This window comes from Alkalibacterium psychrotolerans (assembly GCF_054784355.1).
Genome location: NZ_BAAGPH010000034.1, coordinates 1 through 188,531 on the forward strand (window position 1 = coordinate 1; position 188,531 = coordinate 188,531).

Below are 188,531 nucleotides of genomic sequence, written 5' to 3' on the forward strand. Positions count from 1 at the left end.
ATGACCTTCTTCTGTAGGCATCCTGTTCGAAAACACATTATTTTGGAAGAAAGTATCTGCCTAATTTAAAAAATGGCAGTTTGTTCAAAAAAACAGGTTAAATTTAAAGCTATGAATTATTCAGGTTAGAGCTTAATAATATAGAGAAGAGTTACAAAGGAAAAACAATTTTATCGATTGACCATCTTAAAGTGTACCAGAATGAGAAAATCGGTATAGTTGGAGAAAATGGGCAGGGAAAGAGCACACTACTGAACTTAATTAATCAGTCAATTCAGCCTGATAGTGGTCATGTGCATAAACACATTTCCTTTCACTACTTCAAACAAATAGATAGGCTTAAGACTATCGACTATGAAAATATGGATCCGGAACTTGTTTCCAGACTGGGTGTTCCTGAATCTCCTAGCCAGTATTTCAGCGGTGGAGAAGAGACGCGTCTAAAATTAGCTGACTTGTTTTCCAACTATTCGATGGGACTCTTGCTGGACGAACCGACCACTCACTTGGACACCAAAGGGATTCGATTTCTGATGAATGAATTGACCTATTATTATGGCACCTTACTGGTCGTCAGTCACGACAGACAATTTCTCGACAAAGTGGTGGATACCATTTGGGAAGTGGCTAATGATGAGGTAACTGTTTTCAAGGGGAACTACAGTAGTTATCAGGAGCAGAAAGAGCAGATGAAGTTAGAAAATGAACGGCTGCATAAAAACTATCAGAAAGAAAAGTCTCGCCTGTTGAAAGCTGCCCGACAAAAGGAAGAACAAGCCAAAAGTGTCAGCAATGTGAGTCAAAAGCAGAAGAATCGTAACATTAAACCCAGCAGATTATCTTCTACAAAGCAGAAAGATACCGTCCAGAAAGCTGCTCATAAAACGGCGAAAGCCATTGAAAAAAGAGTAGAGAATCTCGATGCAGTCGAATTGATTTCAGAACCAAAGGCTATCCATTTCCCGGCTTCCACCACTGTCAGTATACACAATCCCTATCCTATTATTGGGGAAGCCGTTTCTATATGTAGAGGAGGAAAGGTGCTCCTTGATGCGTGCGATTTTCAATTTAAAAAAGGGAAGAAAATTGGAATAGCTGGGCCGAATGGTTCCGGTAAAACGAGTTTATTGACTCATATCCTAAACTATCAAGAAGGCATCACTCTCTCTCCAAAGGTTAAATTTTCAGTGTACAAACAGATGAGTTACAAGTTTACAAAAGAAATTAGTGTGATTCATTATCTTATGCATGAATCGGAGTACCCGGGGTCCATTGTCAGAGCAGTACTCAATAATATTGGGTTTACGCATCAGAATATTAATCAGTCCGTCACTGAACTGAGCGGTGGCGAAGCAACTCGTCTAGCTTTAGCTAAACTGTTTACTGACCCAAGTAATGTTCTGATATTGGATGAACCAACCAATTTTATCGATGTAAAAACCATTGAAGCGCTGGAAGAGCTACTAAAATCTTACAAGGGAACAGTACTCTTCACTTCACATGATGAGTATTTTATGACAAAAATTGCCGATGAAATTTGGGAAATAAAGGATAAAAAGCTAGTCATGAAGTAGCAGAAAAAACCTATCAGACATTGGTCTGGTAGGTTTTTCGGTGTAGTCATATTCTTTACTCTTGTTAGAAAGTAGACAAGCCACTCCACTCCTGGAAGCGGTAGAGCATATTTTTCCAGCTGGTGGATTCGGCGTGTTCAGTGTAGTCAGCGGTATAGGTGCCGTCCTGATTTTCCCAGATACGATCAAAGAAAGTAAGCATGGCGTCTATTTCATGCTGGCCTTTCTGCCCACTAATCAACACATTTGTCTCAAGGTTTAAGTCGTCCATATTCCGACGGGTAAAATTGGTCGAACCGCCAATCGTTGTGACAGTTTCAGCCGTTTCATGGATAAAGAACTTCGCGTGGAACTGTTCGCCGTTTGACTCGTACCAGCGAACGGCAATGTTACTGTCTCCCTCGGTCAGTTCATGAGCCACAGGCCGGTTCGGGATGCCAACTTTCTCGTTTCCAAAAGCATCCTGATTGATATCCAGAACAAGCTGCACGCTGACGCCGCGTGAATCTGCTTCCTGTAAAGCGTTTATGACGTCACGGTCAGATAGATAAAACATACCGATTTTTATATAATCTTCAGATTCGGCCTCGGCAATCGTACTGAGAAGGGCTTCCTTAATTTTTCCTTCTGTCAGTAACTGGACGGTGTAGGTATCGTCACTTTCTTCACTATCATATTTAATCTCAAGTGAATCAAATATAGCCGTGTCGTAGCCGGACATCTCTGCGACTGCCTTTTCAGAAGCCAGTAGGTCATTTAACAATGGCCCTTGAATCGCATAAGCGATATTTGAATGAAAGGCACTGGCATCATGCGGATTGGCTGAGGTCACCAGTCCTTCTCGTTCGTTCATCACAACTTTCCGGTGATTTGCCTTGAAGTGGAGCAGGTGGGCAAAAGAGTTGACGTTCACACCCGGACCGGTCGCCCTAAAAATATTGGGAAGGTAGCCGGCATCAGATGTTCCCAGCCAACTTAAAAACGTTCGCGCAGGTCCCGAATAAACAGGGTTTGAGTCCCTTAAAGGAGACAAGTCTGTCAGAATGACATCTATTCCAGCATCCTTCATTTGTGCAAGGGGATCGGGTGTATAGGTGCCGTAAAAGGTGTTGATGGGATCTGTGATAAAGATAATCGGCATATCCGGCTGGGTCATTTTTTTATGTATAAGGGCATCTGCCAGCTCAGAGGATAACGACGGAAAATCTAAGTCCGGGTCGGTGTGGTCATAGTCATCGTTAAACAAGAACATATCGATGACTATAAAATCTTCAGCTTCATCAATCATCTGATAGATATAATCAAAAATTTCCTGTTCGTGTTCAACTTCCCCTTCCTCATTTGCGTAGGTCAAATCGTATAAAAACTGTAAGCTACTTGTTTCATGCCTCTCACCGGCAACAGAAATACCAGCAGGCAGTGGTTTAAAGGTATGAAAGATCGCCTGAATAATTGGAAGCAGTATCAGGGCAGAAACAAGGCCGAGTACTATTTTTTTGCGTCTAGAAAATGATTTATTATTTTTCCTTGTTTTACGCTTGTTTAATTTGGACATAAAAAACCTGCTTTCTCTAATAAATGGGTTGTTTGATTTAGAGTTAGTTTATCATAAAAAGAGATAAACTACTCCTTTATTTAAGTTGAAAAAAGCATATGAATGCATAAAAAGAGAACCCAAAAGCCAATTAAGTCTTCCGGGTTCTCCATACTCTTTATTGAGTTACTTATAATCGATTATTTAAATATCGCCTTCACTTCAACGTAATCCTCAACACCGTAGAGACCGTTCTCTCTTCCCAGTCCGGACTGCTTGTATCCACCGAACGGGGCTTTTGGTGAACGGGAAGCGTCATTAATGATGATGTTACCTGTTTTCAGTCTGCGAGCAACTGCAATGGCTTCGTCTTCCGGTCCGACAACACCGCCTGACAGGCCGTAAATCGAATCGTTGGCCAGTTCGATAGCTTCTTCAACCGAGTCGTAGGTCAGAACCACAAGGACAGGGCCGAAGATTTCTTCCTGAGCAATGGTCATGACATTTTTTACGTTAACAAAGACAGTCGGTTCCACATAATAGCCTTTGCGGTCCATCTTGTTTCCGCCAACCAGGATTTCAGCGCCTTCTTCTTTACCTTTTTCGATATAATTCAGCACAGTTTCCATCTGATCTTTGGAGACAAGCGGGCCGACCATGGTGTCTTCTTCATTTGGATCGCCCACTTTAATGTCTTTGTAGTAATCCTTGATAACCTCTTTTGTTTCTTCCAGTTTATCTTTTGGAACAAACAGGCGAGAGAGGGCAGAACAGGTCTGTCCCTGGTTATGAAGCAGTGTATTCGCTGAATTTTTGACAGCGAGTTCCAGGTCGCCACCTTTAAGGTAGACCATAGGTGATTTTCCGCCTAGTTCCAGAACGATCTGCTTCACTGTCGTCTTAGCTTTTTCATACAGGCTCTTACCGACCTTAGTCGATCCTGTAAATGAAATGACGGATACATCTTCATGACTGGTCAGGTAGTCACCCGTAGAGCTGCCGTCACCTGTAATCAAGTTGAAGACACCATCGGGAAGACCGGCTTTATCTACGATATCTGCTAATAGAAGAGCAGTTAGGGGAGTCAGGTTAGGTGGCTTCACCACAACCGTATTTCCTGCCAGAAGAGCAGGGGTAATCTTACGCTGAATCTGATTAAGCGGGTAGTTCCAAGGCGTGATGCAGGCTACAACACCATATCCCTCTTTGATCACCGTCGCATTGTCGACTTCTTCTTCGAATGAGAAGTTATCTATTTCTTCAAGCGTTGCGCCCATCTCTTTTTCGGCGAGGCCGACTTGCGTATTCTTGGCAAACTGTCGTGAGGTCCCGAGTTCCTCGATCATCGTTTCGATCAGTTCCTCTTCACGTTCCTTGATGCCGTCAAGAATCTTCTGTACATACTCGGCACGCTTGGAAGGGTCTGTTGTGTTCCAGTCATCAAAAGCTGCTTTGGCCGCTGATACTGCACGGTTCACATCTTCTTCATTGGCGTTGACTACTTTATCGATCACTTCTTCAGTTGTCGGATTAATGACGTCTGCGTAATCATCAGACTGCGCATCCTGCCATTTTCCGTTGTAATATAAGGTTTGTTTTGTCAATTGACTCGCCTCCTAATTCCTATTATGCAAAAAAAGGTGGGAGATGCCAAACGAAAGAGCTTGAACGATATTAGCTCATGAAGTATCTAATGCGTTATTAAGCCCCTATTCAAAAAAAGAAAGCTCAAAGGGTGGACAAGGTGGTCTTTCCTTTAAACTTTCCGAGTATTCTATTTTATTTGCTACACAGGACATCAATTTTACTAACGATTAATTGAACATCTAATTTATCAAAGTATAGAGCTGTTCAGCTATGGCCTGATAGCCTTCTTCATTTGGGTGAAAGTAATCCTCATAGAGAAAGTTTTCCATCTGATCCTGGAACAGATCAAAGGTCGGGACATATGTGGCATCAGGGTGTGACTCTACAAGTGAACGGGTATCGTCATTCCATTCAACAAGGTAATCGCTCAATTCTGGAATGATCAGACTGTATGGGTTATACAAGCCGATAAGGGCAATTTGAGATTCCGGATTCAGCTTTCGGATGTCACCGATAATGATTTCCAGATTGTCCAGATAGGCATTAAGTGTGTCTAGGAAGGCCACGGGCAGATCCAGATCTCTTTGAAAAGCCAGACGATTCAAGTCATTTCCTCCAATAGAGATGACAACCAGATCCGCTTCAGCAATAGTCGCATCGTTTTCTCCTGTTTCAATCAAGTCGACAAGCCGACTGCTGGTGTAACCGGATATGGCCAGATTGGTCAAAGTCTCATCACCGTTCCGGTCCATTAACTCGAGGTACCGGTCACCGATGCCGGAGCTTTCTTCGTCACCAACACCGGAGCCTATGGAGTCTCCGAGGATGACTATATTATTGATTTCTTCTTGAGGGACAGGTTCTTCTACTAGCTCAGACTCATCATCTTCCTGTACACCTTCATCTTCATCTCCAATTATGGATAATAGACCGACATAGGCAATGAATGCTAGCAGAGCCACTGTAATTAACAGCATAAGGATTCGTATTTTCTTTTTCATCGTTAATACTCCTAACAGACCTCTTTTCAATTAGGCCAATCGAAATAAGTGAGCGGGTTTTAGATTGCATGTTAATCGGTATGGATTAAGTTATCTATATTGTAGCATTATATAAGTGAAGTAATGTAGCAGAACGCAGAAAAGCCAGACAGTTTTGCGAAAGTAGGATGTCTGGCTGACTATATATCAAAGAATAAAGATCGAAGCATAAGCAGCAGGAAGAAAGCAGATTTCTGACCTAAACGCTTTTCACCCTGACTTGTATTTCAGTGATCAGATTCGTCTGGTTGTCATAAACAGTATCATGCAAGGCACGCTCGTAGAAGTAGCTGTCGAGTGGAAGGTTATGCTGTCTGCTGAAATCGATCAGTTTCCGGTAAGGATGATGCAGCTCTTCTTCAGGCCCTTGAAAGACGATGCGAAGATAACTGCCAGCTGGTTTGGTATGAGTAGCTGATTCAGCCGAAGCGGCTTTGATATAGAAGTAATCGTACTGTTCAGTAAAAGGATTCTCGAGCTTTTTATCCACATTGATAAGGGTGCCATATTCATTGTTGGCAAGAAAGTGCAGATCCTTGTCATGAACTAAGGCGATGGCATCCATGATCCAGTCTGTCGGAGAGCGATTTTCCATTGGATGGCTGAGAACAAGGTGGTCCGTCGTGCAGTTTATCAGTTCAACTTCCATATGCGGCCGTTCAGCAATACTGATGTAGTGAAGCTTTCTGTCAATCGTATGCCTAATGCGTTCCAGTGCCTCCAGTTTGCGGTCGACATCACTGAGCCTGCTCTGAAGAGAGAGCTTGAAATCATGAAAGTCTCCAGAGAGGACCTTTTTGATTTCAGCCAGAGGCATATTCAGTTCCTTTAATGAAAGGATCAGACTCAAATCAAATACCTGTTTCAGCGTATAATAACGGTAGTCGTTCTCTCCTTTGAATTCAGGAGAGAAGAGCCCGATTTCGTCATAGTAATGAAGTGTGCGTTTATTGATGTCCACCAGTTCAGCCAGTTCGGCAATTCTGAGGCTGTTCTTTTTCTTCATAAGATAATCAGTCCTTCCCCTTGACTCTACAGTTACTGTAGCCTTTATACTTAATATAGTCAATGATCAGTAATCGTCATTAGATTGAAAGGGGACAGTATCATGCTGAGAATTGGTATCGTAGTATTAGGTGTAGAAAAATGGAAAGAGTGTCGGACAGTAGCAAAGACCGTTCTTCCGTACCTGAAAAAAATCGGGAAGCGGGCTTATGGCACCTCATTTGAATTGATCGATCTGGAAAAGTACAATCAGTCTCTTGACGGCGAATGGAATTTGACTGAAAAAGGACTGAAAAAGTTCAATGAGAAAGATGGCTTCATTTTTGTTCTGCCAACCTTCTCAGAAGAAGTGCCGGAGAGTTACCAGTCATTTTTCAGCCATATCCATAGGGAGCTGCAGCATAAATCCGTTATGACGATCTGTTTTGGTGACAAGGATGAAAAGAGGCATACAATGGAGCAGCTGAATATCTGTCTTCTTAAATATGATCTGGCCTTGCCCGCGACCGATATCTTTGTGCCGAAGTATACCTTTGTCGAATGGGAAACCAAGCCGGATATAGAGAACATGATTACGGACCACGTAAACGATTATCTGCACTGGGCCATGAGTACGAAGTATCTGAGGAACATCAGAAAAAGTCTAGTCATGTAATAGTGATATTCAGGCTCTTCCTACAAACGGGAAGGGCCTTTTATAATGCTAACTGCTTAAGTTCCAAGTTAATGGGATAAAAAGACGGAAACTTTTATATAAATAAAGTTTCCGTTTAGATATTAGATATTAACCTATACAACGAGCGCTTTCATTTTTTATTTAAGAATGAAGCCGGATTAGATCGGCTCATAGATTTCTATTAGTGAACCAGAAGGGTCCCTAAAATGAGCAACTTTGATGCCCCAATCTTCCTGTTCGGTTGGTTTACTGATAAAGGAGACGCTGTTTTTTAATTTCTGATAAGTTTCTTCAACGCTGTCTACTTTGAAGATTAAAACTGTTCTATCGTCTTTTCTAGCATCAGTAGAATAATCTTGTCCTATTGCTTCAACCATCTGTTTACGTTCAAAGATTCCTAAAGTAGCGCCGTTAAATTTGAAATCAGCATAATTAGAATGTTCATTTCCCCAAGAAACCTCAAAGCCCATAACATCTCTATAAAATAGGAAACATTCTTTGTAATTGTCTACAAGTAATTGAATATGAGTCAGTTCCATTAAAACACCTCTTATATGATTTTTTTTATTTCTGATTTTTTAACGCATGCTAACGCCTGTTTTTCTATTGTATTCTCCTCCCCGTTAGTTGAATGAAGAAGCAGTTTTTAATTATACGTTATCATAATGTAAGTGTATCATATACTCGATATTTGGACTTGGATTCCTTCAATAAATAGATGACTGATTTTAATTTACTTATCTGCTAAGTAACTGAGAAGCATAGAAAAAAGTAGTGAAAATGTAGACCTATAAGTTTTTTAGGTGAGAAAACTATCATTTAAGTTAATTAATAGCGAAAGATTCCGATAATAAATAAGTAGCCGCTGATAGTGGACTAACTTACATAGTACAAATTGGGGGAAGTAAATTGAAAATTACGACTAAATTATTAGGTTCTTATCTGATACTGGCAGTCATCGTACTGGTATTAGGTGGCTTGGAGCTTTTCGGGCTTCAAATCATGAACGATAATTCTAATGAACTCTATACGGAACGGGTACAGCCGACGATCATTCTATCTGAAATCGCCCAGCTGATGGAAAATACTCGGGTACATATGCTGACCGGTGTTATTAATGCTGATCCGTCAAGAGGAGAACCGGCGCTTGAAAATATCGATCGAATTGAGGAGCTCCTTGCTGAATATAGTAACCGTACTTTTTATGAGGAAGAAGCGGTTCTTGTCGAAGAACTGAATAGATACTGGGACAATTATTCTGAGCTGCTACATGAAGCTGGAGATTCCCTAGTTGAGCAGGACTTTACCGAAGCAATGAATGGAATTAGACGTGCTGGATCCCAGTATGGAGGAGTAAATATGTATCTGAATGACCTGCTGGAAATGAATGAAATCTTATCTGAACAAGCATTCAGTCAGAATCAGTCCGTATACATCGCTCTTAGAAATATTATATTGATTGTAAGTGTACTTGCTACAGCTTTTGCCATTGTAATTGGCCTGTTCATGGGACGAATCATCGGACGACCGTTGACCTCCATCTCGAGCAAACTGAACGATGTTGCGGATGGAAAGCTGACGGGTCAGACGATTCGCACAAAACGTAAAGACGAAATCGGCATGCTTGAACAGGCAACCAACAAGATGCAGGAAGAGCTGCGTCACATCATTACCTCAGTATCGAACGCAACTCATCATGTCCTGAGTTCCAGTGAAGAACTGACTCAGTCCACAAACGAGGTTGTCCAGGGAGCTGATCAGATTGCGATAACTATGCAGGAGCTCGCATCCGGATCAGAATCACAGGCTACTTATACCAGCGATCTTTCAGAGAGTATGAGTGCATTCGTTCACACAATCGAGCAGTCAGTTGAGGAGAGTGAGCGCATTTATCAGACCTCCACTAAAGTACGCGGTCTGACAGATGAGGGGCGTCTGATGATGGACTCCTCAGTCACACAAATGCAGACCATCGATGAGATCGTCAAGCAGTCTGTCGAAGGAATGAGAGGACTGGATACAAAATCCAGTGAAGTGTCCGAACTGGTCACAGTCATTGAAGGAATTGCAGAACAGACGAATCTTCTGGCGCTGAATGCGGCAATTGAAGCGGCACGTGCCGGCGAGCAGGGCAAAGGCTTCGCTGTAGTAGCTGATGAAGTCAGAAAACTGTCGGAAGAAGTTTCCGGTTCCGTTGTGGAAATTACTGACATCGTTAGACGCATGCAGGAAGAATCTGCACAAGTCGTTGGTGCACTGGAAAATGGGTACAGTGAAGTTCAGAAAGGAACTACTCAGATTCAGGAGACCGGGAAGACCTTCAACAGCATTTCATCTTCAGTTGAACAAATGGAACGGACGATACGAAGAATTACTGAAAAGCTGGCAGACAACAAGGAACAGACTGTCAATATGAGTTCCAGTGTAGAAGAGATCGCGTCGATTTCTGAAGAGTCGGCTGCGGGTATCGAACAGACGTCGGCATCGGCTCAACAGTCAAACAGCACGATGCAGGAAGTCTCTGCAAGCTCAGAAGAACTGGCCCGTCTGGCAGAAGAACTGAACCAGCTGGTCGAACGCTTCGAACTATAGGACTAGTAGAATAATAAGGAATTTAACCCGGATTGAGTGATCAGTTGATCGCCCTGTCCGGGTTTTACTGTGTGCAGGGCAGGAATGACATCAGTAGCATAGGCTAAATGCAGTTGCGGAGGTCGGTTCGAGTCGAAGATGCAGTTATAAATCGTCTACTTATAGTTCAGTTCAAACGGCTGGTACGGAAATGGAGTTAGAGTGATTCTAGTTATAGTTCAGGCGTCTCCTTTAGATTAACTTGCCACTAGAAGGGGTCTAGAGGAAGCTTTGTGCGAGAATAAGAATTAAGCTACAGCTAGAGGCGCCCTAATGATAGTTTAGCTTCATAGAAAGAAATAAACTACAGCTGAAAAGGATCTAATGACAGTTATCCCCCAGAAAAAATGTCGGAACTAAAAGTAAAAACAAGACTACTGTGAGTTCAGCAGCATGGCACTCTCCTAAGGTGCAGCTAAACAGGCATAACGACTAGTATACCTTGAATTACTCGACTCAAAAAGCAGGTAAAGCTCTTGAAGAATGAAGAATCTGCTCAGGCAGATTCAACTGCCTTTAGATAGACATGATTAGTCATAAACGTTCTCTCCTTTTCGGATATCTTATAAAAGAAAGTCTGGCCTTAACAAAAGAGTGTGCTAAGATAAGGGTGAATAGGTAGATCATGATCACTATGAATGATGCTTTGCCAGAAAGCGTTACGGGAGGTCACACAATGAGTAGAGAAACAGAAGCAGTGGAAGTCATTATTGTTGGAGCGGGATTAGCTGGTTTATCAGCCGCCCGTGTGGTTGATGGCAGCGGACTGAGTTACAAAGTTCTTGAGGCAACAGACCGGGCCGGAGGAAAAGTTTATTCAGGATGTAACGAGCAGGGAGAGTATGCTCTGGAACTGGGAGCACAGTTTGTCAATAAGGATATGACTGAGCTGACTAGGCTAATTGAAGAAAGCGGGATGCATTTAAAGCGTACCGTTTCAAAGTCAGACAGTGTCTATCTGCACGCAAAAACACGGACGGACGTTGGCGCGTTCATCGAATCCGTCGATGAAGAAATTGTTCATAGCGAGACTGACACGCGTCTGTCCCTTGCCCAGACGATAGAAGATTGGGTAGAAAACGAACAGGAAGAAGCAATAGCCAAGAGTTTTTTCACTGAAGAATCAACTGTCAGTACCGAGCACATTCTTGCCGAAAGCTTTCTCGAAACGATTGAGCGGTACGCGTCTGAACTGGATGACCTTACACATCAGGCATCCGGGCAGCTCACACAGGTAGTCGATTATCTTTCGTCTCAGCTGAAAGTAGAGATTTTGTTCAACCATCCAGTTGAATCTGTTGAGTATGAAGATGGTCTATATACATTAAATACGAGCAATGGGAAGAGTCATCATGCCAAAGCTGTCATATTTGCGATTCCTCCAACGGCCGGAAGCCGCATTAAGTTTCCGGAAGAGCTGAAGACTTATTACGAGCCATTTCTGACTAGCTACATCGATGGGTCAGTTATTAAAGTGTCTCTAACATATGAGCAACCATTCTGGCATGACTATGACATGAACGGGAAATCCGTTCATGTAGAAGGAATCGTCTATGGTGGTTACGATGGGCTGAGTGTTTCCGACTCTTCAAAGGAGGGAGACCATCCAAGATTGACTGCCTTTATTGGAGGAGATTTGGCGAAAGACTTGGTGGAGCGGTCAGAACAGGATCGTCATCAGTTTGTGCTGGATAGATTGAGAGACGTCCTGGGTGATCAGGTGGAGGAATACTTGGATTACAGAGAAAGCATCTGGGTCGACCATCCATATTATGGGGGAGGATACAGCGGGCAGGTGCATGTGGCGGGATTACCGGAATCGCCTGATAAACTGCGAACGCCTTTTAAGTTATCTGTTTTTGCAAGTACAGAGCTGGCTGAAGCTTTTCCAGGCTTTATGGAAGGGGCACTCCGGTCAGGAAAGTCTGCAGCAGAGAAGATAATCAACCTCGTCGACTAATTAGAGAAACGTTGACTTAGTTATAATAATGAACCGGTAGACAGGGTGATGAACAACTATATTTTTATGTTCATCACCCTGTATCTTTTTCACAGACTTAGGAGTATGATGAGTGTAAATAATCAGATAAGAGATAAGGACTGAGTAGAGATGAGGATAAAGCGGAGTATTTTACTTATGGCGGTCTTCCTTCTGACAGCCTGTGCGTCAGAATCCGAAGGGGATATGAGCGATGAGTCGACAGGGTATGACGGTGGAGGAACCGCAGTGACGGAAGACTCGGCTGATATGGATATGGCAGGAGAAGTCGGGGAATCACCGGAGAGTTCAGGTGAACGGCTTATTGGAGAGAAAGTCATTCGAACGGCAAATATGGACTTTGAAACGGTCGAGTACTCTGAGACTGTTACTTATATTCGTGAATTGGTCACGCGACACGACGCATTTATCGAACATTCCTATGAATCCAGCCATACACCGGGCGGGGGAGCATCCAGACAATACAGAATGATTGATTACACCCTGCGTGTACCGACGGAACATCTGACGGCTTTTCTGAATGATTTGGAAGGTGTTCAGGCTCAGAAAATCAGTGAACAGATAGGAACTGAGGATGTCACGCAGTTCTATAGAGATACCGAAGCAAGAGTGCAGGTTCTGGAAAACAAGGAAGAACGGTTGAACGAGCTGCTGGATCGAGCCGAGACGATTGAAGAAATCATTCAGATCGAAGACAGTCTGAGTCAGACTATTGCAGAGAGAGAAAGTCTGCAGTCCCAGCTGGATTATTATGATGACCTGATCGACTACACATCAGTTTACCTTACCGTAACGGAACGTCCTCGTCTGTCAGGCGAACGTGGAGATGGCATTTCATTCTTCCAACGGATTCAGGATGCGATTGTCGACTCATTTTATGCGTTCTACTACATTTTGCAGGACTTGGTCATTTTCCTGATCTACGCTCTTCCGTTCATCATCGTTATCGGTATCGTCGGATGGCTGATTTGGTTTGTTACTAGACGAGTGAAAAACAAGAAGAGGCCTTGATAATTGAACAGCTTAAATTTACACAAGAAACATCCGGACTGTTCAATTTTGCATATGATTAGTTTAAATTGGGGACATTTACTATAATGGTAGTGAGAATAATCACAGTCAGCGAGGGATCAATGTGAGAATCGAGCATGTCGGCATGTGGACAAAAGACCTGGAAACGATGAGAACTTTTTACGAAACGTATTTCAAAGTGAAAAGTGGGGAAAAGTATCATAATCCAGAGAAGCAGTTTACTTCTTATTTTCTGACCTTTGAATCGGGCAGTCGTCTGGAACTGATGCATCGGGAGGATATTTCGAAAGAAGCGGCAGAAAGCTTCGGCTATGCTCATCTGGCTTTGTCTGTCGGAGACAAGGACACTGTTGACAGGATGGTAGACAGACTGCAGGCGGATGGATATGCTCTGCTCAACGGTCCGCGAACGACTGGAGACGGCTACTATGAAGCGGTTATCGCTGATCCTGAAGGGAATCTCATTGAACTGACCACAGACTGACAGGTGCAGATGAATACGGAAAAAAGAACACAATATAACAGGAGGTTATTATGGGATTATTAGTTGACGGAAAATGGCACGACAAATGGTACGACACGGAAAAGAATGACGGGCGGTTTATCCGAGAGGAGTCACAGTTCAGAAACTGGGTGACACCTGACGGCAGCGCGGGACCAAGTGGTGAGGGTGGATTTAAGGCTGAATCGGGGCGGTATCATTTATACATTTCAAATGCATGTCCGTGGGCTAATCGAACCACGATCATGCGCAAACTTAAAGGTCTTGAAGAGATGATTTCCATTTCAGTGGTGCATCCCTTGATGGCCGAAAACGGCTGGACCTTTGAAAATGATGAAGGAGTCATCAAGGATCCGGTTATCGATGCGGACTACCTTTATGAAATATATACCCATGTCGAACCAGAATACAGTGGTCGAGTGACTGTCCCTGTGCTGTACGACTTGAAGCAGGATAAAATCGTCAACAATGAATCATCGGAAATCATGCGGATGCTGAATTCTGCATTTGATGAAGTGGGAGCTAAAGAAGGCGATTACTATCCGGAAGAGTTGCGTAAAGATATTGATGCCATAAACGATAAAGTATATGGTGCGGTCAATAATGGGGTGTATAAAGCAGGCTTTGCAACCAAGCAGGATGTTTACGAAGAGGAAGTCACGAAGCTCTTTGCAATGCTGGATGAGCTGGAAGGTATTCTTGAAGACAAGCGCTACCTGACTGGAGACCAGGTAACTGAAGCGGATATTCGACTCTTTACCACACTCGTCCGATTTGACAGTGTGTACTATACGCATTTTAAGTGCAATATAAGACGCATCACTGATTACCCGAACTTGTGGCGGTATACAAGAGAAATCTACAATATGTTCGGAGTATCCGAGACAATTAACTTCCGACACATTAAAGAACACTACTTCAGCAGTCACAAAAATATTAATCCAACCGGTATCGTTCCCGTAGGACCCGACTTGGATTTTAGTTTATAAAAAAATAAGCGTGTCCGGAGAAATTTCTACCGGTACGCTTATTTACATGTCTGGTTCAGCTGGTTTTATTAAATAGTACAATGCTAAGCTTCACTCGACGCAGGAAATAGTACCCGAGCTGACCCGCTACAGCTCAGGCTGGGCAACTCGGAGGCAACCCTATATCTGGGTCGACCCGCTACAGCTCAGGCTGGTCAACTTGGAGGCAACCCTATATCTGGGTCGACCCGCTACAGCTCAGGCTGGTCAACTCGGAGGCAACCCTATATCTGGGTCGACCCGCTACAGCTCAGGCTAGCCAACTCGGAGGAAAAACTATATCTGACTCTGCCCACTACAGCTCAGGTTATCCATCTCACAGGTTGCTTGGCACTTGAGTCGACCATCTCCCAAACTAATAATGGATTATTTAACTCGATGACAAGACTATGTTGGAAGCTTTGATTAAATTAGAGTATGATTAACATAATAGGAAGGTGAAATGTGCACATTTCACCCTCACCTTTAGCTTTATAGGTGAATGATGCATGTACAGGGAAAACGAAACGGCATGGAGGTTAAATTATGAGTATAGAAATTATCAGACCCTCTCGTTACATCCATAGTCTTGGCAAACTAAAGGTGAAGGTGAATCACGACCGGGTAGTAAAAATGAAAAATGGTGAAACGAAGACAGTTGATTTGGGTCAACAGCAGGCAATATTACAGGTTAAACACTTTGGGACAAAAAGCAACAAGTTGACCGTTACAGATGGCGACTCGGTTGAGCTTGGAATTAAAAAATGGGTGTACTGGCAACCTGTTATTATAGGCATTGTTGTTTTTATAAGTTCCATGCTTACTCCTCAAATTGAAACACTCTCGATGTTTGAAAACTGGCCTATACTAGCAGTGGCCGGTCTGGTTGGAGCAACTATGGGTTTGCTAGCTGGTATTCCCTATTTATTCTTCGACAGTTATGAACTCTACAAAGTTCATGAATAGATAAGTCTATTTATATACTCACTGCAGACAAGCACGCTACATAACTCAAGCCTACTCAGCTTGAGATTGGGAGGAAAACTGAATGAAAACATTGATCGCTTATTCAAGCAAGCACGGCTGCACGGAAACATGTACTCGTCTGCTGGCTGAACGTCTTGTCGGGGAAGTCGAAAGAGTCAACTTAAAAGACACATCTGAAGTGAATTTGTCAGCTTATGATGCGGTAGTTCTAGGCAGTCCGGTATATGCAGGGAGAATACTGGGGGAAGTCAGGACATTTACTGAAGAGCACTTGGATGCCCTGATGGAGAAAAAACTGGGACTGTTCATCTGTGGGATGCAGGAAGAACACACTATTAGAGAAGAACTGGAGCTGAATTATCCTGCTGTACTTAGGAAAGCTGCAGTAGCAGTGGATTGTTTTGGCGGAGAGTACCATTTTGATTCCATGAATCTTATGGAAAAAATGATTGTAAGAAAACTAGCCAAAGTAAAAGAGGATGTATCCGATATTCGCGAAGACACCATTCAGCAGTTTGCGGACAGCTTGAACAGAGTTGAAGAAGAGGATAAAGATACATCATTGAGTTAACAAATTGTGTGCTAATATTCTAGAAAATAAAAGCAAACACCTCAGAACCAGCAGGTTTTGAGGTGTTTGCTTTTATACATTATACCGGCTTTTCCAGCTCTTTGGAAAGCGCAATCGGTTGCCGTAAACGTAACGGATCAGCTGACCATGATGCTGAACTTCATGCTCCAGTAGTGAAAATAAAAGGTCCGTCTGTATGCTGTTGAGTTCATTCTTCTGGAGATAGGAGAGGCAATCCGCTGAACTGGCTGTCAAGCTCTCAAGGACTCTGGATGGAGAAGTCACATCGGTTAAGGCACATGAAAATCCGATCCATTCATTTTGAATAATCGCCTCCAAGTAACTTTCCCGGGCGCCTACAATACACCACATCTGTTCACCTATTGTATTTGAGGGTATATCTCTCAGTTGCATTCTCAGCTCCTCACCAGATAAGGAAGATGCAAGGTCCTCTGTTAAGTTAAATGCTGTTTCGAGTCGTTCAGTTAGTTGAGTCATAGAAGGATCCCTTCTTGATTGGTTTATACAGGTATCAATACCGTCAGTCGACGAGTTAAATCACTGAAATCCCCAGCACGGTCAAGTTGGCGTTGCCGACGAGTTTCGTTATCAGTCGGGCAAGCTGGTCCTCAGGGTAGTCGCAGTCATTTTTCAGCCACCAGTTGATTGTCATAAAAAGAATTCCCAGACTGTAATCGATGATCAGTTCGACTGGTACTTCCATATCGGATTCTATAATGCGCAGGCGGCTCAGAATATCCTGATAGGAATCGGTCACCAGTTTTTTAAATTTATCGGTCAATATATGCTTGTCAACAATCGAGAGGATGAGGACATACGTGTCTTTGTCCTCTTTTATCTGTTCGAGAAGCTGCGTCAGAACCATCTGAATATGCATCAGCTTCACTTCATTGTCATTAGTCATGACGGACAGCTTCATAATGGCTTGAATGGATTCCAGTTTCTGTTCGATGATCTTTTCAACCAAATCATCCTTGTCATGAAAGTAGGCATAAAAGGTTGAACGGTTAATCATCGCTTCATCCGCAATATCCTGGATAGTGATGTCGGTATAGTCCTTTATACTAAGCAGATTGTAAAATGCCCTATAAATTGCTGTATGTGTTCTAAGCACCCGCAAGTCCTGTTTTTTGGTCATGTCATCCTCCCATCCGACAATTTTCTTAAAATGTTGTGTATCCGACAAATGACTTGTTTTAATGATTGTTAACAGTATAACAAGACTATATACTTTAAGCAAAGTTTTGAAGAGTCGGTTTCAGCACGACGAATGGGAGTCTAAAGGAGTGGGGAACTATGGAGAATAGAAAGGTTTTTGCTGGTATAGATGTTGGTTCAACAACAATTAAACTGGTCGTTATGGATGAATGGAATCACGTACTATTTAAACGCTATGAACGGCATTATTCAGACATAAAAGAAGCGGCCAGGCGGCTAGTCGGTTTTGCTAGTGAGGTGTTTCACGATAATCCTCTCCATATGAAAATGACCGGATCTGGCGGGATTGGTATTGCAGAAGCACTGGAAATCGACTTTATTCAGGAAGTAATTGCGTGTTCGAAAACAGTAGAGCATATGATCCCAGAAACAGATGTGGCCATAGAATTGGGCGGAGAAGATGCAAAGATTACCTTTTTCGGGGCATCGATGGAGCAGCGGATGAATGGGAGCTGTGCAGGCGGAACCGGTGCATTTATCGACCAGATGGCGATGCTTTTGAAGACGGATGCTGAGGGACTCAATGAACTGGCGAAAGGACACAAGAAGCTGTATCCGATTGCTTCACGCTGCGGGGTGTTTGCCAAGACGGATGTCCAGCCGCTGATAAATGATGGAGTCGCTAGGGAAGATATTGCTGCTTCTATTTTTCAGGCGGTCGTGAATCAGACCATTGCCGGTCTGGCATCTGGACGCAAAATTAAAGGGAAAGTAGCTTTTCTAGGTGGCCCCCTTACGTTTTTAAGTGAGCTGCGCCAGCGGTTTATCGAGACACTCAAAGTGAGCGAGCAGGATGTTGTTTTCCCTGACGATCCTCAGCTGTTTGTAGCAATGGGTGCGGCATATGATGCCAAGGATACTGAACCGACCTCTTTCAAAGAACTGCTTGAACAGTTGAGTGACGATACTATTCTTGATCTCAATCCCTCCGTTCGTCTGAATTCCTTGTTTAAGTCAGAAGAGGAACTACTGTTGTTCAGAAAACGCCACGGACAGGCAAAGATTGAGGAACGCTCTTTACAGAATTACAGAGGCATTGCTTTTCTAGGGATTGATGCCGGTTCAACGACGACAAAGGTCACTCTGATAAATCCTGAAGGAGAAGTGCTGTGGCAGTATTACGACTCCAATGACGGCGACCCATTGAATAAGACAATTAGTATTATGAAACAGCTCTACAGAGAAATGCCTAGAGATGTTTATATCGGCCGTTCTGTTACGACGGGATACGGTGAGGCACTGATTAAGAATGCCTTGAAAGTAGATCAGGGCGAAGTTGAGACTATTTGTCATTATAAAGCAGCTGAACGTTTCCAGCCAGGTGTGGATTTTATTCTGGATATCGGCGGTCAGGATATGAAGGCCATGACAGTTAAAGAGGGCGTACTGTCTTCGATTAAGCTGAATGAAGCCTGTTCCAGTGGCTGCGGGTCCTTTATTGAAACACTCGCCAAATCACTCAATTACAATGTGTATGACTTTGCTGATGCTGCACTAAAGTCTCGGGCGCCAGTTGATTTAGGCTCCCGCTGTACAGTCTTCATGAATTCTAAAGTAAGGCAGATGCAGAAAGAAGGAGCAAGCGTAGCGGATTTATCTGCCGGGCTGTCACTTTCCGTTATTAAAAATGCATTATTCAAAGTGATTAAAGTTAAGGACCCTAAACATCTGGGAGAAAAAATTGTCTGTCAGGGTGGAACATTCAATAATGAATCAGTTCTGAGAGCCTTTGAGCTGATTTCCGGGCGGGAAGTGGTGCGACCGAACTTGGCAGGACTGATGGGGGCTTATGGCTGTGCACTGATAGCGCTGGAAAATTATACAGGGGAAGACCGTTCCACGCTTCTTTCGCTGAAGGAACTGGAAGAATTTACCGCTGAGAAGAAGTTTACACGGTGCACCCTATGTGCAGATAAATGCGCATTGACCATGACAATCTTCAAGGACGGCAGACGTTTTGTCACAGGAAACCGTTGTGAAAAAGGTGCTGACATGCACCTGAAAGGAAGAGAGAAAAAGGAACGCATTAATCTGTATGAATACAAGTATAAGCGTCTGTTTGAATACAAGACACTGAACAAAAAAGATGCACCTAGAGGAGTCGTGGGCATTCCGCGTGTGCTGAATATGTATGAAGACTATCCGCTATGGGCGACCTTCTTTAACCGGCTCGGCTTCAGCGTACAGTTATCCGGCCGGTCCAATCAGAAGCTTTACGAAGACGGCATTGATACCATTCCGGATGATACCGTCTGCTATCCGGCTAAACTGGTTCACGGCCATATCAAGCAGCTGATTCGAAAAAAAACGGACCTAATCTTTTTCCCATGCATCAATTATCAGCAGCAGGAAGAGCGGACAGCAGTCAATTCCTACAACTGTCCGATAGTCATCTCTTACCCTGACCTGATTTCTGTCAATGTGGATGAAATTAGGGAGGGACAGGTGGATTACCGCCACCCGCATCTGAATCTGCTGAATGACCGTCATGTCATCGAGGTGCTTTACGAAACATTCAAGGACAAAGGTATTTTAATGGATGAAATTAGAGACGCCTATCTGCTTGGAAAGTCTGAGCTGGAATCCTTTAAAGGCGATATGAAAAATAAGGGGGAAGAATCCCTTCATTACATGAAAGCCCATAATGAACAGGGGATTGTACTGGCAGGGCGTCCGTACCATGTGGATCCTGAAGTCAATCATGGCGTTGCCAATGTCATTAATGAAGAAGGCTTTCATGTGCTGACCGAAGACAGTGTCTTTCATCTGCAGGAGGTAGGAGAACTGCGGGTGGTTAATCAGTGGTCCTATCACTCCCGCTTGTATGCCGCGGCGCGCGTAGTGACGAAGTTTTCGAACATTGAAATGGTCCAGCTGAACTCCTTTGGATGTGGACTGGATGCAGTCACAACTGAACAGGTCCAGGACATTCTGGAACAGTACGGGAAGATTCATACCGTTCTGAAAATTGATGAAACATCGAATCTCGGCGCGATTCGTATCCGTATACGCTCGCTCAAAGCCGCCATGAAAGAGCGGAACCTACAGCACATCAGACCTTTAAAAAAATATGATTTACCTGAAACCATCACCTTTACGAAAGAAATGAAGGAAACACACACGCTTCTGCTGCCGATGATGTCACCGATTCATCAGACCGGACTGATAGAAGAAGCCTTTGTTGCAGCCGGCTATAATGTTGTCCAGATTACTGAAGATACGGGAGCTGAAGGTGTGGATGAAGGATTGAAATATGTTAATAACGATGCTTGTTTCCCGGCAATCATCACAATCGGTCAATTGGTGGATGCGCTGAAAAGTGGACAGTATGATTTGAATCATACATCAGTCATGCTCACTCAGACGGGTGGGGGCTGTCGGGCAACGAACTATATTCCACTCCTTGAAAAAGCGCTGAATGATGCTGGTTTTCCAGATATACCGGTCGTGTCCATTTCTGCAGGAAATAAAGGAACCCAGAAACAGGATGGTTTTAAGCTTACCTTGCCGTTGATTATGCGGATTTCCATCGCCAGCCTCTATGGGGATCTTTTCCAGAAAGTAGTCTACCGGACACGTCCGTATGAAGTCGTCAAAGGCTCTGTGGATGCCCTTCACCAGAAATGGGTTAGAAAAGTGAAGACCAATATTCATAATGGGAGCATAAGAGAATTCAATAATAATATGAAAGAGATTATCAGAGACTTTGAAGCCATCGATATTGTGGACACCAATAAACCGAAAGTAGGTATCGTTGGCGAAATACTGGTCAAATATTCGCCGACAGCCAATAACGATGTCGTCAGATTACTGGAAAAAGAAGGATCAGAAGTCGTCGTTCCTGACCTGGTTGGCTTTATGAATTACAATTTATATACTCTGCAGTATAAGGCAGACCAGCTTGGCTTTTCTAAAAAGAATAAAGCCATTTCCCAGTTTTTGATTAAACTTATTCAGCTGGCAGAAAAACCGATGAATCAGGCACTTAAAGCATCGGAACGCTTTACACCTTTCCATTCCATCTATGACATTGCCGAGGGTGCACAAGCAATCACATCCATCGGGAACCATACCGGAGAAGGGTGGTACCTGACCGGGGAAGTCGTTCAGTTTCTTGAAAACGGTGTCTCCAATATCCTGATTATGCAGCCGTTTGGGTGCCTGCCGAACCACATTGTCGGCAAAGGCATGATGAAAGAATTCAGACGCCAGTACCCGCACGCTAATATCACAGCGGTAGACTATGATCCGGGGCTGTCTATCGTCAATCAGCTTAACCGTATAAAGCTTATGCTGGCGGGAGCTAACTAATTCATCTCTCAGGCAAAAAACTGCTCTTGCACTTGCATAGGAGCAGTTTTTTGAATTGGAGTGTCTATAATAAACTTGTCAGGCGGCATATAAGTTGACAATAGACTAAGGAGGGTTTATACTTAATATAATGATTACAAATGTAAACGAACTGCCGAATATTCAGGAGGGATAATTATGAAACACAATCATCATTCTCACGATCATGAAGAGCACAGTCATCACGCACACCATGATAAACAGATGGAAGATAAAAAAAGTGAAGAGCATGGAAATCAAGATTACGATTCTGGACATGACGGTCACGAGCATCACCATCACGGAAATTTTAAAGAGATATTCTTTAAATCCCTTCCTGTAGGAATCATTATTATGATTCTGTCACCTATGATGGGGATTACGCTGCCTCTACAGTTCACTTTTCCTTATTCGGATATCTTAGTGACTATACTATCAACCTTTCTATTGTTTTATGGAGGAAAACCCTTTTTCCAAGGAGCGCTGGATGAATTTAGAAATAAAGAACCGGGCATGATGGCACTTATTTCTCTTGGATTATCCGTATCGTACTTTTATAGTGTTTACGCCGTGATTTCCCATTACGTTACCGGGGACCATGTAATGGAATTCTTCTTCGAATTTGCTTCTTTACTGCTTATCATGCTGCTTGGTCACTGGATTGAAATGAGAGCAGTTGGAAAAGCCGGAGATGCTCAGCGTTCTCTGGCAGAACTACTGCCAAAAGATGCCCACGTAGTTAGAGCTGATGACACAGTCGAAACACGCCCTGTAACAGAATTGGAAGTAGGAGACATAGTCAGGGTGCAGGCGGGAGAGAATATCCCTGCTGATGGTATTATTGAAAAGGGAGAGTCTCGGGTTAACGAAGCACTCTTGACAGGAGAATCCAAACCTATTCAAAAATCTGCCGGGGATGAAGCAATTGGGGGTTCTACAAATGGAGAGGGGATATTGTTTGTTAAAATAACTGAAACTGGGGACCAATCCTTTATATCCCAAGTACAAAACTTAATCAGCCAGGCCCAAAGTCAGCCGTCACGTGCTGAAAGCATTGCACAGAAAGTCGCCGGACTGCTGTTCTATATTGCCTTATCCGTCGCGTTTATAGCCTTCTTTATCTGGGTGTTTATAGTGGACCTCCAAACAGCTGTCATTTTTACTGTGACAACATTAGTCATTGCCTGTCCTCATGCACTCGGTCTGGCTATCCCGCTCGTCACAGCCCGGAGTACGAGTCTGGGGGCTGGAAGAGGCTTGCTGGTCAAGGACCGCGAAGCTCTGGAGCTGGCAGTGAAGTCTGACCTTATGATTCTGGATAAAACAGGAACGCTCACCACAGGCGAATTTAAAGTGCTGGGCGTCGAACGTCTTAATGACGCGCCCTCGGAAGAAGAGGTTCTGTCTCTGCTGGCAGGAATCGAAGGCGGATCCAGTCATCCAATAGCACAATCTATAGTCAGTTTTGTTGAAGACAAAGGCATCAGTCCCAAGACATTTAATTCTATTGAAGTTGTGTCCGGTTCAGGTGTTAAAGGTGAATTAAACGGACATCACTATCAGCTGCTCAGTCAGAAAGCTTATGGAGAGACTATTGATTTTGAGGCTCCAAAAGGTGCGACTGTCAGTGTTCTGATTGAAGATGATAAAGCTATAGGAGCTGTCTCGCTGGGTGATGAACTCAAGAAAACAAGTAAAAAACTGATTAAGGTATTGAAATCAAAGGGTATTCAACCCCTTATGGCAACAGGTGATAATGAAACAGCTGCTCAGGGAGTGGCCGAAGAGCTTGGTATAGAGTATAGAGCGAATCAGTCCCCACAAGATAAATATGACTTAGTAGAAGGTATGAAAAATAAGGGAAAAACAGTCATTATGGTGGGAGATGGCGTGAATGACGCGCCTTCATTGTCATTAGCCGATGTCGGTGTAGCTGTTGGAGCAGGCACGCAGGTTGCTATAGACTCGGCCGATGTCGTTTTAACTCAGTCAGACCCGGGAGACATTGAATCATTTATTGAGCTGGCTCACAAAACAACGCGTAAAATGAAACAGAACCTTGTATGGGGAGCAGGGTATAACTTTATAGCGATTCCTATTGCTGCTGGTGTACTTGTTCCCATAGGTATTTCACTAACTCCCGCGGTAGGAGCCATGTTAATGTCACTTTCAACAGTCATCGTAGCGATTAATGCAATGTTCTTAAAGTTAGATAGAGAAGAGGAAAGATAATCGCAGAAGATTAGACAAACGGTGTATGTATAAACAGTTTTAGTCAGTCTAAGCACGTGTTTTTTACAGAAAAAGAAGAAGGGGGAGAATCACTTGTAATGATTCTTCCCCCTTCTTCTTTTTTATGTGGTCAAATAGACCGCTTCAAGCCACTGTCACCTGCGGTATCATCCGTAGAAGTATTCAAGTCACTGCGCAACCCGATATCGTCATTACTGCGGTTGCCTGATATATTTGATTCATTGTTTTTCATATCATCCAAAAGCTCCGCATCATCAGTTACCTGACCGTCTTGTGACTGTTCTTTATCCTGGTCACCGACTTCGTTTACGAGAAGGACCAGCTTGCCTTCTTTCAAGTCCCTGTCGTACTCCTCCAGTGCAGTAAGTTCTTCCTTTTTGTCAATATGCGAATACTCTACGGCCGAAATTCCTGCAGTGTCATCATATTCCTTCAATGCGGACGTGTTTCCTGTAATTCTCATGTCATCTATTTCATGACCGCGCATAACGAGGGTATCCACGGCAGGGATGACATCTTCATATGTTTCGTAGATTCCTTCTACAAATACAGACATGTCATCGTTCTCCTTAATAATATTTTAGTCTTCTTTTCCTTTAATGAGTCCTTTCAATGCGTCTTTTGATGCAGGCGGATTTTTCAGAACAGCTCTGACGTCATCCATATCCGCTTCGATATTCCATGTGATAATACCGACGGGCTTCTCATCTTCAAGGTAATAGATAACTTTTCCACCATCAACCTTATCGATATAATAATCGAGTTCAGGATCCAGCTTTCCGATAGCCTGCCAGGACAGGTCAAAGACATCTGAATAAAAGTAAGGGGTGTAGTTGTATGCTTCGCCGGCACCCGCCATATTTTTTCCGGCCGTCTTACCTGATTTGCGTGCATGATCCACGTGTTCAATACGGTTACGACCTAAAATAGGGTCGGGATAGGAAACAATGTCGCCTGCTGCAAATATATCCGGGTCTGAAGCGGTCAGGAATTCATCGGCCATCACGCCATTATCGATTGTCAGTCCTGCTTCTTCAGCCAGCTCCAGGCGCGGCTCGACACCAATACCTAAAACGAGTCCGTCTCCTGTGACCGTTTCTCCACTTTCCAGAGTAACCACAATATCCTTTCCTTTTACATCGTAGGAAGACGCGCGGGACCTGTTCATTAATGTGATGCCGTTTTGACGGTATCGCTCCTCATACTCTTGAGCCAGCTCATCTACAAATCGGTTGCCGCTTAATTTTTCTTGAGGATAAATAAAGGTAACACGCGTATCATTCAAGGCCAGATTAGCCGCTAGCTCGGTACCGATGTAACTGCCGCCGACGACAATGACGTGTCTCTGGCTGCCGGCCAGTTTTCTCAGCAGGCGGTAATCTTCAAAGGAACGAAAAGCCAATACGCGTTCATCATCCGGTCCTTCCAGCCGTTTGGGTTCGCCTCCGGTTGAAAGCAGCAGCTTGTTGTAGCTGAACTGTCGTCCGTCTGCGGTCTTGACGCGTTTGCTGTCTTTGTCAATTTCAGTCACAGTGGTCTTAAGAAAAATATCTGCTCCAGTTTTCTCTTTCGTTTTTAAAGGCATTTTATCTTCTGTGAAACTATCGTCCGTCCATAATTTTTTGGAAAGTGCCGGACGGGTGTAAGGCTCATCCATGTCTGTAGTGATAACCCCAATGGATCCCTGTTCATCCACTTGCCGTATGCCTCTTGCCGCAAAACCTGCGGCCATTCCACCACCGACTAAAAGATAATCGTAATGTGTAACTGATTCTTCCACCACATGCATCGTCTCCTTTTAAATTTTTATAGTTTATATTGTCGCAACTGAACCGCCGTCTACTCTGTAATTTGACCCATTGACAAAAGAAGCCTTATCCGAGCAGAGAAACACGATAACCGGAGCGACTTCTTCGACTTTTCCGCGTCTTTTCAGTTCGATATGCGGGCGTTCTTCTTCAAGAAAAGAGTCGATGGCTTCATCGAACGACACACCTAGCTTTTCGGCCCGTTTTTTCATCATGCCGTCTGTCATGGGCGTTTCGATAAAGGCCGGAGAAACGGTATTGACGAGCAAACCTTCTGTCGCATAGGTACGTGACAGTCCTTTTGAAAAAGCCAGTATTCCTGCTTTTGAGCTGTCATATGGCAGCTCATCTTTGTAAGGCTGCAGACCGTTTTCGGAAGAAATAAACACAATGCGTCCCCATCCACCGTTTCTCAGATCCGGGAGAAATTCCCGGACGACTCGCACAGGACCGAGTAAATCATCTTTAATTGTTTCAACCCAGCCCTTATCATCTATCTCATGGAAAAGTCCTTGAGCACCAACCGTTCCGGCGTTCTGAACAAGAATATCAATTTCTCCGACTTCCGTACTGATGGAGTCGTGAAGAGTTTTTAAATCCTCAAGGCTGGTGATATCTGCCGGATAGGCATATAAAGCAGTCGGGTTATTCAGTGAATTTGCTGTGTCTTCGAGCTTTTCTTCATCATTGTCCGTGATAATGACGCGTGCACCTTCTTCCAGCAGTAAGCGGGCTGTTTCTTTACCAATCCCTGAAGCACCGCCTGTCAGTAAAGCAATTTTATTTTTTATCCCTAAATCCATGTGCATTCCTCCCGAAAAGTAATAAAATCGAATTCTCATGCTGCCTAGTTACTATAAAGCCTACTACTCAGAGTGGAAAACTTCAATTTTAAAGCTTTCTCAACGTCTTTTCAGGTCATTACATATCATTTATCAAGGAGAAACGATAGAGAATATGGTATTCTATAAGTAAGTTAACAGTTCGGAACGTTGAGATGCATGCGCTTATTAAAGGGGTGGCAGAATGTCTGACTACAAACCATTTTCTCAATCAGCAGAAGAGATACTCAGCAGCCTGAAAACGGACAAAAATCAGGGGCTGTCCGAAGCAGATTTAGTAGAGAGACAGGATAAGTATGGCCTGAATCAGCTGCCGGAGAAAGAAGCCACCCCAGAATGGATGAAATTCCTCAGTCACTTTAACGATATTCTGATTTACATTCTGCTGGTTGCTGCGGTTGTGACACTGATTTTAGGTCACTATGTCGATACTGTCGTCATCCTGCTGGTAGCCGTGATTAACGCGGTTATCGGATATGTGCAGGAGAGTAAGGCTGAAAAAGCCCTGGAAGGAATTAAGCAACTGTTGTCGCTTCAAGCAACGGTCATCCGGGATGGTACAAAAATGGAAGTTGAATCGGTCAAGCTTGTTCCGGGAGATATTGTTCTTTTAAAAGCAGGAGAAAAAGTCCCCGCGGATATTAGACTGCTTCAATCGGATAAGCTTAAAGTGGAAGAGTCCCCATTAACGGGAGAGTCAGCTTCGATTGAAAAACAGACGAAACCCTTGCCGAACGATACGATTCTGGCTGAGCGGACCAATATGATTTTTTCTGGAACAGCGATTTCGTCCGGTTCGGCTACCGGTGTTGTCACAGCCACGGGGGAAGATACGGAAATCGGCCAGATAAACCGTTCGATGAGTGAAGTGGAAGAAATCAAGACCCCACTTTTAAGACAGATTGAAGCGTTTGGGAAAACCATTTCAGTCATCATTCTGGTACTTGCGATGGTACTGTTTGCCTTTGGCCTGCTGATTCATGATTACGAATGGGGCGAGCTGCTGCTGTCAGTTATCGGACTCACTGTTGCAGCTATACCAGAAGGGCTGCCCGCTATTTTGACTATTATTCTTGCCATCGGGGTACAGTCGATGGCTGACAAAAAAGCCATCATGCGCACATTGCCGTCAGTGGAGACGCTGGGTGCTGTAAGGGTCATCTGTTCAGATAAAACCGGCACACTCACAAAAAATGAAATGACGGTTAAATCAGTTATCACAAGAGAGCAAGTCTTTGCGGTTACAGGAATAGGCTATCAGCCTGAGGGCACTATATCAAACAAGCAGAATGAAGTGGAACAAAACCACTACCCGGATTTAGACACCTTGTTAACGGTACTCAAAACAGTCAATGAAGCAGATATTTATGAAAAGGAAGACCAGTGGCTGGTTCGAGGAGAACCGACAGAAGGGTGTCTGATTACGCTGGCTGAAAAAGCAAGCTGGAAAGTGGACAAACTGGCTGTGCTGTCAAAAATTCCTTTTGATTCAGAACACAAGTACATGGCGGGGCTGGTGAACTGGGAAGGCAAGAAACGTATTCTTGTCAAAGGTGCACCTGATCGACTGCTGGACATGGCTGATTTAGAAGCCGAATCAGAAGAACGTCGCTATTTTGAAGAACATATTTCCAGACGTTCAAAAAAAGGGGAAAGAGTTCTCGCTGCAGCCGTCAAGGAAGTTCCTGAAGAGACGGAGACCATCGATCACGAATCGGTAGCTGAAGGTCTGACTATAATAGGCATCGTAGGAATTATTGACCCTCCGAGAGAATCTGTTGTTGAAGCTGTCGCTACCTGTATCGAAGCAGGAATTAACATAAAAATGATTACCGGAGACCATAAAGAAACAGCGCTAGCCATAGCAAAGCAACTGGGAATTACAGATCATGATGATGTGATTGAAGGTCGTGAACTGGATGCAATGACCGATGAAGAAATCAGAGAGGCCGTCATTAAATCTGACGTGTTTGCGCGAACCAGCCCAAATAATAAACTGCAGCTGGTTGAGGCACTCCAGAAAAACGGCTATATCAGTGCCATGACTGGAGATGGTGTAAACGACGCACCGGCTCTAAAACGGGCTGATATCGGTGTGGCTATGGGCATTAAGGGGACAGAAGTCGCTAAGGAAGCGTCGGAAATGGTGCTGGCTGATGATAACTTCGCCACGATAGTCAATGCCGTCAAAGAAGGCAGACGTGTATATGACAATCTGAAAAAAACGATTTTGTTTATCCTGCCGACAAATGGTGCGGAAGCACTGCTCGTTATGGCCGCGTTGCTTGCAGGTATGGCAATGCCATTGACTCCTGTTCAGATTTTATATGTCAATATGGTAACTGCAGTGACGATTGCACTGGCACTAGCTTTTGAACCGCTTGAAGAAGGGACGATGAAGAAACCGCCTCGCAGCCCGAGTGAACGGCTGTTGAGTCCGTATTACATTTTTCGGATTATCTTCGTCTCCATCTTAATCAGCGGTATGATAATGGGCATGAATGCAGTATTATTGACCAATTATTCACTGGCTCATGTCAATACGGTCACGCTTCACTCGATTGTATTTGCGCAGATGTTTCATCTGTTCAACGTCAGAAACGAACGGCACTTCAGCTTGAATAAACATTTTTTTGAAAACAAAGCGGCTTTTTTTGTATCGGGTCTTCTGATTATTTTCCAGCTGCTCGTGACCTATGTGCCGTTTTTTTACCAGTCATTGGGACTATACCCGGTTGAAGGCTTCTACTGGATTTTCCCAGTATTGATTGGACTAACCGTATTTGTTATTGTAGAAATTGAAAAATTTATAACCCATTCTATTTTTAAACGAAAATAAAAGAGGTAAGGGATGACCTGACAGGAGGAGAAAGATGAGTAAAACAGTAGCCGAAAGTGTGGATGTATTAATTGTAGGGGCAGGTCTGGCAGGTTTATCTGCAGCCGGAGTGGTGAAAGAAGCAGGAAAAACATTCAAGGTACTGGAAGCCAGTGAACGTGCTGGAGGGAAAGTGTACTCTGAAGAGTCAGAAGATCACAAGCGTCATTTTGAACTCGGTGCACAGTTTGTCAATCATGATATGACAGAAATGATTCAGCTGATTAAAGATTCAGGTATGAATCTAATTGAAACCAATTTATCCGAAAAATCCATTGTCATTAACGAAAAAAATAAACGTCCAATAAACGTTAGTATGAATAAAGACAATAACCTGCTGGACGGCTATACTATTGAAAGTCATGCCCCCTTATCTGATGTACTCGGTCAGGTCATCAAAGACAGATGGGAAGAGCGCGTACTGAAAAGTTTTATAGCAGCTGAAACAACGGTTAACAGCTCGCATATCAATGCCGAAGCGGCAAGAAAAATGATCAGCCGGATTACGACTCAGGAGAATGAGCTGAAATATCAGGCTGACGGACCGCTAAACACGGTGGTGCATTTTCTGGAAAACAAGCTTGACGGTAACATTTTCTACCATGATCCGGTCGTTTCGGTTGAAAAAACGGGAGAAGTTTATCGGCTAACGACAGAAAACGGCAATACGTATCAGGGCAAGGCTCTGATTATGGCGGTGCCGCCAACTGTCGCTGGTCGCATTCAGTTTCCAGATGATGTGACGGAGCACTTTAAGTCCGCTCTAGACAGCTTTATTGATGGAGCCGTAATCAAGCTGACTTATGTGTATGATGATGATTTCTGGCGACATTACGCTATCAAAGGGCGCGAGAAAAAAGTATTCGGCGTTATCTATGTCGGAAACGAAGGCGTCAATGTGATGGATTCATCTAAAGGCGATGAAGAAAACCGGCTGACTATGTTTATTGGTGGAGATAAGGCTAAAGAACTGGTCAATGTGACACCGGAAATAAGAGAAAATTTCGCTCTGGACCGATTGGTCGAAGTATTCGGAGACAGTGCCGAACACTACAAGGATATTGAAGAAAGTATATGGGTCGATTCCCCTTATTATGGAGGCGGTTATGGCGCTATGGTTCATCCAGAAGGGGACGAGGATGCAGTAGAAGTCTTGAGCACACCCTATGAAGGAATTGTCTTCGCCAGTACTGAACTGGGTATGGCCTTTCCATACTTCATGGAAGGAGCTGTTCAAGCCGGCCGTGAAAATGCCCGCCGACTGCTGGATAGTCTGGAATAAGTCTGACGAAAACTTATTAGAACAGAAAAAAGCGATTATCTCTGAATAGGGATAATCGCTTTTGTTATGAGAATGTGTAGCTAATGATTCATATTGACTTAGCTGTCCATTCTTCTGTCTACCGTGGACTCCTGTGCAACAGGTACAGCCTGAGCGTAGCGTGACGCATACACTTTATCAATAATCACTGCAATGGCATTGTCACCGGAAACGTTGGCAGCTGTTCCGAAACTGTCCTGAGTAATGTATAACGTGATCAGCAAGTTGCCCAGAGTACCCGTTGGATCAATACCTACCAGATAGACGAATGGCAATGCACTCATGATAGCTCCGCCTGGTGCACCTGGAGCGGCGACCATGGCAACACCCAAAGTGGCAATAAATCCGGCCATCATACCGATTCCATGAGGCATGTCGAACATCAGCAGAACGGCAGTCACGCAGGATGTGATGGTTACGATGCTTCCCATTAAATGAATGGTGGCACTTAATGGAATGACAAATTCTCTGATTTCTCTTGAAACGCCATTGTTTTTCGCGCATTCAAGGTTAACCGGAATAGTAGCAGCAGAGGACTGTGTGCCCAGTGCTGTGAAGTATCCCGGAATCTGATTTTTCATCAGAATAAACGGATTTTTCCCACTGTACAAACCGGCCATTAAAAACATCATGGTAATCAGGAAAAGTTGAAGACTGATGACGACCAGGAAAACGCGCCAGAATACAGAGAGAAGAGAGAAGGCAGCCCCAGTATAGCTTAGGTTAAGGAAGTTACCGAAGATGTAGATAGGCAAACCGGGAATAATAATGGTTTTCAGAATAAGGGTGATGATGGCCCCGAATTCTGTAAAGAAGCCGTACATCACTTCACCTTTACCTTCGGATCTCAGCCAGGAGATGAACACACCGAACATGAAGGCAAAGATAATGGCAGAGGTCACTCCAAAAAGCGGCTCCAGAGGAAGCGTGAAAATAGGCTCAAGAGCAGCTGTTTCTGTCTGGACTGTATCTCTGACAGAAGCATCGATAAAGAGAGGGAAGACGGTCAAGGCGATAATGTAGGCGATAAACCCTCCGATTAAAGTGGAACCATAAGCAAGAACAGCATTCAGGCCAAGGAGTTTACCGGCGCCCTGAGTAATATCAGAAATACCTTTGATGACATAGCCGACAATCATCAGTGGAATGATAAAGGCCAGCAGACTACTGAAAAGGCTGGAGATTGTGATGGGTATTTGAAGGAGAAAATCAGGAATGAAGCGCAACTGACCGATAATGACACCTAAGATGATTGCGATAATGAGCTTTGGAACGAGACCTAGTTTATATGATTTCAATAATAACGCCTCCACTATTTAATAGTTTAGTGCTTAACCCAGTTATTTCATGCATTCGAAACGGGTAATTGTAACCCCTTACATTTCTAGGTATGTCTATAGCCTTCACCTGCCTATTCCCTTTAATTTGGATAGTTAAAGTATACAACATCAAAATATAATTAGTACTATTTTTATAGAATTAACCCATTATATTTTTCTCATTGGATTATAGTTATTTTGTAAGGGTTTGCATTTATGGTTAACCGTTCAAAATTTTAACGTAATAAAAAAGAACCAACCAAACCACAGCCTTTAGAACTAAGCATAAAAGAGGAATCTCCGTTATGCTTAGTAAGCGTCGAGGGGTTTGATTAGTTCTTTATTAGTCATCTTTTTTAGTCGGCTGGAGCAGCCTCGGCTTCGACTTGTCTTTCAGCAGGTTCTTTCAGGAAGTAACTGGAATAAATTTTATCAATGACAAGGGCAATGGCATTATCGCCTGAAACATTGGCAGCAGTCCCAAAGCTGTCCTGCGTGATATATAATGTAATCAGTAAGTTACCCAGTGTTCCTGATGGGTCAATTCCTACCATATAAACGAAAGGCAGGGCGCTCATGATGGCGCCACCCGGGGCTCCGGGTGCTGCGACCATGGCGACTCCCAGTGTGGCAATAAAGCTGGCCATCATGCCAAAGCCGTGAGGCATATCAAACATTAGGAGTACAGCAGTCACACAAGAGGTAATAGTAATAATACTTCCCATTAAATGAATCGTTGCACTTAACGGAATAACAAACTCTCTAATTTCTTTAGATACGCCATTGTTCTTGGCACATTCCATATTCACAGGAATCGTTGCAGCCGAAGACTGTGTTCCCAAAGCTGTAAAGTACCCCGGGATCTGATTTTTCAACAGATATAAAGGGTTTTTCCCTGTATAAAAGCCTGCCAGCAGGAACATAATCAGAATCAGGAATAACTGTAAGCCGATTACGACCAGGAGTACACGCCAAAAAACAGACAATAGTGAAAAGGCAGTGCCTGTGTAGCTTAAATTCATGAAGTTTCCGAAAATATAAATGGGCAGTCCAGGTATAATAATTGTTTTTAGAATAAGTGTAATGATTGCGCCAAATTCTGTGAAAAATCCATACATCACTTCGCCTTTACCTTCCTCACGAAGCCAGGAGATAAAAATACCGAAGAGGAACGCAAATACAATAGCTGATGTCACACCGAATAAAGGTTCCAAGGGTAATGTGAACAACGGCTCCAAACCAGCCGTTTCTTCCTGCACTGTATTTCTCACAGAAGCATCGATAAATAACGGGAATAGACTCGATGCAAGAAGGTATGCAATAAAGCCGCCGATAAGTGTAGATGAGTAGGCAAGTAGTGCATTTAAACCGAGTAATTTTCCGGCACCCTGAGTCAAGTCAGAGATACCTTTCACCACATATCCCACAATCATTAGTGGAATAATAAAAGACAGCAGACTGCTGAATAAGCTAGAAACAGTTACAGGTATCTGTAAAATAAACTCCGGGATAAACTGTAACTGGCCCACTATGACTCCCAGTATAATTGCGAGCAATAGTTTGGGGACTAGCCCAAACTTTAAAGCACTTAATTTTTTCATCATCATTCTCCTCCAAAACGAGCCCGGTCAAAAGGACTCTTTTTTACCCACCAGCTAATGTAGGTTTTAACAGTATACTATATTAAAATAAAATTAGTAATATAAAAGAGCAAATTTATTTAGAATCTTTGTGATAATGTGAATAAGCTGTGAAAGCTTGTTAGTTCTTAACTTATAATTATAAAAAGAATTAAAAAAAAGCCATTATTGGATAGCGGATTCAGTGAAAAAATTCTCATAATTAAGATAGAGTAGTAAAAACTTTCTAAAAGTTAGTATAATGGTATAGTAGATTTATGAGAAAAGAAAAGGTGGATGAGAATGAGACTAAGTGTTTTGGATCAGGCTCCTGTTACAAAAGGAAACAGCGCACAGGGTGCTATTGAGAAAGCAGTGGAGTTGGCTGAAGTGACTGAAGAGCTGGGGTATCACCGGTTTTGGCTGGCGGAACATCATGGAAGCAGTTCCTTTGCCAGTTCTGCGCCTGAGATTATTGCGGCTTATATTGCTGCAAAGACAAACCGGATTAGAATAGGAACAGGTGGGACGATGATGATGCATTACTCGCCTCTGAAGATGGCGGAGGTGTTTAAGACACTGAGTGCGCTGGCTCCCGGGAGAATCGATTATGGAGTGGGTCGTGCCCCAGGTGGTGACCAGAATGCAATCTATGCTTTATCGGAAGGAAACTACCCAGATGTTGATAACCTCTATGAAAAGCTGGAGACCGCTCTGGATTTAATCAAAGATGCCATTCCGTCGAAGTCATTATACGCTAAGGCACTGGCCAGCCCGAGAGAAACTGCAAAGCCCGAAGCCTGGCTGCTGGGTTCAAGTGGAAACAGCGCGATTCAGGCAGGTGAAATGGGGATAGGGTATTCCTTTGCCCAATTCTTTATGCTGGGAGCGATGCGTAAGGATGTATTTGATTTGTACAGAGAGCGTTTTGTTCCTTCAGATTATTTGTCTGAACCGGATATTAGTGTGGCGTATCTCGTTACTGTAGCTGAAACAAGGGAAAAAGCAGAATTTCAGGCCCGACCACAGGATATCGCCCGCATCCGACTGGGCCAAGGAAGAATGGAACCGCTCATGACTCCCAAAGAAGCAGCTGAGTACAGCTTAACTAAAGAAGAAGAAGAGGCAATCCTGACTAACCGAGAAGTACATCTGGTGGGAACCGCCAAAGAAGTTGCGGATAAAATAATAAAGGACCAGGAATTGTATGGCTTTCAGGAGGCTATGATTTGCAGTATTGCACATGACCAGTCTCAAAGACTCAAAACATACGAACTGCTGGCAAAGGAACTGCTTTAATAAAACAAACAGGAGGACTACCATGATGAAAGTAGCATTAATTGAACCTTTAAGAGTACCAGAAGAACTAATTAACGAACTGGCTCAGCCGATTAAAGATAAAGGACATGACTTTGTCTATTACGATGAAAAAACGACTGATCCTGAGAAACTCATCAGGCGCAGCAGCGATGCGGACATTGTGATGATAGGAAACAACCCCTTTCCGAATGAAGTGGTTGAGCAGCTGGAAAATACCCGACTGATCAATGTGGCCTTCACCGGAGTGGATCATGTCGGTAAAAAAGAAGCTCAGGCGAAAGGCATAAAAATAGCCAATGCAGCAGGCTACTCGAACCAGTCTGTGGCCGAACTGGTCATTGGTCTGACACTTGATGTATACCGTTCACTTTCAAAAGGTGATCAGGACGTTCGTAAAGGGGATTTTCCTGGACCTATTCAAGGGAGAGAAATAAAAGGGAAAACAGTAGGGATAATCGGAACCGGCAATATTGGTCTGAAAACAGCTGAACTCTTCAAAGCTTTCGGAGCAAACTTAATCGGCTATAACCGCTCGGAAAAAGCCGAAGCGAAAGAGCTGGGCCTGAGCTATTTACCTTTAGAACAAGTCATGGCAGAAAGTGACATTATCAGTCTGCATCTGCCCATGAACGAGGACACGAGAGGCATTATCTCAGAAGATAAACTGAGCCTGATGAAAGAGTCAGCGGTACTGATTAATTGTGCAAGAGGACCAATAGTGGACAACCAGGCGCTTGCGAAACTGCTGAACAATGGAAAAGTCAGTGGGGCAGGGATAGACGTATTCGATGTGGAACCGCCTCTTCCAGAAGATTATCCCTTGCTTTCTGCCAAGAATACAGTGCTGACGCCTCATGTGGCTTACCTGACAGATGAAGCGATGGTCGCGCGGGCACATATAGCCTTTGGCAATACACTTGCTTTCCTGGAAGGCAGACCAAAAAATATCATAGAATAAAGCAAAAAGGAATCTTCCATATTCAGAAGATTCCTTTATTTAATCTAAAGAGCAGCCAGCTCACTTTTCAGGTACTTGGCCAGTTCTAACATGGCGAACTGACCGGCTTCCTTTTCTGCATCTTCATTGTAATTAGTATTTGTGTTGACGTCATAGGTGTAGACATCACCTTTTTCATCAGTAATGAATTCCAGAGCCGCTACATCAATACCCTGGGCATTCATAAAAGCCTTGTAACCGTTGATCTGATCTTCGGGAAGGCGGTCTATAATGGAGAACTTGCTTTCTTCAGCGATTATTTCACCGTCAGGTCCAATCTGGCAGGCATCTGCAGGGCAGAGTTCAAAGCCGTCACTTGAATCCACTTTTACTGCATAGAAGTATTCTCTTCCAATAAACTCAGAACGAACGATGTGGCCGTCGGGGGATTTAATGTACTGCTGAATCAGGCTTAAACCGTCGATTGAATCCTCGAATTCAGGCCCGTTGACATAGTCGTTCAGTTCAGCCAAAGAATAGAGTAGGCGGACACCGAGGCCTTTACCGGCACGATTGTGCTTGATAATAAACGGAAAGTCATTCAATTTTTCGGCAGCTTTGATAATATTATCTTTACCCACAGCCCCGATGGTTTTGGGTGTGCGGATGCCACTAGCCTGCAGGGCCAGATACTGCTTCAGTTTGCTGACTTCCAGATTGATGGCGCCAGTCCCATTGATGACACGTGCACCTTTCTGTTCCAGCCAGGTTAGTACCTGATCTGTCAATTCCGGTGCATAGCGATTGCCGCGGGTATGAGAAGAGGCACTCATTCGATTATAGTAAACAGCTTTTTCAGGCAGTTCCTGAATATCCAGCATTCCTTGAGATAAATCCCATTCATCATAAGGGACGTCCAATTCATCCAGTCGCTTGATTAAATGCTTTGTCCAGTCCATATTTTCATGGATAATAACTACTTTATTCATTAAAAAAACTCCTCGTCCTATTTAATCTCACTGCCTATTATCTGTAAAATACTTACTTAATGCAAGTTGAAATACAGCTTGCACCACCGTATGCCGAATAATATTGAACAGTTATGAGGTAGAAATAAGCATCGGCTAAAAATGTAAGCCTTTTCACTTGTATTTAAAAAGTATACTTGTTAAATTGAGAATAGTAGCAAAATACTGTAAAGGAGCGGATAAAATGGGTCGTTTAGACGGAAAAGTCGCAATTATTACAGGTGGCGCAGGCGGAATGGGTAAGATGCATGGCAAGTATTTTGTTAGAGAAGGGGCAAAAGTAGTCGTAGCAGATCTGGAATCCTCAGATGGACAGAAAGTAGCCGAAGAACTAGGAGACGACGCGATTTTTGTTGCCTTTGATGTAACGAGTGAAGATAGTTGGGAAGAACTAGTCAAGAAGTCAGAAGAGAAATTTGGTCCGGTCAGTATACTGGTCAATAATGCGGGTATCGTGCTGCAGAATCCAATCGAGAGCACGTCGCTTGAAGAATATCGCAAAACTATTCATGTCAATCAGGATGGCGTATTCTTAGGCATGAAACATGTACTGCCGTCCATGAAGAAAGTGGATAATGGATCAATTATTAACATTTCTTCCATTGCCGGAATAGTCGGTGGGGCAGGAAGTCTTGCCTACACAGCATCGAAGTTTGCGGTAAGAGGAATGACGAAGACAGCTGCAGCTGAATTTGCTGAATACGGTATTCGAGTGAATTCAATCCATCCGGGTGTCATTCGTACACCGATGACCGAACAGGAAGGCGTTAAAGAAATGGTTCAGGAGATGGTTAAAGACATCCCATTGAAACGTATCGCTGAACCGGAAGAAATCTCAAATCTGGTCCTCTACTTGGCATCTGATGAATCCAGCTATTCAACAGGCTCCGAGTTTGTAGCAGATGGCGGACACATCCAAGTACTTTAAAAGTGTAGGACTGAAGTTTTCAAGAGTCTCCAGTCTGTCAAATCTGGGGGCTCTTTTTATAGGGTGAATTCTGGCCTGGCCAGAATTATCTAATGTAAATACTGTTTAAAAGGCAGGATAGCAGAATGAGGTAGCTTTAGTTAACATAAGTGAGATTATGATAGGTCGAAACCACAGCAACCCCTGAGCTTTCGCTATCAGAAAAGATAAAGGAAAGAAAAAACCGCCTATTAATTCAGGCGGTTTTTGATATCTTTAAACCATTCTGATGCGGCTTGTACTTCTGGTGCAGTCAGTTGGTGACCGTAGCTTTCCCAGTGCAGTTTAACCTCTGCTCCGGCATCAGTCAGTAAGCTATTCAATTCGGTGGATTCTTCGGGAGGACAGATTGGATCATTCGTTCCAGCACCTATAAAAACGGGTATGCCGGATAAATTAGGCAAGCTGACGTCTCTCAAAGGTACCATTGGGTGATGCAAAATGGCTCCAGCCAGCGCATCATTATAGTGGAAGAGTAGACTGCCGGCAATATTAGCACCATTCGAATAACCGACGGCAACGATTTTTCTCCGGTTAAAGCCGTACTGCTCAGCTGCTGAATCAAGAAATTCATTCAACTCATGTGTACGAAATTTTAAGTCTTCAATATCAAATACACCTTCCTCTAGTCGCTTGAAGAAGCGGGCCATGCCGTTTTCACTGACATTTCCGCGGACACTTAAGACATTCGCGTCCGCATCGTATTCGTCTGCAAGAGGAAGCAGGTCGTTTTCCGAGCCACCTGTTCCGTGAAGCAGAAGCAGGGTCTGTCCATTTAAATCTTTTCCTTCTTTAAAAATATGTTTCATTGTATACTCTCCTTTATATTAATTAATAGGGGGTAAAATACTTTCCAACTTTTCGCGAGCTGATTCATATTGTTCCGGAAGCATCAGTTTCTGCCCGAGCTGGTCTAGTGATTCATCTACTGTGAAGCCTGGAGTATCAGATGCAATTTCAAATAAAATGCCACCGTATTCTCTGAAATATAACGCCTTGAAATAGTTACGGTCTTTTACATCTGTTGATTGGAAACCTCGTTCTTTGACGAATTGTAGCCAGTCTTTATGGTCTGTTTCATCTTCAGCTCTCCAGGCAATGTGATGGACTGTGCCCACGCCCATGTCTCCCGGTTTCTCAGCTTCAAGGGGGATATCAATCGTATTGCCTAAGTCACCGATAGATTTCAGACGCACCACGGAACCTTCTTCAGTGAGTCGAGACAATCCCATCGTATCCGTCAATGTCTGAATAGTTGCTTCTGGGTTGGCTGAATACAAGATAGCTCCAGAGAAGCCTTTGATAGCTTTTTCTTCAGAAATGTCGTGAGATGACCAGCTGTTGAGAGGCCCTGCTTCTCTTTCCACTATTTCCAGCTTTAATCCGTGTACATCTTCAAACTGCAGGACGTCTTCTTCGAAGCGAGTCTTCTTGACATACTCAACTGCTTTGTCTGATAGTCGTTGTTCCCAGAAAGGTAGACTACCAACGGGAACGGCATAAGAGGTGATGCCTACCTGCCCACTGCCGATAGTTCCTTGACTGCCATTGCTCCATGGGAAAAAGGTGATAATAGTTCCCGGCTGAGCCTCTCCGTTTCCGAAATACAAATGATAAGTTTGTGGATCATCGAAATTGACTGTTTTCTTTACCAAACGAAGTCCTAGGACATTTGAGTAAAAGTCCGCATTTTCTTGCGGATGACCAACGATTGCTGTGATATGGTGAATTCCTTTTGTTTGTTTCATTTAAACGCCTCCAGAATATGATATTAATTTAGTACGAATTCGAGATAACTCAACTGAAGTATACATCTTTCTTGTGTTTTAGTCAACTTGGAAGACCGGACGTGAGTTATATTCAAAAAAATTGCGCATTCAATTAAGCCGATTTATGAGCCTAACAGAAGTGCGCAATGATATTAGTTATTCTTGATACCTATAATACGTTTTAAATTAATATTTATAGGACTGACCGCCATCAATAGGAATGACCGTTCCGTTTACAAAGTCAGCTTCACTTAACAGATAAGCAGTTAATGCGGCAACTTCTTCCGGCTTGCCGAATCGCTTGGAAGGATTGGCTTTGACAAATTCTTCTCCTACTGCTTCCCAGTTTTCTTCATCAATCTGCTTCAGTGATCCCTCGACCATGGCTGTCATAATGGCACCTGGAGCAATCGCATTAATGCTGATACCGTGTTCGCCGTACTCCACTGCTGAATTTCGGGTCAGACCAACCACGCCATGTTTAGAAGCAGCATACCCAGACTGATTGCCGACACCTCGGATACCGCCAACTGAAGCGGTATTGACAATATAGCCGTGTTTCTGATCTTTCATGACTTTCAGCACATGTTTCATCCCAAAGAATACACCGTCCAGATTAATGGAAAGAACTTTTTTAAATTCATCTGAACCGAAGTCTTCAGTTGGGTTCTGTTTACCTTCAATCCCGGCATTATTAAAGAAGCCTGTGATTTTACCATATTTTTCAACGGTTTTATCCACATAGTTTTTCACGTCTGCTTCACGGGATACATCTGCCTTAACCATCAAAAGTTCAGTATCAGGATAATCTTTTTGAATCAAATCCTTAGTTTCTTTCATGCCGTCCTCACTGATATCGACTAAGGTTAGTTTAGCTCCTTCTGAAGCGACACGTAAAGCTGCTGCCCGACCTAAACCGGAACCGGCACCGGCACCTGTGATAATAATGACACTGTCTTCGAAACGTTTACTCATGAAAATCCTCATTTAAAATTGTGTTATACATAGTATATCAAGATAGTGAAAATGTAGCTAAATAAACGCTCTTACTATGATGAACGGAAAAATAGAGTATACTGGAAGCAGGAACAGAATAAACTGTTACATTATGAGAAGAGCATATACATACGAAAGGAGAGAGGGGTATGAAAGCTTGGACAATAAGCGAACCTGGTGGACGAGAGGTGCTGGTGAAAAAAGAGTTTCCGGAACCAATGGCACAAAAGGGGGAACTACTCATCCAGGTTAAAGCAGCCGGCATTAACCGAACCGATACGTTGACCAGACAGAACACGTCACTCTCATCTCCCTACCCCATTCTAGGGGTTGAAGTGAGTGGTGTGGTGGTTGCCAATCATTCATCTGACTGGACACTGGAGGTAGGCACGCGGGTAGCCGGACTGGTCAACCATGGGGGCTATGGAGAGTACGTTGTGATGCCTGCAGATAGAGCCATTAGACTACCGGACTCACTGACGTTCGAAGAAGGCGCGGCGATTCCGGAAGTCTTCCTGACTGCCTATCAGACACTCTATCTGCTCGGAGACCTGCAGGAAAAAGAAAGGGTACTGATTCATGCAGCCGGGAGCGGTGTGGGGACAGCTGCGATTCAATTGGCTAAACAATTAAGTCAGGCTACGATCTTTGCAACGGCAGGGAGCTCAAGAAAACTGGAGGTAGCTGACTCGCTAGGGGCGGACGTGCTGATTAACTACAAAGAAACAGCTTTTGATGACGTGATAGCGGATCAGACCGATGGACAGGGAGTCGACGTAATTCTTGATTTCGTTGGGGCCTCATACTGGGATAGAAACCTCAGGAGTGCTGCGGTGGATGCCCGCTGGATTTTAATCGGGACCCTAGGTGGATCCACTGTTGAAAAGGTATTACTGAGTGAACTCATGAAGAAACGGATTGCCCTCAAAGGGACGCTGTTGACCCCCAGAAGTAATGCCTACAAGGCTGCGCTGACAAAAGAATTCGTTCATGAAGCCCTGCCGTTGTTTAAAGAGGGCAAGCTTAAACCGGTGGTTCATTCCGTCGTTCCCTTCAGTGAGTTGCCGGAAGCGCACAGGCAGATGGAAAACAATGAAAACATCGGAAAAATCATTTTGTCGTTCGAACAATAATATGAACGACATCAGAAAAAAAGACCAGCTGGCCCTATAGAAGAGCTAGCTGGTCTTTAAGCGTTAATCTAATTTAAGCATTTGATAAGTGAGCTTTTCCGGAGACTTTCTGCTTCTCTTTTTTCTTTTTCACAGGAGCAGTCTTTTCGGTCATGGTAAAGCCAGTGGCTGCATAAATCAGTGTAATAATCGGTGTGATGAATGCCAGGAAAGTATACGGCAGATACGCACTAACCGGGATACCTAGCGTTGTTGTTGCAAACATACCGGCACCGACCCATGGGAATAAGGTTCCTGAAAGTGTTGCAGCTGCTTCAACCGTTCTGGACAGGTTCTCAGGCTTCAAATTCATGCGATCATATAAAGGTTTCATAATCGTTCCTGTCATAACAGATGAGAAGTAAATCGCTCCACCTATCGCCAGTGTAAAGTAACCCACAAGCAAGGTGACAAGTGTCAGTGAGAAATGACCTTGAATCTTATGCGCAAATGAATTGACGATCGCTTCAAGAACACCTGATTCTGCCAGCATTCCGCCTAAACCTAGCGCGAAAAGGAACAGGGCAATCAGGGGCAGCATATCAGTAATTCCACCACGCTGCAGCAGTTCGTTAATTGTTCCGTTACCTAAATCAACAGTGTAGCCATCGTACATAATATTAAAGACGGATGATAAGGTGTAGCCTTGGTAAAAGACTGCCAAGACACCACCATACATAGCAGCTGAGAAAATTGAAATCACTGCAGGTTTTTTCATCATCATTAAGGCTACGAGCAGAATAATAGGTGTAAAGGCAATCCAGTTAATCGTAAAGTTTCCAGATAATTCTGTCAGTAGCACATTCACATGTTCTGAATCGATACGGTCCACACTATACTGCAAACCAATCACTGTAAATAAAATCGCAGTAATGATGTAGGCAGGGACTGCCGTGTACATCATGTGTTTAATGTGACCAAATAAGGTTGCTCCCGTTACAGTTGGAGTCAAGTTTGTTGTATCAGATAACGGAGATACTTTATCACCAAAATAGGCGCCACTTAAAATGGCACCAGCTGTAATGCCTGCTGGAATACCTATAGTAGATCCAACACCCATCATTGCCACGCCTGCTGTACCGATGGCTCCCCAAGATGTTCCAGTTGTGGTCGCAACTACCGAAGTGAAAATGAGAGTTGTCAGTAGGAAGAACCGAGGAGAAATCAGGTTAATTCCATAGTAGACTAAAGCGGGAACGGTACCTGAAGCAATCCAAGTACCAATAAGAATACCTACATTAATCAAAATGAGAACCGACTCAAGTGACTGTCCCATCGATTTGAACATAACATCCTGTATGTTTGAGTAAGTGTAGCCCAGCTTCATCATAAATGGAACCAGAACAAACATCCCAATGAACATGAGGACTTGAATAGGTGCATCAAAAGCAAGAATTCCTGCTGAAATGATTGAGACGATACTAAGCAGCATCGTTAAGGCAAATAAAAAACCGGGTTTTTTAATGTCTTCGTTTATCAAAATAAAACTCCTCTATAAATTTGTGTCATAAGTGACGGTTTCTTTCTAATTGTTAAAAATAAGAACTTATTCCGTCCAGTTCAGTGATTGAACGAAAAGAAAAGAGCTTAAGGTCAAACCAGTAAGCTCTTTTTCGGTGTGCGTTTAGTCTTGTGCATTCAGATCTTCGATAGAATCAATGTCCATGTATTCTGGAACGACAAGTCCAATGACCGTGCCTTCCATGTTGGCGCCCATATCAACGATGTCATCACCGTATTCTTCAAGGTAAGCGCCCTGAGTAGTCGGTAACCAAGGTGCAACGGTTACGTCGACTTCACCTTGAGCTAAAGCCTGGAAGAGAATAGATGGGTCAACATTAGATAGGGTCACATTAAATCCATGTTCTTCGAGTACTTGTGTGATTACCTGAGAAGAAGCACGTTCTGAATCCCATGGGAATGAACCTATTTCAATAGAAACGCCATCAACTTCATCGACGCCTTCAGTCCAGCTGTCGACTGTATCGCGGTTATCTTCAATCCAGTCTGCGGCCGCTTCTTCAAATTCGACGTCCTGGGCAGCCAGCATGATTTCCTGCATGTCTTCTACTTCCCAAGAAAAATTATCCAAAATAGCATAGGCTTCAGGCATATCTTCTTCAAAGCCTATACGTGACATGGTATGAACATACTCACTGTCTCCGAAGACATTTTCCGGATCTTCCAGGAATTTCAAGTCATACATTTCAAATTTGTAATGAGGTGTCCAACCTGTCACAACAATGGGTTCTTCGTTGTTTATAGCTGAGTCAAGCTGTCCCATCATACCCGCAGTTGAACTGGTTTCCAGCTCCCAATCCTGCAGGTTATCGTATTCTTCCAATGCTTGTTCGGTTCGTTCAGTAATGCCGGCTCCTGGTTCGATACCGGTAATCGTGTAGTTCAGTTGTTCGCCGATACTTGTTTCACCGTTGTCTTCAGCAGTGTCTTCTCCATTACAGGCTGCAAGCAGTAAAGATGCAGATGCAAGAGATATCAATTTAATAGGTAATGATTTTTTCAAGTTAATTAACCTCCGTTTAGTTTTTAAACTTTCATGAAATTTTCATAGAAGTTTCAATCCGTATATAACCGTAGCATAAATAGTTGTAGGCTGCAAAATTCGATCCGCCATTTATAAACGATTGTAAATAAATTAATAACTAGAACCTGATGAGGTAAATATTTTTAAAGCTTTATTAGAATTTTCTAATTTTTCAAAAAATAGTCAAATTGCTTTCGTGCCGGTTAAAAAGCATCATAGCATAAGAAAAACAAGGGGAGTCTGAGTGGAAAACCCTTTCATCAAAAGGTATGATAGACGTACATGAAAGAGAACATCAACTATTCAAGGAGGCGTACACGTGAAGAAACGATTATTGGGAAAGACGGGTATGGAAGTAACAGAAGTAGGATTTGGTGCCTGGCAGATCGGAAATCTGAAAGACTGGGGAGGGATGACTGACAGTGATGCGGTCAGACTCGTCCATGAAGCGGTGGATTCCGGCTGTAATTTTTTTGATACGGCACCCAATTATGGTTTAGGGAAAAGTGAAGAACTACTGGGAGAAGCTTTGAAGGGGAAGAGAGACCAGGTCATTATTAACAGCAAGTGTGGCCATCAGGCAGATGACCAGCAAAGTTTTGATCCAAAAGACTTGGTTCAATCAGTTGAAGGCAGTTTGAAACGTCTCCAAACCGATTACCTGGACAGTCTCATTTTGCATAACCCGCCGTTTGAAGTGTTACAAGACGGTTCGCCGCAGTTTGACGTACTGAAGCGACTGAAAAAAGAAGGGAAAATCAGAGCCTACGGTGCTTCGGTCGATACTGGAAAAGAAGTCAGTCAAATTATTACTGAGACAGATAGTGACGTCATAGAAGTCATGTTTAATATCTTTCATCAAGAACCGCTTGAAGCAATGCAAGAAGCTCACGATAAAGGAGTAGGGCTCATCGTTAAAGTTCCACTTGATTCAGGCTGGTTGTCAGGTAAATATGATGCGGACAGCACCTTTACTGGCATACGCAGCCGCTGGTCCAAAGAAGACATCAAGCGGAGAAGCGAACTGGTGAAAAAAGTAAGAACCATTATCGGAGAAGACTATTCGATGGTCAAAGCCTCACTGCAGTATATTCTGTCATTTTCCGAAGTGTCATCGGTCATACCAGGGGCTAGAAATAGTCAGCAGCTACAGCAGAATCTCTCAGCGGCTGATGAAAAACTGTCACCGGTCATGACAGATGAATTAAGAAAACTATGGCAGGAAGAGATAAAGGATAATCCGCTGCCATGGTGAATATGGACAAATAAAAAGTAAAGAAGCGTATCCTTTAAGGATAGGCTTCTTTTAATAGCTTGACTCCCATGCGTTAACTAAACTAAGAGAGGCTGAAAAATATGATAATCAAAGGGACTTAAGTCCAATGATCAAAACATATGATATAATGAGATTACATAACAATTCAGTATAAAGATAGCGGAATATAAGGGAGTGCACTATGAAGAAGTCATTATTGTTGTTACTACTGAGTACAAGTTTGTTGTACGCCTGCCAACCTAGCGATACATTATCGTCTTCAGAAAAAATGGCCGATGAACTGCCAAAAGAAGCTCGGAACTTCTTTAATAGTGTTGATAAAGAGAACGGAGTGCATTTATACAACGATGAACAAAGAAATTCTGTATTGGTTTATTTGAACGGATATAACGTTGAACAAGGAGACGTTGCAAATAGTTTCAATAACTTTAACGCAGTAGCAGAAGGAAATACTCTCCATCTTTCTTACGATACAGATACAACAACCGATTATGACTCAGAACTAGATAATCAATTGTATTTTGAAGTAAGTTTAGATAAAGAATACGATACGATTAAATTGTTTAATAATGGTGATGAAATATTTTTTAATACTATCTCAGGTAACCTTGAATAAAAAAATTGAAAACAATAAACAAAAAAGATTCCCGAAAAAAGGAATCTTTTTTGTATTCTTAAAATCAACATTTAGTTTGACATAGACTTTTTAGTATACAGTTTTTATATTTGGATGCTTTCCATTCGCAGTGGCAAGTAATTTTAAAGTAAAGCTAAAGACAGAGAAAGGAAGTTACAGATGACCAAGACGTTACATGATCAGCCTGAACTCGTATTTTACGCCGGAAGCAATTTACTGGAGGGACCAGTATGGGATGAAGTGAATAGCCTGCTTTATTTTGTATCCATTCCAGATGAAATCATTTACTGCTTTGACCCGGATACCACGGAAGTCAGAACCTACAGAACAGACGGGCCAGTTGGGGCAGCGGTTCTCGATGAAGACGGGATGCTGCTTTCAGCTGAAAAGAACGGTCTAGTTCAGATTGATCCGGAAACAGGCGAACGTTCAACGTGGCTTCATCCGAACACTGATGAGCGGATGAGGTACAACGATGGCAAGATGGATCCAGCAGGACGGTTTCTTATTGGAACGATGGGTGCTGAGCAAGTCATTGAAGGGGCTGCCTCTTTATACAGCGTGAAAGGTGAATCCTATAGAGAGCTGCTGTCAGACCTCTCGATTGCCAATGGGCTCGGCTGGTCTGAAGATGGAAATACCTTTTATCATATCGATACGCCAACTAAAAAAGTGAAGCAGTTTGACTATGACCTGGAAACGGGAAACATATCAAATGGAAGAGAGTGTATCGAGGTTACCGGCGATGGGAACCCTGACGGGATGTGCGTTGATACTGACGGCATGCTTTGGGTCGCTGAATATGGGGGCGGGCAAGTCTGTAAATGGAACCCTGAAAACGGTGAAAAAATACAGAACATACAGCTGCCTGTCACGAACGCTACCTCCTGCTGCATCGGAGGTAAGGATAAAGATACACTTTACATCACGACAGCTAAAGAAGACGGAGAAGAGCTCTCTGGTGGGTTGTTTGAAGTGACTATCAGATAATTTAGCAGTAAAACAGTTCGAATATTTTACTAAAACATTTTCAAAAAACTGTTGACAAAAAAAGGGATGTCACCTATTATAAATGTAAGCGATTTAACTAAAACGTTTTCGATAGAAAATATATTTTTTCGAAAGTTTACTAAAACGTTTTCGAAAAAAGTTAGGATGATGACTGGAAAATGATGAATTATACTTATGGAAGCGGAGAATTTGAGAACTGGATAGTTTCCGAGGAGGGTTTTTCTACTAAGCATTTAGGTAAGGCTGAAGCAATCTTCACTTTAGGTAACGGATATATGGGCTTACGATCTGCTACAGAAGAGTCCTACTTGGATGAACAAAGAAACTTGCTGATTAATGGGACGTTCAATAAATTCAGTGAAGTCGAAGTGCCTGAACTACCAAATATTGCAGATGTTACGAACATCGATTTCACAGTCGATGGAGAACGCTTCTCACTGGAGTCAGGAGAAACAACTGACTATATTAGATACTTAAATATTAAAGAAGCAGAGCTGATTAGAGAAATTGAATGGATTTCACCTGATAATAAAATGTTGAACTTCAGATTTAGACGTTTTGTTTCATTAGATGACCTACATTTGATTGGAATGCAAATCGAAGTAAATAATAAAGGTGACGAAGTAGACTTAACCTTTGAATCAGGGATTAATGCTCAGATGACTAACACAGGGTCTCAGCATTTCCACGAAGGAGAGAAAAGAATATATGATAAAAAATACTTAGAAACAATTCAGACTACTACGGAATCTAATATTGATATAGCTGTGTTATCTACTCATAGTATGAAGCTAAATGGAGAGTCTGTTTTCTTGGAACCAAAAATGGATATAGACAGAAGGAAAATGACAGTTAGCTACGCCATAACACTTAGCAAAGGGGATCAGCTGTTAGTTGAAAAAACAAGCATGGTCTATACAAGTAGAGATAATGAATGGGAAAGCAAAACATATGACTTAGCAGAAATGAGGAAATCGGCTCTGGCTAATTTAAAGGCTTGTAGCGAAAAAGGGTATGATACAAACTTCAGCAATCATAAAAAAGCTTGGGAAATGAATGTGTGGAGTGCTTATAATTTCAGCTTGAAATCTGCTAATCCATTCGATCTGCTGGCTTCAAGGTTTGCGATTTATCACCTGACAGCTATGGTTCCAGCGCATAGTGAAAAAATGGGTATAGGTGCTAAAGCATTAAGCGGAGAAGGATATAAAGGACATTCGTTCTGGGATACTGAAATATTTATTTTACCCTTCTTTACTTTTTTCAATCCAGAAATTGCAAAGTCACTGCTTACTTATAGGTACCACGGATTGACAGGAGCTAAAAAGAAAGCCCTAGACAATAATTATGAAGGAGCGATGTATCCTTGGGAAGCGGCTTACCCTTCTGATGGAGAAGTGACACCTGTATGGGGAGCCGTCGATATCGTTACTGGCGAACAGACAAAAATTTGGAGTGGATTCATCGAGCAACACATTACAGCGGATATTGCTTTTGCAGTTTACCAGTACTATTCAGCTACAGGCGATGATGAGTTTATGACTAACTATGGATATGAGATTATATTCGAAACAGCCAAGTTCTGGTCAAGCCGTCTAGAGTGGAATGAGGACAAAGAGGCTTACGACATTAACGGAGTCATTGGTCCGGATGAATACAAGGAGCATGTCAATAATAATGCATTCACAAACTATATGGCACACTTTAACTTATCGCTAGCCGTACAATATTACAACACATTAAAGAGCAGCGACATCGAATTATTCAACAAACTGGATGAACTGACAGACATCTCAACCTGTATTGATGAAGTAATTTACAGCAAAGACAAACTTTATCTACCACAGCCGGATAAGGAGTCATTGGTAATCCCGCAGGATGATACCTATATGTTAAAAAAGAATCTTGATATTACAAAATACAAGAATGCTGATAAAGTGGGCAAGCTATTTGACGATTACAACCTTGATCAGGTCAACGAAATGCAAATAACCAAACAAGCAGACGTACTGGTCCTATTGTATTTAATGGATCAGACAAATCAGCCGCTGGACAGCAAACTCAAACAAGCTAATTTTGATTATTATGAACCGAGAACAACACATGATTCTTCTCTAAGCTTATCTACTCATGCAATCATTGCTTCTGACATAAATAACAAGGAGCTTGCTTACGACCTTTATTCCAGAGCTACTCGAATAGACCTGGGACCAAATATGCATTCTTCAGATGCAGGTATTCACGCAGCATCCATAGGAGGAATCTGGCAGATTATATTATTCGGTTTTGCCGGTATACGTATTAGCGGTACTACGTTGAAGATTAATCCTAATCTTCCGGAAGAATGGAATGAACTCAGTTTTGTATTTAAATGGCAAGGGAAGTCAGTTCAACTGGATATTACTAAGTCAGTCTTTATCGTAACACCTTTAGATGGTCAGCAAATATCATTCGAATCAAATGGGAAAAGTTACACATCAGATATAGCTATAACAATTAAAAAAACATAACCTAGGAGGGTTAAAATGAATAAATTTATCAAATCTTTAGGCATGGTATCAACGATTGCGTTACTGGCTGCATGTAATAATGGTGATGATGGAACAACAGATACAGACACGAATGCAGAAGACCAAGGAGAGACTACTAATGAAAACGGCGGAGGAAACGTTAACTTAGCTGTGTGGGGATCTTCACCAGCTGAAACAAATGCACTCGAAGAAACGATAAGTAGTTTTGAAGAAGAAACAGGAATTGAAGTAGAACTCGAAATCATCCAGGACAATTTCCAGGATGCTATGACTGCCAGGTTTGCAGCTAACAATGCTCCGGATGTTTTTTACCTTGAAGCTTTTGCTGCGCCGATGTTTATTGAAAGTGGTGTGCTGGAAGATATATCCGGTGAAGTAGAGGATGTCGATGATTTCTTCGATCCACTAATTGATGTATTCAGAAGTGGAGAGGGACTATATGCTGTACCAAAAGATTATTCTACTTTAGCTCTTTACGTTAATGAAGATATGATTGAATCAGCTGGTTACACTCTAGAGGATATTCCACGCGACTGGGACGATTTGATGGCATTTTCTGAGGAGCTTCAGGGAGAACTTGAAGACAATCAGGCAGCAATGATTTTTGACCAGACATTGGCACGACACTATAGTGCTTTCATCAATAACGGATTAGATCCTGCTGGAGAAGAAGGTAGTGCGGACTTTACCTCAAGTCCTGAAGCGATTGAATATTTTGAATCAATTGTAGAGGGTAAAGAGGCAGGTTACTTGCAGAACCCACAAATCGATATGGGGATTGATTCTGCTGGAGCTGCATTTGGAGCGGGAAGAACGGCTATGATGATTGAAGGAAACTGGGTCATCAGTGCTCTTAACCAGGAATACTCTGATTTGAATTATGCTGTTCTTGAGTCACCTACCATCAATGGAGAAGAACAGTCTATGACATTCAGTGTAGGATATACTGTTTCAAGAGATGCCGAAAATAGAGATGAAGCCATCGCGTTCATCAACTACATGACTAATGACGGACTACAACAATGGAGCGAATTATCTGGTACACTGCCTCCTAGAGAATCAATTGCCGATGAAATGAATCTGTTCGATAATCCAGTTCTGGCTCCGCATGTTCTGGCAGCAGATTACGGAACAGTATGGAGTTCCGGAGAGAGTTTACCAGTGGTAGCATCTGCTTTTGATAACTACTTCCAAGCTGCAGTAAATGGTACAATGACAGTTGAAGAAGCTATGCAGGCTGCAGAAGACGAAGCCAACGCAGAGTTAGATAGAAGATAAAAGTAACTCACTCCAGACGTTTGATTAGTCTGGAGTTGAATTATATAAAGGGGTAGTCGAAATGAGAAAAAAAAGAAACAACAATATCCAAGGGCTTACTTTTATGGCCCCGGCAACATTAACAGCCTCTCTCTTTATCGTTGTGCCGATAGCTTATGCTTTTTTCATGATGTTCTTTAATATCAACTTATTGTCAGGTACTCGAACATTTATAGGATTTGATAATTTCAGAAAAATCATCGGAGACCCAAGGTTCTGGGCAGCACTTAGAAATACCAGTACGTATGTAGGCGTTGTTGTACCGATACAGACATCAATTGCTCTGATACTGGCAGCTTTATTAAACAGTAAAATCAAATTCAATCGTGCGTTTTTAACGGTAATGTTCATTCCGACTCTAACATCATCATCTGCAATGACGTTGATATTTATGTGGTTGTTCAATAATAATGGATTGGTAGTTAATCAGATTCAGCAATTAACTGGAATGAGAATCCAGTTTTTGACTAACCCTGACCTTGCTTTGAGTGTCATTATGATTATGAATATCTTTTCAACTGTTCCGCATTTCATGGTAGTTTTTTTATCCGGATTGCAGGATATACCTACAAACTTATATGAGGCAGCCGCTATTGATGGAGCGACTAAAGTCAGACAATTCTTTCATGTGACCATTCCTCAGTTAATGCCAATTTTGTTCTATGTTGTAACAATGGGAGTTGTTGGGACTTTCCAGATTTTTGATCAGGCATTCATACTGTCAGGTGGTACAGGAGGACCTCAAAATTCTACTCTAACCTTTACGCTGTACATCTACCAATTAGCTTTCACTAGCAATGACATGGGGAGAGCTACAGCAATGTCCTTTATTTTAGGTGTGATTATCTTTACTTTTACAGCAGTGATAAACAAAGTGATGAAAGCAGATGAAATGAATGGGTGATATAAAATGAGAAAAGAAAATCAGACACTTAAAATAATTGTTTATACTATATTGGTACTATATAGTTTACTAACACTTTTTCCATTTGCATGGAGTATTTTAACTTCCTTAAAGTCAACAGCAGAAATCGCAGGGGGAGGTACTTTCTTTCCAGAATCTATTAGTACGTCCGGTTGGGAAACTCTTTTCGAATCTCAATACACGACATGGGTCAGAAATTCATTAGTGGTAGCTTTAATTACCACGGTCTTAAATGTCATATTTAACACTATGGCAGGCTATGCATTTGCAAGGATTGATTTCTTCGGAAGGAAACTTCTTTTTAGTTTAATGCTTCTGCTAATTATGATTCCTGCTCAAGTCACTATGATTCCGCTTTATATCGTGGTTTCTAACCTTAATCTTATTAATACACATTGGTCAATCATTTTGACGTCTATGATAAATATCGCGTATATCTTTATGATGCGACAATTTTTTATTAACTTTCCTAAAGAGGTAGAGGAAGCTGCATCGATGGATGGTTTATCTACATTAGGTATATTCTTTAAAATAGTATTACCGAATGCTAAGCCGGCACTTGCTACTCAGGCAATATTTATTTTTATGGGTGTTTGGAATGAATTTATGAGACCATTGCTTTTTATCTCGAGTCCGGATCTTTATATGCTTACACAAGGTTTAAATGCTTTGTCTAATCAGTTCCGAAATATAACAGCTTGGGACATCATAATGGCAGGTGCAATATTCTCCGTTGTTCCAATCTTTATATTATTTATTTTCTTAAACAAGTATTTCATATCTGCTAACGATAGAAGTGTGGGTGGAAAGTAAGTATATATAGAGTATGTAAGTGATTTTATGATAAAATAATTAGAGTATGTAAAGTTTAGTTGTTCATTATTTTTATAAAAAAGGAGGAAAGCGCAGTGACTACTATTAAAGATGTTGCCAAAGCTGCGGGTGTCTCGGTAGCGATGGTATCTAAAGCTTTAAATAACTATCCTGATGTCAGTGATAAAACGCGAGAGAAAGTTAAACAAACTGCTGAAAAAATGAACTATTCTCCTAATATAGTTGCTAAAAATCTTTCCTCCAAAAATCAGAGGACTATCGCCATAATTACTTCCGGTTTTTTACGTTCAGAGAGCCTGGACAACAGTAACTCGTTTGATTTATTAAAAGGTGTCTATCAGGCAACGGAAGAAGACAACTATGAACTAGCTATGTATTTTACTGAAACAGAAAAACAACAAGTAAAAGACTATGCCAAATTTTGTAGAGAAAGAAACATAAGAGGTGTAGTCTTATCAGGTATTAGACTAGATGATCCATATTTTAATGCTCTGCTTGATACTAATATTCCTTGTGTATTAATAGACGTTAAAGTTCCCATGGAGAATAAGCTCATTGGGAGTGTCAGCATAGACAACGTTGAAGCTTCGTATGAAATGGCTCGCCATGTGATCTCCATGGGTCATAAAAACATAGCTGTCTTGACTGGAGAAGGAGAAGCTGATGTAAATGGTCAGAGATTAAAAGGAATTTATAAAGCAGCTGCTGAGAACCAGATTTCAATTGAAGATAAACTAATCACTGGTGATTTTAAAGAAAAGTCAGCATACAAAAATGTAAAAAAATATTTTAATAACCATAAAAACAATTTACCGACTGCTATTATTAGTTTCAGTGACATAATGGCTTTAGGTGCCTTGAAAGCAATCAACGAAAACGGATTATCAGTTCCAGATGATATCTCCCTTACTGGTTTTGATGGACTTAAAATTATTGAGTACACTAATCCGTCAATCACTACAGTGAAGCAGCCATTCCAAGAGATGGGATATGAAGCAGCTAAATTAGTACAAAGGATTATGGAAGGTAAGGAAGGGAAAAACGAAGTCATAGTGCCTTATGAAATGGTCTGGAATGACAGTGTCAAAGATTTAAATGAATAGAAAATATAATTATAAAAAGCAGTTGTATTTCATTCTAATTAATGAATGAAATACAACTGCTTTTTTAAATCAAATAATGTTTTTTTATACCGCTGCCTTCACTGCTTTTGTCAGAATGTCTTCGACTTCTATCGCTGCATCTTTAAGCGAATCATTTTCGACCATGTCAATTAGTACAGTCGGCTTCAAGACACCTGCGTAGACAGAGTTGTCTTTTTCATAAACCACTACCTTGCAGGGAAGGAAGTAGCCGACTTCAATCTGTTCATCGAGTACATCTTTAGCCAGCTTAGGGTTGCAGACGTCAAGCACGGTGAAATTCGGTTCGAAATCCATGCCCTTGCCTTCAATTTTCTCCTTCAGATTCACTTCATAGAGTATGCCGAACTGATTTTCCTTGATTTTCTTTTTCAGTCGATCAAGTGTCTCTTCGTATGAATAAGCACTTCTTTCTTCATAAGCGTAATTCATGTATTAGCCTCCTAATATAGTATCTTTACTGTTCTATTGTGACTCAGACAGAGAGAATAATCAATTAGTATGCTTACGATAAGTAAGGTTCGTATAAACTGTAAGAATAACAAATATATGCAAAAAATCGGTCTCAAGTCGCTGGTTTTATTCAAAGAAAAATGCTTTACTTAAAATATCTAAACAGTATAAAAGGAGGAATATATAAATGATGCAAAATATAACGGAATACCTGCCGATTCTCATCCCTTTGTTCATTCTGCAGTTGATCCTGCTTGTCACCGCAATTATTCATTTAGTGAAAAATGACCGCCTTACCCAGCAGAATAAAATTATCTGGGCACTGGTTATTGTGTTTGTCAACATTATCGGGCCAATTATTTACCTGATTTTCGGAAGGAAGGACGACTGATGGCTGTTCTGGAAATCAATCACTTGTCCAAATCATTTGGTAGTCAGGAAGTTCTGAAAGATGTGACCTTTTCGGTTGAAGAAGGCTCTGTATTCGGTTTTATTGGGAAAAATGGCGCGGGTAAAACAACCACGATGACGATAGCTCTGGGGCTTCTTAAAGCCGACGGAGGCAGCATTAAAATTAATGGCAAAACCGTAGCATATGGCGATACAGAGACGAATCAATATGTCGGCTACTTACCGGATGTACCGGAATTTTATTCCTTTTTAACCGCACGCGAGTATATGACCTTGAGTGCAGAAATTAGTGGCATCCATCCGAAAGAGTCGTCTGATAAAATAACAGAGTTACTTAAAATGGTAGGACTGGAAGACAGTAAAAAAAGGATAAAGAATTATTCGCGGGGCATGAAACAAAGACTTGGGATTGCGCAGGCCCTGATTAATGACCCGGTTCTACTGATTTGTGACGAACCGACATCGGCTCTGGATCCGATAGGGAGGCAGCAATTGCTGTCCATTCTGAAAAAAGTCAAAGAGAAGACAACGGTCATCTTTTCCACACACATTTTGAGTGATGTGGAGTCGGTCTGTGATGAAGTAGCTATCCTGAATGAAGGAACGATTGTCAAACAAGGGACAGTTAAAGAATTGAAAGACGGTCTCCCTTCAGAAAAGTGGCTGGTGGTCTGTGAGACTGAAGCGCATAGCAAGCTGCTTCTGGAAGCAATCAAGACGGACAACACGTTTCAAGCGGCAGTTCTAGACGGCTTTGAAGTTCATGGTGAATCCAGTGATGGTAGACTGGCCATGAAAAAGCTGCTGAGTTATTTACATGCCTTGTCCATTACGCCCATCCGTATGGAACGGAAAGAAGCAACGATGGAAGAAGTGTTTGTGGAGGCGATAAGATGAGAGGGTTCAAGGCGTTTATAAAAAAAGAAATGAAAGAAAACACTCGAAATTTTCGTTTCCTTATTTTGGGCATTGTGTTTGCCATTGTAGGGCTTTTGAGTCCTTTGAGTGCGCGCTTTCTGCCGGAGCTTATGGAAAACCTTATTGACGACAACATAACGATTATCCTGACTGAGCCCACCTATGTCGATTCCTGGCTGCAGTTCTTTTCCAACATGAGTCAGATGGGCATGGTCGCTTTTGTCCTTGTATTCAGCTCGATTTTTTCCAAGGAGTATGACAAAGGGACACTTGTTCATATGGTGACCAAAGGCCTACCGCGCTTGTCTGTTTATTACGCTAAATTCACGGTCATGCTTGCGTCCTGGACGCTCTTTTACTGGATGAGTGTCGCCATTACGCTAGGCTATACTTTTTATTATTTTCCTGAAGGGACAACTGAAGGGCTGTTTCTCTCGGTCGGAAGCTTGTATCTTTTCGGAATTTTGCTGATAGCTTTACTTATCAGCTCGGCGGCTTTCTTCAATAGTGTTTTTGCCCCACTTTTAACAGTCGGCGGTTTTGTAACATTACTGTTCATACTGAATCTGTTTCCTTTTATTGGAGAGTGGAGTCCGCTTCAGTTAGCCACCCGTAATATTGAGCTGCTCATCAGTACTCAGGCCGACTCTGCTCTCTATCAGAGTTTGTTAATGACTCTCCTGCTGCTCCTAGCCGCGCTGTTTATCGGTGGCTGGTCCTTTAAACGGAAAGAATTGTAAAAAGAAGTGTACACTATAAAAATCTCATTTCAGATAGTTGAAATGAGATTTTTATAGTGTTTTGAAATTAGGTGAACTGAACAAAAATGTCCAGCCCGAGTGGTGATTGACCTTCGACCGCTGCGTCCTGTTCCTTATTAAATTCTATATAAGGGCCTCCAGTGACATAAACAAAAGCCGTCAGCAGATATTTTTTCTGATGCTCTTGAATGGCTTGGGCTTTTTCCTCTGGTATGAAGCCTAGAGGGGTTCCTTCTACTACAACAAGAATTCGATTCTGTTCCTTGCTGTTAAAGTCGACATTGACCGTTGTTATGGTCTCAAACTTATATGTGCGACTGGACAATGGTGTCATGTCTTCGAGTGTTCGTCCTTTATAGTACTGCTTAAAGGGGTCTTCCTCCACCATTGTCTGGACCACCTGGTCAATCGTTTCCTGGTCGGCTTTCAGTTCATGGGCAGTGAGCTTTGTTTCGTATTGAATAGTTGCCGGGCCTGATTCAGCTGTTTCCTCAGGTTGCTTTTTGGGTTCGTTCTTATCTTTCCCTTTAAAAAAATCAAATAATCCCATAGCGGGTCTCCTTCCATCTTAACTGTTGCATGGCTATAAAATAAGAATACTTAAAGTAAAGCTAAGAGTCAATTAATGTAAGGGGGTGCTATCAGTTGCAGTCAGAAGTCAGCCGTGTCAAAATAATAGAAAGGAGCGTTTAGGAGGCAATACGTATGGCAGAAGTATTCTGGTTCAAAGAAAATTCCCCTTTTCCCAATCATCCATTGCCGGTCATTTACTATCCTCAGGCTTTTAAGGAACTATTGGAGGAGAGCACGGACGGGGGCGAAGCGGTTAAAGAACAATTCAAGGCCAACGGCTACACAAACGGCTGGGTTAATGGCATTCACGACTATCATCATTTCCACTCCAATACCCCTGAAGTGCTGGGATGTGTTTCCGGTGAGGCAACTGTCCAGCTGGGTGGGCCACACTCAGATACAGTGACCTTTAAAAAAGGGAATGTCCTTCTTCTTCCGGCTGGTGTGGCACATAAGCGAGTCACCGCTTCAGCAAACTTCAGTGTTGTGGGCGCCTACCCAGATGGTGCATCCCCTGATATGCAGCTGGGTGATGCTGTGGACTATGAACGTGTCCAGAAAAGAAGCTATGATGTCCCCGTTCCTAAAACGGATCCGGTCTCCAATGATGATGGTGCAGTAAAAGAATTCTGGGATAAGCAGTAAAAAGTGCTATACTAAATGACAGGTAAGAAGGCTTATAAGAATGTACTTCTTGTAAGCCTTTTTACTTGTCTGTCATTAAAATAACAAAGGGAATTAAAGAAAGCGTTATTACTATAACCAAAACTTATAGACTGTATAATTTTTAACAGTTAGACTTTCTTTTCAGGACCCGGTATTATCTATTTGTAAGCGATTGCGATAACTTTTCATTTTAGGAATGGCAATCTTACGAGGCAGACGAAAAAGTATATAAAAACTTATAGGAGGAAAACAATGAGAGATGTAGTAATCGTAGAAGCTGGCCGTACACCGGTCGGCTCACATGGAGGGACTCTGAAAGATGTCTCCGCAGTAGACTTAGGTGTATCAGTTGTTAAAGGTGTGATGGAAAGAGCTAAATTAGATCCAAGTCAAGTAGATGAACTGATTTTTGGGAATGTTTTAAGCGCAGGATTAGGTCAGAACGTTGCCCGTCAAGTTGCAATCAAATCTGGTATTCCTAAAGAAGTACCCTCGTTTGCTTTAAATAAATTGTGTGGCTCTGGACTGAAATCAGTGGCTTTGGCTGCTCAAGCTATCATGGTCGGTGATGCAGATGTGGTGATTGCCGGTGGAACAGAAAGCATGAGTAATGCGGCACACGTCATGGAAAATGCACGCTGGGGCAAACGCATGGGTGACATGAAAGTTGTTGATACGATGTTGAAAGATGGTCTGGTCGATGCCTTCAATGACTATCACATGGGAATTACAGCAGAAAATATCAATGATAAATACGGGTTCACACGTGAAGAACAGGATAAATTTGCTTTGACCAGTCAAAACCGTGCAGAAGAAGCGGTTAAATCAGGACGCTTCAAGGATGAAATCATCCCAGTTGAAGTTCCTCAAAGACGCGGCGATGCCGTTGTTGTTGACACGGATGAGTATCCTAAATTCGGCATGACCTATGAAAAGCTTCAGAAACTGCGTCCGGCCTTCAAGAAAGACGGTTCGGTTACAGCAGGGAATGCTTCAGGAATCAATGATGGCGCAGCAGCTGTAATCTTGATGAGCAAGGAAAAAGCGGAAGAACTAGGCATGAATATTCTAGTTACATTGAAAGCTTACGCTAGTGCCGGTGTGAGTCCTGAAATTATGGGCTGCGGTCCGATTCCAGCTTCTCAGAAAGTTCTGAAAAAAGCAGGCATGTCAATTGAAGATATTGACCTGATTGAAGCCAATGAAGCCTTTGCAGCTCAGTCACTCAGTGTTGTTAGAGACCTGAACTTGAATACAGACATCGTTAATGTCAACGGTGGAGCAATTGCTTTAGGTCACCCAATCGGTGCAAGTGGTGCTCGTATATTGGTTACATTAGTACATGAAATGCTGAAACGCGATTCTAAAAAAGGGTTAGCTACTTTATGTATTGGCGGCGGTATGGGAATCGCTGTTGTAGTAGAACGCTAGGAGGATATAGATGGATAAAGTAGTCGGAATTAAAGACGCAATCAAGGATATCAGAGACGGTGATACACTGATGATTGGCGGATTCATGGCCAACGGCGCACCGGAAAAACTGATTGATGCATTAATCGAGCAAGGCGTAAAAGATATCACGCTTATCAGTACAGATACTGGTTTAGTGACAACCGGATCAGGAAAGTTAATTTCCCGTAAGCTGGTCAAGAAATTATACGCTTCTCATATCGGAACAAACAAAGAGACAGGTCGTCAGATGAACGAAGGCGAAACAGACGTTGATCTGGTTCCTCAGGGTACATTGGCTGAACGCATCCGCGCGGGCGGATATGGAATAGGTGGATTCCTGACAGAGACTGGGGTAGGGACTTTAGTTGAAGAAGGAAAACAGAAAATTACAGTGGACGGCGTAGAGTACCTGCTGGAAACACCATTAACGGCAGATTATGCACTTATTCATGCCGCAAAAGCTGACCGCAACGGCAACCTGGTTTACAAGGGTTCTACAAACAACTTCAGCAATGTCATGGCTTCAGCAGCCAAAGTAACCATTGTTGAAGCGGACGAGGTAGTTGAAAACGGTGAAATCGATCCGAACTTTGTGCATACTCCTGGAGTATTTGTGAATAGAGTAGTAGATGGAGGTGCAGTCAATGGATAAGCACGAAATACAGGAATTTATTGCAAAACGTGTGGCGAAAGAACTGGAAGACGGTTCAATCGTTAACTTGGGAATTGGTTTGCCGACTAAGGTAGCAAACTACATTCCAGACGATGTGGAAGTTCTTTTCCAGTCTGAAAATGGCTTTGTCGGACTAGGGCCTTCTCAGACAGAAGAAACGCACGACCCGAATATCGTGAATGCTGGCGGACAGCCGGTTACCATCAAGCCGGGCGGCGCATTCTTCGATTCTGCAGTATCCTTTGGTATTATCCGCGGCGGACACGTTGACCTGACAGTCTTAGGAGCGTTACAGGTTGATGAAAAAGGAAACATTGCCAACTACATGATTCCAGGGAAGCTGGTTCCGGGTATGGGTGGCGCGATGGATCTTCTGAACGGCGCGAAAAAGGTTATTGTGGCCATGCAGCACACAGCTAAAGGCAACCACAAAATTCTTAAAGAATGTAACCTGCCACTGACAGCTCAAGGTGCAGTTGACACCATTATCACTGAAATGGGAGTCATTAAAGTAACTCCGGAAGGACTCCTGTTGACAGAAATCAATCCGGAATTCAGGGTTGAAGAGGTTCAGGAAGCAACAGAAGCTAAGTTATATGTAGACAAAGATTTGAAAAAAATGAAAGCTTAATACACATTATAGGAGGAAACAGGACATGGTAGAGGGACAAGTTGTATTTATTACTGGAGCAGCAAGTGGAATTGGGCACTCAATTGGTATGGAATTTTTAAATGCCGGTGCTAAAGTTGTCTTCACAGATATCAACCAGGAAAAACTGGATGAAGTAACAAAAGAATTACAGGACAGCGGAAAAGACTGCCTGGGCATCAAAGTGGATGTAACAAATGAAGAAGACATCAAGTCAGCAATTGAACAGACTGTAGAAAAATACGGCCGTTTAGACGTATTACTAAACAATGCCGGACTTCAGCACGTATCTCCAATTGAAGACTTCCCGACAGCTAAATATGAATTCATGATTAAAGTCATGCTGACTGCGCCATTCATGGCTATCAAGCACGCTATGCCTATTATGAAGAAACAAGGATTTGGCCGCATCATGAACATGGCGTCAATTAATGGTTTGATTGGATTCTCAGGAAAATCAGCTTACAATAGTGCCAAGCACGGGGTTATCGGTTTGACTAAAGTTGCGGCTCTTGAAGCAGCTGAATACGGCGTAACCGTTAACGCTATCTGCCCTGGCTATGTGGACACACCACTTGTTAGAGGTCAGCTACAGGATCTGGCTAACACACGCAATGTGCCACTTGAAAGCGTACTGGAAGATGTTATTTACCCATTGGTACCACAAAAACGTCTACTGGATGTTTCTGAAATTGCCCACTACGCAATGTTCTTAAGCAGCGAAAAAGCTGGTGGAATCACTGGACAGGCAGTTGTTCTGGACGGCGGCTACACAGCACAATAATAGTTAATAAACCGGGAAACGGTGGGGGCAGATACCGTCTGCTTCTACCGGCCTTTCCATGAACACAGGAATAAAAAGGTATGGGAATGCCTATCAGTACTTAAATTATAGCAATTATTCGGAAAGAGGAGTGACAAACGTGGAAGTATTAGGAATTATAGTAGGGTTATTTATATTAATGGGACTGGCTTACCTAGGGTATTCAATCATCTGGGTAGCACCATTGGCAGCAGGATTTGTAGCATGGACTGGCGGACTCGATTTATTGGAAGCGTACACAGGAATTTATATGTCCGGACTAGTAGGGTTCTTACAAACATGGTTCCCGGTATTCATGCTGAGTTCGATTTTTGGTAAATTAATGGAAGACTCTGGCATGGCCAGATCCGTTGCATTGAAATTGTCTGCATTATTGGGTGAAAAGAGAGCGATCTTAGGTGTATTCCTTTCTGCTGCTGTATTGACTTACGGTGGAATTAGTTTATTCGTTGTCGTATTCGCTGTTTATCCATTGGCTTTATCACTGTTCAGACAGGCAAATCTGCCTAGACGTCTGATACCAGCAACCATTGCATTAGGTGCCTTTACCTTTACAATGACAGCTATACCTGGAACACCTCAGATTCAGAATCTGATTCCAATGCCTTACTTTAACACCACACCAACTGCCGCACCAATCATGGGTATTGCAGCAGCCTTAGTTATGTCCATCGGTGGGTATTTATACTTGATGTGGAGACAGAAACAATTATTGAACAAGGGTGAAGTGTTTGACGAACCAAAAGATAACACAATTATTGAAGTAACAGAAGAGCCACCAAATGTCTTCTTGTCATTGATTCCTCTAGTATCTGTATTGGTAACATTGAACGTATTTGAATGGAACATCGTTGTGGCGATTCTTGTCGGTATTATTTTAATTTTACTGTTAAGCCTGCCAAGAATTAAAAGCATGGGTGTAACAAGCTCAATCAACGATGGAGCGAAAGGCTCTGTTACAGCTATCCTGAACACTTCCGCAGCCGTTGGTTTTGGTACAATTGTTCAGGCTGTTCCTGGCTTTGCAATGCTGACGTCAGCACTGATGTCCATCCCTGGTAACCCGCTTGTTTCTCTAGCAGTTGCCGTCAACTTGCTTGCCGGTGCAACAGGATCTGCTTCAGGTGGTATGGGAATTGCTCTTGAAGCTTTAGGCGAACAGTACTATGCCTTATCTCAGACTTCCGGAATTGCGCCAGAAGCCTTCCACCGTATTGCTTCAATTTCTTCAGGTGGACTGGACGTATTACCGCATAACGGTGCTGTATTGACCTTGCTGACAATTACTACACTGTCGCATAAAGAAAGTTACATGGATATTGCTGTTGTCGGTATTATTATCCCTATCTTATCTTCTGTTGTGGGTATTGCTCTAGCGTCAATTGGATTGGTTTAAAAAGGAAATTAGTAAAAGCGAAGGAAGTAGGGAATCTACTTGCCTTCGCTTTTTTCTATACCATAATATTCTTTCATATAGTTGAATACATAATCTTCCACTCGCGGGTAGCGTTTCTGCTTACGTCGGCAAAGGGCAACTTCCCAGTGAATAGGGTTTTCGATATCAATCCTTACCACTTCGTCCATTGAATAATAATCAGCCACGGGAGACGGAAGCACAGTAATCAGATTAGAATTTCGAGTAGAGTTCAGCAGCAGATCCCACGAGGCTGACTGAAGGGACAGAAGCGGTTTAATCTGTTCAGCAGAGAATTTCTTGAGCAACTGATGGTGAATCATGTAGCTTGAATCGAAAATGGCCATCGGCTGGTTGTGCAAGTCCGACCACTTCAGTTTTTCTTTTTTAGCTAGGGGATGATTCTTGCTCATAAAGGCAGACAATTCGTCTTTTGATAAAGGCACTTCTTCAACAGTATTGCTGTCAAGACCTGTCGGCGTCAGCAGGACGGCTATCGGAATTTCCTGCAGGAGTAAATCTTTTCTCAGTTCTACCGCACCGGCTTCTTTTATTTCAAACCCGATTTTAGGATTTTCAGAAAGCAGTTTTGGAAGGATTTCTGGGAAGACAATCGAAATAACAACAGGGGGAATACCAATTTTTATATTACCTTTGAGTTGTGTGGATTCCTCCTGCAGGTCATCCATCATTTCGGAATATTTTTCAACAATTTCCTTGGCATGCGCATACAGCACTTCACCAGAAGGCGTCAGGTTCTGAAGCCGGCCATGAGATCGCTCAAAAAGCTGGATGTTTTCCATTCTTTCGAGGTTGGTAATGGTTTGGCTGAGGGCAGGCTGAGATAAATGAAGTGTTTTTGATGCCTTGGACATGTTGAAATCCGATTCAACAATGGCAATGAAATAAGATAATTGTTTAATGTCCATAAAAAGTCCTTTCCTGATTCAGGAGTGAATGCTTTGTCTCTATCTAGTATACCAAATATATCCAAGCTGACTACTTGAAAATTCGGGAGAAAACGGACCGTTTTCTTACATTATCAAATGATTGGGGTTTGAGTAGGGACTCAATGCCGATTACCTGCTGAGTGACTGGCAAAAGCGACTTGACCGGTCACTCAATCAGAAAGCCACACTCAGTTCCGGGTAAAACGCCAGTTGACCTGTGACTCAGATGATTTGTTCCTGCCGGTTTAGGGTCAACTGACTGTTGCCCCCGAACTCATTTAGAAGTATTTTTTCGGTTCCTGGTCAAAGTGAGGTTGCCCCGGTACTCGCTGGAGTTATTTTCTCCGGTTAGGGGTAAAATGAGTCTTCCCCCTTGACTCAACTCCTTTAACGGCACCAGTTGCGTGACAAACTAATTTAAACTTAAAAGCCTAGTATTTTTTTAGAAAAATAGGATAAATCATAACTCCAGATTAAGTCTGTTCTGTTATAGGTAATGAAACGACAGCTTGTCTCATCCATTTCTTCTCTCGTAAAAAACAAAAAGAGTTCAGCTTTCTCTCCTAGGTATTGAGAAAGCTGAACTCTTTAGTTTAAGTGATCATAAAAAGTCATGTGTTATTTGGGTGCCACGAGAACGAGCGCTTCTCTCGGGTTAATCAGAAGGCTGTTACCCAGTACATTGCCTAGAGGCGTTAGTCCGGCAGTATGGCGGTTAGCCAAAATCGTCCATTCTTTTGGAAGGGGGTAGCTGCTTTTCAGTTCAACGCGTTCCGGGTGGTGACTGGTGTTTACAACGACAGCCATCATTGACCAGTCTGAGTTGCCTAGTACATCGGGAATAGTATATGCCAGTACATTTTCTCTCAGCTGTGAAAAGTAAATAGCTTCTCCGGTCTGGTTCGAATCATCTCTCAAAGGAGCATAGGCTTGTCTGATCGCTGCCATTCCTCTGTAGTAGTTCACGAGGTCTCTGTTCTCATAGGCACGTCCCCAGTCAAGCTGGTTAACATCTATGGACGACTTGAAACTGTTATCGTCACCAAACTTGGTTCGTCCCCATTCTTCACCGGCCATCAGAAACAGTCCGCCTAAAGAAGTGAAAAGGATGGCCGCATTTATTTTATTCATCTGAATCAGTTCGATATCACGTTCGTAGTTGCTTCCTTTATTGCTGGAAGCGACTAATTTATCGTACAAGGTCAGGTTGTCATGAGCCGAAGCATACGTGATGACTTGACCCGGGTGACGCGCCCACTTCTTTTCTTCCGGCAGATGAAAACGACCGGCGTCAATTTGTGTATTAGCCAAAATGCTGGCAATCAAATCATTCGTTGAGTAAGGACTGTGGTCATGGCCATTCGCGCCTTGTAAAAAGCCGCCTGCTTCCTGTTCGAAAACCGACCCCTTAATCGCATCCCTGAATTCATCGTTAAAAATAGCGATGCCATCGGCTAAATCACCGATATGGAACTTATCTGCCGGCTTGTTGGGTTCAAAAATGGCCACACTTCCGGCGTTCCACGGTTCACCGTATAGGAGAACATGCTCATGCCCTCGCTCATTTAAGGTTTCTCTTAACTGATTCATTGTGGTTACATCATGCAGACCCATCAGATCAAAACGGAAGCCGTCTATATGGTATTCTTCCACCCAGTAGAGAATGGAATCGATAATGTATTTCCGCATCATTTTCCGCTCACTGGCTGTCTCGTTACCGCAGCCTGAACCATTTGTCCATGTTCCATCACTGTTCTGTCGGTAGTAGTAGTCAGGAACGCTTAACTGAAAATGTGAGGTTTCGGAAAAGTAAGTATGGTTATACACGACATCCATCACGACGCCGATATTCTTTCTGTGAAGGGCAGAAATTAGTTCCTTGAATTCCTTAATGCGACTGACAGGGTCTTCAGGGCTGGTGGCGTACTTGCCTTCAGGAACCATATAGTTTTTAGGGTCATAACCCCAATTATAGGCGCGGGACATTTCGTTATTTTCATAATCAAAGACTGGTATTAAGTGAACATAATTGAAACCGGCTTCTGCCAGGTAATCCAGTCCGGCAGGCTGATCAGCTTCACCATTGACGGTGACACCTTCTTCAGTGAAGGCAAGATACTTTCCTCTGTATTCATTTGAAAAAGACGCCTGAGGATCACTGGAAAAATCTTCTACGTGTACTTCCCAGATGACAGCGTCCGTTATTGTTTCGATAGGGTCAAAGGAGTCATTCGCCCAGCCTGAAGGATTGGTTTGGGATAAATCAACGATGGCTGACCGGTTCCCGTTCAAACCGACTGCCGTACTGTAAATATCAGCTGTTTCAGTTTCAGTGTCGTCGTGTAAAAAACTGTAAGTGTAGTATAAGTTCTCCAGGTTCTCATGTACTGTGAGAGTCCAGGCGTTTTCTTTTAAAGTCATCTGTAGTCGTTTACTGGGCTGTTCTGAGTCATGAGTGGTGTAAAGATTGACCCATGCTTTTTTTGCCAGCGGCGACCACACTTTGAAAGTGGAGAATTCAGGGGAATAGGTCACACCTAAATCTGTTCCTGTATAGGTATGGTCCTCCAAATAGGGGATGCGTGTTTCTAATGGTTGGTTGGCATTCATCTTAATTGTTCCTTTCCTGTTCGCTTAAAGTATACCATGATGGAAGGGTTAAGTTGAATGGCTTATTAATAAGAAGTATCATTCTTTCCGCTCATTCAGATAATACCAAGCAGTTCGAGAAGAGTAGTCCACCCGAGGCTGTACAAGGCGATGGACAAGGGTTTGCCCAGTAGAATAATAATAATCACTTTCTTTTTTGTCATATCAGACAAGCCAGCCAGATAACAGACCACATTATCCGGAGCAAAAGGGGTAAAGATGACAGTAGTAAAAAAACGCTCAAAGGCTTTTCCGTGAGTCAGCTTATGCTCGTACTTCCTTACTTTTTTTTCGGAAACGAGTTTGTCCAGTGCCGGCTCACCGTACTTTCTGACAATCAGAAAGGCGAGGATTGACCCGATGCTGATGCCGACATAATTATAAAAGACGCCCAGTATCGGCCCATATAAAACCACGCCTGCGGTTACAGTAATGGCAGACGGGAGCAGGGGGAGAAATAGCTGGAGTGTTTGAAGTATGAGAAAAATAATGACTGAATACCGGCCAAAGCCGTGCACATAGGCAACAAAATCTTCACGGGACTCAAACACGCCTCCCTGCCAGGCGAAATAAATGATAATTAAGGATAGAGTAAAACCAAAGATACTTAATAAATCAATCCATTGGAGTTTACGGTGTGAGGCATCCATATGTATCGGTCCTTCCATTAGGTTCTGTCTCTATTTTATCAGTGAAAGTAAAAAAACGCTCATTTGAGCGCTTCTTTGACAGAATTTGAAAAGACCTTACACATTTTTGTCTACAAGTATTTTGAAGGCGGCTTTGTGACCGATAATGGTCTGGTTTCCGTCAGCTGCTTCCAGTGTCAGCGGGCCATCATAGGGCTCAATGTCCACGAGTGTGTAGTGCTTGCCCAGTTGAACGTCTTTATAGAGGAGGTATTCCAGAAATTCCTTCTGATCATCAACTTCCTGTATTTTAAACTGGTCACCTGTGGTGCATTCAATTAGAGGAGTGGAATCAATATGGGTAATCGTTCCGTCTTTATTTGGAATGACCCCGCCGTGCGGATCAAAAGTCGGTTCACCTAAAAACACATTCAGCCGTTCAATGAGAAAATCGGATGAAACATGTTCGAGCAAGTCGGCATCTTTGTGTACTTCATTCCAGTCGTATCCGAGTTTTTCAGCTAAAAACACTTCCCAAATCCGGTGTTTGCGAATAAGCTGGTTGGCAATACGCAGGCCTTTATCTGTCAATTGCACGCCTTGATAAGGCAGGTGCGTGATGAGTTCTTCTTTTAATAGTCGGGTATTCATTTCAGTCACGGATGCTGCAGAAATCGACAGTGCCTTAACAAGTGCTTTATTAGAAATCACCGTCTCGTGGCCGCCTAATTCATAAATAGCTTTAATAAAATCTTCTTTATTGGGAGTCATCTGATTACCTCTTTACTTTTTGTCTACTATAAAGTTTTACCATATTATCGATTCTGTTGTCAAAATAAGTATATCAAATCAAAGGGTTGACTGCAAAATGTTTTTAGGGTAGACTAAAAATCAAGATAAACATACTTAAATAATGAAAGAAGTGTATAGAAATGAGAGCAGGTAAACTAGTAGGAATAATTGCAGGAGCTATTTTCACAACGGCCTGTGGAGCAGCAGAAGATACAGCAACAGAAGAAATTTCTGAGGATAATCAGCTTAATGTCGTGGCAACAACCTCTATGATGGCTGATTTAATGGAAATTGTCGGTGGAGAAAATGTAGATGTAACTGGTTTGATGGGACCAGGAATTGACCCGCATGATTACCAGCCCTCAACGTCAGATGTTAATGCAATGACAGAAGCAGACATCGTAGCGTATAATGGACTGATGCTGGAAGAGCGCTTTGTGGAAGTGTTCGAGCAGCTGGAACAGCAGGGGGTATTCACCATCATTGCAGCGGATGCGATTGATGAAACGGACTACCTTGATCCTGAAGAAGATGAAGAGGATCTCGAATACGATCCGCATATCTGGTTCAGCATCACGCACTGGGAAGCTGTGACGGAACATGTCGCTGATCAGTTGAGCGAAAAAGATCCGGATAATGAAGACTACTATCAGGACAATGCTCAGGCCTACTTGGCTGAATTAGATGAATTGAGAGCGTATGTTGAAGGACGAGTTGACGAAGTGCCTGAACAGTCCCGTTATTTAGTGACTGCACACGATGCATTTCAGTACTTCGGTGAAGAATTTGGTTTTGAAGTAGTCGGCCTGCAAGGTCTGAATACGCAGACTGAAGCCGGAACAGGAGATATCAGCCAGCTGGCCGGTTTTCTTGTGGAAAATGGAATCAATGCAGTATTTGTTGAAAGCTCTGTATCACCAAGAAATATTGAAGCATTGATTGAAGCGGCAGGAAGCAGAGGACACGAAGTTGAAAATGCCGGTGAACTTTACTCTGATGCACTGGGAAGTGAAACAGACGGTACCGATACCTATATTGAAATGTACCGATCAAATATAGACACAATCGTTGATGGTCTGGCAAATTAATGAGATACTACTGACAGCGATTTATTATAAATAGAGAGAAGGATCAAGTGTGGACAAGTCTAATGCCATTAAGATTGACCGTTTGACGGTCGCTTATGATGCCAAGCCCGTTTTATGGGACATTTCAATTGAATTTAAAAAACAGAGTCTCACGGCTGTGATTGGTCCGAATGGAGCCGGCAAGTCCACCTTGATTAAGACGATGCTGAGTTTTATTCAGCCAATCAGTGGATCCATAAAGTTTTATATGGAAAATGAAACACCTTCTTCATATAGAGCTGTTAAAAATAAAATCGCCTATGTTCCACAGAATACGACGGTTGACTGGGATTTCCCTGCGACTGTTTTAGATGTTGTTCTTATGGGCAGGTATGGTCATCTAGGATGGATGAAGCGACCGGGCAAGAAAGACAAGGAAATAGCAAAGCAAATGCTACTGAAAGTAGGGCTGCCGACGTTTGCTTCAAGACAAATCAGTCAGTTATCTGGGGGACAGCGTCAGCGAGTCTTTCTTGCACGCGCCCTGGCTCAGGAAGCCGATGTGTATATCATGGACGAACCGCTGGCAGGAGTGGACATGAAAACGGAACGGATTATCATGAAACTTCTGAAAGGTCTGGTAGAAAACGGTAAAACAGTTATCGTTGTTCACCATGACCTGCAGACAGTGGAAGAGTACTTTGATGATGTGGTTCTTATTAACCAGGAAGTTATTGCACAGGGACCGGTAGCTGAGGCGTTCACTCAGAAAGCAATCGATCAGACATATCACCAGGACAGAAATCTGGGAGAAGGAGAAGGGTAAGCATGCTTAATCAAATCAGTTTGCTGTTAAATGATTATACCTTTCAGATTGTTGCGCTTGGCACAGGGTTTTTAGGACTGTTGAGTGGAGTAGTCGGAACATTTGCGACTCTTCGAAAAGAAAGCCTCTTAGGCGATGCCTTAAGTCATGCCGCCCTGCCTGGGATTGGTATCGGTTTTCTCCTAATCCAACGAAAAGAATTGTCTGTGCTGCTGTTAGGTGCTTTAATTGCAGGCTTAATCGCCACGCTGATTATTCAAACGATGAGCAGACGAACGGTTGTTAAATTGGACAGTGCACTGTCTTTGATTCTCTCAAGTTTCTTTGGATTAGGACTCGTCATTTTAACCGCCATTCAAAATAACCCAAACGCCAGACAGGCCGGACTAACTAATTTTATTTTCGGACAAGCCAGTGCCATGCTGTTGAGAGATGTTCAGCTGATTGCGGTCGTTGGTCTGGTTCTCCTGTCTTTAGTCGGTATTTTCTGGAAGGAATTCAAAGTGTTTACCTTTGATCCAATGTTTGGGCGAACCCTTGGCTTTTCAGGAAAGATAGTGGAAACGCTCTTGTCGACCATGATTGTCATGACGATTATTTTAGGTCTGGAATCAGTAGGGGTCATACTCATCAGCTCACTGCTGATTGGGCCCTCAGTTGCTGCTAGACAGTGGACGAATCGACTGAGCAGAGTAGTAATGATTGCCGGTGTAATCGGCTTTGTTTCCGGCGTCATTGGCACCTTCATCAGTTCGGTCGCCGTCCGAGTACCGACAGGACCGTCTATTGTAGTGGTGGTCAGTATTTTTGTATTTATTAGCCTGTTCTTTTCTCCGAATAGAGGAATAATTGCTAACTACTATGCTTACAAAAAAAGACAGCGCGTCTTTATGAAGCAAATCAAAAGTCTGGAGGGTGATAAACAGTGAGTATGATTGCCCAAATTACGATGATCGCAATTGTGGTCGCGGTTGCCTGTGCCCTGCCAGGCGTCTTCCTTGTGTTACGTGGAACGACAATGGTGTCTGATGCCATTACTCATACTGTTTTATTAGGCATTGTTCTGGCTTTTTTCGTCACACAGGATATTAATTCCCCGCTCTTAATGGTGGGGGCCACTTTAGTAGGAGTGGCGACAGTCTGGGCAATTGAAGCATTGCAGCAGACAAAACTCCTGTCAAATGACGCTGCAATCGGCATTGTCTTCCCGCTTTTTTTCAGTATAGCGATTATTATCATCACCCGTTATGCCGGTAATATTCACCTTGATGTGGATGCTGTCCTGATGGGGGAGGTGGCTTTTGCTCCCTTTAGACGCTTTGTCTTTTTGGGAATGGATTTAGGTCCGCGGGCCTTATGGACAATGCTCGGTATACTCTTTGTGAATGCGACATTTATTTTTCTTTTCTACAAAGAACTTAAGATTACGACATTTGATGCGGGCTTTGCGGCTGCTCTCGGATTTTCACCGGCCCTCATCCATTACGGACTGATGACGCTGGTTTCTCTGACAGCAGTTGGAGCCTACGATTCTGTTGGCTCGATCCTGGTGGTCGGCTTCATGGTAGGCCCTCCGCTAGCGGCCTTTCTTTTAACAGATCGCCTGCATGTAATGATGGGGATTACAGTCCTTATGGCAGTAGTGAACAGTACTTTAGGCGTACAGTTCGCCTTTCTGTTCGATACAACCATAGCTGGAATGATTGCGGTGATTACAGGTCTGACCACGCTCATCATTTTTGTTTTATCACCAAAAAAAGGCCTGATTAAAGCAAGCTTGAATAGAAAAAGAGAACAGAAGAAACTGAATCAGAAGTTAAGACAGACAACAGGTGCTTAAGGTACCTCGGAAGTAAAGATGACTAATAATAATGCGATGCTTTTCCCAACAAAAGGGAAGAAGCACCGCATTTTTTGCATGTTGACAGGGTAATACGTATCAGGAGGAGATTGAAACAATATATTTCGCCCCGCAAATAGCATAGCTACCCGACTCGAAAGTGATTCGGTATGTGGGTCGGTCCGCAAACGAGCAGGCTAGCCAACTGGAGGTTCACCAGCTACTGGAGTCGGTCCGTAAGCGAGCAGGCTAGCCAACTGGAGGTGCATCAGGCCCTGGAGTCGACCCGCAAACAGCTTAGCTAACCAACTCGAGAGGAACCAGCCGTTTGAGTCTGCAGGTAAACGAATTTACATTCAATCTCAAAAGGGAAGTTCATTTGAGTATAGACCGATACGGTTTAGTCTTTAATCTAAAAGGAGAAACCTTAAGGCGTTGAGGCCTTAAGGTTTCCGTATTCAATCAACTGCTGTTGCATTTTGAACTGATTCTAAAAGCCTCTACCGGGTTGTCTTTCGCTCAATCAGTTTAAAGGAAAGAGGGGTGAGCGGCTCGGAAGGCTGATTCAATTTTTGAAGCAGCAGGCGACAGGCGTTTTTTCCCTGTTCTTCAATGCCGTAGTCCACAGTAGTCATGTCCATGACGTCACTGATGCCCAGATTATCAAAACCGACCACTGAAATGTCCTCAGGTATGTTGATTCCTTTGCGTTTTAAACGGGAGACCACAAGAGCGGCGATTGAATCTGAATGGGTAACGATAGCGTCAGGCCGAACGTCCTGCTGAATAATCCAGTCTACAATCTCGTCCACCTTTTCACGGGATACAGTATGAAGGAAAGGGTCAGAAGGATAAGGAGCCACATCTTTATCCTGACAGAAATCTGTATAAGCTTTAATCCGTCGCTGAGTGTTCAGGCCGGTTGCGGTACCGTAAAGATTTAAAATTTTTCTCCGGTCGTTTTTCCAAAGAAAGTCCAGAGCCAGTTTCTGTCCTTCATAATGATCGATAAAGACAGATGGAATTTGTTCCGAATAGACATTATGCAAAGTCACTACCGGACCAAAAGCGGCATACTTTTCTAATACAGACCATTCGTTTGCCCGATATATGAGAAACACACCATCCAGCTGTTTAGACTTCAGCATTTCAAAGGCTTCGATTTCTCTTTTTTTATCCCCGTTTGTGACAAATAAAGTCGTTGTGTAACCAGCGGAGTAGGCTCTTGAAATAAAGGAATTGATTCGTGCGACAGCTGTATCATTAAACTGCGTGCTGATAATTCCGAAATTCCTGGTGCTGCCCCGCCTTAAATGCTGGGCATTCTTATTTGGACTGTAATTCAGCTCTTCGATTGCCGCTTCTACTTTAGTGCGTGTATCTCCGCCAACATAACCGCTGTTATTGATCACGCGAGAGACAGTAGCTGAAGATACGCCTGCATGTTGGGCAATATCTTGAATTGTTGACATGAAACACCCTCCTCGTACCTTATATTATATCAGATAGAAGGCATAATAAACGTAAAAAAAAGCGCTCAGTTAAGGCAGGTTTGTGGACGGGATTGTCCGTGAATTCTGACTTAACTTATGCGCTTCTTATCTAAACCAGCTTGTCAGCTGAGACCATTTACTTTTGCTGACAGTATGTTCAACTGCTGCTTTCCTGCTCAGATCCATCAATTCTTTTTGTGCATGAACGGGATTCTCACTCGGCTGCAGCTTACTGTAGCTGCCTTGTTCATTTAAAACCCAGGCTTTAGTATTGTCATAAAGGCACAACTTTAAAATGGAAAGAATATGTGCTTTCTGCTTCTCGTCTAAAATAGGGAAAGCAATTTCGACACGTTTGATCATGTTACGTGTCATCATGTCTGCTGAAGAGAGGTAGATGGGCTCCTCACCGTTATGATGAAAATAATAAATTCTGCTGTGCTCAAGAAAGCGCCCGATAATACTGCGGACAGTAATGTTTTCGCTTACTCCCGGTATCCCCGGAATCAGACAGCAGATGCCTCTGACTATCAGTTCAATTTTCACTCCAGCCTGACTGGCTTCATACAGCTTCATCAGCATTTTTTTATCGGTCAGCGAATTCATCTTGGCAATAATGTGACCATTACCATGCTCTTTATGGAGCCGAACCTCTTTCTCGATATTCTCGATAAAGGCGTCACGGATGTCAAAAGGTGAGACATGAAGATAGTGATAATGAGGCGGATTGGAATAACCGCTTAAATAGTTGAAAAAGCTATAGACGTCCTGAGTAATTTGAGGGTTCGATGTTATCAACCCCATATCTGTGTAAAGACGGGCGGTCTGTTCATTATAGTTTCCTGTACCTAAATGAACATAGCGTCTAAATCCGTCCTGTTCTCTTTTAACGACAAGAGCAGCTTTGCTGTGAGTCTTCAGTTCCTTCACACCATATAGAATATGCGCACCTACTTCTTCCAGTTCTTTCGCCCAGTGAACGTTATTGGCTTCGTCAAAGCGGGCTTTTAATTCAAGCAGGACAGTCACTTGGATGCCTTTTTTCGCAGCAGTTTTCAATGCTTCAACCAAAGGTGAGTCTTCGCTGACACGGTACAATGTCTGCTTAATGGAAACGGTCTGCTCGTCTTCTACGGCTTCACGAATGAACTGAATGACCGGTTCAAAAGAGTCGTAAGGATGATGGAAAAACAAGTCTCTGCGTCGAGCCAGCGAATAAATTGACTCTTTCGTATAAATGGACGGATAAAAGGGAGAGAAAGAATCAAAGAGTTCTTTTGGAAGCTTTTTCTCCAGTATGTCTTTCATTTCAAACAAGAAGGTCAAATCAATGGGGCCGTCCAGCACATAGATGTCACGCTGCTTAATGGATAGAGCCTTTTTAATATACTCAATATCGTCTTCAATGGAAAAAGGAGACTCACGTTGATCTATTTCCAGCCTGACGGCCATGCCATTTTTTCGCTTATCCAAATAGTCTTCAATAACAGACAGCAAGTCGTCCGCGCCCTCTTCCTGAATTTCTAAATCAGCATTTCTGGTGATTCTGAAAGTAAAGGAATAGGTAACCGTATACCCTTTAAACAAGTCCGATAAATAGGCTAATATTAAGTCGTCTATCAGTAGCAGGTAAGTCGCTTCTGAAGTGTAAAGAGGGTGGACACGGGCAATCCTTTGCGGGACAGGGATGATGGCCTCGAATGGCTCACCGGATTTTTCCAGTCGAACAAAAAGATGCAGCACCCCGTCAGATAAATGAGGGAACGGACGATAAGCATCAATGCCGTAAGGGGTGATAGCCGGTTCGATTTCTTTCAGGAAGATACTCCGTGCTTTTGTTTTGTTTTCCTCGCTCAGCTCGTTGACTGATCTGAAAAGAAAGCCGCGACTGGCGAGCTCTGCTTTCTTTTTTTCAAAGAGTTCATATTGTCGACTGACAATAGTCCGATTTTTTCTTGTGACTTCCTGAAGCTGTTTCTTTGGTGACCACTGTTTTTTTGTATCCGGTTCATCAACACCCATTTTCAGCTGGTCCTGCAGACCGGCTACGCGCACTTTGTAAAATTCATCCAAGTTCGAACTTCCGATAGCCAGAAATTTGAGCTGTTCAATCAATGGATTGGTCGAGTCATCTGCTTCTTCAATGACACGGGCATTAAAGTCCAGCCAGGACAATTCTCTATTCTGATAATACACAGGATTTTCAATGTTCAGCTGCTTTTTGACCATGTTATCCCTCCGTCTTGGACGCCTTGTCTGCTTCACTCTGGAAGATAATGGACAGCGGCTTACCAAGGACACGTTCCAGATGATTTTTATGTTTATTTGCCCGGTATTCTTCGGCGATGGCGTCCCCTGAATACGTGACAGTCAGTTCAAAGGTGTCATCATCTTTTTCAACGATATCCATGTCTTTGACAAAATTGACATGGGAATCACTCAATGCCTCAGCAAACTTAATGATGCAGCCGAGATACAGGAGTCTGTCTTTTTCATCGTCACTGAACCATTTATCCACTGTCTTCACGTACTGTTTGTACAATGAGCGGTTTTTATAGCTGGCTATCAGTGCAAGGCGGACTCGGTCTTTGTGATTGAAGCCATGCAGGTTGGTATTCGAAATGATATAGAAGCTATGCTGGGATTTCGAATCATCTTCTATATAACTCCCCAGATAGTAAAGCGTTGCACCATAGTGTAATAGGTACAGATGCTCATCTTCGACGGAAAGCAAATCTTTATCTTTCAGCATTGTAATCAGCCGGTCTGCCAAGAGAATGCGCTGGTGAGCGCTGATAGGACGAATCTTGTACTGCTTGAATAAGCGCTGAACCGTCTGTCTTTTGACTCCATATAAATCGTAAGGTTCCTTGTATTCCTTGTTCAGACGCTCGAGAATAATGCCTTCTCGTAGTCCACGGTTGCTGATGGCGAAATGCTGCGCATTCATGAGTGTCATCAGCTCGGTAAATACGATTCCAGCCGGAATAATAATATCTCGTCGGTCTTCGCTTAAACCGTCCAGATCGCCTAAATCTTTCATGGATGTTTTTACCAGCAAATCAAACGTGTCTGTCAGTTCATCGGGTTCCATAGTATATTCATGAATGCCGGCGATAGGGTAGTCTATTTGACGCTGGTTTATTTCAGCATAGTTCCGAGCGGATCCGCCAATACCGACTAAAGGAACATCGGCGCCAACGACCCAGTCGTATACTTTAAATTGTTCTTTGACCCATTCCCGTGCGGCCTTTATCGCTTTTTTGTCATTGTGTTTTTTCCCATCAAAGAATGCCTTCTGCAATGAGACAGCTCCAAATGGAAAACTGTGCATCTCGAGTACTTCTTTATTCTTATAAAGGGTCAGCTCCGTACTGCCTCCCCCAATATCGATACTGATACCGTCTGTGATGTCCATGGTATGGCGAACTGCATAATTACCAAAGTATGCTTCTTTTTCTTCCGGAAGCAGTTCCAGTTCAAGATCGACTTCTTCTTTTACTCTCGCCAGAATAGCATCCCGATTTGTCGACTGCCTGACAGCGGCGGTTGCTATTGCTTTGGAATCTTTTATGGAATAGCGCTCTGCAATTTCTGTAAAGCTCTTCAGTACAGTAACCAGTACATCTATGCCTTTTTGAGACATTTCTTTATCCTCATCCAAGTACTGGACGAGTCGTGCAGGTGTCTTGATATTCTGAAGCTCCGTTACCCCTTGAAACTCATCCATTTCAAAAATAACTAATCGGATGGTGTTGGATCCTACATCGATTAAACCGAATCGTTCATTTGTCATATCAGCACTCTCCTACTTACGTCTATCCGCTTTGGCCTTCATTAGTACTCTAATCATACTAAAGTTGGTGGGATAATGTCTAAAAAACCGCATCATGTTACAAAAAAATTACAATGTAATAGAAAGCGCTATCTAAACTGCCCAGCTTTACAAAAGTGGCGAAGGATTGCTCAATTAGGCACTAATTTATAAGCGCTCTGTAATAAAATGTAAAGGAATAGAAATGTACTTCATGGCTTTTATCGGTATAATAGCGTGGCATTGAACATTTAACTTTAAGATAACTTGAATTCAAAATAAAATACAGAAGGGTGTTCTTTTACGCGATGAAAAAGAATTTAGTGGGTATGGTTGTTGCAGTAGCAGCTTTTCTTACATTAGGAAATGCGACAACTGCTTCGGCAGAAACGCTGGAAGCTATTCAAGAGCAGCAGGAACAGAAACACCAGGAGATATCGTCATTACAGAAAGAAGTAAATACAGTATTGGAAGAAGTCAGTGAATTAAGTCTGAAGCTTGCTGAACTGGACAAGGAAATCAGTGATCAAGAAGAGTCTATAGTGCAGACTGAAGCAGACGTCTCTGCTCAGGAAGAAGTAGTAGCGGCTCGTATGGATCAGGCACGCACACGTCTGCAGTCACTTCAGCTTAATGAAACGACACAAAATATGGTCTTGACTATTCTTGAATCCGACAGCCTATCTGATTTATTCAACCGCGCACTCGTCATTGTACGTTTAACTGATGCAAGTAATCAGCAGATTGTTCAGGCTGAAGAAGAAGTTCAAGAGTTAGTTGATTTGCAGGCTAAGCTTGAAGAGAGTCAGCTGAGCTTGAAAGAAAGCCGTTCAGAAGCTGTAGCTCAGAAAGAAACTTTTGATGAAAAAGTTGCTTCTTTACAGGCTCTTATTCAGGATAACGAATCAGAACTGACCGCTTTAGTAGAAAAAGAAGCAGCAGAAGTTGCGCGAATTGAAGAAGCCCGTCGAGTAGCCAGAGAAGCGGCAGCCCGAGCAGCAGCTGAAAGAGAAGCAGAAGAAAGAGCGGCAGCTAGAGCAGCGGCCGAACGTAATAATGCTTCTAATGAAGGAACAACGTCTTCATCATCTGTCCAGGCAGCTGAACCGGCAAAACCGGAAACGAACCAGACAGCTAACGCATCTGAGTCATCAAATGAAACAAGCAGCCAGCCTAAAGCACCAGCTAGCCAGCCATCACAGCCGGCAGCTAAGCCTAAATCTAATCCGGCTCCTGCGCCAGCTAAACCAGATCCTGCACCTGCTAAATCGGAACCAGCAAGCAACCAGACTTCTGGAAGAACCATGCAGGTACAAGCAACAGGTTACTCAACGAGACAGCCTAGCTTGAGCACACATACGGCAACAGGTATTGACCTGCGAGTTAATCCGCGTGTCATCGCTGTTGACCCATCAATCATTCCATTAGGTACAATGGTTGAAGTAGAAGGAATGGGCGTGTATATCGCCGGCGATACCGGTGGAGCAATCAAAGGAAATATTATTGATATTCATTTCCAGACTGTTGCGGAAGCTCTACAATGGGGCAGACGTAATGTCACCATCCGTATTTTGAAATAATTTAATAAGTATATAGGACCACATGAGATATCTTCTCGTGTGGTCTTTTTATATGAATCCATAATAGGCAATCACTGAACAGCTAAAGTTGCATTCTGATGAAGAATAAGGTTTAATCAGTTTAAAGCCTGGAAAAAGGTTCAGAAAAACAGGAAGCTGCAAAGGAGATAAGTATGTATTCAAAAGAAGATTTACTGGAACAACTGGACGCTTTAAAAATCGACAGAGAAGGGACACTGCTGGTGCATTCTTCCTATAAAAGTATGGGAGATATAGAAGGAGGACCCGAGACCGTTCTCGATGCATTGAGTGAATATATGAAAGACGGGCTGCTGGTTCTGCCGACTCATACTTGGAAATACATTAACAAGGATAACCCGATTTTTGATGTCAAAGAATCTCCCTCAAATGTGGGTATACTTACAGAACTGTTCAGACAGCGCAAAGGTGTCATCCGGTCTGAACATCCCACTCACTCAGTGGCTGCTTTAGGAAAAGAAGCAGAAGAATTCACTCAAGGGGAATACCGCTACAATACAGCTTGTGCCCGTGAATCGGTCTGGGGGAAACTGGTCGATCGAAACGCTCAGATTCTCATGCTGGGTGTCGATTTGACGAAATGCACATTCATCCACGGCATTGAAGAATGGGAAGATGTCCCTAATCGCTTGTCCGACACGCCAGAACTGCTCTATAGCATTTTGCATTCGGGAGAAAAAGTGGCCATCCCGACTTACCGACACAGTGGGCCGGACTGGTCAGAACGCTTTTGGAAAGTGGATGATATACTGGATGAAGAAGGCGCTCAACTGAAAGGAACGTTTGGCGATGCTGCTGTCCGAGTCGTTGATGCCAAACGGACGACCGAACTGCTGTCTGAACTGCTAAATAAGAACCCGAATCTGTTTACAGAGAATGAACCGCTGGAAAATAAATGGCGTTACTATTTCCACAACTAAAAAAGTAATGAGGGAAGACAAAATGAAGTTGACGATTAGACAGCGCTCGCTGGGAACCATTCCATTACTGGAAGTGGTCCCCCGAGAAAAACGCAATGATTTGCTGCCCTTGATAGTTTACTACCATGGCTGGCAGTCAGCGAAGGAACTTGTCTTAACCCAGGGTCGTAAACTGGCTGAAAAAGGCTTTAGGGTGATACTTCCAGATGCCGCCAATCACGGTGACCGAAGGCAAGATATTACACGTATCCCATCACTCACATTCTGGCAGAGTATTCACACCAACTTATTTGAATTTGGTTTTATAGTGAATCATTTCAAAAAACTCGGATTAGCAGATGACCGAATAGCTGTCGGAGGCGTGTCTATGGGTGGGATAACCACTTGTGCGCTGCTCACACATCACCCTGAGATAAAAGTCGGCGCCTGCGTGATGGGATCGCCCAAACCATACGAGTACCGTGAGCGCATCATGACCCATGCAGAAAAGGCGGGGCGATTCTACCCCTATGACTATAAAGAACTGTTGTCCTGGGTACCAAAATATGACCTGTCTCTTCGACCAGAAACCTTAAATGGTCGGCCTTTATTGTTCTGGCATGGGAGCGAGGACCGCGTCGTTCCATTCAGCGATGTAGTCGAATTTGTGGATGCTAATCCCTCTGCAAATCTGACCTTCCTACAAGAAGAGGAAGAGCATCTTGTCAGAGGCACCACGATGGATAAAATATCGGATTACTTTGACAGAGAAATGAACCGGTTAAACCGATAGATGTTACCATAAAGCATTAAATAAGGAAACCGCAAGAACAGGAGGAGCTGTTCTTGCGGTTTTTCGTCATAGGCTGGGATAATGAGAAATTTAATTTCTTCTGTAATATAAAACGTTGTTGTGCATAGCTAAACTGCATTAATTAGAGAAAATGTTTAATTCATCCAGTAGATTATGACTAAACTCAACATAGGATAGAGTTCAGCAATGTAACTTGAGTACGAAGTAAACAACTGCTGCCCAGAGTGGTTAAATAGTGTAGTTTCGATTTCCGAACTAAACTATATGGTGAAAACAGTTTAGTTTACCCGGTAATTTTTGTTCAAACTCAATTCCGGATAAAGTAAAGCAGTAATACTGCTTTTTCCTTATCAATGGGTAGGAAGTAATCACATTAGTAGGCAGAATAAAAGGTCCTGTGGTTGACGTAACCCACAGGACCTACTGAATTAGCTTTCTCTATCTTAAAATGACATGAGCTCCCAGGTGATCAAGTCGTCATCCTGAGGAATAAAGTCTTCAGCACTGTCGTTGACCATCTCTTCATTAACTTCAAAGATCCAGAACAGCCCTTCATCCGGATTCTGCTCGACACCTTCGATGGATTCAATAAAGCCGTCATCCGAAATGACTGTATCGTAGTTCTGCTGCATCAGATCAAGTAGAGAGGTGTCCGCAGCAACGGCTACTGTTTCATTGACGATTTCTTCATCGTGTGCGGTGATAACTACCTGTACATCCTGTTCCTGATCAGCAGTTCCGGGATTGTTGGAAGCCGCGCCAGTCCAGACTAGCAGGAAGACAACGAAGACTACCGAAATAGCCACCGCAAACAAATACTTCTCTTTTTTATTCATACATTTCTCCTTTAATCTTCTTTCCGTTGTAGTGACGGACTGAAGACTTATCTGTTAATCGAAACACCCGCATGCAGACTGGATAAAGCAGAGGCATGAAAGCCAAATTCCCGAAAGCATGCAGAAAATCGTAGCCTATGCCGGAAAGGTAGTAGGGAATAAATATATTCCAGCCGAAAATCGGAGCCTGAACAAGTGACACAACCAGTCCGTAGAGAATGCCTAAAAATGCCGCATACACCTGCAGGACCGGCATAGGAATAGCTTCATGTGTTTCTTCAATAAGGGCTGTCAGTAACACAAGCACACTGTAGCCAGCCATTTGGGCAAAGGTCCAGGGTCCCATTCCAAGGGTCATATTGGTAACCAGGACAGACAGCAGCGAAACAGCCAGTCCATTTCTCCAGCCAAAGTAGAGAGTAATGCAAACCAGCATGACAGTCATCGGCTGAACATTCGGCAGAAATGAGAATGACAGTCTGCCAACCGATACGAGTGCGGTCAATAGAGCGATGCGTGTTAGGGCATAGGTGCGTCCACTGGCATATGTGTGCTGACGGTTGATTGGTGCAGACTTCATCATTCTCTCTCCTTTCCAGGGTACGTGGTTTAGTTCAGTTCATTTCAATAGTTTTAACGAATCGGGCAGACACCAGAAGAGCAGGCGTCCATATTATCCAGATCGGCACTTGTTTCTGCGGACTCAAATTGGTGAAGCAAGTTTGCGTCAAAGGGCTTCATAGCCTGATTGCGCACGTGGTACTCATCTTCCGATATCGCTTCATATGGTGCAAGAGTATACGTTCCGCCGTCGTGACTGAGGAAAGATACACCGACAAAATTATCCCAGCCATCCCAGACACGTTGTTCTGCCTGAGCCCATTCACCAGGTTTCACATCGATGGTATTGGACGCATTGTGCTCAACGTATTCTTTCTGGAAGCGGAAGTAGGTATCGAACTGTTCATCTACAGATGTGTCTTCTTTGGTACGGTCAGCGCCACTGGCTACAGGGAAATCGATAACGACTGTACGAGCATCAGCAATAACTGCATCATCCATCAGTTCGTCTTCTGAATAGAGACCATTTGTACCAATTTCTGCGTGCATATTCCAGCCCAGTTCTTTTGCCACTTTAACGAGTGGATCGGTCGCATTAATTCGAATGCGGCGAATGTAATAAGGGCTGTGGCTCATGTGAACGCCAGGTGATACGCCACCGGCAACTTGAGACAGGGTACCCTCAGGTTTGACCGTTGTCGCCAGAAGGGGAGCAGTGACACGAAGAGACTTGGCATAATCATCAGCCGCCTGACGTGAAGCATCACGCAGTTCATTCATCCATTTCACTTCGTCCTCTTCGGTTGCATTAACCAAGGCCAGGGCATCTTTCCAACCGGTTACAGAGGTTCCAATCAGACGATCGCGCTGCTGAATAGCGTCCCAGGAATCAATTTCAAGAGGAGACAGGGTCATGCGCAGACCAATTCGAGCAGAAAGCGCCTGAGCCTGTTTCATTCCTTCAATGTCCAGTGTTTTATTGCCCTCTGCGTCTTCCTGAACAAAGGCTTTGACATTAATGGTCGTCAAGTTACAGACACCTTTGGAATCCAAAATGATTTCACCGCATGGATTGACACCTTCGGCATTCGGGCGACGGCGTCTCGCTTCTTCCATATTAAAGAAGCCAGGCTCACCTTCGAGCTGCATCATTTCAAAGACCAGGTGCAGGAAGTCTCGGGTAGGTTTCTTTTCAAAAGCAATTGAGTTGTTACTCATACGACGGTGATCGAGACCTTCGCGGCGGTCACCGACTGCATTCAAGTCATCGAACCATTTCGGTTTGATGCCGGCTTCTTCGAGCATGTTCCCAATCTGTTTGTGATGGGCCAGTTGTTCTTCTGTCCAGATGCCGTTCATGCCGTATTTGGCAAACATGGACTCGTCGTCATCCGCGTCGAACAGGAAAATCTCTGCAGTTCTTCTTACCATAAGTGTATTAGCTTTATGTTGCCATAAAGATTAGACTATCTCTTCAATAAAGGCGTTACCCTTTAAAGCTCCCCGTTTCCACCATTCAGGTGTACTCTACTCGCTTCTTCGCCCGTGTCCTCCCGACAGGGGCTATGCTTTCGATAGTCGTTACAGGTTCCTTAATTAAATAAGGCTTCCCACGGGATTGTCCATTTAGGAGTTCCCCCGTTGAAGAGGAGTGTTTTTTAACGTTGGAGGCATTAGAAGATGCGTTTACCACCAACAACGACATTGGCACCAATCAGGTTACCAATATCTAAAATATGAATCGGACGGACTTTTCCGTAGCCTTTTTCATCAGTTTCAATTGGATCAAGGTGCGGGTCAATCTGGTTTTTCAGGACCTTGTCGATTCCTTCAAACATTTCTTTCAAAGGCGCCGGTCCGCTGGCTGTACCGCCGAATGTCTTCAGCCGCTCGCCTTCAGGACGGACACTGTTGTAGCTGACTTTTATTGTGTGAATGTCTTCGTTTTCTTTTTGAGTCAGCAGTTCCAGATACTGATTAAGAGATTCAACCCAGCCTTCTTTAGAATCGCCTACATAGATTTTGGCAAAGCCATTTTCCATTTTGACAACTTTGGTTTTCTCCAGCCTGTTTTCTACAGGTACCGGATTGTATTTTGAATGAAGTAAAGTAGTGTTAGTTCTTATCTTAGGAATAGATTTTGTAGCTTTTTTTGTTGCTTTGAACCCTACGCCAGTCAAGCGTAGACTTGGACTATATGTTACTTACAATCGTTACAGTGTAAGTCCTTGCGCTTGGCACAACGATTTGCACGTTTATGCTACTCTACTCAGTTCTCATACACTATCCTCACGACACTGTATTACCTTTTCGATAGTCTCTACACCTTCTATACTTTGTCTCATTTTCATACTGCCTTTACGTCAGTAGCGAGACAAGATATAGCTTGGCACGATATTGGCTGATCAGCTTTCATCGTTAGCACACAAATGTGTACACCCTGTTAGTACAGGTTCACAAGGTTTAAGGTCGGCACTGGGCTATTTTACCTTACCGACCATCAGGAGATAAAACAGTTCTCCCAAGTCTTCCCATCGTTCAATTGACAAGAAGGAACAGTTGAAGTTCCCTAAAGCAAAGTTCTGGTTCACTTTCTCATTTGCATTGCCAAGCCACAGTGTGCGGCCTGACGGAAACTGTTTAGTCTGGTATATCGACTGAAACAGTTCTTTTGCTTCTTCACGCATACGTTTAAGCGGAATAGCATACCCCACTTTTTTTAGATGCTTGTATTCCAAGGCCATGTTGTACTCAATGGCTCGTTTAACTGTTTCATGCCAGAATTCACGTCTGTTTTTGTCTTCAAGCCAGCGTGAATATGTACGGCTGTACACGAATTGACCCAGTTCATTTAACGGATTCGGGTGTTCTTTTATGTAGTCTTCTACATATGCTGTCGGTAAAAACTCCATTCCTTATCGTCCTCTCTTAAAAGTGCTTTTATACTATATATGGTATCACAACTAGAAATAAACACAATATGTATGCATGTTACATTTCTGTTACCTTATAATCGTATCAATTTATCTGGAGCGATACAATATAAAAACAAGCATCCCGAAAAATACTCGAGATACTTGTCATAAAAAAGTTGGAAATTAAAATTTAGTAAGGACCACGGATGTGACTGTGGACTTCTTTCCAGTAAAAATCACTTAGTTTATCCAATTCCTCTTTGCTGAAATCTGGAATCTCTAGGGACTTCAGATTATCCAGCACTTGTTTCTCGTTTTTAAAGCCGGGAATGACACTAGTGACGGCTTCCTGCTGCATGACCCATTTTAGAGCTGCGCGTGTCATGCTGCCGCGGTTGTCTCCAATCCATTTGAGCTGCTCACTCAGTTCGACACCTTTTTCGAAAGGCAGGCCGCCAAAGGTTTCACCGACATTGAAAGCAGCCCCGTCTTTGTTGAAATTCCGGTGGTCACTGTCTTCAAAGCTGTGATCTTTTGAAAATTTACCGGTCAATAAGCCACTGGCCAGAGGTACACGTGCCAGGATGCCAACACCTTTTTCCTGAGCTTTAGGGAAGAGTTCTTCCAGAGGTTTTTGTCTAAGCATGTTGAAAATAACCTGCAGGGAACTGGCATTGGTGTTTTCCAGTACATACAGGCCTTCCTCGTCTGTTTCCACACTGACTCCGTAACTTCTGATTTTACCTTCCTGCTTCAGCTTATCCAGAATAGGGAAGACATCCGTATTTTTGAGCATGTCCAGGGGCGCACAGTGAATCTGATACAAGTCGATGGTGTCTCTGTTCAGACGACGGAGGCTGTTTTCCAGATACTCTCTGATCACGTCTTCGGAGTAGTTAGCCGGGTCGTTAATGTCACCATAGCGGGTAAACTTCGTTGCGATATGGATTTTATCCTCTTTGCCTTTTGTAGCTTTAGCCAGCAGTTCTTCACTGTGTCCACCGCCGTAAACATCAGCTGTATCAAAGAAGTTTACACCGGCTTCCATGGCACGCGCTAAACCGTTCATGGCGTCCTCATCATTGTGATTGCCCCAGTCACCGCCTATAGCCCAAGTGCCAAAACCCAGTTCACTGACGGACAAGCCGGAATCGCCTAATTGATTGTATTTCATTCTATTCGCTCCTTATTCATTAGTCTTTTTACATAACATATCCAGTATAGCATAATTTTAAGAAAGCGGTTAAATGAGAAAACTGCCTCTCAGTATTTGAGAAGGAAAACCGGAGCCGCTTCTAAAGCTGACAAATGTTCCCATTTTTGATAAACTGTTATGGACAATGGAAAGATAGAAAGGAGCATGTTTGAGATGGAAGAGCTGTCAATAGACTTTTTTCGTGACAAGGATGAACAGGCATTTATTGACGCCTGGGAGTCAGTGCATGGAGAAGTGAGTGATGAAGAATTGGATCAGTTGTATGCTGCTATAGCTGAAGACATAACAAAAGCTGTCGAAGCGGGCACGCATGAACTGGGCAAGCCCTATGTTTATAAAGATGTCACAGTCGGCAAGTCAGATTTCAATACGTTTCATTCTGTTTACCTGTTCGAACAGGTGTAAATCAGTGCTTTTAAAGGAGGTGTTTTTTTGTCTAGAGAAATAATTGAGCATAAGCTGGCTTTGCTGACGGACTTACCGGGCTGCTATATTATGAAGAACAAAGAAGAAGAAATCATTTATATAGGAAAAGCGAAAAATTTAAAAAATCGCGTACGCTCTTATTTCCGCGGTGAACATGTGGGGAAGACGAAACGCCTTGTGGAGGATATTGTAGATTTTGAAACAATCGTCACAGGTTCGGACAAAGAAGCACTGCTCCTTGAAGTGACACTGATTCAAAAGCATCAGCCAAAATATAACATTCGCTTAAAAAGAGGGACGAGTTACCCTTACCTTAAAATTACAAATGAAAAAGATCCGCAACTGGTGATTACATCGGATGTTGAAAAAGATGGGGGGCATTATTTTGGTCCGTATCCAGATGTCTGGGCTGCTTCTGAAACAAAGCAGCTGATTCAGAAAATTTATCCACTGAGAAAATGTAATGGGCATCAGAGTCGGGCCTGCCTTTATTATCATTTGGGCCAGTGTATCGGCCCGTGTGATCATGAGATTCCAAAAGAAGAATATGATGCGCAAATTAAACGTATCCGGTCTTTTTTAAATGGGAATGTTACGGATATCAAACGGGATTTGAAAGATAAAATGCAGGAAGCTGCTGAAGACATGAACTACGAGCGGGCTGCGGAATTCCGAGATCAGATATCTTATATTGAACGAACGGTTGAGAAACAGTCCGTTATTTCGAACGACTTTACCCCAAGAGACTTCTTTAATTATTATATGGATAAAGGCTGGATTTCGATTCAAGTATTTTTCGTCCGTCAGGCAACCTTGATCAAGCGTGAAGCCACGATGTTTCCTATTATCGATACGCCAGAAGAAGAATTGATGGGCTTTATTCTGCAGTACTATCAGCACAGCAACAATCAGGTGCCAAAAGAAGTGTATGTTCCTGAGACAGTGGATACGGCCTTACTCGAAGAAACGCTGGAGACAAAGGTGCTTATCCCTAAACAGGGCCGCAAAAAGGAACTGCTCGATTTAACAGGCAAGAACAGCGAGCTGGCGCTCAAAGAAAAATTCCGTCTGATTGAGATGAAAGAACGGAAAACGACTGGTGCAATTGAGGAACTTTCCGATATCCTGGGTCTGCCGTATATCGAACGCATTGAAGCATTTGACCATTCAAATATTCAAGGAACCAATCCGGTTTCGGCGATGGTTTCCTTCAAGGACGGTACCCCCGACAAAACGAATTACCGTAAATATAAAATCAGAACCGTCGTGGGAAGCAATGAGTACGCCACGACCCAGGAAGTTATTCGCCGCAGATACAGTCGGCTGCTTAAGGAGAAAAGAGAACTGCCTGATTTGATTCTTATGGATGGCGGAAAAGCGCAGGTCAATGCGGCAGTGGATGTGCTGGAAAACGAACTGTCTCTGTCTATCCCGGTTGCCGGAATGGTCAAGGATCAGAAGCACCGAACGGCAGGTCTTCTTTTTGGAGACGACTTGGAGCCCGTCGTACTCAACCCTCGAAGTCAGGCTTTTCACCTTGTACAGAGAATTCAGGAAGAAGTTCACCGCTTTGCCATCACCTTTCATAGAAATGTGCGCAGTAAAAACAGCTTTACCAGTCAGCTGGATGAGATAAGAGGGGTCGGTCCGAAAACCCGGACTAAAGTTCTGAGGCATTTCAAGTCTATGAAACGGCTGAAAGAAGCGGAAATAGAAGAGATGACGAAGCTGGGCATATCCGAAGAGGTTGCCCGACGCATTAAAGATACATTGGAGAAAACCCCTTCGAAGTAATGAATAAGGAGACGTATGATGATTAGAGAAGCACGAAAAGAAGATGCTGAACAGATTGTCGAGCTCTTCAAAATAATTTTGACAGATATGGAACTGCCGATAATGGAAAAAGTGGCCTGGGAAAAACTGAAACCGGCTTTGGTGGAGGCGGCCCAACAGGACAATTACAGACAGAGCTACAAGAATGCTTTGGTAAAAGAAATTGACGGTCAGATAGCCGGCTTCTGCTTTGGCTATAAAGGCGGCTTAAGCGATACCGTTTACGCTCCGCTTGACACAATCTTAGATGCACATGATTTGCCGCACTTTGAAACCTTCATGGATAATGAAACTTTTCCAGGTGAATGGTATATTGATTCAATCGTCACGCATCCGGATTTTCGCGGCCAGGGAATCGGAAAAGAACTGATGGAAGGAGCATATGAACGAGCTCGTTCTGTCGAGATGCCGGTTGTGGGTTTGAATGTCGATCATGATAATCCACGAGCGAAAGCCTTGTATGAAGCTCAAGGGTTTGTAAAAACGGGAGAAATTACTTTAGCGGAACATCAATATGATCATATGCAGAAAAAAATATAAAAAGAAGTTATCCACAACTGGTGTGGATAACTTCTTTTGTACTCTATCTGGAAAAAATGATTTTTCTCAGTTTAATGAACACTGGTCGCAGGAAGCCCAGGCTGTATCTCTGCTGTTTGATTTCTTGTAGAAGCGGATCATTGTTCTTGTCATAATGATCAAGCAGCGGCGCAACCACGCAGCCCACTGGAGCCAGGCGTTCATTTTGGAAGGTCAGCATATACTGCTCGCCTGAATATGACATCGTTTTCTGGATGGTCAAAATTCTGCGTCCAAAACGTCGGACAGTAAAGATTTGTTTGTCATAATCACCAGTAATGGTCCAGTTTAACCGGGTCACCGTAAAGAATGGCTTCTTGATGCCCTTTAAACCGGGACGTTTTTTCAGCGAGCCGATTTTTTTCCCGTCCTGATATAGTTGGAACTTGGGAAATAAAGAGAGGACGACCTGTTTCGCTTCAACGAGACGTCTTCCGTCAAGCGTATATATGGTGAGTTTGTCTCCCAATCTTCCCCATTTTCCTACAATCAGATAGACTTCCTGACCCTGTTCATTTTTGACAATCATTTTGTCTTGTAGAGATGCGTATTCCTTATGGATAAATAAACGAGTCATTATTCTCACCTCTCGCTGTGCAGGCAGCCTCACTTTTTTCACTATTATTATACCACCAAATCAGATTTACAGGATAGACTGAGCCTTTACTGTCTGATAAAAATCACTTAAGATGTAAAGCTTATTTCTGTGATCGAGCAGTCACCGTTGTGAGCTCATTAAGCGCACGGACGACGGCATCGAGCTTGTTTTCCATGCGATGCAGAAGAACAACGGAAATGAAGATAGGAAATCCGACATTTGCGATGACTTCTACGAGAGCAGGAAGAAGCTGGCTTTCGGGCATACAGACACACCTCCTTTGTTTCGCTTATCTATAGAAACGAAAACAAAATCAAAAGTGTGTACTAACGTAACTATACGTTCACATTAAATATCTGATTGTCTGTTCAGACGATAGCCGCTATGAAAAACAGGGCCGACAAACTGATTGTATTTAAAGCCTGCTTCGATAGCTTCGGTTACAAAGGTTTTCGCTTTCTCTACAGCTTCAAGTGGAGTCAGTCCCTTGGCGATACCAGCAGTAATGGCAGCGGCAAAGGTACAGCCGGCACCGTGGTTGGTTGCCTGTTCAATTTTCTTTGTTTTCAGAGTAGTGTAGTTTTCTCCATCATAGACAAGGTCGATGGCTTCATCGCCTTTAAGAGCCTTACCCCCTTTGATGACGACTATATTTGCCCCTTTTTCATAAATAATACGTGCCGCTTTCTGCATATCTTCCAGAGTGAAGAGCAGCCCTGTTTCGGCAAGCTGGCCCGCCTCAAACAGATTAGGTGTGATGACGGTTGCCAGAGGAACAAGGAGTTCCTTAATAGCCTCCACATTTTCCGGATTCAGCACTTCTGTTTCTCCTTTACAGATCATAACAGGGTCAACAACGAGTGGCATGTCCGGGTGTTTTCTGACTTCTTCAGCAATGACTTTGACGACTTCTGCGTTAGGAAGCATGCCTGTTTTTGCTGCAGAAATTTTCGGGCCCGCAAAGGCGGTAACCAGCTGATCTCTGACAACGGATGCGTCAACCGGAGTGACACCGTGGCTCCAGTTATTTTCCGGATCCATTGTGGCAATTACAGTCAATGCAGCAATTCCATACGTACCGTATTCAGCAAATGTCTTTAAATCAGCCGCAATTCCAGCACCTCCGCTGGCGTCATTACCGGCAATCGTTAGTGTTAGTTTCGGTGTAGTCATGAGTATAGCCTCCATTTAATAAATTAGTGTAAAATATGAGTATAAACCAATTTCTTTTGACAGGTTCAGTATAAATTAAATACGTATAAACAGCAAAATGATTGAGGAGGAAAAAGATGGACAGATTCGAAGCGTGTGCGCGTTGGATCAGACAAGCTAATAAGATAGCCGTCCTGACAGGTGCCGGTATGTCCACAGAAAGTGGAATTCCAGATTTCAGGTCCTCGGAGGGGCTGTACAGTCGGGGAAGCCAGCAGGGCATCCCGTTGGAAGAGGTATTGAGCCGAAGATTTTTTGTGGACCATCCTAAACAGTTTTACCGCTTTTATAAAGACAAGCTTCTTTACCCGGAAGCTGAACCGAATGCAGGTCACCTGTTCCTTAGTGAACTGGAAAATCTGGGGAAAGATGTAACCATTATTACGCAAAACATTGACGGCCTGCATCAGAAAGCTGGCAGTCAAAAGGTTCTCGAACTTCACGGCTGCACGAAACGAGTGGTGGACCAGTCAGGAAACACATACCCCGCAGAGAGAGTAACCGAGTATCCCGACAGGTGGCTGGTTGATGACAAGTGGGTCCGGCCGGATATCGTTTTATACGGCGAGACATTACCTATGCAGGTTATTTCAGACAGCAGTGAGGCTATTCGTCAGGCTGACTGCCTACTGGTGATGGGAACGAGTCTGAATGTTTATCCGGCGGCGGGACTGATTTTCGACTATAGGGGAGAGGAAAGTGTGCTGGTGAATAAAGAGCCGACTCCTATGGATCATTTTTTCAGCCAGACCTTTGTTTCCACTATTTCGGAGTGGGTAAACGAGATGAACAGCTATTTAAAATAAGATAGAGCCAGACTTGAATCGTGTGGTATGATTGACAAAAGTGACTCTAGGTGGAGAATAATGATGATGAGAAAAATTAAAGATAAGTTAACAGACTATCGTCCGCAGCCTCTGGGGGTGCAGAAACACTTTGCCGTCCTGTTACCCTTAATCAAGGTAGACGGGGACTGGCATATTCTATATGAAAAAAGAGGCAGCAGTATTTCCCAGCCGGGCGAAACGTCTTTTCCCGGAGGGGCGCTTGAAAAAGGAGAAACGTATAAAGAAGCAGCTTTAAGAGAAACTGAAGAAGAATTGAACCTCGGCCGTGCAGATATTGAGCTGATTGGAGAAATCGACTATATTGCAGCACCGTCGCATATCATACGCTGCTTTGTAGGGGAACTGCTGGACTTAACGGTTGAATCGATTCAGCCGAATGAGGAAGTGGAGAGAGTATTTACTATTCCCCTAACGTATTTCCTGGAAAACGAACCTGAATTTCATCAAGTTGGTTTAAAAATCGAGCACAGTGATGATTTTCCCTTTGAACTGATTTCAAATGGGAATGCACACAAATGGAGCACAAGGCAGCAGAGTATTCCGTTTTACCGATTAAAAGATAACTTCCTCTGGGGGTATACGGCAGGGCTGACTCACCGTTTCAGTGAAATACTTCAGGACAAGTTTATAGAGGATAGAAGCGGAGACTAAAAAAGAGAAAGACCAGGTGGCCCTTCTCTTTAAATGCGTTCATTCAGTTAGTCGTTCTGTTCTTTGTATATGTTTCCGCTGAGTACGCGGGAAATAGCTTCGGCTACACCGTTGTCTTTATTGCTGGAAGTATAGAATTTTGCTGCTTCTTTGGCCTCAGGCACGGCATTTTTCATGGCAACGGAATAATCTGCCCATTCAAGCATGGACAAATCATTGATGTTGTCTCCAATAGTCATGACCTGACTGGCATCGAGTCCAAGCTGGCGTGCCAGTCTCTTAACGGCAATGCCTTTTTGAGCCGCAACGTGGTTAATCTCCAGGTTTCGTTCGCTGGATGCTGTAATGGCCAAAATTGGAACCTCATCATACAGTTCTTTTTTCAGAGGCTGGAGAACTTCTGGTCCTTTGTTTGAGTGGACAGATACTTTGAGGATAACGATGCTGTCATCATCAATGACTTCTGCATAATCGTCCACGAAGGTGATCTCCATGTCTTCAATGTGCTCAACGGCCCGTTCGTAAGCTTCTTCTGCGGAAATGTCCGGATTCATATCAGCGAGCATGCCCGCAACCAGTTCTTCACGCATTTCTTTGTTATCTGAGTACATGCCTTTTGACGTCATGAGCTCTTCATGCAGGCCTTCGTGTCTGGAAAAGACAGATAGAATCTGTCTGACCATTTTTTTCTCAAGACCGATATTGTAGAGGTTCTTTCCGGACCCGTCAAAAAACTGGCCACCGTTTTGAGCGATAAGCGGACAGAGAATCGTCTGTTTTTTAAGTAAAGGGGCTGCCAGCGGATAGTCACGACCTGTGGCAATGGCAAAATGAATGCCTTGTTCCTGAGCGCGCTTTATGGCAGATACATTGGCTGGTGATATTTCCATCCGTTCATTAAGCAGTGTTCCGTCCATATCTGACACAATTAATTTAATCATTTACTTCGTCTCCTTTTATACATAATCACTCTCCCTTACTAGTCTACCAAAAATACACGGAAAAGTAATTCAGCAACCATAAAAGAAAGGATGATAAATTTGACGCTTCCTGTACTAAACGACTGGAAACCGATACTGGAAAATGCACAAGAACAGCTCAACTATAAAGAATTAAGAGGATTTTTGAAGAAAGAATACAGCCAGCATACAGTCTATCCGGAAAAAGAACACATCTGGCAGGCCTTTGAATGGACGCCTTACAGTGATGTGAAGGTGGTCATTCTTGGTCAGGATCCCTACCATGGAAAAGACCAGGCGCATGGACTCAGCTTTTCAGTGCGTCCGCATGTTTCACTGCCGCCATCACTCAGAAATATCTATAAGGAACTTGAGCGTGATCTGAATATTACCCCAGTTAGTCATGGCTATTTAAAGAAATGGGCTGAAGAAGGGGTACTCTTGTTAAACACGGTTCTGACAGTAAGAGAAGGACAAGCCCATTCGCACCGAAACAAAGGATGGGAGGAGCTGACAGACTATGTCATTAATGCCTTGAATGAGCGGGAAGAGCCAATGGTGTTTTTACTGTGGGGAAATGCTGCGAAGAAAAAAATGAAGCAGATAGACCAGAACCGGCATGTGGTGCTGACAACTTCACACCCGAGTCCCTTATCGGCTCACCGTGGATTTTTAGGATCCGGAATTTTTTCAGAGGCGAACAAAGAACTGAAAAATCTGGGTTATGAACCAGTTGACTGGAGCCTGCCGGAAAACCCGTCAGAAAATTAAAATAAAGCAATCTAACTGTAAAAAGTAAGTAAGAAGTGGTATATTAATAGTGTTGAAAACAAACCTTGGAGGGAAACTATAGTGGATTTATTTGATAGTTTGAAACAGAAAATTGATGGGAAAAATCTGAAAATTGTTTTTCCTGAAGCGACAGACGAGCGTGTATTAGGGGCTGCCCTGAGACTGCACTACGAGAAATTGCTGGAACCTGTACTAATCGGAAAAGAAGAAGAGATTGCAGCGGAAGCGAAAGCACACGGCTATACTCTGGAAGGTATCGAAATCATTGATCCGGATAAGTATGATAAATTCGACGAAATGGTCAAAGTCTTTGTTGAACGCCGTAAAGGCAAGGCGACTGAAGAACAGGCAAGAGAACAGTTGAAAGAAGTCAATTACTTCGGAACCATGCTGGTCTATATGGACTATGCAGCTGGCCTGGTCAGTGGAGCGGTTCACTCAACAGGTGAGACTGTCCGTCCGGCTCTTCAGATTATTAAAACCCGTCCCGGCGTGAGCCGTACTTCCGGCGCATTCATTATGCTGCGCGGACGTGGACAGGAAAAATATGTGTTCTCAGATTGTGCGATCAACCCAAATCCTAACGAACAGGTATTGGCAGAAATTGCAGTAGAAAGTGCGCGAACAGCAGAAATGTTTGATATCGACCCGAAAGTTGCCCTACTGAGCTTCTCATCTAAAGGCTCAGCAAGTGCACCGGAAGTCGATAAAGTACGTAATGCCACTAAAATTGCTCAGGAACTGGCTCCAGAATATGATATTGACGGCGAACTGCAATTTGATGCGGCCTTCGTATCAGCAGTTGCTCAGCAGAAAGTTCCGGATTCTAAGGTTGCCGGTGAAGCGACAGTCTTCGTCTTCCCTGAACTGCAGTCTGGAAACATCGGCTACAAAATTGCTCAGCGTTTAGGAAACTTTGAAGCAGTTGGACCAATCCTACAAGGGCTGAACAAACCTGTTTCCGACCTGTCACGCGGCTGTGTCGAAGAAGATGTATACAAAACAGCTATCATTACAGCTAATCAGGCTTTAATGAACGCCTAAATAACTGAGTGGTAAAAGCCAAAGATGATTGAGTGACCTGAAAAGGGCTTAATCATCTTTGGCTTTTTTTGTTCGTCGGCATTTTATAACTATTCATGACAAGTTTGACAGGTTTTTCTATAAACTCATGACGATTAGCCGCCAATCGTCATGAGTTTTCTTCAAAAAAGTGGTAACTTGTCACGAAAACAGCTTTTCGAGACAAGTATCTAATAATATTCTGCAAACTTGTAAGGATTAAGGCCTAATCGTAACAAGTTTCTCGAAAACAGGCTTCTCAGTTTTGAAGATTCTGAAGAAGTAAAAAAGAATAAGAGTAAAAGAAATTAAGACTTAAGTTCTTTTTGTTTACACAATCACATGCTTTCTGTTAGAAGAAGCCATTCAACGAATGATACAATTGTTTTATGAGTAAGCCTTTACAACCAATGACGAAGGAGTCGATACAACAATGGCAGATTATATTATGGCAATTGATCAGGGTACGACGAGTACGCGAGCGATTATTTTCGATAAAGAAGGAGAACCTAAGTGGAGTTCTCAGAAGGAAATCGAGCAGTCTTTCCCGGAACCGGGCTGGGTGGAACATAATGCGAATGAAATCTGGCTGAAAACACTTCAGGTCATTGCAAGTGTCATGATTGAAGCGGGTATTGAGGCTGATGAACTGGATAGCATTGGTATTACGAATCAGCGTGAAACAACAGTAATCTGGGACAAGGAAACAGGCGAACCGATTTATCCTGCCGTTGTGTGGCAGTCCAAGCAGACATCGGACATAGCTCACCAGCTGGTAGAAGACGGCCACAAGACTATGATTCACAAGAAAACCGGTCTGATTGTTGACTCATACTTCTCTGGCACAAAAATAAAATGGATTTTGGATGAAGTAGAAGGATCCAGAGAACGAGCTGAAAATGGAGAGCTTTTATTTGGAACAATCGATACTTGGCTCCTGTGGAAGCTGACCGGTGGAGAAGTGCATGCGACGGATTATTCAAATGCCAGCCGCACCATGCTTTACAATATCTATGATATGGAATGGGATAAGGAAATCCTGGATCTGCTGGATATTCCTGAGAAAATGCTGCCGGAAGTCAAACAGTCCTCTGGTGTATTCGGTGAAACAATGGATGCGATATTCAAGGGAACCAATGTACCAATTGCCGGTATTGCCGGAGATCAGCAGGCTGCCTTATTCGGTCAGACAGCCTTTGACAAAGGGATGGTCAAAAACACATATGGAACCGGAGCCTTTATTATTATGAACACCGGAAAAGAACCGATTCAGTCTGAAAACGGCCTGCTGACGACCTTGGCTTATGGCTTGGACGGTGAGGTGTATTATGCACTTGAAGGAGCCATCTTTGTTGCCGGTTCAGCCATTCAGTGGCTGAGAGACGGTATGAGACTATTTAGAAACTCGCCGCAGTCTGAAGAATATGCTACTAAAGTGGATACAACAGACAATGTATATGTCGTGCCAGCCTTCACCGGTTTAGGTGCTCCTCACTGGGATCAGGATGCGCGCGGAGCGGTGTTCGGTTTGACCCGAGGAACGGAAAAAGAACACTTTATCCGGGCAACACTTGAGTCACTGGCATATCAGACACGAGATGTTGTTGATGCAATGAACGAAGATGCCGGCTTGAAGACAGAAACAATGCGCGTGGATGGCGGAGCGAGCATGAATGACTTCCTGATGCAATTCCAGGCTGATATTTTAGATGTAAAAATAGAGCGCTCAAAAATTATGGAAACAACTGCTTTAGGGGCTGTCTATCTAGCTGGACTGGCTACCGGTTTCTTCAAAGACTTGGATGAAATTAAAGCTAAATGGGACAAGTCAGCTACCTTTGAATCTAAAATGGACGAAGAGACGCGCGAAGATTTGTATGCCGGCTGGCAGGCAGCAGTCAAAGCCACCCAGGCCTTCAAGTTCAAACCGAAAAAAGCTAAAAAAGAAAACAAGTAACCAGAAAACTGAATTGATTATAAGAGAGAGGAGCTGAACGATTCATGACTTTTTCGGCTCAGACGAGAACAAAAACAATTGAGTCATTACAGCAGGAAAAATTGGACCTGCTCATTATCGGTGGAGGGATAACAGGTGCGGGACTGGCCCTGCATGCGGCTGCCAGAGACATTCAAGTGGGACTGGTTGAGATGCAGGATTTTGCAGGCGGGACCAGCAGCCGGTCAAGTAAACTGGTTCACGGCGGGCTGCGTTACCTGAAGCAGTTTGATGTGGAACTGGTAGCAGATGTGGCTAAAGAGCGGACTGTAATTGGACGGAACGCTCCCCATATTGTACAGCCAGACTACATGATGATGCCCGTGTATGATGAACCAGGTGCATCCTTTAATGAGTTTTCTGCAAAAGTGGTCCTTCATTTATACGATTATCTGGCAGAGGTGGATGACGACTGGGCACATTATCTTGTGGAGAAAGAAGAGGTACTGAAAGAAGAACCATCATTGACAGAGGACGGTTTGCTGGCAGGTGGCTTTTATTTGGATTACTCAAATGATGACGCCCGACTCACCATTGAAACAATCAAAAAAGCGCATGAACTGGGCGCGAAAATAACAAATTATGTAACAGCCGTCAATTTTCTATATGACGAACAGAACCAGATTAGAGGGATTCAAGCTGAAGATTCATTGACTGGCGAACAGTTTGAGATAGAAGCTAAACTGGTCATCAACGCAGCTGGTCCTTGGTCCGATGAGGTCAGAAAAGCACGCAAATGCGAAGCCGAGGAGAAGATGTATCCGACCAAGGGGGTCCATTTTGTCGTGGATCATGCGAAACTGCCTGTGTCCCGAACCATCTACACTGATTCTGGTCAGGAAGACAACCGCATGATATTCATTATCCCACGAGGCGGTAAAACATATTTTGGCACAACAGACACGCCGTTTGAGGGTTCGTATGAAGAGCCGAGCATTACACAGGAGGATGTGGATTACCTGCTTAAGGCAGTCAATCATCGCTTCAAAGGTGTGAACATAAGCATAGATGATATTGAATCCAGCTGGGCGGGGCTGCGTCCGCTTATTCAGGATGAGAATAATGACGATCCCTCCGGTATTTCAAGAGGACATGAAATCTTTTCAGAAGAAGATGGTCTCATTACTATTGCTGGCGGAAAGCTCACAGATTATCGGCGCATGGCAGAGGACGCTTTTGAAGTAATAGACAAGCGCTTTAAAGAGCTGGATTGTCATTTCAAAGAAGTGGACACCAGTACGATTCCCTTATCGGGTGGAGATGTGCCGGATCCTCTAGCCTTTGATGACTTTATAAAAGATCATCTCCAAGATGGTTTGGATTTAGGACTTGCGAAAGAAGACGCGCAATTTTTAGCGGACTGGTACGGAAACAACATTAAAGATGTTTATGCTTTAAAAGACAAGGCAGAACAGTATAACCTCCCATTAAAAGATGCGTTGCAGCTGGCTTATGGTCTGGAACATGAAATGGTCATGGCACCGGAAGATTTCCTCGGGAGACGGACGGACACACTACTTTTTGCAATAGATAAGCTGGAAAAACTGCAGGGACCTGTCCTGGATGTACTGGAAAAAGAACTGAACTGGACCGAAAAAGAGCGGGAAGAGTGGGAAAAACACCTGGCCACGCGAGTAGGGGAAGCTAGTTTGCGTAAGTTAAAAACAGACTGATGGGAGTGAGTATATTTGGAAACGACACTTTTTCAGCAATTACTAGGTGAGTACTTTGGAACGATGATATTGATTTTGTTAGGAGACGGGGTAGTTGCCGCCAATGTTCTGAAAAAAACCAAGTCCTATGATGGGGGTTGGGTTATGATTGGGATTGGCTGGGGCCTTGCCGTGGCGATGGCAGTTTATGCGGTAGGCTGGCTGTCCCCGGCTCACATTAATCCGGCTGTTACATTAGGAATGGCCGTGGCAGGTGAAATTGGCTGGGGAATGGTGATTCCTTATTCGCTGGCGCAGATAGCCGGCGGTTTTACAGGAGCTGTCCTCGTCTGGCTTCACTATATTCCTCATTTTAGAGCGACGGATGATCAGGAGGCCATTCTAGCTGTCTTCTCAACTGGACCAGCTATCAAAGGATCAAAATGGAACTTGTTATCCGAAACCATTGCGACTTTTGTTTTAGTCTTTGGCTTGCTGGCATTTACACAAGGAGATTTTACCGATGGACTGAATCCTCTGATTGTAGGTCTCCTGATTGTTGCCATCGGCTTGTCACTGGGTGGAACTACCGGCTATGCCATCAATCCGGCACGTGACTTGGGTCCGAGAATTGCCCATCAGCTTCTGCCGATTGCTAATAAAGGCAGATCAGACTGGGAGTATGCTTGGATTCCGATTATCGGACCGTTCCTTGGAGGCGCTATTGGGGCGTTTGTTTTCATACTAATGACATTTTAAAACACAACAGAAACGAACAGTAAAGACCACTATCCTCACTTAGTGTAAGGGTAGTGGTCTTATTTATAAGAGCGTGATAATTAATAGGTTACGCTGGCAAAAAGAATTGCTGCAATAGCCAGTCCAATAGCAGTAATACTCATTCGTGTTGTGTTGGCTTTCAGGAAAAATCCGATTACTGCCAGCACGATGCCGACTCCGCCACTGATCATTGCTGCAGGGTCATTTCCTGTTCCAGCCATAGCCAGACCAAATATTCCGGCAGCCATAGCCAGCCAGCCGATAATTACACCAATATTTTTCATTCTTTTGCTCCTCCTTACCTGTGTTAGTGATAATATACACATGATCGCTTCGTCTCGATTTTACCATAAAACGCTGAGAGTGTGCTACACTAGATAAAAATATCAAAAAGAAAATAGAAAGCAGGACACAAATATGACACCTTGGCTTCACAAAGTTCAGTATTATGAAACAGATCAGATGCAAATTGTTCACCACTCTAACTATATCAGATGGTTTGAAGAAGCACGGACACATTTAATGGAAGAACTGGATTACGGCTACCATCAAATGGAAAGCGAAGGGATTGTCATTCCGGTATTATCGGTTCAGGCAGAGTACAAAAACATGGTCAGATACGGGGAGACTGTCCGGATAGATGCACAGATAAAAGAGTTTACCGGGGTCAAGATGGTAATCAGCTATTCTATTAAAGATAATGTGACAGACGAACTGAAAACCATTGGGGAAACGAAGCACGCTTTTCTCGATAAGGAATCCTACCGTCCGCTGTCGCTTAAACGAAAGCATAGAGACTTATTCAGTTTATTTAAGCGACTACACGAGGAGTTTCTAGAGAAAGGAGGAGCATAATTGGATTTGGTATTGCTGGTTGGACCGCAGGCAGTCGGAAAGATGACGGTCGGCAAAGCACTTGAAGAGCGCATTGAAGCTAGGCTGCTGTTTAATCATGAAACGATTGATCTGTTTGCACGATTCCTAGGGTACACAGGAGAAACCTTCCGTCTCTCGGAAAGAGTGAGGCTGGATTTTTTCAAGGCCTTTACCAAAAATCCGAAGACAAATGCTACCCAAGGGATTATTTTCACCGTTGTGGCTGGCTTTGATCAGGACGGAGACTGGAAAGTGCTTCGGGATTGGACAGAACTGTTTCTTGATGCTGGAGGGAACGTGTACTTTGTCGAGCTGGAAGCTGATTTGAAGGAACGCCTTGAGCGCAACAAGAGTGACTACCGCTTGGAAAAGAAACCATCCAAACGAAATCTGGATTTTTCTGAGGCGGAGCTGTTGGACAGTATGAAAAAACACCGTCTGAATTCTGAAACGGGTGAAGTGGCAGAAAAGTTACCCGGTGTTCATTATTTGAGACTCAATACGACAGCATTGTCTGCAGAAGAAACGGCTGACAGCATTAAAGGCTGGCTATACGAACAGGGATATACAAAAGACTAACCTGATGATTGTTAATGTATAAATCGGTATCAGCTCAACAGAATGATGCACTTTTTGTTATACTTAGAATAAAGAATCAAGAGAAAGGGGAAGCCCGTTGAAAACACTAGTGATTATCAGTCACCCGACTTATGAAGAATCAGGCACTCAGCAGTTTCTGATTCAATCGATAACCAGCCCGCCTCTAGAAACAGTTACCCTCCACATACTTGAACAGTCCTACCCGGATGGTCAGATTGATGTGGAAAAAGAGCAGCAGCTGTTAAAGGAGCACGACCGGATTATCTTTCAGTTTCCTTTTTACTGGTATTCTTCCCCACCACTTTTAAAGCAGTGGCAGGATGAGGTGCTGACCGAGCATTTTGCTTTCGGTTATAGAGGAGACAGACTGAAAGGAAAAGACTTTGGCTTAATCCTGTCAGTCGGGATTGCTGAAAAAGAATACCAGTCCGGCGGCCAAGAAGGCTACAGCATGAGTGAGCTGACTAAGCCATACCAGGCACTAGCTAGAAAAACGCAGATGACTTTCCTGAAACCCCTGGTGATTTATCAGTTTGCCTATCTCAGTGAGCAGGCTAAAATGGACCTGCTTATTAAGTATCAGCAGTATCTGACATTGGCAAAACCTGATTCACTAAAATCGAGAGAAGAGTGGATGATGAAAGAACTGAGTGCGTTGGACTACGGAACCTTACCTGTAGACAATGCCTCCTTTGTTATCGAACAGGTTATTGAACTGATTGATGATAACCGAATGGAACTGGATGAACTGCGGATGCACATTGATAATTTCCACGGCTGAAGGAAAAGGCTTTTAGAAAGAAGGGTTTTTATGGAAGAAAAGGAATGGGCGGTTCAGGAGCTCAAGCGCTTGTTTGATCAGAGCCAGGACTATAAGCAGAAAGCACTGCTTCAAGCCGCTGGAACGCTTTTAAGTGAGCAGGAAACACGTAAAGAGCAGCTCCAAGGCCAGCTGGATGGAACGCTTTGGAGTCCGGGAAACTGGAGCGGCTAGTCGATAAGTATAAAAAAATCGGATTTTTTTAGCGAATCATGCTGAAAAGAGAAAAAATCAGTCCTAAGACTGTGTTTTTTCTCTTTTTTTTTGGATATACTATGAGCAAGTCTTAAAGGAGGAGCACATATGAAAAAGGGATGGGTCGCTTGGTGGATAATGGGGTTGCTGGTTGTTGGCATTGGTTTTAGTTCGCCCGTAGAAGCACGAGGCAATACGTTACATGAACTGACTGTAGAGGTACGCCTACTGGAAAATGGAACGGGACTGTTTACGGAATACCGGGACATGACGATGGAGGAAGGTACTGAACTGTTTATCAGCATTGATGAGGTCGATGGACTGGAAGTGGTGGACTTTTCAGTGGCAGGCATGAGTGAACAGGAAGCGTGGAATTCAGATCAGTCACGGGAAGAAAAGGCAGATACATACGGAGTGCTTGACACGCCTGAAGGAAAGGAACTGGTTTGGGGGATAGGCGACTACGGCCGTCAGCGTTACGAAGTCTCCTATACGATTTCAAATGTTGTCCGGCAGTTTGATGATGGTCAGGCTCTGCGCTGGAATTTCAATACATTTGGCACAATTCCGCCGGAAGCAATGACAGTTTACATTGAAGGCCCCTTCCAGTTTTCAGCAGACACTACACGCATATACGGCTTTGGTTATGACGGACAGATTGACCTGGCTGATGGAGGAGTAGAAACCATTACACAAACTGCTCTCTCAGCAAATCAGCCTGTATCGGTTATCGCTCATTTTCTGGATAATCCGTTTCTAGTCTCATACTATGAAAACCGACCGATAGAGAGTGTGCTGGAAGAAGCACGCGAAGGCCAGTCAGGTGAGGACGGTGGGGGGGTAAATAGTGTCCTCGTCGCACTCTTTGTAGGTGGTGTATCCGCAGTGATTGGTCTGATTGGCTGGCTCTTCATTAAAATCGAATCAATCAAAAAAGATAAAGGCAAGATACCAAACAGTCAAGAGCAGCGCAGACGAAACAAAGGCATGTCTTTCACAGGAATTCCCTATGCAGACGGATCTGTCACAGATATTGCTTTTCTGCTGAGACAGCTTCAGAAAGGGTCCTTTGAGCACTACTTTTTTGCCTTTTTAATGAAGTGGGCAAAAGAAAAGAGTCTCGTAATTGATGAGGAAAAAGGCAGCAAAAAGCAGCAGACGAGACTGACCTTTTTACCCCGGACGTTTGATCAGCAGAATAATAATACACTGAACACTTCTCAAGTCGAGATGGAGCTGTGGCAAACGCTCGTAGATGCGTCTGACGAGAACAATCAGATGAGCAGCAAGGAAATGAGAAAGTGGGCTGAAAAACAGGCGGACAAAATAGCAGAGCTGGACAAAAAACTGCTGGACGAATCAAAGGACACCCTGATTCAGGAAGGATACATTACGGAAGAGACAGCTGAGTTCTTTACTATGCGACTGCCTTTTGTAGCCATCACGAAGAAAGGTCAGAAATTATACGACCAGCTGACTCAGTTTGAAAATCACCTGAACGAAATCAGCAAAGATAAATCATTGACCTACAAGCAGCTTATTCCAGAAGAATCCTTTTTAATCTGGGCAGGACTGTACGGTAAAGAAGAGGACGTTTTCAAGCGAATTGAAGCGCTGTTTCCTGAGTGGCAGGAAGAAAACGGCGAGACTTTCCCTGTATTTTATACCCACTACTATGGTCTGCACCTATTCTCCAGCAGTATGCACAAAGGCTATTCCAGCGGGAGCGGAGGAGCGGCCAGTGGTTTCGGTGGAGCAACCTCGATTGGCGGCGGGGGCGGAACGATTGGTGGCAGCGGTGGCGGTGCCCGCTAATCCGGTCGTATTAACAAAAATAGAATAAATATGATGAAAGCAGGGGCTGCGGCCCCTGCTTTTTACTTTTCTGTAAGCTGAAGTATGATTAAAGTACTTTTAATCATACTTCGTCAGGCAGAAAAAATCTGAACGATGATTATATCAATTTAATCATTGTTCATTAAAAAAAAATTTGCGTGAAGAACGATTAACCAGCATTTAATCATCGTTCGGAGAGCTTTTCATATCTGAAGCACGATTAAACATGCTAGCGAGCAGCCGACTAATACAGAACTGATGAAAAGCTCTACTGAATAGGGGAAGTCATTATTAAAATTGACTTTTCCGCGTATCTGACGTACAACTAAGGTACACACAAAACAGTCTCAGTCAATTTTTGACAGTAAAGTCCAGAGGAGGAGACAATGAAATTGACAAATATTAATAGTAAGATGAAAAGGCATACAAATAGAGAGGAACATTTTCAGTATGCGCCGGCTATTCTTGCAGAATCCAATGTAAGCGGAATTATCGCACCCTTTGAGTTTCATTCGCATCAGCAGTTTGAACTATTAATTCTTCAGGAAGGGCAGGTTCATTATTTAATCAACAACCAAGTATACCGTATCGAGCCAGGAACAGTTATTCTACTGGACGGATCGGAACTGCACAAAGTTCAATTGATTGACGAGGAAGCTGCTTATGTAAGAAGTATTGTCCACTTCGATCCAAACTGGGTAAAACCATCGCTGGAGGCAAGCGAAGCGGATTTTCTGTTAACCTACTTCAGTGAATTTCATCACCGTCTGTTCAAACTGAGAGAGACGAGCGACTGGCAGACGTTACTCACCCTTGTAAAACAGCTGTCTGAATTGACTGCGGAAAAGTATTCATCTCAAAATAAAGCGATTATAAAAATCAGGCTGGCTCACCTGCTTAGCCACATATATAAGGCAGAGAAGCGGACTGTTCTGGAAGAAGAATACGATAAATCAGAAAAAGCCAAGCTTGCAGAAGAAATAGCCTCTTATATTCAGCAGCACTTCGATGAGAAATGGACCATCGAGCAGCTGGCTAAGGATTTAAATCTCAGTCAGTCCTATGCGTCGCATCTTTTTAAGGAAGTGACGGGCTATACCATCATGGACTACCTGATGAACTACCGGCTGATTCAGGCCAAGGCAATTCTCTCAATGTCTTCAGAAGAGATTTCCATTAAAGCCTGCGCCTACCAATGCGGCTTTGAAAGTGATGCGCACTTTAACCGGTTCTTTAAAAAGAAGACAGGCATGACACCCTATACATTCAAAAAAAATCAGCTAAAAGAAAGGAAAATTAACGTATGACTAAAAAAGTAAAATTAGGCATCATCGGATTAGGAACACAAGGCGGTATGTACGCGAAATTTATCAAGGATGGATTGGTACCAAATATGGAAATTGGAGCCATCTGTGATATCGATCAGTCTAAAAAAGAAGTGGCAGAAAAAGAGTATCCTGGCGTACCGTTTTATGAGAACTACATTGATATGCTGGAAAGCAAGACTGTCGATGCCGTTGTAACAACCGTCCCTCACTATCTTCACCCGGAAATGGGGATTGAATCACTGAAGCGTGATATTCATGCCCTCGTAGAAAAACCGGCTGGTGTCTACACTAAACAGGTGAAAGAGCTGAACGAATTTGCTGCGTCCAAGCCTGAATTGACTTTCGGCATCATGTTCAACCAGAGAAACAATCCGTTGTATAAAAAAATCAAGGAAATTGTCGACAATGGAGAGATTGGAAACATTCGTCGGACCAACTGGATTATCACGACTTGGTGGAGACCACAGCCGTATTATGATCAGAGTGCCTGGCGTGCAACATGGGGAGGCGAAGGTGGCGGTGTCTTAGTCAATCAGGCCCCTCACCAGCTTGATTTATGGCAATGGATTTGCGGCGTGCCAAAATCTGTTTATTCTAAAGTTTCTTACGGCTTCAAGCGGAATATTGCTGTTGAAGACGAAGTAACTGCAGTAGTGGACTATGGCAATGGCGCGACCGGAACATTTGTCACAGCGACACACGATTTAATTGGGACCGACCGTTTTGAGATTCTGGGAGACCAGGGGAAAATTGTTGTCGATGGAAGTAAGACAGCAACGGTTCATCGTCTGAAAAAGCCGGAACAGGAACTCAGTGAAGAAATGGGCATGGAAGATGTCATGAAACTGTTCATGGGGCAGTTGGATGCAGATGAATTGTACACCACGGAAACCATCGAATTTGACAGTCAGTGGGGCGCGCAGCATTCAGGTGTACTTGAAAACTTCGCAGCTAACGTTCTGGACGGTACGCCTCTGCTTGCACCGGGATCAGACGGCATCAATGGCGTGCGTCTGGCGAATGCCATTCACTTATCCAGCTGGACTGGAGAAGAGGTCAGCTTAGGAGACTTGAACGAAGAACTTTATCTGAAAGAGTTGAATAAGCGTATTTCAGATGAAGGCGAATTTGCTACCCGTCACTAAGAAATCAACCATTCAGGAAGTGAGTGTTCTATGTTAAGGATCGGATTAATCGGACTCGGCGATGTGTCTCCTATTCATATTCATGCTATCAACACAAGTGATAAAGGAGAACTGGTAGCTGTCTGCGATATCAACGAAGAATTAAGTGCCAATTTCCCTGAAATACCTTTTTTCCCGTCAGTTGAAACCATGCTGGATAAGATGAATCTGGATGTCGTCCATATTTGTCTGCCTCACGATCTCCATCAGCCGGTGACAGAGCAGTGTATACAAAAAAATGTGCATGTGTTTGTTGAAAAACCGGTAGCTAAAAATTACGAAGAAGCTTTGGAGCAGCTTGAACTGGAAAAAGCGACCGGTAAAAAAATCGGTGTCTGCTTTCAGAATCGCTACAATGCCAGCTTCATGAAGCTATTATCCATTTTGGAAAATGAAAATGTCGGCGAGGTGACCTCCATAAAAGGACTGGTCACCTGGTTCCGACCGGAAAGTTACTATACGACCAAACCTTGGAGAGGACAGAAAGAGCGGGCAGGGTACGGCTCTATTATTAATCAGTCCATTCATACTCTTGATTTAATTCAGCTGATTGGGGGAGAATTGGACAGCTGCAAGGCGGTACTGTCAAACCTCACAGATTATCCGATTGAAGTAGAGGATACTGCGAGTGCAACCTTTACGTTCAAGTCGGGTGTCAAAGCCTTTTTCCACGCGACCAATGCCTTTACTGAAAACTCATCGGTGGAGCTTCAAGTGATTACGGAAAAGGAAAAATTCACGATTAAAGACAGTCGTTTATACATCACCAACGATGAAGGTAGAAAAGAAGTGATAGTGGAAGACGACAAGCTGCCGGGCTCCAAGTTTTATTACGGCGCCGGACACATGCACCTTATCGACCGCTTCTATGCCAGCGTTTTGAATGATGATCATGATTATGTAAGTGTGGCAGACTCTATCCCATCCATGCAGATGATTAAAATGATGGATAAGTCTTCGAGCAATACGAAACAGCCAGTCAGAGTAAAAATGGAGGAGATAAACTATGTCAACAGTTAAGATAGGCGTGCAGGCCATGATGCTCAAAGAAAAATTTGAAGAAATAGGTGCATATGAAACACTGAAAAAAGTCAGCGAACTCGGTTATCATGCCATTGAAATTTCTCAAATAGAAACCACACCTGAAAATATTGAAGCCATCAAACAGGCTTCAGAAGACTTTGACATCGAGATAGCTTCCATGTCAGCCGGCTTAAAGCCGATGCGAGAAGGACAGGAATCCATCAGTACCGACTTCGACAAGATTGTCGCAGACTGCAAGGCAGTGGGAGCGGATATTCTGAGAATAGGGATTCTTCCTTTTGAAGCCATGGCGTCTTTGGAAAAAGTGATTGAATTCAGTCGAGAAGCCAACCATTATGCTGAAAAATTTGCCGAGCACGGAATCAAGCTGTATTACCATAACCATCATGTAGAATTCACTAAATATGACGGTAAGTATCTGCTGGATATTATTCGTGAAGAAGCCCCTCACATTGGTTTTGAACTGGATGTGCACTGGGTTCAGCGTGGTGGGCGTAATCCCGTCGATGTACTGAAAGAGTATGCGGGTAAAGTGGATTTGGTTCATTTGAAAGACTACCGCGTCACACCACTGCCAACGGAAGCACTTGAGCATCTTAAAGAAGGCGATATGGAAGCCTTTATGCAGGCCTTTAGCAATATCGTCCAGTTTGCTGAACTGGGAGAAGGTACACTTAATCTGCCGGCAATTATTGAGCAGAGTATTGAAAGTGGCGCACGTTACCTGCTGGTAGAGCAGGACGATCAGTATGGTCGTGACCCATTTGACTGTCTGGAAACGTCACGTGATTATTTAATTGAACAGGGTTATCAGGATCTTTTTTAAAGCGATACAGGAATAACAGATAGAAAGGTGAGAATATGAGCGGAGATGGAATGAATTACGCGCCTAAAGGTAAAGTAAACAAAGTTGTTGAGGAGGGGGAGTTTACCTTTGCGGCAGTGGCACTTGATCATGGTCACATCAATGGAATGACCAATGGTCTGCTGGAAGCGGGCGCCACTCTGAAATGGGTTTACGACTCTGATGATGATAAAGTGGCCGCGTATAAAGAGCAGTTTCCTCAAGTGCAGGTGGCTGACTCGATTGATCAGGTGTTATCAGATCCGGACATTAAGCTGGTTGCTGCTGCAGCAGTACCTAACAAGCGAAGCGAACTGGGAAACCGTGTTATGAAAGCCGGAAAAGATTACTTTACGGATAAAACAGCTTTCACAACTCGCGAGCAGCTGGAAGAAACGAAGCAGGTCGTTGAAGAAACGGGACGAAAATTCTGGGTCTACTTCAGCGAACGCCTGCATGTCGAAGGAGCACTGTTTGCTGGTCAGCTGATAGAACAGGGAGCCATTGGAGACGTGGTTCAGATTACCGGCTTCGGACCACACCGCCTGGACAAGGAGAAACGCCCGGACTGGTTCTTCCACAAAGAAGAATACGGAGGTATCTTATGTGACATAGGGAGCCACCAGATTGAGCAGTTCCTGACCTTTACTGGAAATAAGAATGCGGAAGTCGTTCACAGTAAAGTTGGCAACTATGCCAATCCTGACAAGCCGGAGCTGGAAGACTATGGGGACGCCACGCTTGTGGGAGAGAATGGCGCCAGCTTCATATTCAAAGTAGACTGGTTCACACCAGATGGTTTAGGTACCTGGGGAGACGGACGCATGTTTATCACGGGGACTAAAGGAACCATCGAAGTCAGAAAATATGTGGATGTAGCAAGAGAAGAAAGCGGCGATCACGTTTACTTGGTTGATTCAGAAGGGGAGAAACATTATCATGTCACTGGACAAGTTGGATTTCCATTCTTTGGTGAAATGATACTGGATTGTATCAACGGAACAGAAAAAGCAATGACTCAGGAACATATTTTTAAAGCACAGGAACTGTGTCTGACAGCTCAGGAAAAAGCAGTAAACATAACAGCATAAGTTGAATAAATGATAAAGTGCAGCCGAAACCACTTCGGGCTGCACTTTTTGTATGTCTGCATGCGTTGATTAATCTGACAGAACTCATTGATATATTATACTACTTGTCTGAAAGGTCGCAGGCAGTTGTATCTAATGCGGAACTTCTTAAAATACTACTAACTCAACTAACATAGTGTGCGCCAGTTCAATGAATACCGCTTGATTCCACTAACTCATTTAGTTCGTTACGGACCAGTTGAAGCTATCTTCCTTTATTCCATTAACTCACCTTACTCATTGCGCGCGAGTTCAAGAAATCCTGCTTTATTCCCCCAACTCATCTAGCACGGAGTACGCCAGTTAATGCAATCACGTTTTATTCCCTCAACTCATCCAGCATGGTGTGTGCCAGTTCAAGGAATCCTGCTTTATTCCCCCAACTCACCTTGCATAGTGTGCGCCAGTTCAAGAAATATTCCTTTATTCTACCAACTTATCCAGTATGAATTACACCAGTTAATTCAATCCCGTTTTATTCCATTAACCAACCTTACTCGTTGCGGACCAGTTAATGCATTGATAGCCATATTAGCTACTAATCCATAGTTTTAACTAAGAAGTTACTTTATATCATAAGACCGACTAGGATGCAGATGTCATCTTTTTTACGAAAAGCTGTAATTTCTGATGTATTTATGGTATATTTTTACATATTAGTATGCAAGTAAGCGATTAACTATTAAAGGAAGATTAAAATGATGCAGAATATTACTTTGCAAGATCAGACCTATGAAAAACTGCGCGAAATGATTATTAAGACAGAACTGTATCCGGGACAAAAGATTTCTGAATCGCATTTGATGGAACTTCTGGATGTTGGTCGCACGCCAATTAGGGAATCATTGAAACAGCTGAAAAAACAAAGTCTTATCTTTACGTTTCCTCAGTCAGGAACGTATGTCTCTAAGATTGATATGAAACAGGCTATTCATTCACGCTTTGTCAGAGAATGTGTCGAAAAAGAAGTTATGGTTGAACTGTCAGCCAACATGAATAAGAAAGCTGAGATACGTCTGCAGGCTATACTAGATGAGCAGAAAGTTGAATATGAGCAAGGGAACATTTCTGGTTACCATGACTTGGACAATGAATTTCACCGGACCTGCTATGATCTAGTTGGGAAAGGACAGATTTGGGAATGGATTAAGGAATTCAGTGTTCACCTTGATCGTTTCAGGTGGCTGCACTTGAAAGATGTTACGTTTGATTATAACCAAATTCTTGAAGAACACGAAGAGCTGCTTTCAGCTATTAAGAACAAGAAAACAGAAGAAGTAAAATATTTAGTGGTCAACCATATCCACTTTATGGTCCGTTCACAGACGAACATTGTTGAAAAATACCCTGAATTCTTTCTTGAAGAGACCGTTCAGGAAGCGATGAAGTCTGATGACGACATCATCATAAAATAAGAATGAAAATAGATTCACAAAGTCGTCATATTTTAAGCAAATAATATAATCCTGAAATTAGTCAATGAGAGCTTATCAATATAAGTTTTCAACTATTTTCAGGATTTTTTGACGTTATTTAGGGTAAATTAGGTGTAGTGTTGCGTAAACACATATGCTAATATACTAGTATACATGTTTCGGAAAACGTTTTATTGTATTGAGTCACTATTTTTTGACGTTTATGTAAGCATATACACTAATCCCAACAGAGAAGGAGTTTTAAGAATGGATGTAGTTCAAGATAGTAATAAGGCAATAGCAGAAGCAGAAGTGAAAACGGTAACTGGAAAACGAAACTTTAACAGGGCGAAAATCTGGCAAATTGGATTCTTTGCAACAAACAATACTGCAACGAATGCATATATGTTCTTGATGATGAACGTAGCATACTTTGCAACCGGTATCGTGGGTTTAGGAACCGTTCTTGTTTCTACTATTATCACGGCAAGTCGGATTTTTGACGGCATCACGGATCCTATCATCGGCATGTGGATTGACAAGACAAATGGCAAGTATGGTAAATTCAGACCCTTTATGGTAGGCGGATACCTCTTGATGACTGTAGTCATGCTATTGCTCTTCTTTACAAACCAGCTCGTACCTGAAGCAGTCAGAGTCCCTTACTTTATATTATTATACGCACTATACATCATAGGCTACACTTTCCAGACTGCGGTAACGAAATCAGGACAATCAGTTATAACCAATGATCCTGAACAGCGTCCGTTATTCTCCACATTCGATATCTCTATGTCGTCCGTCTTCTTTGCCAGCGCAGGAATATATTTATCAAATTATCTTGTGCCAAAATATGGAGGGTGGAACAGTGAAGCATTGTTTCATGAGTTTGCCTTAACATTTATGCTCTTGTCAGGCGTGCTGACTACCCTAGCTGTCATCGGAATATGGACAAAAGATCGTCCGGAATTCTTTGGTACAGGAGAAGTTAAAAAAATCAGGTTCAAAGACATGTGGCAAATCCTTAAAGGGAACCGACCGCTTCAGATGCTGGTTATAGCTGCATCGACTACGAAACTGGGTCAGCAAGTTGCGACTAACTCCATCGTTATGGTCATGCTTTTCGGTATCATTATCGGAGATTATAGCATGTTCGGTATTCTATCGGCTATCATGCTGATTCCTAACGTCATTATTGCTTTCTTTGGGACACGAATCGCCGGTAAATACGGTACAAAAAAAGGCTACATTCTTGCAACACGGATTGCGATCACTACCTTTTTAGGTATGTTCCTCTTGTTAGTATTAGGTGATCCAAGAGCTATCGCAATGGATAACTGGGGATTCATGACCATCGCCTTTGTTTTATTATATGTGATAGGTAACGGCGTTCGTGAACTTTCAGGTGGACTGGTTATCCCAATGATACCGGATGTGACAGATTATGAAACATACAAAACAGGCCGCTATGCCCCTGGTGTTATGGGAACGATTTTCTCATTCGTCGATAAAATGATTTCCTCATTTGCTCAGACAATCATCGGTTTTGCCCTGGCGTTCATCGGCTTTGAACAAATCTTCCCGGATGTAGACACACCTTTTACCGAGAACATTCTGTGGGTGACTATGTTCCTTTTTGTCGGGACACTGGTTTTCGCATGGGTCGCGTCTCTAATCGCCATGAATTTCTATGATTTGGATAAAGAGAAAATGCTTATCATTCAAAATGATCTTCAGGATAAAAAGGATGAAGTCTTAGCAAGTAAAAATAAATAATGATGTGACTTTGTTCTTGTCCAAAATAGTAAATTAATTGAAAAGCAGGCAATCACTCAATAAGCGAAGCTATGAACGGCTAAACTGAATTAAAGGCTGTGTTCTTCCTGAGAAAACGAGATGGTTTTATATACTATCTCGTTTTGTTCAATACATAATGAAAGCCTTATCATCCGGGCGGTTTAAAGTCAGATTTAATCACCAGAAAGTTACAGCGATATTTATTGTAGAGGAGAGTATACTAATGATAAAGAATATTACAATTCAAGATCAGACATACGAAAAGCTAAACGACATGATTATAAAAACAGATTTCTATCCGGGACAGAAACTATCCGAGTCTAGTCTTGTGAAAATTTTGGGAGTCGGTCGTACGCCCATCCGTGAATCACTTAAGCAATTGAAGAAACAGAACCTGCTCTTTACCTATCCCCAATCCGGAACATATGTCTCAAGGATAGACATCCAACAGGTTGAACATTCGAGATTTGTCAGGGCATGTATTGAAGAAGAAGTCATGGTTGAACTATCCGCCATACTTGATGAACGGTCCGAGAGAAGTCTGCTGGCAATACTTAAGGAACAAAAACTGGAGTTTAAAAGCGGCAATATTTCCAGGTACCATGACCTCGACAATGCGTTTCATCAGACATGTTATGAGCTAGTAGGCAAAGGGCAGGTATGGGACTGGATAAAAGAACTCAGTGTGCATTTGGACCGCTTCAGATGGCTGCACCTGAAGGATATTACTTTTGACTATAATCGTATTCTTGAGGAGCATGAGGAACTGCTTGCGGCAGTAAAGGCAAAAAATACAGAAAGAGTGAAGGCACTCGTTATAGACCACATTAACTTTATGGAAAAGGATCAGATAGAGATTATCGAAAACCATCCCGATTTTTTTCTGGCAGAAACGGTAAAGAAATGTAAAGGTGCGAAAGTCTCAAGATTCTGACCGAAACTGCCGGAGAAAAGTGATAGGTGCGTGAGATATGGCAACTCTTATTAAAGATAAGCGGCTAAATGAAAAGAGTGAAGAAGCTGAAACAGTCTGGAGAGTTAAAGGTAAAAGAAATTTCAAAGAATTTTGACAACGGTATAGATTTATAACAAGAAGCATGCTAGTATACTAGTATACATGTTAAAGAAACCGCTTTTATTTCTTTAACAGAGAAACGATAACGGTTTCATACGGCATTACTATATAGACAACTATGCACTAAAGGAGAGTAATAAAATGGCAATCGGACATAGAACCAATCAGGCAAAAGGAGAAGCAAGGGTACAGTCAACAGATAATAAGAAACGAAATTTCAACCGGGCGAAGGTCTGGCAAATTGGTTTCTTTGCTGCAAATAACACAGCGACGAACACATACATGTTCCTGATGATGAATGTAGCCTATTTTGCAACCGGTATCGTGGGCTTAGGTACAGTACTAGTTTCAACTATCATAACAGGAAGCCGTATGTTTGATGCATTCACGGATCCGGTTATCGGCTTATGGATTGATAAGACGAATGGGAAGTTCGGAAAGTTCCGGCCCTTCATAGTCGGTGGTTACCTGCTAATGACAGCGGTTATATTATTGATGTTCTTTACGAACCAGCGGGTACCTGAGATGATAAGACTTCCTTATTTCATCTTATTATATGCGCTATATATAATCGGTTATACCTTTCAGACAGCAGTGACCAAGTCAGGGCAGTCAGTTATTACAAGTGACCCTGAGCAGCGTCCACTCTTTTCAACATTTGATATTTCAATGACTTCCATTCTGTTTGCCGGTGTCGGCATTTATCTGTCAAACTATCTGGTTCCAAAATATGGCGGCTGGAATGTTGAAGCCTTATTTTATGAATTCGCCTTAACTTTCATCCTATTCTCAGGGGTACTAACCGCACTGGCAGTTATTGGTATTTGGACAAAAGACCGCCCGGAATTTTTCGGTACAGGTGAAGTGGTAAAAATTACCTTCAAAGACATGTGGCAGATTTTGAAAGGTAATCGTCCGCTTCAAATGCTGGTTGTTGCTGCATCGACTGATAAACTGGGTCAGCAGGTTGCGACGAACTCTATTGTTATGGTTATGTTGTTTGGAATCATCATTGGCGATTACGGTCTGTTCGGTATTCTGTCCGGCATCATGCTCATTCCTAATGTCATTATTGCGATTTTCGGTACGCGTATTGCTTCCAAGTTAGGGACTAAAAAAGGTTACATTATTGCTACATGGGCTGCCATGATTTCCTTTACCGGAATGTTCCTTCTGCTCGTCTTAGGGGATCCGACAACGATTGCCATGAACAACTGGGGCTTCATGACCCTGTCTTTCGTTACATTATATGTCATAGGTAACGGTGTCCGCACATTGTCAGGGGGACTCGTCATTCCAATGATTCCTGATGTAACAGACTACGAAACATATAAAACAGGGCGATATGCTCCCGGCGTTATGGGAACGATTTTCTCTTTTGTCGATAAAATGATTTCATCTTTTGCACAGACGATTATTGGCTTTACACTGGCGTTCATCGGCTTTGAACAGATTTTCCCGGATGTGGATACACCGTATTCAGAAAATATCTTGTGGGTAACCATGTTCTTATATGTCGGGGTACTGATGTTTGCCTGGATAGCCTCTTTAGTGGCTATGAAATTTTACGATCTGGATAAAGAAAAGATGCTGACCATCCAAAATGATCTTCAGGATAAGAAGGATGAAGTTCTCGCTCAGCAGAAGAAATAACTAGAGATAAGGGGACTGGATTAACAGGAGGATAAATGCAGTAACTGTGGAAATAGTTAAATAAATAGACAAAGTTTTTAATTAATCGAGTTTTATCTTAAAATAGAGTTGTATGTGAAGGGGTTTCATGCTAGTATACTAGTATATTAGTTTTATAAAAATGTTGAGGTGAACAGTGTGAAAAATAGAGTAGAAGATTTTAAGAGACAACATGATTATCTTGTGTGTGTGGATAGTGACGGCTGTGCGATTGATACTATGGACATTAAGCATTTTCATTGTTTTGGACCGAGAGCTGTAGATGTTTTTGGAGTAAAGACAATCAAAGAAGACTTCCTGACAATCTGGAATGACATTAATCTGTTTTCCATGACACGTGGCATCAACCGCTTCAAGGGCCTTGTGTTATCTTTTGAAGTTGCACACGAAAAAGGGTTTGAAGTGCCTCTATTACATCGCGTGAAACAATGGACGGAAGAAACAGACGAACTGTCCAACCGTTCACTTCAGAACGAAATTGACAAGACAGATGACGAAGAACTGAAACTTGCTCTAGAGTGGAGCAACAAAGTAAACAAATGTATAGAAGGCTTATCCGGTCAGGACCGTCCTTTTGACGGGGTGAAAGAAGGCTTGGCTGAAATCAGTAAAGTTGCTGATATCGCCATCGTTTCATCCGCAAACAGTGAAGCAGTATTAAGTGAATGGACAAAACACGATTTGGCACCTTTCGTTGAAGTGATGCTGGGACAAGAGGCTGGGTCTAAGGCCTACTGCATCAGTCAGTTGAAAAAGTATTATGAGTCAACAGACCAGATTGTCATGGTTGGTGATGCTCCCGGAGATTTGGATGCAGCTGAACAGAATGGGGTTCATTACTATCCGATTGTAGTCGGTAAAGAGACCGAGTCCTGGGAACGGTTGAAAACAGATGCTAAAGAACGATTGTTGGCCGGCTCATTTGATCAGGATTATCAGACTATGCTTATAGAAGAATTTAAATCGGCACTAAGCTGAAAAGTGGAGGAATGGATAATGAGAACGATTAGTCCAATTAACGAAAGCTGGAACTTTACAAAGGAAAAAGTTAATCCTCAAAATGTTAACCTGACTGACACATGGAGTAAAGCCACACTGCCTCATACGTGGAATGCAGTTGATGGGGCGAATGGCTTTGATTTTTACAGAGGGGCCTGCTGGTACAAAAAAGACCTTTACTTGCCTGTGGAGAAAAGTGACCAGGACGTTTACATTGAGTTCGAAGGAGCAAATAGTGTAGCGAACGTCTATATAAATGGTCATCACTTAGGTGAACACAGAGGCGGCTATTCAACTTTCCGATTCAACCTGACCGAGTACTTTGAGTTTGGTGAAACGAATACCCTGCTGGTGGAAGTCGATAATTCACCATTCGAAGACGTGTATCCTTTAATGGCAGACTTTACTTTTTATGGCGGGCTTTACCGTAAAGTCAACTTGCTTACTGTTAATCCCATTCATATTGATCTGATGGATTACGGTTCTCAAGGTGTTTATATTAAACAAAAAGACGTGAAAGATGCTTCAGCCTCTTTTGAAGTCGAAACGAAACTGGCGAACACAAAAGAAGACGCTCATAAAGTCCGTTTGTGGATAGATATAGTGGATGAAGAAGGGATGATTATTTCATCCAGAGCAAAAGAATGTGTTCTTGAGCCTAATAGTCAGGCAGCTGTATCCCTGCCTTTCAAAATAGACAAGCCGAACTTATGGAACGGGATAGAAAATCCATACCATTACACGGCTAAGGTCAGTGTACAGAAATTCAACGATACGATTGATGAACTGTCTATTCCCTTCGGACTGCGTTACTTTCATGTGGATGCGCAGAAAGGTTTTTTCCTGAACGGCAAGCGCGTACAGCTGAATGGTGTATCCCGCCATCAGGATAGGAAAGATATGGGCTGGGCCATTACTGAAGCGGAACATAAAGAAGACATGGAACTGATTAAGGAAGTCGGCGCGACATCCATCCGTTTAGCTCATTACCAGCACGACCAGTATTTCTATGATTTATGTGACCAAGAAGGCATGGTTGTCTGGGCAGAGATTCCATTTATTTCACGGATGTCCAAAACAGACTTGGATGGAACGAATGCTGTCAGCCAGATGACTGAGTTGATCAGACAAAATTACAATCACCCCTCCATCCTGTTCTGGGGCGTACAGAACGAAATTCAGATTGGCGGGGAACGACAGGAAGTCAGAGACCTTGTCAAAGAGTTGAATGCGCTAACTAAAAAAGAAGACCCAAGTCGATTGACAACACAGGCTAACGTGATGTTTGTTGATGATGAAGATGAATTCAACTACATGACTGATATTGTGGGCTACAATAAATATTACGGCTGGTACATGGGTCAATCCGAAGATTTCGGCCCGTGGATGGATACCTTCCATGAGAAAAACCCCGACACACCGCTGAGTATCTCGGAATATGGCGCTGAGGGAATCATTGAGTATCATACAGATGATCCGAAAGTTAAAGATTATACGGAAGAGTACCATGCCCTTTACCATGAAAAAGTATGGAAGCAATTCTCACAGAGACCTTACTTATGGGCAACTTATGTCTGGAATATGTTTGACTTCGGCGCGAATATTCGTGATGAAGGTGGTGTGAAGGGTCGTAACAATAAAGGCCTGATTACTTATGACCGTAAGATAAGAAAAGATGCTTTTTACATGTATAAGGCGAGCTGGTCAATGGAACCCTTCGTTCATATCACTGGAAAGCGCTACGTCGAGCGAGCTGGCGAACAGACGACGATTAAAGTGTATACAAACTGCCAGTCTGTCACTTTGATAGTGAATGGAGAAAAAGTGGGGTCTAAAGAAATCGACTACAATCTTGTGGTGTTCGGTTCAGTAGACCTGACAGATAATGAAAACTTTATTCAGGTTATTGGAGATGATCAGTATACTGACCAGGCTGTATTCGAAAAATCAGCTGAGTTAAAGGATTACTACCAGGTACCAGATTCCGGAGAAGGCGGGCTGGTTTCCAACTGGTTTGACATGCCGGATTCAGAAGACGACAGCGACTCGGATGATGAAGACGTCGTTATTACCGATGATGTGTATTCTACACGGGATAAAATTGCTGACCTGATGGCTAATGAAGAAACGAAAGCTGTTCTGACAGCTATCTTCGGGGATATGGAAGAGTCACCCATGTATGAAATGATGTCCGGAATGAGTCTGGATATGCTGGCATCCATGGACGAGGAAACCTTGACTCCTCAAGTGCTTAAGAAAATCAACAGAAAACTGACAAAACTACCTAAAGGAAGAGGGAACTAATCTTATGACTTTTATACATGATGATTTCATGTTGCAAAACGATACCGCGAAACACCTCTATCACGATTATGCGAAGGACTTGCCGATTTTCGACTATCACTGTCACTTGGATCCGCAACAGATTGCTGAAGACCACCAGTTTGAAAATGTAACTGAGCTTTGGCTTGCCGGTGATCATTATAAATGGCGTGCCATGCGCGCAAACGGCATTTCCGAAGACAAAGTGACCGGTAGTGCCTCTCCAGAAGGAAAGTTTGAAGCCTGGGCAAACACCGCGCATACAGCGGTTGGTAACCCATTGTTCCACTGGACTCAGCTGGAACTGAAACAGTATTTCGGTATTGAAGACCTGCTGTCCGGTGAGAACTGGAAAGATATTTACGATAAAGCAAATGCCAAGCTTCAGGATGAGGGCTTGACTGCCAAGAAACTTGTGACCAATTCTAACGTCACGTTTATCGGTACAACGGATAATCCGACTGACTCACTTGAGTACCACGAGCAAATACGAGCAGATGACTCCTTCGACGTAACAGTTGCGCCATCATTCCGTCCAGACGAAGCTTTTGCAATCGGGGAAGAGAAATTCACGACTTTCCTGAGCAAGCTGAAAGATGCTACTGGGAAATCAGCAGACAGTTATTCAGATTTGGTTCAGTTGCTGGAAGAACGTGTCGACTACTTTGACGAACGTGGTGCACTGATTTCTGATCACGGACTGACAGAACTGGCTTATGCAAAAGCAAGCGATGAGGAAATCAATGCTATCTACAACAAGGCCCTTTCAAATGAAGAGATATCCACTCATGAAAAAGCGCAGTATCTGACACGTCTCTTAACAGATTTGTCTGCCATGTATGCTGAACGCGGCTGGATTATGCAGATCCACTTTGGTGCAATTCGTAACAACAATGACCAGGCCTTCAAAGCAATTGGAGCGGATGCGGGCTTTGATTCCATCAATGACCAGTCCGGCGTGGCCTATGCCTTGAACAATCTTTTGAACAGTATGAATAACACCGGTAAGCTGCCTAAAACAATCGTCTACAACTTGAATCCAGAGTACAACCATATTGTTGCCAGCTCTGTCGCCAACTTTCAGCCTAACGAAGAAGGAATCAAAGGGAAAGTTCAATTTGGTGCCGGCTGGTGGTTCAATGATACTGAACAGGGCATGCTCCGTCAGATGGAAACTCTGGCAGACCATGGCTTGCTGATGCATTTTGTCGGCATGCTGACTGATTCACGCAGCTTTGTTTCTTATCCACGTCACGACTATTTCCGCCGTATTTTATGTAATTTCGTCGGTGAACAAGTCGAAGCGGGTAAATTCCCGAATGAGGAAAGTCTGCTCAAAAACCTGATTGAAAATGTATCTTATAAAAACGCAATCCACTACTTTAAAAAATAAAAAAGAGTGAAGACCACTAGGAGGAAAAGAATTATGAAAATGACATTTCGCTGGTACGGAGAAAGTGATCCGGTATCGTTAGACTATATTCGTCAAATTCCAAACATGAAGGGAATTGTTTCAGCCGTTTATGATATTCCAGTTGGTGAAGTATGGCCGCTAGAAAATATCAGAAAGCTGAAAAAAGCGGTGGAAGATAAAGGACTTGAACTGTCCGTTATCGAGAGTGTGCCAGTTCACGAAGACATCAAACTGGGTAAACCGAGCCGTGACCAATACATTGAAAACTACAAGCAGACCCTTCGCAACCTGGGTGAGGAAGGCATTCCCGTGGTCTGCTACAACTTCATGCCAATTTTTGACTGGACCCGTTCCGACTTGAACTATGAACTGGAAGACGGTTCTCATGCTCTGATTTTTGATGAAGAAGAAGTCAACAAAATGGATCCACGCACGCTTTCTTTACCGGGATGGGATGAAAGTTATACAGCTGAAGAGATGAACCAGCTGATGGATGAATACAAAGAGGTAGATAAAGAGAAGTTGTGGGAAAACCTGGAGTACTTCATCAAGGCAATCATGCCAGTCGCTGAAGAAGTAGATGTCAAAATGGCTATTCACCCGGATGATCCTCCTTACAGTATTTTCGGCCTGCCGCGAATCATCACAGATGGCGATGCGCTAAACCGTTTCATCAAGCTCTATGATTCCAAGCATAATGGTGTCACTTTATGTGTCGGTTCATATGCATCGGATCCGAAAAATGATGCTGTAGCTATTTTGAAAGACATGCTTGAAAAAGACCGCGTCAACTTCATGCATGCCCGTAACATTAAACTGACAGGTGAAGGTAAATCCTTTGAAGAGTCCGCTCACCTGTCAGAAATGGGATCCATCGATATGTACGAAGTCGTTAAAGCGCTGCACGACCATGGTTTTGAAGGGGCAATCCGTCCTGACCACGGACGCATGATCTGGGGCGAAACAGGCAAGCCGGGGTACGGTCTCTATGACCGCGCACTTGGTGCAACCTACCTGAATGGTCTGTATGAAGCTGTAAAAAAAGCAAGCAAATAAGGCACTGATAAAATAGGAGGAAAAAACATGACAAATCCACACGTACATGATTTCACTGGGAAAGTAGTTGTTTTAACAGGGGCAGGCGGCGTACTCGTTTCCTCATTTGCAAAAGAGTATTCCAAAGCAGGCGCAAAAGTTGCGCTTCTGGACTTGAATGAAGATGCTGCACAGGGCTTTGCAGACGAAATCAATGAAGCAGGCGGAACAGCACGCGCCTACAAGTGTAACGTTCTTGAAAAAGAAAGCATTCAGGCTGCTCACGATGCCATCGTAAATGACCTGGGAGAAGTGGACATTTTAGTAAATGGTGCCGGCGGAAACAATCCCCGTGCAACGACTGATAATGAATTCCACGAAACGGAAGGTCTTGAAGACATGAAGACATTCTTCGACCTGGACCAGGACGGTATTTCCTTTGTGTTCAACTTGAACTTTTTAGGAACCCTTCTGCCGACACAAGTATTTGCTAAAGGCATGGTAGGTCGAGAAGGCGCAAGCATCTTGAATATCTCAAGCATGAACGGCTTCACTCCTTTAACTAAAATACCGGCTTATTCAGGAGCGAAAGCAGCAATTTCCAACTTCACAGAATGGCTCGCTGTACACTTCTCACATGTTGGGATTCGTGTCAATGCCATTGCACCTGGTTTCCTTGTCAGTAACCAGAACCGTGCACTTCTTTTCAATGAAGACGGCGAACCAACGCCACGTGCCAATAAAATTTTAAACAACACACCTATGGGACGATTCGGCGAAGCGGATGAACTGATTGGCGGACTGCTATTCCTAACCGATTCAAGAGCATCAAGCTTTGTTAATGGAGTGGTTCTTCCCATTGATGGTGGCTTCAATGCCTACTCCGGTGTGTAATAACCACTACAAATAAATCAGTCCTCGTCTAATGTATCATCTTTCTTCTTCATATCGTTTAAGACAGGTGGATGAAGTGAGGCAACTTTCTGAAAAGAGGGTTGCCTTATTTTTTCAAATAGAATACCTTTATCTTATAGTCATTTTTTGTCTACTTGGAGGAAAAGAATGAACCAAAATTATTTGAATTTACTCAAAGAAAAATATCCGACACCTGAAGCAGTCTATACTGAACTAATTAATTTAGAAGCTATTCAGAATCTACCAAAGGGAACGGAACTTTATATCTCTGATGTTCACGGATCTTCAGAAGCGTTCGATCATATATTGCGTACCGGAGCAGGTAATGTAAAGGAAAAAATCGAGAACCTGTATGGCGACGTGTGGACTGAAAAAGAAAAGAACCGGTTTAATCTGCTTGTCAGTTACCCGCAATATGCTTTGAACCACCCGGACTATATGCATTTGAAAAATAGAGAATGGTATAGTGAAACGATTACTCATCTGATTGAGTTTGTCGGTTTCTGTGCTGTTAAATATACCCGCTCAAAGCTGAGAAAAGCTCTGCCTGAAGAGTACACGTATATCATCGAAGAATTATTGTATACAGATTTAAAACAACGGGAAAAGGATTTGTATTATAAAAATATCTTGAATCGACTGATTGATTTGAATCAGGCTGAACGGTTTATCATTGAGTTATGTGAAGTGAGTCAGCGTCTGATTATAGACCACCTCCATCTAGTAGGGGATATATTTGACCGTTCAAGCGGAGAAAACCTTGTAATGGACAGACTGATGTCACACCACTCTGTGGATGTTCAATGGGGGAACCATGATTTATTGTGGATGGGAGCACGATTCGGATCAAAAGCGAACCTTATCACCCTTCTGCGAATCGCTGCACGGTACGGCTATCTGTTCGAACTGGAGCAGGCATATGGGTTAAATTTACGCCCCTTATTTTTATATGCTGAAGAACATTATGAAGCGAATGATGCCTTTAGACCGAAAAGCACGAAGATATCAAACTTACTGAAAGAAGAAAGCGAGGAACTTCTGACAAAAGCTCATCATGCTCTGGCTGTCATCCAGTTCAAGCTTGAAGAACAGATAATCAGAAGACGTCCGGACTTCAATATGTCCAAGAGGCTGTTACTGGCTACTGTAAATCCAAATGACCATACTGTAGAAATAGAAGGGGAACGTTATCCTTTGAAGGATTTTCCCTATGGTCAGCTCAATAAAGAAGACCCTGCTAAGTTATCGGCAGAAGAAGAACATATTGTCAGTACTTTGCTGGATAGCTTCCAGAGGTCGGAAAAGATAATAGACTATACTAAGTTCCTGCTGAAAAAAGGGAGTATGTATCTTATTTATAATGATCATTTGCTTTTTCACGGCTGTCTGCCACTGGATGAAGAGGGAAATTTCCAGTCCTTTGAAATCGAAGGCAAAGAGGTAGCAGGAAAGGAACTTCTGGATACATTTGATGCGTATGTAAGAAAAGCATCCAAACTTCCCGATACTAGTGATGATTACCCGACAGACTTACTCTGGTATGCCTGGGCAGGTGATCGATCGCCATTGTTCGGCAGAAACAAAATGACTACCTTTGAACGGTATTATATTAATGATGAAGCTACCCATAAGGAAAAACGTAATCCATATTTCTATTTAAGAGAAGAAAACCGTGTAGTCGACGCCATTCTACATGCGTTCAATCTTGATAATGGAGAATCTAAAATAGTTAATGGACATACACCTATTAAAGTTCGAAGAGGTGAAAGTCCAGTTAAAGCAAACGGGCGTCTAGTCGTTATCGATGGAGGCATGAATGAGGCATACCAGAAAGCGACGGGTATTGCAGGTTATTCTTTAACTAATAATTCGTATGGGTTTCAAATAGTGACACATCAGCCTTTCAATTCTGTAAGGAAGCTGTTTGAAAATGGAAAAGACGAAACGTCTCTCAAGCATATAATTGATGGAAAGCTTAAACGCAAGCTTATAAAAGATACAACCATTGGACAGTCTATTCAGATGCAGATTAACTTGCTTTTGGAAGTAGTCGAGCATATCCATCTCCATGAATCAAAAACCGAATAAAGTTAATCTGGCCTAAATTTAACACGTTAATTGATATTGAGCTTTAAGAAAGAAAGCGTTATACTAATATATGAGATGTTAAACAGGAGGACATTATGACTAAAAAACACAATATTTTATCCCAGTTAAAAGAGAATTATCTATTTGCGGTAATCCGCGGACAGTCTGCCGAAGAAGCAACTGAAATTTCTGGGGCTGTTTACGAAGGTGGCATAAAAAATATAGAAGTGACGTTCACGACTCCTCAGGCGGATGAGTCCATCAAGGCACTGGCTAAAACATATGCCGATACGGATATGGTCGTAGGAGCAGGAACAGTTATGGACGCCATTACGGCACGCATCGCCATTATTGCCGGAGCTGAGTTCATTGTCAGTCCGAATTTAGTACCGGAAATTGCGACAGTCTGCAATACCTATGGCGTACCCTATTTGCCAGGGTGTGGAACAGTTACGGAAGTAGCCAGTGCGATGGCTTTAGGTGTGGATGTTGTCAAAGTATTCCCTGGCGGAATTTTAGGCCCGGCATTCATCAAGAATGTTCATGGTCCCATTCCACACGTGGAAATGATGCCGTCTGGCGGTGTCAGCCTAGATAATATGGATAAGTGGATGGATAATGGTGCCTGGGCAGTAGGCATCGGAAGTGCCCTTACAAAAGATTTGAAAACAGAAGGGTACAGGAGTGTCAAGAAACAGGCAAAAGCATTTGTAGACAAATATGACAGTTTAAAATAGGATGTGCAAAATGGCTAAAGTTGTATTAATTGGGGAAGCAATGGGCTTGTTTCGAGCTCAGGAATATGGGGAAGTCAAAGATGTCTACCGCTTTAACCGGTCAGTCGCCGGTGCGGAAGTCAATGTCGGTATCGGTTTGTCCCGACTGGAACACGAAGTGACATATGTGACGAAACTCGGCCAGGACCCTATCGGTGAACACATCGTTGATTTTCTGAAGAGGGAAAAAATGAATACGGACCATGTCCTGTTTTCTGACAAATATGAAACAGGCCTGATGCTGAAGAATAAAGTGAGCCAGGGGGATCCGGTTACTGCCTATTACCGCCGCTGCAGCGCCTTTACGACCTTGTCAGTTGAAGATATTCAGTCCATTGATGTCGCTTCTGCGGATCTCCTGCATATAACAGGCATTCCGCCTGCGGTCAGTGTCGAAGTCCGGGAAGCAATCTTTTACTTGATGAAAAAAGCAAAAGAAGCTGGAACCTTCATTACTTTTGATCCGAACTTGAGACCCGCAATCTGGGAGTCTGAAGAAACAATGATATCTGTACTCAATGACCTGGCGAGTTACGCAGATGTTGTGCTGCCGGGAGTAGCGGAAGGAAAAGTTCTAGTAGGATCAGAGAACATTGAAGACATTGCTCAATTCTATCTGTCCAGAGGAGCGCAGGCTGTCATCATTAAAAGCGGTGCGCACGGTGCCTATGTCGCTTCGAAAGACAAGGAAACTGTCAACGTCAAAGGCTTTAAAGTGGATAAAATCGTGGATACAGTGGGGGCCGGGGATGGTTTTGCTGTAGGTATCATTCATGGCTTTTTATCCGGTCGAACCTGGGAAGAAGCAGCCGTCTTTGCCAACGCAATCGGATCGCTGCAGGTTCAGCATGCAGGAGATAATGAAGGCCTGCCAAGTGTCAGCAGACTGGAAAGCTATATAGCTAATCAAAAGTAAATAAACAGAAAAAACGACTTCTGAATAAGGGAGTCGTTTTTTTGTGTCTAGAATACAATAGGGGGCAGTGGGTTCTAGAAAGAATAACCATTCAAGAGGAAGGGAGCGTATATAATTCCACAGGAATCTATGTATATTAATATATCAAAACAAGTAATAATTAGAGAAATAAGTAGAAAAGAGCTCTATATTTCGATGGGATCATAGATAAAAGCAATCTAATGTGAATTTATTCACGAAAATGCCACAAAATGTTCACATATAACTGCTGTGCATAAAAGAATAAGTGTAACTTTATAACCTTTATAGAAATATTAATTGATAATTTAGAAATAAAATTTCAAATGTAAAGGTTTTCGAAAAGTGTAGACAGTATTAAACGCATATGCTAATATACTAGTATACAAACAAGAAAGCGCTTTTACATTTCTTGTTGTATGACTATTCGGGTAAAAAAACAAAAAAGGAGTGTTAATGATGGATGTAACACAAAAGGAAGTTAAGGCAAAAGCAGTAGCGAAAGTTTTATCGAAAGCAGATAACCCCAAGAATTTTAATCGAGCCAAAGTCTGGCAGATGGGATTCTTTGCAGCGAATAATACAGCAACGAATGCCTTTATGTTTCTGATGATGAACGTCGCTTACTTTGCGACTGGTGTTGTGGGATTGGGAACTGTTCTGGTTTCTACGTTGATTACAGGAAGTCGTATATTTGATGGAATTACAGATCCGATTATCGGTTTATGGATTGACAAGACAGATGGGAAATACGGTAAGTTCAGACCATTCATGCTGGGTGGCTACCTGACAATGACCGCCGTTGTTCTGCTATTATTTTTTACCAACCATCTGGTTCCTGAACCGATGCGTTTACCGTACTTTATTGTGTTGTATGTCATTTATATCATTGGCTATACATTCCAGACTGCTGTAACAAAATCAGGGCAATCTGTTTTAACTAATGACCCTGAGCAGCGTCCACTATTCTCAACTTTTGATATTTCAATGACCGCTCTTTTCTTTGCAGGTGCAGCGATGTACTTGTCCAACTATTTGGTACCAAAGTACGGAACCTTCAACAATGCAGCGCTCTTTGCAGAATTTACATTAACGATTATTGCTATATCCGGTGTGCTGACAACACTGGCGATTATCGGCATCTGGGAAAAAGACCGTACAGAATTCTTTGGAACAGGTAAATCAGTAAAAATTGGCTTTAAAGATATGTGGGAAATCATTAAAGGAAACCGTCCGCTTCAGATGCTGATTGTTGCTGCATCCACTGATAAATTGGGTCAGACAATTGCAAGCAACTCCATTGTTATGGTTATGCTTTTCGGTATTGTTATTGGAGACTACGGACTCTTTGGTGTTATTTCAGGCATCATGCTCATTCCCAATATTCTAATCGCTATTTTCGGCACACGCTTAGCTGGAAAATTCGGAACCAAAAAAGGGTATGTTGGCGCGACTTGGCTGTCAATGATTACTTATACCGGAATGTTCCTGCTCATAGTATTGGGTGATCCAACTCAGATTTCAATGAATAACTTAGGCTTCATGACACTAGCATTCTTATCACTATATGTAGTAGGTAATGGAGTCAGAGTATTGTCCGGTGGGTTGGTTATCCCAATGATTCCAGATGTCACTGACTATGAAACATACAGAACCGGGCGCTATGCACCAGGTGTGATGGGAACCATCTTTTCATTTGTGGATAAAATGATTTCGTCTTTCGGTCAGACCATTATCGGTTTCACATTAGCTTTTATCGGATTTGAAACCGTATTCCCGGACGTAAGCACACCATACAGCAGCAACATTTTATGGGTAACCATGTTCCTGTTCGTCGGCATGCTGATGTTTGCCTGGATTGCTTCACTTGTTGCCATGAAGTTCTATGATCTTGACAAGGAAAAAATGGTAGAAGTTCAAGCGGCAATCGAGGAAAGAAGACAAGCAGTTCAAGCTGAAAAGTAAGCAGACTACCTTGCACTAATAATTTAATCAGTAAAGCTGGGCCGTTAAAAAATGGCTCAGCTTTTTCTATTACAGGGATTTGAGCAGGCTAGAGAGAATCTGACATAATAAAGAAGCTTTGCAGCAACTTTCTAAGGGATTTGAAAGAGCCAGCGCAATGTGTTTTAAAAACTATTTTAAAATTGTTATGAGTTTAATTTATCGGATACTCCAGCCAGTGGTTAGCGCTTTCGAAAGCAAGGCTAGCTTGACATAGGGCTTTGTGAATGGTATAACTTATATGATAGTGATAATCATTCTCAATTAATAAAAGAGGGGTTAAATGAATACAGAGAACCTGACAGATTGTACAATTATCGGTGGTGGACCAGCAGGCTTATATGCGGCGTTTTATGCGGGCATGCGTGACTTGTCTGTTCGGATAATCGAAGTCAAAGAGAAACTTGGTGGAAAATTGCATTTCTATCCCGAAAAAAGAATTTGGGATATTGGCGGGATGCCACCGACCTTAGGTGAAGACGTGATGCGCCAGTTAACTGAACAGGGCCAGACTTTTCGACCGGAAATTAATTTGAACAAAAAGGTTACCGACATAAAGAAAATAAATGATTACTTATTCAAAGTCATCAGTCTGACCGGCGAAGAATTCTACAGCCGATCAGTCATTATAGCAACGGGTGGCGGGATTGTTTCACCAAAGAAACTGACAGCTAACCGAGGACGAGTATTTAATCAGCAAAATGTTCATTACACCATTAGTCGCCTGAGTATGTTTAAAGACAGAAAAGTAGTGATTGTCGGCGGGGGAAACTCGGCTATTGACTGGGCAAATGAGCTGATAGACTATGCCGGGGAGCTTCACCTGATACACAGAAGTGATACGTTTCGTGCGCATGAATCGCAGCTCCGCCAGTTAAAAGAATCGAGTGTACATATACATTCCTATACTTCGATTGAAGACATGCAGTTGAGTGAGGGTTCAGAAAGGGTTCAGGGTATAGCTGTCAAAAACAGCCAGACAAATCAGATGTATACCATTGACTGTGATGATTTGATTGTCAATATTGGCTTTGATGCAGAACCGAATTTTCACCAGGCAAAAGAAACAAAGCTTCTATTAAAAGACGATTACTATATTCAGGGCAACAGTCAGACGCAAACCTCAGTTGAGGGGATGTATGCTGTTGGAGATATTGTTGACTATGAGGGCAAAGTCAGACTGATAGCCGGCGCGTTTAATGACGCAGTCAATGCGGTTAATCAGGTAAAAAGCTATCTGAATCCTGAGGCAGCCTTGCCGACAGTCATGTCGTCCTTTCATAAAGAACTGCAGAGCAGAGAACACGACTTGGATTCAGACTAATCAGAGAAAAGAGTATGGATATGGAGCAGATACGAAAAAATCAGTTAACTAAAAAGGAGACTCAGAAACGACTGCTCAAACGATTGAGTGCTCCGCACCCGACTGCTTTAATTCTTATCCTAAGCATAGCTGTACTGATAATAGTGATGCTACTGTCTTTATCAATCGGTGCGGCTTCAATCAGCTGGGAAACGGTTGCTGATTCCTTTCTTTCATTTGATGAAACCAATACTAGTCATTTGATTCTAAGAGACTTGCGTGTGCCGCGCGTTTTGGCTGCGGCTCTCGTTGGGGCATTCCTGGCAGTATCTGGTGTAATTATGCAGGCATTGACGTTGAACCCGTTGGCATCCCCTTCAATAATGGGAGTGACGTCCGGATCAGCCTTTATGATGGCTCTCGCTTTTGCATTCTATCCTCAGTCTAATTATTTTCAGCTGATTGTCTGGTCCTTTGCAGGAGCAGCCTTGGGAGCAGGTATGGTGTTTCTGATAGGGTCTTTCAGTAAAAGAGGTCTGACACCGGTTAAACTGGCACTGGCTGGAGCAGCTGTCAGTGCCTTGCTTCAGTCCTTGTCGACCATTATTGCTCTTCATTTCAATGTGGCCAGAGATATAACCTTTTGGTACGCAGGCGGAGTGGCAGGTGTGCGAATGGAAACGGTGCGTATAGCCGGTTTACTTGCTGCCGGTGCATTAATTGCTGCTTTCATGCTCTCCCGATCTCTGACAATTATGGGACTGGGTGAAGAGATGGCTCGGGGCTTGGGCGTTAAAATTGGACGACTTAAACTCTTATCCACTCTGATTGTGCTCCTGCTTACCGGGGCAGCCGTATCAATTGCCGGCACAGTCGGCTTTATCGGACTGGTTATTCCGCATATTTCTAAAAAAGTGATGGGGATGGATTACCGCTGGGTCCTGCCAAGCTCAGCCGTTTTTGGAGCGCTGCTTCTAGTGATAGCCGATATTGCGGCGCGTACTATAAATATTCCTTACGAGACACCAGTTGGAGCATTGACCGCTCTTATAGGTGTGCCGTTCTTCCTCTTTTTGGCACGTAAAGAAGGGAGAGGGTGAGAGATGCATAAGCAACAGACAAAAATCGAATACTCCCCTTATCAGGACAAAGCTTACAAAAGAACAGTCTACTTGCTTTTGTTTCTGCTGGTGCTGATTGTCTTATCTGTATTAGTCAGTCTAGGATCCGGGCACCTGACATTAACCCTGCCAGATATCATTCGAACGGTCAGGGGAGAGGGAATAGATGCACACAGACTTCTGCTGTACCAGTTCAGATTGCCGCGAACGGTTCTCGCACTACTGGTTGGTGCCGGAATGGCAAGCGCCGGAGCCGTCTTTCAAGGCGTTACAGAAAATGGTTTGGCCGATCCTGGCATAATAGGTATTCATTCCGGTTCAGGGTTTTTTGTTGTTCTGTTTCTTTACCTGACGTCTCTTAATGACACTGCTGTACCTGTCTGGGCGGATAGAGGGCTACCGTTCATTGCTTTTTTAGGTGGACTGACTGCAGCTGCCATGATTTATTTGCTAGCCTGGAAGAAAGGGGTCACCCCAGTCCGGCTGGTTCTAGTTGGTATTGGTATTAACTCGGGTTTTGCTGCCGCTTTGATGCTGGTGCAACTGCGCATGAGCGAAAGTGACTTTAACCGTGCGATAACCTGGCTGTCCGGCTCCATATGGAATGCGTCGTGGCCAACAGTTCTGAGGCTGCTTCCCTGGTTCCTTATCTTTTTCCCGCTGGCTCTTTATAAAGCTAGAGTACTGTCCATCATGCAGCTTGGAGAAGAAATGGCGGTCGGGTTAGGCAGTTCGATTCAAAAAGAAAGACTGATATTGCTTGTCTTGGGAGTGGCGCTGGCCGCATCCAGTGTGGCAGCCGCCGGGGGCATTGCTTTTGTCGGACTGGTCGCTCCGCATCTGGCACGCAGACTAGTTGGAGGTAAATTTCAGCGGCTGATACCCGTATCCGCCTGCATCGGTGCACTGCTGATTAGTTTATCAGACAGCATTGCTAGAAGTGTACTTGCCCCTTCGGAAATTCCCGTAGGACTTATTGTCGCCGTTATCGGCGCACCTTACTTTATTTACTTACTGATTACAATTAAAGAATAATGGAGGAACAAGAATGAAAAAAATGATGATTGGTGCCCTGACGCTGTCTTTAACGTTAGCGGCTTGTACAACTGAAACTGACGAACAGGAAAATGGGACGTTGACAGAAGAAGAAACAGTTGAAACAGAAGAAGGGCCGCGCGTCATGACTGACGGAGCAGGGAATGAAGTTGAGATCCCAGAGAATCCTGATGCGATTATTGCGTCTTATCTTGAAGACTACCTGGTTGCTCTGGATGTCACACCTGCTGCTCAGTGGTCTATTGGAGACGGAGAAGGGGTCCAGTTTTATCTGCAGGATGAGTTAGGTGACGTGCCGACTATTCCTTATGATTTGCCTTATGAGTCGGTTCTTGAATATGAGCCGGATCTAATTATCATCCGTGATCAAGTCGAACAGGATATGCTTGAACAATATCAGCAGATTGCGCCTACCTATGTTATGAACGCCAGTCCAGCAGACTGGAGAGAATCGCTTTTGGAATTAGGAGCTATACTGGATAAGGAAGATGAAGCGAATGAAGTCATGGATTCTTACGATGCACGTGCCGAAGAGACTGCAGAAATGGTATCTGAGGTAGCTGATGGAGAAACAGCTGCAGCTATCTGGATGATTGACACGACGCTCTTTGTTGTTCACCCAGAACGTTCGAGTGGAGCAGTCTTGTATGGAGACGCCGGTTTTGAACTGCCGGCTGTACTGAATGACTTATCTGATGAAGCCGATTGGGCATCCATCTCACTGGAAGAACTGGCTGAAATGGATGTAGATCACTTGTTTCTGATTTCGGATGACGAGGAACCGGCACTGACTGAGGAGCGTTTGTGGCAGAACATTCCTGCTGTGGAGAACAACAACGTTTATACCTTTGACTCCCAGTCAGCCTGGTTGTACTATGGTCCAATAGCCAATGAACAGGTTCTTGGGTTTATTGAAGACAGTCTCGAAACAGCCGATTAATCCGGCTTGAATTTTTGAAATGAAGGAGGGAAGTACAGTGTCGCGTATCGTAACTGATGACCTTAAAGTAGGGTATGGAAAAGAACTGATTGTTGACGGGTTGAATCTGACGATACCGGATTCCAAAATCACCTGCATTATCGGGCCGAATGGGTGTGGCAAGTCAACGATTCTTAAAACAATCGCCCGTATTTTAAAGCCGGCAGGTGGCGCTGTACTTCTTGACGGTAAAGCGATTCATTCCCAGCCGACAAAAGTAATTGCCCAGAAAGTGGCTATACTCGCACAGTCTCCGCATACGCCTGAGGAAATGACAGTAAAGGATTTGGTTTCCTACGGACGTGCGCCTTATCAGAAAGGTTTTGGACAACTGACCAACAAGGACTGGGAAATGGTTCACTGGGCACTGGAAGAGACCAACCTGCTGGAGTTTGCTGACCGCTACGTTCATTCCTTATCCGGTGGGCAGCGGCAGCGGGTCTGGATTGCTATGGCACTGGCGCAGGACACAGATATACTTCTGCTGGATGAGCCGACCACTTATCTGGATCTGGCGCATCAGCTGGATGTTCTCCAAGTATTGGAGAAGTTGAACAAAAAGCAGAACAAAACGATTGTCATGGTGCTGCATGACTTGAACCACGCTGCTCGTTTTTCAGATTATCTGATAGCTTTGAGAGACGGTCAGATTGTTAAGGCGGGGGAACCGTCAGAAGTTATGACGAATAGTGTGCTTAGACAAGTGTTTGATATTGATGCAAAAATAGTTCAGGACCCGCATACGCATAAGCCTGCCTGCCTGACCTACCACTTATTATAATTTACAGACACACTCCTGAGGAAAAAGCATTTTCTTGGTAGTTGTGTCTTTTTTTTGATACTGTTTAGAAAGAGACATCACTATTAAGGAGTGACTTTAATGAACGTATTAATTGTTGGAGCAAATGGTCAAATTGGACAGCACTTAGTTGACGAACTGAAAGAAGGCGGCCAGCACACACCGATTGCCTTTGTCAGAAAAGATGAGCAGGTCAAAGCCTTCGAAGAGAAGGGAATCGAAGCGAGATTAGGAAACCTTGAAGACAGTGTCGATGAAATTGGAAAGAGTATGACAAATATCGACGCCGTGGTATTCACAGCCGGCTCAGGAGGCGGGACCGGTTATGATAAAACACTGCTGATTGATCTGGACGGTGCAGTTAAAGTAATGGAGGCTGCTGAAGCAAACGGAATTGATCGGTTTGTCATTGTCAGTGCCTTCAATGCAGACAACCGTGAAAAATGGAGTGGGGAAATCAAGCCTTATTATGTTGCCAAGCATTATGCTGACAAATGGCTGATGAGTTCTAATCTGAACTATACCGTTGTTCGTCCCGGTGCATTGGAAAACGAAGACTCCATCGGTAAAATCAGAGCAGAAGACGGTATAACTAATCCAGAGACACGCAGCATTCCACGTGTTGATGTAGCTAAAGTAGTAGTGCATTGTCTGGATAATGAAAATACCCATAAAAAAGCATTTGATTTGGTAACCGGCGAAGATGACATTAAGGAAGCGTTGAATAAGATTTAAATCGCTGACGAATTAAACAAGAGAATGTCCGGTGGCCGCCGGGCATTTTTTGTGGTTACTTTTTTAGTAGAGGGTATTGAAAACAACAAAGAAAACGGTTACAATAAAGTTAGTGAAAAAATTATTAAGGAGGATAGTGGGCAGTCTGAACAAAAATAATTCTTTAAGGTGGGATGGTATGACAAAACGTTTAGAAGGAAAAGTGGCGTTAATTACCGGCGGTGGAGCTGGTATAGGCAAAGAAACAGCCAAGTTGTTCCTGAATGAAGGCGCAAAAGTGTCCATAGTCGATATCAATAGTGAAGATCTTAAGAATGCCGAATCAGAATTAAGTGAATTTGGTGAAGTATTGAGTGTTCAGGCAGATGTATCCGATGAAGAAGCAGTTAAAAACTATGTGGGGAAAACTGTGGAGAAATTTGGAACCATCGATGTCTTCTTTAACAACGCAGGGATTGAAGGAAAAGTTGCGCCAATCATTAATCACGATGTTAAGGATTTAGATAAGGTGATGGCCGTCAACGTTCGCGGCGTGTTTTTGGGAATGAAACATGTTTTACCGGTCATGATGGAACATAAGCAAGGCAGCATTATAAATATGTCCTCTGTTGCTGGCTTTATCGGTTCGCCCGGTGTTTCACCTTATGTTGCAAGCAAGCATGCTGTAATCGGACTGACCAAGTCTGTTGCTCTAGAAACAGCAGCTGAGGGTATTCGAGTCAATTCGGTTCATCCTTCACCTGTGAATACCCGCATGATGCGTTCGCTGGAACAAGGTTTTGATCCTGATAATGCAGACGCAGTGAAGGAAGGTCTGGAAAAAGATATTCCAATGCAGCGATACGGGGAGTCCGATGATATAGCAAAACTGGTGTTGTTCCTGGCTTCCGATGATTCTACATTTATTACTGGTGCCCAGTACCGTGTAGATGGTGGAATGGCTGCCAAATAACTTGAAAAGATACATTAAAAAGGGGGAAGAGTCAGCTGACATGTTCAGCTGGCTTTTTTGTTATGGGGTAAAATGTGAACTTTATACGGATGATTTCGTTTGTTTTATGTTAAGACCAACTAACTTATGTGTTGAAAAAGACTTTTCTGTTCGGGAAAAAAAGTTTAGATAATGGTATACTATAGTCGGAAGCGTGAATTGCTTTCTTTTACAATTAGAAGGAGAGAAACTATAATGAAGAATTTATTTAAACGAATGCTGACAGGCGGTATTGCCCTGTCGACAGTCGCCATGCTGTCAGTCAATGGAGTAGCCGCATCTGAAGGCATCGATACCAGTGTTGTGAATGAAGCCTGGGGACTCCCGACTTATGTATACGGCGGGGGACTGAATGACGCACAGATAGAAGAAACAGCCGACCTCTTAGGCATTGACAGTATGGATAATGTAGCAAGTGTGGCCGTAACGGGTGAGGACTTGCAGAACTATCTTGGGACGGGGTCAGGAAATACAGCTAGCATGATTTCATCAGTCCTCGTGCAGCGTGAAAGCGAAGGCCACGGGGTTGATGTCATCAATGAAACACCGGATAACATCACTCAAATTACAGAAGAACAGTACACCAATGCGGCTATCACAGCCGGGGTGGAAGATGTGACAATTATGGTGGCAAGTATCCGTCCGGTAACAGGTGAAAGTGCGCTGACTGGTATCTACAAGGCCTTTGACGTAAACGGAGAAGATTTGGACCAGGACCGAATGGAAGTAGCCCAGGAGGAACTGGAAACCACGAATGAGATTGCCCAGGAAAATGCGGACGAGGAAGACTTTGACACAAACCGTTTTGACCAGGCGATTGTAGAAATCAAACAGCAGCTGGCTGATTTGAGAGAACGTCAGGATGAACTGGCAACAAGAGAGGAAATTGAAGAAATCATCAATGATGCACTGGCAAACAACAATCTTCAGAACGTTATTTCTCAAGACCAGATTGACCGCCTGCTTGCCTTTTTCGAACGCTATCAGCAGACGGGTGCCATTGATTCAGCGCAAGTAAGAGAGCAGCTGGAACAGCTATCCGGCAATCTCCGCGACCGTTTCGGCGATGCCTGGCAGCAGGCCGAAGACAGTGGCCTGCTTGATCAAATTGGTAACTTTTTCAGACAACTCTGGGAAGCAATTACCGGACTGTTTAACTGATAATTAAATAGAAAAGAACAAAGGCCTTTGACTTTGCTGACTATTGAGAAATAACTCAATAAAGCAGACTCAAAGGCTTTTTTGATTGTAAGATTTGAGGCACTCAAATCTTACCTCTGTAAAGGGCTTTAAGAAGGAAGAAAGATGGGACATCTTTCAACATTCTTCAGGGTTCGGTATACTCAAAGGTCGAGAGTATACGAGCTAGCCGAAAAAGCGAAAAATTGGGTAAAGTGAAGAGAGGGTTTTCCATGAGTTTGACTAAGAAGGTCCGCTTTAGGTAAAGTGAGTGAATCATGCAGCGTGAGTTTACCCAAGTGGTATCAAGTTCGGCAAAGTGAAGAAAAAACGGCAGCCGAGTCTGCTATAGATTAAGCAACTTAAGTAAAGTGAAGCGATTCAGGTCTGGAGTTTACCCAAGGAACCGCGCCTTCGGCATACTGAAGCACTGCAGACTGTTGAGCAGGCTGAACAAGCCGCTTCTTCGGCAAGCTGAATACTCCTGACACGGTGAGCTTGCCGAACAATGAACAACTCAAATAATAAGAGAAAAACTGAAAAAGAGATACCAGCCCATAAGCCGACATCTCTTCTCATATTAAAAGTACGTCCCGATTAAACCAGGTTGATTAGGAAATATTTTTTCTTCCCTTTGCGTACAATAATAAAGCGGTCATCAAAGCTGTCTTTCTCGCTGACAACATAATCGACATCTTTAACTTGAATGCCTTTCAGACGAATGGCACCATTTTTAATGTCTTCGCGTGCTTGTCTGCGTGAAGGCTCGATTCCAGTCACATCAACCAGCAGTTCCACCAGGTTGTGTTCCCCTTTAGCTGCTTCAGAAGAAGGTACATCCTTAAAGGTCGAACCAATCTGGTCAGCTGTCAGGTTCTGAATGTCTCCCGAAAACAGGGCTTGAGAAATACTGATGGCTTCATCCAAAGCTTCCTGACTGTGGACGAAACGCGTCATTTCTTCAGCCAGTGCTTTTTGAGCGGCACGCTTATGTGGCTCTGTTTCGACTTGTTTCGCCAATTCATCAATCTCACCTTTGGAAAGGAAAGAGAAGTACTTCAGGTATTTAATAACATCGCGGTCATCCTGGTTGAACCAGAACTGGTAGAATTCGTAAGGGGTTGTCTTTTCAGGATCAAGCCAGATAGCTCCTTCGGCTGATTTTCCAAATTTTGTTCCGTCAGCTTTTAATAGCAGGGGAATAGTCAGACCAAAGGCTTTGGCTTCAGAGCCTTCTTTTTTACGAATCAAGTCAAGTCCCGCAGTGATGTTGCCCCACTGGTCAGAACCGCCAATCTGCAGTTGAACATCTTCATTCTGGAAAAGGTGAAGGAAGTCCACAGACTGAATAATTTGATAGCTGAACTCGGTAAAGGAGATACCCGTGTCGAGTCGGCTGGATACAACGTCTTTAGCCAGCATCGTATTGATATTGAATTCCTTCCCGTAATCACGCAGGAAATCCAAAAAGGACAAGCCGCTCAGCCAGTCGTAGTTGTTGACCAGTTTAATGCCGGACTCTTCGGAACCGGCTTTAAATAGCTTGCGCATCTGCGCACTCAATTTATCGGCATTCTCCATTATTTTATCCATTGTCTGGAGGGTACGCTCTGAATTGCGGCCACTCGGATCACCAATTGATCCTGTTCCGCCACCGATTAGGATGACCGGCTTATGACCAGCCAGCTGGAATCGTTTCAGAATCATGAAAGGAATTAAATGGCCCACATGCATGCTGTCTCCAGATGGATCAATCCCACAATACAAGGCAATGCTTTTCTCCTCGGTTAGTTCACGCAGGCCTTCTTCGTCGGTCTGCTGGTTAATGGCTCCGCGCCACTCTAATTCGCTTAATATACTCATAATAAATGCTCCTCTTTTTCAATTTTTTAGAATCTATCTAATTGTCGAAATCCTGTAGCTCCAGTTAATTTTGAATACAAAAAAAGCCCCGCAAAAAGCTTGTGCTTTCTGCCGGGACGAACATGCCGTGGTACCACCCAGATTGAAGCGGACTGTGCCACTTCCTCTTATCCCATAACGCCGGGACGCGTCTTTAAAGATAGCTCCAAGGTGTAATTCATGCTGCCAGCCCATACGAGTTTTCACCAGCCACTCGCTCTCTAAAATAGGTCAGACACACTACTTCGCCTGTTCATCGCTTGAATATTCTAAGAGTCAGTATAATTCAATACGGTTTAATAGTCAATTATTAATCCAATAAAGTCTTCAGGTGTTGCAATAAGATTGCCCATCTATTTTTTTGGAAATACTAATGGCTTCACACTACACTTTATTTTTTGGTATGCTAAACTATAGATAAGACAAGTTGTTAGTGAAAGGATGACTGCATTTGGTTAAACAAAGGAAAGAGACATTCAAGATGAATACTAATCCAAAAGCACCAGAAGAATCGTGTGTAACCTGGGGCAATTACCGATTCACTGTATTGACTCCGGCGATGATTCGTTTAGAGTATCATCCGGAAGGAAAGTTTGAAGATCAATCGACTCAAACGGTTTTAAACAGAAATTTTGAAACACCTGAATTTGAACTCAGAGAAACAGATGAATACATTGAAATTATAACCACGCACTCTCATTTAATGTTCTACAAAGAAGAGGGCGGCTTTACAAAACATAATCTGAATATTGAAGCGATTGGAAATTACAGCCTCTACCATAGCACCTGGTACTTTGGTGAAAAACCTGAGACGTTAAAAGGAACTGCCCGTACACTGGACTTTGCTGACGGCGCCATTGAACTGGAAGAAGGGCTGATGAGCCAAAACGGCTTCTCCGTGTTTGATGATAGTAAATCGATGCATCTGACTGAAGACGGCTGGGTAAAAAAACGCTCACCTAATCTAGTCGATATGTATTTCCTAGGTTATGGCCGGGACTATTTAGGTGCACTGAAAGATTACCACTACCTGACAGGGAAAACACCATTATTGCCGCGGTATGCATTAGGTAACTGGTGGAGCCGCTATTATGCCTACACTCAGGAAGGCTACAAAAACCTGATGAAGGAATTCCAGGCACGCTCTATTCCATTTTCCGTTGCCGTCATCGATATGGACTGGCATGTGACCGATGTGCCGTCCGAGTACGGCTCTGGCTGGACAGGCTATACATGGAACAAAGAGTTATTCCCGGATCCGGAGGGCTTCTTATCCTGGCTGCACGAAAATGGTATGCGCACAACCTTGAATCTTCACCCGGCAAACGGCGTACAACCTTATGAGGAAATGTATGAACCGATGGCAAAAGAATTAGGCGTGAATGTGGAACAGGAAGAGCCGATTGAATTTGATATTGCCGATCAGGACTTTTTAAATGCCTATTTTGAATACCTGCACCACCCGCATGAAGAAATTGGTGTGGACTTCTGGTGGATAGACTGGCAGCAGGGCAGTGTCACGAAAGTGGAAGGACTGGACCCCTTGTGGATGCTCAACCACTATCATTTCCTGGACCATGCGCGTGATGACAACCGCGGACTGATTTTCTCCCGTTATGCCGGTTTAGGCTCGCACCGTTACCCGATTGGCTTTTCCGGTGATACGGCTGCGACTTGGGATTCCCTGGCTTTTCAGCCTTACTTTACTGCAACCGCAGCGAATGTCGGCTACAGCTGGTGGAGTCATGATATCGGCGGTCACATGGGTGGCATCAAGGATAATGAACTCTTTGTCCGCTGGGTACAGTTCGGTGTCTTTTCACCGATTAATAGACTGCACAGTCAGGATGGCGAGTTCAGCGGTAAAGAGCCATGGCGTTATGGCCAGAAAGCTGACCGTATTGTTACGGACTTTATGCAGCTGCGTCACAGATTAGTGCCGTACTTGTATACGATGAATGTCATCAACTATCAGGATGATTTCCCACTGGTTAGACCGATGTATTATCATTATCCGTGGAAAGATGAAGCGTACGATGTGCCAAATCAGTACTACTTTGGAACACAAATGATTGTGGCCCCGATAACTGAGCCCACACGCAACGATTTGCGTTTAGGAAAAGTCAAAGTATGGCTGCCTGAAGGTAAATGGGTAGACTTCTTCAATAACCGGTCATACGAAGGGGACCGCATGATAGATGTGTACAGACCGATGTCCACCTTCCCGGTATTTGTCAAAGCCGGTGGCATTGTGCCAATGGACCAGTCTGTTGAGAACAGCACGGATAATCCAAGTAAAATGGATCTTCGTATATACGCCGGTGATCATGGCAATTTCTCACTGTATGAAGATGACGGGTTAGGAAAAGGTCTTGAAGCAGTGACGACTAAGATGTCGCTGAAATGGAGAGAAGAAGACGAAGAATCCTCTATTTTCCGAATCCATAAACCGGAAGGAAACGTTGATGTTCTTCCCGAGAGACGCCAGTTCAATCTGTCTCTTGTCGGCTTTAAATGCAAGCAGATGCCTGAAGTCTGGGTCGACGATGAGAAAGTCGAGATAGACATTTCGAAAGAAGGAAAAGTCACCACTGTAGTTATTCCAGAACAGGCTACGGATGTCAGCTATACTATCTACTTCAGAGGCGTGGAGTTGCGTAAGAATGATATGCATGGTGAACTCTTCCGCTTCCTGGATAGAGCTCAGATTGAAGCGCATGTCAAAGAGAAAATCTTTACGACCATAGTAAAAGGACGGACAAGTGCCCGAGTCATCAGTGCACTGCTGGCGCTGGATATTGATCCGGACTTGATGGATGCCATCAGTGAAATTGTCTGGGCCAATCCCGATGACGTAGAATAATTTGGAAGACTTTTAAGGAAAGAGAAGAGTTCATTTCACCTTTACAGACTTTTAACAGTCCCGTAAAGAAAAAGGACTACTTTTCTTTCCTTTTTCATATGTAGTGAAGCGAATACATGATACAATTATAAAAGAGTAAACAAAGAAAGTGAGTAGTCACCTATGACTAAAATTGTATTTTTTGATATTGACGGAACACTGGTGAATAAAAGGAATACCATACCGGACTCAACTAAGCGTGCGGTAAAGCAACTCAAAGAAAATGGAGTGATTCCTGTGATTGCAACGGGAAGAGCGCCCCTGCTTATTGAAGAAATTAGGCAGGAACTGGAGATTGACAGTTACATTGCTATGAATGGTCAGCTGGTTATGCATAACGGACAGGTTATATTCCACAATCCTATCCAGACGGATACAGTCAACCGACTGACTGATAAGGCAGTCAATCAGAAGAACGGCATCATCCTCTGCGGCGCCAAGGATATTTACAGTAACTCGATTGTATCACTGGCAAAACGGAGTTCAGTGTGGTCTATTCTGAAAGGGTTGGGGAAAATTATTCCCGGACATCTTCAGCTGTCCCTCTTTAAAAAACTAATCAGAAAACCGCCTAACCCGAAACAGTATGCAGGCAAGCCGATTTATCAAGTCATTCTGGAAACATCAATGGATGAGGAAAAGGCTTATAAAGAGGCATTTCCTGAACTTCATTTTGCCCGATCAAACCACTATACGGTTGATATCATCAGCACGGATATTTCCAAAGCGACAGGCATAGAGGTGTTTCTGAAAGAGCTGGGAATCAGTCAGAGCGAAACGTACGGCTTCGGAGACAGTCCCAATGACCTGGAAATGCTTGACTATGTTCAGACTGGAGTGGCGATGGACAACGGCTGGGATTCCGTCAAGGCAGTGGCTGACTATGTCACGGCTTCAGTAGACGAAGATGGCATTGAAAAAGGACTCAAACACTTCAACTTGATATAAGAACTTTTTGAACCAATAGACCTGTGGTATACTTTACAGGTTATAGCTTGCAACTAAGCTCAGATTATATAAGAAACAATTCTAAAGGAGGACCATCCGTTGTCTGAAAATAAGACATTTTATATTACAACACCCATTTATTATCCAAGCGGTAACCTGCATATCGGCAATGCCTATACGACCATTGCCTGTGATGTGATGGCCCGTTATAAGCGACTTAAAGGCTTTGAAACCTTTTACCTTACTGGAACCGATGAACACGGTCAGAAAATTGAAACAAAAGCTAAAGAATTGAACCAGACGCCGCAGGAATACGTGGACACTATGGCAGAAAGCATTGAGTCATTGTGGAACACGCTGGACATTTCTCATGATTTCTTTATTCGCACGACACAGCCTAAGCACAAAGAAGTAGTGGCTAAGATTTTCGAGAAACTGCTCGACCAAGGGGATATTTACCTTGGAGATTATGCCGGCTGGTACTCTGTTTCCGATGAAGAATTCTTCACTGAAACGCAGCTGACAGAAGTTTACCGTGACGCGGACGGCAATGTGACCGGAGGACTGGCACCGAGCGGGCACGAAGTGGAATGGGTCAAGGAAGAGTCCTATTTCTTTAATATGAGTAAATACGCAGACCGTCTGCTTCAGTATTATGAAGAACACGACGAATTTATTTTGCCGGAATCACGTAAAAAAGAAATGATTAATAACTTTATTAAACCAGGGCTGGAAGATTTGGCCGTATCCCGAACAACCTTTGACTGGGGCGTGCCGGTGCCTTCAAATCCCAAGCACGTGGTTTACGTGTGGATTGATGCCCTGACTAACTATATTACAGCATTGGGCTATGATCCTGATCTGGGCGGTTTTGAAGATCAGCCTGAACAGTTCAGAAAGTTCTGGCCAGCAGATGTGCATATGGTCGGAAAGGAAATTGTCCGTTTCCATACGATATACTGGCCGATTCTACTCATGGCACTTGACCTGCCATTGCCTAAGCAAGTCTTTGGACACGGCTGGCTTTTGATGAAAGACGGCAAGATGTCCAAATCTAAAGGCAATGTCATTTATCCTGAAAAACTGGTAGAGCGTTATGGCGTGGATGCTGTGCGTTATTATCTGATGCGCGAAGTCACATTCGGCAGTGATGGTGTCTTTACACCAGAAGATTTTGTATCCCGAATCAATTTTGATCTGGCAAACGACTTGGGTAACCTGCTGAACCGTACAGTAGCGATGATGAATAAGTACTTTGGTGGAGAAATCCCTGCTTATCAGGGCGATTTAAACACTTTTGATGAATCACTGAGACTGCAGGCCCTTGAAACGGTGAATGAATACGAAATGAGTATGGAGAGTATGCAGTTCAGTTCTGCCTTACAGTCTGTCTGGAAACTCATTTCCCGCACCAACAAATACATTGATGAAACAGAGCCATGGGTTCTGGTGAAAGATGAAGAAAAGAAAGCAGAACTGGGGAACGTCATGGTTCATCTGGCAGAGAGCCTGCGTGTGACCGCTGCACTGCTTCAGCCGATTCTGCTGCATACGTCATTGGCTATTGCTGAGCAGCTTGGCCTGGACGAAGAGGATATAGCGTTCGACGGTATTAACTTTGGTCAGTTCCCAACTGGAAAATCAGTTGTAGCGAAAGGTCAGCCTATTTTCCCAAGACTGGACGTCGAAAAAGAAGTTGAAGAAATCAAGAGCTGGATGGTTTCCAATGAAGAAGAGGAAGAATCTGAAGATGACTTTAATCCGGAAGACACGACGCTGACCTCTGTTAAAGAGAAAGAAATCAAGTATGACACCTTTGATAAAGTTGAGCTGAAAGTAGCTGAAGTCGTTGCTGTGGATAAGGTTGAGAATGCAGATAAACTGCTGAAATTCAGATTGGATGCTGGAGACGAAGGCGGACACCGCCAAATCTTGTCAGGTGTTGCTGAATTTTATCCGGATCCATCCGTCCTTGTGGGCAAGAAAGTGATTGTCGTGGCTAATCTGAAACCGAGAAAAATGCGTGGTCAGATCAGTCAGGGAATGATTTTGTCTGCAGAAGATGCGGAAGGCAATCTGTCTATCGTTGAAGCACCTGTGCATATGCCAAATGGTTCAATTGTAGCTTAGCATAACGAAGCGTGTAAAAGGCAATTCCAATAGAGCTGGAGAAGCAAAACGTCTCTGCTTTATTGGAATTTTTCTGTCTTATGGTGTATTCTAGACAAGATGAAGTCGAGTGAACAGAAAGGACAATGAACAGATGTTATTTGATACACATACTCATATTAATGTTGAACAGTTTAAAGGAGAAGAAGCTGAGGTTATCCAAAGGGCAAACGACCAGGGTGTCGATAGAATGGCTTTAGTGGGCTTTGATTACCCTACGATTGACAAGGCCCTGGAACTGGCCCATAACTATGAAGGAATTTATACGATTTTAGGCTGGCATCCGACTGAGTCCGCAAGCTACTGCGACGAAGTGGAAGAGAAGCTGTTCAAATTTCTGTCAGACAAAAGTGTCGTAGCTATGGGTGAGATGGGCCTGGATTACTATTGGGATACGGCGCCGAAAGCGGTCCAGCATGACGCATTCAGAAGACAAGTGAGAGTAGCCAAAGAACTCAATTTGCCTGTCAGCATTCATAATCGGGAAGCGACCGAAGATACTTATAAAATCTTAAAAGAAGAGCACGCAGGAGATACCGGCGGCATTATGCACAGCTTCAACCTTGACCCATACTGGATGGAAAAGTTCCTGGATATAGGCATGCATATTTCTTTTAATGGTATCGTAACATTCAATAATGCACCGGAAGTGAAAGAATCTGCAAAACAAGTCCCCTTTGATAAACTACTTGTTGAAACGGATGCCCCTTACCTGGCGCCGATGCCTAACCGAGGCAAGCGCAATGAACCCGCTTATGTCAGGTATGTTGCAGAAGAAGTGGCCCGCTTGCGAGAGGTATCTTTTGAAGAAGTAGCAGAACAGACGACGGCTAACGCGCTGGAACTGTTTAAACTGAAGGGGTAGGCTAGTGGAGAAAATTAAAGAAGTTATTGTAGTAGAAGGAAGAGACGACACTAAACGGCTTTCTTTGGCAGTGAACTGTGACACGATAGAAACAAGAGGTTCAGCTATTAATCAGGAGATACTGGACCAGATTGACCTGGCCAATCAGACAAGAGGGGTCATTGTATTTACTGACCCGGACGGTCCCGGTGAAGCGATTCGAAAAATCATTTCAAAAGAAGTGCCTGGCGTTAAGCATGCCTTTTTAACAAGAGACGAGGCACGCAGAAGAAGTGAGTCCAAAGAAAGTATCGGCATCGAGCATGCATCAGTCGCTGTTATTCGTAACGCTCTCAGTCAAGTAGTAGAAGAAAGAATGGAAACTGAACCGACTGTAAGCAAGCAGTTTCTGATCCAGCAAGACCTGATTGGTTCACCACAGTCCAAGGCATTGAGAGAAGCCTTGGGAGAGCAGTTGAGAATCGGTTACACCAACGGAAAGCAGCTGGAGAAGCGTTTGAATATGTTCGGCATTACAGAGGCAGAAGTGAGTGAGGCACTGACCAGCGTGAGAGAGGGAAGAGATAATGACAAGCTATAAAGATATTGCAACACCGATACGGACAAAAGAAATTCTGGAAAAGTACGGCTTGTCCGCCAAAAAGAGTCTGGGACAAAATTTTATTATCGATACAAATATTTTAAGCAAGATTGTAACGGCGGGTAACATCACTAATGAAACAACAGTTATAGAAGTGGGCCCGGGAATAGGTGCGTTGACTGAACAACTGGCCAAACGAGCGAAAAACGTCATTGCCTTTGAAATTGACGACCGCCTGCTTCCGGTGCTTGACGACACACTGTCGCCCTATCCCAATGTTGAAATCATTCATTCAGACGTTTTGAAAGTGGATCTGCATGCATTTGCAGAACAGCATTTGAAGGATGCCTCTGAAGTTGTTTTAGTGGCCAACCTGCCGTATTATATTACCACCCCGATTATCATGCGTTTTTTAGAATCTGGCATTCAGATGGACAAAATGGTGCTGATGATGCAGAAGGAAGTAGCCAGCAGGATTTCAGCATCGCCACGAACAAAAGCATACGGCTCACTCTCCATAGCCGTTCAGTACTATATGGATGCAGAAGTGGCCTTTACTGTGCCTAAAACGGTATTTGTACCTCAGCCGAATGTCGAATCAGCCATTATCAAGCTGACAAAGAAAACCGATTCAGATTACGACTTGAAAGATGAACAGTTATTTTTCAGACTAGTCCGCTCCGCATTTGTTCAAAGACGCAAAACACTGTGGAATAATCTACTGGTAGCTTTTGGAAAAGCGGAGACGACCAAGCAAAAACTGGAGTCGGCTCTTCAGACAGCTGACATTGATCCGAAAAGAAGAGGAGAAACCTTGTCTATCGAAGAGTTTGTCAAATTGGCTAATGCACTCTCAGAAGCAGGTATGGAGTTTAATCAGCCAAACTAGCAGTGGGAAACGAAAGCACTAATTATGCAGTCGATTGATTAATGGATAATCCTATTAAATTGGACTGAAACAACCTTCAGCGAACATAAATAGCCAGCAGGCACCTCAGATTCAGACTGACCAGTCAACTGAGGTGTTTTTTTATGCACAAAATAAAATCCGAACAATTCCGTCCATCTAAATGAGTGCTTTATAAGGAGTTGTGAAGAAACCATGAAATTTTTACCGTATTATAAGCACCTGTTAGCCTCACTTTATTTTAATCTTTACAGAAAAACCTATCTTTCTTTACAAATGAGCTTTCAACTTTCGTCTTTTTGTGTTATAGTATAGTTAATACTTTGTGAGGTGAATCGAACATGCCAACTACTTTAGCGAGCATCAAGAATACCTTGGACAGTCAAATTGGAAGAGAAATTAAATTGATTGCACAAGCGGGACGTAAGAAAACGACAGAACACAAAGGAATCTTAACCGAGACCTATCCGGCAATTTTTGTCGTGGAACTCGATCAGGACGAAAACGCAGTGGAGCGAGTGTCGTACAGTTATACCGATGTACTGACTCATTCAGTCACACTAGAGTTTGAAGAAGAAAGTGCAGTAGTTTCATAATTAAATAGTTAAGCTAGTAGTATAATAACTTTTATACTACTATTTTTGTGCCTTTTTCCCGTTTATAAAGGCTATTTTTTTATTTATAGGGCAAACTGTTCTACAATAGAATCAGGAACCTTTGATAAAGGAGGGAAGACATGGAAGAGATCGAAAAAGCGCCGGCTAAAATCAATTTGTGTCTGAATGTTTTAAATAAACGACCAGATAACTATCATGAGATGGAAATGATTATGACTCCCATTGATTTGACCGATCGTTTGAGTTTCTCGCTTGAGGACAAAGAAATAAGCATTGATTCCAACAGCTCATTTATGCCTCTGGACGAAAGAAATATCGTCTACAAGACAGCCGATTTACTTAGGAAAAAATATGGCATTCAAAAGGGTGTTTCGGTTTATATAGATAAAACCATCCCGATTGCTGCGGGTCTAGGTGGGGGAAGCAGTGACGCGGCAGCTGCCTTGAGAGCGTTGAACCGCTTGTGGAAGCTGAAGCTGTCTTTAAATGAGCTTGCTGCGGTTGGGGAAGAAATAGGAGCTGATGTACCTTTTTGCGTTTACAATCAGACGGCTTATGTGACTGGAAAAGGAGAACAGGTTCAGCCGATTCGTTCTTTTCCATTTGCCTGGGTCATCGTAGCTAAGCCACCTAAAGGCATATCCAGCTGGACAGTGTTTAAAAATCTGAATGTTTCAGCTCTTCCGGTTTATCCTGTAGATAAACTGCGACAGGCCATTGAAGACAATGACTTCAGCGCGTGCATTAAGTATACGGGTAACGCATTGGAAGCGGAGGCTGTAAAGCAAAATCCGCTGACAGGAGAATTGAAAAATAAAATACTGAATTTCGGGGCAGATACAGCTCTAATGAGCGGAACAGGCCCAACGGTGTATGGCTTAACTCAGAATTATAATAAAGCGAACAGAATAGTAAATGGCTTGAAAGGGTTTTGTAAGGATGTCTATCTTGTTAGAACAATGAAGTGAAGCCATTTCTAAAGGCACATTAAAAAAATGTGTCTTTTTTTGTTGACAGGGTTCAGGAAAGATGGTTTAATGTAAAACGTAACGATTACGATTTGCTTGAATCGTTTGTTTAACATACTTAGGAGGAATAGATGATGACTAACAAATGGATTAAACTTTCGGGTGTAGCTTTAATGAGTTTGTACTTAGCTGCCTGCGATACTGATGAAGAAGTAGTGGAAGATGACAGTACAGAAGTCGTTGAAGAAGAGGAAACAGACGAAACTGAAGAAGAAACTGAAGAATTAGAAGAGGAAAGCGATATGGATTCTGAAGACGAGGAAGCTGATTCGGATTTAGATGAAGATGCAGAGAGTGCCGACTCTGAAGAAACAGAAAGTATGCACGCAATGAGTATTGAAGGAATGGACCATCACTACCATACAGGAGCATTAGTCGAACTGACAGCTGTTCTTGAAGAAGACACAGATTATGATGACTGGCACTGGTATATAAGGGACAACGATGAGTCTGAATGGGAAATGATGCCTGATTATGCCTCAAATGAGCTGGTTATGGCAGCACCAGAAGAAACAGTTGAACTTCGCGCGGTACTCTATGATGATAATCACGAGATTTATGCTGAATCAGATCCGATTGAACTTGAAGTAGATAATCACTAATAGGATTTAAAGAAAGCGGCAAAATGCTTGCCGCTTTTTGAGTAGAAGGAGCTTGACTTTAGCAGTGTATACATGATATTTTATATACCGTAATCATTACGATTTAAAACAAGGAGTTACTTATGAAATTAACAAAAAAATACCTATGGCTGCCTGTTCTGCTCGTGCTGCTCGTCTTGAGCGCTTGTACAGACGAAAACAGTAATGAGGCAACAGGAGAGCAATTAACTATAATCACTTCTTTCTATCCAGTGTATGAATTCACTCAGCAGGTGGCTGGAGAAAAAGCGGATATTTCAATGATAATAGGTAGTGGTGTAGATCCTCACGGTTTTGAGCCGAGTGCTCAGAATATAGCTGATGCGACAAATGCGGACATGCTAGTCTACAGCAGTGAAGATATGGAATTCTGGATACCCAGCCTTCTTGACTCTGTTGAAAATGACGAGCTAGCAATCGTCCGTACAGCGGACGGACTTGAACGAGATAGCCATTTTGAGACACCAACCACTTTAGAAACAGTTGATTCATCAGATGTTGAATTAGTCAGTGATGTTCCGAAAGATGTCACGACTCTGGGCGTCGCTGCTCATTATCATAGCGGAGATCAGGTAACAGTTTTAGCTCAGTTCGATGAAGCAGAGAACTTTCAGTGGTATACACAGGAAGGTGATGGGGACTGGGAACTATCTGATGAAGCAGAAGGAGACAGGTTTGAATTTGAGACGGGAACTGAAGACTTCTATCTCCAAGTGCTAGCTCTGGATGCCGAGGGCAATGAACTTGCCCAATCTGAAGTTGAAGTGATTCACATCGATGACCATGAAGGTGAAGACCCGCATATCTGGCTGGACCCTGTTTTAGCACAGGATCAGGTTCGCCAGATTGAAGAGACCTTAATTGAAATAGACCCTGACAATGAAGCCTATTATTCGGAAAATGCCCAGACATTTATTGATGAGCTTCAGGCTCTTCATGAAGACTATGAAGAAGCCTTTGAGAATGCTGAAAATCGTACCTTTGTTGTACAGCATCAGGCGTTTGGCTATATTGCAGCCCGTTATAATCTAGAACAAGTGTCTATTGGAGGCTTGTCGACAGAAATTGAACCGAGCCCGTCTCGAATTGCGGAAATTAACAATCTGGTTAATGAAATAAATGCACCTGTCATTTATTATCAGCAGGGTGCCAATTCATCCATTGCTCAGACAGTAGCGAACGAAACAGACACAGAAACAGCGGTGCTTCATGATCTTGAAACGTTATCTGATGAATTAAGAGAAAATGACTTGGGTTACATTGAAGCGATGAGAGAGAATCTGGACGCATTAAAACTGAGTATCAATTGATAGAAATAAAAGAAGTGCCTGCAGTCAGGCACTTCTTTGTGTGTTAAATTAATGCCTAAATAGAACTGTTCAGGCTAATAGGAAAACAGTAAAAACATGAAAGGAGCAGCCAGCAATGCAGTACATTAAAGTAAATGATTTGGCTTTTCATTTTGATGATGAGCCTGTACTTGAAAATATATCCTTTGAAGTGAACTCAGGAGATTTCGTCATGCTGACAGGCGAAAACGGAGCAGCCAAAACAACTTTATTGAGAAATATATTGGGATTATTAAAACCTTCAAGAGGGAATGTAGAATTGTCGAGTAAGAATCGATGGGGCGATAATCTTGTGGTCGGCTATGTACCGCAGCAGGTTGCTTCTTTTAATGCCGGTTTTCCCAGCACAGTTCTGGAGCTCGTTCAGTCAGGACGGTATCCTAGAGGCAAATGGTTTAAACGGTTGGATAAAGAGGATAAAGTGCATGTGAGAAAGTCACTTGAATCGGTTGGCATGTGGGATATGCGCCATAAGAAAATAGGTGAACTCTCAGGTGGACAGAAGCAACGTATCTCCATTGCCCGTGTGTTTGCAACTGATCCCGATTTGTTTGTCCTGGATGAGCCAACGACTGGCATGGACAGCAAGTCGCGTGAAGAATTCTACCGTTTGCTTAAGCACAACAGTAAAGTGCACGGCAAGGGTATTTTGATGGTGACGCATGATCATGAAGAACTGCGTCAATTTGCCAACAAACACATTGAACTGATCAGAAAGGAGAATTCACCTTGGAGATGTTTTTCTATGGATTCATGCAAAGAGCCTTCCAAGCATCATTCCTCATCTCACTAACGGCCCCTATACTCGGTCTGTTTCTAATTTTGAGACGTCAGTCCCTAATGGCTGATACATTATCGCATGTATCCTTAGCAGGTGTGGCATTAGGACTGCTTTTGGGGGTTAGCCCGACCTGGACAAATATAGGTGTTGTCGTGGTCGTAGCCATTGCACTTGAATACTTGCGTCTCGTATACCGGACGTATTCAGAAATTTCAGTGGCGATGCTGATGTCAGGTGGTATGGCAGTAGCACTTGTTCTGATGGGACTGAATGAGAGCGGAACATCAGTCAGTATCAATCAGTTCTTGTTTGGGTCGATTGTGACCATCAGTCAGGAACAAGTGGTGCTGCTCGCTGTGTTGACAATCATTATCATTTTGTTGTATGTAGTGTTCAGAAAGCCGATGTATATACTGACCTTTGATGAAGATACAGCCTTTACAGCCGGTCTACCGGTCCGAGTAATGTCTATTCTTTTTAATGTCCTGACAGGTGTCACTATTGCAGTCATTATGCCAATTGTAGGAGCACTATTAGTTTCGGCAATCATTGTGCTGCCGGCAGCCATTTCCATGCGATTGAGCAAAAGCTTCAATGGGGTAATCCTTATTGGTATTGGCGTGGCACTGATTGGCATGCTTAGCGGATTAGTCGCCTCTTATCAGTACGGAACGCCACCAGGTGCATCCATCACCCTCATCTTTATTTTGCTGTTTGGTTTAACATCATTAGTAAAGAAAACACTAGCCAGTACGAGAAGAGAACGGCTCAGCAAACGCCGGGATCTAACCGGCGACTATTAAAGTTATGCACTCCAGTGTAAAGACTTCCGTCTAGATGCTGGAGTGTTTGTGTTTGTTCATAGGATAGATGTATTTAAAATAATTCTTTGTTTTTTAGACACATAATGCAATACACTTGGGAAAGTCATTATAATCTGTGTAAATACTGGTATCAACTATATTAAGGGCTTAACTATTATTATAAAAAGTATTATATTCATTCAAGAGAAGCAACGTCATCTAAAATTGCCGTGCGAAATAACAACGGTAATGATAAAATTAACTTGTGTTAAGCAGCAGATAAGATTAATAGTTGACAATTATGAAAGTAAAGGGTGGAGAGAATGAATGAATTAGCTTTATTGTATATTGGAATGGTCAGCGCTTTATTTATAGTGTTTTACTTTGCCGGTATGAAAAAGCCCGCAATCAAAAAAGCAAGCATTGTCTTTTTTCTACTGTTTCAGCTGATTTATTTAATCTGGCGGTCAGTTTATACACTGCCATCAGTCGGTTGGCTCAGTCTGATAGCCGGACTCGTATTGCTCTTTACAGAATGGGCCGGTTTCTCTCAAAATATCGTAACCAGTCTGTTATTCTGGAAGAAAAACAAACGCAGTAAAAAATCATTATCCGGCTTCGACAGCCTTCCCACTGTCGATGTTATGATTGCTACATATAACGAATCGGTTCCTCTCTTGAAACGTACTATTACGGCGAGTCAGATGATGGATTACCCTAGTGAAAAAATGTCTATACTCGTCTGCGATGATGGAAATAGAGAAGATATCAGACTTCTGTGTGAAAAATTGGGTGTCCGTCACGTTACCCGCGAAACCAATGAACATGCCAAAGCGGGTAATCTGAATCATGCGCTGAGTGTATCGCAAGGGGACATAGTAGTGACTATGGACGCGGATATGATTCCTAGAGCTAATTTTCTGACGAAAACAGTGGGGTATTTCGCAGATGAGCGGACGGCCTTTGTCCAGGCTCCGCAAGCATTTTATAATGATGATCCCTTTCAGTTTAACTTATTCGCTGGAGACCGCATCAGTAATGAACAGGACTTTTTCATGCGTCTTATAGAAGAACAGAAAGACCGCTTCAATGCGACTATGTACGTTGGCAGCAATGCTTTGTTCAGGCGTGAGGCAATTGAAAAGATAGGCGGCTTTGCTACGGGGGTCATAACAGAAGATATGGCGACCGGTATGCTTATACAGGCTGAGGGCTATGAAACGGTCTTTGTCAATGAAGTTATTGCTGTCGGTCTGGCGCCGGAAACATACAAAGACTTACTTAAACAGCGTGACCGCTGGTGTCGAGGAAACATCCAAGTCATGCGTAAATACAATCCCCTTACTACAAAAGGCTTGACAGCCATGCAGAAACTGCTTTACCTCGACGGTATGCACTATTGGTTTTTCGGTCTCTATAAAACAGTGTATTTGCTGGCACCGATACTATACCTTGTTTTCGGTATTATTGTTTTGGATGCTCAGTTCACCAGTCTGCTTGTTTTCTGGATTCCTGCATTTCTCTCATCACAGCTGTTTGCTCATCTGATTTCGGATAATAAAAGGACGGTTATGTGGAGCAATGTATATGATATTGCGCTGGCACCAGCTATGTCCTGGGCAATCATTTCCGAGCTGTTCCTCAAAACAAATAAAACCTTTAACGTCACCCGGAAAGGTGTCTACACCAATCAGCGCCACTTTCTGTGGCATGCCAGTCTGTTTCATATGCTACTGGGCGGTTTGTCAGTAACTGGTCTAGTTAGAGGACTCACAGCCTTTATTCGTCCCGAACTAGTGAATCTTGAAGTGAACAGTCTGTATATCAATCTGTTCTGGACCAGCTATAATATCTTTGGTCTGATTATTGTTCTTCTTATCTTTTTCGAGCGGCCACGCTACCGGTCATCCGAGCGTTTCGCCAACCATGTCAGTGCATCTGTTCTTAAAGGCACCCACGAGGTACCTGTCCAGTTGCTTGACTTAAGTGACAACGGTGCACGCTTGACAGGTCCTAAAGACCAACTTAATAAAAAAACCAGCACCATACAAATTAAATTTACTGAAGACGTTAGTATACTTGCGGAAGTTCGCTGGGCAGATGCCACGAATAATGAACACTTAGAATGGGGTGTTCGTTTTATAGACATGACACATGAACAATACAGCTATCTGGTTGGTCAGTTATACAGCGCGCCAGACAGTTCTTTAGGAGAAAAAAGTTATTACCGACCTGGTCTCTTACCGACTGCCTTCAATTTTCTCAGACAGACCAAACGGATTCCTTTATCTCAACGTCGGCTCATCATGCGTGAAAAAGTAAAAGGGCGAGGGATACTTACTCACGGAGAACTGAACTATTCAATCCAGCTGATTGACATAAGTGAAGAGGGCAGTCAAGTTAAGTCCAAACACAAGATGAGCGTCGGCGATCGCGTCAGTATTCATGCCCCATTTGAAGAAGTCAATAACCGTCAGGGAGAGGTCAGATGGATTAAGGCAGGCTTCCAGTCCTACTTTATAGGTGTGCGTTTTGACTAAATATTCTAGACAGCCTCTCTAAAGCTGGAAGTATCTGTAGGTGAACAGCTATCTCCAGTCAGGTTGATAAGTGAACTGAAATGAAAGGAACGTTACATGTATGGTCTTATAGAAGACTTGCTGATTAATGTCAGTTTAGTCATCACGTTAATATTTCTATTTATGAAAGCGAGATGGAGCAACAGGCAGGAAATAAATTCCGGTAAGTTGGCCTGGGTATTAGATGGACTTGCAGGCGGACTCATGGGAATGCTGCTGATGCATTTTTCAATTGCAGTTGCTCAAGGAACCATAGCAGATTTCCGCTACCTTCCGATAGTCTTGCTTATGCTGTTTGTGGGCAGGAAATCCGCTTTAATCAGTACGATTATTATCGCGTTAGGTCGTTTTCTCATCAGTGTCAGTTTGTCCAGTTATATCGCTCTCGTTGTCAGTATATTTCTTTACATCGGTTTAGTGGTTATTGACCAGTGGAAAATGAATGCAAAGCTAATGGACAAAGCCTTGATGATGATTATCTATTCTTCTTTTCTCTATACAGCAGTACTGATCAACAGGGTAACAGATACTTCAATACTCTATCCGCTTGTGTTTCTTTATGGAATCATTTCAGTGGCGGGAGGCTTATTCGCCGTTTTCTTCATGAACTATGTACGAACAACCGAATACCTTCTGAGAAAATATGAAATCGAATCAACGATAGATTATCTGACCGGCTTAAAGAATGTCAGAAAGTTCAATCATATTTATGATCACTACAAAAAGCAGGCAGTCTCTACAGGTCACCCTCTGAGCATTGCTATGATAGACATTGATCATTTCAAGAAATTGAATGATACTCATGGCCATGCCGCCGGTGACTTTGTCCTGATGGAAATGGCTCAGATTTTCGAAGATATTCTGGAAAAAGATGCCTATGTTTTCAGAAAAGGAGGAGAAGAATTTGTGGCGCTTTTTCCGTCTGCCTCCTTTGGACGTGTGGTTACTTTAATGGAACAGTGTCGTAAACGAATTGAGCATCATCCCTTTGCGATAAACGACTATACTAAAGTGTTCAGCACGATTTCAGTCGGAATCAGTCAGTATCCTTCTACCGTTAAAGAAATCAGTCAACTTAATGATGTTGCGGATGGAAAATTGTACCGAGCGAAAAATAATGGAAGAAATGTTATTATATACTAAACTATTGTTTTCAAGAACCTGCATAATCGTCTGTCTGCATTGTGAGCATAAGCAGTCAGGAGCGATATCACTGCAGGTTCTTTTGCTAAAAATGAAAATAACTTTTTGTTATCGATCAAACTCTGTTAAAATAGAGAGTAAGGTTAAGAGAACATTATAATATAGTAAGTAAATAAGGTTGAGGTGAAACAGATATGAAAAAAGTATTAGTAGCTAACAGAGGCGAAATAGCCATTCGAATTTTCAGAGCACTTCACGAGTTGAATATCAGTACAGTCGGTATTTATGCTGCCGAAGATGAAGCGAGTGTGCACCGTTTCAAAGCGGATGAAGCTTATCTGGTTGGTAAAGGAAAAAAGCCGATTGATGCTTATCTAGATATTGAAGGCATTATTGCTATAGCAAAAGACTCAGGAGCTGAAGGTATCCACCCGGGTTACGGTTTTCTGTCAGAAAATCTGCAGTTTGCCGAACGCTGTGCAGAAGAAGGTATCCAGTTTATCGGACCGGAAGCAAGACATCTGGATGTTTTTGGCGACAAGTTAAAAGCAAAGGAAGTCGCGAAGGAAGCTGGTATACCAACCATTCCGGGAACAGACGGACCGGTTGCTTCAGCTGAAGACGTTGTGGCTTTTGGTAAAGAATTCGGTTACCCCTTAATGATGAAAGCAGCACTTGGTGGTGGTGGACGCGGTATGCGTGTAGCTTACAATGAAGAAGAGGCGATTGAAGGTTTCGCGCGTGCCAGTAGTGAAGCGAAAGCAGCTTTTGGTCGCGATGACATCTATGTGGAACGCTACATTTCAAATCCTAAGCATATTGAAGTACAGATTTTAGGCGATACCCACGGCAATATTGTTCATTTATACGAACGGGACTGTTCAGTTCAAAGACGTCACCAGAAAGTGGTCGAAGTTGCCCCATGTGTGGATTTGTCGCCTGATATAAGACAGGACCTTTGCGACACAGCTGTCAAGCTGATGAAGCATGTAGACTACGTCAATGCGGGAACCGTTGAGTTTTTACTTGAAAATGACGAGTTTTTCTTTATAGAAGTCAACCCGCGTGTTCAAGTTGAGCACACCGTTACGGAAATGATTACCGGTATCGACATCGTTCAGAGTCAGATCATGATTGCTCAAGGCTACAATCTGTTTGACGAAGTCGGCCTACCCCAGCAGGAAGATATTCCGTTGACCGGCGCAGCTATCCAGTGCCGAATCACAACAGAAGATCCTATCAACAGCTTCTTGCCTGACACGGGTAAAATTAATACGTATCGCTCACCAGGTGGTTTTGGTATTCGTCTGGATGCGGGAAATGGGTTCCAGGGATCGGTTGTTACCCCCTTCTTTGATTCCTTGCTGGTAAAACTATCAGTACAAGCGATCAACTATGAAAAAGCCGTACAGAAAATGACCCGCTCACTGATTGAGTTCAGAATTCGCGGAGTCAAAACGAATATCCCGTTTTTGATTAACGTTCTGAAACACCCAGTTTTTTCTTCAGGCAAAGCAACCACGCGTTTCATTGACGAAACACCGGAACTCTTTGAGTACCCGAAACTTCGGGACAGAGGAAATAAATCTCTAAAATACATCGGGAATGTGACCGTCAATGGTTTCCCAGGTATCGGTAAAGTTGAAAAACGGGCCTTCAAGGAACCGCGTCGACCGGAGAATCTGATTCTGCCGGATAAAGATCTGGTTTATCCTAAACACATTTTAGATGAAAAAGGTCCGGAGGCTGTTTCGCAATGGCTGAAAGAACAGAATTCTGTTCTGATGACGGATACTACTTTCCGAGATGCCCACCAAAGTCTTTTAGCTACCCGTATGCGTACGCATGATATGCTGGAGATAGCAGAAGAAACGGAAAAGGCTATACCGGAACTGTTTTCTCTTGAAATGTGGGGCGGGGCAACGTTTGACGTGTCCTACCGTTTCCTGACAGAAGATCCATGGGAAAGACTGAGAAAGCTGCGCAAGAAGATGCCGAACACACTGTTCCAGATGCTCTTTAGAGGATCCAATGGTGTAGGCTACGAAAATCTGCCGGATAATGTTCTGGAAGAATTTATCAGACTAGCGGCTCAGAACGGTATCGATGTTTTCCGAATCTTTGACAGTTTAAACTGGCTGCCGCAGATGGAAAAAAGTATTCAATACGTTAGAGACCAGAATAAAATTGCTGAAACAGCGATCTGCTATACGGGTGATTTGAATGATCCGTCTCAGACTAAATACACAATGGACTACTACAAGCGAATGGCAAAAGAACTCGAGGCAATGGGTGCCCATATTCTGGCTATCAAGGATATGGCGGGGCTCTTGAAACCACATGCGGCCTATCGTCTGATTGGCGAACTTAAAAATACAGTATCCATTCCGATTCATCTGCACATGCATGATACAAGTGGGAACGGCGTGTATACCTATGGTGCCGCTATCCGTGCCGGAGTCGATGTTGTCGATGTGGCCCAGAGTGCTTTGAGTGGTAAGACAAGTCAGCCAAGCATCAGCAGTCTGTATTATGCACTGGAAGGCACGTCCCACGCTCCGAAATTCAATATTAAAAATGTTGAGCAGCTTAACCGCTACTGGGAAGATACGCGCAAATACTATGCGGACTTTGAAGAAGGCATGCCAGCGGCGTCCACAGAGGTCTATACTCACCAGATGCCAGGCGGACAGTACACCAACTTGAAGCAGCAGGCGAAAGGTGTCGGACTGGAAGACCGCTGGGATGATATCAAAGAAGCCTACACTCTCGTGAACAAAATGTTCGGGGACATTGTCAAAGTAACACCGTCTTCTAAAGTAGTTGGTGATATGGCACTGTTTATGATTCAAAATGATCTGACAGAAAAAGATATTTATGAAAAAGGAGAAGATATTGATTTTCCTAAATCAGTTGTCAGCTTCTTCCGAGGCGATTTGGGTATTCCTGAAGGGGGCTTCCCTCAAGAACTTCAGCGATTAGTACTGAATGGTGAGAAGCCTTTGGATAAGCGACCGGGCGACTACAAGCAGCCAGTCGACTTCGAGCTGGTCAAAGGGGAACTGGCAGAACACCTTGACCGCGAACCGACAATGGAAGAAGTGGTAAGTTACATTATGTATCCACAAGTCTATCTCGATTATACCTTCTTCTACAATATGTACGGAGAAGTGCATAAGTTTGATACGCCGACCTTCTTCTATGGTATGCGTATGGGGGAACAGGTCGAAGTAACGCTTGAAAAAGGGAAAACCCTGATTATTAAACTGAATCAGATTGGTGACCCGGATCTGGAAGGAAACCGCACCCTCTACTTTGAGTTGAATGGCCAAGGCCGTCAGATTGAAGTGCAGGATAAGAGTGTCACCACAACGACGGCAATCCGCAAGAAGGCAGAGCCGTCTAATAAAGGACACATTGGGGCCACTATGCCGGGATCTGTACTTCAGGTGCTGGTCAGTCGCGGCGATAAAGTTCAAAAAGGCGATGCCATTGTCATTACAGAAGCTATGAAAATGGAAACAACTATCCGTTCATCAATTGACGGAAAAGTGGAACGCCTATTCGTTAAAGAAGGCGACCAGATTCAGTCAAATGATTTACTGGTGGAAATTGAAACAAAATAATGAGGATGAAAAGTGCGCCTCGAGCGCACTTTTTTACTTTTCACGAACATTATTTGCGAAAATGTGAAAAACAACTGTTAAAATACGAATAAAAAAGGTAGAATAAGTAAGATAATGATATAAACGTACGCTACTCAGAGAGGTGAACGAAAAGTGAAAGTAAAACGAAGTGAACGGTTAATTGATATGACGCATTATTTAATGGAGCATCCCCATACATTGATTCCTCTGACGGTTTTCGCCGATCGGTATGAATCAGCTAAATCCAGCATCAGTGAAGATTTGACTATTGTCAAAAATACCTTTTCCAAAAGAGGACTGGGATTCCTGGAAACACTGCCAGGTGCTGCTGGGGGCGTCAAGTATATTCCTAAAATGAAAGCCGAAGACGTCGATCAGTTCATCAGTGATTTATGTGAGGAGCTGAATCATTCCAAACGTCTGCTTCCGGGAGGCTATGTTTATCTGTCCGATATGCTGGGCGATCCGAAATGGCTCAGACGAATCGGTCGTGCGATAGCATCGAAGTACATGGATAAAGATGTCGATAGCGTTATGACCGTAGCCACTAAAGGTGTACCGATTGCGCAGTCGGTTGCGTTTTATCTGAATGTACCTTTTGTAATCGTTCGTCGCGACTCCAAAGTCACCGAAGGGTCAACTGTCAGCATCAATTACGTTTCAGGTTCGGCTTCGGATCGTGTTGAAAAAATGGAGCTGTCGCGAAGAAGTCTGGATATGGGGTCCAAAGTCCTCATCGTAGACGATTTTCTTAAAGGCGGCGGAACCGTCAACGGTATGATTAGTCTGATTGAAGAGTTCAACTCCGAAGTTGTCGGATCTACAGTCATTGCCGAAAACTTATTCAACGGGGAACGCTCGGTTAAAGACTATACCTCCTTAGTTAAAATCGACCGAGTGGATGCGCAGGAACGGACTATCGAAGTCTCATCAGGCAATTTTTCGCTCGATTCACACGATAAGGAAGAGAACTAATAATTTGAGTGCACCGATTTTCCTATTGGGTACGAGATAGCATGAACTCAGGCCGAATAGCCAGCCGACTTGATGCAATAACCAGAGATAAGCCCAACTCGCGGAGTACCTGAGACTTGAGTTAATGGAAAAACCAGCGATTACCCCAACTCGCGGAGCACGAGAGGCTAGAGTTAATGGAATAACTAGGGATTGCCCCAACTCGCACAGCATGAGTCACTAGAGTTAATGGAATAACTCAAGATAAGCTCAACTCGCGGAGTAGCTGAGACTCGAGTTAATAGAATAACTAGGGATAAGCCCAACTCGCGGAGTACCTGAGAGTCGAGTTAATGGAATAACTAGGGATAAGCCCAATTCGTGGAGTACCAGAGGCTGGAGTTAATGGAAAAACCAGCGATTACCCCAACTCAATAGTCGGGAGTTCTTCAAGTTGATATAAAACAGCTCAACCTGGCAAAAAATCGACGGATTGAGCCGTCACAAAGTGCAACAAAAAATCATTCCACCTGAACCTTAGAAAGGCTATCAGGTGGAATGATTTTTTGTTAATCGTCCAGTTTTTCCTTGCGGGTCTGACGCATTCTGCTGTCCGTCGAATCTTCCGGATTGGCTTCTCCATGAGTATCTTCCAGTTCAGGAGGGGTGCCGTCTGTTGTCTTAGGCTCGGAAGGCACTTGTCCACCGTCACCCATACCTTGGACGCTTCCTTCATCGGGGAAACCGGCCGTAGTACCAAGTGTATCCAGCTCAGGGTCGTCTGCTTTTACCTGATCGGATGAAGATTGTTCACGTCGATCTTTACCGTCATCGGCCTTGTCGATTCCCACTATGACATAGCCTTTTTTCAAATCGTCACGGTACATGTGCAGGGTGTCGTCTTCGACAAGGTAATTGGGGTCCTCGTAGTAATCGTCATCACGGACTGTAAAGGCGTCCTTAAGTGATTCCCAAAAACTTTTATCATTGTCGCCGTCTTCGTCAGTGCCGTTCACGTCCGGATTAGCGACTTCTACGTCTTTCGGGTTGCGAAGTTGTGTGCTTTTTTCACTATTCGTGTATATCGTGATGTCCTCTTTATCGTATCCCTCGCTGATCAGTCTTTTAACAACGGATTCAGCTTCTTTCTCCGTTGGATAGCTACCTATTATGGTCTGATTTTTATTCATCGAACATCCTCCTTCAAATTATAGGACTAAATTGGTCTGCATTTATAGCGGCAGCCAGTTCGTCTACTTAAATTAATTATAGGAAAGTGTGCGAAATAGGACAAACAATACACCTTATCCAGCTTGAAAAGCCCCGCTTCATCAAGTATCATGTAAGAAGGTTTTTATGTGTTCTGCATAAAAAGTTGTAATAATGCTAAAGTGGTATAACTAAAAAAAGATGAGGAGAAAATCATGTCTAACAGATTTGCAGTTGTTCTTGCAGCAGGTCAGGGAACACGCATGAAGTCCAAGCTTTATAAGGTCATGCACCCTGTCATGGGAAAACCGATGGTTGGTCACGTTGTTGATCAGGCGATGGAAGCGAAAATGGATAAGGTCGTTACAGTAACTGGAGTAGGGGCTGAAACGGTCCAGGAGTACTTAGGAGATAAAAGTGAATATGTTCTTCAGGAAGAGCAGCTAGGAACAGCGCATGCTGTTGAACAGGCCGCTGACTTGCTGAAAGGAAAAGACGGCACCACACTTGTCATCTGTGGGGACACGCCATTACTGACTACAGATACTTTGGAAAAATTAATGGCTCATCATGAAAAAGTTGGAGCTAAAGCTACGGTATTGACTGCACATGCAGAAAATCCATTTGGTTACGGACGCGTAATCCGCTCTAAAGATGGAGCAGTCTCCAAAATTGTCGAGCAGAAAGATGCTTCTGAAGAAGAGCAGGCGGTTCAGGAAATCAATACAGGTACGTACTGCTTTGACAACCGTGCTTTATTTGATGCGTTGGAAAAAGTGGACAACAACAATTCACAGGGAGAATACTACCTACCGGATGTCATGGAAATTCTGAAAGACCAAAGTGAACTCATTTCAGCGTATCAGCTTGAAGACAAGTCAGAAGCGCTAGGGGTCAATGACCGAGTGGCATTGGCTGAAGCCAGTAAGTTGATGAAAAAACGAATCAATGAAAAACACATGCGCAACGGCGTAACATTCGTTGATCCTGAACAGACCTATATCGAGAGCGATGTGGTTATTGGTCAGGATACTGTAGTTGAACCGGGAGTCTACTTGAAAGGTCAAACCGTTATTGGGGAAGACAGCTTCATTGGCGCGCATTCAATTATTGAAGACAGTGAAATCGGCAACCAGGTCAAAGTCAGAAGTTCACTGATTGAAGCCTCTAAAATGGGCAACAACAGTGATATCGGACCAAACAGCCACTTGCGACCGGATTCAGTTCTGGAAGAAAAAGTCCACGTTGGAAACTTCGTTGAGATTAAAAAAGCAACCTTAGGCAAAAACACGAAAGTCGGTCATTTGACATACGTCGGCGATGCCACATTAGGTGAAAATATTAATCTGGGTTGCGGTACCGTATTTGTCAACTATGACGGCAAGCAGAAGCATCACATTGAAGTAGGCGACAACTCCTTCATCGGCTGCAATACAAACCTGATTGCGCCTGTTTCAGTCGAAGCCAACACTTATATTGCTGCAGGGTCAACAATAACAGACCGAGTGCCTGCAGAAGCACTGGCGATTGCACGAGCACGTCAGGTCAATAAAGAAGGCTATTTTAAAAAAATGCCTCACAAAGATTAGAAATCTCTTTAAAATAGGGCTTTCATTAACTTGTACAGTTGATTTATTCAAGACTTAAGCATAAACTAAGAGTAGGTAAAATAAAGAGTGAAAAATAGATGGAGGCCGACATGTCTGAACATTATTCTGATCCAAAACTGAAGATTTTTGCACTAAGTTCCAACAAATCTTTAGCTGAGAAAATAGCTAAAGATGTTGGAGTTGAGCTGGGAGAGGTTTCAGTCAACAAATTTAGTGATGGTGAAATCCGCATCAATATTGAGGAAAGTATTCGAGGAGACCACGTGTATGTGGTCCAGTCAACTTCTGCGCCAACAAATGACCATTTGATGGAAGTTCTGATTATGATTGACGCATTGAAAAGAGCGAGTGCGAAAACCATTAATATTGTTATGCCATATTACGGCTATGCCAGACAGGACAGAAAAGCACGGTCACGTGAACCCATTACAGCTAAGCTGGTAGCCAACATGATTACACAGGCGGGCGCAGACCGCATGCTGACGCTTGATCTGCATGCCTCTCAAATCCAGGGATTCTTTGATATTCCAGTGGATCACCTGCTGGGTGCATCTCTGCTGGCAAACTGGTTCCTTGATGAAGGACTGGGCGGAGAAGATACAGTTGTCGTTTCACCGGATCACGGCGGAGTGACGCGTGCGCGTAAATTGGCAGAATTTCTGAAGTCCCCATTAGCGATAATTGACAAGCGTCGTCCAAAAGCTAATGTTGCGGAGGTCATGAATATTGTCGGTAATGTTGAAGGCAAGACTGCTGTTCTGATTGACGATTTAATTGATACTGCCGGTACAATTACATTGGCTGCTAATGCACTGATTGAAAAAGGTGCCAAGGAAGTCTATGCATGTGGAACACACCCTGTCTTTTCAGGTCCGGCTATTGAACGTCTGGAAAAGTCTTCCATTAAGAAAATGGTTGTTACAGATTCAATCATGCTTCCTGAAGACAAGAAAATCGACAAAGTGGTTCAGGTCAGTGTTGGCGAACTGATGGGACATGCCATCAAACGCATTCATGAGAATCGTTCAGTATCTCCATTATTTGAAAAACAGTTCAAAGGCTAATGATAAAAGCAGCCGGTTAATGTTTTGAGTTTGAAAGACAAGGCGCTTAAAGCCGTCCGTTAATCATTCTCACAGATTGGCCCGTGCTTTCTATAAAGAATGAAAGGAGCACAGTCAGATGATTGAGAGAATTAAATTCCATTTGAGAAATATGAAGCCGCTGGATATCATCATAATCGTCTGTCTGTTCATTGCTTCTTTTATTCCGCATATCGTATATGGCATTCAATTGGGTAATATTGATGAGGATGCACGGATCGTTGCGACAGTTAAAGTGTCCGGTGAGGAAGTCTACCGTGTTGAGCTCAGTGAAGAAACGCCTCATGAAGAATTTCGTCTGGAACCCGCTGAAGGTCAGTATAATATTATTGAAGTAGACGGAACCCGTATAAGGAACCGGGAAGACAACAGCCCTGACCAGCTGGGAGTCAGAAGAGGCTGGATCAGTCAGCCGGGTGAGACCGCAGTTGTTCTTCCGCATCAGCTGATTATTGAAATCCATGCTGAGAATCAGGATGGGGATGAAATCTACGAGGAAGAAGACATCATTATACCTATGTAAAAAAGCAGCGCAGTGACTCAGTCACTGGCTGCTTTATTTTTTTAATCTGAAATAGTAAATCCTAAGTCTGGATTCTTTTCGAGCACTTCTTTCAGGTGTTTACGAATCACATCAGCGGAATGCTTCATTTTCTCTTTTTCAGAATCATTCAGCGGTATTTCAACAATTCTCTCAATACCGTTTCGATTGACAATGGCCGGTGAACCAATATAAATATCTTCCTGTCCATATTCGCCTTCTAGGTAGACTGAAAGGGGCAGGACAGCATTCTCATTGCTGAGGATGGCACGTGTGATACGTGCTAGAGACACACCGATACCATAAAAAGTGGCACCTTTACGTTTGATAATTTCATAAGCAGCATCCCGCACTGAGAAGAAGATGTTGACGAGAGCCTCTTCATCCGTATCCGGATTATTTTTCAACCATTCATTAATCTGCAGGCCTGCAACGTTGGCATGTGACCAGACTGGAAATTCTGTATCGCCGTGTTCTCCGATAATGTAGCCATGGACATTTCGTACATCGACATCCAGAAGGTTAGCTACAGCCTGTCTGAAACGTGCACTGTCCAGAGAGGTTCCGGAGCCGATGACCTGATTGGAAGGCAGTCCTGATAATTTATAGACAGCGTATGTCAGGATATCCACAGGATTTGTCGCTACCAGGAATATGCCATTAAAACCACTGGCCATTACTTTTTCCACCACATCTTTAGTGATACGCAGATTTTTTTCGGTCAGATCGAGTCTGGTTTCGCCTGGTTTCTGTGAAGCACCTGCAGTATAAACGACTAAGTCTGCATCGTGACAGTCTTCGTAGTCCGCAACGTATAGCTTTTTAGGAGCGGTGAAAGCAAGAGCACTTTCCAAATCCATGACATCTCCCTCGGCTTTTTCTCTGTTTACATCGATAATGCCGAGTTCCTGTCCAATATTCTGATTAATCAAGGCATAAGCGTAACTGGAGCCGACTGCTCCGTCCCCAATCAGAATAATCTTCTGCTGTTTTTTCAATTCAGTCATCTTTACCATTCCTTTCTATAATCACTCTTATTATAACACAGGTTACCTCAAAAAAATGAGACACAAGGATTAAACAGTTTGAGAAATTTGTACATTGACGAGCTGTTTATTAAATGAGAAAATAATTATAGTTTTAATTACAGTTTAACAAATCGATGTGAAAAGGACGTATAGAATGAAGACAATTACAGCAGATACATTATTTGACTTGAAAAATGTCTCGCAGCCACTTGCTGCTGCCGGCAAATACTTTTACCTTGAAACACGCACAGATAAAAAAGATAATCAGTACAGTTCGTCTTTGTACAGCATTCATCCTGAGTCTGGTGAACGCGTTCTATGGGTAGATGAGGACATGAACCCCTCATCGGTTAAAGCATCCCCTAACGAAAAGTGGCTTAGTTTTATAGCCAAAAATAAGGATAAGAAACCCCAGGTTTTCCTTATGCCGGTTAAGGGCGGAACAGCTTTTGCTTTGACTGATGAAAAAGAAGGCGTCAGCTCATATGAATGGGTCGGAAACAGTGGATCAGTATACTACCAGACGACTCAAAAGCCTGAAGACAAGCAGGAGAACAGCGATGAAAAGAATAAAAAAGAAGAGGTAAAACCTGTACCGATTACGAAGCTGCAGTACAAGATGGACGGTCAGGGTATTACTGAAACGGACCGCAGCTACCAGATCAAAAAAATCAGTGTGGCCGCGAAAGAGTCTTCTCTGGTTCTGGAAAAAGAACGTCCGATTCGTCTCCAGTATGTCAGTCGAGATGAAAGCTATCTCTTATATGTGGATAAGCTGAATCCTGAAGATGAGTGGGTATACGGTGCCAGTGTCTATGAGTATGCTATTGCAGAAAAATCCGCGAAGTTAATTACGAAGGAAATACCGGACGGCAGTTTCTCTTTTGAAGCAGTGAATGCCTCAGAAACCCACTTCCTGTTTACCGGGAATGATTTCTCGCATGCCTTTGTTACTCTGAACAGTGTCTACTTATGGAACAGAGAAGAGCGCACCTTTAAAGAAGTATCCGTTAAAGATAAGTATGCAGGGGATTTGATTATCGGAGACTTCCAGCAGAAAGTAAAGGGCTTCCCGGTTAAATGGCTGTCAGATGATGCCTTCATTTACCCTGTAACAGAGCACGGAAAGCTGCTGCTCTATAAGGGGGATACAGAAGGCAAGCAGACCTGTCTTGTTGACAAGGAATGGCACATTACAGACGGGGATATCGTCAATGAACAGACGGCAGTGGTGACGTACTCAGATTTAACGACCCCATCCCGTCTGGCATCTTTGAATCTTGAAACTGGCGAAGTGACAAATGTGTATAACCCCAATGAAACTGTGGAAAAGGATCTGACTTTCTCCACACCCGAACGGTTCTGGTACAAAGGAGCCGATGAGTGGGATATTCAAGGCTGGTATGTGCCGCCTGTTGAAAAGAAAGAGAAGCACCCGGCTGTTCTGTATATTCACGGCGGACCGCAAGTGTGTTATGGAGAGAGCTTTTTCCATGAAATGCAACAGCTTGCATCTAAAGGATATGGCGTTATTATGCTGAATCCTCGAGGAGGAAACGGCTACGGGCAGGAATTTGTCGCCTCTATTTTGGGAGATTACGGCAATAAGGACTATGAAGATCTGATGCTTGGTACGGACGCTGTTCTAGACAAGCATCCAGAAATTGATCGAGAGTCCGTATTTGTAGCAGGCGGAAGCTATGGCGGCTTTATGACTAACTGGATTGTCGGGCACACAGACCGGTTTAAAGCAGCAGTGACACAGCGTTGTATCTCCAACTGGGTCAGTTTTTACGGCACAAGTGACGTAGGAGCCTTCTTTGTTGAGTTTCAGCTGAAGCGAGATGTCTCTCAGATGGAAGACTTATGGAAGATGTCTCCTTTGGCATTTGCCCAGAACTGCAAGACCCCACTACTGATTATTCATGGACAGGAAGACTTGCGTTGTCCACAGGAGCAGGGTGAACAAATGTATACCGCAATGAAGAAACATGGTGTCGAAACGAAGATGGTACTGTATCCAAAATCAAGTCATGGTCTATCCCGTGAAGGCCTGCCGAACTTGAGAATTGAACGACTTAATGAAGTCAGCAATTGGCTGGACACTTATCAGTAAAATTTAAATGAAGACTTCCTTAACGGGGAGTCTTTTTTTAGTATTAATAGTGCTTACTGAAAATCTATACTAAGAATCGGACAATATAAAACCAATGACTCGAAACTTTACCCGGTTAGCAGAATATTAAAGGATTACTCACTATAGTCGTTGATATAACTCTGATTATAATAGCGAAATTAAAATAGCTTGATTTGTGATTATTTTAACAAACTTTTGCGTTTTTTGATTAATGTAAGTACTCTTACAAACAAATGAGAATTGCATAAAATCGGATTAAAACTTGGGCATTATCCTAGGGGATAGTGAGGGCGTTTGTTATACTCATTAACAACTAAGAGCCGCACATACAGGCCTTAATAAAAGAAGGAGTGGAACCTTGAAGCAAGAATTAGAGAGTTTAAGTCCATTTGAGTTGTCACTATATTTGGAACGTCGTATGGGATCACAGAAGAAAGCCAAAGAGTGGCTTAATGCAGGAAGAGGGAACCCGAACTGGACTGCACCCATACCGAGAGAAGCGTACTTCCTCCTCGGAGAGTTTGCAACCAAAGAGACAGTCATCAAAGAAAAAGAATCTTTAGGCACGAAAATTAAGGACAAGAGTGGACGCTCTGACCGATTTGAAACGTTTTTGGAGCAGAGAGACTCTGACGGATCAAATCTTTTGAAAGAAATCTGGAACGAAGGTACCCATTTGATGGGCATGCCAAGAGAACAGTGGTTAAATGAAATGCTGGACTATAGTATTGGAGATAATTATCCGTATCCTGAACGTGTACTTAGGGCCTGCGAGCAGCCGATTAAACAGTACCTTCATCATGAACTGTTTTCAAAAGACTCTGTTCCCTTTGATATCTTTGCGGTAGAAGGTGGAACAGCCGGTATAGTTTACACGTTCAAGTCACTGGTTAATAATCACTTGCTTGAGCCCGGAGATAAAATTGCGCTGATGATTCCCACCTTTGCCCCATATATGGAAATACCGGAACTACCTGAATATGGTTTTGATGTGGAATACATTCGCTCAGAAATGATGACGATAAACGGCCAGTCCAGTTATCAGTTTGCTGAAAAAGAACTGGACCGATTAAGAAATCCGGAAATTAAAGCGGTCTTTGTCGTTAATCCGAGTAATCCGACAGCGAATTCCATTTATGATGATTCCATCGATCAGATGAAGGATATTGTGGCAAAAGACAATCCGGATCTGATGATTCTTTCGGATGACGTGTATGGAACATTTTTGAAAAAATTCACATCTCTATTTACTGCTTTACCATATAATACAGCCTGTATTTATTCGTATTCTAAATATTTTGGTGCGACAGGCTGGCGAATAGGAACGATTGCTCTAGCAAAAGATAATGTCTTTGACAGGCTGTTGAAAGAACTGCCGGAAGACAAGTTAGAGGAACTGGATGAACGCTATGGGACGCTTACATCCGACCCGCGTGCCATTTCCTTTATTGATAGAATGGTTGCCGACAGCCGTTCTGTTGCGTTAAATCATGCAGCAGGTCTTTCTGCGCCGCAGCAGGTCATGATGACTTTGTTCAGTTTGTATGCTCTACTGGATGAGACAGACAAGTACAAAGACGAAGTGATGCAGGTCTGCCAGAAGCGCGGCCAGCTGCTGTATGAATCCATCGGTTTAACCATGCCTATTGAAGAATACAATACAGCCTATTACTGTGAGATTGATTTTGACTGGTGGCTGACTAAACGTTATGGTACAGAATTCAAGTCCTTTATTCAGGAAAATTGGACGATGACCGATATTGTTGCCAGGCTGGCGGAAGAAGAACGTCTCATGCTGCTGAAATCCGAAGCTTTCGGATCAAGCAAGTGGACGGTGCGCGTGTCTCTGGCTAATCTGGAAACGAAAGCTTACAAGGAAATTGGTACCCGAATTAATGCGATGATGGACCGGATGTATGAACGTTTTCTTCTAATCGAAGAGTAAATAAAAAACAGGATGCTGACCCTCTGGGCCGGCATCCTGTTTTTAAAGTTTTAACTGAAAAGTTTATTCTACAGTTACTGATTTTGCAAGGTTACGAGGTTTATCCACATCGTTACCGCGGTGAAGGCTGCAGTAGTAAGATAAAAGCTGTGTCGGAATGACACTGACTAATGAAGACAAGAGAGGGTTCACTTTCGGCATGACAATATGATCATCGGGACGGTCCAGGCCATCCATGGAAATAACCATTGTGTGAGCGCCACGTGCTTTCGTTTCCTGAAGGTTACCACGTGTATGACCAGCAACACCTTTTTCAGTAACTAAAGCAATCACGGGTGTTCCTTCTTCGATAAGAGCAATGGTACCGTGTTTCAGTTCTCCGGCAGCAAAACCTTCTGTTTGAATATAGGAAATTTCCTTCAATTTCAATGCCGCTTCTAAGGCAACATGGTAATCCATTCCGCGACCGATATAAAATGCATTTCTAGTGATGCTTAAGAAATCAGACGCAAGGGATTCGATGGTATCTTTTTCATCGACCAGCGCCTGCATCGCATTGGCAACAATACCTAGATCCTGAATCATAGTCGCTTCTTTAATCAGTCCTTTTTCTCTTCCAACAACTTCAGACAGTATCGCAAGTACAGCAATTTGAGCTGTATAAGCTTTTGTTGATGCGACAGCGATTTCCGGTCCAGCATGCAGCAGGAGAGTATAGCTTGATTCTCTTGACAGAGTAGAGCCGGCGACGTTGGTAACTGTTAATGACGGGTAGTTCATTTCATTCATCTTAACCAGCACTTGACGACTGTCGGCTGTTTCTCCACTTTGAGAAATAAAGATGAAAAATGGATTTTCCGGCAGCAATGGTGTGTTGTAGCCGAATTCACTTGAAACATGAACCTCTGTCGGGATATTGGTCATTTCTTCTATCAGTTGTTTACCAACGAGTCCGGCATGGTAGCTTGTTCCAGCAGCAATGATGTACACGCGGTCAGATTTCATCAGTTCAGATACAATAGCTGGATCAATTGACAGGTTACCGTCTGCGTCCTGGTATTTCTGAACCAGTCGACGCATAACTGCCGGCTGTTCATCAATTTCTTTCAGCATATAATAAGGATAAGTACCTTTTTCAAGATCATTGGAATCCAGTTCAGCTGTATAAGATTCTCGTTCAATGCGTTCGCCGGAGTAGTTTTCGATACTCAACTCGTCCTTAGTAACAATAGCAATTTCTTTGTCCATCAGTTCAACAAATTGATTGGTTTCTTTTATCATTGCCATGGCATCCGAACAGATAACGTTGAAGCCGTCGCCTTTACCTAGAAGCAGAGGGCTCTTGTTCTTAGCAGCGTAGACCACTTCTGGATCAGTATTATCAACCAGTGCAATGGCATAAGATCCTTCTAAAGCAACAATCGCTTTTTTAAAGGCATCAATGGTGTCTAAATCTTCCGTTTCAGAGAACCAGGCAATCAGTTGTACAATTATTTCTGTATCTGTCTCACTGACCAATTCAACGTCTTCCAGGTAAGCATCTTTTACTTCCTGATAGTTTTCAATTACACCGTTATGAACAATTGTAAAGCGGCCATCAGTCGACTGATGCGGGTGAGCATTACGCACGCTTGGTTCACCGTGTGTTGCCCAGCGCGTATGCCCGATTCCGGCATTTGCCTCAACTGAGTTATCCACTTTATCTCGCAAGGCTGCGATTCTGCCTTTTTCTTTAAATAGATGTCCGTTGTTTTCTTCATTAATAACATAAATCCCCGCTGAGTCGTATCCGCGGTACTCCAGTTTCTCTAATCCGTGAAGTAAAATTTCCTTTGCATCTCTTGATCCGATATAGCCTACGATTCCGCACATATCTAAATCCCTACTTTCTATATTTTTGTCGAAGACCACTATGTAAAGTGGTATAGTTGTGAAAATCATGCGTGTTTGTTTGGTATACTTTGATAAGCAGTATAATAATATAGGCAATTAATATAAAAGTCAACGCTTTTATCTCGCTTATTATAAAGTGGTATAGCTGGAATACTTTAGTTAATAAAAAATAAGTAAAGAGACAGCTTTATACATAATAAGGAGGATAGGCTTTATAGTCAACACTCAGGGCTTAAAATAGATGATATTAACGTGCTTTTTACATGAAATGTAAATAAATTGTCATCATTTTTCATCTGTGGTATGATTACTTCGAGCGAAACAGATAGTTTATCTAGTTGTCTCTTTATAAATAGAGGCAGTAAATTAGGAGGGAAAATGAACAGATGGATTATAAAAAATTAATAGGTCTACTGGCGGTTTCTACACTTGCCTTAGCAGCGTGTGATACTGATGAAGATCCTAGTCCGGATCCGGATATTGATGGAGTAGACGAAGATGAAGAGTTGAATGGAGACGTAGACTCATCAGACGAAGATGCTGACGACGTTGATACCGACGAAGATGCAGATACAGATGAAGATACTGACACTGATGATGAAGGTGAATCTTCCGGTCAAAGCGCCCACGATATCATTGACGGTATTGGAAGTGACTTAGGCTATACATCAAGCATTGAACTAGAAATTACAGGCGGAACTTGGAGCCAGGACGGTTATGTCTTTACTCCTGAAGATGGGGAAGCGACTGTAAACGGTTCGGCAGCTGCTGAAGACGATGTTTATGCATTTGTTCTTCAAGAAGGTGAAGTAGTCGACAAACCTGAAGTAGAAGATGGCGCATTTACTTACACAGCTTCTGCTGAAGATGAAGACCAGGAATATCAAATCGGTGTATCCGATGAAGATTTATGGGAAGTCGGCGATGAAGGCGACCCTGAAGAATTAGTCAGATGGGAAAATGTCATTATCCTCGCACCTGACAGCGAATAATAATAATAAAACCAGAGAATTCTCTTGAGCGAGGAGATTCTTTGGTTTTTATTTTGTTATACTTTCTTCATGTTTTTTATACTCTTTTTGATGTATACTTTACGGAAACCAATTAATTAAAGGACTGACTGACTTATGCAATGGCTTCAAAAAATACTGTTCTATATGAACGGTCGATATGGCTACGATGAATTCTCAAAATTCCTGATTATATTAGGGCTGGTCTTTGGAATTATGTCAAACTTCGCTGGCGGCATATGGGTATCTGCTGCAGGTATCGCTATTATTGCTTTTGGCGTATTGAGAATAGTGTCCAAAGAAAAGAATAATAGATACAAGGAACTGACTAAATACCTGGCAGTAAAACATAAAGTTCAGCACATCTATCGCAAAGGCAAAAACAGATGGGTGCAGAGAAAAGCTTATAAATTTGTGAAGTGTCCAAACTGTAAGCAGAAATTGCGTATACCCAGAGGGAAAAAGAAACTGAAAGTGACCTGTCCTTCCTGTAAACAGTCATTTATTAGAAAAAGCTAGGCGGTAAAGCCGATTGAAAGAAAAAATTGTGATATAATATAAAATAAAAACTGGACGAGCTTTCGTTCAGCTTTTTTGCATGTAAAAAGAGTTTAAGGAGTTAAATAAAATATGAAACTAATTGTCGGACTCGGAAACCCAGGGGCAAAGTATGCTCAGACGAAGCATAATATTGGCTTTATTACTCTGGACGAGATAGCTTACCAGAAAGGCTGGGCCTTCAATCGGAGTAATTTTGAATCTGTTTATGCAGAAGGCCTGGTGGGTACGGAAAAAGTAATGTTAATTAAACCTCAGACCTACATGAACGAGTCAGGTCGTTCAGTTAGCCAGTGGCTGGATTACTATGATTTGACTGAAGATGATCTGACTGTCATTTACGATGACATGGATTTGCCTGTTGGTAAAATCCGTCTGAGACAAAAAGGGGGGGCCGGGGGACATAATGGCATTAAAAGCCTCATTGATCACCTCGGAACCAAACAGTTTAACCGCTTGAGAATTGGGGTAGACAGACCGTATGAGAGTCAGTCGGTGGTGTCACATGTGCTGAGTCCCTTTCACAAATCGGTGCATGAAGAGGTGCTTTTCTCCGTCAAAAAAGCGGCCGACGCTGCGCTTTACTGGGCAGAAGGAAACACATACGCTGACACAATGACGCGATTCAATTAAAGAAAACAAAAAGGAGAGCAAAAGTGGCTGATTTAAATACATTGTTAAGTGAGCAGCCTGCTGTCAGAGAAGTTTTTGATTTGGTGAAACCAGGGCAGAAACAACTGATTACCGGACTGGCAGGATCTGCGCGCACACTTATATTAAAGTCGTTATTTGAAAAGCAGAATGAACAAGTAGTGGTCGTGACGCAAAATGTCTACTATGCCAATCAATTATTAGCCGATTTAACTGGTCTCATACCTGAGGACCAGCTTTTTCTGTTTGCAGTAGATGACATGATTCATGCAGAAATGTCCATATCTTCACCGGAGTCACGAGCTGAACGCGTCAAGGCACTTGACTTCCTCTTGTCTGGACGCCCGGGTGTGGTTATCACGCCACTGGCGGGGGCAAGGAAGTTGCTTCCAGAGCCGGAACGCTTTAAACAGTCGGAACTGACTTTCCACCTAGGTGACGAGGTAGACAGAGACCATATTCAGCGCAAGCTGACTGAAATGGGATTCAGGCGTGAACAGAAAGTATCAGCGCCGGGCGAGTTCAGTATTCGCGGAGGCATTGTAGATGTTTATCCTCTAACCGAAGAGTTCCCCGTACGAATTGAACTCTTCGATGTGGAAGTAGATTCGCTTCGCTATTTCGATGCTGATTCACAGCGCTCTCAGCAGACCATCGAAGAGGTCAAGCTGATTCCGGCGACGGATACACTCTTTTGCATAGACGATAAGGACAGAATTGTTAAAGCATTAAGTCAATCTTTGACGCAATCACTCAAGAAGATGAAAGACGAAGAAACAAAGGAAAGCCTCTCGCAGACAGTTACCACACTTTTGGATGCGCTTGAAAATGAAGAGTATTCGGAAGAGCTGGTGCGCTTTGCAGATTTTCTTTACGGTCAGACCAATACGCTAACCGATTATATGTCGGAAACCGCCATACTGGTGATGGATGAGTATCCGAGAATCATTGAGAATGAAGCACGACTGGATGAGGAAGAAGCCGATTGGGTGACGTCTCAGCTTGAACTGGGGCACGTCCTGCATAATCAGGCATTTTCTCATCATTTTAGAGACAGCCTTAAGCAGGTAACTCAGAGTCAAGTGTATTTCTCCCTCTTTCAAAAAGGAATGAAGGGGCTGCATCTGAATGCCATTCATCCTTTCCAGTACCGGACCATGCAGAAGTTTTTCGGTCAGATGAATCTGGTCAAAACTGAGATGGAACGCTGGCAGAAGCAACACTATACTGTAGTAGTAATGACGGAAGATGACGAACGGGCTGAGAAAGTCAATCAGACCTTGTTGAATTTTGAAATCCCCAGCACCTTGGCGGATAGCAGTAAATTGACACGAGAAGCGATTCAGGTTGTCAGCGGGACGGTTCAAAACGGCTTTGAGCTCCCGCACGAAAAACTGGCCGTTTTGACAGAAAAAGAACTCTTTAACAGAATCCCGAAGAAAAAAGCCAGACGTCAGAATCTGTCCAATGCAGAAAGACTGAAAAGTTATTCCGAGCTGAACAAAGGTGATTACGTGGTGCATGTCAACCACGGAATCGGTCAGTTTACCGGGATGGAAACGATGGAGATAGGAGGCGTTCACCAGGATTACTTGAGTGTCGTCTATAAGGATTCCTCCAAGCTCTTTATTCCGGTCACCCAGTTGAACCTGCTTCAGAAGTATGTGTCCTCCGAAGGAAAATCGCCTAAACTGAACAAACTAGGTGGGACTTCCTGGGCGAAGACGAAGAAGAAAGTTGCTTCGCAGGTAGAGGATATAGCGGATGAGCTGGTTGAACTATACGCTGAACGTGAACGGAAAAAAGGGTACGCCTTTTCAAAAGACAATGCTTATCAGAATGAATTTGATGATGCTTTTCCTTACACTGAAACCCCTGATCAGTTGAGAACAATCAAAGAAGTGAAGAAAGACATGGAAAATGACAAGCCAATGGATCGCCTGCTTGTAGGAGATGTGGGGTACGGTAAAACGGAAGTGGCGATGCGGGCAGCCTTCAAGGCCATCCAGGACGGCAAGCAAGTAGCTTTTCTGGTTCCGACTACTGTCCTCGCTCAGCAGCATTATGAAACGATGCTCGAACGCTTTGCGGATTTCCCTGTCGAAATTGGTCTCTTGAGCCGCTTCAGGACAGGAAGCCAGTTAAAGGAAACCGTCGACAAGCTGAAAAAAGGGCGCATTGATGTAGTCGTGGGGACACACCGAGTTTTGTCGAAAGACATTACCTTTCAGGATTTGGGTCTACTAATTGTGGATGAAGAACAGCGCTTTGGAGTGAAACATAAAGAACGTCTGAAGCAGCTGAAAAACGAAGTGGATGTGCTGACACTGACTGCAACGCCTATTCCTCGAACGCTGCATATGTCGATGCTTGGGGTAAGAGATTTATCCGTTATTGAGACGCCGCCGGCTAACCGGTATCCAGTCCAAACGTATGTAATGGAAATGAACGGACTGGTGGTAACGGAATCAATCCAAAGAGAAATGGCTCGTGGCGGTCAAGTGTTTTATTTGCATAATCGCGTCAGTACCATTGAAAAACGAGTCGATGAAATCCAGCAGCTCGTACCGGATGCGCGTATTGCGCATGCCCATGGACAAATGACAGAAGTGCAGCTGGAAAATGTGCTGTTTCAGTTTATCCAAGGGGAGTATGATGTGCTGGTCACTACCACCATTATTGAAACTGGTGTGGATATTCCCAACGTTAATACACTGATAGTTGAAGATGCAGATCATATGGGGCTGTCCCAGCTTTATCAACTGAGGGGACGCGTGGGGCGGAGTAGCCGAATCGCCTATGCCTACTTTATGCATCAGCCGAATAAGGTCTTAACAGAAGTCAGTGAAAAACGCCTGCAGGCCATTAAGGACTTTACCGAACTAGGTTCAGGATTTAAAATAGCCATGCGGGATTTGGCCATCAGAGGAGCTGGAAACCTCCTAGGTCAGCAGCAGCACGGCTTCATTGACAGTGTTGGTTTTGATTTATACAGTCAGATGCTGGAAGAAGCTGTTGCGAGAAAACGAGGCGACAAGGCTGTCAAGAAAACACTGGTTGAAATTGATTTATCACTGGATGCCTATATTCCCGGAACCTATGTAGCCGATGAGCGGCAGAAAATTGAACTGTACAAGCGAATCAGACAGTTTGAAAGTGATGATGACTATGTTGAACTGCAGGATGAGCTGATTGATCGATTCGGCGAATACCCACAGGAAGTCTCAGACCTGCTATCAGTCGGTTTGCTGAAAATGTACAGTGAGCGTGCTCTGATTGAGCAGATTAAACGCGATGGCAATAAAATTTCAGTCATCTTCTCCAATGCGGGAACATCACGACTGCCGCTGCCGGAAGTCTTTAAGGCCTTGAAGGATGTTCATTTGAAAACAGATATGCAGGCTGAAGAACGTCTGACAATAGAGTTCAAGTTGACCAGACGGACAACAGAAAATGAATTCCTGGATGCCTTGACTGAATTTACTCGAAATACAGCTAAACAGCTTGCAGCGAATGAGAAAGCCGAAGAAGGTTCTGGAAAAAACGAGACAGTGGAATAAAAAATAATTAGTATAAACTTGACGGGAGGCCATATGAATAGGATACGAATCGTCAATGTGATGTCAGCTGAGAAAAGGGAACTGTCCCCCTTTCTGCCTGACTTGCTGAAAGAATACAAACACATCTGGGTTAATGCCTCTGCAAAAGACTTAGTGAGTGAGCTTGTTGAAAAAGAACTGCCTGATGACAGTATCAGTGTAAAAACTTTGCAGAACAATAATGATGCAGACAATTCAGATGACAGCATTGCCAAAGAATTAAGCCGCGCTGCCGACAAGGGTGATGTGCTGTATGGAATCATCGGCCATCCGCTAGTCGAGGAAAGTGCTGTAAAAAAAGTCGCGAAGCTGGCTCAACATGTTGAGCTCACTTTGGAGGGAACCGCTGAAAAGTCGCTCATATCATTACTAATTAATCAGCACTCCGAAGGCTTCCAGCTGCTGCCTGCTTCTCAACTGAATGCTGACACAGTCCAAACGGGTCAGCACGTGGTCATTAACCGGTTGTCTTTAAATGCAACGGTCAGAGAGGCCGGTTTAACGTTGAAAGAAAAGTATCCAGCTGATTATGAGTGTGCATTCTTAATTAAAAAGCAGAAGAACACTTATCGTCTTCGCTGGCTCAGTTTACAGCAAGCAGCTATGTTTACAGATGAAGAGCTGGAAGAAGCAGATGTACTGTATCTTCCACCTTTGGAAATAGATGAACAGATAAGGTCTCTTTCAACACTGCAGTACTATATAGATGAAGTGACTGGCTCTGGCGGGGACGTCTGGATAAGAGAGCAGACTGCCCATTCCCTTATACAGTACCTCCGAGAAGAAACAGAAGAATTAGTAGAAGCCATTAAAAAAGAGGACCGGGAAAACTGGAAAGAGGAACTGGGTGATGTGCTTGTCCAGATACTCTATCAGACCAGCATTGCCGAAAAAGCCAATCAGTTTACATTTGAAGATGTGCTCGAAGAAATTAACCGTAAAATCAGAAGGCGCCACCCGCATGTGTTTGATGGTGTCGAAGCGAACACCCCCGAAGAAGTAGACGCTCTGTGGCAAAAAATAAAACTGGAAGAAAAGAGGCTGAAAAAATGAGACTGGATAAATTTTTAAAAGTATCCCGAATTATAAAAAGACGATCAGTAGCGAAAGAAATAGCGGATAAAGGCCGCATCCTTGTAAATGACAAACCGGCAAAATCATCGACCAATGTAGCTGTTGGCGATGAACTGACCATACATTTTGGAAACAAAACGCTGGTAGCCAAAGTTGAAGACATCAGAGATACGACTAAAAAAGATGAAGCGAAAGATTTGTATACCATTGTAGAAGAAACAACCAAATCAATCGATGATTAGTAAGCAATCGAGTAACTAAATGCCATACAATTAAGTGTGCCGTCCATTTTAAAAAGGGCCGCACACTTTTTTAATAGACAGTTAATCTTCAGCAGGGGTGTCAAAGACAAGCTCATAAGCTGAAGTAGAATGTGACAATATCCAAAACACCTTAGTTCCAGCTTTTAATGGAGGGGGTTTCTTGCTATACTTTATTCACCAGACGTGCAAAAAAAGGAGCAGTTACTTATGGGTGATAAAAAGCAGCGTATCAAACACTTGAACAATTCTTATGCTGAGTCAAAAACATTGGAGACATTTCGTGCACAGAAACATAAAAGAAAGCTGAAAAGACGCATGCAGTTTATTGTAGCGATCGGTCTTTTACTGGTATTGCTGGTAGGCAGTTCGCTCATAAAAAGTTACATAAGGCTTCAGGAACTTGATGAACAGCGCGTCGTTGCTGAACAGGAACTGGAATCGCTTGGTCTTCAGCAGGAGGAGCTGGATTACTATATCAGTCTTCTTGAAGATGAGGAATATGTCGCAAAACTTGCCAGAAGCGAATACTACCTCACTAAAGACAATGAAATCGTCTTTAGTTTCCCAGACGACAGAAAGCCTGACCATTTGGAAGCAGCAGATGAAGGAGACGAGCTGGACGAATTAATAGAAGAAGATGACTAAGACACGAACATTACCAGGGGAATTGGTAATAATCTTTATGTTACACCTTTATTATGAAAATTTAACATGGTATAATGAATCCAAATTATTTAGGAGGCAACTTAGAAAACATGTCAATTGAAGTGGGAAGCAAAGTAGAAGGTAAAGTTACGGGTATAGCGAATTTTGGTGCATTTATCGATTTAGGCAACAACAAAACCGGTTTAGTGCATATCAGTGAAGTATCGGATAGTTATGTAGAAAACATTAACGAAGAGCTTGAAGTAGGTCAGACCGTTACAGTTAAAGTATTATCCATTGCACCTGATGGAAAAATCGGCTTGTCCATCCGTAAAGCGCAGGATAAACCGGCTGAAGAGCCTACACGATCAAAAGCACCAAGTCGTGAGCGCCAGAGTTCTTCCAACAAGCGCAGCTCAGCTCCTAAAAAACAGGACTTTGATTCATTGATGAGTTCTTTCCTTAAAGACAGCGAAGACCGCTTGACTTCAATTAAACGTAATACTGAAAGTAAGCGCGGCGGACGCGGTGGAAGAAAAGGTTAATTTAGAATAAACCATAAAAAAGGGTTTAGGGTGAGTCCCTGAACTCTTTTTAATTGTCTGATTACAGAAAAAGGGGTGAGCGAATGGCGTTACTCTCTGATTTTACCAGCCAGGTGAGCGAAGCGTATTACTGGGAAACAAACCAGACTGTGATTGTAGGCGTTTCGGGTGGCCTCGACTCCATTGTGCTGCTGGATATGCTGGTTCACCTCCCTCAAAAACTGAAGCCTGCTGTACACGTGGCGCATATCAACCATCAGCTGAGAAAAGAAGCTGACGAGGAAGAGGCTTTTGTGAAGCAGTTGTGTGCAGCTTATGATGTACCTTGTTCTATTCATAAATGGGACCGAACGCTTCATCCAAAGGCGGGGATAGAAAAGGCCGCAAGAGAAGTGCGGTATACTTTTTTTGAAAAAGTAGCCAAAAAGCACAAGAGTTCAATTGTTTTGACTGCTCATCATAGAGATGATCAAGTGGAAACAGTACTGATGCGGTTTGTAAGAGGGAACTCACTTGATGAACTTACCGGGATGGAAAGAAAAAGACAGGATAACAAACTGACGATTATTCGTCCGCTGCTCTCTTTTTCAAAAGACGCTTTGCATGATTATGCTTTAGACCGCCAGTTGACCTGGCACGAAGATCAGACGAATCAGTCTGACGACTACACCAGAAACAGATTCAGACATAAAGTTCTACCTATGCTCAGGCAGGAAAATGACCAGGTGGATGAGCACATTTTTACATTTGCTGAGGAGATATCAGGACTATTAAGTCTGGTTGAGCCACTTGTTAATGAGAAACTCAGTCAGACGATGGTGCTTTCGGAAGAAGAAATACAAATTGACCGGAAAGCTTTCCTCGAACTGGATATGCAGCTTCAAAAGAGAGTGCTGGAGCAGGCTGTGAAAAACTGGTCGGAACAGGATGTTTATCTAATGAAACGAAATCATTCAGCGCTGCTGATGGACTGGCTGAAATCCTCGCCTCCGCATTCTTCACTAAACTTGCCGAATGGCTTGTTTGCAGTGAGAGAGTATGAAGCAGTGCGGCTGACTTATGAAATGGCCAGCCACCTATCTAAAGGGGACTGGCCAAGTACTCGCGAGCAGTACGAACTCTCACCGGGTCACCGGGTACAACTCTCCAATGAAGAAGCAATAAGTCTGGTGAGTCTGGACACGTTTAATGCTTTATCTAACGGAAAAGCCACGCGAGTCATGTACCTGAATTTAAAAGACGAGCAGCTCCCGCTGACCATCAGACACCGCATGAATGGAGACCGGATGACCGTGAAAGGCATGAAGGGAACCAAAAAAGTTAAAGACATCTTTATTGACCAGAAAGTTCCTTTAAAAATGAGGGATGAGGTATGGGTCGTTACTGACCAGACAGACGATATTTTATGGCTCATAGGCCACAAAGAATCTGCATTGTCACTTGACCCTATAACTGATACAATAAGCTACGTACTTGTGTACGAATACAAAAAATAATGACCAATAAACGATTAAATGATGAAGGAGACGAACTAATGAAAAAAGATATGGAAAGCATTTTAATTTCTGAAGAAGAAATCCAGGAAAAAGTGAAAGAACTGGCTGGCGTATTGAAAGAAGAATATGATGGGAAAAATCCTTTGTTAGTTGGTGTATTAAAAGGCGGACTGCCTTTCATGGCTGACCTGATAAAACATATGGACATGTATCTTGAAATTGATTTTATGGATGTATCCAGTTATGGAAACGATACAGTCTCTTCAGGAGAAGTTAAAATACTGAAAGATCTGGACACAAATGTAGAGGGACGTCATGTCCTCTTTGTGGAAGATATTATTGATACAGGCGGCACATTAGCGTATCTTAAAGACTTATTCAAATACCGTAAAGCTGCATCTGTTAAAATCGTCACACTGCTGGACAAACCCACTGGACGTAAAATTGACATCAATGCAGACTGGGTAGGTTTTACCGTTCCGCATAAATTTGTTGTCGGATATGGACTGGACTACGCTGAAAATTACCGTAATCTTCCTTTCATTGGTATCCTGAAACCGGAAATTTATCAGTAAGCTGAGTCATTCCCCTTCTCTAAGAAGACTCGCACGCTGACTTTCGCTGTGAAATCGGGAAACGTCAAACAAAATTCATAGTCAAAAAAAGTCAAGTGTGGTAACATAGTGGGGTATATTATTTTAAGTAAGTAATCTTAAAGTTTAAACATTTAAACTAAGTAGATAGATGGAGGATGACATGAAGAAAGGATTTTTCAAAAGTGGCCTCTTCTACGTCATCGTGTTTCTTGCAGTTATCGGAATTGCAAGTTGGGCGACTAGTGGCGGTCAGGATCAGGCATCAGAAGGCGTAAGTTCGACTGAATTTATTGAGTTTCTGGAAGAAGATCGAGTAGAGGAATTACAAATACAGCCCACTGCGGGAGTGTATGAAATCAGAGGACAATTTCGTGAAGGACAGGAAGTAGAAGTTGAAGAAGACCAGAATGTTACGATATTCGGTGGTCTTGATCAACAGGAAACGACCCGCTTCACGACATTTATTTTAGTTAACGATACAGTAGTAGAAGAAATGTATGGATTGGCACGGGCAAACGATGTCAATATCGTTTCCATAGAAGAGCCCACAACAGGTATCTGGACAAGCCTGCTGTTCTCATTCCTGCCACTCTTGCTGTTTGTCGGATTCATTTACTTTATGATGGGTCAGGCCGGACAAGGCGGCGGAGCAGGTGGAGGCCGAGGGGTTATGAACTTCGGTAAATCCAAAGCGAAAGAAAGCGATGCGAAAACAAGTAAAGTACGCTTTTCTGACGTAGCTGGTGCAGATGAAGAAAAAGAAGAACTAGTGGAAGTTGTAGAATTCCTTAAAGACCCAAGACGCTTCGCGAACCTTGGTGCACGTATTCCTGCCGGTGTTCTCTTAGAGGGTCCCCCTGGTACAGGTAAGACACTTCTTGCAAAAGCTGTAGCGGGTGAAGCCGGTGTGCCGTTCTTCTCTATATCCGGTTCGGAATTTGTAGAGATGTTTGTCGGTGTCGGTGCGAGCCGAGTGCGTGATTTGTTCGAGAACGCCAAGAAGACTGCGCCGTCCATCATCTTTATTGATGAGATTGATGCCGTTGGACGCCAGCGTGGAGCTGGAATGGGTGGCGGACACGATGAACGTGAACAGACGCTGAACCAGTTATTGGTTGAGATGGATGGATTTACGGGTAATGAAGGTGTGATTGTCATTGCCGCGACTAACAGACAAGACGTACTGGATCCGGCGTTACTCAGACCCGGTCGTTTTGATAGACGTATTATGGTTGGCAGACCGGACGTTAAAGGCCGTGAAGCTATCCTTAAGGTACACTCCAAGAATAAGCCGATTTCTCCGGATGTTGATTTGAAAGTCATTGCTCGTCAGACACCTGGATTCTCGGGTGCGGATCTTGAAAACCTGCTGAACGAATCAGCTCTGGTTGCGGCCAGACGTGACAGTAAACAGATTGAAGAGATGGATCTTGATGAAGCGCATGACCGAGTTATTGCAGGTCCTGCTAAGAAAGACCGAGTGATTTCCGATACAGAGCGTGGAATGGTAGCGTATCACGAAGCAGGTCATACAATCGTTGGTCTGGTCTTAAGCGATGCACGTATTGTTCATAAGGTGACTATTGTTCCTCGAGGACGTGCTGGTGGTTATGCGATCATGCTTCCGAAAGAGGATCGCTTCCTGATGACGAAAAAAGAGCTGTTTGAACAGATTGTTGGACTATTAGGTGGACGTGTAGCTGAAGAAATCATTTACAATTCTCAGTCAAGCGGTGCCTCCAACGACTTCCAGCAGGCGACTCAAATTGCCCGAAGCATGGTTACTGAATATGGTATGAGTGACCTTCTGGGTCCTGTACAGTATGAAGGCGGGGGTCAAGTATTCCTTGGACGAGACTATTCTCAGTCGAAGGCTTACTCTGAACAGTTTGCCTATCAGATTGACCAGGAAATTCTGCGTATCCTGAACGAAGCACATGCAGAAGCTAAGCGTATTCTGGAAGAGCACAAAGATGCCCATGCACTTATTGCTCAGAAACTTCTGGAAGTAGAAACCCTGGATGAGAAACAAATCAAGTCTCTATTTGAAGAAGGCGAAATGCCTAAAAAAGACAAGAAAAAACCGTCCGAGTTTCCTCGCGAAAGTGAAGAAGCCGAACGTGACCCTGAAGAAGAACAGATAGGAACATCTTTTGAAGAGGTTAAAGCGGCAAGAGAAGAGAAAGAAAAAGAGCGAGAAGAATTATATGAAGATGATGATTCTGATTCTAATAAAGAAAAAGAAGCCGATTCATCTGATATAGATAAAGGCGCAGACGAAGACGACGAACCAAAAGAGTAACACCTAAAGAAGAGGAGGCGATTTATAGCCCTCCTCTTCTTTCAATGTAGAAAGCATTCTAAAAAGGACGTGACAATAGTGTCAGATAAATTGATTAAAGCCTTAGGCTACAACGATCAGATTAGAGTATATGTAATAGATGCTACAGATATGATAAGAGAAGCGCAGATAAAGCACGACACATGGAGTGCTGCGACAGCGGCTCTAGGTCGAGCAATGGTTGGAACAACCTTGCTGGGCGCTACGTTAAAAGGCGAAGAAAAACTGACTGTCCGTATTGACGGCGGCGGCCCGGTCGGCTATCTGCTGGTCGACAGCAACGGCAAGGGGGAAACTAAAGGCTACATCAAACACCCGCAAGTCAGCCTTGACTTAAACGCGCAGGGTAAACTGGATGTCAAAGGAGCCGTCGGAACAGATGGGATGCTGACAGTAAGCAAGGACCTTGGGATGAAAGAGGCCTTTGTTGGCCAGGTTCCTCTAGTCAGTGGTGAGCTTGGCGAGGACTTTACCTACTATATGGCAAATTCCGAGCAGGTGCCTTCCGCTATAGGTCTTTCTGTACTGGTAAATCCGGATGAAACAGTTAAAGCAGCAGGAGGTTTCATGATTCAGGTTCTGCCGGATGCAGAAGAAGAAACGATTGCCAAGCTTGAAGAAACCATAAGCAACCTTCCACTGGTTTCTCACCTCATGGATGAAGGAGAAAGTCCGGAAGAGATACTTGAACGCTTGGTGTCTGATGGAACGGCTCGAGTAGTCGATACTATGCCTGTTTCCTTTACGTGTGACTGTTCAAAAGATCGCTTCAGAGATGCTTTGGTCACCCTGGGCGAAAAAGAACTGCAGGAAATGATTGATGAAGATCACGGAGCAGAAGCGGTCTGTCATTTCTGCAGAAGTGAATATCATTTCAGTGAAGCCGATTTGGAAGAACTGATTGAAGAAACGAAAAAGGCAAAAGAGTAATCGTTTGTCACGCTGATTTGTCTTTAAGACTTTAATCAGTTATGGTAATATAGTTCAGAATGAATGAAAGACTACTTTGAAACTGTGTTTTAGGCCTATCGGACCTGCCAGCAGTTTCTGTGAATGAGTTTAAATAGGTAGAAGGAAAGCACATAATTTAAATTAATTAGAATGAATGAAATGGAGTGACTTAGGTGTCTGAAGAAAACGTTAATCAAGAAACAGTTACGGACCAGATTCTCGTTCGACGTGAAAAGATGAATGAACTGAGAGAACGTGGAGTGGACCCTTTTGGGGGACGCTATGAACGGTCTCATTTTTCAAGTGACCTGCATGATTCATATGAGAGTGAATCCAAAGAGTCCTTATCGGAAGCGGGTATAGTTGTTAAAGTTGCCGGTCGAATGATGACCAAACGTGGAAAAGGTAAAGCCGGATTTGCACACTTGAAAGACAAGAACGGATCCATTCAACTGTATGTCAGAAAAGATGCAGTAGGAGACGAGCAGTATGAAAGTTTCAAGACAGCCGATTTAGGCGACTTCTTTGGTGTAGAAGGAACAGTAATGAAAACCAATACGGGTGAAGTGACGGTCCGTGCAACTAACCTGACTTACCTTTCTAAAGCACTCAGACCCATGCCTGACAAATACCATGGCCTGACAAATGTTGAACAGAAGTACCGCCAGCGTTACCTGGACCTGATTGCAAATGAAGAAAGTTATGACCGCTTTACTAAACGCAGTCAAATCATTCAGGAAATCCGTAACTACTTGAATAACCTGGATTACCTTGAAGTGGAAACACCTCTCCTGCACAATTTAGCTGGAGGAGCAGCTGCACGACCGTTTTCTACTCACCATAATGCGCTGGATATGCAGCTCTACTTGCGTATTGCGATAGAACTGCACCTGAAAAGACTGATAGTCGGCGGCATGGAAAAAGTCTATGAAATCGGCCGAGTGTTCAGAAATGAAGGAATTGACACCACGCATAATCCGGAATTTACTATGCTGGAACTCTATACTGCTTTTCATGATGTCGATGATGTCATGGATCTGACTGAGAACTTGATTCAGTCCGTAGCAGAAAAAGTGTTGGGCACTCCTGAGATTTCTTATGGCGAGCATACGATTAAAATTGCTGAAAAATGGGATCGTCGACACATGGTTGATCTGATAAAAGAAGAAACGGGTATTAATTTCTTTGATGATTATTCTGACGAAGAAGCTCGCGCACTGGCTAAAAAGCACAATGTCGAGATTGATGATTACGCCACCTTTGGCCATGTTGTGAATGAATTCTTTGAGAAGTTTGTCGAGCATACTCTGATTCAGCCAACTTTTGTATACGGCCATCCCCTGGAGATTTCGCCATTGGCAAAGAAAAACCAGGAAGATCCGCGTTTTACCGACCGTTTTGAACTCTTTATTGCAAAACATGAATATGCGAATGCCTTCAGTGAGCTGAACGACCCAATCGATCAGCGTGAACGTTTTGAAGCGCAGATGAAGGAAAAAGCTCAAGGGAACGATGAAGCACAGGAAATAGATGAAGACTTTATTGAAGCTCTTGAATACGGAATGCCTCCAACAGGCGGACTCGGAATCGGTATTGACCGTCTGGTTATGCTCTTGACGGACTCACATACTATCCGTGACGTATTGCTTTTCCCGACAATGAAGAACTTAGATTAATATAATATAGAGAAAGGCATTCAGTTTATGATGCTTTTTTTCTATGTTTAAAATAATCACTTCACTGGTCTGAACTCTCTCTGAATAGGTGAATGTACTTCCTGTTCAGCTGCGTAGTGAGTGTTCCATTTAAGCCTGCAGCCAGTTAAACTGGCAATCGTAACCACTTATCTCATAGGCTCAGGTGATTTTCCTCGTAATTAGTAACAGACTATTATAAAATTAACATAAACACAGCTTATTAATTTGTGGAAAGAGGGAGAAAAAATGAAAAAGACAAGGTGGATAAATTTCCTGGGTGGAAACAACTTGCTGTATAGCTTAGTTGTCCTTATTTTACTTGGAATCATATTCTTTTTATATAATCAGGTTGAATACTTATTTACACCTATTCTAGTCATTGTATCGAATATACTTATGCCGTTTGTGATTGCACTACTACTGTATTACCTGTTTAGTCCTTTTATAGATTACCTGGAAAAGAAAAAAGTAAAGAGGATTTATGGTGTAGCCATATTGTACATGCTCCTAATTGGACTAATGGTAGTTGGCATTGGCTCACTCTACCCACTCCTGCGTGATCAGGTCAGCAGCTTTGTGGAAAACATCCCGGAATTTACAGAATCTCTAATTGATTCTGTGACAGGCTGGGTAGCGACTCTGCCTTTTGGAGAAGAAATTGAATCTTTCATTGAGGAAGGGGAAGGCTTTATCGCCTCGATTCCTGATAATTTAGATCAGTATCTGACTGACGGCTTTAGCGGACTATCTACATTTATGAGTGGCTTGACAAATGTTGTGGTGACCATCATCACATTCCCTATTATCCTGTTTTTCCTTCTAAAGGATGAAAAAAGATTTTTCTACGCAGTCCTAGGGATTGTTCCACCTAAATGGAGAGAAGATCTGATTCGAGTATCATCCGAAGTGAATTCACAGGTTGGTGCCTATGTGAAAGGCCAGCTGATTATTGCTTCTTCTATCGGGGTCATGATGTTTATCGGTTTTACCATAATCGGGCTGGAATATAGCGGAGTGCTGGCAATCATAGCAGGTTTCACTTCCATTATTCCTTATATTGGTCCTACTCTTGCCTTTATTCCTGCTCTGGTTATTGCCCTAATGGACTCCTGGTGGATGGTAGTCCAGCTGCTTTTGGTTTGGGCAGTCGTTCAGTTCATTGATGGGAACCTGATTGAACCGAATGTCATGGGTAAACAATTGAACGTTCACCCGTTGACAATCATTATCGTATTACTGGTTATGGGTGATCTCCTTGGGCTTTTCGGTCTGATATTCGGGGTGCCGATTTATGCCATATTGAAAGTAATCGTCGTTCATATGTTCCAGCAGTTTAAAAAACGTTACAATAAATACTATGGGAACGTGGCGGGTGAATATGAAGTCAAACCAATTGAGTTAGCAGTGAGTGGCAATAGAAAGACAGATCCGCAGCTCAAACGAAACATTCAAATTGCCAGACTAAAGAATAAGAAAGAGCATAAAAAAGCTGATAAAGAAAACGAAAATAATGAAGAAGACAAAGGTGAGTAGTCAGCCGAATTGATATAGCAAGAAGTTCCCGGACCTGTAAAAAGGGTGCGGGAACTTTTTTAAGTAATTTTCAAATAAATAAAAGAAATATGTTGACGGGATTTGTAATCGATGGTATTATTAATCTCGTTGCTGCAAAACACTGATGTGTTTAAGTGACAAAATTAAATTCTAAATTATTGTTGACTCTCAGTTAACAATGAGTTATAATTAAATAGCTGTCATACGAGCGGAGGTAACGCTTACAAATTTGATTGATTCAAATTAAATTCCAAAAAAGTGTTGACGTCGAATCGAAACGATGGTATGATATAAAAGTTGCTGCTAAACGCGGTAACGACAAACGAATGAGATAGATCTTTGAAAACTGAACAAAGTAGAAACAACCAAATGTGCAGGTGTCTTCGGTTCAATCTAATTGAATCAAGACAACACAACGAGTTAACACAGTTAACTCACAATTTTTAAATGAGCTTTTCAAACTTAAAACGAGAGTTTGATCCTGGCTCAGGACGAACGCTGGCGGTATGCCTAATACATGCAA

General features: G+C 43.2%; 158 protein-coding genes, 1 pseudogene and 1 other annotated feature. Of the genes and pseudogenes, 117 read left to right on the forward strand and 42 right to left on the reverse strand.

The window, feature by feature from the left end:
- Positions 1-137: 137 nt before the first annotated feature.
- A pseudogene (gene abc-f, locus ACYVLS_RS05690) lies at positions 138-1,574 on the forward strand (ribosomal protection-like ABC-F family protein); the annotation flags it as partial.
- Between the two features lie 64 nt (positions 1,575-1,638).
- On the opposite strand, the gene ACYVLS_RS05695 reads toward abc-f, so the two are convergent.
- From ACYVLS_RS05695 to ACYVLS_RS05710, 4 genes are all read right to left on the reverse strand, one after another.
- Positions 1,639-3,129, reverse strand: a complete 1,491-nt coding sequence (locus ACYVLS_RS05695; RefSeq protein ID WP_460322250.1) for a phospholipase D family protein — start codon at positions 3,127-3,129, stop codon at positions 1,639-1,641.
- A gap of 179 nt (positions 3,130-3,308) precedes the next feature.
- Positions 3,309-4,712, reverse strand: a complete 1,404-nt coding sequence (locus ACYVLS_RS05700; protein ID WP_460322252.1) for an aldehyde dehydrogenase family protein — start codon at positions 4,710-4,712, stop codon at positions 3,309-3,311.
- A gap of 222 nt (positions 4,713-4,934) precedes the next feature.
- Positions 4,935-5,696 carry a GDSL-type esterase/lipase family protein gene (locus ACYVLS_RS05705; protein WP_460322254.1) on the reverse strand — a complete coding sequence of 254 codons (762 nt, stop codon included), beginning with the start codon at positions 5,694-5,696 and terminating at the stop codon, positions 4,935-4,937.
- Between the two features lie 238 nt (positions 5,697-5,934).
- Positions 5,935-6,741, reverse strand: coding sequence for a MerR family transcriptional regulator (locus tag ACYVLS_RS05710; RefSeq protein WP_460322256.1), 807 nt, complete (start codon positions 6,739-6,741; stop codon positions 5,935-5,937).
- Between the two features lie 102 nt (positions 6,742-6,843).
- On the opposite strand from ACYVLS_RS05710, the gene ACYVLS_RS05715 reads away from it, so the two are divergent.
- Positions 6,844-7,395 (forward strand): hypothetical protein, encoded by a 552-nt coding sequence (locus ACYVLS_RS05715; protein WP_460322258.1) that lies wholly within the window; start codon positions 6,844-6,846, stop codon positions 7,393-7,395.
- A 179-nt stretch (positions 7,396-7,574) separates the two neighbouring features.
- Here ACYVLS_RS05715 and ACYVLS_RS05720 read toward each other — a convergent pair whose 3' ends face one another.
- Positions 7,575-7,955, reverse strand: coding sequence for a VOC family protein (locus ACYVLS_RS05720; protein WP_460322260.1), 381 nt, complete (start codon positions 7,953-7,955; stop codon positions 7,575-7,577).
- A gap of 370 nt (positions 7,956-8,325) precedes the next feature.
- Here ACYVLS_RS05720 and ACYVLS_RS05725 point away from each other — a divergent pair, with 370 nt between their 5' ends.
- The 7 genes from ACYVLS_RS05725 (at position 8,326) to ACYVLS_RS05755 (ending at position 16,145) form a co-directional block, all read left to right on the forward strand.
- Positions 8,326-10,008, forward strand: coding sequence for a methyl-accepting chemotaxis protein (locus tag ACYVLS_RS05725; RefSeq protein ID WP_460322263.1), 1,683 nt, complete (start codon positions 8,326-8,328; stop codon positions 10,006-10,008).
- Between the two features lie 715 nt (positions 10,009-10,723).
- The gene (locus ACYVLS_RS05730) at positions 10,724-12,007 is read left to right on the forward strand and encodes a flavin monoamine oxidase family protein (protein ID WP_460322265.1); all 1,284 of its coding nucleotides are present in this window, start codon (positions 10,724-10,726) and stop codon (positions 12,005-12,007) included.
- A 150-nt stretch (positions 12,008-12,157) separates the two neighbouring features.
- Positions 12,158-13,057: a DUF4349 domain-containing protein gene (locus tag ACYVLS_RS05735; protein WP_460322267.1), complete on the forward strand. Its 900-nt coding sequence runs from the start codon at positions 12,158-12,160 to the stop codon at positions 13,055-13,057.
- A 124-nt stretch (positions 13,058-13,181) separates the two neighbouring features.
- Positions 13,182-13,562: a VOC family protein gene (locus ACYVLS_RS05740; RefSeq protein ID WP_460322270.1), complete on the forward strand. Its 381-nt coding sequence runs from the start codon at positions 13,182-13,184 to the stop codon at positions 13,560-13,562.
- A gap of 50 nt (positions 13,563-13,612) precedes the next feature.
- Positions 13,613-14,569, forward strand: a complete 957-nt coding sequence (locus ACYVLS_RS05745; protein WP_460322273.1) for a glutathione S-transferase family protein — start codon at positions 13,613-13,615, stop codon at positions 14,567-14,569.
- Positions 14,570-15,133: 564 nt separating this feature from the next.
- Positions 15,134-15,553, forward strand: coding sequence for a hypothetical protein (locus ACYVLS_RS05750; protein WP_460322275.1), 420 nt, complete (start codon positions 15,134-15,136; stop codon positions 15,551-15,553).
- Positions 15,554-15,635: 82 nt separating this feature from the next.
- The gene (locus ACYVLS_RS05755; RefSeq protein ID WP_460322277.1) at positions 15,636-16,145 is read left to right on the forward strand and encodes a flavodoxin domain-containing protein; all 510 of its coding nucleotides are present in this window, start codon (positions 15,636-15,638) and stop codon (positions 16,143-16,145) included.
- Between the two features lie 72 nt (positions 16,146-16,217).
- Here ACYVLS_RS05755 and ACYVLS_RS05760 read toward each other — a convergent pair whose 3' ends face one another.
- Together ACYVLS_RS05760 and ACYVLS_RS05765 are read right to left on the reverse strand one after the other, a co-directional pair.
- On the reverse strand, positions 16,218-16,643 hold the full coding sequence (locus ACYVLS_RS05760; protein WP_460322280.1) for a hypothetical protein: 426 nt from the start codon (positions 16,641-16,643) through the stop codon (positions 16,218-16,220).
- 55 nt (positions 16,644-16,698) lie between these two features.
- The gene (locus ACYVLS_RS05765; protein WP_460322283.1) at positions 16,699-17,304 is read right to left on the reverse strand and encodes a TetR/AcrR family transcriptional regulator; all 606 of its coding nucleotides are present in this window, start codon (positions 17,302-17,304) and stop codon (positions 16,699-16,701) included.
- A gap of 158 nt (positions 17,305-17,462) precedes the next feature.
- On the opposite strand from ACYVLS_RS05765, the gene ACYVLS_RS05770 reads away from it, so the two are divergent.
- Together ACYVLS_RS05770 and ACYVLS_RS05775 are read left to right on the forward strand one after the other, a co-directional pair.
- Positions 17,463-21,695, forward strand: a complete 4,233-nt coding sequence (locus ACYVLS_RS05770) for an acyl-CoA dehydratase activase-related protein (protein ID WP_460322285.1) — start codon at positions 17,463-17,465, stop codon at positions 21,693-21,695.
- A 177-nt stretch (positions 21,696-21,872) separates the two neighbouring features.
- Entirely contained in the window at positions 21,873-23,945 is a 2,073-nt protein-coding gene (locus tag ACYVLS_RS05775) for a heavy metal translocating P-type ATPase (RefSeq protein WP_460322288.1), read from the forward strand.
- 130 nt (positions 23,946-24,075) lie between these two features.
- Here ACYVLS_RS05775 and ACYVLS_RS05780 read toward each other — a convergent pair whose 3' ends face one another.
- The 3 genes from ACYVLS_RS05780 to ACYVLS_RS05790 are packed head-to-tail and all read right to left on the reverse strand — an operon-like array spanning position 24,076 to position 26,577.
- Positions 24,076-24,522 (reverse strand): hypothetical protein, encoded by a 447-nt coding sequence (locus ACYVLS_RS05780; RefSeq protein ID WP_460322291.1) that lies wholly within the window; start codon positions 24,520-24,522, stop codon positions 24,076-24,078.
- A gap of 24 nt (positions 24,523-24,546) precedes the next feature.
- Positions 24,547-25,749, reverse strand: coding sequence for an NAD(P)/FAD-dependent oxidoreductase (locus tag ACYVLS_RS05785; RefSeq protein WP_460322294.1), 1,203 nt, complete (start codon positions 25,747-25,749; stop codon positions 24,547-24,549).
- 30 nt (positions 25,750-25,779) lie between these two features.
- Positions 25,780-26,577, reverse strand: a complete 798-nt coding sequence (locus ACYVLS_RS05790) for an SDR family NAD(P)-dependent oxidoreductase (protein WP_460322296.1) — start codon at positions 26,575-26,577, stop codon at positions 25,780-25,782.
- Between the two features lie 223 nt (positions 26,578-26,800).
- Between ACYVLS_RS05790 and ACYVLS_RS05795 the strand changes: the two genes are divergently transcribed.
- Together ACYVLS_RS05795 and ACYVLS_RS05800 are read left to right on the forward strand one after the other, a co-directional pair.
- Complete coding sequence (locus ACYVLS_RS05795; protein WP_460322298.1) at positions 26,801-29,455, forward strand: cation-transporting P-type ATPase; 2,655 nt, start codon at positions 26,801-26,803, stop codon at positions 29,453-29,455.
- Between the two features lie 34 nt (positions 29,456-29,489).
- A complete protein-coding gene (locus ACYVLS_RS05800) occupies positions 29,490-30,776 on the forward strand; it encodes a flavin monoamine oxidase family protein (RefSeq protein WP_460322300.1) in 1,287 nt (428 codons plus the stop codon).
- A gap of 98 nt (positions 30,777-30,874) precedes the next feature.
- Here ACYVLS_RS05800 and ACYVLS_RS05805 read toward each other — a convergent pair whose 3' ends face one another.
- Both ACYVLS_RS05805 and ACYVLS_RS05810 read right to left on the reverse strand, forming a co-directional pair.
- Positions 30,875-32,113: a dicarboxylate/amino acid:cation symporter gene (locus ACYVLS_RS05805; protein ID WP_460322303.1), complete on the reverse strand. Its 1,239-nt coding sequence runs from the start codon at positions 32,111-32,113 to the stop codon at positions 30,875-30,877.
- Positions 32,114-32,490: 377 nt separating this feature from the next.
- Complete coding sequence (locus tag ACYVLS_RS05810; protein WP_460322305.1) at positions 32,491-33,738, reverse strand: dicarboxylate/amino acid:cation symporter; 1,248 nt, start codon at positions 33,736-33,738, stop codon at positions 32,491-32,493.
- Between the two features lie 318 nt (positions 33,739-34,056).
- On the opposite strand from ACYVLS_RS05810, the gene ACYVLS_RS05815 reads away from it, so the two are divergent.
- Both ACYVLS_RS05815 and ACYVLS_RS05820 read left to right on the forward strand, forming a co-directional pair.
- The gene (locus ACYVLS_RS05815) at positions 34,057-35,052 is read left to right on the forward strand and encodes an LLM class flavin-dependent oxidoreductase (RefSeq protein ID WP_460322308.1); all 996 of its coding nucleotides are present in this window, start codon (positions 34,057-34,059) and stop codon (positions 35,050-35,052) included.
- A 25-nt stretch (positions 35,053-35,077) separates the two neighbouring features.
- Positions 35,078-36,031 carry a 2-hydroxyacid dehydrogenase gene (locus ACYVLS_RS05820; protein ID WP_460322631.1) on the forward strand — a complete coding sequence of 318 codons (954 nt, stop codon included), beginning with the start codon at positions 35,078-35,080 and terminating at the stop codon, positions 36,029-36,031.
- Positions 36,032-36,075: 44 nt separating this feature from the next.
- Here the strand turns inward: ACYVLS_RS05820 and ACYVLS_RS05825 are convergent, their stop codons facing one another.
- A complete protein-coding gene (locus ACYVLS_RS05825) occupies positions 36,076-36,999 on the reverse strand; it encodes an ATP-grasp domain-containing protein (protein ID WP_460322310.1) in 924 nt (307 codons plus the stop codon).
- Between the two features lie 223 nt (positions 37,000-37,222).
- On the opposite strand from ACYVLS_RS05825, the gene ACYVLS_RS05830 reads away from it, so the two are divergent.
- The gene (locus tag ACYVLS_RS05830) at positions 37,223-37,966 is read left to right on the forward strand and encodes an SDR family NAD(P)-dependent oxidoreductase (RefSeq protein WP_460322313.1); all 744 of its coding nucleotides are present in this window, start codon (positions 37,223-37,225) and stop codon (positions 37,964-37,966) included.
- A 230-nt stretch (positions 37,967-38,196) separates the two neighbouring features.
- On the opposite strand, the gene ACYVLS_RS05835 is transcribed toward ACYVLS_RS05830, so the two are convergent.
- From ACYVLS_RS05835 to ACYVLS_RS05845, 3 genes are all read right to left on the reverse strand, one after another.
- Positions 38,197-38,814, reverse strand: coding sequence for an alpha/beta hydrolase (locus ACYVLS_RS05835; protein WP_460322315.1), 618 nt, complete (start codon positions 38,812-38,814; stop codon positions 38,197-38,199).
- Positions 38,815-38,832: 18 nt separating this feature from the next.
- Positions 38,833-39,753, reverse strand: coding sequence for a ring-cleaving dioxygenase (locus ACYVLS_RS05840; protein WP_460322317.1), 921 nt, complete (start codon positions 39,751-39,753; stop codon positions 38,833-38,835).
- 207 nt (positions 39,754-39,960) lie between these two features.
- Complete coding sequence (locus ACYVLS_RS05845; protein ID WP_460322319.1) at positions 39,961-40,749, reverse strand: SDR family oxidoreductase; 789 nt, start codon at positions 40,747-40,749, stop codon at positions 39,961-39,963.
- Positions 40,750-40,919: 170 nt separating this feature from the next.
- On the opposite strand from ACYVLS_RS05845, the gene ACYVLS_RS05850 reads away from it, so the two are divergent.
- Complete coding sequence (locus tag ACYVLS_RS05850; protein ID WP_460322322.1) at positions 40,920-41,903, forward strand: NAD(P)H-quinone oxidoreductase; 984 nt, start codon at positions 40,920-40,922, stop codon at positions 41,901-41,903.
- Positions 41,904-41,976: 73 nt separating this feature from the next.
- Here ACYVLS_RS05850 and nhaC read toward each other — a convergent pair whose 3' ends face one another.
- Both nhaC and ACYVLS_RS05860 read right to left on the reverse strand, forming a co-directional pair.
- Positions 41,977-43,422 carry a Na+/H+ antiporter NhaC gene (gene nhaC, locus ACYVLS_RS05855; RefSeq protein ID WP_460322325.1) on the reverse strand — a complete coding sequence of 482 codons (1,446 nt, stop codon included), beginning with the start codon at positions 43,420-43,422 and terminating at the stop codon, positions 41,977-41,979.
- Between the two features lie 144 nt (positions 43,423-43,566).
- Positions 43,567-44,466 (reverse strand): glycine betaine ABC transporter substrate-binding protein, encoded by a 900-nt coding sequence (locus ACYVLS_RS05860; protein WP_460322327.1) that lies wholly within the window; start codon positions 44,464-44,466, stop codon positions 43,567-43,569.
- 340 nt (positions 44,467-44,806) lie between these two features.
- Between ACYVLS_RS05860 and ACYVLS_RS05865 the strand changes: the two genes are divergently transcribed.
- The 8 genes from ACYVLS_RS05865 (at position 44,807) to ACYVLS_RS05900 (ending at position 54,121) form a co-directional block, all read left to right on the forward strand.
- Positions 44,807-45,742, forward strand: coding sequence for an aldo/keto reductase (locus ACYVLS_RS05865; RefSeq protein ID WP_460322330.1), 936 nt, complete (start codon positions 44,807-44,809; stop codon positions 45,740-45,742).
- Positions 45,743-45,944: 202 nt separating this feature from the next.
- Entirely contained in the window at positions 45,945-46,379 is a 435-nt protein-coding gene (locus ACYVLS_RS05870) for a hypothetical protein (protein ID WP_460322332.1), read from the forward strand.
- Between the two features lie 180 nt (positions 46,380-46,559).
- Positions 46,560-47,390 carry an SMP-30/gluconolactonase/LRE family protein gene (locus tag ACYVLS_RS05875; RefSeq protein WP_460322335.1) on the forward strand — a complete coding sequence of 277 codons (831 nt, stop codon included), beginning with the start codon at positions 46,560-46,562 and terminating at the stop codon, positions 47,388-47,390.
- Between the two features lie 179 nt (positions 47,391-47,569).
- The gene (locus ACYVLS_RS05880) at positions 47,570-49,921 is read left to right on the forward strand and encodes a glycoside hydrolase family 65 protein (protein WP_460322337.1); all 2,352 of its coding nucleotides are present in this window, start codon (positions 47,570-47,572) and stop codon (positions 49,919-49,921) included.
- A 15-nt stretch (positions 49,922-49,936) separates the two neighbouring features.
- The gene (locus ACYVLS_RS05885) at positions 49,937-51,220 is read left to right on the forward strand and encodes a sugar ABC transporter substrate-binding protein (RefSeq protein WP_460322340.1); all 1,284 of its coding nucleotides are present in this window, start codon (positions 49,937-49,939) and stop codon (positions 51,218-51,220) included.
- Between the two features lie 61 nt (positions 51,221-51,281).
- Entirely contained in the window at positions 51,282-52,163 is an 882-nt protein-coding gene (locus ACYVLS_RS05890) for a carbohydrate ABC transporter permease (protein WP_460322342.1), read from the forward strand.
- Positions 52,164-52,169: 6 nt separating this feature from the next.
- Complete coding sequence (locus ACYVLS_RS05895) at positions 52,170-52,997, forward strand: carbohydrate ABC transporter permease (RefSeq protein ID WP_460322344.1); 828 nt, start codon at positions 52,170-52,172, stop codon at positions 52,995-52,997.
- Positions 52,998-53,092: 95 nt separating this feature from the next.
- On the forward strand, positions 53,093-54,121 hold the full coding sequence (locus ACYVLS_RS05900; RefSeq protein WP_460322346.1) for a LacI family DNA-binding transcriptional regulator: 1,029 nt from the start codon (positions 53,093-53,095) through the stop codon (positions 54,119-54,121).
- An 84-nt stretch (positions 54,122-54,205) separates the two neighbouring features.
- On the opposite strand, the gene ACYVLS_RS05905 is transcribed toward ACYVLS_RS05900, so the two are convergent.
- The gene (locus ACYVLS_RS05905; RefSeq protein WP_460322348.1) at positions 54,206-54,592 is read right to left on the reverse strand and encodes a DUF302 domain-containing protein; all 387 of its coding nucleotides are present in this window, start codon (positions 54,590-54,592) and stop codon (positions 54,206-54,208) included.
- 208 nt (positions 54,593-54,800) lie between these two features.
- On the opposite strand from ACYVLS_RS05905, the gene ACYVLS_RS05910 reads away from it, so the two are divergent.
- From ACYVLS_RS05910 to ACYVLS_RS05920, 3 genes are read left to right on the forward strand one after another with little or no spacing between them, the layout of a single operon-like run.
- On the forward strand, positions 54,801-55,004 hold the full coding sequence (locus tag ACYVLS_RS05910; RefSeq protein WP_460322351.1) for a PLDc N-terminal domain-containing protein: 204 nt from the start codon (positions 54,801-54,803) through the stop codon (positions 55,002-55,004).
- Positions 55,004-55,921, forward strand: a complete 918-nt coding sequence (locus tag ACYVLS_RS05915; RefSeq protein ID WP_460322354.1) for an ABC transporter ATP-binding protein — start codon at positions 55,004-55,006, stop codon at positions 55,919-55,921. The genes ACYVLS_RS05910 and ACYVLS_RS05915 overlap by 1 nt, the downstream gene beginning before the upstream one ends.
- A complete protein-coding gene (locus tag ACYVLS_RS05920; RefSeq protein ID WP_460322357.1) occupies positions 55,918-56,682 on the forward strand; it encodes an ABC transporter permease in 765 nt (254 codons plus the stop codon). The genes ACYVLS_RS05915 and ACYVLS_RS05920 overlap by 4 nt, the downstream gene beginning before the upstream one ends.
- Positions 56,683-56,749: 67 nt before the next feature.
- On the opposite strand, the gene ACYVLS_RS05925 is transcribed toward ACYVLS_RS05920, so the two are convergent.
- Entirely contained in the window at positions 56,750-57,253 is a 504-nt protein-coding gene (locus tag ACYVLS_RS05925) for a hypothetical protein (RefSeq protein ID WP_460322359.1), read from the reverse strand.
- A gap of 155 nt (positions 57,254-57,408) precedes the next feature.
- Between ACYVLS_RS05925 and ACYVLS_RS05930 the strand changes: the two genes are divergently transcribed.
- The 6 genes from ACYVLS_RS05930 (at position 57,409) to ACYVLS_RS05955 (ending at position 62,935) form a co-directional block, all read left to right on the forward strand.
- Positions 57,409-57,921: a hypothetical protein gene (locus tag ACYVLS_RS05930; protein ID WP_460322361.1), complete on the forward strand. Its 513-nt coding sequence runs from the start codon at positions 57,409-57,411 to the stop codon at positions 57,919-57,921.
- A gap of 273 nt (positions 57,922-58,194) precedes the next feature.
- On the forward strand, positions 58,195-59,373 hold the full coding sequence (locus ACYVLS_RS05935) for an acetyl-CoA C-acetyltransferase (protein WP_460322363.1): 1,179 nt from the start codon (positions 58,195-58,197) through the stop codon (positions 59,371-59,373).
- Positions 59,374-59,383: 10 nt separating this feature from the next.
- Positions 59,384-60,046 carry a CoA transferase subunit A gene (locus ACYVLS_RS05940; RefSeq protein ID WP_460322366.1) on the forward strand — a complete coding sequence of 221 codons (663 nt, stop codon included), beginning with the start codon at positions 59,384-59,386 and terminating at the stop codon, positions 60,044-60,046.
- Positions 60,039-60,698, forward strand: a complete 660-nt coding sequence (locus ACYVLS_RS05945; RefSeq protein ID WP_460322369.1) for a 3-oxoacid CoA-transferase subunit B — start codon at positions 60,039-60,041, stop codon at positions 60,696-60,698. Before ACYVLS_RS05940 ends, ACYVLS_RS05945 begins: the two co-directional genes overlap by 8 nt.
- 25 nt (positions 60,699-60,723) lie before the next feature.
- Positions 60,724-61,500, forward strand: coding sequence for a 3-hydroxybutyrate dehydrogenase (locus ACYVLS_RS05950; protein ID WP_228587076.1), 777 nt, complete (start codon positions 60,724-60,726; stop codon positions 61,498-61,500).
- Positions 61,501-61,639: 139 nt separating this feature from the next.
- Entirely contained in the window at positions 61,640-62,935 is a 1,296-nt protein-coding gene (locus ACYVLS_RS05955; protein ID WP_460322371.1) for a GntP family permease, read from the forward strand.
- A 35-nt stretch (positions 62,936-62,970) separates the two neighbouring features.
- Here ACYVLS_RS05955 and ACYVLS_RS05960 read toward each other — a convergent pair whose 3' ends face one another.
- The 4 genes from ACYVLS_RS05960 to ACYVLS_RS05975 form a co-directional block, all read right to left on the reverse strand.
- Complete coding sequence (locus ACYVLS_RS05960) at positions 62,971-63,882, reverse strand: LysR family transcriptional regulator (RefSeq protein ID WP_460322374.1); 912 nt, start codon at positions 63,880-63,882, stop codon at positions 62,971-62,973.
- Between the two features lie 639 nt (positions 63,883-64,521).
- Positions 64,522-66,513, reverse strand: a complete 1,992-nt coding sequence (pulA, locus tag ACYVLS_RS05965; protein WP_460322377.1) for a type I pullulanase — start codon at positions 66,511-66,513, stop codon at positions 64,522-64,524.
- A gap of 95 nt (positions 66,514-66,608) precedes the next feature.
- Positions 66,609-67,220 carry a TVP38/TMEM64 family protein gene (locus ACYVLS_RS05970; protein ID WP_460322380.1) on the reverse strand — a complete coding sequence of 204 codons (612 nt, stop codon included), beginning with the start codon at positions 67,218-67,220 and terminating at the stop codon, positions 66,609-66,611.
- Between the two features lie 78 nt (positions 67,221-67,298).
- Complete coding sequence (locus ACYVLS_RS05975; protein ID WP_460322382.1) at positions 67,299-67,952, reverse strand: metal-dependent transcriptional regulator; 654 nt, start codon at positions 67,950-67,952, stop codon at positions 67,299-67,301.
- Positions 67,953-68,113: 161 nt separating this feature from the next.
- On the opposite strand from ACYVLS_RS05975, the gene ACYVLS_RS05980 reads away from it, so the two are divergent.
- From ACYVLS_RS05980 to ACYVLS_RS05995, 4 genes are read left to right on the forward strand one after another with little or no spacing between them, the layout of a single operon-like run.
- Positions 68,114-69,061, forward strand: coding sequence for a metal ABC transporter solute-binding protein, Zn/Mn family (locus ACYVLS_RS05980; RefSeq protein WP_460322385.1), 948 nt, complete (start codon positions 68,114-68,116; stop codon positions 69,059-69,061).
- A gap of 49 nt (positions 69,062-69,110) precedes the next feature.
- Complete coding sequence (locus ACYVLS_RS05985; RefSeq protein WP_460322387.1) at positions 69,111-69,866, forward strand: metal ABC transporter ATP-binding protein; 756 nt, start codon at positions 69,111-69,113, stop codon at positions 69,864-69,866.
- Between the two features lie 2 nt (positions 69,867-69,868).
- Positions 69,869-70,795 carry a metal ABC transporter permease gene (locus ACYVLS_RS05990; protein WP_460322390.1) on the forward strand — a complete coding sequence of 309 codons (927 nt, stop codon included), beginning with the start codon at positions 69,869-69,871 and terminating at the stop codon, positions 70,793-70,795.
- 2 nt (positions 70,796-70,797) lie between these two features.
- The gene (locus ACYVLS_RS05995; RefSeq protein WP_460322633.1) at positions 70,798-71,706 is read left to right on the forward strand and encodes a metal ABC transporter permease; all 909 of its coding nucleotides are present in this window, start codon (positions 70,798-70,800) and stop codon (positions 71,704-71,706) included.
- Positions 71,707-72,206: 500 nt separating this feature from the next.
- On the opposite strand, the gene ACYVLS_RS06000 is transcribed toward ACYVLS_RS05995, so the two are convergent.
- The 3 genes from ACYVLS_RS06000 to ACYVLS_RS06010 all read right to left on the reverse strand — a co-directional run bounded on the left by ACYVLS_RS06000 (position 72,207) and on the right by ACYVLS_RS06010 (position 76,995).
- Complete coding sequence (locus ACYVLS_RS06000; protein WP_460322392.1) at positions 72,207-73,178, reverse strand: LacI family DNA-binding transcriptional regulator; 972 nt, start codon at positions 73,176-73,178, stop codon at positions 72,207-72,209.
- A gap of 126 nt (positions 73,179-73,304) precedes the next feature.
- Entirely contained in the window at positions 73,305-75,428 is a 2,124-nt protein-coding gene (locus ACYVLS_RS06005) for an RNA degradosome polyphosphate kinase (protein WP_460322395.1), read from the reverse strand.
- Position 75,429: 1 nt separating this feature from the next.
- Positions 75,430-76,995: a Ppx/GppA family phosphatase gene (locus tag ACYVLS_RS06010; protein WP_460322397.1), complete on the reverse strand. Its 1,566-nt coding sequence runs from the start codon at positions 76,993-76,995 to the stop codon at positions 75,430-75,432.
- A 326-nt stretch (positions 76,996-77,321) separates the two neighbouring features.
- Between ACYVLS_RS06010 and ACYVLS_RS06015 the strand changes: the two genes are divergently transcribed.
- From ACYVLS_RS06015 to ACYVLS_RS06025, 3 genes are all read left to right on the forward strand, one after another.
- A complete protein-coding gene (locus ACYVLS_RS06015; protein WP_460322399.1) occupies positions 77,322-78,593 on the forward strand; it encodes a 3D domain-containing protein in 1,272 nt (423 codons plus the stop codon).
- Between the two features lie 173 nt (positions 78,594-78,766).
- Positions 78,767-79,552, forward strand: a complete 786-nt coding sequence (locus ACYVLS_RS06020; RefSeq protein WP_460322401.1) for an AAC(3) family N-acetyltransferase — start codon at positions 78,767-78,769, stop codon at positions 79,550-79,552.
- A 22-nt stretch (positions 79,553-79,574) separates the two neighbouring features.
- Positions 79,575-80,324, forward strand: a complete 750-nt coding sequence (locus ACYVLS_RS06025) for an alpha/beta fold hydrolase (RefSeq protein ID WP_460322404.1) — start codon at positions 79,575-79,577, stop codon at positions 80,322-80,324.
- 464 nt (positions 80,325-80,788) lie between these two features.
- Here ACYVLS_RS06025 and ACYVLS_RS06030 read toward each other — a convergent pair whose 3' ends face one another.
- From ACYVLS_RS06030 to ACYVLS_RS06055, 6 genes are all read right to left on the reverse strand, one after another.
- On the reverse strand, positions 80,789-81,181 hold the full coding sequence (locus ACYVLS_RS06030) for a DUF4430 domain-containing protein (protein ID WP_460322406.1): 393 nt from the start codon (positions 81,179-81,181) through the stop codon (positions 80,789-80,791).
- Complete coding sequence (locus ACYVLS_RS06035; RefSeq protein WP_460322409.1) at positions 81,174-81,761, reverse strand: ECF transporter S component; 588 nt, start codon at positions 81,759-81,761, stop codon at positions 81,174-81,176. Before ACYVLS_RS06035 ends, ACYVLS_RS06030 begins: the two co-directional genes overlap by 8 nt.
- Positions 81,762-81,814: 53 nt before the next feature.
- A complete protein-coding gene (locus ACYVLS_RS06040; protein ID WP_460322411.1) occupies positions 81,815-83,173 on the reverse strand; it encodes a glycyl radical enzyme family protein in 1,359 nt (452 codons plus the stop codon).
- 242 nt (positions 83,174-83,415) lie between these two features.
- On the reverse strand, positions 83,416-83,922 hold the full coding sequence (locus tag ACYVLS_RS06045) for a hypothetical protein (RefSeq protein WP_460322414.1): 507 nt from the start codon (positions 83,920-83,922) through the stop codon (positions 83,416-83,418).
- Positions 83,923-84,222: 300 nt separating this feature from the next.
- A complete protein-coding gene (locus ACYVLS_RS06050) occupies positions 84,223-84,654 on the reverse strand; it encodes a hypothetical protein (RefSeq protein ID WP_460322417.1) in 432 nt (143 codons plus the stop codon).
- 193 nt (positions 84,655-84,847) lie between these two features.
- The gene (locus ACYVLS_RS06055) at positions 84,848-85,831 is read right to left on the reverse strand and encodes an aldo/keto reductase (protein ID WP_460322420.1); all 984 of its coding nucleotides are present in this window, start codon (positions 85,829-85,831) and stop codon (positions 84,848-84,850) included.
- A gap of 195 nt (positions 85,832-86,026) precedes the next feature.
- Here ACYVLS_RS06055 and ACYVLS_RS06060 point away from each other — a divergent pair, with 195 nt between their 5' ends.
- Genes ACYVLS_RS06060 through ACYVLS_RS06070 form a run of 3 tightly spaced genes read left to right on the forward strand, consistent with a single transcriptional unit; the run spans position 86,027 to position 88,672 of the window.
- The gene (locus ACYVLS_RS06060; RefSeq protein ID WP_460322422.1) at positions 86,027-86,278 is read left to right on the forward strand and encodes a hypothetical protein; all 252 of its coding nucleotides are present in this window, start codon (positions 86,027-86,029) and stop codon (positions 86,276-86,278) included.
- 27 nt (positions 86,279-86,305) lie between these two features.
- Positions 86,306-88,093, forward strand: a complete 1,788-nt coding sequence (gene uvrC / locus ACYVLS_RS06065) for an excinuclease ABC subunit UvrC (RefSeq protein WP_460322424.1) — start codon at positions 86,306-86,308, stop codon at positions 88,091-88,093.
- A gap of 18 nt (positions 88,094-88,111) precedes the next feature.
- Positions 88,112-88,672, forward strand: coding sequence for a GNAT family N-acetyltransferase (locus ACYVLS_RS06070; RefSeq protein WP_460322427.1), 561 nt, complete (start codon positions 88,112-88,114; stop codon positions 88,670-88,672).
- A 43-nt stretch (positions 88,673-88,715) separates the two neighbouring features.
- On the opposite strand, the gene ACYVLS_RS06075 is transcribed toward ACYVLS_RS06070, so the two are convergent.
- The 3 genes from ACYVLS_RS06075 to thiD all read right to left on the reverse strand — a co-directional run bounded on the left by ACYVLS_RS06075 (position 88,716) and on the right by thiD (position 90,482).
- Complete coding sequence (locus tag ACYVLS_RS06075) at positions 88,716-89,288, reverse strand: LURP-one-related/scramblase family protein (RefSeq protein WP_460322429.1); 573 nt, start codon at positions 89,286-89,288, stop codon at positions 88,716-88,718.
- Between the two features lie 121 nt (positions 89,289-89,409).
- Positions 89,410-89,574: a YvrJ family protein gene (locus tag ACYVLS_RS06080; RefSeq protein ID WP_460322432.1), complete on the reverse strand. Its 165-nt coding sequence runs from the start codon at positions 89,572-89,574 to the stop codon at positions 89,410-89,412.
- Positions 89,575-89,657: 83 nt separating this feature from the next.
- Positions 89,658-90,482, reverse strand: a complete 825-nt coding sequence (gene thiD, locus ACYVLS_RS06085; protein WP_460322435.1) for a bifunctional hydroxymethylpyrimidine kinase/phosphomethylpyrimidine kinase — start codon at positions 90,480-90,482, stop codon at positions 89,658-89,660.
- 116 nt (positions 90,483-90,598) lie between these two features.
- Between thiD and ACYVLS_RS06090 the strand changes: the two genes are divergently transcribed.
- Positions 90,599-91,327: an NAD-dependent protein deacylase gene (locus ACYVLS_RS06090; RefSeq protein ID WP_460322437.1), complete on the forward strand. Its 729-nt coding sequence runs from the start codon at positions 90,599-90,601 to the stop codon at positions 91,325-91,327.
- Positions 91,328-91,387: 60 nt separating this feature from the next.
- Complete coding sequence (locus tag ACYVLS_RS06095; RefSeq protein WP_460322439.1) at positions 91,388-92,020, forward strand: NUDIX hydrolase; 633 nt, start codon at positions 91,388-91,390, stop codon at positions 92,018-92,020.
- Between the two features lie 47 nt (positions 92,021-92,067).
- On the opposite strand, the gene ACYVLS_RS06100 is transcribed toward ACYVLS_RS06095, so the two are convergent.
- Positions 92,068-92,961: a Cof-type HAD-IIB family hydrolase gene (locus tag ACYVLS_RS06100; RefSeq protein WP_460322441.1), complete on the reverse strand. Its 894-nt coding sequence runs from the start codon at positions 92,959-92,961 to the stop codon at positions 92,068-92,070.
- A gap of 99 nt (positions 92,962-93,060) precedes the next feature.
- On the opposite strand from ACYVLS_RS06100, the gene ACYVLS_RS06105 reads away from it, so the two are divergent.
- The 5 genes from ACYVLS_RS06105 to ACYVLS_RS06125 all read left to right on the forward strand — a co-directional run bounded on the left by ACYVLS_RS06105 (position 93,061) and on the right by ACYVLS_RS06125 (position 99,240).
- Positions 93,061-93,750: a uracil-DNA glycosylase gene (locus ACYVLS_RS06105; protein WP_460322444.1), complete on the forward strand. Its 690-nt coding sequence runs from the start codon at positions 93,061-93,063 to the stop codon at positions 93,748-93,750.
- An 81-nt stretch (positions 93,751-93,831) separates the two neighbouring features.
- Positions 93,832-94,815, forward strand: a complete 984-nt coding sequence (gene pta / locus ACYVLS_RS06110) for a phosphate acetyltransferase (protein ID WP_460322446.1) — start codon at positions 93,832-93,834, stop codon at positions 94,813-94,815.
- Between the two features lie 451 nt (positions 94,816-95,266).
- Complete coding sequence (gene glpK, locus ACYVLS_RS06115) at positions 95,267-96,790, forward strand: glycerol kinase GlpK (protein WP_460322449.1); 1,524 nt, start codon at positions 95,267-95,269, stop codon at positions 96,788-96,790.
- Positions 96,791-96,834: 44 nt separating this feature from the next.
- Positions 96,835-98,502, forward strand: a complete 1,668-nt coding sequence (locus tag ACYVLS_RS06120; RefSeq protein ID WP_460322451.1) for an FAD-dependent oxidoreductase — start codon at positions 96,835-96,837, stop codon at positions 98,500-98,502.
- Between the two features lie 15 nt (positions 98,503-98,517).
- Positions 98,518-99,240, forward strand: coding sequence for an MIP/aquaporin family protein (locus ACYVLS_RS06125; protein WP_460322453.1), 723 nt, complete (start codon positions 98,518-98,520; stop codon positions 99,238-99,240).
- Between the two features lie 80 nt (positions 99,241-99,320).
- Here ACYVLS_RS06125 and ACYVLS_RS06130 read toward each other — a convergent pair whose 3' ends face one another.
- Positions 99,321-99,545: a hypothetical protein gene (locus ACYVLS_RS06130; RefSeq protein ID WP_460322456.1), complete on the reverse strand. Its 225-nt coding sequence runs from the start codon at positions 99,543-99,545 to the stop codon at positions 99,321-99,323.
- 133 nt (positions 99,546-99,678) lie between these two features.
- Between ACYVLS_RS06130 and ACYVLS_RS06135 the strand changes: the two genes are divergently transcribed.
- The 31 genes from ACYVLS_RS06135 to ACYVLS_RS06285 all read left to right on the forward strand — a co-directional run bounded on the left by ACYVLS_RS06135 (position 99,679) and on the right by ACYVLS_RS06285 (position 135,729).
- On the forward strand, positions 99,679-100,116 hold the full coding sequence (locus ACYVLS_RS06135) for an acyl-CoA thioesterase (protein ID WP_460322459.1): 438 nt from the start codon (positions 99,679-99,681) through the stop codon (positions 100,114-100,116).
- A complete protein-coding gene (locus tag ACYVLS_RS06140; RefSeq protein WP_460322461.1) occupies positions 100,117-100,716 on the forward strand; it encodes a DEAD/DEAH box helicase family protein in 600 nt (199 codons plus the stop codon).
- A gap of 97 nt (positions 100,717-100,813) precedes the next feature.
- The gene (locus tag ACYVLS_RS06145; protein WP_460322464.1) at positions 100,814-101,518 is read left to right on the forward strand and encodes an NAD(P)H-dependent oxidoreductase; all 705 of its coding nucleotides are present in this window, start codon (positions 100,814-100,816) and stop codon (positions 101,516-101,518) included.
- A 30-nt stretch (positions 101,519-101,548) separates the two neighbouring features.
- Positions 101,549-101,731: a hypothetical protein gene (locus ACYVLS_RS06150; protein ID WP_460322467.1), complete on the forward strand. Its 183-nt coding sequence runs from the start codon at positions 101,549-101,551 to the stop codon at positions 101,729-101,731.
- A gap of 129 nt (positions 101,732-101,860) precedes the next feature.
- Positions 101,861-103,567 (forward strand): DUF2207 domain-containing protein, encoded by a 1,707-nt coding sequence (locus ACYVLS_RS06155; protein WP_460322469.1) that lies wholly within the window; start codon positions 101,861-101,863, stop codon positions 103,565-103,567.
- 407 nt (positions 103,568-103,974) lie between these two features.
- Positions 103,975-104,895, forward strand: coding sequence for an AraC family transcriptional regulator (locus ACYVLS_RS06160; protein ID WP_460322472.1), 921 nt, complete (start codon positions 103,975-103,977; stop codon positions 104,893-104,895).
- Positions 104,892-106,061 carry a Gfo/Idh/MocA family protein gene (locus ACYVLS_RS06165; protein ID WP_460322474.1) on the forward strand — a complete coding sequence of 390 codons (1,170 nt, stop codon included), beginning with the start codon at positions 104,892-104,894 and terminating at the stop codon, positions 106,059-106,061. Before ACYVLS_RS06160 ends, ACYVLS_RS06165 begins: the two co-directional genes overlap by 4 nt.
- 30 nt (positions 106,062-106,091) lie before the next feature.
- Positions 106,092-107,120, forward strand: coding sequence for a Gfo/Idh/MocA family protein (locus ACYVLS_RS06170; protein ID WP_460322477.1), 1,029 nt, complete (start codon positions 106,092-106,094; stop codon positions 107,118-107,120).
- Positions 107,107-107,970 (forward strand): sugar phosphate isomerase/epimerase family protein, encoded by an 864-nt coding sequence (locus ACYVLS_RS06175; RefSeq protein ID WP_460322480.1) that lies wholly within the window; start codon positions 107,107-107,109, stop codon positions 107,968-107,970. Before ACYVLS_RS06170 ends, ACYVLS_RS06175 begins: the two co-directional genes overlap by 14 nt.
- A gap of 35 nt (positions 107,971-108,005) precedes the next feature.
- Entirely contained in the window at positions 108,006-109,079 is a 1,074-nt protein-coding gene (locus ACYVLS_RS06180; RefSeq protein WP_460322483.1) for a Gfo/Idh/MocA family protein, read from the forward strand.
- 737 nt (positions 109,080-109,816) lie between these two features.
- Positions 109,817-110,533, forward strand: coding sequence for a GntR family transcriptional regulator (locus ACYVLS_RS06185; protein ID WP_460322487.1), 717 nt, complete (start codon positions 109,817-109,819; stop codon positions 110,531-110,533).
- A gap of 267 nt (positions 110,534-110,800) precedes the next feature.
- On the forward strand, positions 110,801-112,309 hold the full coding sequence (locus tag ACYVLS_RS06190) for an MFS transporter (protein ID WP_460322490.1): 1,509 nt from the start codon (positions 110,801-110,803) through the stop codon (positions 112,307-112,309).
- Between the two features lie 244 nt (positions 112,310-112,553).
- Entirely contained in the window at positions 112,554-113,264 is a 711-nt protein-coding gene (locus tag ACYVLS_RS06195; protein WP_460322493.1) for a GntR family transcriptional regulator, read from the forward strand.
- A 282-nt stretch (positions 113,265-113,546) separates the two neighbouring features.
- Positions 113,547-115,058 (forward strand): MFS transporter, encoded by a 1,512-nt coding sequence (locus ACYVLS_RS06200; protein ID WP_460322496.1) that lies wholly within the window; start codon positions 113,547-113,549, stop codon positions 115,056-115,058.
- A 177-nt stretch (positions 115,059-115,235) separates the two neighbouring features.
- Entirely contained in the window at positions 115,236-116,075 is an 840-nt protein-coding gene (locus tag ACYVLS_RS06205; RefSeq protein ID WP_460322499.1) for an HAD family hydrolase, read from the forward strand.
- Positions 116,076-116,093: 18 nt separating this feature from the next.
- A complete protein-coding gene (locus ACYVLS_RS06210) occupies positions 116,094-118,400 on the forward strand; it encodes a glycoside hydrolase family 2 protein (RefSeq protein ID WP_460322502.1) in 2,307 nt (768 codons plus the stop codon).
- Positions 118,401-118,404: 4 nt separating this feature from the next.
- The gene (uxaC, locus tag ACYVLS_RS06215) at positions 118,405-119,811 is read left to right on the forward strand and encodes a glucuronate isomerase (RefSeq protein WP_460322505.1); all 1,407 of its coding nucleotides are present in this window, start codon (positions 118,405-118,407) and stop codon (positions 119,809-119,811) included.
- A 33-nt stretch (positions 119,812-119,844) separates the two neighbouring features.
- Complete coding sequence (gene uxuA, locus ACYVLS_RS06220) at positions 119,845-120,888, forward strand: mannonate dehydratase (protein WP_460322508.1); 1,044 nt, start codon at positions 119,845-119,847, stop codon at positions 120,886-120,888.
- A 27-nt stretch (positions 120,889-120,915) separates the two neighbouring features.
- The gene (locus ACYVLS_RS06225) at positions 120,916-121,761 is read left to right on the forward strand and encodes an SDR family oxidoreductase (protein WP_460322510.1); all 846 of its coding nucleotides are present in this window, start codon (positions 120,916-120,918) and stop codon (positions 121,759-121,761) included.
- 168 nt (positions 121,762-121,929) lie between these two features.
- Positions 121,930-123,870 carry a fructose-1,6-bisphosphatase gene (locus ACYVLS_RS06230; RefSeq protein WP_460322512.1) on the forward strand — a complete coding sequence of 647 codons (1,941 nt, stop codon included), beginning with the start codon at positions 121,930-121,932 and terminating at the stop codon, positions 123,868-123,870.
- Between the two features lie 95 nt (positions 123,871-123,965).
- Positions 123,966-124,607, forward strand: a complete 642-nt coding sequence (locus ACYVLS_RS06235) for a bifunctional 2-keto-4-hydroxyglutarate aldolase/2-keto-3-deoxy-6-phosphogluconate aldolase (RefSeq protein WP_460322514.1) — start codon at positions 123,966-123,968, stop codon at positions 124,605-124,607.
- A gap of 10 nt (positions 124,608-124,617) precedes the next feature.
- Positions 124,618-125,562, forward strand: a complete 945-nt coding sequence (locus tag ACYVLS_RS06240; RefSeq protein WP_460322517.1) for a sugar kinase — start codon at positions 124,618-124,620, stop codon at positions 125,560-125,562.
- A 477-nt stretch (positions 125,563-126,039) separates the two neighbouring features.
- On the forward strand, positions 126,040-127,545 hold the full coding sequence (locus ACYVLS_RS06245; RefSeq protein WP_460322519.1) for an MFS transporter: 1,506 nt from the start codon (positions 126,040-126,042) through the stop codon (positions 127,543-127,545).
- Positions 127,546-127,867: 322 nt separating this feature from the next.
- The gene (locus tag ACYVLS_RS06250; protein ID WP_460322521.1) at positions 127,868-128,908 is read left to right on the forward strand and encodes an NAD(P)/FAD-dependent oxidoreductase; all 1,041 of its coding nucleotides are present in this window, start codon (positions 127,868-127,870) and stop codon (positions 128,906-128,908) included.
- Positions 128,909-128,928: 20 nt separating this feature from the next.
- Positions 128,929-129,987, forward strand: a complete 1,059-nt coding sequence (locus ACYVLS_RS06255; protein WP_460322523.1) for a FecCD family ABC transporter permease — start codon at positions 128,929-128,931, stop codon at positions 129,985-129,987.
- Between the two features lie 3 nt (positions 129,988-129,990).
- A complete protein-coding gene (locus ACYVLS_RS06260) occupies positions 129,991-131,043 on the forward strand; it encodes a FecCD family ABC transporter permease (RefSeq protein ID WP_460322525.1) in 1,053 nt (350 codons plus the stop codon).
- A gap of 13 nt (positions 131,044-131,056) precedes the next feature.
- Positions 131,057-132,004 carry an ABC transporter substrate-binding protein gene (locus tag ACYVLS_RS06265; protein ID WP_460322528.1) on the forward strand — a complete coding sequence of 316 codons (948 nt, stop codon included), beginning with the start codon at positions 131,057-131,059 and terminating at the stop codon, positions 132,002-132,004.
- A gap of 37 nt (positions 132,005-132,041) precedes the next feature.
- The gene (locus tag ACYVLS_RS06270) at positions 132,042-132,824 is read left to right on the forward strand and encodes an ABC transporter ATP-binding protein (RefSeq protein WP_460322531.1); all 783 of its coding nucleotides are present in this window, start codon (positions 132,042-132,044) and stop codon (positions 132,822-132,824) included.
- A gap of 99 nt (positions 132,825-132,923) precedes the next feature.
- Complete coding sequence (locus ACYVLS_RS06275) at positions 132,924-133,577, forward strand: SDR family oxidoreductase (RefSeq protein WP_460322534.1); 654 nt, start codon at positions 132,924-132,926, stop codon at positions 133,575-133,577.
- Between the two features lie 178 nt (positions 133,578-133,755).
- Positions 133,756-134,529 carry an SDR family NAD(P)-dependent oxidoreductase gene (locus ACYVLS_RS06280; RefSeq protein ID WP_460322537.1) on the forward strand — a complete coding sequence of 258 codons (774 nt, stop codon included), beginning with the start codon at positions 133,756-133,758 and terminating at the stop codon, positions 134,527-134,529.
- A 234-nt stretch (positions 134,530-134,763) separates the two neighbouring features.
- Positions 134,764-135,729, forward strand: a complete 966-nt coding sequence (locus tag ACYVLS_RS06285; RefSeq protein ID WP_460322539.1) for a DUF1002 domain-containing protein — start codon at positions 134,764-134,766, stop codon at positions 135,727-135,729.
- Between the two features lie 615 nt (positions 135,730-136,344).
- On the opposite strand, the gene tyrS is transcribed toward ACYVLS_RS06285, so the two are convergent.
- Positions 136,345-137,610 (reverse strand): tyrosine--tRNA ligase, encoded by a 1,266-nt coding sequence (gene tyrS, locus ACYVLS_RS06290; protein WP_460322542.1) that lies wholly within the window; start codon positions 137,608-137,610, stop codon positions 136,345-136,347.
- A gap of 109 nt (positions 137,611-137,719) precedes the next feature.
- Positions 137,720-137,915 (reverse strand) — a binding site (T-box leader).
- Positions 137,916-138,100: 185 nt separating this feature from the next.
- On the opposite strand from tyrS, the gene ACYVLS_RS06295 reads away from it, so the two are divergent.
- The 16 genes from ACYVLS_RS06295 to purR all read left to right on the forward strand — a co-directional run bounded on the left by ACYVLS_RS06295 (position 138,101) and on the right by purR (position 159,583).
- The gene (locus ACYVLS_RS06295; protein WP_460322544.1) at positions 138,101-140,512 is read left to right on the forward strand and encodes a glycoside hydrolase family 31 protein; all 2,412 of its coding nucleotides are present in this window, start codon (positions 138,101-138,103) and stop codon (positions 140,510-140,512) included.
- A 162-nt stretch (positions 140,513-140,674) separates the two neighbouring features.
- Complete coding sequence (locus ACYVLS_RS06300; RefSeq protein ID WP_460322547.1) at positions 140,675-141,499, forward strand: Cof-type HAD-IIB family hydrolase; 825 nt, start codon at positions 140,675-140,677, stop codon at positions 141,497-141,499.
- A gap of 99 nt (positions 141,500-141,598) precedes the next feature.
- Positions 141,599-143,629: a methionine--tRNA ligase gene (gene metG, locus ACYVLS_RS06305; RefSeq protein WP_460322549.1), complete on the forward strand. Its 2,031-nt coding sequence runs from the start codon at positions 141,599-141,601 to the stop codon at positions 143,627-143,629.
- A gap of 133 nt (positions 143,630-143,762) precedes the next feature.
- On the forward strand, positions 143,763-144,533 hold the full coding sequence (locus tag ACYVLS_RS06310) for a TatD family hydrolase (RefSeq protein WP_460322635.1): 771 nt from the start codon (positions 143,763-143,765) through the stop codon (positions 144,531-144,533).
- Between the two features lie 4 nt (positions 144,534-144,537).
- Entirely contained in the window at positions 144,538-145,113 is a 576-nt protein-coding gene (gene rnmV, locus ACYVLS_RS06315) for a ribonuclease M5 (protein ID WP_460322551.1), read from the forward strand.
- On the forward strand, positions 145,100-146,002 hold the full coding sequence (gene rsmA / locus ACYVLS_RS06320; RefSeq protein WP_460322553.1) for a 16S rRNA (adenine(1518)-N(6)/adenine(1519)-N(6))-dimethyltransferase RsmA: 903 nt from the start codon (positions 145,100-145,102) through the stop codon (positions 146,000-146,002). Before rnmV ends, rsmA begins: the two co-directional genes overlap by 14 nt.
- A 359-nt stretch (positions 146,003-146,361) precedes the next feature.
- Positions 146,362-146,616 carry a Veg family protein gene (locus ACYVLS_RS06325; protein ID WP_460322556.1) on the forward strand — a complete coding sequence of 85 codons (255 nt, stop codon included), beginning with the start codon at positions 146,362-146,364 and terminating at the stop codon, positions 146,614-146,616.
- Between the two features lie 140 nt (positions 146,617-146,756).
- Positions 146,757-147,605, forward strand: coding sequence for a 4-(cytidine 5'-diphospho)-2-C-methyl-D-erythritol kinase (gene ispE / locus ACYVLS_RS06330; RefSeq protein ID WP_460322558.1), 849 nt, complete (start codon positions 146,757-146,759; stop codon positions 147,603-147,605).
- A gap of 134 nt (positions 147,606-147,739) precedes the next feature.
- Complete coding sequence (locus tag ACYVLS_RS06335; protein ID WP_460322561.1) at positions 147,740-148,267, forward strand: hypothetical protein; 528 nt, start codon at positions 147,740-147,742, stop codon at positions 148,265-148,267.
- Positions 148,268-148,389: 122 nt separating this feature from the next.
- Complete coding sequence (locus ACYVLS_RS06340) at positions 148,390-149,616, forward strand: metal ABC transporter solute-binding protein, Zn/Mn family (protein WP_460322563.1); 1,227 nt, start codon at positions 148,390-148,392, stop codon at positions 149,614-149,616.
- 115 nt (positions 149,617-149,731) lie between these two features.
- Complete coding sequence (locus ACYVLS_RS06345; RefSeq protein ID WP_460322566.1) at positions 149,732-150,448, forward strand: metal ABC transporter ATP-binding protein; 717 nt, start codon at positions 149,732-149,734, stop codon at positions 150,446-150,448.
- Positions 150,385-151,239 carry a metal ABC transporter permease gene (locus tag ACYVLS_RS06350; protein ID WP_460322568.1) on the forward strand — a complete coding sequence of 285 codons (855 nt, stop codon included), beginning with the start codon at positions 150,385-150,387 and terminating at the stop codon, positions 151,237-151,239. Before ACYVLS_RS06345 ends, ACYVLS_RS06350 begins: the two co-directional genes overlap by 64 nt.
- 323 nt (positions 151,240-151,562) lie before the next feature.
- Positions 151,563-153,779, forward strand: a complete 2,217-nt coding sequence (locus ACYVLS_RS06355) for a glycosyltransferase (protein WP_460322570.1) — start codon at positions 151,563-151,565, stop codon at positions 153,777-153,779.
- 96 nt (positions 153,780-153,875) lie between these two features.
- Positions 153,876-154,961 (forward strand): GGDEF domain-containing protein, encoded by a 1,086-nt coding sequence (locus tag ACYVLS_RS06360; RefSeq protein WP_460322572.1) that lies wholly within the window; start codon positions 153,876-153,878, stop codon positions 154,959-154,961.
- Between the two features lie 194 nt (positions 154,962-155,155).
- Positions 155,156-158,587 carry a pyruvate carboxylase gene (locus tag ACYVLS_RS06365; protein WP_460322575.1) on the forward strand — a complete coding sequence of 1,144 codons (3,432 nt, stop codon included), beginning with the start codon at positions 155,156-155,158 and terminating at the stop codon, positions 158,585-158,587.
- Positions 158,588-158,740: 153 nt separating this feature from the next.
- On the forward strand, positions 158,741-159,583 hold the full coding sequence (gene purR / locus ACYVLS_RS06370) for a pur operon repressor (protein ID WP_460322577.1): 843 nt from the start codon (positions 158,741-158,743) through the stop codon (positions 159,581-159,583).
- Positions 159,584-160,131: 548 nt separating this feature from the next.
- Here the strand turns inward: purR and ACYVLS_RS06375 are convergent.
- Positions 160,132-160,752, reverse strand: coding sequence for a YflT domain-containing protein (locus ACYVLS_RS06375; RefSeq protein ID WP_460322580.1), 621 nt, complete (start codon positions 160,750-160,752; stop codon positions 160,132-160,134).
- Positions 160,753-160,986: 234 nt separating this feature from the next.
- On the opposite strand from ACYVLS_RS06375, the gene glmU reads away from it, so the two are divergent.
- The 3 genes from glmU to ACYVLS_RS06390 all read left to right on the forward strand — a co-directional run bounded on the left by glmU (position 160,987) and on the right by ACYVLS_RS06390 (position 164,007).
- Positions 160,987-162,360 (forward strand): bifunctional UDP-N-acetylglucosamine diphosphorylase/glucosamine-1-phosphate N-acetyltransferase GlmU, encoded by a 1,374-nt coding sequence (glmU, locus tag ACYVLS_RS06380; protein WP_460322583.1) that lies wholly within the window; start codon positions 160,987-160,989, stop codon positions 162,358-162,360.
- 110 nt (positions 162,361-162,470) lie between these two features.
- Positions 162,471-163,445, forward strand: coding sequence for a ribose-phosphate diphosphokinase (locus ACYVLS_RS06385; protein ID WP_460322585.1), 975 nt, complete (start codon positions 162,471-162,473; stop codon positions 163,443-163,445).
- Between the two features lie 118 nt (positions 163,446-163,563).
- Positions 163,564-164,007 (forward strand): NusG domain II-containing protein, encoded by a 444-nt coding sequence (locus ACYVLS_RS06390; protein ID WP_460322588.1) that lies wholly within the window; start codon positions 163,564-163,566, stop codon positions 164,005-164,007.
- A 41-nt stretch (positions 164,008-164,048) separates the two neighbouring features.
- Here the strand turns inward: ACYVLS_RS06390 and ACYVLS_RS06395 are convergent, their stop codons facing one another.
- Entirely contained in the window at positions 164,049-165,041 is a 993-nt protein-coding gene (locus tag ACYVLS_RS06395) for an L-lactate dehydrogenase (protein ID WP_460322590.1), read from the reverse strand.
- A 166-nt stretch (positions 165,042-165,207) separates the two neighbouring features.
- Between ACYVLS_RS06395 and ACYVLS_RS06400 the strand changes: the two genes are divergently transcribed.
- Both ACYVLS_RS06400 and aspD read left to right on the forward strand, forming a co-directional pair.
- On the forward strand, positions 165,208-167,169 hold the full coding sequence (locus tag ACYVLS_RS06400) for an alpha/beta hydrolase family protein (RefSeq protein ID WP_460322592.1): 1,962 nt from the start codon (positions 165,208-165,210) through the stop codon (positions 167,167-167,169).
- A gap of 379 nt (positions 167,170-167,548) precedes the next feature.
- Positions 167,549-169,135, forward strand: a complete 1,587-nt coding sequence (aspD, locus tag ACYVLS_RS06405) for an aspartate 4-decarboxylase (protein WP_460322594.1) — start codon at positions 167,549-167,551, stop codon at positions 169,133-169,135.
- Between the two features lie 63 nt (positions 169,136-169,198).
- Here aspD and glmS read toward each other — a convergent pair whose 3' ends face one another.
- The gene (glmS, locus tag ACYVLS_RS06410) at positions 169,199-171,007 is read right to left on the reverse strand and encodes a glutamine--fructose-6-phosphate transaminase (isomerizing) (protein ID WP_460322597.1); all 1,809 of its coding nucleotides are present in this window, start codon (positions 171,005-171,007) and stop codon (positions 169,199-169,201) included.
- Positions 171,008-171,414: 407 nt separating this feature from the next.
- Between glmS and ACYVLS_RS06415 the strand changes: the two genes are divergently transcribed.
- From ACYVLS_RS06415 to ACYVLS_RS06480, 14 genes are all read left to right on the forward strand, one after another.
- Entirely contained in the window at positions 171,415-172,020 is a 606-nt protein-coding gene (locus ACYVLS_RS06415; protein ID WP_460322600.1) for a hypothetical protein, read from the forward strand.
- A 135-nt stretch (positions 172,021-172,155) separates the two neighbouring features.
- On the forward strand, positions 172,156-172,557 hold the full coding sequence (locus ACYVLS_RS06420; protein ID WP_460322602.1) for a hypothetical protein: 402 nt from the start codon (positions 172,156-172,158) through the stop codon (positions 172,555-172,557).
- A gap of 111 nt (positions 172,558-172,668) precedes the next feature.
- The gene (gene pth / locus ACYVLS_RS06425) at positions 172,669-173,229 is read left to right on the forward strand and encodes an aminoacyl-tRNA hydrolase (protein WP_460322605.1); all 561 of its coding nucleotides are present in this window, start codon (positions 172,669-172,671) and stop codon (positions 173,227-173,229) included.
- A 23-nt stretch (positions 173,230-173,252) separates the two neighbouring features.
- Entirely contained in the window at positions 173,253-176,807 is a 3,555-nt protein-coding gene (gene mfd, locus ACYVLS_RS06430) for a transcription-repair coupling factor (RefSeq protein ID WP_460322608.1), read from the forward strand.
- 33 nt (positions 176,808-176,840) lie between these two features.
- Positions 176,841-177,899 carry a MazG nucleotide pyrophosphohydrolase domain-containing protein gene (locus tag ACYVLS_RS06435; RefSeq protein WP_460322611.1) on the forward strand — a complete coding sequence of 353 codons (1,059 nt, stop codon included), beginning with the start codon at positions 176,841-176,843 and terminating at the stop codon, positions 177,897-177,899.
- On the forward strand, positions 177,896-178,162 hold the full coding sequence (locus ACYVLS_RS06440; RefSeq protein ID WP_460322613.1) for an RNA-binding S4 domain-containing protein: 267 nt from the start codon (positions 177,896-177,898) through the stop codon (positions 178,160-178,162). The genes ACYVLS_RS06435 and ACYVLS_RS06440 overlap by 4 nt, the downstream gene beginning before the upstream one ends.
- Positions 178,163-178,390: 228 nt before the next feature.
- Positions 178,391-178,828 carry an FtsB family cell division protein gene (locus tag ACYVLS_RS06445; RefSeq protein WP_460322616.1) on the forward strand — a complete coding sequence of 146 codons (438 nt, stop codon included), beginning with the start codon at positions 178,391-178,393 and terminating at the stop codon, positions 178,826-178,828.
- Between the two features lie 110 nt (positions 178,829-178,938).
- On the forward strand, positions 178,939-179,373 hold the full coding sequence (locus ACYVLS_RS06450; RefSeq protein ID WP_228586753.1) for a S1 domain-containing RNA-binding protein: 435 nt from the start codon (positions 178,939-178,941) through the stop codon (positions 179,371-179,373).
- 83 nt (positions 179,374-179,456) lie between these two features.
- The gene (tilS, locus tag ACYVLS_RS06455; RefSeq protein WP_460322619.1) at positions 179,457-180,869 is read left to right on the forward strand and encodes a tRNA lysidine(34) synthetase TilS; all 1,413 of its coding nucleotides are present in this window, start codon (positions 179,457-179,459) and stop codon (positions 180,867-180,869) included.
- Complete coding sequence (hpt, locus tag ACYVLS_RS06460; protein WP_460322621.1) at positions 180,869-181,444, forward strand: hypoxanthine phosphoribosyltransferase; 576 nt, start codon at positions 180,869-180,871, stop codon at positions 181,442-181,444. The genes tilS and hpt overlap by 1 nt, the downstream gene beginning before the upstream one ends.
- Before the next feature lie 181 nt (positions 181,445-181,625).
- The gene (gene ftsH, locus ACYVLS_RS06465; protein WP_460322624.1) at positions 181,626-183,767 is read left to right on the forward strand and encodes an ATP-dependent zinc metalloprotease FtsH; all 2,142 of its coding nucleotides are present in this window, start codon (positions 181,626-181,628) and stop codon (positions 183,765-183,767) included.
- Between the two features lie 78 nt (positions 183,768-183,845).
- Complete coding sequence (gene hslO / locus ACYVLS_RS06470) at positions 183,846-184,736, forward strand: Hsp33 family molecular chaperone HslO (protein ID WP_460322626.1); 891 nt, start codon at positions 183,846-183,848, stop codon at positions 184,734-184,736.
- Between the two features lie 194 nt (positions 184,737-184,930).
- Positions 184,931-186,433, forward strand: a complete 1,503-nt coding sequence (lysS, locus tag ACYVLS_RS06475) for a lysine--tRNA ligase (RefSeq protein ID WP_460322628.1) — start codon at positions 184,931-184,933, stop codon at positions 186,431-186,433.
- A 267-nt stretch (positions 186,434-186,700) separates the two neighbouring features.
- Positions 186,701-187,987: an AI-2E family transporter gene (locus tag ACYVLS_RS06480; protein ID WP_460322629.1), complete on the forward strand. Its 1,287-nt coding sequence runs from the start codon at positions 186,701-186,703 to the stop codon at positions 187,985-187,987.
- Positions 187,988-188,531: the final 544 nt, after the last annotated feature.

Bases quoted from the DNA above. Each gene is read 5' to 3' on its own strand.
- ACYVLS_RS06095 (WP_460322439.1), top strand. From the start codon at position 91,388: ATGATGATGAGAAAAATTAAAGATAAGTTAACAGACTATCGTCCGCAG.
- ACYVLS_RS05945 (WP_460322369.1), top strand. From the start codon at position 60,039: ATGGATAAGCACGAAATACAGGAATTTATTGCAAAACGTGTGGCGAAA.
- ACYVLS_RS05745 (WP_460322273.1), top strand. From the start codon at position 13,613: ATGGGATTATTAGTTGACGGAAAATGGCACGACAAATGGTACGACACG.
- ACYVLS_RS06375 (WP_460322580.1), bottom strand. From the start codon at position 160,752: ATGAATAAAAATCAGACCATAATAGGTAGCTATCCAACGGAGAAAGAA.
- ACYVLS_RS06195 (WP_460322493.1), top strand. From the start codon at position 112,554: ATGATAAAGAATATTACAATTCAAGATCAGACATACGAAAAGCTAAAC.
- ACYVLS_RS05870 (WP_460322332.1), top strand. From the start codon at position 45,945: ATGAAGAAGTCATTATTGTTGTTACTACTGAGTACAAGTTTGTTGTAC.
- ACYVLS_RS06200 (WP_460322496.1), top strand. From the start codon at position 113,547: ATGGCAATCGGACATAGAACCAATCAGGCAAAAGGAGAAGCAAGGGTA.
- uxaC (WP_460322505.1), top strand. From the start codon at position 118,405: ATGACTTTTATACATGATGATTTCATGTTGCAAAACGATACCGCGAAA.
- ACYVLS_RS05760 (WP_460322280.1), bottom strand. From the start codon at position 16,643: ATGACTCAACTAACTGAACGACTCGAAACAGCATTTAACTTAACAGAG.
- ACYVLS_RS05895 (WP_460322344.1), top strand. From the start codon at position 52,170: ATGAGAAAAGAAAATCAGACACTTAAAATAATTGTTTATACTATATTG.
- ACYVLS_RS05840 (WP_460322317.1), bottom strand. From the start codon at position 39,753: ATGAAACAAACAAAAGGAATTCACCATATCACAGCAATCGTTGGTCAT.
- ACYVLS_RS05960 (WP_460322374.1), bottom strand. From the start codon at position 63,882: ATGGACATTAAACAATTATCTTATTTCATTGCCATTGTTGAATCGGAT.
- ACYVLS_RS05950 (WP_228587076.1), top strand. From the start codon at position 60,724: ATGGTAGAGGGACAAGTTGTATTTATTACTGGAGCAGCAAGTGGAATT.
- ACYVLS_RS05695 (WP_460322250.1), bottom strand. From the start codon at position 3,129: ATGTCCAAATTAAACAAGCGTAAAACAAGGAAAAATAATAAATCATTT.
- ftsH (WP_460322624.1), top strand. From the start codon at position 181,626: ATGAAGAAAGGATTTTTCAAAAGTGGCCTCTTCTACGTCATCGTGTTT.
- ACYVLS_RS06160 (WP_460322472.1), top strand. From the start codon at position 103,975: ATGAAATTGACAAATATTAATAGTAAGATGAAAAGGCATACAAATAGA.
- ACYVLS_RS06335 (WP_460322561.1), top strand. From the start codon at position 147,740: ATGACTAACAAATGGATTAAACTTTCGGGTGTAGCTTTAATGAGTTTG.
- ACYVLS_RS05825 (WP_460322310.1), bottom strand. From the start codon at position 36,999: ATGAATAAAGTAGTTATTATCCATGAAAATATGGACTGGACAAAGCAT.
- ACYVLS_RS05905 (WP_460322348.1), bottom strand. From the start codon at position 54,592: ATGAATTACGCTTATGAAGAAAGAAGTGCTTATTCATACGAAGAGACA.
- ACYVLS_RS05790 (WP_460322296.1), bottom strand. From the start codon at position 26,577: ATGGATTTAGGGATAAAAAATAAAATTGCTTTACTGACAGGCGGTGCT.
- ACYVLS_RS06070 (WP_460322427.1), top strand. From the start codon at position 88,112: ATGATTAGAGAAGCACGAAAAGAAGATGCTGAACAGATTGTCGAGCTC.
- ACYVLS_RS06235 (WP_460322514.1), top strand. From the start codon at position 123,966: ATGACTAAAAAACACAATATTTTATCCCAGTTAAAAGAGAATTATCTA.
- ACYVLS_RS05770 (WP_460322285.1), top strand. From the start codon at position 17,463: ATGGAGAATAGAAAGGTTTTTGCTGGTATAGATGTTGGTTCAACAACA.
- ACYVLS_RS05800 (WP_460322300.1), top strand. From the start codon at position 29,490: ATGAGTAAAACAGTAGCCGAAAGTGTGGATGTATTAATTGTAGGGGCA.
- ACYVLS_RS06150 (WP_460322467.1), top strand. From the start codon at position 101,549: ATGGAAGAAAAGGAATGGGCGGTTCAGGAGCTCAAGCGCTTGTTTGAT.
- ACYVLS_RS06355 (WP_460322570.1), top strand. From the start codon at position 151,563: ATGAATGAATTAGCTTTATTGTATATTGGAATGGTCAGCGCTTTATTT.
- ACYVLS_RS05710 (WP_460322256.1), bottom strand. From the start codon at position 6,741: ATGAAGAAAAAGAACAGCCTCAGAATTGCCGAACTGGCTGAACTGGTG.
- ACYVLS_RS06400 (WP_460322592.1), top strand. From the start codon at position 165,208: ATGAAGACAATTACAGCAGATACATTATTTGACTTGAAAAATGTCTCG.
- ACYVLS_RS06340 (WP_460322563.1), top strand. From the start codon at position 148,390: ATGAAATTAACAAAAAAATACCTATGGCTGCCTGTTCTGCTCGTGCTG.
- ACYVLS_RS05705 (WP_460322254.1), bottom strand. From the start codon at position 5,696: ATGAAAAAGAAAATACGAATCCTTATGCTGTTAATTACAGTGGCTCTG.
- ACYVLS_RS05875 (WP_460322335.1), top strand. From the start codon at position 46,560: ATGACCAAGACGTTACATGATCAGCCTGAACTCGTATTTTACGCCGGA.
- ACYVLS_RS06035 (WP_460322409.1), bottom strand. From the start codon at position 81,761: ATGAAGTCTGCACCAATCAACCGTCAGCACACATATGCCAGTGGACGC.
- ACYVLS_RS06050 (WP_460322417.1), bottom strand. From the start codon at position 84,654: ATGGAGTTTTTACCGACAGCATATGTAGAAGACTACATAAAAGAACAC.
- ACYVLS_RS06325 (WP_460322556.1), top strand. From the start codon at position 146,362: ATGCCAACTACTTTAGCGAGCATCAAGAATACCTTGGACAGTCAAATT.
- ACYVLS_RS06170 (WP_460322477.1), top strand. From the start codon at position 106,092: ATGTTAAGGATCGGATTAATCGGACTCGGCGATGTGTCTCCTATTCAT.
- ACYVLS_RS06385 (WP_460322585.1), top strand. From the start codon at position 162,471: ATGTCTGAACATTATTCTGATCCAAAACTGAAGATTTTTGCACTAAGT.
- ACYVLS_RS06130 (WP_460322456.1), bottom strand. From the start codon at position 99,545: ATGAAAAATATTGGTGTAATTATCGGCTGGCTGGCTATGGCTGCCGGA.
- ACYVLS_RS06005 (WP_460322395.1), bottom strand. From the start codon at position 75,428: ATGGTCAAAAAGCAGCTGAACATTGAAAATCCTGTGTATTATCAGAAT.
- ACYVLS_RS06020 (WP_460322401.1), top strand. From the start codon at position 78,767: ATGTATTCAAAAGAAGATTTACTGGAACAACTGGACGCTTTAAAAATC.
- ACYVLS_RS06185 (WP_460322487.1), top strand. From the start codon at position 109,817: ATGATGCAGAATATTACTTTGCAAGATCAGACCTATGAAAAACTGCGC.
- ACYVLS_RS06025 (WP_460322404.1), top strand. From the start codon at position 79,575: ATGAAGTTGACGATTAGACAGCGCTCGCTGGGAACCATTCCATTACTG.
- ACYVLS_RS05920 (WP_460322357.1), top strand. From the start codon at position 55,918: ATGAGAGGGTTCAAGGCGTTTATAAAAAAAGAAATGAAAGAAAACACT.
- ACYVLS_RS06255 (WP_460322523.1), top strand. From the start codon at position 128,929: ATGGAGCAGATACGAAAAAATCAGTTAACTAAAAAGGAGACTCAGAAA.
- ACYVLS_RS05820 (WP_460322631.1), top strand. From the start codon at position 35,078: ATGAAAGTAGCATTAATTGAACCTTTAAGAGTACCAGAAGAACTAATT.
- ACYVLS_RS05850 (WP_460322322.1), top strand. From the start codon at position 40,920: ATGAAAGCTTGGACAATAAGCGAACCTGGTGGACGAGAGGTGCTGGTG.
- glpK (WP_460322449.1), top strand. From the start codon at position 95,267: ATGGCAGATTATATTATGGCAATTGATCAGGGTACGACGAGTACGCGA.
- ACYVLS_RS05880 (WP_460322337.1), top strand. From the start codon at position 47,570: ATGATGAATTATACTTATGGAAGCGGAGAATTTGAGAACTGGATAGTT.
- ACYVLS_RS06175 (WP_460322480.1), top strand. From the start codon at position 107,107: ATGTCAACAGTTAAGATAGGCGTGCAGGCCATGATGCTCAAAGAAAAA.
- ACYVLS_RS05765 (WP_460322283.1), bottom strand. From the start codon at position 17,304: ATGACCAAAAAACAGGACTTGCGGGTGCTTAGAACACATACAGCAATT.
- ACYVLS_RS06075 (WP_460322429.1), bottom strand. From the start codon at position 89,288: ATGACTCGTTTATTTATCCATAAGGAATACGCATCTCTACAAGACAAA.
- ACYVLS_RS06480 (WP_460322629.1), top strand. From the start codon at position 186,701: ATGAAAAAGACAAGGTGGATAAATTTCCTGGGTGGAAACAACTTGCTG.
- ACYVLS_RS06155 (WP_460322469.1), top strand. From the start codon at position 101,861: ATGAAAAAGGGATGGGTCGCTTGGTGGATAATGGGGTTGCTGGTTGTT.
- ACYVLS_RS05925 (WP_460322359.1), bottom strand. From the start codon at position 57,253: ATGGGATTATTTGATTTTTTTAAAGGGAAAGATAAGAACGAACCCAAA.
- ACYVLS_RS05755 (WP_460322277.1), top strand. From the start codon at position 15,636: ATGAAAACATTGATCGCTTATTCAAGCAAGCACGGCTGCACGGAAACA.
- ACYVLS_RS05780 (WP_460322291.1), bottom strand. From the start codon at position 24,522: ATGTCTGTATTTGTAGAAGGAATCTACGAAACATATGAAGATGTCATC.
- ACYVLS_RS06450 (WP_228586753.1), top strand. From the start codon at position 178,939: ATGTCAATTGAAGTGGGAAGCAAAGTAGAAGGTAAAGTTACGGGTATA.
- ACYVLS_RS06435 (WP_460322611.1), top strand. From the start codon at position 176,841: ATGAATAGGATACGAATCGTCAATGTGATGTCAGCTGAGAAAAGGGAA.
- ACYVLS_RS05715 (WP_460322258.1), top strand. From the start codon at position 6,844: ATGCTGAGAATTGGTATCGTAGTATTAGGTGTAGAAAAATGGAAAGAG.
- ACYVLS_RS05720 (WP_460322260.1), bottom strand. From the start codon at position 7,955: ATGGAACTGACTCATATTCAATTACTTGTAGACAATTACAAAGAATGT.
- thiD (WP_460322435.1), bottom strand. From the start codon at position 90,482: ATGACTACACCGAAACTAACACTAACGATTGCCGGTAATGACGCCAGC.
- ACYVLS_RS06260 (WP_460322525.1), top strand. From the start codon at position 129,991: ATGCATAAGCAACAGACAAAAATCGAATACTCCCCTTATCAGGACAAA.
- pth (WP_460322605.1), top strand. From the start codon at position 172,669: ATGAAACTAATTGTCGGACTCGGAAACCCAGGGGCAAAGTATGCTCAG.
- ACYVLS_RS05810 (WP_460322305.1), bottom strand. From the start codon at position 33,738: ATGATGAAAAAATTAAGTGCTTTAAAGTTTGGGCTAGTCCCCAAACTA.
- tilS (WP_460322619.1), top strand. From the start codon at position 179,457: ATGGCGTTACTCTCTGATTTTACCAGCCAGGTGAGCGAAGCGTATTAC.
- ACYVLS_RS05975 (WP_460322382.1), bottom strand. From the start codon at position 67,952: ATGACTCCCAATAAAGAAGATTTTATTAAAGCTATTTATGAATTAGGC.
- ACYVLS_RS06190 (WP_460322490.1), top strand. From the start codon at position 110,801: ATGGATGTAGTTCAAGATAGTAATAAGGCAATAGCAGAAGCAGAAGTG.
- ACYVLS_RS06360 (WP_460322572.1), top strand. From the start codon at position 153,876: ATGTATGGTCTTATAGAAGACTTGCTGATTAATGTCAGTTTAGTCATC.
- ACYVLS_RS06345 (WP_460322566.1), top strand. From the start codon at position 149,732: ATGCAGTACATTAAAGTAAATGATTTGGCTTTTCATTTTGATGATGAG.
- ACYVLS_RS06165 (WP_460322474.1), top strand. From the start codon at position 104,892: ATGACTAAAAAAGTAAAATTAGGCATCATCGGATTAGGAACACAAGGC.
- ACYVLS_RS06030 (WP_460322406.1), bottom strand. From the start codon at position 81,181: ATGAATAAAAAAGAGAAGTATTTGTTTGCGGTGGCTATTTCGGTAGTC.
- tyrS (WP_460322542.1), bottom strand. From the start codon at position 137,610: ATGAGTATATTAAGCGAATTAGAGTGGCGCGGAGCCATTAACCAGCAG.
- ACYVLS_RS06300 (WP_460322547.1), top strand. From the start codon at position 140,675: ATGACTAAAATTGTATTTTTTGATATTGACGGAACACTGGTGAATAAA.
- ACYVLS_RS05930 (WP_460322361.1), top strand. From the start codon at position 57,409: ATGGCAGAAGTATTCTGGTTCAAAGAAAATTCCCCTTTTCCCAATCAT.
- ACYVLS_RS06285 (WP_460322539.1), top strand. From the start codon at position 134,764: ATGAAGAATTTATTTAAACGAATGCTGACAGGCGGTATTGCCCTGTCG.
- ACYVLS_RS05970 (WP_460322380.1), bottom strand. From the start codon at position 67,220: ATGGAAGGACCGATACATATGGATGCCTCACACCGTAAACTCCAATGG.
- ACYVLS_RS05750 (WP_460322275.1), top strand. From the start codon at position 15,134: ATGAGTATAGAAATTATCAGACCCTCTCGTTACATCCATAGTCTTGGC.
- ACYVLS_RS06225 (WP_460322510.1), top strand. From the start codon at position 120,916: ATGACAAATCCACACGTACATGATTTCACTGGGAAAGTAGTTGTTTTA.
- ACYVLS_RS06120 (WP_460322451.1), top strand. From the start codon at position 96,835: ATGACTTTTTCGGCTCAGACGAGAACAAAAACAATTGAGTCATTACAG.
- ispE (WP_460322558.1), top strand. From the start codon at position 146,757: ATGGAAGAGATCGAAAAAGCGCCGGCTAAAATCAATTTGTGTCTGAAT.
- ACYVLS_RS06015 (WP_460322399.1), top strand. From the start codon at position 77,322: ATGAAAAAGAATTTAGTGGGTATGGTTGTTGCAGTAGCAGCTTTTCTT.
- ACYVLS_RS05935 (WP_460322363.1), top strand. From the start codon at position 58,195: ATGAGAGATGTAGTAATCGTAGAAGCTGGCCGTACACCGGTCGGCTCA.
- ACYVLS_RS05830 (WP_460322313.1), top strand. From the start codon at position 37,223: ATGGGTCGTTTAGACGGAAAAGTCGCAATTATTACAGGTGGCGCAGGC.
- ACYVLS_RS06135 (WP_460322459.1), top strand. From the start codon at position 99,679: ATGACACCTTGGCTTCACAAAGTTCAGTATTATGAAACAGATCAGATG.
- ACYVLS_RS05775 (WP_460322288.1), top strand. From the start codon at position 21,873: ATGAAACACAATCATCATTCTCACGATCATGAAGAGCACAGTCATCAC.
- ACYVLS_RS05835 (WP_460322315.1), bottom strand. From the start codon at position 38,814: ATGAAACATATTTTTAAAGAAGGAAAAGATTTAAATGGACAGACCCTG.
- ACYVLS_RS06390 (WP_460322588.1), top strand. From the start codon at position 163,564: ATGATTGAGAGAATTAAATTCCATTTGAGAAATATGAAGCCGCTGGAT.
- ACYVLS_RS06280 (WP_460322537.1), top strand. From the start codon at position 133,756: ATGACAAAACGTTTAGAAGGAAAAGTGGCGTTAATTACCGGCGGTGGA.
- ACYVLS_RS05890 (WP_460322342.1), top strand. From the start codon at position 51,282: ATGAGAAAAAAAAGAAACAACAATATCCAAGGGCTTACTTTTATGGCC.
- ACYVLS_RS05885 (WP_460322340.1), top strand. From the start codon at position 49,937: ATGAATAAATTTATCAAATCTTTAGGCATGGTATCAACGATTGCGTTA.
- ACYVLS_RS06000 (WP_460322392.1), bottom strand. From the start codon at position 73,178: ATGTCAACAATTCAAGATATTGCCCAACATGCAGGCGTATCTTCAGCT.
- rsmA (WP_460322553.1), top strand. From the start codon at position 145,100: ATGACAAGCTATAAAGATATTGCAACACCGATACGGACAAAAGAAATT.
- ACYVLS_RS06445 (WP_460322616.1), top strand. From the start codon at position 178,391: ATGGGTGATAAAAAGCAGCGTATCAAACACTTGAACAATTCTTATGCT.
- ACYVLS_RS06060 (WP_460322422.1), top strand. From the start codon at position 86,027: ATGGAAGAGCTGTCAATAGACTTTTTTCGTGACAAGGATGAACAGGCA.
- ACYVLS_RS06180 (WP_460322483.1), top strand. From the start codon at position 108,006: ATGAGCGGAGATGGAATGAATTACGCGCCTAAAGGTAAAGTAAACAAA.
- glmU (WP_460322583.1), top strand. From the start codon at position 160,987: ATGTCTAACAGATTTGCAGTTGTTCTTGCAGCAGGTCAGGGAACACGC.
- ACYVLS_RS06090 (WP_460322437.1), top strand. From the start codon at position 90,599: ATGGACAGATTCGAAGCGTGTGCGCGTTGGATCAGACAAGCTAATAAG.
- ACYVLS_RS05915 (WP_460322354.1), top strand. From the start codon at position 55,004: ATGGCTGTTCTGGAAATCAATCACTTGTCCAAATCATTTGGTAGTCAG.
- hpt (WP_460322621.1), top strand. From the start codon at position 180,869: ATGACCAATAAACGATTAAATGATGAAGGAGACGAACTAATGAAAAAA.
- glmS (WP_460322597.1), bottom strand. From the start codon at position 171,007: ATGTGCGGAATCGTAGGCTATATCGGATCAAGAGATGCAAAGGAAATT.
- ACYVLS_RS05940 (WP_460322366.1), top strand. From the start codon at position 59,384: ATGGATAAAGTAGTCGGAATTAAAGACGCAATCAAGGATATCAGAGAC.
- ACYVLS_RS06250 (WP_460322521.1), top strand. From the start codon at position 127,868: ATGAATACAGAGAACCTGACAGATTGTACAATTATCGGTGGTGGACCA.
- ACYVLS_RS05815 (WP_460322308.1), top strand. From the start codon at position 34,057: ATGAGACTAAGTGTTTTGGATCAGGCTCCTGTTACAAAAGGAAACAGC.
- ACYVLS_RS05735 (WP_460322267.1), top strand. From the start codon at position 12,158: ATGAGGATAAAGCGGAGTATTTTACTTATGGCGGTCTTCCTTCTGACA.
- ACYVLS_RS05845 (WP_460322319.1), bottom strand. From the start codon at position 40,749: ATGAGTAAACGTTTCGAAGACAGTGTCATTATTATCACAGGTGCCGGT.
- ACYVLS_RS06040 (WP_460322411.1), bottom strand. From the start codon at position 83,173: ATGGTAAGAAGAACTGCAGAGATTTTCCTGTTCGACGCGGATGACGAC.
- ACYVLS_RS06415 (WP_460322600.1), top strand. From the start codon at position 171,415: ATGGATTATAAAAAATTAATAGGTCTACTGGCGGTTTCTACACTTGCC.
- ACYVLS_RS06230 (WP_460322512.1), top strand. From the start codon at position 121,930: ATGAACCAAAATTATTTGAATTTACTCAAAGAAAAATATCCGACACCT.
- ACYVLS_RS06010 (WP_460322397.1), bottom strand. From the start codon at position 76,995: ATGACAAATGAACGATTCGGTTTAATCGATGTAGGATCCAACACCATC.
- ACYVLS_RS05730 (WP_460322265.1), top strand. From the start codon at position 10,724: ATGAGTAGAGAAACAGAAGCAGTGGAAGTCATTATTGTTGGAGCGGGA.
- ACYVLS_RS06365 (WP_460322575.1), top strand. From the start codon at position 155,156: ATGAAAAAAGTATTAGTAGCTAACAGAGGCGAAATAGCCATTCGAATT.
- ACYVLS_RS06420 (WP_460322602.1), top strand. From the start codon at position 172,156: ATGCAATGGCTTCAAAAAATACTGTTCTATATGAACGGTCGATATGGC.
- ACYVLS_RS06100 (WP_460322441.1), bottom strand. From the start codon at position 92,961: ATGATTAAATTAATTGTGTCAGATATGGACGGAACACTGCTTAATGAA.
- ACYVLS_RS06240 (WP_460322517.1), top strand. From the start codon at position 124,618: ATGGCTAAAGTTGTATTAATTGGGGAAGCAATGGGCTTGTTTCGAGCT.
- uxuA (WP_460322508.1), top strand. From the start codon at position 119,845: ATGAAAATGACATTTCGCTGGTACGGAGAAAGTGATCCGGTATCGTTA.
- ACYVLS_RS06210 (WP_460322502.1), top strand. From the start codon at position 116,094: ATGAGAACGATTAGTCCAATTAACGAAAGCTGGAACTTTACAAAGGAA.
- ACYVLS_RS05990 (WP_460322390.1), top strand. From the start codon at position 69,869: ATGCTTAATCAAATCAGTTTGCTGTTAAATGATTATACCTTTCAGATT.
- pulA (WP_460322377.1), bottom strand. From the start codon at position 66,513: ATGAATGCCAACCAACCATTAGAAACACGCATCCCCTATTTGGAGGAC.
- ACYVLS_RS06245 (WP_460322519.1), top strand. From the start codon at position 126,040: ATGGATGTAACACAAAAGGAAGTTAAGGCAAAAGCAGTAGCGAAAGTT.
- ACYVLS_RS06440 (WP_460322613.1), top strand. From the start codon at position 177,896: ATGAGACTGGATAAATTTTTAAAAGTATCCCGAATTATAAAAAGACGA.
- ACYVLS_RS05795 (WP_460322298.1), top strand. From the start codon at position 26,801: ATGTCTGACTACAAACCATTTTCTCAATCAGCAGAAGAGATACTCAGC.
- ACYVLS_RS06395 (WP_460322590.1), bottom strand. From the start codon at position 165,041: ATGGTAAAGATGACTGAATTGAAAAAACAGCAGAAGATTATTCTGATT.
- ACYVLS_RS06275 (WP_460322534.1), top strand. From the start codon at position 132,924: ATGAACGTATTAATTGTTGGAGCAAATGGTCAAATTGGACAGCACTTA.
- ACYVLS_RS05995 (WP_460322633.1), top strand. From the start codon at position 70,798: ATGATTGCCCAAATTACGATGATCGCAATTGTGGTCGCGGTTGCCTGT.
- ACYVLS_RS06265 (WP_460322528.1), top strand. From the start codon at position 131,057: ATGAAAAAAATGATGATTGGTGCCCTGACGCTGTCTTTAACGTTAGCG.
- ACYVLS_RS06055 (WP_460322420.1), bottom strand. From the start codon at position 85,831: ATGAAATACAATCAATTAGGCGATTCCGGCTTGTCCGTCAGTGAACTG.
- ACYVLS_RS06310 (WP_460322635.1), top strand. From the start codon at position 143,763: ATGTTATTTGATACACATACTCATATTAATGTTGAACAGTTTAAAGGA.
- ACYVLS_RS05980 (WP_460322385.1), top strand. From the start codon at position 68,114: ATGAGAGCAGGTAAACTAGTAGGAATAATTGCAGGAGCTATTTTCACA.
- ACYVLS_RS06080 (WP_460322432.1), bottom strand. From the start codon at position 89,574: ATGCCCGAAAGCCAGCTTCTTCCTGCTCTCGTAGAAGTCATCGCAAAT.
- ACYVLS_RS05910 (WP_460322351.1), top strand. From the start codon at position 54,801: ATGATGCAAAATATAACGGAATACCTGCCGATTCTCATCCCTTTGTTC.